We start from the raw sequence: 229,517 nt of genomic DNA, 5'->3' as shown, positions 1-229,517 counted from the left end.
CCGACGACCCCCACGTCCACGTGCTGCACCGCAAGGGCAAGGAAGGGCTCGGCGCCGCCTACCTCGCCGGGTTCCGCTGGGGCATGGACCGCGGGTACGGCGTCCTCGTCGAGATGGACGCCGACGGCTCCCACCGTCCGGAGGAGCTGCCCCGGCTGCTGACCGCCCTCAAGTGCGCGGACCTGGTGCTCGGCTCCCGTTGGATCCCGGGTGGCCGGATCGTCAACTGGCCGAAGTCGCGCGAGTACCTCTCCCGCGGCGCGAGCGTGTACTCGCGGCTGCTGCTCGGCGTGCCGATTCGCGACGTCACCGGCGGCTTCCGGGCGTTCCGCGCGGAGACCCTCCGGGGGCTCGGGCTGGACGACGTGGCGTCCCAGGGGTACTGCTTCCAGATCGACCTCGCGCGGCGGGCGGTCGCGTCCGGCTTCCACGTGGTGGAGGTGCCGATCACGTTCGTGGAACGGGAGCACGGCGACTCCAAGATGAGCCGGGACATCGTGGTAGAGGCGCTGTGGCGCGTCACCGCCTGGGGCGTGGGCGACCGCGCCGGCCGCCTGACCGGTCGCAAGCCCCGCTGACCGCCGCCGTCCCCCGCCGTCGTGGTCGGGGGCCTTTACACCGTCCCGGCACGGCTCCCGGCACACTGGGACCATGACGACCGGTGCCCCGCCCCCCGCCACGCGCGGGCGCTCGCGCGCCCGCACCCTCGTACCCCTCGCTCTGGCCGCCTGGCTGGTGCTGGAGATCTGGCTGCTCACCCTCGTGGCGGACGCCGCCGGGGGTCTCACCGTCCTCGCGCTGCTGGTGGGCGCCGGCGTCCTCGGCGCCACCGTCGTCAAGCGGGCCGGCCGCCGGGCCTTCACGAGCCTGGCCGGGACGCTCCAGCGCGAGCGGTCGGGCGAGCCGCCCGAGGCGGCCGGGCCCGGCGGCGGCAACGGCATGCTCATGCTCGGCGGCCTGCTGCTCATGCTGCCCGGCCTCGTCTCCGACGTGCCCGGCCTGCTCCTGCTCGTGCCGGCGGTCCGCACGGCCGCGGCGCGGTACGCGGAGCGGACGCTCGACCGCCGCATGGGGTCCCTCCTGCTGCAGGCCCGCGTCCGCCGCCCGGACGGCCGGGTGGTCCCGGGCGAGGTGATCCGCGACGAACCCGCCGGGTCCGGCCCGGACGGCCGCGACGCCCGGCCGCCGCTGACCTCCTGAACGCGAGGCGCCGGCTCCTTTCGCGGGGGCCGGCGTCACGTCGATGGCCGCCGCCGTGCCGCCGTACCGCCGTACGCGGCCCCGGCCGCACCGCCGAAGTCCGCCGCCCGCGCGCGGGCGGCACGTCCGAAGCCGCCGGCGGGTGGGCGTACGGGAGCCGTCGGCGGGGCCGGACGGGAGCATGACGGGACGCCAAAGCCGCGGGGCGCGGTACGCCGATGCGTACCGCGCCCCGCGGCTGTGATGGGTGACCGGGTGCTAATCGGTCACGCGGACTTCCTGCTGTCGCGCGGGTGCACCGCGATGTTCATGGCGCCGGAGCGCAGGACCGCCAGCCGTTCGGCCAGCACTTCCTCCAGCTCCTCGCGGGTGCGCCGCTCCATCAGCATGTCCCAGTGCGTGCGCGCAGGCTTCGCCTTCTTCTCCTCGGGGCCGTCCCCGTCCACCAGGAGTGCCTGGTTTCCGCAGACCTTGCACTCCCACTCCGGCGGGATCTCCGCCTCGACCGAGAACGGCATCTCGAACCGATGCCCCTTCTCGCATGCGTACTCCACCGCCTGGCGCGGGGCCAGATCGATGCCGCGGTCGGTCTCGTAGCTGGTCACCACGAGGCGCGTGCCGCGAAGAGCTCGCTCACTCATGAATCGTGCCTCCCGGGCTTGTCGCCCACAGGACAGGTGTCGCTGTCGTCGTCATCCGGTCAACGGCCGGTCGGCGGTAAAGATTCCCGTTGCGGGTCATGCGTCGCCCGTCGTGCCGCCCCTTGTTGTACCCACCAATGCCCGGTTTGTCACATCTGGCAGAAGATGTCACCCAGCGTTCCCGGTATCCGAGCACGCAGTAACGGTCCGCCTGGCAGGCCAAAGGCGTACACTAGCGGCCTTTCACTTCGCCGTCTAAATCCGGACCGGTTTCCGCTCAGATCCGTTCCGGGACGGGGTTGCCCGCGGCGACCACCGCACGTCGTACCGGTACCCGCGCGAGCAGCACGAAACCCACCGAGAAGAACAGCACCAGGGAGACGATCGCGTCCCGGTAGCTTCCGGTCAGCTGGTAGGCGAGTCCGAACACCAGCGGCCCCAACCAGCTCAGCCCGCGGTCGCTCATCTCGTACGCCGAGAAGTACTCCGCCTCCTTGCCGCGCGGCACCAGGTGCGAGAACAGGGAGCGGGACAGCGCCTGGCTGCCGCCCAGCACCAGCCCGATCGCGGCCGCCAGCCCGTAGAACCAGACCGGCTCGCCGGCCGGCAGGAAGTACCCGGCCGCCAGGATCAGCGTCCACACCGCCAGCGAGCCGAGGATCGTCCGCTTCGCCCCGTACGAGCGGGCCAGCCGGCCCATCCCGAGCGCGCCGGCCACCGCCAGCACCTGCACCAGCAGCACGGCCGTGATCAGCGTCGTCTGCTCCAGGCCCAGTTCCTCGGAGCCGTAGACGGACGCCTGGGAGATCACCGTCTGCACCCCGTCGTTGTAGACGAGGTAGGCGAGGAGGAACGACAGCGTCAGCGGATGGCGCCGCATGTCCCGCAGGGTCGACACCAGCCGGCGCCATCCGGGCCCGACCGACCCCCCGCCGCCCGCCGGGGCGACCCTCCGGTCGCGCAGCCGCCGCAGCGGCACCAACGTGAACGCGCCCCACCACAGGCCCGCCGACGCCAGGCAGATCCGCACCGCGGCGGACTCGGTCAGGCCGAACGACGCGTGGCCGGAGTACAGCACCAGGTTCAGGACGAGGACGAGCGCGCCCGAGGTGTACCCGAACGCCCAGCCCCGCGACGACACCGCGTCGCGCTCCTCCGGCCCGGCGATCTGCGGCAGGTACGCGTTGTACAGGGCCATCGACACGGCGAGCGCCGCGTTCGCGACGACCAGCAGCAGCGCGCCCAGCAGGTAGCGGTCGCCCTCCAGGAAGAACATGCCGGTCGTGGCGCCGGCGCCCACGTACGCCGCGGTGGCCAGCAGCGGCTTCTTGCGTCCCGTACGGTCCGCCACCGCGCCGGCCAACGGCATCACCAGCACCGCGAGGACGATCGACGCCGAGACGGAGTACGCGAAGAGCGACCCGGCGCGGACCGGGACGCCGAGCGGGTGCACGAAGCCGTCCGGGTCCGCCGCGGCCTTCGCCACCGAGGTCAGGTACGGGCCGAGGAACACCGTCAGGACGCTCGTCGAGTAGACCGAGCAGGCGAAGTCGTAGAAGTACCAGCCGTGCTGCTCGCGGCGGCGGTCGGGGGGCGGCACGTCGCCGGCGCCGGCCTCCCGGTCGGTGGTCTCGGCGGTCACACGCGCCCCCTCGTTCGTCCCGGCCCCGGCTCCGGCCTCGGCCCACCCGGGGTCAGAGCCACGCTCCCCGGTCGGTGAGCACCGTGCGCAGCGTCTCCAGATGATCGGTCATGATGCCATCGACGCCCAGGTCCAGGAGAGCCGTCATGCGCCGCGGATCGTTGACCGTCCACACGTGCACCTGCAGCCCGCGTGCGTGGGCCTCCCGCACGAAGCGCCGGTCGACGACCCGTACCCCGCCCTGCGCCTCCGGCACCTGGGCGGCCACCGCCCCCGCGCGCACCGCCGCCGGGATCCCGTACGAGCGCAGCCGCAGCGCGACCACGCCGCGCACCCCGTACGACGTGGCCAGCCGCTCGCCCGCCGCCCTGCGCGCGCGGGCCACGCGGCCCTCGTCGAAGGAGCCCACGCACACCCGGTCCCACGCGCCGGTCCGGCGGATCAGCGAGACGAGCGGCGCGAGCGCCGACTCCGCCTTCAGGTCGACGTTCCAGCGGGCCTGCGGGAACTCCTCCAGTAGTTCCTCGAAGAGCGGCAGCGGCTCCCGGCCCGCGACCCGCGCCCGCCGCACCTCGCTCCACGGGAGCCGCGCGATCCGGCCGCGGGCGTCCGTCACCCGGTCGAGGGTCGCGTCGTGGAACGCGACGAGCCGGCCGTCGGCCGTCGTGTGCACGTCCGTCTCGAAGTAGCGGTAGCCGGCCTCGGCGGCCCGCCGGAACGCGCTCGCGGTGTTCTCCAGGCCGTCCGCCGCGCCGCCCCGGTGGGCGAACGGTATGGGGGAGGGGTGGTCCAGGTAGGGGTGGCCCGGTCGGGGGCGCGGCAGTCGAGTCACCGCGGCAGTATGACCCGGTCCGGTGGCCCGGCGGCGACCGCGGGGCGGTCCTCGGGAGTACCGGAGGTGGCGCCCGGCGCACCGGTGGGGGCGGCGGGGGCGGGCGGGTCGGCGAGGGGCTCGGCGGGGTCGTCGGGGCCGGCGGGGGAGGGGGCGGTGGGGACGGCGCGGGTGGCCGGGACGGTGAACAGGCGCAGGGAGAGCTGGGCGAGCGGTCCGATGGCGAGCGCGTACAGCAGCGTTCCGACGCCGACGGACCCGCCGAGGAGGAAGCCCGTGGCGACCACGCCGACCTCGATGAGGGTCCGGATCAGCCGCAGCGAGCGGCCGGTGACCCGGTGCAGCCCGGTCATGAGGCCGTCCCGGGGCCCGGGTCCGAAGCGGGCGGCGATGTAGAGGCCCGTCGCGGCGCCGTTGAGGACCACTCCGGCGACCATCAGCGCGACGCGCGCCCCCGTCCCGTGGACGTCCGGGAGGAGGGCGAGGGTGCCGTCCATCGCGGCGCCGATCAGCAGGACGTTCGCCACGGTGCCGAGACCCGGCCGCTGCCGCAGGGGGATCCAGAGCAGCAGCACGACCCCGCCCATGAGCGTCACGACGACGCCGATGGACAGGCCGGTGAGCCGGGCCAGGCCCTGGTGGAGCACGTTCCACGGTTCGAGGCCGAGGCCGCTGCGGACGAGGAGGGCCGAGCTGGCGCCGTAGAGGAGCAGGCCGGCGGTGAGCTGGACGAGCCGGCGCGGTAGCCGCCGCCCGTACCGCCCCCCGGCGGCTTCGTCCAGGGGTCCCCCGGCGGGTTCGTCGGTGCTCTCCGCCGGGTGGCCCGATGCGGACCCCTCCGTCGACTCCGGTGCGGACGTCGGACTGCACATGTGTACCCCCGGGCTCTGGTGTGGTGGACTGGCCTGTGACACTCTCTGGCCGGGGATCGGCCGCGAACCATGGCCAATCCGAGGAAGGTGGACTGAAGTCATGGCCCAGTGGACTTCGGCGGTGGGCCCCGCCCAGCTCGCCCGTCAGTTGACCGTGCAACAACCCCGGCCCGCGGGCCCCGGTACGCGCAAGCCGCCCGCCTACCGCGCCCTGGCGGACGGCATCCGCCTGCTGGTGCTGGAGGGCCGGGTGCCGGTCGCCGCCCGGCTGCCCGCGGAACGGGAGCTCGCGCTGGCGCTCTCCGTGAGCCGCACCACCGTCGCCGCCGCCTACGAGGCGCTGCGCGCGGAAGGGTTCCTGGAGTCACGGCGGGGGGCCGGCAGCTGGACCACCGTCCCGGCCGGCAACCCCCTGCCGGCCCGCGGCCTCGAACCGCTGCCGCCCGAGTCGCTGGGCTCGATGATCGACCTGGGGTGCGCGGCGCTGCCCGCCCCCGAGCCCTGGCTCAGCCGCGGCTTCCAGGGCGCCCTGGAGGAGCTCCCGCCCTACGCCCACACCCACGGCGACTACCCGGCGGGCCTCCCCGCGCTGCGCCGCACCCTGGCCGAGCGGTACACGCGGCGCGGCATCCCCACGATGCCCGAGCAGATCATGGTGACGACCGGCGCGATGGGCGCGATCGACGCGATCTGCCACCTCTTCGCCGGCCGCGGCGAGCGCATCGCCGTGGAGTCGCCGTCGTACGCCAACATCCTCCAGCTCATGCGGGAGGCCGGCGCGCGCCTGGTGCCCGTCGCCATGGCGGAGGGGCTGTCCGGCTGGGACCTGCCCCGCTGGCGCCAGGTGCTCCGCGACGCCGCGCCCCGGCTGGCGTACGTGGTCGCCGACTTCCACAACCCGACGGGCGCCCTCGCCGACGAGGACCAGCGCCGGGCGCTGGTCGACGCGGCGCGGTCGGCCGGGACGGTCCTCGTGGTCGACGAGACCATGGCGGAGCTGCACCTGGAGGACGACCTGGAGATGCCGCGGCCCGTCTGCGCCTTCGACCCGGCCGGCAGCACGGTGCTGACGGTCGGCTCGGCGAGCAAGGCGTTCTGGGCCGGCATGCGGATCGGCTGGGTCCGCGCGGCCCCCGACGTCATCCGCTCCCTCGTCGCGGCCCGCGCCTACGCGGACCTGGGCACCCCGGTCCTGGAGCAGCTGGGCGTCAACTGGCTGATGCGGACCGGCGGGTGGGAGGAGGCGGTCACCCTCCGGCGCGCCCAGGCCCGGGAGAACCGGGACGCGCTGGTCGCCGCGGTGCGCCGGGAGCTGCCGGGCTGGGAGTTCGAGGTGCCGCTCGGCGGGCTGACGCTGTGGGTGCGCACCGGGGGTCTGTCCGGGTCGCGCCTGGCGGAGGTGGGGGAGCGCGTCGGCGTGCGCGTGCCGTCGGGGCCGCGCTTCGGCGTGGACGGCGCCTTCGAGGGGTACGTCCGGCTCCCGTTCACCGTCGGAGGGCCGGTCGCCGACGAGGCCGCCGTCCGGCTGGCCGCCGCCGCGGCCGCGGTGCGTTCCGGCGCCAGCGGGGGAGCGGCGGCGGAGGAGCCGCGGACGTTCGTGGCCTGAGCGCGCCTCGGGGCGCGCCGGGGCGGGCGCGTGCCCGGCGCGCCCGGGGCCGGCCCGGCGCTCCGGTGGGCCGGGGGCTGGGGGGGACTCCGGGGGTGACGGTGCTCGGGGGTGCCGGGGGGTGCCGTGCTCCTCGTGCTCCCGGCCACGGGGGCGGCCGAGTGTTCCGGGCGTGCCGTGTGCCCCGGGCTCCCCGTGCTCCCCGGCCGGGTGCACAGCGTGCGGCGGGCGTACCGCGTGCGGTGGGCGCGCTGGGGTACGGACGCCGACGGGCGGGGATGCCGGGGCGTGGGCCGGAACGCGAGGGCCGCGACGGGGCCGCGCGCCGGCGCGTCGGCGTCAGGCGGGGAGCGCCGGCTCTCCCGCCGGGAGGGGTGAATCCCGCGGCGGCGCCGGCTCGGGGGGCTCCGTGGGGTGCACCGCGAGGAGGTCCAGCACCGCTCGGCGGTGGGGCTCGGGGGCCTCGTCGTCGTACGGGTCCGGTGTGGCCGGGACCTGGAGCCGCAGGACGGGGCCGGTGCCGAGGCGGACGTACCCGCGTCCCGGCGGCACCTGGGGCGGCGGCGTCGTGTGGGGCGGGGCGCCCAGGACGTCCGTGAGCTGTTCGGGCGTGGCCGCGCCGAGAGTGACGTGCGCGCGCGTGTGGGCCCGTACGGAAGCGCCGAGGACGTCGACGGTGTCGAACTGCTCGCCCACCACGACCGTGACGTACGCCGCCCGGCCGTGCCGCAGTGGCACCTGGAGGAGTTCCTGCGGGTCGGGGCGGCCCTCCGCCGCCGCCAGGTCGCCGAGGACACCGAGCCGGTCGAGCAGGATCCACAGGGGCCGCCGCAGTTCCGTGGGAGCGGGCCGCCCCGCCTGCCGGGCCTCGTGGGCGACGGCGAGGCGCCGCTCGGTCGCGCGGACCGCCCACTCCAGCGCGTTCAACGCGCCGACCGGCCCGCACTCCACGCCCAGCACGCCGTCCCGGCCGGACAGGCAGGCGTACTCGCCGCTCCCGCACCCCTCCAGCACCAGCACGTCCCCGCCGTGCAGCAGCGCCTGGAGCGCGATCGACCGCAGCAGGGTACTGACGCCGGCTCCGGGCTGCCCGACCACCAGCAGGTGCGGCTCCGTCGCGCGCGGCCCGGTGCGCCAGACCACGGCGGGGGCGTCGCGCGTCGCCTCGCCGTCCCGGACGGGGACCGTCCGCTGCACGGCGTCGGCGTCGGTGAAACCCAGTACCGTCTCGCCCGGCACCGTGACGAAGCGCTGCGCGGCCACCGACACCGGCAGGGCGGGCAGCACGCACATCACCAGCCGGTTGCCCTCCTCGTCCCAGTCGAAGAGGTACTCGCGGCCGCGACCGCACTTGGCGTGCAGGACGTGCTCGATCCGGGCGCGCGAGGCCGGGTCGCCGTCCGGGAAGTAGGCCGGGTACGCGATGCGCAGCCGGGTGGGCCGGCCGTCGGCGTCGAACGCGAAGTCGCTGAAGGCGCCGCTCCACTCCCCGCCGTGGGAGAAGAGCGGACTCGGGTCGTCGGGCACCGAGAAGTACGGCACCAGGGCCTCGTACAGCGCCCGCAGCCGCGCGGTCTCGGCCTCGTCGGGCCCCGTCCGCTCGACGGGGCGTTCCCTGCCCTTCCACGCCGCCGCCGCCATCAGCGAGATCAGCGCCAGGAGCGGTCCGTACGGCAGCAGGGCGACGACCAGGACGCCCGCGGCGGCCAGGAACAGCGTGGGACCGCGCCGTTCCTTGGGGGTGGCCGCCCATCGGGCACGTCCGGCCGCTGCCAGCCTCCGCAGGCCGCGCGAGACCGTGAACAGCGGATGGAGGACGTCCGTGGCGCTGTCGGCGGCCGTGCGCGCGATCTCTCGGCTGCGAGTGATCGAGGCGCTGCCGCTGCGCAGAATGCGGGGGAGTGGTCGCCTGGCCACGTCGTCTCCTGGGGTCGTGGAAGGGGAGGGCGAGGGTCCTGCGGCGTCAGAAGTTGATGCCGCCCAGCAGGCTGGCGAGGCTCTGCCCGCCCGCGGTGATGCTCGGCGCGATCGCGGTGCCCGCGAGGTAGAAGCCGAACAGCGAGCAGACCAGGGCGTGGGACGCCTTGAGGCCGTCCTTCTTGAAGAAGAGGAAGACGATGATGCCCAGCAGTACCACGCCGGAGATCGACAGGATCATGAGGTTTCTCCTGGTTGAAGGGACAGTCACCATGAGGTGTTCCAGGCTCACAGGAAGCATCTATGTGATAAAAGGTGCAATCGGGTGAAGTTCGGGTGTTTTCACTTGACTGGCGCACGTCGGGATGCGGTCGGGTGGGGCAGTACCCTGTCGGTTCACTCGTACGGCTGACCTCGTCGTACGCACGGCAACGGAGCACGGACAGCACGGAAAGGCGGCCCGCCGATGAGCGACACCCCCGACCCCGAGGTGGTCGAACTCGCGTCGAAGATCTTCGACCTGGCACGCCGGGGGGAGACCGCGGCGCTCGCCGCCTACGTCGACGCCGGCGCCCCCGCGAACCTCTCCAACGACAAGGGCGACTCGCTCGTGATGCTCGCCGCGTACCACGGCCACGCCGCGACGGTGGAGGCCCTCCTGGCGCGCGGCGCCGACCCCGACGCCGTCAACGACCGGGGGCAGACCCCTCTCGCCGGAGCGGTCTTCAAGGGTGAGGAATCCGTCATCCGGACCCTCCTCGCGGGCGGCGCGGATCCGGAAGCCGGGACTCCGTCCGCGCTGGACACGGCCCGGATGTTCGGCAGGACGGAGCTCCTGGAACAGAACCGGAAGGGGTGAACGGCCCGGGAACGGGCAGCGAACCCCGGACGGACACGGCGCCGTAAATGTGGTCGCGGCGGAGAAAACGCTGGGTCATCATGACGACGGGCCCGCACGGGGCCACCGATGAGAAGGCAGAGGCAGAGGAAGATGGTCGACACCAGGCAGAAGACGACGGGCGGCTCCTCATGTTGTTCCCGCGCGGCCTAGCCGATCACCGGCGACCAACCCACCCGGTTGCTTCGGGACACCCGACCGCGCCCGTTGCGTCGACAGCTTGATGTGAGGCGTTTTCCATGTTCGAACCAGTCATAGCGCCGAGCGGCACCCTGCTCGGTCTGCTGCAGAGGGGCCGCGGTGACGGCACGCTGCACGCGCTCGCCGCGCCCCGTGCCGAAGCCCTCGCCGCCCTCGACCACTGCGTGCTCCACGACCCCCGCCAGGACTGGCAGGTCGAGAACCGCTCCCTCTACTACGCCCGCCTCTACCTGGACCTGCACGGCGGTCTGGACGCGGTCGAGGCCCACCTGTTCGGTGTCGAGGACACCCTCGACACCGAGGAGTGCCGGACCGGCCTCGCGCTGTCGGTGCTGGGCCACCTCGCCTCGTACGGCCGCCGCGACGCCCTCCTGCTGCTGCGCCGCTACACGGCGACCGGCACCAACTGGGCCTGGGCCCTCGACGAGCTGGCCCTCCGCGACGAGGACACCGCGCTGCGCGGCCTCGCCGACGCCGTCCTCGCCCGCTTCCCGGCCACGCCGGACGGCGAGGCCGCGCTGGCGGCCACGGTCCGCGACGCCTACGAGCCCCGCCCGTGGCGGCTGTGGGGCGACGACCCCCGCGACACCGTGGGCGGCCGCGTGCGCGCCGCCCGGGAACAGGGCTCCTTCGCCCGGTGGCAGCGGCAGATGAGCCCCACCGGGCCGCGTCCCGGGTGGAGCGTCCAGGCCGTCTTCGACTGGGCGCAGGAGGGCCTGGAGCGCGGCAGCGTCCTGCACGGCCCGGCCGCCCGCTGCCTCAACGCGGTGGCGGGCCCCGACGACCGGCCCCTGATCCTGGACGCCGCCCGCAGCGGCTCCGACGGTGCCCGCTGCGCCTCCCTGCACTACCTCGCCGAGTCCCGTGACCCGGCCGTGCTCGACCTGATCGAGGCAGCGGCGGGTGACCCGTCCCGCACGGTCTCCGAAGCGGCCGTCGCCGCCTTCGAGCGCATGTGCGGCGAGGCCGCCGTCGACCGCGCCCGGGGCTGGGTGCACCGGCCCGACGCCCTCGGCGCCTCGGCCGCCGGCGTCCTCGCCGCCCGCGGCGGCGAACAGGACGCCCCGCTGGTCCTCGGCGCGCTCCGCCAGGCCGTCCGCACCGACGGCCCGGACGCGCCCTCCCTCTACCCCCTCGTCGACGGCGCCGGCCGCCTGGGCATCGGCTGCGCCGCGCCCGTCCTGCGCCACGTCTACCGCGAGACCGCCTCGTCCGAACTGCGCGGCCGCACCGCCCGCGCCCTCGCCGCCACCGACGCGACCTTCCCCACCGGCTTCGCCGTCGAGTGCCTGTGGGACTGCGAGGAGACCACCCGGGAGATCGCCGCCCGGCACGCCGAGACCGGGGACGTGCGCGTCGCCGAACGGCTGCGCCGGCTCGCCGCCGACCCCGTGGAAGAGGACGAGGTACAGACGGCCGTCCGCAGCCGCATAGGCCCCGACGCGCCCGCCGTCTGACCCACCCGGGGCCCCCGGCACACGGCCCACCCGGGGCCCCCGGCACACGGCCCGCCCGGGGCCCCGGCACACGGCCCGCCCGGCAGGCTGGCCCCCGGGCAGGCGGTCCTCCCGGTACGCAGGCGGTCCTCCGGGCGCGCAGCCCTCCGGACGTACGGTCCCCGGGCCGGTCCGCCCGGCAGGCGGCCCTCCGGAAGGTGGTCCACCCGGTACGCAGCGCGCCCGGCATGCGGTCTTCCCCGGCACGCAGCCCGCTCGGCGCGGCCACAAAGCCGGGGCAGCAGCTGCCTGGGGCTCCGGTGCGCCGCAGGGGCGTCGGCGGGTGGCTCCCGGAGGCCCGGCGGAGGCGTGGGGGAGCCCCGGGGCCCCGCCGGAGCCCTCACCCGGTCTCACCGCGCGCCGCCGCCCGCGCCCACGAACCGCACCGGCGTCCCCGGCCTCGCCTGCGCGGCCGCCGCCAGATCGGGCTCGTGGACGACGGCCACCACCGGGTAGCCGCCGGTCGTCGGATGGTCCGCCAGGAACACCACCGGCAGACCGTCCGGCGGCACCTGTACGGCGCCCAGCACCATGCCCTCGCTGGGCAGCTCCCCGGCCCTCGCGCGCTCCAGCGGAGGGCCCTGGACGCGCAGGCCGATGCGGTTGGACGCCGCCGACACGCGGTACGGGCGGGAGGTGAGGGTGCGCAGCGCCCCGTCGGCGAACCAGTCGGCCCGGGGCCCCCACCGCACGCGCAGGACCAGCTCGTCGGGTACGCCCGGCCAGGGAGCCGCCTCGAAGTGGGCGCGCCCGGACGGCGGAGCCCCCAGTGCCAGCACCGCCCCGTCCACGAGCGGCGCGGGCCCCAACCCCGACAACAGGTCCGTCGAACGGCTGCCCAGCACCGCTTCCGCGGCCACACCGCCGGCGAACGCCACGTACGACCGCAGGCCCCGCCCGGCGGTACCCACGTCCAGTACCGCGCCGGCCGGGACCCGCACCGCAGCGCCCCACGCCGCCGGGCGCCCGTCCACGGCGACCGGGCAGGGCGCGCCGCCCACCGCCACGGCCACCGCGCACCTCGGCCGCACCGCGCAGCCGGTGAGGGTCGTCTCCAGGACGGCCGCCCCGTCGTCGTTGCCCACCAGCCGGTTGGCCAGGGCCGCGGCGTACGGGTCGAGCGCGCCGGAGCGCGGCACCCCGAGGTGGGCGTAGCCGGCGCGCCCCCGGTCCTGCACCGTGGTGAGCGCCCCGGCGCGGACGACCGTGAAGGCCCGTTCCGTCACCCGGCCCCCTCCACGAACCGCACCCGCGTGCCCGGCGCCAGCAGCGCCGCCGGCTCCCGCGCCGGATCCCACAGCAGGGCGTCCGTCGTCCCGACGAGCTGCCACCCACCGGGCGACGAACGCGGGTACACACCCGTGTACGGACCGGCCAGCCCGACCGAACCGGCCGGCACGGCCGTCCGCGGTGTGGACCGGCGCGGCACGGCGTACCGCTCCGGCAGCCCCGTCAGATAGCCGAAGCCCGGCGCGAACCCGCAGAACGCCACCCGGTACTCGGCCCCCGCGTGGATCCGCGGCACCTCACGGGGCGCCACGCCCCACACCCCGGCCACCTCGGCGAGGTCCGGCCCGTCGTACCGGACCGGCAGCTCGACCACCGGCTGCGCGCGCCACCGCGGCGGCGGCACCTCCCACGCCGCCATCTCGGCGGCCAGCCGCCGGGGATCGGCCACGCCGTCCAGCAGCACGGTCCGCGCCGCCGGGACGACATCCCGCACGGCGGGCAGCGCCCCCGCCGCCCGTCGCCGCAGCAGCTCGGCGTGGAAGGCGCCGGTCTCCTCGCCGTCCCGGAACTCCAGCAGCAACGCCCGCTCGCCCACCTCGAGGGCCCTCATGCGAACGCCTCCACCCGGACGCCGGCGTCCTCCAGCGCCGCCCGCACCCGCCGGGCCAGCTCCACGGCCCCGGGGGTGTCGCCGTGCACGCACAGCGACCGGGCCCGGACGGGGACGGGCCGTCCGCCGTGCGAGGTCACCGTCCCGGACCGCGCGATGGCCACGGACCGCTCCACCACCTCCGCCGGGTCGTGCAGGACGGCGCCCTCCTCCGTCCGCGGCACGAGGGTGCCGTCCGCCGTGTACGCCCGGTCCGCGAACGCCTCCGCCACCACCGGCAGCCCCACTTCCCCGGCGCTCCGGTGCAGCGCCGAACCGGGCAGGCACAGCAGGGGCAGCCCCCCGCCGGCCAGCAGCACCCCCTCGACCACGGCACGGGCCTGCACGCCGTCCCGCACCACGCGGTTGTACAGGGCGCCGTGCGGCTTGACGTACGCCACCGCCGCCCCGGCCGCCCGAGCGAAGACCTCCAGTGCGCCGATCTGGTAGGCCACCTCGGCCGCCAGCTCGTCCGGCGGTACGTCCATGGCCCGCCGCCCGAAGCCGGCGAGGTCGCGGTAGGAGACCTGGGCGCCGATGCGCACCCCCCGCTCGGCGGCGAGGGCGCACACGCGGCGCATCGTCACCGCGTCGCCCGCGTGGAAGCCGCAGGCCACGTTCGCGCTGGTCACCACCGACAGGAGCTGTTCGTCGTCGGTCAGCCGCCAGCGGCCGAAGCCCTCACCGAGATCGGCGTTGAGGTCCATCGATGCCCAGGTCACGTCCGTCGACCCCTCCGGAATTCCGTTCGTACGGCAGGAGCGCGCACCGCCCCTCCTCCACCATCCGTCACGACAGCTCCCGTCCGCGCGTCTCGGGCAGCCCGAGCAGGGCCAGCACGGCGATGCCGTACCCCACCGCCCCGAACACCAGGGCCCCGCCGACGCCCCAACTCCCGGCGAGGAAGCCGACCAGCGTCGGGAAGAACGCCCCCACCGCGCGGCCCGTGTTGTACGTGAACCCCTGCCCCGTGCCGCGCACCGACGTCGGGTAGAGCTCGGCGAGGAACGAACCGAAACCGCTGAAGATCGCGGACATGCAGAACCCGAGCGGGAAGCCGAGGACGAGCACCAGCCCGTCCGCCCCGGCGGGGATGTTCGTGTACGCCACGATGCACACCGCCGACAGGACGGCGAACAGCGCGATGTTCCGCTTCCGGCCGAGCCGGTCCGTCAGGTACCCGCCGGTCAGGTAGCCGATGAAGGCGCCGGATATGAGGAACGCCAGGTAGCCGCCGGTGCCGACGACGGTGAGGCCGCGCTCCGTCTTGAGGTAGGTGGGCACCCATGTGGCCAGTGTGTAGTAACCGCCCTGCACACCGGTGGACAGCAGCACCGCGAACAGCGTGGTGCGCCCCAGCCGGGAGCGGAAGATCTCCGCGAACGAACCGCGCCGGGCACTGGCCCGCCGGATCCGCTCGGCCTCCGGGGCGTCCCGCACGTTCCGCCGGACGTAGACCACCAGGAGCGCGGGCAGCGCGCCCGTCCAGAACATCACGCGCCACGCGGTGTCGGGGTCCAGGAAGTGGAAGACCAGGGTGTACACGACGACGGCGAGCGCCCAGCCGGCCGCCCACGCGCTCTGCACGCCGCCCAGGGTGCGCCCCCGGTGCCGCGCGGACGCGTACTCGGCGACGAGGATCGCGCCGACCGCCCACTCGCCGCCGAAGCCGAGGCCCTGCAGGGCACGGAAGACCAGCAGCGTCCCGTAGTCCGTCGCGAAACCGCAGGCGACCGTGAAGACCGCGTACGTCATGACGGTGATCATCAGCGCGCGCACGCGGCCGATCCGGTCGGCCAGGATCCCGGCGAGGGCGCCACCGACGGCCGACACGACCAGCGTGACGGTGGTCAGCAGCCCGGTCTGGCCGCTGTCGAGGCCGAAGTAGGCGGCGATGGCCACCATGCTCAGCGGCAGCGTGAAGAAGTCGTAGGAGTCCAGGGCGTACCCGCCGAACGCGCCGGCGAAGGCACGGCGGCCGCGCGGCCCGAGCGCGCGCAGCCACGCGAACGGCCGCTCGCCGCCCCGCGGCGGCTCCCCTTCCGGCGGCTGCAGCTGCGGCTGCGGTCCTGCGGACGCGGCGTCCTGGCTCGTCGGAGTCTTCCGGGTCGTACTCATCTGCACCTCGCAGAGGGTGAGGAGCGTGCCTGGGCTGTGCCGTGGATGGTGCCGAGCGGGCCGTGCGGTGTCCGACAACGTAGAGGATCGTTGAACGATCCGACAAGGGCTGTGGACAACCGTCCCGGCACCTCCGACCGCCCGTCCTCGACCCGGATCTACGATGGCGACGGCAGGCGGGCTGGGGCTCCACGGGAGGGACGACGGTGCCGGTGGGAACGACGAGCGGCGGACTGGCCGAGGACCGCGCGCTGCTGGGGCGCACGAGCACCGCCGAGCGGGTGGCGGACATCCTGCGCACGCGCATCGCGGAGGGGTACTTCCCGCCCGGGACCCGGCTGTCCGAGGACGGCATCGGCGGCGCGCTCGGCGTCTCCCGCAACACCCTGCGCGAGGCGTTCCGCCTGCTCACCCACGAGCGTCTGCTCGTGCACGAGCTGAACCGCGGCGTGTTCGTCCGCGTCCTCGCCGTCGACGACGTCGTCGACATCTACCGCATCCGCCAACTCGTCGAGTGCGCCGTCGTACACGACCTCGGCGACCCGCCGTTCGCCCTCGACGGGCTGGCCGACGCCGTCGCGGAAGGGGAACGGCACGCCCGCGTCGGCGACTGGAAGGGCGTGTCCACCGCCAACATCCACTTCCACCGCGAGCTGGTCGCCCTCGCCGGGAGCGAGCGCACCGACGAGCTGATGCGCGGCGTCCTCGCCGAACTCCGCCTCGCCTTCCACGTGGTCGACGACCCGCACGCCCTCCACGAGCCCTACCTGACGCGCAACCGGGAGATCCTCGACGCGCTGCGGGCGGGGGAGCGCACCACGGCCGAGCGGCTCCTCGGCGCGTACCTCGACGACTCGCGCGCCCAGCTCGTCGACGTGTACGCCCGGCGCGTGGCGCACGCCGCCCGCCCCGCACCCGAGCACGCCGCCCCGCCCCAGGACTGAGCACGCCGCCCGTCCCGGCCCTCCGCCCCTGCACCCCCGCCCGTCCCGGCCCTCCGCTCCTGCACCCCCGCCCGTCCCGGCCCTCCGCTCCTGCGCCACGCACGCCCCGGGCCCCGCCTCGGAAGCCGGCCCGAAGTCCCGCCCCGCGCACCCGCCGACCCGCGCCGTTTCGACCGCTGTCACCACGAGGACCTACTCTGTGCAGCGTGACTTCGCCTGCCCCGACGGAACCGACGGAACTCGTTCCGCCCCAGCTCAGCGCGGGGCCGCGGCCCGCGCAGGGCCCGGCCGCCGACGAAGGGCTGGCGCGGCGCCTGCGCGCGCTCGCCTGCACCGCGCCCCTGCACGACCTGGACGCCCGCAAGGCGAACCTGGCGGGCGAGTACTCGGTCTACGCCATGGCGGAGGTCGCCCTCGCGGCGATCGACCTCGTCACGCTCAACATGGACTTCGACACGGGCGCCGACCACGAGCAGATCGTCGCCCGTCTGCTGCCCCGCGTCGCCGCCCAGGCCCCGCACCGCCCGGCCGCCGAACACGAGCGCGTCGCCCGCTGGGTCCTGGAGAACCTCATCAACGTCGGCAGTGTCGATCGCGGCTTCCGCGCCGTCTACGGCACCTTCGGCGTCGACGGCGTCTACGTCCGCCGGGACTACGACTTCAAGCTCATCGAGGAGGTGCCCGGGTACGGCGGCAACGTCTACCTCCGCACCACCGACGAAGCCGTCAACGTCCTGGTCGGCGCCCTCGACACCGACGTCACCAGCGCCCAGATCGCCGCCGAGGTCAAGCTGGAGGTGCTGATCAGCCGGGGCCGGCTCGCCGACGCCCAGCTCGCCGCCGAGCAGGCCCGGTACCGCACCGTGCAGTACGCCGAGACCCTCCGCAAGACCCTGGAGGCCACCCGGCGCAACGTCCGCGCGGTCGACTGGCTCAAGACGGTCCCCGACATGATCGACGAGGCGCTGGACCACGTCGCGGACCGCTACCGCCACGAGAACGCGATCCTCACCAACATCCGCAAGGCCCGCGACGAGGCGGAGGAGCCCGAGCACAAGCGGCGCGCCGCCGAGCTCGTCGACATCGTCAAGGACTGCATCCGCCGCCACACGCAGCTCCAGTCGCGTCTTCTGGAGGCGGGGCCCCTCTTCCGCGCCGAGCAGGACCGCCAGGCCTTCGCCCAGCCCGCCGCCCGGACCGGTCTCGACCTGTACGGACAGCTCCTCGCCCCCCTGCTGCCGCTCCCGCTGGAGCAGGCCGGCCGCGTCACCGACGCCTACTTCGCCCGCGGCACGGGCCTGCGCACCCCCGGCTCCGTACGCCTCGGCGACCTCGTCGACCTCCTCCTCACCCCGCCCGCGGAGCGCGAGCACCTCGGCGCGGAGATGCCCGAGCCGGATCTGATCGCCACCCCCGACGACAGCCGCTTCAGCGAGGAACAGCTCGAGACGGCCATGGCGCTGCTCGACCTGGAGCACGACGCGCCCCGCCGGCTCTCCGGGCTCCTCGCCGAGGCCCGCCGGAAGGACCCCGACCTGCCCTACCTGGTCGCCCTCCTCGCGGTGCACGCGGCGAGCCCCCCGGTCGGCACCGCCTACCGCCAGGGCGAGGAGCGCCTCCTGTTCGCCGTCGACGACGGCACGCAGCTCGACGACCCCGAGTTCGGCGGCGCGGACCTCATCGTCGGCACCGCCCTGCTCGACGCGGCCGGCATGGCCGCCGACCGCACGTAGCCCGCATGACCGCGACCACCAGCAGCACCGAGGAGCACCAGCCGTGAGCGACCACCACGCCGAGCACACCGACGCGTGGAGCGAGTCGGACGCCGGGCAGGCCGCCGTGCCCGCCCCGCCGGCGGCGTCGGGCGGCGTCACGCCGGCCGACGCCGCCGACGCCGCGCGGCTCGTCTCCTTCGGCCTCCAGCCCAGGCTGCTCCCGGCCCGCGACGCCGAGTACGCCGAACTGCTCCGCCGCTACCGCGAGGACCCGCCCTTCGCCCGGCTCGCCGACGCCGTCGCCACCGGCCTCGGCCTCGTCGTCCTGGAGGTCTCCCCACGCGCGGGCATGGCCGTCACCGCCGGTGAGGACTCCGTCTTCGCCGTCCGCATGGGCGACTACGCCCGCCGGGCCTCCGCCGACTCCGCCGACCGCTTCCTGCACGGCCTCGCCCACCTGGCCATCGCCGCCATGGCCTTCCCCCGGCCCGAGGACCTCGCCGACGACGGCTACATCGGCCGCATCACCGTCAACGGCGTCGACGCCTTCGTCCGCCAGGCGTGCCGCCGCCTGGAGGAGCGTGCCGAGCGGGAGGGCGAGAACACCGACCCCGCCTCCGCCGCCCCCGGCCTGGAGGCCGCCTGGCGCACCTACACGCGCCGCAGCGCCACCGGCGCCACCAAGGACGCCCGGCGCCTCGCCGGCTCCACCACCGGCATCATCGGCAAGGCCGTCGCCTTCCTCACCGACTCCGGCTTCCTCCAGCGCACCGGGGACGACGCGGGGGGCGCCTACCGCACGACGGCCCGCTTCCAGCTGCAGGTCCGCGACATGGCCGGCAGCGCCGCCATGGCCGAACTGCTGGACCTGGGCGTCGTCCCCGTCACCGACGGGACCGCCTCCCTCCTGCCCCCGCCCGACGGCGACGACCTGGAACTGGCCGCGGACGCGGGCCTCCCGTTCCACGGCTGACCGCCCCCGACCCGCGCCCCGGCCCCGCCGACGGCGCCCCCGCCACCGGCATTCCGCCATCGGCGTCCCGACGCCCCACCCCTCCGAACCACCGACGAGAGTCCGCCGCCATGTACGAGCTGTCCCGGGTCCGCCTCTACTCCATCGGACCCGCCGGTGCCCGCTACGCCGACACCGTCCTGGACCTGCGCGGAGTGGGCGAGCCCGTGCCCCGGCCCGCCCCCACCCAGGCGGAGTTCTTCGAGGACGAACCGGTCGGGCCGCCCCGCCGGCCCGCCCCCGCCGGCGTGCTCTTCCTGGAAAACGGCGGCGGCAAGTCCGTCCTCCTCAAGCTGATCTTCTCGGTGATGCTCCCCGGCCACCGCAACACCCTCGGCGGCGCCAGCTCCGGCGTCCTGCGCAAGTTCCTCCTCGCCGACGACTGCGGACACGTCGCCCTGGAGTGGCAGCACACCCTCACCGGTGAACTCGTCGTCGTCGGCAAGGTCAGCGAGTGGCGCGGCCGCCAGGTCTCCAACGACCCGCGCAAGTTCGCCGAGGCGTGGTACTCCTTCCGTCCCGGCCCCGGCCTCAGCCTCGACAACCTCCCCGTCGCCGAGTCCACCGCCGTCCGCGCGCACGGCGAGGGCGCCTCCGGCGCGCAGGGCCGCCGCCGCACCATGAAGGGCTTCCGCGACGCCCTCACGGAGGCCGGCAAGGCGTACCCGCACCTGGAGGTGTACTGGGAGGAGATCCACGACCGCTGGAACGAACACCTCGGCGACCTCGGCCTCGACCCGGAACTCTTCCGCTACCAGCGCGAGATGAACGCCGACGAGGGTGAGGCGGCCGGCCTCTTCGCGGTGAAGAAGGACTCCGACTTCACCGACCTCCTGCTGCGCGCCGTCACCGACACCCGCGACACCGACGGCCTCGCCGACCTCGTCAGCGGCTTCGGCGGCAAGCTCGGCCGCCGCGCCGAACTCACCGCGGAACGCGACTTCACCGCCGGCTCCGTCGACCTCCTCGGCCGCATCGTCGACGCCGCCGACACCCGCGCCCGCGCCCGCGACGTCCACGCCGCCGCCGAGCGCCGCACCCGCGCCCTGGCGCGCCGCCTGACCGCCCGCGCCGGCGAGGAACGGGTGCGCACCGCCGAGCTCGCCGAGCAGGTGACCGCCGCCGCGCACACCGTCACCGACGCCGAGCAGGCCCGCGCCCGCAGCTCCCTCGTCGCCGCCGAACTCGCCTACCGCCACGCGTCCCTGGCGCTCGCCGCCGCCGAGAAGGGCGCCGCCGCCCAGCGCCGCGAACTCACCGACGCCCGCACCCTGCACGCCGCCTGGCAGGCCACCGAGGCCGTCCTGCGCCACCGCGCCGCGGCCGACCGCTCCGCGCGCGTGGCGGTCGCCATCCAGGAGGCGGAGCGGGACGCCGCACCGGCCCTCGCCGCCCGCGCCAAGGCCGCCTCCGACCTCGTCCGCGCCCTCCAGGCCGCCGCGACGGAGGGCGAGCGCCACGCCGACGAGCAGGAGGAGCGTTCCGCCGCCCTCCAGGAGGCCGGCGAGACCGCCCACCGCGACGCCACCTCCGCCGCCACCGAGGCGCAGCGCGCCCGCAGCGAGGCCGGCCACCTGCGCCAGCGGCTCGCCGAGGTGGAGCAGGAGACCGCCGAGGCCGTACGGGCGGGCTGGCTCGACGACACGGCCCCCGACGCCGACCCCGCACGCGCCGCCCTCGCCGCCGCCGACGCCGAGAAGACCGCCGTCGCCGCCTGGGACACCGCCCGCGAGGCCGCCCGCCTCGCCGCGGACCGCGCGCGGGAGGCCGCCGCCGACGAGTCCCGCGCCGAGCTGGCCGCCGCCCGCGCCGCCGACGCCGCCCAAGCCGCCGACCACGCCCACGAGGCCGAGCGGCGCGCCGCCGAGTCCATCGCCGCCGAGGAGCGCCTCGCCGAGCTGCTCAGCCTGCCCGCCGCCCGCAGGACCGCCCGCGTACCCCGCCAGAACACCGGCGGCAGCACCGGTGAGCACAACGGCGGGACCGCCGGCGCGGCCACCGGCGGGGACGCCGGCGTCGCCACCGGGCAGCGGCCCGGCGCGAGCGCCGCCGCGCCCCGCGCCGGCCAGGGCCCCCTGACCGCCGAGGAGCTCGACCGGTACGCCGACGAATTGCGCGAGCTCCTCGACCACAACATCGCCTCGGGCGAGCGCAAGCTCTTCGACCTGCGCACCGCCGCGGCCGACGACGCGCGGATCCTCGGAGCCCTCGGCGACGGCGGCCTCCTGCCGCCCGGCCCCGACGTCCTGGCCACCGTCGAGTTCCTCGGCGAGCAGGGCGTCCCCGCCCTCCCCGGCTGGCGCTACCTGGCCCAGTCCGTCGACCCGGCCGACCACGCCGCCGTCCTCGCCGCCCGCCCCGAACTGGTCGACGGCGTCGTCGTCACCGACCCCCAGTCGTACGCCCGCGCCCGCGAGGCCCTCGCCGGCGCCGCCCTCCTGCCCCGCTCCGCCGTCGCCGTCGGCACCGCCGCCGCGCTGCTCGCGCCCGTACCCCGGCAGCCGTCGGACGACGACGGCGAGGTGTTCCTCATCCCGCCGAACCCGGCCATGCACGACGAGCACGCCGCCGACGAGGAGCGCCAGGCCCTGCGCGCCCGTGCCGCCGCCCGCGACGAGGAGATCCGCGGTCTCGCGGCCCGCCTCGCCGGTGACCGCTCGCTCGCCGCCCGCGTCGGCTCGTGGCGCGCCGACTGCCCGCCCGGCATGCTCGCCGAGCTGGCCGGGGCCGCCGAAGCCGCCCGCGAAGCGGCCGAGACCGCGCAGGCGGTCCTCGCCGAGGCCCGTGCCGCCCGCGCGGAGGCCGACGAGACCGCCGCCGAGACCGCCCGCGTCCGCGACGAACGGCAGGACGCCGCCCAGCGTGCCCGCCGCGTCGCCGACGCCCTCGCCGGTCTCGCCTTCCGGCTCCGTGAACGGGCCGGCTGGCAGTCCCGCCTGCGTGAACTCGCCGACGAGGCCGCCGAGGCCGAGGCCAGGGCCCAGACGTGCCTGGAGCGCGCCCGCGCCGCCGACGAGGACCGCCGCGCCGCCCAGCGCGCCGCCGACGACGCCCACCGCACCGCCCGCGCCCTGCGCGCCGAACGCGCCGAGATCGCCGGCGCCCCGGAGAACGTCCCCGAGGAGAAGCCCGACGGCACCGACCTCCTCGACGGCGGCGTGCCGCGCCCCTCCCTGCCGGCGCTCCGCGAGGCGTACCGCGCCGCGTCGCAGCTGTACGAGAAGGTGGGCGTCGGCGCCGACCTGCGCGCCGAGCAGGCCCGCGCGGAGAGCGACGAGAGCGCCGCCCTCGCCGAGCTCGACCGGCTCACCAACAAGGTCCGCACCCGCGCCGCGCAGCTGCTGGACAGCCCGGACGGCGCCGACGGCCCCTCCCGGCAGGCCGCCGCCGCCCGCGCCGAGTCGCTGGTGCAGCTGCTGGAGACCCGCGCCTCCGAGGCCAGCGAGAAGCTGGGCCGGCTGCGCGGCGAGGCCGAACGGCTCGCCCCCACCGACGGCGAAGCGCACACCGAGCTGCCCGACGAGCTGGTCCCCGCCGACGCCGAGCAGGCCCAGACGCTGCTGCGCACGGCCACCGGCGAACTCGCCGCGCGCACCGACGCCCTGGAGGCGGCCCGCGCCACGCACGCCCACCTCCTGCGGGCGCACCGCGCCGCCGAGGACGCCGCGGGCGGCTTCGACGAGCTGGCCGCCCTCCTGCGCGACCAGCTGCGCGAGCACGCGGACGACGACCCGCGGGAGCCCCAGCCCCACGCGGGCTCCCTGGAGGAAGCCCGCCAGGCCGCCGCCGAGGCCCGCCGTTCCCTGCGCGGCTGCGCCGCCGACCTGTCCGCTGCCGACTCAGCCGTGCGCGAGGCCTGTGACGTCCTCGTACGGCACGCCAACTCCACCCGCTACGAGCAGGTGCGCACCCCCGCCCGGCAGCAGATCAGGGAGCTGCCGGCGGCCGCGCTGCCCGAGCACGCCGCCCGCTGGGCCGAGGCGTTCGCGCCGCGCCTGCGCGTCCTCACCGACGAGCTGGCCCAGCTGGAGCGCAACCGCGAGTCGATCGTCGACCGGCTGCGCGGCCTGGTCGAGTCCGCGCTCACCACGCTCCGCTCCGCCCAGCGCCTCTCCCGACTGCCCGAGGGCCTCGGCGAGTGGTCCGGGCAGGAGTTCCTCCGCATCCGCTTCGAGGAGCCCGACCAGGCGACCCTCGTCGAGCGGCTCGGGGAGGTCATCGACGAGGCCACCCGCGCCGCCGTCAAGAAGAACTCCGACCTCCGGCGCGACGGCATGTCGCTGCTCCTGCGCGGCGTCCACGCGGCCCTGCAGCCCCGGGGCGTCGCCGTGGAGATCCTCAAGCCCGACGCGGTGCTCCGCGCCGAGCGCGTCCCGGTCGGTCAGATGGGTGACGTCTTCTCCGGCGGCCAGCTCCTGACCGCCGCCATCGCCCTGTACTGCACGATGGCGGCGCTGCGCAGCAACGACCGGGGCCGGGACAAGCACCGGCACGCCGGCACGCTCTTCCTCGACAACCCCATCGGCCGCGCCAACGCCACCTACCTGCTGGAGCTCCAGCGGGCCGTGTCGGACGCGCTCGGCGTGCAGCTCCTGTACACGACGGGCCTCTTCGACACGACGGCGCTCGCGGAGTTCCCGCTGGTGATCAGGTTGCGCAACGATGCCGACCTGCGGGCGGGGTTGAAGTACATCAGCGTCGAGGAGCACCTGCGGCCGGGGCTGCCGCAACCCGCCCAGGAGGGGGAGCCGGCCGTCCACGGCGAGATCACCGCGACCCGCATGTTCCGCCGGAGCCAGCCGACGGAGCGACCGTCCGCCGAGCGGCCGACGTCCGAGCGGCCGAGGTCCGAGCGGCCCCTGGCGGAGGGGCAGCCCCCGGCGGAGCGTCAGCCGACGGCGGGCTGACGCCCGGCCGTCGGCCCGCCGGCGCACGGACCCGCACCCGCCACCCCGCGCCCCGACACCGCCGGGGCGCACCCGCTCCACCTGGCACCCCCGACACCGCCAGGCCCCCCCGCGGGCTGCCGGCCGAGCCCGCGGGCGGCCCGCCGAGACGCACGCCGGGGGCCGGGGGCACACCCGCGCCCCCGGCCCCCGGCCCCCGGCCGCGCCCCAGCCGCGGCGCGGCGCCGCGTCAGGCCCGGGACAGCTCGCCCGGTGCCGGCTGCGGGGCGTGCCCGCCCGGCGGGGCCTGCGCGCCACGTGCCGCGGTCCGAGCGGGCGCCGTCCGTATGCGCGCGGCCTCCCGCGCGGCCCGCTTCGCCAACCGCCGCTCGCGCCGCAGCTGCCGCGCCGTGCTGCTCGGTTCCGAGACCACCCCGTACCGCTGCTTCCAGACCTGACGCGTCACCCAGACGTCCAGGACCGCCCAGGTCGCCCCCACCGTGCTGCCGATACTGGTCAGCACCAGCGGGAACGCCAGCCAGGATCCCGTGACCGTCAGCAGGTACGCGGCCATCGCCTGGATCAGCGCCACCGACGTGACGATCCCGGCCCGTACCGCCACTATCCGTACCGGATCCGGCAGCCTGCGCCGCCCGACCGGCTCCTCCACCCAAAGCTCATGACGCCCCGTGCTCATCCACCGTCACTCCCCACCACAGATACCCGTACCAGGGTGGCTGCCCCTTGTGGACCGTTCTACGCCGATCGGACCGCCGCCCCCCGTACAGGAAGACGGCCGGTGGCCCGGGAAGATTCCCGGAGGGAGCAATTCCAGCCATCCGGAATCCCGGCCGGAGCGGCTCCGCTCGGACGCCCCACCGGCACGGTACTGACGCCTCGCCAGGTGTCATGCGCCACAGCCGGATTCACCGGTGACCCGAGTGTTCTCCCGGCATGGCGGGGATACCGGGACAAGTCATGATCAACAACGCGTGAGGCGGCCGAAAAACGTCCGGACGCGTCTTCGGGTCCCCTGCGCGGCAGTAGTAGGCTCGCGCCGTTTGCTGCTCCGTTGATGTGTACACCCCGTGCCGCGCCGGGCGGCCGGGCGGGCTGGGGGAGGCCATGGGCTTTCGCGGGAAGTCGATCCGCAGGAAGATCGTGGCGCTGCTGCTCGTCCCCCTCCTGTCCCTCACCGGCCTGTGGGGCTTCGCGACCTTCATCACCGGCCGTGAGGCGGGCCACCTCCTCGACGTCGGCCACATCATGCAGAAGGTGGGCTACCCGCTGGAGGACACCGTCCGCGTGATCCAGCGCGAACGCCGTCAGAGCCTCGTCTACCTCGCCGACCCGCGCGCCGCCGACGCCCTCACCGCCCTGCGCCGCGACCGCGCCGAGACCGACCGCACCGTCGCCGTCATCCGCGCCAACGCCCGCGACCCCCGCGTCACCGGCGCCATGCAGGACGACGCCGCGCAGCGCCTCGACTCGCTCCTCGCCGCCTTCGACAGCCTGGCGACCCTGCGCCGCTCCGTCGACACCCGCGCCGTCGGTCGCCTCCAGGCGCTGGAGTTCTACAACCGCCTCGTCGACCCCTGCTACACCTTCCTCGTCCACCTCAACGCCCTCGACAACGTCGAGATGGAGAAGCAGGGCCGTGCTCTCGTCGGCCTCACCCGCGCCCGCGAGATGCTCGCCCGCGAGGACGCCCTCGTCGTCTCCTCGCTCATCAGCAACCGCCTCACCGCGGAGGAGATCCGCCTGATCTCCGACCTGGTCGCCCGCCGCCGGCAGTTCTACGAGCTCAGCCTCGAAGTCCTGCCGCAGAGCGAGCGCGACGTCTACCGGCACTTCTGGCACGGCCCCCGGAGCCAGCCGCTGCGGGAGGTCGAGGAGTCGGTCGTGTCCGGCGGCCCCACCGACGACCCGCGCGCCACGGACACCGCCCGGTGGACCGAGGCCGCCGGCGCCGTCCTCGACGGCCTGGCGACCGAGAACCGGGAGGCGGGCGACCGCTACCAGGACCGCGTCGGCCCCGCCGCGCAGGGCGTCCTGCTCAAGGCCGGCGGCGCGGGCGTCCTCGGCTTCCTCGCCGTCCTGTGCTCCGTCATCGTCTCCGTACGCGTCGGCCGCGGGCTGGTCCGCGACCTGACCCGGCTGCGCAAGGAGGCCCAGGAGGTCTCCGGCGCCCGCCTGCCCAGCGTGATGCGCCGTCTGGCCGCCGGCGAGCAGGTCGACGTTGAGACGGAGGTTCCCCGGCTCGAGTACGACAAGGACGAGATCGGTCAGGTCGGCAAGGCCCTCAACACCCTTCAGCGCGCCGCCGTCGAAGCCGCCGTCAAGCAGGCCGACATGCGCCGCGGCGTCTCCGAGGTCTTCGTCAACCTCGCCCGCCGCAACCAGGTCCTCCTGCACCGCCAGCTGACCCTCCTCGACACGATGGAGCGGCGCACCGAGGACACCGAGGAGCTCGCCGACCTCTTCCGCCTCGACCACCTCACCACGCGCATGCGCCGCCACGCCGAGGGCCTGGTGATCCTCTCCGGCGCGGCCCCCTCCCGCCAGTGGCGCCGGCCCGTCCAGCTCATGGACGTCGTCCGGGCCGCGGTCGCGGAGGTCGAGGACTACGAGCGGATCGAGGTCCGGCGCCTGCCCCGCATCGGCGTCGGCGGTCCCGCCGTCGCGGACCTCACCCACCTCATCGCCGAACTCCTCGAGAACGCCACCGTCTTCTCCCCGCCCCACACCGCCGTCCAGGTGCTCGGCGAGCGCGTCGCCAACGGCTTCACCCTGGAGATCCACGACCGGGGCCTCGGCATGTCGCCCGAGGACCTCCTCGACGCGAACCTCCGCCTCGCGGAGACCCCCGAGTTCGAGCTCTCCGACACCGACCGACTCGGTCTGTTCGTCGTCAGCCGCCTCGCCCGGCGGCAGAACGTCCGCGTCTCCCTGCAGCACTCCCCGTACGGAGGCACCACCGCCGTCGTCTTCCTTCCGGCCGCGCTCCTCACCGACGCCCCCGAGACGCAGGGCGCCGGCTTCCGGCTGGACCGCAAGACCCCCGACCGCCGCGGTACGGGCGGCACGGCACGGCGCACCGCCCTGCCGCACACGACCTCGGCCCTGGACGGGCCGGTCGAGCTGGAGGGCCCCTTCGACCTCCTCGGGGACCTCTCCGACGAACTGCGGGCCGGCCTGCAGGAAGGTCTCGACCGCCGCCACCGCGACGGCGACCGCGACGGGCGTACGGGCGCCCCGGACGACGCCCTCTTCGCTCCCCGCCCGCCCCTGCGCCCCGCCGGCGCGCCCTCGGGCGAGCAGCACCAGCAGGTGGCCGACGCGTCCGACGACCGCCCCACCGGACCCATCCCGCTGCCCCGCCGCAGGCCGGCCCTGGTGGCCCGGCACGGCCGGCGCGTCGACGACCCGGCCGCCCGCGCCCACCCCGCCCCCGCGGCGGACGAGACGCCCGGCGAAGCCCGCGCCGACCGACACCCGTCGGGCCACGCCCGCGACGCCCATGACGCCCGCGACGGCGCCGGCCGGGACCGCGACGGCACCACCCGGGCCCGCCACGGCGCCGGCACCCCCGACGACAGCCCCGGGGACCGCGACGGCAGCACCCCGTCCGCACCCGCACCCGCACCGCCCGCGCCGGGCGGGGCCGCCCCGACGATCGGCGGCCTGCCCCGCCGGGTCCGCCAGGCGAGCCTCGTCCCGCAGCTGCGGGACCAGGCCGAGCGGTCCGCCGCCCCGGCCGCACCCGCCCCCGCGCCCGGCCTCACCGACCCCGAGGACGCGGAGCGGGAGGCCGAAGACGTACGCCGAAGGATGGCCGCGATGCAGCGAGGCTGGCAGCGCGCCCGCAGTGAGACAGCACCAGGAACGACACCGGAGGGGGACGGTCGATGACCGCACCGAACGCCGCAACACCCAACTCAACCGGCGAGCTGAACTGGCTCCTCGACGAACTGGTCGAGCGGGTCGGCTCCATTCGCAAGGCCCTGGTGCTCTCCAGCGACGGCCTGCCGACGGGCGGCTCGCGGGACCTCAGCCGCGAGGACAGCGAGCACCTGGCCGCCGTCGCCTCCGGCTTCCACAGCCTCGCCAAGGGAGTCGGCCGTCACTTCGAGGCCGGCAAGGTCCGTCAGACCGTCGTCGAACTGGAGGACGCGTTCCTCTTCGTCACCGCCGCCGGTGACGGCAGCTGCCTCGCCGTCCTCGCGGACGCCGACTCCGACGTGGGCCTCGTCGCGTACGAGATGACGCTCATGGTCAAGCGCGTGGGCGCCCACCTCGCCACCGCCCCCCGGTCCGGCCTGCCCACCGGAGGGTGAGGCGGGATGCGATGAGCGACGCAGCGGCGCGACAGGCGCGGCGCCACCGCAACGGCGGCGACGCCCACCACTGGTTCGACGACGACGCCGGTCCGGTGGTGCGCCCGTACGCGATGACCCGCGGCCGGACCGCGACCGCCGGCCGCCACCGGCTCGACCTGATCGCGGTCGTCGTCCCGGAGCCCGCGGCCGACGACCCCGGCCGCGACCAGACGCTCTCCCCGGAACACGTGGAGATCGTCGAACGCTGCAGCGAGTTCCCGCAGTCGATCGCCGAACTCGCCGCCGGGATGGACCTGCCCGTCGGGGTGGTCCGGGTCCTGGTCGGCGACCTCGTCGAGGACGAGCTGGTCCACGTAACCCGTCCCGTTCCGCCGGCCGAGCTGCCGGACGTGAGCATTCTGCGTGAGGTGATCAATGGCCTTCGGGCGCTCTAGCCGCAAGGGTCCGCCGCCGGTCGAACCGGTGACGTTGAAGATCCTGGTCGCCGGCGGGTTCGGCGTCGGCAAGACCACGCTGGTCGGGGCGGTGAGCGAGATCCGGCCCCTGCGCACCGAGGAGGAGCTCACCGAGGCGAGCCGGCCGGTCGACGACCTGGACGGGGTCGAGTCCAAGTCGACGACCACGGTCGCGATGGACTTCGGGCGGATCACCCTGCGCGAGGACCTGGTGCTGTACCTGTTCGGTACGCCCGGCCAGGACCGGTTCTGGTTCCTCTGGGACGAGCTCGCGCAGGGCGCGCTCGGCGCGGTGGTCCTGGTCGACACCCGCCGCCTGGAGGACTCCTTCGCGGCCATCGACTACTTCGAGCGGCGGCGCATCCCCTTCGCCATCGCCGTCAACTGCTTCGAGGGCGCGGACCTCCATCCGGTCGAGGCGGTACGCGCGGCGCTGGACCTGGACCCGGCCGTACCGCTGCTGATGTGCGACGCCCGGCGGCGCGAGTCTGTCAAGGAGGTCCTCGTCGCGGTGGTCAGGCACGCGATGACCTTCACCGAGCCGACCCCGGAACCGGTCGCCACCTGACCCGGCCGTCCGCGTCCCCTCGGGGCGCGGACGGCCCACCCGGGCGGCCGGTCAGCGAGCGCCACGCCACGGGGAAGTCGAAGTACGTGTCGGGGAAGTCCTCCGGCCGGTACGTGAAGTGCCACCACTCCTGCGGCAGGTTCACGAACCCCTCCGCCGCGAGCGCCTCGCGCAGCGCGTCCCGGTTGCGCCGCGGCGCCCCCTGGACCCGCGGGTCGTCGGTGTGCGACAGCGTGTCGAAGCAGTCGTACCCCGTCCCCATGTCGACCGAGGCGTCCGGGAACCGCTCCGCGCGCGGCGCCGCGCAGTCCACGAGCGTCTCGCCCGGCACGTACGGGCGGGTCGGCGCCGCCGGCAGCCGCACCAGCGTCACGTCGACGGTCGACCCCCGGCTGTGCCCCGATCGCTCCGCCACGTACCCGTCCGCGAAGAGCCGCGACTTGTCCACGCGCGGGTGGAACTCCGCCCGCATCCGCTCGTCGTCCGGGTCCCGCGCCCACCGCGCGAAGTGGTCGACGGCCCGCTGCGGGCGGTAGCAGTCGTACACCTTCAGCGAGTACCCCCGCCGCAGCAGCCGGGTCTGCGCCCGGTGCAGGGCCCGCGCCGCCGACCGGGTCAGCAGGCACAGCGGCTGGCGGTACCCGTCCACCGGCTCGCCGACGAAGTTGTGCGCGGTCGTGTAGCGCAGGTCGTGCAGGACGGTCGGATCGACCGCCGCCAGCGCCACGAACCCCCGTGGCGCGACGGGTTCCGCCCCGGATCCCGCCCGTGCCGACGCCGACGCCGGACCCGTCACCGGCCCCGCCTCCGCCCGCGCCGGGGGCGGGGCGGCGGGAGCGGCGGCCAGGGCGAGCGCCCCGGCGACGGCGGCGGCCACGGACCGTACGGGAACACCACGTCCTGTCATGAACACCGTCTACCACCCCGCCGCTGATCGGTACAGTGCGCCCCGTGCAGAACACCCATTGCGCCCACTGCGGTGCCGCCTACGCCGACCCGGCCCAGCCCTGGCCCCGCACCTGCCCCTCCTGCACCGCAGTCACCTACCGCAACCCCCTCCCCGTGGCCGTCGCCCTCCTCCCGGCGTCCGGCCCCGAGGGCGCCGGGCTCGTGGTCATCACCCGCACCATCGAACCCGCGCGCGGCGGCACCGCCCTGCCCGGCGGCTACATCGACCACACCGAGGACTGGCGCGAGGCGGTCGTACGGGAGCTCCGCGAGGAGACCGGCATCGAGGCCGCCGCCGACGACGTGCGCCTGGCCGACGCGATGAGCGCGCCCGGCGGCCACCTGCTGCTCTTCGGTCTCCTCCCCGAGCGCCGCGAGGCCGACCTGCCGCCTTCCGCCCCCACGGACGAGACGGCCGGCCATCACGTCCTGCGCGCCCCGGCGCCCCTGGCCTTCCCGCTGCACACCGAGGCGGTCCGCCGCTACTTCGCGGGGGAGTACGACCACCCCCGCCCCCGCCCCTGACCCCGGCGGGGCCCGCACACACCCGCCCCTGACCGCCCGCCCCTGACCCCGGCGGGGCCCGCACACACCCGCCCCTGACCGCCCGCCCCTGACCCCGGCGGGCACCGCCGACGGCACCCCCCGCCCTCGACCCGGCGGGCGGCCCCGGCAGAACGCGCCCCGTCCCCAGCGGCACCCCGCACGCCTCACCCCCTCCCACGCCTTACCCCCGTCCCTCACCCCCGCCCGTCACACCCAACCCGCGCACCCGTACCCCCGCGGGCCCCACCGCCACCGCCCCCGCGTCGGTCACCAGCTCCACCCGCACCTCGCCGTCCACCCACCGCGTGACGTACCGCTCCACGTCCGCCCGCTCCCACCCGTCGCCCGGGTCCCGCACGACCAGCCCGCCACCCGAGCGGCCCGGCGCCGGCGCCCACACCTCGAGCTCCGTGGTCCCCTCCTCGCCCCGCACCGGCACCACGGCCCCCGCCCGCACCAGCACCGGCACCCGCGACAGCGGCGCCTCCACCAGCACCTGCCCCGGCCCCTCGTACGACTGCCCGGTCACCATGTCGTACCAGCGGCCGCGCGGCAGCCGGACCGCCCGCCGGTCCGTCCCGCGCGTCAGCACCGGCGCCACCAGCAGCGCGTCCCCCAGCAGGAAGGCGTCCTCGCACTCCCGCAGCACCCGGTCCTCCGGGGCGCCCCACCACAGGGGCCGCGCGTACGGCGCGCCCGTCAGCCGGGCCAGCCGCGCCAGCGACACGAAGTACGGCCGCAGCCGCTCCCGCTCCTCCAGCGCCGCCCGCGCGTACTCCAGCACCTTCGGCCCGAACTCCCACGGCTCGCGCCGCCCCGCGTCGATCGCCGCGTGCGTACGGAACAGCGGCAGCCAGGCGCCCAGCTGGAACCACCGCAGGTACAGCTCCGGCGAGGGGAACCCGTCGAAGCCGCCCACGTCCGGCCCCGAGTACGGCACCCCGCACAACCCCAGCCCCAGCGCCAGCGACAGCGACGCCCGCAGCCCCGGCCACCCCGTGGCCACGTCCCCCGACCAGGTACCGCCGTACCGCTGCATCCCCACCCACCCCGACCGGGAGAACAGGAACGGCCGCTCCCGGGGCCGCAGCCGCGCCAGCCCCTCGTACCCCGCCCGGGCCATCGCCAGCGCGTACACGTTGTGCGCCTCCCGGTGGTCCCCGCCCCGGCCCTCCAGCGCGTGCCGCGCCGACCGGGGCAGCGTCATGTCCCCGAACGGCGTGAACGACACCGGCTCGTTCATGTCGTGCCACACCCCGGCGAACCCCTGCGCCAACCGCTCCTCGTACAGCCGGCCCCACCAGCCGCGCACCGCCGGATCCGTGAAGTCCGGGTACACGCACTCACCCGGCCACACCACGCCCCGCACCACCTCGCCCCGCGCGTCCCGCACGAACGCCCCCCGGGCGCCCACCCGCGCGCCGTCCTCGTACACCGCGCCGCCCGGCTCCGCCTTCACCGCCGGGTCCACGATCGACACCAGCCGCACCCCCTGCTCCCGCAACTCCGCCGCCAGCCCCGGCAGGTCCGGGAACCGCTCGCGGTCCACGGTGAACACCCGGTGCCCGTCGTAGTGGTCGATGTCCAGGTGCAGCGCCGCCAGCGGCAGGTCGTGCTCCCGGTACCCGGCCACCACCCGCCGCACCTCCTCGGCGCTGCCGAACCCCCACCGCGCGTGCTGCGGCCCCAGCGCCCACGACGGCGGCACCGCCGGCGCCCCCGTCAACTGCGTCCACCCGCGCAGCACCCGCGCCGGCGTCCCCACCACCACCCAGCAGCGCAGGGGACCGCCGCTCATCCGCACCTCGACCAGCCCCGGCCGGTCGTGGCCCGACCCGGCCCCCTCGCCGCCCTCCCGCAGCGTGACCCGCCCGTCCCACGGGTTGTCGTGGAACGCCAGGTGCGTCCCCGCGTCCGCCACCACCCAGTGGACCGGCATCGTGACGTACAGCGGATCGTCCTGCGGACCGAAGCTGCCGCGCGGGTCGCTGTTCCACAGCCGGTACACCCCGTCCCGCAGCCGCGGCCCACCCGCGCGGCCCCCCAGCCCGAAGAACCGCGCGTCGGCCGGCACCTCCGACCGCTGCACCCACCGCGCCTCGCCCCCGCCCACCGGCTCCCACCAGCGCGGCGGAAGGTCCCGGCGCAACACCACACCGCCCGGTGTGCGCACCTCGACCGCCCCGTTGCGCGACACGGCCACCGTCACCCGCTCGGCCACCACCCGCCAGCCGCCGTCCGTGTCCGGCTCCAGCACCACCCGCGCGTCCGGCTCCGGCACCTCGCCCGCCAACGCGTACGACGGCAGGGGCTCCGCCCCGTCCCACCCCCAGAAGACCGTCCCCCCGGCCGACACGCACACCCGCAGCACCGAGCGCGCGAACCGCACGATCCCTCCGCCCGGCAGCGGCTCCACCCCCGTCACCCGCCCCGGCACCCTGGCCCGCTCCGGCCCCCGGGGAGGCAGCCCCACGGCGTCCGCCCTCCGCTGGCGCCACGCCGAACGCATGGCTCGCGGCCCCCGCACCCTGCCGAACACCCACATCGAACGCACCAGCTCACGACGGTCCATGCCGAGCACCCTGCCACTCCCCAGGGGGCGCACGGGAGGCGTTCAACAGCCGTTCACCCGTGGTCACACCACATGTTCAACGCCCCGACCATGGGTGGAGGACCCTGGTGTGATCCCCGCTCCCATGGCACAGTCCCTGTCAGCCGCGTCCGCGCACACCCATGCCCATGCGTGCGACACACGCAGACCCGCGTACAGCCAGGGAGCACACCCCCATGACATCGACGTCAGCGACAGCGCACTCCGACCAACCCGAGCCGCTCTGGCAGCCGGACCAGGACCGCATCGCCTCCGCCGCGGTCACCCGCTTCCAGGCATGGGCCGCAGAGCGCCACGGCGCCCCCGCGAACGGCGGGTACCCGGCGCTCCACCGCTGGTCCATCGACCACCTCGACACCTTCTGGCAAGCCGTCACCGAGTGGTTCGACGTCCACTTCACGACTCCGTACACGCGCGTCCTGGGCGACCGCGCCATGCCCGGCGCCCAGTGGTTCCCCGGCGCCACCCTCAACTACGCCGAACACGCCCTGCGCGCCGCGGACCGGCGCCCCGACGCCCCCGCGCTCCTCCACGTCGACGAGACCCACGAGCCGACCCCCGTCACCTGGGCGGAACTGCGCCGCCAGGTCGCCGCCCTCGCCGCCGAACTGCGCGCCCTCGGCGTGCGCCCCGGCGACCGCGTCAGCGGCTACCTGCCCAACGTCCCGCAGGCTGTCACCGCCCTCCTCGCCACCGCCGCCGTCGGCGCCGTGTGGACCTCCTGCGCCCCCGACTTCGGCGCCCGCAGCGTCCTCGACCGCTTCCAGCAGGTCGAACCGGTCGTCCTCTTCACCGTCGACGGCTACCGCTACGGCGGCAAGGAGCACGACCGCCGCGACACCGTCGCCGAACTGCGCCGCGAGCTCCCCACCCTCCGCGCCGTCGTCCACATCCCGCTCCTCGGCACCCCCGCCCCCGACGGCGCCCTCGAATGGTCCGCGCTCACCTCGGGCGACGCCACCCCGCTCTACGAGCAGGTCCCCTTCGAGCACCCCCTGTGGATCCTCTACTCCTCCGGCACCACCGGCCTTCCCAAGGCCATCGTCCAGTCCCAGGGCGGCATCCTGCTCGAGCACTTCAAGCAGCTCGGGTTCCACTGCGACCTCGGCCCCGACGACGTGTTCTTCTGGTACACCTCCACCGGCTGGATGATGTGGAACTTTCTCGTCTCCGGCCTCCTCACCGGCACCACCGTCGTCCTCTACGACGGCAGCCCGGGACACCCGTCGACCGACGCCCAGTGGCGCGTCGCCGAACGCACCCGCGCCACCCTCTATGGCACCTCCGCCGCCTACGTCATGGCCTGCCGCAAGGCCGGCGTGCACCCCGCCCGCGACCACGACCTGTCCCGGATCCGGTGCGTCGCCACCACGGGCTCCCCCCTGCCGCCCGACGGCTTCCGCTGGCTCCACGACGAGTTCGCCACCGCCGGCGCCGACCTGTACGTCGCCTCCGTCAGCGGAGGCACCGACGTGTGCAGCTGCTTCGCCGGCGCCGTCCCCACCCTCCCGGTCCACATCGGAGAGCTCCAGGCGCCCTGCCTGGGCACCGACCTCCAGGCGTGGGACCCCCACGGCAAGCCCCTGACCGGCGAGGTCGGCGAACTCGTCGTCACCAACCCCATGCCGTCCATGCCGATCCACTTCTGGAACGACCCCGACGGCAGCCGCTACCACGACAGCTACTTCGACACCTACCCCGGCGTCTGGCGCCACGGCGACTGGATCACCCTCACCGACCACGGCTCCGTCGTCATCCACGGCCGCTCCGACTCCACCCTCAACCGCCAGGGCGTCCGCATGGGCAGCGCCGACATCTACGAAGCCGTCGAGCGCCTCCCCGAGATCAAGGAGTCCCTCGTCATCGGCCTGGAGGAACCGGACGGCGGCTACTGGATGCCGCTCTTCGTCCACCTCGCCGAAGGAGCCGTCCTCGACGACGCCCTCGTCGACCGCGTCAAGCGGACCATCCGCACCGAACTCTCCCCCCGCCACGTCCCCGACGAGATCATCCAGGTCCCCGGCGTCCCCCACACCCTCACCGGGAAGCGGATCGAGGTCCCCGTCAAGCGCCTCCTCCAGGGCACCCCGCTCGACAAGGCCTGCAATCCCGGCTCCATCGACGACGTCAGCCTCCTCCACTTCTACGAGGACCTCGCACGCCGCCGCGCCCAGCAGCGCACCGCCGACTGACACCCGGCACCGCTGTCAGACCCCTTGGTTACTCTGAGTGAGCACTGATCGACAGCTGATCACCAGGGGGACCCATGGCGCACACCAGGACCACCACATCCCTGCGACGGACGCTGCGCCGCGAAGTACCGGGCACCGTCGGCCTCCTCGCCGACGCCCGGGACTTCGCGGCCATGCGCCGCTACCGCACCTTCCCCTTCGACGACCACGCCACCTACCTCCAGGAGACGGAGCGCCTCCTGAGGACCCTCGCCGCCGAAGGCACGCACACCACCGTCACCCTCTTCGACCCCGAGGACTACGCCGCCTACTGTGCCGAGACCGGCCTCGACCCCGACAGCCGGGCCAGCCGCACCCGGTACACCGCGGAGATCGCCGCCGCCCGCACCCGCGTCCCGTACACCGGGCAGCCCATCGAGGAACTCGTGCCCCTCCTCGTCGGCACGGCCGTCCGCCACGCCACCCGCGAGTACGCCACCCTGCTCCTCGCCGACGCCGGCCACTGCGCCGACTGCGGACAGGACATCGGCCACGCCGCCTTCGACCAGGCCACCCGAGCCGTCCTGCGCATCCTCGAAGGGGCCGGACCCGGCACGCACCACCTCGTCTGCAGCGTCCCCGCCGCCGACGACCACCTCCTGGCCGTCCTCCACACCGACCGCACCGGAGCCGACCGCCCCCGCCTGGACTCCTCGGAGGGATCCGAGTTCGTCACCGTCCTCGCCGCCGGCCTGGCCCGCTCCGCCCCCGGCGGCATCGTCCTGCGCACCAGCAGCCCCGGCGCCCCGGACCGCCTCCACGGCTGGCGCCTGGACCACGGCCGCCTCGTCCCCCTCACGGAGGCCGAGGTCTTCAACGCCTACTGCACCGACGCGGACACCGGAGAACCCCTCCCACCGGAATCGGGCGTCGAGTACCGGGCGGGCTTCGACCTCGCCCCTGACGACGGCCGCCCCACCCACCACTGACACGCCGAGGGGTCCCCCCGCCGAAACGGGAGGACCCCTCGAACGCCGGCTCACCGTGCCACCGGCTCACCGCTCACCCGGTCACTCGCCGGAGAGCACCGCCTGAGCGGCGACCCGTGCCTCCTCCGCCGAGTCGGCCGCCCGGGCCGCGGCCGCGGCCCGCTCGCACTGCGCCACCGTGTACTTCGCCAGCGTCGCCCGCACGTAGGGGATCGACGCCGCACCCATCGACAGGGAGGTGACGCCCAGACCCGTCAGCACGCACGCCAGCAGCGGATCGGAGGCCGCCTCGCCGCATACGCCGCAGCTCTTGCCCTCCGCCCGGGCCGCGTCGGCCGCCATCGCGATCAGGTCGAGCAGCGCCGGCTGCCACGGGTCCTGCAACCGCGACACGGCACCGACCTGCCGGTCGGCCGCGAACGTGTACTGCGCGAGGTCGTTCGTGCCCAGCGACAGGAACTCCACCTCCCGCAGGATCGAACGCGCGCGCAGCGCCGCCGACGGGATCTCCACCATCGCGCCGAACTTCGCCCGCAGCCCCGCCTCACGGCACGCGTCGGCGAACGCCTTCGCGTCCGCCCGGTCCGCCACCATCGGCGCCATGACCTCGAGGTGCACCGGCAGCCCCTCGGCCGCCTTCGCCAGCGCGGTCAGCTGCGTCCGCAGCACCTCCGGATGGTCGAGCAGCGTCCGCAGGCCCCGCACGCCCAGCGCCGGGTTCGGCTCGTCGGCCGGCGTGAGGAACGCCAGCGGCTTGTCCGCGCCCGCGTCCAGCACCCGCACGACGACCCGGCCCTCCGGGAACGCCTCCAGCACCTTCCGGTACGCCTCGACCTGCTTCTCCTCCGACGGGGCGCGCTCGCTGTCGTCGAGGAAGAGGAACTCGGTGCGGAACAGGCCGACGCCCTCGGCCCCGGCCTCCACGGCGGCCGGCACGTCCGCCGGTCCACCGACGTTGGCCAGCAGCGGCACCCGGTGCCCGTCCGAAGTGGCACCCGGACCGGTCGACGCGGCCAGCGCGGCCTTGCGCTCCCGCGCGGCCCGCTCCATGGCGTCGCGCTTGTCCTCGCTCGGATCGACGAACACCTCACCGGTGCTGCCGTCGACCGCGACCACGGTGCCCTCGGCCAGCTCGCACGCACCCGGCAGAGCCACCACGGCCGGCACGCCGAGCGCCCGCGCGAGGATCGCGCTGTGGCTGGTCGGCCCACCCTCCTCGGTCACGAAGCCGAGCACCAGCGCCGGGTCGAGCAGCGCCGTGTCCGCCGGCGCCAGGTCCCGCGCGATCAGTACGTAAGGCTCGTCACTGTCCGGCACGCCCGGCATGGGCACGCCCAGCAGCCGCGCCACGATCCGGTTCCGCACGTCGTCCAGGTCGGCGACCCGCCCGGCGAGGTACTCACCGGCGCCGGCCAACAGCGCCCGGTACGCCGCGAAGGCGTCGTAGACGGCCCGCTCGGCCGTGGACCCGACGGCGATGCGCCGCTCCACGTCGGCCATCAACTCGGGGTCCTGCGCCATCATGGCCTGGGCCTCGAGGACGTGCTGGGCCTCACCGCCGGCGAGGTTGCCCCGCGCTATCAGGTCGGCGGCCACGGCCTCCACGGCCTGGCGGGCACGTCCCTGCTCGCGCTCGGCGTCCTCGGGGGGGATCTGCTTGGCCGGCGGTTCCAGTACCGCGGTCCCCATGTGCCGGACCTCGCCGATCGCCACCCCGTGGCTGACCCCGACGCCGCGCAGCGTTGTCTCCATGTTCACCCGTCTCCGATCGAGCGGCGGCCGTGGCCGCCGCGTAGGAACATCCCGTTCAGCGCCGCCCGCGGGGGCGGCGGTGACGTCACCGCCAGTCGAAGAGCGTCTCGCCGGCCTTCACGTCGCCTTCCTCGCGCAGCTCGCCGAGCGCGTCGGCGGTGGCCTCCAAGGCGACCACCGGGCAGATCGCCGACTTGCCGGCCGCCTCCACCGCGGCGGGGTTCCAGCGCACGACGTCCTGGCCCCGCGTGACGGTGTCGCCCTTGTTGACGAGCAGCTCGAAGCCCTCGCCGTTGAGCTGGACGGTGTCGATGCCCAGGTGCGTCAGGACGCCGTGCCCCTCGGCGTCCACGATGACGAAGGCGTGCGGGTGCAGGGAGACCACGACGCCGTCGACGGGCGCGACGGCCGTGGAGGGCTCGCGCACGGGGTCGATGGCGGTGCCCGGCCCGACCATGGCCCCGGAGAACACCGGGTCGGGTACGGCGGCGAGTCCGATGGCGCGTCCGGCGAGGGGCGACGTCACGGTGGTCATGGAGGGCCTCCCAGAGGGCGGAGATGGGGAGCCGCCGTCACGGCCTGTCCTGGACGGCGTGCTGTTCAGAGCGTATGTCATGGAAAGTCCGGGTTCCGCATGAGAGGCCCTGGTTGCAGGACCTCGGGACCACCGGCGGCGATTTGCCTCAACTCGTAGGCAGGAGTAGTGTCGTTCCCCTGCCTGGCACCGATGCGAGCACGCGTCGACGGCTGGCAGCGGCGCCTGTCAGGGCGAGATCCTAACTGGTCTACACCACTACTGGTCTACACCTCTGCGTGTGGTCGGTCGGGGAGTGGTCAGGGAGGCGGAAAAACCCTGATAGTGTCGGAGCCGCCGGAAAGGGAAACGCGAAAGCGGAGAACGGCCCGGCAGCCCGCTCCAGCGGGTGGCGGAAACGAGAAATCGGATCTGCTAGACTGGAAACACGAAAGACCGAAGGGAAGCGCCCGGAGGAAAGCCCGAGAGGGTGAGTACAAAGGAAGCGTCCGTTCCTTGAGAACTCAACAGCGTGCCAAAAATCAACGCCAGATTAGTTGATACCCCGTCTCCATCACGGAGATGAGGTTCCTTTGTAGAAAACACAGCGAGGATGCTGTGAACCGCGGGGGACTATTCCTCCCCCCGGTTCCGCTCAACGCGAGTGTCGACCCGATCACGGGTAAGCATTCACGGAGAGTTTGATCCTGGCTCAGGACGAACGCTGGCGGCGTGCTTAACACATGCAAGTCGAACGATGAACCCACTTCGGTGGGGGATTAGTGGCGAACGGGTGAGTAACACGTGGGCAATCTGCCCTTCACTCTGGGACAAGCCCTGGAAACGGGGTCTAATACCGGATACGACCACTTCAGGCATCTGATGGTGGTGGAAAGCTCCGGCGGTGAAGGATGAGCCCGCGGCCTATCAGCTTGTTGGTGGGGTAATGGCCCACCAAGGCGACGACGGGTAGCCGGCCTGAGAGGGCGACCGGCCACACTGGGACTGAGACACGGCCCAGACTCCTACGGGAGGCAGCAGTGGGGAATATTGCACAATGGGCGAAAGCCTGATGCAGCGACGCCGCGTGAGGGATGACGGCCTTCGGGTTGTAAACCTCTTTCAGCAGGGAAGAAGCGAAAGTGACGGTACCTGCAGAAGAAGCGCCGGCTAACTACGTGCCAGCAGCCGCGGTAATACGTAGGGCGCAAGCGTTGTCCGGAATTATTGGGCGTAAAGAGCTCGTAGGCGGCTTGTCACGTCGGATGTGAAAGCCCGGGGCTTAACCCCGGGTCTGCATTCGATACGGGCAGGCTAGAGTGTGGTAGGGGAGATCGGAATTCCTGGTGTAGCGGTGAAATGCGCAGATATCAGGAGGAACACCGGTGGCGAAGGCGGATCTCTGGGCCATTACTGACGCTGAGGAGCGAAAGCGTGGGGAGCGAACAGGATTAGATACCCTGGTAGTCCACGCCGTAAACGTTGGGAACTAGGTGTTGGCGACATTCCACGTCGTCGGTGCCGCAGCTAACGCATTAAGTTCCCCGCCTGGGGAGTACGGCCGCAAGGCTAAAACTCAAAGGAATTGACGGGGGCCCGCACAAGCAGCGGAGCATGTGGCTTAATTCGACGCAACGCGAAGAACCTTACCAAGGCTTGACATATACCGGAAACACCTAGAGATAGGTGCCCCCTTGTGGTCGGTATACAGGTGGTGCATGGCTGTCGTCAGCTCGTGTCGTGAGATGTTGGGTTAAGTCCCGCAACGAGCGCAACCCTTGTTCTGTGTTGCCAGCATGCCCTTCGGGGTGATGGGGACTCACAGGAGACTGCCGGGGTCAACTCGGAGGAAGGTGGGGACGACGTCAAGTCATCATGCCCCTTATGTCTTGGGCTGCACACGTGCTACAATGGCCGGTACAAAGAGCTGCGAAGCCGTGAGGCGGAGCGAATCTCAAAAAGCCGGTCTCAGTTCGGATTGGGGTCTGCAACTCGACCCCATGAAGTCGGAGTTGCTAGTAATCGCAGATCAGCATTGCTGCGGTGAATACGTTCCCGGGCCTTGTACACACCGCCCGTCACGTCACGAAAGTCGGTAACACCCGAAGCCGGTGGCCCAACCCCTTGTGGGAGGGAGCTGTCGAAGGTGGGACTGGCGATTGGGACGAAGTCGTAACAAGGTAGCCGTACCGGAAGGTGCGGCTGGATCACCTCCTTTCTAAGGAGCACTTCTCACCAGTTTCGGCTGGTCAGAGGCCAGTACATCGGCGTACGTCCGATGCTGGTTGCTCAAGGGTGGAACGTTGATTATTCGGCACACTCGGTTCTCTTCCTGTCAGTACTGCTTCGGCGTGGAACACAGAGGAGGGGTCGAGGGTGTCGGGCACGCTGTTGGGTGTCTGAGGGTGCGAGCGTTGCTCGCCCTTCTGCGATGCCGGCCCCAGTGCACTCCGGATGTTGTCCGGGGGTGATGGGTGGCTGGTCGTTGCTTGAGAACTGCACAGTGGACGCGAGCATCTGTGGCCAAGTTTTTAAGGGCGCACGGTGGATGCCTTGGCACCAGGAACCGATGAAGGACGTGGGAGGCCACGATAGTCCCCGGGGAGCCGTCAACCAGGCTTTGATCCGGGGGTTTCCGAATGGGGAAACCCGGCAGTCGTCATGGGCTGTCACCCGCTGCTGAACACATAGGCAGTGTGGAGGGAACGAGGGGAAGTGAAACATCTCAGTACCCTCAGGAAGAGAAAACAACCGTGATTCCGGGAGTAGTGGCGAGCGAAACCGGATGAGGCCAAACCGTATGCGTGTGATACCCGGCAGGGGTTGCGCATGCGGGGTTGTGGGATCTCTCTTTCACAGTCTGCCGGCTGTGAGACGAGTCAGAAACCGTATGGATAGGCGAAGGACATGCGAAAGGTCCGGCGTAGAGGGTAAGACCCCCGTAGCTGAAATTCATGCGGCTCGTTTGAGAGACACCCAAGTAGCACGGGGCCCGAGAAATCCCGTGTGAATCTGGCGGGACCACCCGTTAAGCCTAAATATTCCCTGGTGACCGATAGCGGATAGTACCGTGAGGGAATGGTGAAAAGTACCGCGGGAGCGGAGTGAAATAGTACCTGAAACCGTGTGCCTACAAGCCGTGGGAGCGTCGCGCAAGGACTTGTCCTTGCGTCGTGACTGCGTGCCTTTTGAAGAATGAGCCTGCGAGTTTGCGGTGTGTTGCGAGGTTAACCCGTGTGGGGAAGCCGTAGCGAAAGCGAGTCCGAACAGGGCGATTCAGTAGCGCGCTCAAGACCCGAAGCGGAGTGATCTAGCCATGGGCAGGTTGAAGCGGAGGTAAGACTTCGTGGAGGACCGAACCCACCAGGGTTGAAAACCTGGGGGATGACCTGTGGTTAGGGGTGAAAGGCCAATCAAACTCCGTGATAGCTGGTTCTCCCCGAAATGCATTTAGGTGCAGCGTCGTGTGTTTCTTGCCGGAGGTAGAGCACTGGATAGGCGATGGGCCCTACCGGGTTACTGACCTTAGCCAAACTCCGAATGCCGGTAAGTGAGAGCGCGGCAGTGAGACTGTGGGGGATAAGCTCCATGGTCGAGAGGGAAACAGCCCAGAGCATCGACTAAGGCCCCTAAGCGTACGCTAAGTGGGAAAGGATGTGGAGTCGCAGAGACAACCAGGAGGTTGGCTTAGAAGCAGCCACCCTTGAAAGAGTGCGTAATAGCTCACTGGTCAAGTGATTCCGCGCCGACAATGTAGCGGGGCTCAAGCGTACCGCCGAAGTCGTGTCATTGCAGTACATACCCCCAACGGGGACTGTGATGGGTAGGGGAGCGTCGTGTGCCGGGTGAAGCAGCCGCGGAAGCGAGTTGTGGACGGTTCACGAGTGAGAATGCAGGCATGAGTAGCGATACACACGTGAGAAACGTGTGCGCCGATTGACTAAGGGTTCCTGGGTCAAGCTGATCTGCCCAGGGTAAGTCGGGACCTAAGGCGAGGCCGACAGGCGTAGTCGATGGACAACCGGTTGATATTCCGGTACCCGCTTTGAAACGCCCAATATCGAACCAGGCGATGCTAAGTCCGTGAAGCCGCCCTGGAGCCTTCGGGCAAGGGGAGTGGTGGAGCCGACGGACCAGACCTGTAGTAGGTAAGCGATGGGGTGACGCAGGAAGGTAGTCCAGCCCGGGCGGTGGTTGTCCCGGGGTAAGGGTGTAGGCCGTGTGATAGGCAAATCCGTCACACATTGAGGCTGAGACCTGATGCCGAGCCGATTGTGGTGAAGTGGATGATCCTATGCTGTCGAGAAAAGCCTCTAGCGAGTTTCATGGCGGCCCGTACCCTAAACCGACTCAGGTGGTCAGGTAGAGAATACCGAGGCGTTCGGGTGAACTATGGTTAAGGAACTCGGCAAAATGCCCCCGTAACTTCGGGAGAAGGGGGGCCATCACTGGTGAGAGCACGTGCTGCTCGAGCTGGGGGTGGCCGCAGAGACCAGCGAGAAGCGACTGTTTACTAAAAACACAGGTCCGTGCGAAGCCGTAAGGCGATGTATACGGACTGACGCCTGCCCGGTGCTGGAACGTTAAGGGGACCGGTTAGCTCCATTTCGGTGGGGCGAAGCTGAGAACTTAAGCGCCAGTAAACGGCGGTGGTAACTATAACCATCCTAAGGTAGCGAAATTCCTTGTCGGGTAAGTTCCGACCTGCACGAATGGCGTAACGACTTCTCGACTGTCTCAACCATAGGCCCGGTGAAATTGCACTACGAGTAAAGATGCTCGTTTCGCGCAGCAGGACGGAAAGACCCCGGGACCTTTACTACAGTTTGATATTGGTGTTCGGTTCGGCTTGTGTAGGATAGGTGGGAGACTGTGAAGCTTGGACGCCAGTTCAGGTGGAGTCGCCGTTGAAATACCACTCTGGTCGTGCTGGATGTCTAACCTGGGTCCGTGATCCGGATCAGGGACAGTGTCTGATGGGTAGTTTAACTGGGGCGGTTGCCTCCTAAAGGGTAACGGAGGCGCCCAAAGGTTCCCTCAGCCTGGTTGGCAATCAGGTGTTGAGTGTAAGTGCACAAGGGAGCTTGACTGTGAGACCGACGGGTCGAGCAGGGACGAAAGTCGGGACTAGTGATCCGGCGGTGGCTTGTGGAAGCGCCGTCGCTCAACGGATAAAAGGTACCCCGGGGATAACAGGCTGATCTTCCCCAAGAGTCCATATCGACGGGATGGTTTGGCACCTCGATGTCGGCTCGTCGCATCCTGGGGCTGGAGTCGGTCCCAAGGGTTGGGCTGTTCGCCCATTAAAGCGGTACGCGAGCTGGGTTTAGAACGTCGTGAGACAGTTCGGTCCCTATCCGCTGTGCGCGTAGGAATATTGAGAAGGGCTGTCCCTAGTACGAGAGGACCGGGACGGACGAACCTCTGGTGTGCCAGTTGTCCTGCCAAGGGCATGGCTGGTTGGCTACGTTCGGGAGGGATAACCGCTGAAAGCATCTAAGCGGGAAGCCTGCTTCGAGATGAGTATTCCCACCTCCTTGAGAGGGTAAGGCTCCCAGTAGACGACTGGGTTGATAGGCCGGATATGGAAGCCCAGTAATGGGTGGAGTTGACCGGTACTAATAGGCCGAGGGCTTGTCCTCAGTTGCTCGCGTCCACTGTGTTAGTTCTGAAGTAACGAACTCCCAATCTGCCGGTTGGTTGTAGGTCGATATCTTCATAGTGTTTCGGTGGTCATAGCGTTAGGGAAACGCCCGGTTACATTCCGAACCCGGAAGCTAAGCCTTTCAGCGCCGATGGTACTGCAGGGGGGACCCTGTGGGAGAGTAGGACACCGCCGAACAATTTGTTGGGGAAGCCCCGCACCGTATGGTGCGGGGCTTTCCGTATTTCCGGGCTCCTTTTTTCCGCGCAACAGCCGGCCGAACCGTTCGCCGCCAGCCACCCCGTGCACCGGGTGGCCGGTGCTGACGGTAAGGTCAGGGGGCAGCATCGGCACGTTCCCACAGGAGGCCCCCGGGTGGAGGTACAGGAGACTCGCGTTCAGACGGACCGGGTCCTCACCATCCCCAACATCCTGAGCATGGCCCGGCTCATCGGTGTACCGCTCTTCCTGTGGCTCATCCTCCGTCCCGAGTTCGACGGGACGAACAGCGACGGCTGGGCCCTCCTCGTCCTGGCTTTCAGTGGCATCAGCGACTACCTCGACGGCAAGCTCGCCAGGCGCTGGAACCAGATCAGCCGTCTCGGACGCATCCTCGACCCGGCAGCCGACCGCCTCTACATCCTCTCCACCCTCATCGGACTCACCTGGCGGGACATCCTCCCCCTCTGGCTCACCGCGGCGCTCCTCGCCCGCGAGGCGATGCTGCTGGTGATGGTGGGAATCCTCCGGCGCCACGGATATCCGCCGCCGCAGGTGAACTTCCTGGGCAAGGCCGCCACCTTCAACCTGATGTATGCCTTCCCGCTGCTCCTGCTCAGCGACGGTGAGACGTGGCTTGCGTCACTCGCTGAAGTTTTCGGGTGGGCCTTCGCCGGATGGGGTACATGTCTGTACTGGTGGGCAGGGATCCTCTATGTGGTCCAGGTCCGCCGACTCGTCAAAGCGGATACCGCGACCGATTGACCCGTCTTCCACACCGAAGCGAAAAGCGATACCGGTGTGATGTCAGAGGACCACGCAAAGACGGGTGAAATCGGCTAGACCCTCGTCTCTGCAAGGAGGACGCTTCCGACATGAAGGCCGTCGTGATGGCCGGAGGCGAAGGAACCAGACTTCGCCCGATGACCTCGAGCATGCCCAAGCCGCTCCTGCCGGTCGCCAACCGGCCGATCATGGAGCACGTGCTGCGCCTGCTCAAAAGGCATGGACTCACCGAGACCGTCGTCACCGTGCAGTTCCTCGCCTCGCTGGTGAAGAACTACTTCGGTGACGGCGAAGAGCTCGGGATGGAGCTCAGCTACGCCAACGAGGAGAAGCCACTCGGCACAGCCGGCAGCGTCAAGAACGCCGAAGAGGCCCTCAAGGACGACGCGTTCGTGGTGATCTCCGGGGACGCCCTGACCGACTTCGACCTGACCGACCTGATCGCCTTCCACAAGGAGAAGGGGGCCATGGTCACGGTCTGTCTGACGAGGGTCCCGAACCCCCTGGAATTCGGCATCACCATCGTCGACGAGGAAGGCCGCGTCGAACGGTTCCTGGAGAAGCCCACCTGGGGCCAGGTCTTCTCCGACACCGTCAACACGGGCATCTACGTCATGGAGCCCGAGGTCTTCGACTACGTCCAGCCCGACGTACCCGTCGACTGGTCCGGCGACGTCTTCCCGCAGCTGATGAAGGAAGGCAAGCCGATCTACGGCTACGTCGCCGAGGGCTACTGGGAGGACGTCGGCACCCACGAGAGCTACGTCAAGGCCCAGGCCGACGTCCTCGAAGGCAAGGTCGACGTCGAACTCGACGGCTTCGAGATCTCCCCGGGCGTCTGGGTCGCCGAGGGCGCCGAGGTCCACCCGGACGCGGTCCTCCGCGGCCCCATCTACATCGGCGACTACGCCAAGGTCGAAGCCGGCGTCGAGATCCGCGAGCACACGGTCATCGGCTCCAACGTGGTCGTGAAGAGCGGCGCCTTCCTCCACAAGGCGGTTGTTCACGACAACGTCTACATCGGGCCGCACAGCAACCTCCGAGGCTGCGTGATCGGCAAGAACACCGACGTCATGCGGGCCGCCCGCATCGAGGACGGCGCCGTCATCGGCGACGAGTGCCTCGTCGGCGAGGAATCGATCGTGCAGGGCAACGTCCGGGTCTACCCGTTCAAGACGATCGAGGCCGGCGCCTTCGTCAACACCTCCGTCATCTGGGAGTCCCGCGGCCAGGCGCACCTCTTCGGCGCCCGCGGCGTCTCCGGTGTCCTCAACGTCGAGATCACCCCCGAACTCGCCGTCCGGCTCGCCGGCGCCTACGCCACGACCCTCAAGAAGGGCGCCACCGTCACCACCGCGCGAGACCACTCCCGCGGCGCCCGCGCCCTCAAGCGGGCGGTGATCTCGGCCCTGCAGGCCAGCGCCATCGACGTGCGCGACCTGGAGAACGTGCCGCTCCCCGTGGCCCGCCAGCAGACCGCCCGTGGCAGCGCCGGCGGCATCATGATCCGGACCACGCCCGGAGTGCCTGACTCCGTCGACATCATGTTCTTCGACGAGCGCGGCGCCGACCTCTCCCAGGCCAAGCAGCGCAAGCTCGACCGCGTCTACGCCCGCCAGGAGTACCGCCGAGCCTTCCCCGGCGAGATCGGCGACCTCAACTTCCCGTCGAGCGTCTTCGACCAGTACACCGGCTCCCTCCTGCGGAGCGTCGACACCACCGGTGTCGCCGAGGCGGGGCTGAAGGTCGTCGTCGACGCCTCCAACGGCAGCGCCGGACTCGTCCTGCCCAGCCTCCTCGGGCGGCTCGGTGTCGACTCGCTGACCATCAACCCCGGTCTCGACGAGTCGCGGCCCACCGAGTCCGCGGAGACGCGCCGGGCCGGGCTCGTACGGCTCGGCGAGATCGTGGCGTCCGCCCGCGCCGCCTTCGGTGTGCGGTTCGACACCGTCGGCGAGCGGCTGTCGCTCGTCGACGAGCGCGGCCGGATCATCGAGGACGACCGGGCCCTCCTCGTCATGCTCGACCTCGTCGCTGCCGAACGGCGCAGCGGACGCGTGGCGCTGCCCGTCACCACGACGCGGATCGCCGAGCAGGTCGCCGCGTACCACGGGACGCAGGTCGACTGGACGACCACCTCACCCGACGACCTGACCCGGGTGGGCCGCGAGGAATCCACCATCTTCGGTGGAGACGGCCTGGGCGGGTTCATCGTTCCCGAGTTCAGCAGCGTCTTCGACGGGACGGCCGCCTTCGTACGGCTCCTCGGGCTCGTCGCCCGCACCCAGCTCACCCTCAGCCAGATCGACGCGCGGATCCCGCGGGCCCACGTGCTCCGCCGGGACCTCGCGACGCCGTGGGCGGTCAAGGGTCTGGTCATGCGGCGGGTCGTCGAGGCCGCCGGCGACCGGCACGTCGACACCACCGACGGCGTCCGCGTCGTCGAGGCGGACGGCCGCTGGGTTCTGGTCCTGCCCGACCCGGCCGAGGCCGTCACCCACCTGTGGGCCGAGGGCCCGGACGACGCGTCGGCCCAGGCGCTCCTCGACGAATGGGCCGCCGTGGTGGACAGCGCCGGCCGCTGAACCGCGCCGCGCCCCGCATGACCCCGTGCCGGGTGCCGTCCCCGACGGCACCCGGCACACCGGTGGGGCCATTCGGCGGTAACCGCTGCGACATGCGACGATGTGCGGCATGTCGCAGCAGCCCCCCGTTCGGAGCACCGGCTCCCCGCCTCCGCGTCCCGACGCGTCGATGTCGCTGCTGACCAACGTGATGGACCACGCGCTCGACGACGGCTACGCGGAGGCGTCCGCACGCCGTGCCGCCGACGGCGGCGGACTCCCGCGGACACTGCGGGCCAAACTGGGTCTCGCCGCCGGCCTCGTCCTCGCCGCCGCCGTCGTCACGCTCGGCGCCGCGCAGACGCAGATCTCCGCGCCCGTCGTCGCGAAGGAGCGCGAGGAGCTCATCGACCGCATCCAGGCCGAGACGACCGCCGTCGACGGACTGGAAACGGACATCGAACGGCTGCGCCGCGAGGTCGGCGAGCGGCAGCGGGCCGCGCTCCAGCAGCACGGCGGCGACCAGGGCGGCCTGGTCGCGTTGCTCTCCGGCGCGACCGAGGTGACCGGTCCGGGGGTCAGGCTCGTCGTCGACGACGCCAAGGCGACCGACCGGGGCGGCGACGGGCCGCGTGAGGGCAGTGGCTTCTCCGACACCGGGCGCGTCCGCGACCGGGACATGCAGCGCATCGTGAACGGCCTGTGGCAGTCCGGGGCGGAAGCCGTCGCCATCAACGGGCAGCGGCTGACCGCCCTGTCCGCGATCAGGGCCGCGGGTGACGCCATACTGGTCGACAACAGACCGCTGGTACCGCCGTACACGGTGCTCGCGGTGGGGGACGGGAAACGGCTCGCCACCCGGTTCCAGGACAGCGCGGACGGCCGCTACCTGCACGCGCTGGAGGAGAACTTCGGCATCCGCAGCAGCGTCTCCGCCCAGGACCGGGTCACCCTGCCGGCGGCGCCGAGCCTGATCGTACGTACAGCACAGCCGAGGACCTCCGGAACCGGGACGGGTGACGGGCGGGGCGCGGCAGACACAGGGAAGGGCACATCGTGATCGCCGTACTGGGCCTCGTCGTGGGAGTCGTGGTCGGACTGTTGGTCCGGCCCGAGGTGCCGGCGGTGGTCGAGCCCTACCTGCCGATCGCCGTGGTCGCGGCGCTCGACGCGGTCTTCGGCGGTCTGCGGGCCATGCTGGACGGGATCTTCGTCGACAAGGTCTTCGTCGTCTCCTTCCTGTCGAACGTCGTCGTCGCCGCGCTGATCGTGTTCCTCGGCGACAAGCTGGGCGTCGGCGCCCAGCTCTCCACCGGTGTCGTGGTCGTCCTCGGCATCCGGATCTTCTCCAACGCCGCCGCCATCCGTCGGCACGTGTTCCGGGCGTGAGGCCGATGAGCAACGAAGAGCACGCACCACAGCCCCCACAGGCACAGGGTCCCCAGGCACAGCAGGCCCCCGGACCGCCCCCCGAGGGGGTGACCGGGCGGCAGCGGCTCGTCGCCGGACTGTGGCCGCCGCGCCTGACCCGCGCCCAACTCGTCGTCGCGCTGCTGCTGTTCGGCCTCGGGCTGGGGCTGGCCATCCAGGTGCGCTCCACGAGCGACGACGGGGCGCTGCGGGGTGCCCGCCAGGAGGACCTCGTGCGGATCCTGGACGAGCTCGACGACCGCAGCCAGCGGCTGGAGGACGAGAAGACCCGGCTGGAGGCGCAGCGGCGCGAACTGGAGAACAGCTCCGACCAGGCGGAAGAGGCCCGCAGGCAGACTCAGGAGAGGGAACGTCAGCTGGGTGTCCTGGCCGGTACGGTGGCCGCCGAGGGACCGGGCATCACCTTCGTCGTCGAGGACCCGATGACGGCCGTCCAGCCGGACAAGCTGCTCGACACCATCCAGGAGCTGCGCGCGGCCGGCGCGGAGGCCATCCAGGTCAACGACGTCAGGGTCGTCGCCGACACGTACTTCTCCGGGGAGGCCGGGGCGGTGCAGGTGGACGGGCAGAAGATCCGCGCGCCGTACCGGTTCGAGGTCATCGGCAGGCCGCAGGACCTGGAGCCCGCGCTGAACATCCCCGGCGGCATCGTGCAGACGCTGGAGAAGGAGCAGGCCACGGCCACGGTGACCCGGTCGGAGAAGATCGTTGTCGACGCCTTGCGACCGGCGGAGCGGCCTGACTACGCTCGGTCGTCACCGCAGTGAGCCGGGGACGCATGGGGGCCGCGCGGCGGGGGAAAGCCCGAGGGACGGGGCCGTACAGGGGAGGCGAAGTAGTGGGGGCAGCTCCCGTGACCGCAGGGCTGGGGAGGCGTCGGAGGCCGGAACCGGTGCCGGAGCGGGCCACGTGCCCGGCAAGATCCGGAATCGGCCAGCCTGGCCGGGACGTTGCGGGGGGTCGACGCACCACGAAAGTGGTGCGTGATGGAAACTGTCCGGAGGATACGGACGTTGTGAAGGTGTCCGGGTCGGCAGGTGTGTTCATTCAGCGTTCGTCCTGCCCCACGGGCGGGTCTGTTTCGTTCAAGGGGAATCGCCCGTGAAGTTGTTTGCGAAGTTGTTCGGCAAGAGCGCACGCGAGGACGGCGGCAGCGCCAAGCACCGTGCGCCGCGGCACGGCCAGTCCGGGGAGGAGCAGGGCGGGGAGCGTCCGCTGTTCCGGGACGAGGTCGCTGGTCCGGGTGGTGACATTACGGGCGGACAGGGCGCGTCTTCTGTTGACCCCGCAGGTCCCGGCCGCATAGGTTCCGATCCGTACGCGACCAGCGTCCACGCGGGACAGCCGCGGCAGGAGGATGGGTCCATGCCGGTGTGTACGCGGTGCGGACACCGCAATGCCGAGACGAGCCGGTTCTGCTCCAACTGCGGGGCCCCGCTGCGTGGCGGCGCCCCGGCGGAGCGCGCGTCCGAGACGACGTCCACGATCTCGATCTCGGGCCTCGAGGCGTACGACAGCGAGACCACCGGCCAGACGGCGCTGCCGTCCCTGTCGCCCGAGGCGCAGGCCGCCGTGGACGCGCTGCCGCTCGGTTCGGCGCTGCTCGTCGTGCGGCGCGGTCCCAACTCCGGCAGCCGCTTCCTCCTCGACGGCGACCTGACGACCGCCGGCCGCCACCCGCAGAGCGACATCTTCCTGGACGACGTGACCGTGTCGCGTCGCCACGTGGAGTTCCGCAGGGCGGCCGACGGTAGCTTCACCGTCGCGGACGTCGGCAGCCTCAACGGCACCTATGTCAACCGTGAGCCGATCGACGCGGTCCAGCTCACCAACGGTGACGAGGTGCAGATCGGCAAGTACCGGCTGGTCTTCTACGGGAGCCAGCGGGGCGTCTGACCCCTCCAGACCCGTCTGGGGGATCCCCAGGGAAGGTCCATGCTGCGAACACCGACGGGCGGTGCCGGTCACGGCACCGCCGACGCGGGCGACCGGCTGGTGAGCATCGGCACGGTGCTCAACCGGCTGCGCGAGGAGTTCCCCGAGGTCACCATCTCCAAGATCCGGTTCCTGGAGGCGGAGGGGCTCGTCGAGCCGCAGCGGACCGCCTCCGGGTACCGGAAGTTCAGCCCGCACGACGTGGAGCGGCTGGCGCTGATCCTGCGGATGCAGCGCGACCACTACCTGCCGCTCAAGGTCATCCGGGAGCACCTGGACGCCCTGGGGCGGGGCGACCAGGTCGTCCTGCCCGCCCAGGCCGCGCCGGGCGAGCCTCCCGAGGCGGCGGGCCCGTGGGAGCCGGGGGAGGGCGTGGCGCCGGTCGCCCGGGTCGGCCGTGCCGAGCTGCTCGCCGCCGTGGGGGCTCAGGAGGCCGAGCTCGCCGAGTGGGAGGCGTACGGCCTGGTCGCGCCGGGCGCGGACGGTGGTTACGACGCGGAGGCGGTGACCGTCGCGAAGCTCGTCGCCGAGCTCGGCCGGTACGGGCTGGAGCCGCGCCACCTGCGGGCCGTGAAGGCCGCCGCCGAACGGGAGGCGGGGCTGGTGGAGCAGGTCGTCGCGCCGCAGCGCCGACACCGCAACCCACAGACCCGCGCCCATGCCGAGGCGACGGTGAAGGAGCTGGCCGCCCTGTCCGTCCGGCTGCACGCGGCCCTGGTCAGGGCGGCCCTCGGCGTCCGGTTCCCCTGACCTTGGCGGAGCCCGACTATCCAAACCGGGGCGGCACGTCCTAGGGTTGCTGTGTGAACGAGCTCGATGTTGTCGGTGTCCGGGTGGAAATGCCCTCCAACCAGCCGATCGTGCTCCTGCGGGAAGTGGGAGGCGACCGCTACCTCCCGATCTGGATCGGCCCGGGGGAAGCGACCGCGATCGCCTTCGCCCAGCAGGGGATGACCCCCGCCAGGCCGCTCACCCACGACCTCTTCAAGGACGTGCTCGAGGCCGTGGGCCAGGAGCTCACGGAGGTCCGCATCACGGACCTGCGGGAAGGCGTCTTCTACGCGGAGCTGGTCTTCGCCAGCGGTGTGGAGGTGAGCGCGCGGCCCTCCGACGCCATAGCGCTGGCCCTGCGCACGGGTACGCCGATCTTCGGCAGTGACGGGGTCCTCGACGACGCCGGCATCGCGATCCCGGACGAGCAGGAGGACGAGGTGGAGAAGTTCCGCGAGTTCCTCGACCAGATCTCTCCGGAGGACTTCGGCACCAGCAACCAGTGACCCGCCCGGTGCCCGTCCGCGGCGGCCGCCCGCCGGTGGGGGCGGATGCCGCCTTCGGTGGCGGAGGGGGCGCGCGGGGGTCGCTTGCGACGGCTCACGGGGGCGCAGTCAGCGCTTCCGGCGCATTCGAGTAGCGTTTCCCGGAAACCGGTCACGCCAAACCACTCTCAGGGTGATTATCACTCGGCGTGGCGAGTGTGGCGATCGTTGACGCACCCCTGGGGACTGCCTACCGTCGATGTGGCAGGTCAAGGACGGAGGGTCGGCGTGATGAGCAGCGGCGACGGTGCGGCAGGGGGTCTCCCCGGGCGGAGTCCGGGCGGGAGCGGGCCGTATCCGCTTCACGGCAGTGCGACCGACGCGACGACCGACGTCATCGGTTACCGGGGACCCACCGCCTGTGCGGCGGCGGGCATCACCTATCGGCAGCTCGACTACTGGGCCCGTACGGGACTGGTCGAGCCGAGCGTGCGGCCGGCGTACGGATCGGGCACGCAGCGCCTCTACAGCTTCCGGGACGTCGTCGTCCTGAAGATCGTCAAGAGGTTCCTGGACACCGGTGTCGCCCTGCAGAACATCAGGGCGGCGGTCCAGCACCTGCAAGGTCGCGGTCTGGACGACCTGGAGCGGATGACGCTCATGAGCGACGGCGCGACGGTCTACGAGTGCTCGTCGCCGGACGAGGTCGTCGACCTCCTCCAGGGGGGCCAGGGGATCTTCGGGATCGCGGTCGGCGTGGTCTGGCGGGACGTGGAGGCGGCGCTGTCGCAGCTGCACGGCGAGCGCGTCGACACGGGGGAGACCCTCGTGCGGCACAACCCCGCCGACGAGCTGGCCCGGCGCAGGCGCGACAAGGCGGTATGACCCCGCGTGTGGTCGTACGTGTGTGCGGGCGATTGTCAGTGGTGTAGGGCAGCATCGGTGGTGTGAGAGCCGCGCCGACCATCCTGCACCTGGACATGGACGCGTTCTTCGCCGCCGTCGAGCAGGCGGCGAAGCCGAGTCTGCGCGGCAAGCCCGTCATCGTGGGCGGTCTGGGCCCCCGGGGCGTCGTCGCCACCGCGTCCTACGAGGCGCGGCCGTTCGGAGTGCGGTCGGCCATGCCCATGGCGCAGGCCCGACGGCTCGCGCCCAACGCCGCGTACCTCGTGCCGCGCTTCGCCGTGTACCGGACGGTGAGCGGGCAGGTCATGGAGCTGCTCGGCAGGCTCTCGCCGCTGGTCGAGCCGCTGAGCCTCGACGAGGCGTTCGTGGACCTGGAGGCCGGGGGAGCGGCGTACGACGCCGCCACGGCGCGGGCGGTCGGGGAGCGGCTGCGCGCCGACATCCACGCCGTGACGGGCGTGACGGGTTCCGTGGGGCTCGCGGGTTCCAAGATGCTCGCGAAGATCGCCTCGGAGGAGGCCAAGCCCGACGGCCTCGTGCTCATCGAGCCCGGCACGGAGCGCGAGCTGCTGGCGCCGATGGGCGTGCGCACGCTGCCCGGTGTCGGTCCGGCCACCGGCGAGCACCTGCGGCGGGCCGGCATGACGACGGTGGCCGATCTGGCCGAGGCCGGTGAGGACGAACTCGTCCGGCTCCTCGGCCGGGCGCACGGAGCGTCCCTGTACGCGATGGCCCTGGGGCACGACGACCGGCCCGTGGTGGCGGAGCGCGACGCCAAGTCCGTCTCCGTGGAGGACACCTTCGACGTCGACCTCCACGACCGGGTGCGCGTGCGCTGGGAGGTCGAGCGGCTCGCCGAGCGGTGCGTGCGCCGGCTGCGGGACGCGGGGCGCTCGGGCCGGACGGTGGTGCTGAAGGTGCGGCGCTACGACTTCTCGACGCTGACCCGCTCCGAGACGCTGCGCGGGCCGACCGACGACCCCGTCGTGGTCCGCGAGGCCGCCGCCCGACTGCTCGACGCCGTGGACACCACCGGCGGGGTCCGGTTGCTCGGGGTCGGCGTGAGCGGTCTGGCCGACTACACGCAGGAGGACCTGTTCGCCCAGGCGGCCGTCGGGGAGGCCCCGGCCGTCGGTGGGTCCGCCGCCGGTACGGAGGGCGCCACGGGCGCGGGCCGTACGGCAGCCGACGCCCCGGGGCCGCCGGCGGGCGGCCCCGTCGTGCCCGGAGGTGCGGTGGCGCCGGCAGGCGCGGTGGCACTCGGCGGTACGACGCCGTCCGGAGGTCGGGGGCCGGAGGGAGGCGCGGACGCGGGCGGCGGGGTGCCGCACACGGGCGGTGGGGTCCGGGAGGAGGAAGGCGGGCCGGCGCCCGCGCCCGGGGCGTCCGACACGGGAGCCGGGGGCTCGGGGCCGGGCGAGGGGGGTCCGGCGCCGGCCGCCGAGCGGCGGTGGGCCGCCGGTGCCGACGTCCGGCACGCCGTCCACGGGCCCGGCTGGGTGCAGGGAAGCGGGCTCGGGCGGGTCACCGTGCGGTTCGAGCACCCCGGATCGGCCCCGGGCCGGGTGCGCACCTTCCGCACGGACGACCCCGAGCTCGAGCCCTCCGACCCGCTGCCGCTGGTACCGGGCGGTCAGCCCCCCGCGCCCGCGGAGCCGCCCACCTCCCGCTCCGGCGGCGGCGCGGCGGGCGGCGGCCCGGGGGAGGGCGCGGGCGGCAGGGCGATGCCGTAGTGGCGGTACAGCTGCACCTCCTGCTCCGGGGAGAGGTGCCGCCCCACACCGAAGTCCGGCGCGTCCTTGACGAGGGCCCGTTCGTAGGGGACGTGCAGGCCGTCGCCGACGAGGTCGCTGGGTTCCAGGGGGACGAAGGCGTCGCGGCCGAAGAGGCCGGTGCGCACGGCGGCCCACTCCGGGACGCCCGTCGCGTCGTCGAGGTACACCTCGTCCACCGTTCCGATCTTGCGGCCGTCGCGGTCGAACGCCTTGCGCCCGATCAGGCTGCGCGGGTCGATGTCGCTCTGCACGGTTCCTCCAGCCGGTCACAACGGGGCCGTGAACACTACGAAAGGGCACAACCGTGACCTCGGCCACTCGAGGGATCGCCCCGGAACGTCGCTGGTAGGCTGGCATTGGCCGCTGACCCCGCGCGGGAGAGTCCTCCGGAGAAACCTTCCGGAGGCGCCGAAGGAGCAAATCCTCCCCGGAATCTCTCAGGCCCCTGTACCGCGCGGACGAGGTCACTCTGGAAAGCAGGGCGGGCGTCGGACGGCACCCGCTCTCACCGACGGTGAAAGCCGTGCCGCCTCCCGTCGGGGTGCGCGCACGGCGAAACTCTCAGGTTGAGATGACAGAGGGGGAGGCCGTCCGGGCACCCGCGCCAAGGTGCCCCTCGCAGGTCGCTACGACCAGGAGGCCCCCGTACATGACCGCCAACCGCACCCCGCTCTCCCAGCTCGAGCGAGGCATCCCCTTCGAGCAGCGCCACATCGGCCCTGACGACGAGGCCCGCGCCAAGATGCTCGCCCAGGTCGGCTACGGCTCGCTCGACGAGCTCACGGCGGCCGCGGTGCCGGACGTGATCAAGAGCGCCGAGGCCCTGGGCCTGCCCGACGCCCGCACCGAGGCGGAGGTCCTCGCCGAACTGCGTTCCCTCGCGGACCGCAACCAGGTGCTGGCCCCGATGATCGGCCTCGGGTACTACGGCACCTTCACCCCGCCGGTCATCCTCCGCAACGTCATGGAGAACCCCGCCTGGTACACGGCGTACACCCCGTACCAGCCGGAGATCTCGCAGGGCCGTCTGGAGGCGCTGCTGAACTTCCAGACCGTGGTCGCCGACCTGACGGGTCTGCCCACCTCCGGCGCGTCCCTCCTCGACGAGGGCACCGCCGCCGCCGAGGCCATGTCCCTGGCCCGGCGCGTCGGCAAGGTCAAGAACGGCGTCTTCCTGGTCGACGCCGACGCCCTGCCGCAGACCATCGCCGTCATCGAGACCCGCGCCGAGCCCACCGGTGTCGAGGTCGTCGTCGCGGACCTGAGCGAGGGCATCCCCGCCGAGGTCGCCGAGCGGGGCGTCTTCGGCGTCCTGCTCCAGTACCCGGGCGCCTCCGGTGCCGTCCGCGACCTCAAGCCGCTCATCGACGCCGCGCACGAGCTCGGCGCCGTCGTCACCGTCGCCGCCGACCTGCTCGCGCTGACGCTCCTCACCCCGCCCGGGGAGCTGGGCGCCGACATCGCCGTCGGCACGACCCAGCGCTTCGGCGTGCCGATGGGCTTCGGCGGCCCGCACGCCGGCTACATGGCCGTGCGCGACACCTTCGCCCGCAGCCTGCCAGGCCGCCTCGTGGGCGTCTCCGTCGACGTCGACGGCAACCGTGCCTACCGCCTCGCCCTGCAGACCCGCGAGCAGCACATCCGCCGCGAGAAGGCCACGAGCAACATCTGCACCGCGCAGGTGCTCCTCGCCGTCATGGCCGGCATGTACGCCGTCTACCACGGCCCCGACGGGCTGAAGGGCATCGCCCTGCGCACCCACCGCTACGCGGCGATCCTCGCGGCCGGGCTGCGCGCCGGCGGTGTCGAGGTCGTCCACGACACCTTCTTCGACACGGTCACCGCGCGTGTGCCCGGCGCCGCCGCCCAGGTCGTCGCCGCCGCCCGCGAGGGCGGCGTCAACATCCACCCGGTCGACGCCGACCACGTCTCCGTCTCCTGCGACGAGACCACCGGCCGCGCCCAGCTCGCGGCCGTCTGGGACGCCTTCGGCGTGCGCGGCGACATCGACGCCCTCGACGCCGAGACCGCCGACGCGCTGCCCGCGGCGCTGCTGCGCACCGACGCGTACCTGACGCACCCGGTGTTCCACGCGTACCGCTCCGAGACGTCGATGCTCCGCTACCTGCGCCGGCTCGCCGACCGCGACTACGCGCTGGACCGCGGCATGATCCCGCTCGGCTCCTGCACGATGAAGCTGAACGCCACCACGGAGATGGAGCCGGTCACCTGGCCGGAGTTCGGCCAGCTGCACCCCTTCGCCCCCGCCGAGCAGGCGCAGGGATACCTCACGCTCATCCGCGAGCTGGAGGAGCGCCTCGCCGAGGTCACCGGCTACGACAAGGTGTCGCTCCAGCCGAACGCCGGTTCGCAGGGCGAGCTGGCCGGTCTCCTCGCCGTGCGCGCCTACCACCGCGCCAACGGCGACGCGCAGCGCACGGTCTGCCTCATCCCGTCCTCGGCGCACGGCACCAACGCCGCGTCCGCCGTCATGGCCGGCATGAAGGTCGTCGTCGTCAGGACCGCCGACGACGGTGAGATCGACGTCGAGGACCTGCGGGCCAAGATCGAGCAGTACCGCGACGAGCTGGCCGTCCTGATGATCACCTACCCGTCGACGCACGGCGTGTTCGAGGAGCACGTCGCCGACATCTGCGCCCAGGTCCACGAGGCCGGCGGCCAGGTGTACGTCGACGGCGCCAACCTCAACGCGCTCGTCGGCCTGGCCCGGCCGGGCAAGTTCGGCGGCGACGTGTCGCACCTGAACCTGCACAAGACGTTCTGCATCCCGCACGGCGGCGGCGGCCCGGGTGTCGGACCGGTCGCGGTGCGCTCGCACCTCGCCCCGTACCTGCCGAACCACCCGCTCCAGCCCGCCGCGGGCCCGGAGACCGGGGTCGGCCCCGTCTCGGCGGCCCCGTGGGGCTCGGCCGGCATCCTGCCGATCTCCTGGGCGTACGTACGGCTCATGGGCGGCGAGGGACTCAAGCGGGCCACGCAGGTCGCCGTCCTCGCGGCGAACTACGTCGCCAAGCGCCTGGAGCCGCACTACCCGGTCCTGTACACCGGCCCGGCCGGGCTCGTCGCGCACGAGTGCATCATCGACCTGCGCCCGCTGGCGAAGGCGACCGGGGTGAGCGTGGACGACATCGCGAAGCGGCTGATCGACTACGGCTTCCACGCGCCGACCATGTCCTTCCCGGTCGCCGGGACGCTGATGATCGAGCCGACGGAGAGCGAGGACCTCACCGAGCTCGACCGCTTCTGCGACACGATGATCGCGATCCGCGGCGAGATCGAGAAGGTCGCCTCGGGGGCCTGGCCGGCCGACGACAACCCGCTCCGCAACGCTCCGCACACCGCGGCCGCGCTCGGTGGCGACTGGGACCACGCGTACAGCCGCGAGGAGGCCGTCTTCCCGGCCGGCGTCACGGCGGCGGACAAGTACTGGCCGCCGGTGCGCAGGATCGACGGCGCCTTCGGCGACCGCAACCTCGTCTGCTCCTGCCCGCCGCTCGACGAGTACGACGGCTGAGCGGACGCACGCCGGACGCCGGCCGGCGTCACGGGCGGCGGCTGACGCCGCGCACGCCGGCCCGCGTCACGGGCGGCGGCTGACCGCGCGCGCGTCGGGGCCGGTACGGAGGTGAACCACCTCCGTACCGGCCCCTCGTCGTGTCCTCGGCGCCGTCTACGCCGCCGTCGCCACGCGCGCCGCGGTGAGCGGCCGGTGCGGCGCGATGATCTTCCCGTCCGGCAGCAGCTCCCCGGTGTCCTCGAAGAGGAGGACGCCGTTGCACAGCAGGCTCCAGCCCTGCTCCGGGTGGTGCGCCACGACGCGCGCGGCCTCCCGGTCGGCTGAGTCGGCGTTCGGGCAGGATGGCTGGTGCTGGCACATGGCTGGGATCTTTCGCTGCGGTGTGGAGTCTGTCCTGCGGCTCGATGCGGTGCTCATGGCCGCCCCCCGTCTTCCGATCGGTCGGTTCCAGTGTTGCCCCGCGGGGCTGATTCCGCAGGGATTTCACGGCAGCTCTTCCTACTGGTGAAGGACGTATCACCCGCGCGGATGGTTCAACGCGACCACCCCGTCCGTTCGGGTGGTTCGCAGTGGCCGGGGCGGACTAGTCCGTACGGGCCACGGGGCGTACGCGAGTGCCCCACGTCCCGCGGGGGACGTGGGGCACCGGAGGGGGCGGGTGGTGCGGGCGCCGGGGGGCGGGTCAGGCGGTCGAGCCGAGCAGCGGCGACGGGGCGAGCCGCACGGTAAGCCGGGGCAGCAGGTCCGCCACGCGGTGCGGGCGGTGCGCGGCGATCCCGGGCGGTGCGGGCGCCAGCGGGATGAGGACGTCGGCCGGGTCGGGGGAGCCCTCGGCCGGGTCGGCGGCCGTGTCCCCGTGCAGCCAGAGCGTCAACATGTACAGCTCGGGCACCGACAGCAGCCGCGGCTGCCACGGCGACCCGGAGTCCTCGGCCTGGCGCAGGGCCCGTTCGGTCGAGGCGATGTAGGGGCCCTCGAAGAAGTGCGAGAACGCCCATCCCCCGGCGGTGCACAGGACGTCCGCGGCGGCGAGGGAGAGGTCACCGCCGCGGATCATGAACCGCCATCCGGCGAGCCGGGTACGGGGCGTCCCCGCGGGTCCGACCGTCGGCGCGGCGACGTCCAGCATGTGGACGGGGAGCGGGAGTTCGGCGGCGAGCGGGCCCTGTACGGAGCGCAGGGCGGGGGTGCTGGACTCGCGGAGGGCGGGGGAGCCCAGGGCCGCGAGGACACTGTGCAGGGCAGGCACGGGCGCCTGGGAGACGTGGAGCGGCATGGTGGGTCGCCTCTCAATCAAGAGACAGAGGGGTGGAGCCTGCGTGGGTGCGGGTGCGGACGGCGCTGTCAGCGACGGGGCCGTGGAGGGCCCACGGCACCATGCCGGGGCGCCGGGTCTCAGCCTCGTCCGCGGAGTTTATACGACAAATGTTCACGCCGTGTTTCCGCTACCTGTCGCCGAGAAGTCCGTCAAGGCCGCATCGCGTCTCGGATACGTTGCCTTTTCCGGGGATTATCCGGTGCCCCGCAGCCGATACCTGCAATGTTGCCCACGGCTCGGAAGGCCGAATCTCGCCGCCCCATTCCACCACACCGGGCAGGGAGATCTGCTAGCCACGCCATGCCTCCGGAATGTGCCGGACGACCGACCCGGCCAGCTTAGTGGCGAAGGCCTCTCCGCGGGGGCGTTACGGATCCGCCCGGGTGGGCATCATCGTCCGTGACACGAGCGGCGACGCCGCGTGCCGCCCACTCGAGGAGGGACGCTTCGATGGGGGAGAAGGTCGTGGCCGTCGGGTTCGACCTGGCCGATCGGCAGAGGTACCGCAGGAAGCTCGGGAGCTGCCTGGAGGCCCTGGAGCGGCTCCTCGCGGAGAAACGGTTCGACCGGCCCAGGAATCTCATGGGGCTGGAGATAGAACTGAATCTCACGGGAGCCGACGGCCTGCCCCGCATGATGAACGGACGGGTCCTGGAACGCATCGCCAGCGGTGATTTCCAAACCGAACTCGGATTGTTCAACCTGGAAGTGAACATCGCCCCCCACCGGCTCTCCGGGCACGTTTTCTCCCAGCTGGCCGAGGAACTCCGCACCGGCCTCGGATACGCCCACCGCAAGGCCGAGGAGCTGGGCGCCGGGATCCTGATGATCGGCATCCTGCCGACGCTCACCCGCGGCGACGTCGACCTCGTCAACATCAGCGACGTCGACCGCTACATGCTGCTGAACGACCAGATGGTGGCCGCGCGCGGCGAGGACTTCGCCCTGGAGATCGACGGTGTCGAGCGGCTCAGCTGCACCGCCGGCTCCATCACGCCGGAGGCCGCGTGCACCTCCGTCCAACTGCACCTCCAGGTCACCCCGGAACGCTTCGCCGACGTGTGGAACGCGGCGCAGGCGGTCGCCGCCGTGCAGATCGCCATCGGCGCGAACTCCCCCTTCCTCTTCGGCCGCGAGCTGTGGCGGGAGACCCGCCCGCCCCTCTTCCAGCAGGCCACCGACACGCGCCCGCCCGAGCTGCAGGCGCAGGGCGTCCGGCCGCGGACCTGGTTCGGGGAGCGCTGGGTGGACTCGGCGTACGAGCTGTTCGAGGAGAACCTGCGGTACTTCCCCGCGCTGCTGCCGCTCTGCGACGACGAGGACCCGCTGCGGGTGCTCGACGACGGGGGCGTCCCCTCCCTCCGGGAGCTCGTCCTGCACAACGGCACCGTCTACCGCTGGAACCGCCCCGTGTACGGCGTCGTGGACGGCGTCCCGCACCTGCGGGTGGAGAACCGGGTGCTGCCCGCGGGGCCGACGGTCGACGACGTGGTCGCCAACGCGGCCTTCTACTACGGACTGGTCCGCGCCCTCGCCGAGGACCCCCGGCCGGTGTGGCGGCGGATGGGCTTCGCCGACGCCTCCGCCAACTTCGACTCCGCGTGCCGCCACGGCATCGACGCCGAGCTGCGCTGGCCCCGCCCCGGCCGCGGCGGCGGCGTGACCGTCGTGCCCGCGGTGAAGCTCGTACGGGACGAACTGCTGCCGCTCGCCGCTGCGGGCCTCGACGCGTGGGGCATCGAGGCGGGCGACCGCGACCGGTGCCTCGGGCTCATCGAGGAACGCTGCCGCCGCCGTGTCAACGGCGCCTCCTGGCAGGTCGGGACGTTCCACCGGGCGCAGGAGGCGGGCCTCGACCGGGAGGCGGCGCTCGCGGCCACCGCCCGCCGGTACCGGGAACTCGCGATGACCGGCGAACCGGTCCACACCTGGCCCGCCGGCTTCCCGGAGCGGTACCCGCGGCGGACCCCCTGAGGCGTGCCCCTCGGGGCGCCCGCGCGCCGCGGCCTCGCGGGCGCCGGTTCCCCGGACGGGGCGCCGGTTCCCCGGACGGGGCGCCGGTTCCCCGGACGGGGAACCGGGGCGCGCCGTGGCCCGGACGTCCGGGCGGTCCGGGGCCGTGCCGGGTACGCGTCGGGGCTGGGCCGTGCCCGTGGCGTCGCGGCGTACCGGCTGTGCCGGGTCCGTGGCATCAGGGGGTTCCGGGACCGGGGCCTGTCGGTGGTGCCGGGGCCGGGTCGTCTTCGTGGTGCCGGGGCGGTGCCGGGTGTGGCGGGACCCGTCCGCGCGCCTCCCGCGGCCGTCGGGCAAGCTGGACGGCGCGAGACCACGACGGGAGGCGCGCGTGCGGACAGATGCGGAACGGACGAGCGGGGCGGCCGGCGACCCGCCGACCGGGATCGGGCCCGGGGCCCTGCGCTCCGAGACGCTGATCGTGCTCGCGCTCTCCCTCGGCGCCAGCGCGGTCTCCTCGTTGATCAGCTTCGTCGGATCGCTGACCAGGCCGGGCGGGCTGAAGGAGCAGGCGGCCACCCTCAACGGCTCGTACGCGCCGGGGCGGCCCTGGCTGGACCTCGCCTGGCAGCTGTTCTCCGTGGCCACCGCGCTCGTGCCGGTGGTCCTCGTCGCCCACCTGCTGCTGCGGGAGGGCGCCGGGCTGCGGGCGATCGGCTTCGACCGCCGCAGGCCAGGGCCCGACCTGCGGCGTGGCGCGCTCGTCGCCGCCGGCATCGGCAGCGCCGGCCTCGCCTTCTACCTGGTGGCGCGCGGGATCGGCATCAACCTCACCGTGGTCCCCGAAGCGCTGCCGGCGGAGTGGTGGAAGTACCCCGTGCTGGTCCTCTCGGCGATCCAGAACTCCTTGGTGGAGGAGGTCATCGTCGTCGGCTACCTGCTGCGCAGGCTCGGTCAGCTGGGGTGGTCCCCGATGGCGGCGCTGGTGGCCAGCTCGGTGCTGCGCGGTTCTTACCACCTGTACCAGGGCATCGGAGGGTTCATCGGGAACCTGGTCATGGGAGTGGTCTTCGTGCTGCTGTACCGCCGGTGGGGGCGGGTCGGCCCGCTGGTCGTGGCGCACGCGCTGCTCGACATCGTGGCCTTCGTCGGGTACGGGCTGCTGGCGGGCGAGGTGGACTGGTTGCCCACGGCGCCGTGAGAGCGGGCGGGCCCCGGAACCGGGCGCGTGGCGGGGACCGCGGACCCGGTCGGGGCCCGGTCAGGGGCTGAGGCCGGCCGGCGTGATCAGGGGCTGAGGCCGGCCGGGGGCGCGGGTCGGGCCCCGGGGCCGGCGGGCGGCCGGGGGGCCCGCTTCACTCAGGCGTGCAGCTCGCCGTCGATGACCGTCACGGCCCGTCCCGTCAGCAGGGTGCGGTCGCCGCGCAGTGCCGTGCGGACGACGCCGGTGCGCGCGCCGCCCTGGAGGCCGGTCAGCTCGTCACGGCCGAGGCGGGCCGACCAGAACGGGGCGAGCGCCGTGTGGGCGCTGCCCGTGACGGGGTCCTCGTCGATGCCGACGCGGGGGAAGAAGCAGCGCGACACGAAGTCGTGGCCGGCCGCCAGGTCCGCGGCGCGTGCCGTGGCGATGACGCCGCGCTCGGACAGGTCCGCCAGTGCCGGGAGGTCCGGCGCCAGGCCGCGTACGGCCTCCTCGTCGCGCACCTCCACCAGCAGGTCGCCGATGTGGGCGGCCGTGTCGTGCACGGAGACGAGCTCGGTGCCCAGCGCCTCGGCGAGTCCGGCCGGCGCGGCGACCGGGGTGAGCGTCGACGTGGGGAAGTCCATCGTGAGGGAGCCGTCCTCGGCGGCGGTGGTGGTCAGCACGCCGCAGCGGGCGGCGAAGCGTACGGTCCCGGTGGCGCGGCCGGTCGTGTGCAGCACGTGGGCGGTGGCCAGGGTGGCGTGGCCGCACATGTCGACCTCCGTCACCGGGGTGAACCAGCGCAGCGCCCAGTCCGCCTGGCCGCCGGGCGGCAACGGGTGGGCGAACGCGGTCTCGGAGTGGTTGACCTCCGCGGCGACCCGGCGCAGCCAGGAGTCGTCGGGGAACGCGTCGAGGAGCAGGACGCCGGCGGGGTTGCCGGAGAACGGGCGGTCGGCGAAGGCGTCGACGATTCGGATGCGCATGGGCATGACCGTAGGACGCGTCCCGGGCCGCGGGCCAAGGCCAATCGGCGGCGTCTGGACCGGAGTCCGTCGTGCCGCCCGGTACGGAGCGGGGCCGTCGGCCGCGGCAGCCGGACTTGGCGCCCATGACCGCATCGGATGCCAGGACCGTCCTCCACCTCTCCCTCCCGTCCGCCCGCGACGCCCTGCTGTGGAAGCTCGACGGGCTCTCGGAGTACGACGTCCGCCGTCCGCTCACGCCGACCCGGCACCACTCTCCTGGGCCTGGTCAAGCACGGGGCCGGGGCGGAACCGGGGTACTTGGGCGGCACCTTCGGGCGGCCCTCGGGCGAACCCCTGCCCTGGCTCGACGAGGGCGCCGACGCCAACGCCGACACGGGGGCCACCGCCGACGAGCCGCGTGCACAGGTCGTCGCCCTCCACCGCCGGACGGGGGCGCACGCCGACGCCACGATCGACCCGCTGCCGCTGGACACCGTCGGCGCGGTGCCGTGGTGGCCGGCCGATCGGAACGCGGTGACGCTGCCCCACGCCGTGGTGCGGGTGATCGCCGACACGCACCGGCACGCCGGCCACGCGGACGTCCTGCGGGAGCTGACGGACGGCGCGGGGATGCGGCGGGACCACACCGCCGTGGCGCCGGGGGACGCGGCGTGGTGGGAGGAGTACCGGAAGCGGCTGGAGCACGCCGCCCGGGAGGCGGAGTGGAAGGCCGAACGGGACGGGTGACGGCGGGCGATCGGGCGCCGGGGAGTCCCGGAGGTCCAAGGAAGACGAGGGTTGTCGGACGATGCTTTCCGATATATCGTTGAAGCATCGCGACTGATCAACGATGGAAGGAGCGCATGATGCGTTCACACGATCACGATCATGACCACGGACGCGGGCACGGCCACTGCGGGCCCGGTCACCGCGGCCAGGGCGAGTTCGACGGCCGCAGGGCCGCCTTCGGTCCCTTCGGTCCCGGCTTCGGAGGCGGCCCCGGCTTCGGCGGTGGCCCCTTCGGTGGGCGCGGGCGCGGCGGCGGTCGGGGCAGGGCGCGCCGCGGTGACGTCCGCGCCTCGATCCTGGCGCTGCTCAAGGACCGCCCGATGCACGGGTACGAGATGATCCAGGAGATCGCCGAGCGCAGTGGCGGCGCCTGGAAGCCGAGCCCGGGGTCCGTCTATCCGACCCTCCAGCTGCTGGAGGACGAGGGCCTCATCGAGAGCCGCAGCGAGGGCGGCAAGAAACTCTTCGCGCTCACCGACAGCGGCCGCCAGGAAGCCGAGGCCGCCCCGGAGGCCCCCTGGGAGGAGGCCGGCAAGGGCATCGACTGGGAGGCGATGAACGAGATCCGGCAGGCCGGCTTCGGGCTGCTGGAGGCGTTCGGGCAGGTGTGGAAGACGGGCTCCGCCGAACAGCGGAAGAAGGCCCTGACCGTCATCAACGACGCCCGCAAGCGGCTCTACCTCATCCTGGCCGACGAGGACTGATGCGCGCGCCCCCGGCACGGCCCGGGGGGCGCGTACGCGTACGGCAGCAGGCGCCCCTCCTCCTCCAGGACGAGGGTGGGCGGGTGGCCCCCTCCTGTCGTGGGACGCGCGGATGGTCCCCGGCGGGGACGACCGCGGGCCCCGCGCCTGGTGGGGTGGGAGGGTGCAGCGCTCCACCCCGCCGGCGCCCCGGCGGCCCGCCCGCCGTCGAGCGGAGCCCGAGCCCCCGCTCGCGGCGGCCGGACTCGCCGCCGCCGTCGCCGGTGCCCGGCGCAGGGCCGCGCGGGACGGTGACCGGGAGATCGACACGGCCCACCTCCTGCACTCCCTCGTCGAGTCCGACCCGGACGTGCGCGCCGCCGTCGGGGGAGTGCCCCGCGTGGCGCGCCTCCTGGGGTACCTGGCCCAGCGCGGCATCGGATACGGGCTGCGCTGGCGCCGTTCGGTGGAGGACTCGGCCCCGCCACCCGTCGCTCCCGTCGTGGCCTGCTCGCCCGACTCGTCCCGCTCGCCCGCCGTGCCCACCGCCCCGCCGGGGCCGGGTGCGGCTGGTGGGGCTGGTGGTGCGTTGCCCGGGTGGTCACCCGCCGCCACCGCCGCGCTGGCCGCCGCCTCCGCCCGGGCGGAGGCGCGCGGCGCTTCGGCGCGGCGCCCCTGGACCTCCTCGCCGCGCTGGCCGCTGACCCGCGCTGCCGGGCGGTCGAGGTGCTGACCAGGGCGGGCGTCGACGCGACCGCGCTGTGTGCCCGCCTCGACGCCTCGTCCGCGGAGCCGTCTCAACAGGTGTCACGACCTTTACGCTCCTGACGCCGCCTGCCATCATGTGCCGATGCACGCGTCTCAGGTGAGAAGCGCCGGCCTGGGACTGGCCCTGGTCTCGGCGTTCGCATTCGGTGGATCAGGTGTCGCGGCCAAGCCGCTCATCGAGGCGGGCCTCGACCCGCTGCACGTGGTGTGGCTGCGGGTGACGGGCGCCGCGCTCGTCATGCTGCCCGTGGCCTGGCGCCACCGCGACCTGCCGCGCCGCAAGCCCGCCCTGCTGGCCGGGTTCGGCCTCCTCGCGGTGGCGGGCGTCCAGGCGTTCTACTTCGCCGCGCTCTCCCGCATCCCCGTCGGGGTCGCGCTGCTCATCGAGTACCTCGCCCCGGCGCTCGTCCTCGGCTGGGTCCGGTTCGTGCAGCGCCGCCCCGTCACCCGGGCCGCCGCCCTGGGCGTCGTCCTCGCCGTCGCGGGCCTGGCGTGCGTCGTCGAGGTGTGGGCCGGCCTCCGCTTCGACGTGCTCGGACTCGCCCTGGCCCTCGGCGCCGCCTGCTGCCAGGTCGGCTACTTCGTCCTGTCCGACCAGGGCGGGGACGAGGACCGGCCCGTCGACCCCATGGGTGTCATCGCCTACGGGCTCCTGGTCGGCGCGGCCGTCCTCACGGTCGTGGCCCGGCCCTGGTCCATGGACTGGCGGGTCGTCGCCGGCGGCGCCGACCTCGGCGGCGCGTCCGTGCCCGCGGGCCTGCTGCTCGGCTGGATCGTCCTCGTCGCGACCGTGCTGGCGTACGTCACCGGGGTCGTCTCCGTCCGCCGGCTCTCCCCGCAGGTCGCCGGGGTCGTGGCCTGCCTGGAGGCCGTCATCGCGACGGTCCTCGCCTGGGTGCTCCTCGGCGAGCACCTCACCGCGCCGCAGGTGGCCGGTGGCGCGCTCGTCCTGGTCGGGGCGTTCATCGCCCAGTCGTCCACGCCGAAGGCGCCCTCCGGGCCCGTCGCCGGCTCCGACCCCCTCCCCGACGCCCGGGCCCTGTCCGCCGACTCGCCCCGGGGGTAGGGCCCCGGCCGGCGGTCCTACGCGCGGTCGCGGCGGCGGAGCTGGTGGGCCCGCGCCGCCGCGTCGCCCGGGCCGCCGCGCTCGGCGAGCCCGGCGGCGATGCGGTCCTGCACCGCCTCCGCCTTGTGCCCGGCGTACTTGAACTTGGCCCGCACGTCGGTCACCTCCAGCCGCAGTCCGCGCAGGCCCGCCAGCAGCCGCCCGAAGGGCGCCTCCCCCGCCGCGACCGGGGCGGAGCCGCCCGCCGGCTGGAAGTGGTCGACCTGGCGGCCGAGCAGCTCCGCCTTCTCGGCCGGGTCGTCCACCACCCGTGCCGTGCAGACGAGCTGGACGGCCGCGTACAGCGACGTGGGCGTGCCGTGCTCGGGCGGGGCGCCCTCCGGGGCCGCCCAGGGGCCGGGGACGAACACATAGTCGTCGACGACGCTGAGCACGACGGTCGGCCGGGCCTCCAGCGCGGCCCACAGCGGGTTCGGCCGGGCCAGGTGCGTGACGACCTCGCCGAACGGGCCGGGTTCGGCGTCGTAGCGGAAGTGCAGCGGCTGGACCCACGGCGGCGCACCGGACGGGCCGTTCACCGCGAGCTGGCCGAAGTCGTGGTGGGCGAGCCAGTCCCGCCACTCGGCGTCGTCGCGCGCCGCGTCCCAGGGGTGTATCAGCACGGTGTCCCCCTCACAGAGCGGCGAGGTAGTCGGGGAAGGGCACCGCCGGGTCCAGGTCGGCGTCCGGGAGCGCCGTCCCGTACCGGGTGACCAGGGGGATCACGCCCGCCCAGTGGGGGAGCGCCAGGTCCTCCGGCTCCTCGTTCACCCCGCCCGTGCGGACCTTCGCGGACACCTCCCGGAGATCCAGGCTCAGCACGGCCGTCGCCGCGAGCTCCCGGGCGTCGGCGGGGCGGCAGTCGTACGAGCGGCCCGGCACCACGTGGTCCACGAGCGCGTCGAGCGCGGCCCGCCGCTCCTCCGGGTCCGTCACCTGGTGGGCGACGCCGTGCACCACCACCGACCGGTAGTTCACGGAGTGGTGGAACGCCGAACGGGCCAGTACCAGCCCGTCGACGTGCGTCACCGTCAGGCACACGGGCAGCCCGGGGTCCGTCCCGCCGGCGGCCGTCCCGTCGGGCGTCGCCGTACCGGAGGCCGCCGTCCCGTCGACAGCCGTACCGTCGGCCGCCGTACCGGAAGCGCGGCCCGCCATGCGCAGGGGGCGCGAGCCCGTGGAGCCGTGGACGTACAGCCGCTCGCCGACCCGGCCGTAGAGCGTCGGCAGGACGACGGGCCGGCCGTCGCGGACGAAACCGAGGTGGCAGACGTACCCCTCGTCGAGCACCGCGTGGACCAGGGCGCGGTCGTACGAGGCCTTCGGGCGGCCGCGGGTCGGGACGGTGTGGTCGGTCGGCTCGTACGAACCCCCCGCTTCCGGCGCCCGGGGTGACGTCGAGGCGGTCTCCGGCATTGCGTTCTCCATTGCACTAGTGCATACTGTGGTTTGTGCTAGGAGAGTATCGGATCAGCGGGCGTCGTGCAGCGGAGATCGCGGCCAGCGTGGAGCGCGGGGTCGGCGCGGGTGAGCTCGCGCCGGGCCGACTGCTGCCGCCCATGCGGGAGTTGGCGGCGCAGCTGGGGGTCAACCCGAACACGGTGGCCGCCGCCTACCGGACCCTGCGGGAGCGGGGCGTCATCGAGACCGCCGGCCGCCGCGGAAGCCGGATCCGCCCCCGGCCCGTCACCACCGCGCGGGACGCCGTCCGGATCGACGCGCCCGAGGGTGTCCGCGACGTCGGCCAGGGCAACCCCGACCCGTCCTTGCTGCCCTCGCTCGCCCCCGCGTTGGCCGCCGCCGCGCGCCGGGACGACGAGCACCACGGGCTGTACGGGGAACCGCCCGTCGACCACCGCTTCGCCCGGCTCGCCCGGGCCGCGCTGGACGCCGACGGCGTCCCGGACGGACCCGTCGGCGTCACCTCCGGCTCCCTCGACGCCATCGAACGCGCCCTCGCCGTGCACCTGCGCCCCGGGGACGCCGTCGCCGTCGAGGACCCGGGCTGGGGCAGCATGCTCGACCTCGTGCCGGCGCTGGGGCTGCGGGCCGTGCCCGTCGGCGTCGACGACGACGGGCCGCTGCCGGACGAGGTGGAGCGGGCCCTGCGCGACGACGGCGTCCGGGCCGTCGTCGTCACCGCCCGCGCGCAGAACCCGACCGGGGCGGCGGTCGGCGCCGAGCGCGCCGAGCGACTGCGGGAGGTGCTGTCCCGTCACCCGGACGTGCTGCTCGTCGAGGACGACCACGGCCACGGCTTCGTGGAACAGCCGCTCCACGCGCTGTCCGGGGCCACCGGGCGGTGGCTCTACGTGCGCTCGGTCGCCAAGGCGTACGGCCCCGACCTCCGGGTCGCGACCTTCACCGGCGACCACGCCACCGTCGACCGCGTCCTGGGCCGGCAGCGCCTCGGCCCCGGCTGGGTGAGCCGGCTGCTCCAGCGTGCCGTCGTCCACCTGTGGGAGTCCGGTGCCGTGGACGCGCCGGCCGTCGCGCGGGCGTACGGGGAGCGGCGCGAAGCGCTGATCGCCGCCCTCGCCGCGCGGGGCGTCCGGGCGCACGGCCGGAGCGGGATGAACGTCTGGGTGCCGGTGGCAGACGAGACCGGTACGGCGGCCCGGCTGCTGCACGCGGGGTGGGCGGTGGCGCCCGGCGCCCGGTTCCGCGTGGCCTCGCCCCCGGGCATCCGTCTCACCGTCTCCGGTCTGAGGGGCGACGACATCACGGCGCTCGCCACGGCCGTGGCGGAGGCGGCCGGGCCGATGGCGGTGGGCGTCCACCGCTGAGCCGCGGACGCGGCGCCGGCCCGGCCGCGTGCCTCGCGCCGGCGCAGCGGCCCCGGCGGCCGGCCTGCCGGGCGGGGCGGGCCGCCGCCGGCGGGTGGCGCGGGCCTCACTGTCGGGCGGCGGCCTCGCCGTCGTTCCGTCGCCGGCCGGGGAGTCGGCGGGACGCGGTGTCGGGGCGGGTCTGGGTGAGGGCGGCGCCCGCCAGCACGATCAGCGCCCCGACCGGGGTGTTCCAGGTGAGCGGCTCGTCCAGCAGCGTCACGCCGGCGGCCGTGGCGATGACCGGCGTGAAGTATGTGACCATCTGCCCCGTCGTCGGGCCGACCTCGGAGACGATCCCGTACTGCAGCAGCATCGCGAAGCCGGTACCCAGGGCGCCGAGGGCGACCACGGCCAGCAGTGGGAGCACCGGGAAGGACGACGGCCAGCTCGTGAACAGCGGGGTGACCACCGCCAGCTGGACCGTCGCCAGCAGCAACTGCGCACCCGTGAGGGGCAGATGCGAAGCGCCGCTGCCCGCCAGCGTGCGGCGCACGTAGATCCAGCCGATCGGGTAGCTCAGCGAGGCCAGCAGCGCCATGACCGTGCCGCCGGCGTCGATGCCGGAGAAGCCCTGCCAGGCCCCGAGTACCGTCAGGACGCCGAGGAAACCGAGCCCCAGACCGGCCACCCGGCGGCGCGTGGGCCGGTCCTCCGACAGGGCGACCAGCGACAGGACCATGCCCCACAGCGGCGACGTGGCGTTGCAGATGCCCGCGAGGGTCGAGGGGATCGTCAGCTCGGCGAAGGCGAAGAGCGAGAACGGCACGGCGTTGAGGAAGAACGCCGCCACCGTCAGATGCGCCCAGGTGCGGGCCCCGCGCGGCAACCCCGTCCGCCGCAACGCCATCGCGGCGGCGAGCACGGCCGTACCGAACAGGAGGCGCCCGAAGGTCACCTGGAACGGGGCGTACGCCGACGTGCCGACCCTGATGAGCAGGAAGCTGAACCCCCAGACCACGGAGAGCACCGCCAGCCGGACGCGCCAGTCGACGCGGCGCGCCCGCCGGGGGGCGGGACCGGCGGCCGGACCGCCGGTGGCGGAGGCGGCGGCGAGGGCGGCGGGGGTGGGCCGGTCGGCGGAGGACGGGGTCCGCTGCGGGGGCGTGGTGCTCATGAGGCCACCATGGCCCGGCGAACCACTTAGAACAAGTGAGAATTTATTGATGAGTCTGGTTAGTATTGCTTACATGTTGAACCTGGAGCGCCTGCGGACCCTGGACGCCCTCGCCCGGCACGGCTCGGTCAGCGCCGCCGCCGACGGACTGCACGTCACCACGTCCGCCGTCTCGCAGCAGCTGGCCAAGCTGGAGCGCGAAGTCGGCCAGCAACTCGTCGCCAAGAACGGGCGCGGGGTGCGCCTGACCGACGCCGGGCAACTCCTCGCCGGACACGCGGCGCGCATCCTGTCGCAGGTCGAGCTGGCGCAGTCGGACATCGAGGCCCAGCGGGGCCGCGCCGTGGGGGAGGTGCGGCTCGCCGGCTTCCCCACGGCGGCGCGCGGCCTCTTCCCGCACGCCATCACCGCCCTGCGCGCCGGCCACCCGGAGCTGCGGGTGCGCAGCAGCGAGCGGGAACCCGAGCACGGCATCCGCCAGGTGCTGCGCGGGGACGTGGACATCGCCGTCGTGCTCGACTGGAGCAACAAGCGCCTGCCCGTCCCGGGCGGCCTCGTCCACACGGCGCTCCTCGACGACACGGCCGACGTCGCCGTACCCGCCGACCACCCGCTCGCCGGGCGCGCCGAGGTCGACCTGACGGACCTGGCCGACGACGACTGGGTCTCCTGGCCCGAGGGCGAGTTCTGCTACGAGTGGCTGGTGTTCACCCTGCGCTCCCAGGGCATCGAGCCGCGGATCGCCCACCTCGCGGGCGAGCACCACACGCAGCTGGCGCTGATCCAGGCGGGCCTCGGCGTGTGCGTCACCCCCCGGCTCGGGCGCGGCCCGGTACCGGAGGGGGTCGTACTGATCCCCGTGCGGCAGCGGATGCGGCGGCACATCTACGCCGTGTGGCGCGGCGACGCCGACCGGCGGCCCTCGATCAGGGCGGCCGTCGAGGCGCTGCGGGACGCGGCGGCCGCCGTGGCGGAGTGACCGGCCGGGCCCGCGGCACGGCTTCCCGAGGCGAACGGACGGCTTGGGGCCAGGGCTGGGGCGACGGGACGCCCCGGGCGACGGGCGGGACGGGCGGGACGCCGGGACGGGCCGGGCGAGGGGCCGGGACGGGCCGGACGCCGGGACGGGCCGGGCGAGGGGCCGGGACGGGCCGGACGCCGGGACGGGCCGGGCGAGGGGCCGGGACGGGCGTGGAGCCGGAGCGGACGCCGGGACGGGCCGGGCCGGGCGGCGGAGGATCAGGCCGGGCGACGGGTCGGGCCGGGCCGGGCGACGGGTCGGGGCGGACTCCCGACAGCCGTCCCCGCCGACCGCGTCGACGACGCCGCCCGCCTCCCGCCCCGCCCGGCCGGCCGCCGGAGGCGGGTGCCGGGCGCGGGGACCGGGGTGCCGGGCGCGGGGGGTGCCGTCAGGCGAGCTTGATCGAGTCGCCCTCGACCGTGATCTTCGCGGCCGCCAGCGGTTCCGTCGCCGGGCCCGCCTTCACGCTCCCGTCGGCCGCGTCGAACCGGCTGCCGTGGCACGGGCAGTTGATCACCCCGTCCGTGACGTCCCCCACCGCGCACCCCCGGTGCGTGCACATCGCCGAGAAGGCCCGGAACTCGCCCGCCTTCGGCTGCGTGACGACCACGCCCCGGTCACCGAAGACCCGGCCGCCACCCTCCGGGATGTCCGACGTCCTCGCCAGGACCTGCCCCGCCCCGCCCCCGGCGTCCCGCGCCGGGCCACTGCCCGCGGGGGGCGCGGCCGGCGGCGCCGTCGACCCGCCGTCCGACCCGGCGCACGCCGTCAACGCCGCGGCGAGGCCCGCGCCCCCCGCCGCCGCGACCACGGTCCGCCGCGCCACCGTCCCACCCGCACCCCGTGCCGCCGCCGCTCCGTCCGTCCCGGTCATGCGCCGTTCCTTCCACCTCGACACACCTGGGATCCCCCAGGTCATGCGGATGTACGGAGCCCGGCGCCGCCCCGTTCACCTCCCCAGCGACGACCTCAGGAAGTCCAGCTCCAACCGCAGCTGGTTGCTCACCACCTCCTCCCGCGTCACCGCGTGCGTCACGCCCGGCAGGGGCAGCACGGTGTGCGGCCGTCCGGCGGAGAGCAGCGCGGCGGAGAGCCGCAGCGTGTGGGCGGCGACCACGTTGTCGTCGGCCAGGCCGTGCACCAGCATCAGGGGCCGGGTCAGCCGGTGCGCCTCCGTCAGCAGGGACGACCGGACGTAGTTCTCCGGCTCGACGTCGGGATGGCCGAGGAACCGCTCCTCCCAGTGCGTGTCGTACAGCCGCCGGTCCGTCGGCGCGGCGCCCGCCACCGCGGCGTGGAACACGTCGGGACGGCGCAGGACGGCCCCGATCGCCAGGTAACCGCCGTACGACCACCCCCGTACCGCCACCCGCCGCAGGTCCAGCCCCGGGTAGCGCTCAGCCGCCGCGTGCAGCGCGTCGACCTGGTCCTCCAGCGCCGGGCCCAACCGGTCACCGCGCACCGCGACCTCCCAGGCGCGGCCCCGCCCCGGCGTGCCGCGCCCGTCCGCCACCAGCACGGCGAAGCCCTGCTCGGCGAACCATTGGGCGACGGCGCTCCACCATCCGTGCCCGCACACCGCCAGCTGCATCCCGGGACCGCCGTACGGGCTGAGCAGGACCGGCAGCCGCTCCCCGGACGCGGCGTCGTACCAGGACGGCAGGTGCAGGTGGGCGCGGAGTGCGCGGGCCCCCAGCGACAGGCGGGCGGCCCGGGGGCGGACCGGTGGCCCCTCGGCGAGGACGGCGATCCGGCCCGCCGGCGCACCGTCGCGCAGTACCGTCACCGATCGGCCGTCCGGGGTCAGGCTGTCGAGCACCACGGTGCCGCCGCCGACCGCGGCCGTGTGCACGCCCGGCCGGTCGCTCACCCGACGGAAACCGGCACCGGGACGGAAACCGGCACCGGGACAGGAGCCGGCCTCGGCACGGGAGGCGGTACCAGCACGGGAGGCGGCGCCGGCCCCGGCCCCGGCCCCCGTACGCCCGCCCGCCCCGTCGCCGCCCGCCCCGCCCGCCGCCGGATCGCCCGCCCCGTCGCCGCCCGGACCGCCGTCCGCCGGGTCGTCCGCCCCCTCGTACACCCACACGTGCGTCTCCGTCGGCTCCTCGCTCGCCGTGAAGTACACCCGCTCACCGACCGCCCCCAGCACCTCGCGGACCTGGAGGCCGGGCGGCGACGGGGCGTCGCCGACGCGTATGCCGCGCACGTCGTCCCGGACGTCGGCCACGACGGGGGTGCCGGACACGGTACGCAGCGGCGCGCCCGGGGTGAGGGCCACCCACGCGTCGTCCCGCAGCACGTGCAGCGGCCGTACGTCTCCCGTCTCCGGGTCGGCGCCGAACCACCGCGCGGTGCGCTGGTCACGCGTCTGGAGCTGGGCGTACGGACCGTGGGCGTCCCAGCCGGCGGCGGTCACGTACTCGAACCGCCGGTCCGTCCAGGCGCCCGCGGGGTGCCCGCCCGCGTCGGCCCCGGCGGGCGTCCGCAGCGCCGCGCGGCCGCCGTCGAGACGCAGGACGTGCAGCGTCACCACCGGGTTCGCGGTGCCGGCCGCCGGATAGCGCAGCACGCGCGGCGCCGTCGCCGGGTCCGCCGGGTCGGCGAGGTACCAGCGGGCCACCGGCGCGTGGTCGACGCGCGCCACCAGGAGGGCGTCTCCCGCCGGGGACCACCAGAAGCCGCGCGTCCGCCCGATCGACTCGGCCGACACGTGGTCGGCCAGGCCGTACACGACATCGGCGGACTCCGGCTCGGCGAGCGCCCGGTCCCCGCCGCCGTCCACCGCCACCACGCGCACCGCGCCGCCCGTCACGTACGCCACCAACGACCCGTCGGGGGAGGGGCGCGGGTCCACGACGGGGCCCGCCGTCGGGATCCGCCAGGGAGCACCGCCCCGGGTCCGGACCGCCCACAGCGCCCCGCCGACCGCGAAGACCGCCAGGCGGACCCCGCGGTCCGCGGCGTACCCGACGACGCCCGACGACAGGACGCGGGCCCGCTCGCGGCGGACCCGCTCCTCCTCCGGAAGGGCGTCCTCGCCCGGCCCGCCCAGCCCCGCCGGGTCGGCCAGGAGCCGTTCCCCACCGTCCTCGTACAGCCACAGGCGGCCGACCGGATCGGTGCCCGAACCGGTGCGGACGAACAGCACCCGCTCGCCGTCGGGCGAGACCGTGAAGTGGCCGGGCACCCCCAGGGAGAAACGGCGGGTACGGGCGAACGCACGGGGGAAGTCGGGTAAGGCCGGGAGAGGGGCCGCAGCAGTGGTCTCGGTCATGGTCGCAGCATGCCAGGGGGTGCCGACGGCCGCGGCGGCGAGCGGCGCCGCCTGTGGAAAACCCGATCGATGACGCCCGGGCGGCCACGTAGCCTGGGGGGATGCTTTCCGAAGTCACAGCGATCCGCTACGTCACGCCCTTGCGCGAGGGCGGATCGCTCCCCGGGATCGTCGAGGCCGACGATCTCGGCACGTACGTCATGAAGTTCACCGGCGCCGGGCAGGGGCGCAAGACGCTGGTCGCCGAGGTGATCTGCGGCCGGCTCGGCCAGCGCCTCGGCCTGCGCGTCCCCGACCTGGTCACCATCCAGCTGGACCCGGTGATCGGCCTGGGCGAGCCCGACCAGGAGGTGCAGGAGCTGCTCAAGGCGAGCGGCGGCCTCAACCTCGGGATGGACTACCTCCCCGGCTCCCTCGGCTTCGACCCGCTCGCCTACGAGATGGACCCGGTCGAGGCGGGCCGCGTCGTCTGGTTCGACGCGCTCATCAACAACGTCGACCGGTCCTGGCGGAATCCCAACATGCTCGTCTGGCACGGCGAACCGTGGCTCATCGACCACGGCGCCACCATGATCTGGCACCACAACTGGCCCGGGGCCCAGGCGTCCGCCGCCAAGCCGTACGACGCCTCCGACCACGTCCTCGCGCCCTACGGCCCCGACGTCGCCGCCGCTGCCGCCGAGCTGGCGCCCCGCGTCACCGAGGGGCTGTTGACGGAGGTGGCCGCCGACGTGCCCGACGAGTGGCTGGTCGACGAGCCCGGCTTCGACGGGCCCGACGCCGTCCGCCGCGCCTACGTGGAGGCGCTCCTGCCGCGTGCCGCGACCATCCACGAGCGCGTCACCCTCGGTCGGCGCACCGAGCGCAAAGCCCAGCCGCCCGGCTGGCTCACCGAGCACGCCACCCCGTGGCCCCACACCACCGGCGGCGGGGCCGTCCGGAGCGAGCACCAGAAGGACGGCGGCGAGTGACCCGGAGGGACGTCTTCGAGTACGCGCTGCTGCGCGTCGTGCCGCGCGTCGAGCGCGGCGAGTGCTTCAACGCGGGTGTGGTGGTCTACTGCCGTGCCCGGTCCTTCGTCGCGGCGCGGACGCACCTGGACGAGGCCAGGCTCGCGGCGCTCGATCCCCGGGCCGACGTCGCCGGTGTACGGGCCGCCCTGCGCGCGGTGGAGGGCGTGTGCCGGGGAGGGGACCACGCCGGGCAGGCCGCGCGCGACGACGCGGGTCGCCGCTTCCGCTGGCTGGTCGCCCCGCGCTCCACGGTCGTCCAGCCGGGACCCGTGCACACCGGCCTGACCGCCGACCCGGAGGCCGAGGTCGAGCGGCTGCTCGACCTGCTCGTCCGCTGACGCGCGACCGCCGTCAGCGGGGGCGTCCGGCGACGGCCTGCGGAAACACCCCGGGCCCGTGAGGCGGACGCCCCGACGCGCCGTGGTGGGCGTCCGGGACGGCCGCCGGATGCGCCGCGAGCCTCCGGTTGCCCCAGGCCCCGGGCCGCCCGGAGGACCGTCGCCGGATGCCCCGGGAGACCTTTTGCTGCCCCCGGGGCCGGCCCTGCGCCCCGAGTCGCCGCCGGGGCGCCCCTGAACCGGCGCCCAGCCGCACACGGGGCCGTCGCCGGACTCCCGGCCGCCCTGGACGTCCCAGCCGCCCGGGGACGTCCCGAGGCCCCCACCGGGCACCCCGAGGCCCCCGTCGGGCTGCCCCCCCGAGCCCCGCCCGACGCCCCGGGGGGCCGCCGCGGACACCCCAGGGACCGGCTCCGACCGCCCCCCACCGGGCGGCCCGCTCCGGCGGCGCGTCCTCCGCACCCGCCCGTGGGCCGTTGACACCGGGTGCCAGGGCTTCTAGCGTCTCGTCCAGCTGAAGGTACTAAGCGGTCGCTCACCGCTTCCGCGGACTGCGGGAGGGCGACGACCCCAGGGACTCAAGGGCGAGGAGAACCAGCATGTCCACCACCCAGCAGCGCGTGGCCGTCGTGACCGGAGGGGCGCGCGGCATCGGCGCGGCCACCGCCGTACGGCTCGCGGCCCAGGGGCGCGCCGTCGCCGTCCTCGACCTCGACGAGGCCGCCTGCAAGGACACCGTCGACGCCGTCACCGCCGCCGGCGGCCGGGCGCTCGCCGTCGGTTGCGACGTCTCCGACGCCGCCCAGGTGGAGGCGGCCGTCGCCCGCGTCGCCGACGAGCTCGGTGCGCCGACGGTCCTCGTCAACAACGCAGGCGTCCTCCGCGACAACCTGCTGTTCAAGATGTCCGAGTCCGACTGGGACACGGTGGTGAACGTCCACCTCAAGGGCGCGTTCCTGATGGCCAAGGCGTGCCAGAAGCACATGGTCGACGCGGGCTTCGGCCGGATCGTCAGCCTCTCCTCGTCCTCCGCGCTCGGCAACCGCGGCCAGGCCAACTACGCCGCCGTCAAGGCCGGTCTCCAGGGCTTCACCAAGACCCTGGCCAAGGAGCTCGGCAAGTTCGGCATCACGGCCAACGCCGTCGCCCCCGGCTTCATCGTGACCGAGATGACCGCGCAGACCGCCACCCGCGTGGGCATGGGCTTCGAGGAGTTCCAGGCCGCCGCCGCGACCCAGATCCCCGTCCAGCGCGTGGGCCGCCCCGAGGACGTCGCGAACGCCATCGCGTTCTTCACCGGTGACGACGCCGGCTTCGTCTCCGGCCAGGTGCTGTACGTGGCCGGCGGCCCCCTCAACTGACGCGAAGGACGGACGACGACATGAACGCCAGGGAACTGCCCGAGCCGTCCGGCCGGGTCGCGCTCGTCACCGGCGCCAGCCGGGGCATCGGCTACGGCATCGCGGAGGCCCTCGTCGCCCGCGGCGACCGGGTCTGCATCACGGGCCGCGGCGAGGACGCCCTCAAGGAGGCCGTCGAGCGCCTGGGGCCCGACCGGGCCGTGTACGTCGCGGGCAAGGCCCACGACGAGGCACACCAGGCGCACGCGGTGGAGCGGACCATGGAGGCCTTCGGCCGGGTGGACCACCTGGTCAACAACGCCGGGACCAACCCCGTCTTCGGTCCCATGGCCGACCTCGACCTCGCCGTCGCGCGCAAGGTCTACGAGACCAACGTCATCTCGGCGCTCGGCTTCGCCCAGCAGACCTGGAAGGCGTGGCAGCGGGAGAACGGCGGGTCGATCGTGAACATCGCGTCGGTCGCCGGTGTCGGCGCCTCGCCGTTCGTCGGCGCGTACGGCATGAGCAAAGCGGCCATGATCAATCTGACGCTCCAGCTCGCCCATGAATTCGCCCCTATTGTCCGGGTCAACGCCATCGCCCCGGCCGTTGTGAAAACGAAATTCGCGCAGGCGCTCTACGAGGGCCGCGAGGAGGAGGTCACGGCGGCCTATCCGCTCGGCCGGCTGGGCACCCCCGCGGATATCGGCGGGGCCGCCGCATTCCTGACATCCGGCCAATCCGAGTGGATCACCGGACAGACCCTCATGATCGATGGGGGAATTTTCCTCAATGCCGGAGTCGGCTGAGGCGAATTGCGCCCGATTGGCCGTCTAACGCCTCAAGTGCCCCGCCGGTCCTCCCCGATTGACCTGGCGGGGCGCTGCGGTATGGTCGGCCGACCGTGGCTGAACGAGGAGCGTGTGCACGTGTTCAACCGGACCAGTCTGCAGGTGGCTGCAGCCCTTGCGTCCATATCCCTGCTCGCGGGATGCAGTCTCTTCGGGGACGATGAGGCCGAGGCGGAAAACAAGATCGTCGTGGGCACGACGAGTTCTCCGACCACCCTCGACCCCGCTGCCGCCTGGGACAGCTCGTGGGAGTTGTACCGGAACGTCTTCCAGACCCTGCTGAGCTTTCCGACCGGAAGCACGACGCCCCAGCCGGACGCCGCGGACTGCAAGTTCTCCGACACCGTCAGCAAGGTCTACCAGTGCGACCTGCGCGACGGGCTGACGTTCTCGTCCGGCGCGAAACTCGACGCCGCCGCCGTCAAGCACTCCATCGAGCGGATCCGCACGATCAACGCCGACGGCGGCCCGAGCGGCCTGTTGGGCTCGCTCGAACGGATCGAGACCAGCGGCGACAAGACGGTGATCTTCCGGCTGAAGGAGTCGGACGCCACCTTCCCGTTCGTCCTCGCGACCCCGGCCATGTCGATCGTCGAGCCGGCCTCGTACCCGGCGGGCGAGCTCCGCACCGACGGCAAGGTCGTCGGCTCGGGCCCCTACACGCTGGAGAACTACACCGAGGGCCGGGAGGCGGCACTGGTCAAGAACCCCAGCTACAAGGGGTACGCCGACCGCAAGAACGACGCCGTCACGATCCGCTACTTCGGTGACTCCGAGGCGATGGTCGCCGCGCTGAAGAAGAAGGAGATCGACGCCACCTACCGCGGCCTGACCGCCGAGGAGGTCGTCGACCTGAGCGAGAAGAAGCCCGAGAACGAGGGCCTCCAGGTCGTCGAGTCGACCGGCGCCACCATCCACTACCTGGTCTTCGACCCCCAGGACCCGCAGGCCGGCAAGCCCGCCGTCCGCAAGGCCGTCGCCCAGCTCATCGACCGCGGCGCGCTCGTCGCCAAGGCCTACCGGGGCACCGCCGAGCCGCTGTACTCGATGGTCCCCAAGGGCATCGCCGGGCACACCACCCTCTTCTTCGACCAGTACGGCGACCCGAGCGTCGACAAGGCGCGGAAGATCCTGCGCAAGGCCGGCATCGACGAGCCGGTGAAGCTGACCTTCGGGTACGCCACGGACCGCTACGGCTCCTCGACGGCCGCCGAGTTCGCCGAGATCAAGCGCCAGCTGGAGGCGTCCGGCCTCTTCGAGGTGACCCTCGTCGGCAAGCCGTGGAAGGAGTTCCAGGAGGCGTACCAGAAGGGCGACTACCCGGTCTTCGGCCGCGGCTGGTTCCCCGACTTCCCGGACCCGGACAACTTCATCGCGCCGTTCGTCGGCAAGGAGAACGTCCACAATGCGCCCTACGAGCAGCCGGAGATCACCGACCAGCTGCTGCCCGAGTCGCGCCGCAAGAGCGACCGCGCCGCGGTCACCACCCAGTTCGAGCGCGCGCAGCAGATCCTCGTCGAGGACGTCCGGCTCCTGCCGCTCTGGCAGGGCAAGCTGTACGTCGCGGCCAGCGAGGAGATCGGCGGCGGCGAGCGCGCCCTCGACCCGCAGACGGTCATGCAGATGTGGGAGTTGCACCGCAAGACCAGCTGGTGAGGGCCGCCCGAGGAGGTGGGGGATCGGTTGTCAGTGGCCGCAGGTAGGTTCTGTGGTGGCCAAGCGATCCCACACCGGAGGTTGTTGACGTGACCGACACCGCCATGCTGCCCGAGTCCTGGCGCGGCGTCCTCGGAGACGAGCTGCAGAAGCCGTACTTCGCGCAGCTCACCGAGTTCGTCGAGGAGGAGCGGGCCAAGGGGCCGGTCTACCCGCCGCGCGAGGAGGTGTTCGCCGCGCTCGACGCCACCCCGTACGACAAGGTCAAGGTCCTCATCCTCGGGCAGGACCCGTACCACGGGGAGGGCCAGGGGCACGGCCTGTGCTTCTCGGTGCGGCCGGGCGTCAGGACCCCCCCGTCCCTGCGGAACATCTACAAGGAGATGCAGGAGGAGCTCGGCCACCCGGTCCCGGACAACGGCTACCTCATGCCGTGGGCCGAGCAGGGCGTCCTCCTGCTGAACGCGGTGCTCACCGTCCGCGCCGGCGAGGCCAACTCCCACAAGGGCAAGGGCTGGGAGCAGTTCACCGACGCCGTCATCAAGGCCGTCGCCTCCCGCCCCGACCCGGCCGTCTTCGTCCTGTGGGGCAACTACGCCCAGAAGAAGCTGCCGCTCATCGACGAGACGCGGCACGCCGTGGTGAAGGGCGCCCACCCCTCGCCGCTCTCCGCGAAGAAGTTCTTCGGCTCCCGCCCCTTCACGCAGATCAACAAGGCCATCGCCGAGCAGGGGCACGACCCCGTCGACTGGCGCATCCCGAACCTCGGCTGACCGCGCGGGGCGGGCCGCCCCGTCGCCCCCTCCGACCGCGGGGCCCGCGTATTCCGGCCCCACGCGTTCCCGGGCCCACCGCTACCCCGGCCCGCCGCTCACTCCGGCCTACCGCCTGCCCCGGCCCCCTCGCGTTCCCCGGTCCGGGGACCCGGCGCGAGACGGGCGGGGGCCCCGCACGGGGCGGGCGGGCCGGCGCTGCCGCCGGTCGTGGCGGGCGGCACCCCTCGGCGGCGGCAGAGCGGAGGCGGGCCGTGCCCGGAGGTCCGTCGCCGGGCGACCGCGCCGCCCCCGCTGCCCCCTCCGTCGGGCCCTCCCCGGCACCGCCACGTGACGTACCGACGGCTGCGCGTGACGGCCGTCGGGCCGGGCGCCGGTTAGCGTCGTGGTACGACGACGAGGGAGGCCGGCCACATGGCGGACCAGCGGCAGGGCGCGTCCGACGACGCGGTCATGACCAGCATCGGCCAGGCGACGATGCTGCTGCACGGGGGAGACCGCGAGGAGGCCCGCAACCGCTTCCAGGACCTGTGGGCGCGGATCGGCGCGGACGGCGACCCGCTGCACCGCTGCACCCTGGCCCACTACATGGCGGACGCGCAGGACGACCCGGACGCCGAACTCGCCTGGGATCTGCGGGCGCTGACCGCGGCCGAGCGGATCGACGGGGCGCCCGCGCCGCACGGCACGGCCGCCGCCCTGCGGTGCCTCTACCCATCGCTGCACGTCAACCTCGCCGCCGACTACCTGAGGCTGCGGCGGCCGGAGGACGCCCGCGTCCACCTCGACCGGGCCCGCGCCGCCTCCCACGTCCTCGCCGACGACCGGTACGGAGAGGGCGTGCGGGCCGCCATGGACCGGCTCGACCGCCGCCTGCGCGAGTGCTGACCGGCCGGCGCCCCGTCAGCGCCGGGCGGTCTCCCGGCACCTGCGGGCCTCCTGCCCGCCGGGCCGCCACGCACCGTACCGCTCCGCCAGGCCACACGCGTCCGGCACCCTGACCGCGGTGCGCACGGGCAGGGGCACCGGGAGGACCGCGCGCACGGGTACGCCGGCACGCTTCCGGTGCCCCGGCCCCGCGCGCTCCGTCCCGGCCCCGCCGCGCGGCGCGCCGGGGCGGGCCGCCCCCTCCGTCCGCCGCTGCGCGGTCCACGGCCGGGGCGGGCCGGACGGGGCCGGACGGGCGGCCGGCCGGGGTACCGGGCCGGTGCTCTCCAGGGCCTCGCGGGCCGGGGCCTCGACGACGAGTGGTTCCGGGTCCCGTGTCGGATGCCCGGCGGCGGGCACGTGCGCCGGGCCGGGCGGCGGCGCCACCGACACGCAGCCGGACACGGCCGTCACCGCCACCGCCACGCCGAGCAGGACCCGGGCCCGGAGCGTCGACGCGCCGCCGGGCCCGCCGCCTCCGCCCGCGCCCACCCCGACCGCCGTCGCTCCCGCACCCGCCTCGACTCCCGGCCCGGCCCCCGACGTCCCCGTACGCCTTCCTCGTCCTCGCACCGGGCCACTGTGGGGGCCGCCGCTCGGGGGCGCACCCCGCTACCGGCGGTTATGGCCCACACGAGTGAACGCCGCCCGGACGGTCGACGCCGGACCGCCTCCGCACCGACGGGTCTCCTGCCACGGGTGCCCCGACGGGTCGCCCCCCCCGGGCGCGGCGCCGGTCACCGGTCTGCCCGCCCCGACGTCGAGCCGGCCGCCCGCCTGCGCCCCACAGATCCGCCCGCCCCGGTGCCGAGCCGGCCGTCCGTCTGCGCCCCACAGGTCCGCCCGCCCCGGTGCCGAGCCGGCCGTCCGTCTGCGCCCCACAGGTCCGCCCGCCCCGGTGCCGAGCCGGCCGTCCGTCCGTGACGCACAGGTCCGCCCGCCCGGTGCCGAGCCGGTCACTCGCCGGCAGCGCCGTCGATCCGCTCGCGGATCAGGTCGGCGTGCCCGTTGTGACGGGCGTACTCCTCGATCATGTGGGTGTAGATCCAGCGCAGGTTGTGCGCGGTACCGGTGCGGTGCCGCTTCGCGCCCACGGCGTCGAGGGACGGTGTCGCGGCCGCCAGCTCCCTGGCGCGGGCGATCTCGCCCTGCCAGGTGGCGTACGCCTCCTCCCAGGTGTCGTCCTCGGCCGGGTGCCAGTCGCCGTCCGGGTCGGCCTCGGTGCAGTAGATGTGCGGCACGTCCTCGCCTGCCAGCACCCGGCGGAACCAGCCGCGCTCCACCTCCGCCAGGTGGCGGACGAGGCCGAGCAGCGACAGGTCGGAGGGCGGTACGGAGGTCTCCCGCAGCTGTTTGCCGTCCAGTCCCGCGCACTTCGCGGCGAGCGTGGCGCGATGGAACTCGAGCCAGCCCTCCAGCATCTCCCGCTCGCCGGCCAAGCCGTCGGGCCTTTCCCGTTCATCGGTTGTCATGTCCCGCATCCTGCCCCGGATCCGGCCCGTCCAACGGCCGTCCCCCGACGGGGTGGTGGCGCCCGGCCGGCGACCGCCCTCGACGGGCCGTCACGGCCGCCGGAGGATCGTCCCGCACGCGCACGTATGCTGCCCGGGTCGGACGCCACCACGTGAGAGGAGACCCCCGTGAGGGTCGGCTGCATCGGACTCGGCGACATCGCGCGAAAGGCCTACCTCCCGGTGCTCACCACGGTGCCCGGTGCCGAACTGCACCTCCAGACCCGCACCCCGGCCACCCTGGAGCGGGTGGGGGACACGCACCACGTACCCGCGGACCGCCGTCACACGGACCTCGACGGGCTGCTCGCCGCCGGGCTGGACGCGGCGTTCGTCCACGCCCCGACCGCCGCGCACCCGGAGATCGTCACGCGGCTGCTGGAGGCGGGCGTCCCCACGTACGTCGACAAGCCCCTCGCCTACGAACTCGACGCGTCGCGCCGCCTCGTGGACCTCGCCGACCGGCGCGGCGTCTCCCTCGCCGTCGGCTTCAACCGGCGCCACGCCCCCGCCTACACCCAGTGTGCCGACCACCCGCGCGACCTGGTCGTCATGCAGAAGAACCGCGTCGGCCTCCCCGAGGACCCGCGCACGTTCGTCCTCGACGACTTCATCCACGTCGTCGACACCCTGCGGTTCCTGCTCCCGGGGCCGGTCGAGCACACCGACGTGCGCGCCCGCGTCCGCGACGGCCTCCTGCACCACGTCGTGCTCCAGCTCTCCGGCGAGGGCTTCACCGCCATCGGCCTGATGAACCGGATGAGCGGTTCCACCGAGGAGGTCCTGGAGGTCTCGGGGCAGGACACCAAGCGGCAGGTCCTCAACCTGGCCGAGGTCGTCGACCACAAGGGGCAGCCGTCCGTGCGGCGGCGCGGCGACTGGGTGCCGGTCGCCCGGCAGCGCGGCATCGAGCAGGTCGTGCTGACCTTCCTGGACGCCGTCCGGGCCGGAAGGACGCTCGACGCCCACGACGCCCTGCTCACCCACGAGCTGTGCGAGCGGGTGGTCCGGGCGGTCGTGGAGCAGACCGCCGCCTGACGGCCCCCAGGGCGGCGCCCGCCAGGACGGCCCCCGCCGCCCACAGCGGCCAGTCCCCGAACCGTACGTACGGTGTCGTCCCGGTGGCCAGCGGCACGTCGTGGACGGCGGCGGCGCTGCGGTCCGTACCGAGCGGGGCGCCGATCCGCGCGCCGTCCGGGCCGTACACCGCGCTCACACCGGTCAGCGTGGCGTGCACCACCGGCCGGCCCGTCTCCGCCGCGCGCAGCGCGGCCAGCGACGCGTGCTGCTCCGGCGCCCAGCTCTCCTGGAACGTCGACGTCGCCGACTGGGCCACGAGCACCTCGGCGCCCGCCCGCGCCAGGTGCCGGCTCATGTCGGGGAACGCCGACTCGAAGCAGACCAGCGGGCCCACCGCCAGGCCCGGCCCGGAACCCGCCGCGACCGTCATCACGACCTGCTCCGCACCCCGCCGCCGGTCCTCGTCCGCGGCCCGGCCGACCGACGTCGCCCATCCCAGCACCGACCGCAGGGGCACGTACTCGCCGAACGGCACCAGCCGCATCTTGTCGTACCGGTCGCCGGTGGGGCCGTCCGGTCCCACCAGGACGCTGCTCTTGTAGATGCCCGGCAGGTCGGAGCGGCGGGCGTCGACGTTCACCAGGAGCTCGGCGTCCACGTGCCGCGACAGCGCCGCGAGACGGGCGGCGAGGTCCGCCCGAGCCGACAGGTCGGCGCCCACGCTGCTCTCGCCCCACACCACCAGGTCCACGTCCCGCCCGGCCAGGGTCCGGGTCAGCGCCTCCTCCCGCGCGAACCGCCGCTCGGGTCCGCCCGGCCCGTCGACCACACCCGGCTGGACCACCCCGATCCGCGCACGCCCCACCGGCGCGGGTGCCTCCAGCCAGGCCCACACCGAGCCCACGGTGACCGCGCACACCACCAGCGCCGCCACGGCCGGGCCCCGTACGGAGGGCACCGCCACGAGCAGGGCCACCGCGGTGTTGACCGCCACCACCAGCAGCGTCACGAGCCACACCCCGCCGAGCGCGGCCACCCGCAGCGCCGGCGCGACCTCCCACTGGCTGGCGCCCAGCAGCCCCCACGGCCCGCCGAGGCCCTCCCACGACCGCACCATCTCGACCATGAGCCAGCCGGACGGCACCACCGCACACGCGGCGACCGACCGGCCTGGAGAGTGCTCCGCCCGGCGCAGCGCCCACCACGCGAGCAGGCCCCACGGCGCCCACAGCAGCGCCAGCAGCGCGGCGAGCGCCAGGATGAAGACGTGCAGGCTCGGTACGAGCCAGTGGTGCACGGCCAGCACGAACCCCGCGCCGCCGAGCCACCCGTCGAGGGCCGCGCGCCGCCCGCTCGGGGCCGTCCGGAGGAGCAGGAGCCACGGCACCAGTGCCCCGTACGCCCACCACCACAGCGAGGGCGCCGGGAAGGCGAGCGCGGGCAGCGCGCCCGCGGCCAGCGCGGCCACCCCGCGCCCCCACCTCCGCCGTCGTGACGGCGGCGTGCGCACGGCCACTGCGCCGTCTCCGGTCGGCAACCGCATCTCGCGCCTCCTCGCCCGGAGTGGGGAACCAGGACTCCAGTGTGGCGGAGGAGATCAGTCCGGGACCAGAGCGCCGGGCAGGGCGCGCCCCCGACAGGAGAGCCCCGAGCCCGGAGCGCCCGGGCCGGAGCACCCGACGGGGGAGGAGCAGGGAGTGGGCGGCCCCGTCAGGCCGCCTCCCACTGGTGGGCGCGGCCGCCCCGCCACTCCACCATCCGCGGGTCGTCAAGGTCGACGTCGGGTTCGTCCAGCCCCGCGCGCCGTAGGAACTCCAGCAGGTCGGCGTCGTTGTGCGCCAGACCGAGGATCCGGCCGCGCACGGTGACGCGTCGCCCGCCGCTCGGGGTCGGACGGTGCACGACGATCGGGGCCTGTGGGGGCACAGCCCCAGGATGCGCCGGACCCGGCTTGATCGCAGCCGGCCGGGAGCGGACCGGGACCGGCGGGGCGCGCACCGGTCGGGGGCGCGAGGGCGCGGGGCCGGCGGACCGGCGCGGCGCGCACCGGTCGGAGGTACGGGCCGCGGGGCGGCGGGCACCGGTGGGGGTGGTGCACCGGCCGGGGAGGCGCGGCGGTCAGGCAGGCGGGCGCCGGCGCGGTTCACACCCCGTGTGAACCGCGTACGCGCACTTCCGCGCCGTGCGCCCTCCCGCGGCCGGCCCGGCACACGGCACCCTCATGGGTAAGGATTCCGGGCCGGAGAACCCCCGGGACCCGGGCCGCCGGTCACCCCCCCTACCGGCGGCCCCCCTCCTCTTCACGGCCCGCGGTACCGCAGTGCGGCGGTACCGCGGGCCGGTGGTGTCCGCGGTCAGGCGACAGCGTCGACGTCACCCTGTTGGGCGGCGGTCCACTTCAGGACCAGTGCCTGGTAGATCCGCTGCTCGTCCTCCGACAGGGGTCCGTCCGCGCGCGCCCAGAGTTCCCGGATGGCGCGGTTCAGGGCATCGGCGTCGGGCAGGGCGGGGTCGGGCACGGGCTTGGACATGCCGCCAGACTAATGGGCCATTCGGACGATCCGCTGTGACCCGCCACGCACCGTGACGATTCCCACGCCGCGGTCAGTGCGACGGCTGACCCGCGTCGGGGGTCAGCACACCCAGCCAGATCAGCGCGAACAGCGCCAGACCCAGCACTATCCGGTAGACCACGAACGGCATGAAGCTCCGCGTGGTGATGAACTTCATGAACCACGCGATGACGGCGTAGCCCACGCCGAAGGCCACCACGGTCGCGAAGACGGTCGGTCCCCAGGCGACGTGACCCTCGCCGACGGCCTTCAGCTCGAACAGACCGGACGCCAGGACGGCGGGGATGGCGAGGAGGAAGGAGTACCGGGCGGCCGCCTCGCGGGTGTAGTTCATCAGCAGGCCGCCGCTGATGGTCGCGCCCGACCGGGAGACCCCGGGGATCAGTGCCATCGCCTGGCACACTCCGAAGATCAGGCCGTCCTTCACGCCCAGGTCCCGCAGCGTCTTGGGGCCGGGCGAGGCCCGGTGCCTGCCGCCCTCCTGCGCCCGCGCCGCCAGCCGGTCGGCCACGCCGAGCACGATGCCCATGACGATCAGGGTGGTGGCGATCAGCCGCAGGTCGCGGAAGGGGCCCTCGATGTGCTCCTTGAGGGTCACGCCGAGCACGCCGATGGGGATCGAGCCGACGATCACCAGCCAGCCCATGCGCGCGTCGTGGTCCGAGCGCATCGTCCGGTCCGTCAGCGAGCGGAACCAGGCGGACAGGATGCGGCCGATGTCCTCGCGGAAGTAGATCAGCACCGCCGCCTCCGTGCCGATCTGCGTGATCGCCGTGAAGGCCGCGCCGGGGTCGTGCCAGCCGGCGAAGGCGGCGGTGAGGCGCAGGTGGGCGCTGGAGGAGATCGGGAGGAACTCCGTCAGCCCCTGGACGAGTCCGAGGATGAGCGATTCGAACCAATTCATGGGGCCAGGGCCGTCCCGAAATGTACGTGTGTGGTCGTTGGGGTCGGTGCAGCGTATCGCCTGAGGAGGAACGGACGGTGATCATCCGGTGTCGCGGAGCGGCGTCAGGAGGCGGGTGCCGCGCGCAACCGGTGCCGCTTGCGCCAGGCGACCAGCGCACCGGCCAGCGCGCTCACGACGATGAACCCGGCGGAGGCGAGGAACGCGGGGGACGTCGGCGACGCCGCCTGGGCCCCGGCGACCACATAGGCCGCAGTGTTCGGTACGCATCCCAGACCCGTGCCCGCGAGGAAGGGGAGGTAACCCATGCGGGAGATCGCCGCGCAGTAGTTGGCGGCGGCGAAGGGGACGCCGGGGAAGAGCCGGATCGCCAGCGTCGAGCGGAAGCCGTGCCGACTGAGCTGCCCGTCCGCCGCCGCCAGCCAGCGGCCGCGCAGGTACGGGCGCAGCGCGTCCCGGCCCAGCGCCCGGCCGAGCGCGAACGCGATGCCGGCCCCCAGGACGGTCCCGCCGACGGCCGCCGCCAGCCCGGCCTGCGTACCGAACAGGGCCCCCGCCGCCAGGTTCAACACGGGCCTCGGCACGAAGGCGGCGGTGCACAGGCCGTACGCGACCCCGAAGAGGACCGCCGCGCCGGCGACGCCCAGCTGCGGCGGCCAGCCGCCGTCCGCCAGCAGCCGGTGCGGCTCGTACGCGACGACGGCCGCCGCTCCGCCCGCGAGCAGGCAGACCAGGAGGGCCAGGCGCGCACCGGGCGACACCAGGAGGCGGGCACGGCGCGGGGCGGGACCGGCCGGGGGCCGGACGGCGGTCTGGAGCATCCGGGGAGCGTAACCGACGGCCCCCCGTGATCGCCGTGACCGAGAACCGCACCCGCGGCGGGAACCGGGGGCACCCCACCCGAAAACCCGTCGACGCGGGCGGTCCGGCCGGGGCAGGATCGTCGCCATGTTCCGGTACGCCTTCCTCGCAGCGCCGTCCGCAGTCGCGGACGCGCCGAAGGCTGCCGCCATCGTCCTGGACGGCGCCCGAAGCTGACCCTCCCCGGATCGTCCGGCGGACCCCGCAGGGGGAGGGTCGGTCAGGCCGAGGGGTCCCACCACGCTTCGAGTTCCGGAGAGGAACCACCCCGTCATGTCCAAGACGGCGTACGTGCGCACCAAGCCGCACCTCAACATCGGCACCATGGGCCACGTCGACCACGGGAAGACCACCCTCACGGCCGCCATCACCAAGGTCCTCAGCGAGCGCGGGGCCGGCGCCTTCGTCCCGTTCGACCGGATCGACCGCGCGCCGGAGGAGGCCCGACGCGGCATCACCATCAACCTGGCGCACGTCGAGTACGAGACCGACACCCGCCACTACGCGCACGTCGACATGCCCGGCCACGCCGACTACGTCAAGAACATGGTGACCGGCGCGGCCCAACTCGACGGTGCCGTCCTCGTGGTCTCCGCGGTCGACGGCGTCATGCCGCAGACCGCCGAGCACGTCCTGCTCGCTCGCCAGGTCGGCGTCGACCACATCGTCGTCGCCCTCAACAAGGCCGACGCCGGCGACGACGAGCTCACCGACCTCGTCGAGCTGGAGGTGCGCGAACTGCTCACCGCCCACGGGTACGGCGGCGACTCCGTCCCCGTCGTCCGGGTCTCCGGGCTCGGCGCCCTGCAGGGCGACCCGCGGTGGACGGCCTCGATCGAGGCGCTCCTCGACGCCGTCGACACGTACGTGCCGACGCCCGAGCGGTACGTGGACGCGCCGTTCCTCATGCCGATCGAGAACGTCCTCACCATCACCGGGCGGGGCACGGTCGTCACCGGCGCCGTCGAGCGCGGCACCGTGCGCGTCGGCGACCGGGTCGAGGTGCTCGGCGCGGACACCGAGACCGTCGTCACCGGCGTGGAGACCTTCGGCAAGCCGATGGACCGGGCGGAGGCGGGCGACAACGTCGCGCTGCTCCTGCGCGGCGTGCCGCGTGACGCCGTCCGCCGCGGGCACGTCGTGGCCCGGCCCGGCAGCGTCGTGCCGCGGCGGCGGTTCACCGCGCGGGTGTACGTCCTGTCGGCCCGCGAGGGCGGCCGCACCACCCCCGTCACGACCGGGTACCGGCCGCAGTTCTACATCCGCACCGCCGACGTGGTCGGCGACGTCGACCTGGGCGGTACGGGCGTCGCCCGCCCCGGCGAGACGGTCACCATGACCGTCGAGCTCGGGCGGGACGTCCCGCTGGAGCCGGGGCTCGGCTTCGCCGTCCGCGAGGGCGGCCGCACGGTCGGCGCGGGCACCGTGAGCGAACTGCTGTAGCGGTGCGCGCGGCTGGGAGAATGGGACGGTGACCGAGCCCCTCCCCGTCCTGCGCGCCGTCGACGGCGGCACCGCCAAGCTGATGCCGGACATCGACCGGGAGCGGGCGTGGCTGCTGACCGTCGACGGCGCGCCCCAGTCGTACGTCGACCTCGACGACCCCACGCATCTGGAGTTCGAGTACGCTCGCCGGCTCGCCCACGTCGTGGACGCCGCGGCCCACGAGGGCGCCCCCCTCGACGTCGTGCACCTGGGGGGAGGCGCCCTCACCCTGCCCCGGTACGTCGCGGTGACGCGGCCCGGCTCGCGGCAGGACGTCGTCGAGGCGGACCGGGGGCTGCTGGCGCTGGTGGAGGAGCACCTGCCCGTCCCGGAGGGCGCCGGCATCACCGTGCACGGAGCGGACGCGCGGGAGTGGCTCGCGGCGGCGCCCGCGGACTCGGCGGACATCGTCGTCGGCGACGTGTTCGGTGGCTCGCGCGTCCCCGCGCACCTGACCTCCGTCGAGTACGCGCGGGAGGTCGAGCGGGTGCTGCGGCCGGGCGGCTGCTACGTCGCGAACCTCGCCGACGGGGCGCCGTTCGCCTTCCTGCGCTCCCAGCTCGCCACGTTCGCGGCCCTCTTCGGCGAGCTCGCGCTCGTCGCCGAGCCGGCCGTGCTGCGCGGGCGGCGGTTCGGCAACGCGGTCCTGGTGGCCTCGCACGCGCCGCTCGACACGGCCCGGCTGACCCGCCGGGCGGCCGCCGACGCCTTCCCGGCGCGGGTGGAGCACGGCGAGGCGCTGGCCCGGCTGGTGGGGGACGCGCGGGTGGTGGGCGACGCGGACGCGGTGGCGTCGCCGGAGCCGCCGGGCGGAGCCTTCGGCATCGGCTGACCGAACACGGTCAGGCGCCCGGCGCCCGCCCGGTGGCGGTGTCGGCCCCGGTGGTCGAGGGCCGAGCCGGCTCCGGCCGCCTTTGCGTACCCGAACCGCCGGCGGTGTCCGCCACGGTGGCCGGTCCGGTGCCCGTGGCGGCTCCCGCGGTCGGTGTCCCGGTGGCGGGGGCGTCCGCCATGGCGACCGCTCCGGCGGCCTTGTCCGCCGCCGCGCCCGGCAGGCCCGGCGAAGGGACCCCCGGGCGGCCCGCGGCTTCCGGGTCGCGGCGCGTCAGGTTGCGCACGTCCGGGACGAGCAGCACCAGCGCCGTCACGACCACGATCAGCACCGCGCACCCCCACAGGGCCCGCGACCGGCCGAACGTGTCAGCGACCGGCCCGGCCAGGGCGGTCGACACCGGCAGCATCGCGGTCGAGCCGAACCAGTCGTAGGCGGAGACCCGCGACAGCTTGTCCTCCGGGATCTCCTGGTGCAGCGCGGTCATCCAGGCCACGCCGAAGGCCTCGACGGTCACCCCGGACACGAACATCACCGCCGCGAGGCCGGCGACCGGCAGCGGCACGGCGAGCGCCGCCGAGGGCAGCGCGAGCGGGAACACGCACAACGTGCCGACGAGCAGCATCCGGCGCGGCTTCCAACGCATCATCAGCACCGCGCCGGCGAGCGTGCCCACGCCGAACGCGGCGAGCGCCAGGCCCCAGGGCCGCGCGCCGCCCAGCGAGTCCCGGGCGACGAGCGGCCCGTACACGGACTCCGCCGCGCCGATGACGGCGACCACGATCGCGAACTGGGCGACGATCGCCCACAGCCAGGGGCGGCCGGCGACCTCCTTCCAGCCCTCGCGCAGATCGGCGAGCAGCCCGCCGCCGGCTGCCCGCTCGGGTATGTGCGACACGTCCAGGAAGGCGCGCAGCGCACCGGCGGCGGCGAACGCCGCGGCGTCGACGGCGAGGACCCAGCCGGGGCCGATCGCGGCGATCATGGCGCCGCCGAGCGCCGCTCCGCCGATCGCGGCGCCGTTCATGGACATGCGGAAGAGGGCGAAGGCCCGGCTCACCTGCTCCCCGCTGACGCTGGACATCAGCATGCCCTCGGCGGCGGGGTTGAAGAACGCCTGGCCGGTGCCGCCCAGGGCGGACAGCACCATCATGTGCCACAGGTCCGCCCGGCCGGTGAGCACGAGGACGGCGAAGAGCCCCTGCGAGACGCAGTTGAGGCTGTTCGCGGCGACCATCACGCGGTGGCGCGGCAGCCGGTCGGCGACCGCCCCGCCCACCAACAGGAAGAGGACGAGCGGCAGGGTGCGCGCGGCGGCGACCAGACCGACGTCGCCGGTGTCGCCGCCGGACTCCAGCACCGCGAACGCCGCCGCGATCAGGGCGCCGTGGCTGCCCAGGGACGTGATGACCGCGGCGCCGGTGAGCAGGACGTAGTTGCGTCCCGCCCACTCCGGGCGGCGTCGTCGCGGGCGGAGGGCGGCGGCGGGGGTTCTCACATCCCGGACTATCCCCGGTGGAACCCCGCGCCGCCAAACGGATTACCCGTCAGATCCGCGGAGGGAGGGAGCGGGCCCGGGCTCAGGAGCCCTCGGCCAGCCGGACCGTGCTGAGGATCTTCTGGATCGTGGCCTCCGGCACCTCGTCCGGAATGCCGGTGTTCCCGTACAGGACCCAGGAGACGAAGTCGCCCTTGGCGTTCTTGAAGGAGAACGCGATGGCCTTGCCGTCCGTGTCGCACTTGTTCTCGTGCTTGGTGCCGAGGGCCTTCGCCGTGGCGACGTGGCCGCTCACGCCGGACTTCGAGGTGTAGGGCACCGCCTTGGTGATCTTCACGGTGCCCTTGGGCTCGGTCTGCGCGTATCCCGCCCAGACCCAGCTGCCCGCCTCGTTGTACGCCGCCTCGGCGGTGTTCTTCGCGCCCTGGCCGCCCTTCGTGCCCGCGGAGGCGAGGCTCCACTTGTCCGGGGAGCCGTCCTTGTCGTCGTCGAAGGTGCACCACTCGCTCTTGTAGCGGCCCGGCGCCGACATGGTGACGACGGGGGAGCCGTCGCCCGCCTTCTCGTCCTCGAAGCCGGTGGCGACGCCCGAGCCGAGCACCTCCCAGTCGGCGGGTATGTCGAAGAGCGTGCCGCGCTTGGGGTTGTGGACGACCTTCCACCCCGGGACGGTCGGCTGGAGGGCCAACGAGCCGTCACGCGGGTTGCCGGAGGGCGACTGCGCCGGCTGCTGCACCGGGGCCGAGGGGGCCGAGGCGCTCTGGGACGGCGACGAACCGGCCGTGGCGGCGGGCTCCTTCTCCTCGCCGCCGAGGACCAGGTACCCCGTCACGCCGGCGGCGGCCAGGACCACGAGGGCGGCACCGATCGCGACGAGCGTCGTCTTCTTCTTGTCGTCGTTCGACGGCACCGGCGGGCCCGGAGGCTGCCCGGGCACCGCGTACTGCGGCACGGTGGGCTGCTGGTACGGGTTGTGCTGCGGGTACCCCTGCTGCTGGTACCCCGGCTGCTGGTACGGGTTCGGCTGTGGGTATCCCGGCTGCTGATAGGGATGGGGTGTGTTCGGGTCCTGCGGGTTCTGCTCGCCCCCGGGCGGCTGCTGTCCTGGCCACATGGGCTGTAACCATAGAGGGGAGGGGTGCGGGGTGCCATGCCCGGCCCCGTGCGGAAGGCTTCCCCGTCAAGCTACTGCCTGGTAACTTCGGGGCATGTCCGAGACGCTGCCGAACATCGGCGAGATGCTGCTGGCCACGGTTCCCATGGCCAAGACCCTGAACCTGGAGGTCGTCGAGGCGACCGCCGATCGCGCCGTGCTGCGCCTCCCCGACCAGCGGGACTTCCACAACCACGTCGGGGGCCCGCACGCCGGCGCCATGTTCACGCTCGGCGAGTCGGCCAGCGGCGCCATCGTCATCGGCGCCTTCGGGGACCAGATGGGGCGGGCCGTCCCGCTCGCCGTCAACGCGGAGATCGGCTACAAGAAGCTCGCCATGGGCGTGGTCACCGCCACCGCCACGCTGGGCCGCACCCGCGACGAGGTCATCGCCGAACTCGACGCGGGGCAGCGCCCCGAGTTCCCCGTACACATCGCGATCACGCGTGAGGACGGCGCGGTCACGGGCGAGATGACCATCACCTGGACGCTGCGTCCGCAGTCCTGAGCGACACCGCCCGCACCGCAGGCGCGGCCCGTGCCGCCCGCCGGCCCGCGACGGATCGCACCGCCCCGCCCCCGCACCCGCCCCCGGGTACGGGGGCGGCGCCATAGCCGGCCGCCGCGCCTCGCCGACCCGGCCGCCGCGCCTCGCGCACCCGGCCGCCGCGCCCGTCCGTCGAGGCGGGCAACCGGGCGGTCCCTCCCGGCGTCTCCCCCCGTGACCAGCGGCCCGCCCACGCGTCCGGGAGCCGCCCCCGTGACCCGGTAGGCTGCCTGCCCCCAGGGGTCACCTGTCGATACGGAGGAACCGGCGTTGCACGTCCAGGAGTGGCTCGAGACCGTCCCCGCGGTCAGCATCTACATCCTGGTGGGTGTGGTGATCGGGCTGGAGAGCCTCGGGATCCCGCTGCCGGGCGAGATCGTCCTCGTCAGTTCGGCGCTGCTCGCGTCCCAGCACGGGGAGATCGACCCGTACGTCCTGGGCGCCTGCGCCACGGCCGGCGCGATCATCGGGGACTCGATCGGGTACGCCATCGGCCGCAAGGGCGGCAGGCCGCTGCTGGCGTGGCTGGGCGGCAAGTTCCCCCGGCACTTCAGCGAGACCAACATCGCGATGGCCGAGCGGTCCTTCGAGAAGTGGGGCATGTGGGCCGTCTTCTTCGGCCGGTTCGTGGCGCTGCTGCGGATCTTCGCCGGGCCGCTGGCCGGCGTGCTGCGCATGCCGTACTGGAAGTTCCTCGTCGCGAACGTCTTCGGCGGCATCCTGTGGGCCGGCGGCACGACCGCGGTCGTCTACTCCGTGGGCGTCGTCGCCGAGGCGTGGCTGAAGCGCTTCTCGTGGCTCGGCCTCGTCCTCGCGGTCGCCGTGGGCCTCACCTCGATGCTCGTCCTGCGCAGCCGCGCGAAGAAGGCCGCCGCCAGGTCCGAGGCCGAGCGCGACGCCGCGGCCGCCGGGCGGCCGCACCAGGACCCCGTCCCCGCCGCGGTCGCGGCCACGGCCGCGGCCGACTGACGGGGACGGCGCCGGCGCCGCCGCGGGGGTACCGGTCAGGCCCCCGCGGCGTGCGCCTCGCGGTGCGCCCGCGCCAGCTCCAGGTACATCGCGGCGTTCACCCGGATGCCCTCCCGCTCCTCGTCGGTCAGCTGCCGCCGCACCTTCGCGGGGACGCCCGCGACGAGCGAGCCGGGCGGGACCCGCATGCCCTGCGGGACCAGCGCCTGCGCCGCGATGAGCGAACCGGCCCCGATGTGCGCGCCGTTCAGCACGGTCGCGCCCATGCCGACCAGGACGTCGTCCTCGACGGTGCACCCGTGCAGGACGGCGTTGTGGCCGACGGAGACCCGTTCGCCGACCGTCACCGGAAAGCCCGGGTCGACGTGGACGGTGCAGTTGTCCTGGATGTTGCTGTCCGCGCCCAGGACGATCGGACCCATGTCCGCGCGGAGCACGGCGTGGTACCAGACGCTCGACCCCGGTCCCATCGTCACCTCGCCCACCACCACGGAGGTCGGCGCGGCGAAGGCCGTGCCGTCCACCTCCGGCTCCCTGCCGCCCACGGCGGTGATCAGCGGTCCTCGCGTCATCTCGGCTCCTCGTGCGCTCGCGTGCGCTCTCGTGCGTCGGACGGGCGGCGGTGTCGCGCCCCGTCCTCCCGTCGTGCCCGAGGGAACCGTAGGCGACGGCCGGGCCGGGCCGGACGGTGGGGCGAACATCACAGCGCCGCGCTGTGACCGGCGCCGATCGGGCGCACTACCGTGGCCGGGTGCCCAGCAGCAGAAACACGTTCTCGTTCGCGTCGCTCGCCGCCTGGCGCCGCCGGGCGCTGTCGGCCGCGGTGCACCGGGGCTGGCGCTGGGTGCAGCAGACCGGCGCGGTGACGGCCGAACGGCCGGGTCCCCTGCGCTTCCGGCGCATCGGCGCCGGCACGAAGCTGGCCTTCCCCCAGGGCGCGGTCTTCGGCGAGGCGTGGATCGAGCTGGGCGAGTGCTGCATCATCGGCGAGCAGGTGACCCTCAGCGCCGGCATGCTGCCCGGCCTCGACCTCGGCCCCGACCCCGTGGTGACCCTCGGCGACGGCGTGGTCCTCGGGCGGGGCAGCCACGTGGTGGCGGACGCGCCCGTGACGATCGGCCGCGACACCTTCTGCGGACCGTACGTCTACATCACCTCGACCAACCACAGCTACGACGACCCGCACGAGCCGATCGGCCGGCAGTGGCCGCGCTCCGCCCCCGTGGAGATCGGCCCCGGCTGCTGGCTCGGCACGGGGGCGGTGGTCCTGCCGGGCGCGCGCCTCGGCCGGAACGTCGTCGTCGCCGCCGGGGCCGTCGTGCGGGGCGAGGTGCCGGACCACGCCGTGGTCGCCGGGGCGCCGGCCCGCGTCGTACGCCGCTGGGACGCCGACACCGGGTGGCAGCCCCCGCTGCGCACGCCGCCGCCGGTACCGATTCCGGACCACGTCACAGCGGCGCAGCTCGCGGCACTGGCCCACTGGGAAGGCCGCTGACGCGCCCGCCGGCGCGGCGCCCGCCCGCCACGCGCCGGCCGCCAGCCCGCTGACGCGACGCCTGCCCGCCGTCACCCCGCTGGCGCACCCGTCGCCACCCCGCTGACGCACTGCCGGTGCGGCGCCCCTCCCGCCAGGGGCCCGTCGCCACCCCGGCGGACCGCCTGACTGGCCGCCCTCCTGCGAGGGCGCCCAGTATGGAGGGTGAGGTGGATGGCGAAGTGTCCAGCGAGGGTGGCGGCGCGGCTGGGGCTCCGGGACTGCGGGCGGACCCCGCGGGCGGCGCCCCCGGTGCCGCCTGGCCGCCCGGTGGCGCGCCCCCGGCCGCCGGGCGGGCGCTGATGTTCGCCGGGGCGAGACTGGCGGCGGTGTACGCGCCGAGCCGGGGCGGCAGGGAGCTGCGGCTCGTCGGACCGGTGGGGGAGTCGGGCGTGCCGCCGGAGTGGCCCGCCGGCTACGCCGTGTCCGGGCGGTCGGCCGTGGCCGACGCGTACCGCGGCGGCCGCGCCCTGTGGCTCGGCCCGGACGAGCCGGCGGAGCGCCGCGCGGCCGTCCCGGGGACGGTCGCCGCCGACGCCTCGCTGGGCGTGCTCCCGATCGGCGCGGACGACCGACGCCTCGGCTGCCTGGTCGTGGTCGACGGTACCGGCGAGGGCTTCGACACCGACCGGCGCGCCTTCCTGGAGCTGTACGCCGAACAGGTCGCCGCCCGGATCGAGGCGGGCGCCGCCCCCGGCGCGGCGGTCGGCCCCGGTATGACGGCCACCCCCGGCGCGGCGGCGCCCGGCGCCGCGCCGGGGGGGATCGGCGCCGCGGGCCGGCCGGGCGCGGTCCCGGTGGCGGAAGGAGGGCGGGTCCACGGCGGCCTGCTGCCCGACCACGCCCTCACCACCGGACCGCTCGGCTCGTTCACCCTCGCCCTCCACACCGGCCGCATCACCGCGGACCCGTCGATGCTGGAGCTGGTCGACATCGACCCCGGGGAGTTCGACGGCCGCGTCGAGACGCTCCTCGCCCACGCCGTCCCCGACGACCTGCCCACCCTCATGTCCCTCGTCGAGCCCGGCAAGGGCGCCCCGGCCAGCCGCGAGCTGGAGTTCCGGGTCCGCCGGCCCACCGGCGAACTGCGCTGGCTGCGGCTGCGCTGCCGGGTGCTGGAGGACCCGGCGGGACGGCCCGAGCGGGTCCTCGGCGTCGTCGTCGACGCGTCCTCGCTGCGCCCGGAGACCGACGAGGTCGCACTCGTCCAGCGGCTGTCGGCCGCCCTCGCCGCCACGATGACCGCCCGCGACGTCGCCCTCGCCGTCGTCGAGGCGCTGCGCGACCCGCTCGTCGGAGCCGACCGCGTCGCCGTCGCCGGACTGGAGGCCGACCGGCTCGTCGTCACCGTCCTCGACCCGCCCGATCCCGCCGCCTGGCCGGACATCTGGCGCTCCGAGTGGCGCTCCGAATGGCCCGACACCCCGCTGCGCGCGCTGCCCACCCTCGCCACCGCGCTCCGCGAGGTCCGGGTCGGCCTCTGCCCGGCGGGCGCGGAGCTCGAACCGGCGCTGGAGGGCGTCGGACCCGGCGGGCTGGCCCTCCTGCCGCTGCCGGCCGAGGGCCGTGTCATCGGTGCGTGCCTCGCCGGCTGGGACACGCCGCACGAGTTCGGCGCCGAGGAGCGGTCCCTGCTCACCGCGACCGCCGGACTGGTCGGCCAGGCCCTCCGGCGCGCCCACGCCTTCGACGCCCAGCACGAACTCGCCACGACCCTCCAGCGCAGCCTGCTGCCCCGCCGGCTCCCCGCCCTCGCCGGCGGCGTCGCCGTGGCCCGCTACCTGCCCGCCATGGTCGGCCTGGAGGTGGGCGGCGACTGGTACGACGTCATCCCCCTGTCCGACAGCCGCGTCGGGCTCGTCATCGGGGACGTCCAGGGCCACAGCGCCGGGGCGGCCACCATCATGGGCCAGATCCGCACGGCCATCCGGGCGTACGCGGTGGAGGGCCATCCGCCGGACGTCGTCGTCTCCCACGCCAACCGGCTCCTCGTCGGCATGGAGACCGACCTCTTCGCCACCTGCTGCTACGTCGAGCTCGACATGGAGGAGGGCGACGCCTGGATCGTCCGCGCCGGGCACCTCGCCCCGCTGCTGCGCCACCCGGACGGCGCCACGGAGGAGATCGACACCGAGGGCGGCCTCCCGCTCGGCATCCTCGCCGACGCCGACTACCCGATCACCGCCGCCGGGCTCGTCCCCGGCACGGTCCTCGCCCTCCTCACGGACGGGCTCGTCGAGTCCGCCGCCCTCCACCTGGAGGACGGCATGCGCCGGATGCGCGGGCTGCTGGCGGCGGCCGACCCGTCCGACGCCGGGCGCATGGCCGACGGGCTCCTCGGCGACGGCTCCCGCCGCGACGACGACGTGGCGCTGCTCCTCCTGCGCTACGACGGGACGAGCGTCCGGCCCATCCGGGCCGGGTGGACCGTGTGGCGGCTGCCGGACGCCGTCATGCACGCCCGCCGCTTCACCGCCCGCACCCTGCGAGGCTGGGGGGTGGCCGAGGAGGCCGACGCCGCCCTGCTCGTCGTCTCCGAACTGGTCACCAACGCACTGATCCACACCCAGGGCCCCGTCCGGCTCGACCTCACGCTCGCGGGCGACCGGATGCGGATCGCCGTGACCGACGCCTCGCCGCGGGCCCCCGCCAAACCGGTCGTCGCCGACTGGGAGTCCACCGGGGGACGGGGGCTGCTGCTGGTCGAGGCCATGTCGGCGACCTGGGGCTCGGTGCCGGTCAGCGGCGGCAAGCAGGTGTGGAGCGAGTTCGTCGTCGACCCCGCGCCCGGGCCCGTGGACGCGGGCGCAGGTGCCGCCCCGCCGGGCGGTCCGTGAGGAGGAGGTGGTCCCCGTGCTTCCCGTGGTCCCCCTGTGGCGGCGGCGGCGTCGCCGGCGCGGCCGCCGCCGGCCCGCCGTCGCCGCGGCGCTGTCGCTCGCGGTGGCCCTCGCCGCCTGCGGTACGGCCGACCAGGCGTACCTGGACGGCGGGCCGCGCCCCGAGACGGAGTTCACGCCCAGGATCGGCCTCCTGTTGCCCGACACGCACACCGCGCGGTGGGAGACGTTCGACCGGCCGCTGTTCGAGGCGAAGGTCCTCCAGCTGTGCCCCGGGTGCGCCGTGGAGTACGCCAACGCCCAGGGCGGCGTGGCGACCCAGAAAGCCCAGGTCGAATCGATGATCACCAAGGGGGTCGACGTCCTCGTCCTCGACCCCGTCGACGCCCGCGCCCTCAGCTCCTCGGTACGCAAGGCGGACCGGGCGGGCGTCCCCGTCGTCAGCTACGACCGGCTCGCGGAAGGCCCCGTCTCCGGCTACGTCTCCTTCGACGGCCGCCAGATCGGCAGGATCCAGGGGAAAGCCCTCCTCACCGCCATGGGTCCCGCCGCGGACGGCGGACAGATCGTCATGGTGAACGGCGACCCCGCCGACCCGAACGCGGCCGCGCTGGAGCGCGGCGCACTGGACGTCCTGCGCGGCAAGGTGCGGATCGGCAAGTCGTACGACACGGACCGGTGGCGCCCGGAGATCGCCCACACCGACATGACCGGCGCCGTCGCCGCGCTCGGCGCGGGGAACATCGACGGCGTGTACGCCGCCAACGACGGACTCGCCGGCGGGGCCATCGCCTCGATGAAGGCCAACTTCATCAGGCCGCTCCCGCCGGTGACCGGGCAGGACGCCGACCTCTCCGCCATCCGGCGGATCCTGGTGGGAGAGCAGTACATGACGGTGTACAAGCCGTTCGGGCCGCAGGCCGAGGCCGCCGCCGCGATGGCCGTCGCGCTCGGCCGCGGCGACCCGCTGGACGCCGTCGCCCCGCACGTGGCAGGCGACGGCACCGGGCGGCGCGTACCGGCCGTGCTGCTCACCCCGGTACCCGTCACGGCCGCCACGATCGGGGACACGGTCGTCCGGGACGGCATGTACACCGTCGCCCGGATCTGCACCCCGGAGTACGCCTCGGCGTGCGCGAAGGCCGGACTCACCGTGTAATCGGGCGGAGAGGAGGTGGTTCGCCGTGTCGGTCCCGCCCCTGCTGTCGCTGCGCGGGATCTGCAAGCGCTTCGGCGCCGTCCAGGCCCTCGACGACGTGGAGCTGGAGGTCAGGGCCGGTGAGGTCGTCGCCCTCATGGGCGACAACGGCGCCGGCAAGTCCACCCTCGTCAAGGTCATCGCCGGGGTCGGCCCCGCCGACGCTGGCACCGTCGAGTGGGAGGGCCGCCCCGTCCGGATGAAACGCCCCGACGACGCCCACGCCCTCGGCATCGCGACCGTCTACCAGGACCTCGCGCTGTGCGACAACCTCGACGTGGTCGCCAACCTGTTCCTCGGCCGCGAGCCGTGCCGGGTCGGTCTCCTCGACGAGGTCGGGATGGAGCGGCGCACCCGGGACCTGCTGGGGTCGCTCGCCATCCACGAACCGGACCTGAGGGCGCCCGTGGCCGCCCTCTCCGGCGGCGAACGGCAGACCGTCGCGATCTCCCGCGCGCTCGTCGGCGAACCGCGGCTGCTCCTCCTCGACGAGCCGACCGCGGCCCTCGGCGTCCAGCAGACCAGCCGCTTCCTCGACCTCGTCGAGTCGCTGCGCGACCGGGGCACGGGCGTGCTGCTGATCAGCCAGAACCTGGGTGACATCAAGGCCGTCGCCGACCGCGTCGCCGTACTGCACCTCGGCCGGAACAACGGGTTCTTCGACGTGGGCACCACCGCGCAGGAGCAGATCATCTCGGCCGTCACCGGTGTCACCACCCTCCACGGCGCGGGCCGCCGTCCGCCCCACGCGCGCCGGGGGGAGCGGTGAACGCGCTCCGGCGGGTCCTCAGGAGCGGCGGCGGCGCCCTCGCCCGGCGGCTGAGCGGCGGCGAGCTCGGGGCGCTTCCGGTCGTCGCCGGCGTCGTCGTGATCTGGACGGTCTTCCAGATCCTCAACTCCAACTTCCTGTCCCCGCGGAACCTGTCCAACCTCAGCGTCGACATCGTCGGCACCGGGATGATCGCCGTCGGGGTGGTCTTCGTCCTGCTGATCGGCGAGATCGACCTGTCCGTCGGCTCCGTCAGCGGACTGGCCGCCGCCGTGTTCGCCGTGCTCAACGTGGAGCGCGGCGTGCCGGAGTGGCTCGCCGTCCTGGTCGCCGTGGCCGGCGGGGCCCTGGCCGGCTCGGTCCACGGTTCGTTCGTCGCCCGGGCGGGCGCGCCGGCGTTCGTGGTCACCCTCGCGGGGCTGCTCGGCTGGAACGGCCTGATGCTGTACGTCCTCGGCACCAGGGGCACGGTCAACCTCGACGAGGGAGGACTCGTCGCCGAGCTGACCGGCTTCTACTTCCACGACGTGGCCGCGGCCTACTCGCTGGCGGCGTTCGGCACCCTCGTCTGCTTCCTCGTCCACTACGGGGACCGCCGCCGGCGCCGGGCCGCGGGCCTGCCGCACCGGCGGCTCACGGAGGTCGCCGTACGGACCGGCGCGGTCGCGCTCGTGGCGTTCGCCGCCGCGCACGTCCTCAACCGCTTCCAGGGGCTGCCGCTGGCGCTGCTCGCCTTCCTGGCCGTCGTCGGGGGCCTCGACCTCGTCCTGCGCCGCACCCGGTACGGGCGGAGCGTCTACGCGCTCGGCGGCGGGATCGAGCCGGCCCGCCGTGCCGGCATCGACGTGGTGCGCGTGCGGGTGTCGGTCTTCGTGCTGTCGGGGACGATGGCCGCGGTCGGCGGGCTGTTCCTCGCGTCGCGCATCACCTCGGTCAGCCAGACGTCAGGGTCGGGGCTGCTGCTGATGAACGCCATCGCCGCGGCCGTCATCGGCGGCACGAGCCTCTTCGGGGGGCGCGGCACGACCTGGTCCGCCCTGCTCGGCATGCTCGTCATCCAGTCGATCGCCTCCGGGATGTCCCTGCTGGGCATCCAGGCGGCCGTCCAGTTCATGGTGACCGGCTGCGTGCTGCTGGCGGCGGTGGTCCTGGACAGCGTGACGCGGCGCACCCGCCGGGAGCACGGCAGGGCCTGACGGGGGCGCGGCAGGGGTGGGCCCGCGGGTTCGCGTGCCGGGTTGGGCCCGTGCCGGGGTGTGCGCGGCTCGGTGGGACCGTGCGGGGTCGGGCCCCGCCCCCGGTCGGGACCGCGCCGGGTCGGGCCGGCCCCGGACTGGGTCCGCGCCGGGGTGTGCCCCGGCCGGAGGCCGGGGATGCGGCGGCGGAGGTCAGACCAGGCCGAGCGCGGGGATCTCGATCGCGGGGCAGCGGTCCATCACCATGTCCAGGCCGGCGGCGCGCGTGCGTTCCCACGCCTCCTCGTCCACGACGCCGAGCTGGAACCAGACCGCCCGGGCCCCCTTCGCCACCGCCTCGTCCGCGATGGCCCCGGCCAGGGCGCTGTGGACGAAGACGTCCACGACGTCCACCGGGAAGGGGATGTCGGCCAGGGTCGCGTACCCCTTCTCGCCGTGCACGGCCTCGGCCTTGGGATGCACCGGCACGATCCGCTTGCCGAAGCGCTGGAGCACGGCGGCCACGCCGTACGCCGCGCGGGACCGGTTGCCGGACAGGCCGACGACGGCCCAGGTGTCGCCGGTCTCGGTGAGGATCCTGCGGATGGTCTCCGTGTCGCCGTACACGTGCGTTCTCCCACCTGTCCTGGCCCCCTGCCGGGGCCGCTTCGTAGCGGGCAACCGCGCCGCGCCGCCCGCCATTCCCCGACGGCGTCCGCCGTGCCGGACCTCCGGTGGCGCCGGCGGCGACGGGAGGGCCGGGAGGAGGAAAGTCTTCCCTCAACGCTCGGATAGTGTAACTATCTGATTGTAGGTAGTGTCGCTATCCGTTCGCTGCTGGCCGAGGAGTCCCGCCATGCCCACGATCCCCTGGACCGCCCCCACCACCCCGCCGTCGAACGCCCCGGCCTACGTCATGGCCTCGCGCTTCGAGGTGCGCTCCCTGACGGACGTGCCGCGCTTCCTCCTCCGGTCGTTCGCCGCCTGGCGCCAGCTCGCCACCGCCCCCGGCGCCTACGGGGCCTCGCTCGTCGCCCGGCCGCTGCGGCGGACCTTCTACACGCTCTCCGCCTGGCAGGACCGCGACGCCCTGTACGCCTACGCCCGCGCCGAACCTCACGGGACGATCATGAAGGAGCTGCGCTCCACGACCCGGGACTCCGCCTTCACCTACTGGGAGACGACCACCGACGCCCTGCCGGTCCAGTGGGACGAGGCGTGGCGGCGCCTGGCGGAGGACGCCACCCCCAGCGGCCGGTGAACCACCCCGTAGGGTGGCGGGATGCAGGAGCAGTACCGCACGGTGGCCCGCGAGGGCGTGCACGAGACCGAGATCAACCGGTCGCGCTTCCTCTGCGCGCTCGCCCCCGCCGCGACCGAGCGCGAGGCGCAGGAGTTCGTCGCCCGCGTCCGCCGGGAGCACCCCACCGCCACCCACAACTGCTTCGCGTACGTCATCGGCGCCGACGCCGCCGTCCAGCGGGCCAGTGACGACGGCGAGCCCGGCGGCACCGCCGGCGCGCCGATGCTCCAGATGCTCCTGCGGCGCGACGTCCGGTACGCCGTCGCCGTCGTCACCCGGTACTACGGCGGTGTGAAGCTCGGCGCCGGCGGGCTGATCCGCGCCTACGGCGGGGTCGTCGGTGAGGCGCTCGACGAGCTCGGCACCGTCACGCGCCGCCGCTACCGGCTCGCCACGGTCACCGTCGACCACCAGCGCGCCGGCAAGCTCCAGAACGACCTGCGGGCCGCCGGCCGGGCCGTCCGCGACGTCCGGTACGCCGACGCCGTCCGCATCGAGGTCGGCCTGCCGGACGCGGACGTCGACGCCTTCCGTGGCTGGCTGGCCGACGCGACGGCCGGCACCGCCGTCCTGGAGCTCGGCGGCGAGGCGTACGGCGCGGACTGACCCCGACCGGCCCCCCGCTCCCACGCCTGCACCGCTCCCGGACCCGTACCGCCCACGCCGCCCCAAGCCTGCACCGCTCCCCGACCCGTACCGCCCACGCCGCCCCACGCCTCCACCGCTCCCCGACCCGTACCGCCCACGCCGCACCACGCCTCCACCGCTCGGCCACTCAGGGCCCCGGCCGGGTCCCGCCGCCGCGGTCGTTCCCCGGGGCCCTGCCACGGCGTCCCCGGCCGGAGGCGGTGGCCGGGGCGGCGCCGAGGTCCGGAGGCCGACGGCCGGAGCCACCCCCGGCGGATGGCAGACTTGCCTACCGGCCCGGGTGGCGGACGAGTGGGACGGATGGGGGCGGAGCGGCACCGTGAGACTTCTGCACACCTCGGACTGGCACCTCGGCCGGTCCTTCCACCGCGTCAGCCTCCTCGACGCCCAGGCCGCCTTCCTCGACCACCTGCTCGCCACGGTCCGCGAGCACGCCGTGGACGCGGTCCTCGTGGCAGGCGACGTCTACGACCGCGCCGTACCGCCGCTCGCCGCCGTCGAACTCTTCGACACCGCCCTGCACCGGCTCGCGGACGCCGGCGTCCCCACCGTGATGATCTCCGGCAACCACGACTCGGCCCGCCGCCTCGGCGTCGCCTCCGGTCTCATCCGACGCGCCGGCATCCACCTGCGCACCGACCCCGCCGGCATCGGTACGCCCGTCCTGCTGCCCGACCCGCCCCACGGCGACGTCGCCTGCTACGGGCTGCCCTACCTCGAACCGGCCCTGGCCCGCGACCCGCTCGGCGCGGCCGCCACGACTCACCGCGCCGTCCTCGCCGCCGCCATGGACCGCGTCCGCGCCGACCTCGCCGGCCGCCCCGCCGGCACCCGCTCCGTCGTCCTCGCCCACGCCTTCGTCGCCGGCGGCGAGGCCAGCGACAGCGAACGCGACATCACCGTCGGCGGCGTCGCCGCCGTCCCGGCGGAGGTCTTCGACGGCGTCGACTACGTCGCCCTGGGCCACCTGCACGGCGCGCAGGCCCTCACCGACCGCGTCCGCTACTCCGGCTCGCCCCTCGCGTACTCCTTCTCCGAGTGGCGGCACCGCAAGACCACCTGGCTCGTCGACCTCGCCCCCGACGGCGGCGTCACCGCCGAGCGGATCGACTGCCCCGTACCGCGCCCCCTCGCCCGCCTCCGCGGACGGCTCGACGACCTCCTCGCCGACCCGGCGCTCGCCCGGCACGAGGACGCGTGGGTCGAGGCCACCCTCACCGACCCCGCCCGCCCCGCCGACCCCATGGCGCGGCTCGCCGAACGCTTCCCCCACACGCTCAGCCTCGTCTTCGACCCCGAGCGCACCGAGGGCGACGGCGGACCGCCCTCGTACGCCCTGCGGCTGCGCGGGCGCACCGACCAGCAGATCGCGGAGGACTTCGTGGCCCACGTCCGCGGCGGCGCCGCACCCGACGCGCACGAGCGCGCGGCGCTGCACGGCGCCTTCGCCGACGTCCGCGCCGACGCGTCCGTGCGCGAACGCGAGGTGGACGGATGAGGCTCCACCGGCTCCGCGTCACCGGCTTCGGCCCCTTCGGCACCGCGCAGGAAGTCGACTTCGACGCCCTCTCCGCCGCCGGCCTGTTCCTCCTCCACGGCCCGACCGGCGCGGGGAAGACCTCCGTCCTCGACGCCGTCTGCTTCGCCCTGTACGGCTCCGTGCCCGGCGCCCGGCAGGCCCCCGGCGCCACGCTGCGCAGCGACCACGCCGCGCCCGGCACCGCCACCGAGGTGCTCCTCGACCTCACCGTCGCCGGCCGCCGGCTGGAGATCACCCGCCGGCCCGCCCAGCCCCGCCCCAAGAAGCGCGGTACCGGCTTCACCACCGAGAAGGCGCAGTCCTGGCTGCGCGAGTACGACCCCGCGACCGGCACCTGGACCGGCCTCAGCCGCTCGCACCAGGAGATCGGTGAGGAGGTCGCCCAGCTCATCGGCATGAGCCGCGACCAGTTCTGCCAGGTCGTCCTGCTGCCCCAGGGCGACTTCTCCCGCTTCCTGCGCGCCGACGCCGAAGCCCGCGGCAAGCTCCTCGGCCGCCTCTTCGACACCCGCCGCTTCGCCGCCGTCGAGGAGCGCCTCGCCGATCTGCGCCGCGCCGCCGAACAGCGGGTGCGCGACGGCGACCAGCGGCTGCTCGCCCTGGCCCACCGGATGGCGCAGGCCGCGGGGGACGCCGCGGGCGACTGGCCCGCGCCGGCCGGCGCGCCCGGGGAGCCCGGACTCGCCGAGGCCGTCCTCGGCTGGGCCGCGGTCGCCCGCTCGGGCGCCCGGGAGGCGCTCGACGCCGCCGACCTCGCGCTCACCGCCGCCGAGTCCCGGCAGGCCGCCACCCGTCTGGCCCTCGACGCCTGCCGGGACCGCGCCGCCCGCCGCGCCCGGTACGAGGACGCCCGCCGCCGCGCCGCCGAGCTCGACGCGCGCCGGCCCGAGCGGGACGCCTGGCGGGCCCGGCTCGACGAGGCGCGCCGGGCCGAGCGCGTCGCCGGACCGCTCGCCCTGCGCGACGCCGCCCGGCGCGACCACGACGAGGCCGACGCCGCGCACGCGCGGGCCCTGGTCGCCCTCCCCGCCGACCTGGCCGGGGCGGACGCCGACCGGCTGACCGCCCTCGAACAGGCACACCGCCAGGAGCTCGGCGGCCTCGACGCCGCCCGCCGCGCCGAGGAGCGGGTCACGCTCCTCACCCGCGAACGCGCCGACCTCGACCGGCAGGCGCGGGCCGACGACGAGACCCTCCACGACGCCGCCGCCTGGCTGGCCGACTGGGACGCGACCCGCCGCGCCCTTGCCGACCGCGTCGACGCCGCCCGCGAGGCCGCCACCCGCGCCGAGCACCTCGCCGGGCGGCTCGCACCGGCCCGCCGTCGACTGGCCGCCGCCCGCCGCCGCGACGCCCTCGCCCGGGAGGCGGCAGCCGTCCAAGCCGGCCTCACCGCCGCCAGGGACCGGGCCAACACGGCCCACGAGACCTGGCTCGACCTGCGCGAACGCCGCCTGCGGGGCATCGCCGCGGAACTCGCCGCGCACCTCGCGGACGGCGCTCCCTGCGCCGTCTGCGGCTCCGCCGACCACCCGCGCCCCGCCCGGCCCACCGCCGACCACGTCGACCGCGCGGCCGAGGCGGCGGCTTACGAGGCGCACACCCGCGCCGCCGAATCCCGCGCCGCCGCCGAACGCGAACTGGCCGCCCTCGGTGAGGCCCTGGCCGCCGCGGCGGCCGAGGCGGCGGACCCGGACGGCGCCGAACAGGGCCCCGGGGACCCGGCCGCCCGCGCCACCGTGCCCCGCCCCGCCGCGTCCCCCGAGGCGACCGCGGCACCCGCAGCACTCCGGCCACCCGAAGCGGCCGCAGCCGCACCACCCTCGGCGCCCGGCGCGTCCGGGACCGGGTCCGACTCCGCGTCCTCGTCGGCGCCCGCCGCGTCCGGGACCGGGTCCGGGGTCGCTTCGGGCTCCGCGGCCGCTTCGGGGTCCGGGTCCGGGGGCGGGTCCGCCGTCGCCGTCCTCGCCGTCGCCGGGCCGACCGCCGCCGAACTGGCCGAGCTCGTCGCCGACCTGGAGCGGCGGCACGCCGAGGCGTACGAGCTGGCCGCCGCCGCCCACCCCGCCCGGGAAGCCCTCGAACGGGCCGAGCGGGAGCACGCGCGGCGCCTCGACGAGCACCGGCAGGCGGAGGTGCGGGCCGCCGCCAGGGCGTCACGCCGTGAAGCGCTCGACCAGGAGCAGGCCGCCCTGGAGGCGGAGCTCGCCCGGATCCTCGGCGACGGGCGCGACACCGTCGCGCGGCGGCAGGCCGCGCTGGAGCGCCGCATCGCCGCCCTCGCCGCGGCCGCCGGCGCCGTACGCGCCGCCGAATCCGCCGCCAGGCGGTTCGAGGAGGCGGACGAGCGGCTCGCCGACGCCGCCCACCGGGCCGGCTTCGCCACCCCGCGCGCCGCCGCGGACGCCCTCCTCGACGACGCCCGGCAGCGCGACCTCCAGCGCCGCGTCGACGCCTGGCAGGCCGAGGCCGCCGCAGTGGCCGACCGGCTCGCCGAGGACGGCGCACGCGCCGCAGCCGAGGGCCCGCCCCCCGACGTGCCCGCCGCCCTCGCCGCCCACGACGCCGCCGAGCGCGCCGTCCGGACCGCCGCCACCACCCTGGCGGCACACCGCGAACGGTGCGCCGAGCTGGACCGGCTGTCCGCCCGTGTGGTGGAGGAGCTGCGCCGACTGGGTCCGCTGCGCACCGAGTACGACCGGGTGGCCCGGCTCGCCGCGCTGACCGCCGGCACGTCAGCCGAGAACGAGCGGCGGATGCGTCTGGAGTCGTACGTCCTCGCCGCCCGGCTCGAACAGGTCGCGGCCGCCGCGACCGAACGGCTCCAGCGCATGTCGTCGGGCCGCTACACGCTCGTCCACTCCGACGCGCGCTCCGGTGGCCGGCGCGCCGGCCTGGGACTGCACGTCGTCGACGCCTGGACGGGCAGCGAACGCGACACGGCGACGCTCTCCGGCGGGGAGACGTTCTTCGCTTCGCTGGCCCTCGCGCTCGGCCTCGCCGACGTCGTCACCGACGAGGCGGGCGGCGTCCGCCTCGACACCCTCTTCATCGACGAGGGGTTCGGCAGCCTCGACGAACAGACCCTCGACGAGGTGCTGGACGTGCTCGATTCGCTGCGCGAACGGGACCGCAGCGTCGGCATCGTCAGCCACGTCCCCGACCTGCGCCGCCGCGTCCCCGCACAACTGGAGGTCGTCAAGGGCCGCGACGGCTCCCGGGTCAGGCTGCGGGCCGGGACGGGCCTCAGCGGCTGACGGGACGGCGCCGCAGCGGTGACGAGTACACGACGCTCGTCGTCACCGAGCCGAGGGCGCCGACCTTGCCGGCCACCTGCTCCAGGTGCGCCATCGAGCGGGCCGCGACCTTCAGCACGAAGCAGTCGTCCCCCGTGACGTGATGCGCCTCCAGGACCTCCGGCGTCGTCGCCAGCAGGTCGTGGAACGGCTTGTAGTTCCCGTGCGGGTAGCGCAACCGGACGAAGGCCAGGATGGGGAGACCCAGCCGCTCGTGGTCCACGACCGCCGTGTAGCCGGCGATGATCCCGGCCTCCTCCATCCGGCGGACCCGCTCGGTCACGGCGCTCGCCGACATCGACACGGCCCGCGCCAGCTCCGCGAAGCTCGCCCGTCCCTGCTCCTGGAGGGCCTGGAGTATGCGCCAGTCCGTGGCGTCCGGTGAATGTTCCGTCATGGACGAGGAATAGCAGGGGATTCCCCGGCGGTTCAAGGGCTCGGCCGGGGATCGCCCCTTCACCGTAATGATCGTCGACCGTAGATTCCTTGCCATGACCCCCTCCACGGACCCCACGGCCACCTCCACGGGCCCCATGACCCCCTTCACGGACCCCACGGCCACCTCCACGGACCTCAAGGACCCCGCGTCCCCCGCCGCCCCGTCCGCCACCGCGTCCCCGGCCGTCAGTCCGGTGCTGCGCGTGCCGCCCGCCGCCCCCGCCGCGGCGGCCGCCCACTTCGCCGCGAGCCTGGCCTTCCACACGGACGTCTCCGACGTCGCCGCCGCCCTCGCCGCCGACGGTGACCCCGGGTTCGTCGTGCTCGACTCGCGCTCCACCGAGGCGTGGGAGCAGGGGCACGTCCCCGGCGCCGTCCACCTCCCGACGGCCCTCGTCGCCGAGCACGCCGAACGGCTCCTCGACCGGGCCGTCCCGGTGGTCACCTACTGCTGGGGCCCCGGCTGCAACGGCGCCACCCGCGCCGCCCTCGCCCTCGCCGAACGCGGCTTCCGGGTCAAGGAGATGCTCGGCGGCTTCGAGTACTGGGTCCGCGAGGGGTTCCCGTACGAGACCCGGGAGGGCCGGCGCCACCGGGAGGCCGACCCCCTCACCGCACCGGCCGGCGCGGACGCCTGCGGCTGCTGACCCCGCCCGCGCCCGGGCCGTGGGCGGCGGACCGGGCGGGGCGGTGGACCGGGCGGGGCGCGTCCGGCACGCGGCCGGTCGTGACCGGTCCGTGGGCGGGCCCCCCGCCCGCCCCCGTCGGCGTGGCGTCAGAGTCGGGACAGCTCGTCCACCAGGTCGTCCAGGCCGAGGGGGCCCTGGGAGAGCGCCGCCATGTGCCACTTCTTCGCGTCGAACGCCGCGCCGTGGGCCCGGCGCGCGTTCTCCCGGCCCAGCAGCCAGGCCCGCTCGCCCAGCTTGTAGCCGATGGCCTGCGCCGGCATCGACAGGTACCGGACCATCTCGCTCTCGACGAACTCCGGCGACCGGCTGCTGTGCCGCTGGAAGAACTCCTGCGCGAGCTCCGGCGTCCACCGCTCACCGGGCCGGTACGGCGAGTGCGCGGGGATGTCCAGCCCGAGGTGCATGCCGATGTCGACGATCACCCGGCACGCCCGCATCATCTGCGCGTCGAGGTAGCCGAGCCGCCGCTCCGGGTCGGGGAGGAAGCCCAGCTCGTCCATGAGCCGCTCCGCGTACAGCGCCCAGCCCTCCGCGTTGGCGCTGACCATGCCGACCGTCGCCTGGTAGCGGGAGAGCCGGTCCGCCACGTGCGCCCACTGCGCCAGCTGGAGGTGGTGCCCCGGCACGCCCTCGTGGTACCAGGTGGAGACCAGGTCGTATACGGGGAAGCGCGTCTCGCCGTTGACGGGGAGCCAGGTCCGGCCGGGTCGGGAGAAGTCCTCCGACGGGCCCGTGTAGTACGGCGCCGCCGCGCTGCCCGGGGGCGCGATGCGCGACTCGACGCGCCGGACCCGCTCGGCGAGTTCGAAGTGCGTGCCGTCGAGGGCGTCGATCGCCTCGTCCATGAGCCGCTGGAGCCAGACCCGGGTCTCCTCCACGCCCTCGATGTGCGTCCCGTGCTCGTCGAGGTGGGCCAGCGCCTCCCACGGGCCGGCGCCCGGCAGGATCTTGGCGGCCTCCTTCTCCATCTCGCCGAGGAGGCGGTGGTACTCGTCCCAGCCGTAGGCGTACGCCTCGTCCAGGTCGAAGTCGGTGCCGTTGTGGTACCGGGACCATCGGGCGTACCGCTCGCGGCCCACCGTGTCCGGCGCGTCCGCCACGGCGGGGGCGTACACGTCGCGCATCCAGTCCCGCAGCCCGGCGACCGCCGCGGTGGCGCCGCGCGCCGCCACGTCCAGTTCCCGGCGCAGCGCGGACGGCCCGGCCGCGGCGAACTCCTCGAACCAGCCGCGGGCACCCTCGGCGCTGCCGGCCCACTTGCCCAGCTGGTCCACGAACGTGGCCGTGGCGCGCGGCCCGCCCGGCAACCCGCGGTCCAGCCCCAGCGCGAGGGACTCCCGGTACCCGTCGAGCGCGGCCGGTACGGCGCGCAGCCGCTCCGCGACGGCCGCCCAGTCCTCGTCCGTCTCCGTCGGCATCACCGTGAACGCCATCCGCACGCTGTGCGCGGGGGAGCGGAGGTTGCTGACGGTGCGCAGGCCCTCCTGTGCCTCGTGGACGGCCAGTTCGGCGGTGAGGCGCTCCCGCAGGAGCCGCCCGCAGCGGCGTTCGGCGTCTCCTGCGGCCTCCGGCAGGAGCTCCGCCGCGTCGAGCCGGGTGAGCGTCTCGCGGGCCAGGACGGCCAGTTCCTCCTGGCCGGCGGGGGAGAAGTCGGGGAGGAGCGCGGAGCACTCCCGCACGCCCAGGTACGTGCCGGTGACCGGGTCGAGGGCGACGAGGGCGTCCACGAAGGCGTCCGCGACCTGTCGCGGAAGAGCGCTGCTGGGGGTATCTGGCATGCCCCCATCCTGGTACGCGGCCGCCGCCCGCGTCACCTCGTTCGATCACAGTCGGCTGACAAACGAGCGACCGTCGCGCACCCCGGTCGCGCGGTGCGGCACGCCGGACCCCCGGGGGGTCGAGGCGCGTCGGCGCGTCCGCCGCGGCGCGGCACCGGGACCGGGCGCGCCGGGGGTCGGCGCGACCTGTGCCGGAGCCGGGCCGGACCCTGCCCGCCGCCCGAAGGCCAAGCCGGCGGGGCGGGTGCGGCCCCGGCCGTCCAGGGACGCGGCGGGCGGGTCGCCGGCCGGGTGGGGCGGAGGTACGGCCCGGTTCGCGGGGTGGCCGACTTTGGCCGGATCACGTCTCTCCGGCAGGACGGGAATCAGGGCCGGGGCCGGTGCGGGGCGCTCTGACCGGCGGGACCCTGCTCGGCGGCCCCCTCGGCGTACGGGCCGCGCCGGTCGTGGTCCCCGGCCGACTTGTGACGTTCGGCGTGCGGGGCGCGCAGCCGGGCGGTGATCACCAGGGTGCCTTCCTCGATCTGGTAGTCGAGCGGCAGGTTCAGCGCGCGCATCGCGGCGACCATGCCCGTGTTGGACGACTGGGTGACCGCGTACACGCTGTCGCACCCGGCGTCCACGGCGAGGCCCACCAGGCGGCGCAGGAGCTCGGAGCCGATGCCACGGCGCTGCCAGTCGTCCTCGACGAGCAGGGCGACCTCGGTCTCGTCGCCGTCCCACAGCAGATGGCCCAGGGCGACGAGTCGGCCGGACGCGGACCGGACGGCGAGCGTCTGCCCGAAGCGCGGGCTGAGGAGGTGGCCGAGGTAGCGGTCGGCGTCGGCGACGGGGCCGTGGTACCGCAGCCCGAGGGTGCGCTCGGAGCAGCGGTCGTGCATGGCGCGCGCGGCCTCCAGGTCATCCTGGTCGGCGCGGCGGACGGTGATCTCGCCGCCCTCGGGCAGCGTCAGGACGTCCTGGCTGCGCGGCACCCGCGGCCCGAGCCGCGCGTCCAGCTCGACGAGGGCGCGGGCGCGGGCGAACTCGCTCGGCGTGAACGGCAGGTAGGGGCGCTCGACGGTGAGCACGCCGCCGTACGGGTCGCGCAGCAGCATGATCGTGTCGCCCTGTTCCAACGCGCCCTCCACCGGTGCGGTGCGCTCGCTGGGGCGGCCGGTCGGGGAGACGGCCGGGTGGGAGCGGATGGCGCAACGGCCCAGCAACTGCCGCAGTGCGAGGGGGAGTTCGGCGGCGTCCAGGGCGGTGCGGGTGGCGAGGTTGAGGACCCGGGTGGGGGAGTCGACCAGGTCGTGGGCGTCGGCCCGCTCGACCCAGGTGTGCGCGCCGCCCGCCGCGGCGACCCGCCGGGTCAGTTCGGCCGGCTGCAGGGGCTCGGGGGCGCGCAGCAGGAACTCGTCGACCGTGCCGTCGGCCAGGGGGTGGGTCTGCAGGGTGAGGATGTCGACCCGCAGCTCCGCGAGGGCGGCGCACAGGACGGCCAGGCTGCCGGGCTCGTCGCGCACGGTGGTCCGCATCCGCCACAGGACGGTCTCCTCCGTCCCGCGGACGGTCCCTGTTCCGGTGGCCGTGGCCGTGACTGTGGCTGCGTCTGCGGTGGACGGGGCGGTCGTGGTGGGTGGTGTGGGAGGGGCATGGCTGTGCCGTCGTGCCCACCACGTGTGGAAGGCGGCCGTGGCCACCAGGGCCACCGCCGAGACGATCAGCAGGTACGGCCCGTCCGGACCGTGCGCGATGGTGTTCGCGATCGCGTCCGCGACCGCCACGGCGGTGAAGAGGGCGGCCAGCTCGACGAGGTCCCGCCGCCAGTGGTGCTGACGGCGGGTACGCTGCGCGGGGGCGGGGGCGGGGGCGACGGTCGTCGCGGGGGTCGTGTCGGTCATGGCAGCACTCTCGCGCACTGGTGTTGCGCGATCACGAACGCTTTGTGACTGCCTGGTTAAGCATGGATCTGCATGTTTAATGGTTGATTTTTGCAGTTTGCGGCTATGTCGATCGACGCGCCGGTCGCCGCTCCGGTATCTCCAGTGCCCCCGCGAGCCGTCTCGCCTGGACGACGAGTCGCGAGGACCCCCGCCGCGCCGCCGTCCCGGCCAGCCCCTCCGGCGGCCCGCCGGGAAGGTGCCGGGCGTCACCGCACCGCTCGGCGCAGTCCGCGGCCACCGCCAGCACCTCGCCCAGACCGCGCGGCGGTTCACCACCGGTGAGGAGCGGCGCCAGCGCGGCCGCCAGTACCGTCCACACCGTCGCGTACGCGCCCGTCGCCGCGGCGGTGCGCACGGCGTCGGCCAGCCGGTTCACCTTCACCGTGCCGAGGCGGACCAGCTCCGCGAGGTCCCGGCCGAGGCGGCCGGCGTCCAGTTCCCCGCGCGTCGCCAGCACCAGCAGCGCGTCGACGGCGGCGAGCCGGTCCTCCGAGTGCCGCGCGCCGAGTCCGCACGCCAGCGCGAGGTGCAGCGAGGGTCCCGCCTCCCCGCCCGCCTCGGCGAGGGCCGGCAGGAACCGCGCGCCGTCCCGCCCCTCGTCGTCGACGGCGCGCGTGACCTGCGGCAGCAGCCACGCCGCGAGCGTCTCCCGGTCCTCGGGCAGCACCGTCAACAGGTGCCCGCTCACCGTCCCCCAGCAGTGGCAGCCGTCGTCCGTACCCGCGAACGGCCGCGCCAGGGCCCGCAGCCCCGGCGGGAACCACTGCCGCATCCCGGGCGGTTCCGGCGTCGTCACGGCCGCGCCGACCACGGGCGGGCGGTTCACGTCCCGCGCCCGGGCGGGCCGCGCGACCTCGACGACGACCCGGGTGCCCGGCCCGTACCCCGACCGGCCCTCCAGCAGGGCGGCGGCGAGGCGCTCTCCCGCCGGCGTGCCCAGCGCGGCCGCCGCCTCAGCGGCCGCGGCCGTCCCCGGGCCCCTCCGCTCGACGCGCAGCAGGGCCTGCGCGAGGTCGCACTCCGCGGGCCGCACGTCCAGCCGCCGGTACTCCGCCAGCCGCGCGACCAGCTCGGCGGCGTCCACCGACCCCGTGTGCCAGGTGGGCGTGGCCAGCAGGAAGGGCAGCGGCTCGGTCCGCACCCGCAGTGCCACCTCCCGTGTCCGCGCGAGCCGGACGTGCGCGAGCCGGTCGTGAACGCACGCCTCCGGTGCCGCCTCCCGCCGCAGCGCGCGACGCAGGTCCCCGGGGTCGACCCGGCCCAGCAGCGCGGCCAGGACCAGGTGCAGCCCGTCCAGCCGCTGCGGACCGAGCCGTGTCTCGTCGCGCCACCACACACCCGGCAGGAGCGCCGTCACCGCCTCGCGCAGCGAGTCCGGGTCCGCGTGGGCGTGGCGTACGAGCCCGTCGAGCACCCGCTCGTCGTCGATCGGGTCCGGCTCACCGGGGCGGAGCGCCACGGCCAGGTGCCCGACCAGCTCCGGCAGCGTCCCCGCGGCCGGAGCCACGCGCTGCCGCTCCGGGGCGGGCGGCAGCAACTCCTCGTACGGGCCGTCCGTACCGGCCGGCGCGGGCAGCCCGCCGAACACCTGGGCCGCCAGGTCCCGGTGCACGGGGCTCAGCAGCTCGACGGCGGTACCGGCCAGGGCGCCGCGCACGTCCGCGTCCACCGCGCCGAGGTGCCGGCCCACCAGCTTCACCGCCCGCTCCTGCACGTCGGTGTCCTCGTGCCCGAACAGCTCGGCCACCACCGGCAGCAGCTCCCCGGCCGCGCCGGGGTCGTCCCGCAGGATCCGGTCGAGCAGCGACAGTTGGGCGCGCACGAGCTTCTTCTCCGTGCGGAACAGCACCGAGGCGGCCGCCTCGGCGGCCTGCCGCACCGGCAGGTGACCGGACGCGGCCAGCCGGGACAGCACCTCCAGGGCGTACCCCGCCACCGTCGACGGGGCGTCCGCCGCCAATGCCGCCCAGTCGGCCGTGTGCGCCCGCTCCTCGTCCGCCGTGAGCTCCAGGGCCGACAACAGCCCGAGGAAGAACCGCACGTCGCCTTGCCGGCCGCCGCGCAGGAGCCGCGACACGCACCCGTCCACGAGGACCGGCCGGGTGACGGTGCCGGCGGCGGGGAGCGCCACGAGCGCCTCCGTCCAGTCCTTGCGCCACACCAGGCCCTCGGCCGCCTCCGCGGTCTCGAACAGGCGGGGCACCAGGTCCGGCGCCTGCGGGTCGGACGCCAGGTCCGGCCGCGCCCCGCGCCGCGACAGCGAGTCCACCCAGCCGTACACGTAGCCGTCCGTCTTCGGCACCGCGCACCCCGCGCGCCGTACCAGCTCGCGGATGAGGGGGTAGTCGTCCCGCGCCGTGGCCGAGCGGCCCGCGAGCCGGTGCGCCACGTCACCCAGCCACGCCGGGTCCCGGTCGGCCACCGCCTCCAGCACCTGCTCGTAGGGGACCGGTACCCAGCGCCGGAGGTCGCGGGCGGCGATCCACGCGCCCGCCGCGGCCGCGTCGCCGTGGCAGGCGGCACCCGCCACGAGGAGGGCCCGCTGGACGGCGCACCCCTCGTCCCAGCGGTCCCAGCCCCAGTCGCGCACCTCCGCGCGCAGCGCCTTCAACCCGCTCTGCGCGGCGGCCCGGTCCGCCGGGGCGAGCTCCCTCACCAGCCCGGGCACGTCCCGGAACCGGCCCTGTCGCACCACGTCCAGCAGCTCCGTCACCGCGCACCCCCGCCGACCGTCGTCCCGCGGCGCGCCGTCCGCACCCCGGGCGCGAGATCGCGGGGGCCGTGCCCGGCCGGGTGCTCCGCCCACCACCGGCACGTGCGGCCGGGGGCGCCGTCCGCCTCCCGCACCCGGTGGCGGCGGTCACCCGCGGCGGCGTCGGCCACGGCGAGCGGAGTCCGCGCCGGTGTCCGAGGAGGCGGCAGCCGACCGGAGGAGAACCGGGGGCGCGTCTCGGGGCCGGCGGTCCCGTGCGGGATGGGCCCGCCCGACGTCTCCGGGCGGAGCGATCGCCCCGGGCGTGAGGAATCCAGGACGGGCGGGTGTGCGTGGGCGAGTGCCCGAACGGGTCGCGTCATGCCTCCGACCGTAGGCCCCGCCACTGACAGCGCCGCCCGGGCGCCAACCGCCCTACGCCCGGCGGCCCGTGGCACCGGCCGGGACCCGCGGCGGAGGACCTCCGACCGCACACGGGCCCCGCCCCCTCCCCGTACGACCGGAGCGGGATCGGCGACCGGAGACCGGCGACCGGGGACGGGCGACCGGCGACCGGGGACGGGGGACCGGCGACCGGGGACGGGCGACTGGGGGCCGAGGCCGAAGGGCCGATCGACCGGCCGCGTGCCCGCGGCCTACGCTCCCACCACGCCCCCCACCCCGCCGGCGCAGACCGGCACACCAGGAGGAACCCGTGTCCGTCCACGCCCGCACCCACGTCCGTGTCGCCCGCCCGTCGCGTGACCTGGGGGCCGCCGAGCGGTTCTGGACCGACGGGCTCGGCCTGCGGGTCGTGTACCGCAAGCCCGCAGACGGCGAGCCCGGTGCCCACGACCTGCTGATGCTGGGCCTGCCCGGGGCCTCCTGGCACCTCGAACTGGTCGGCGCCCCCGACCGCCACGCCGAGGCGCGCCCCACCGACGAGGACCTCCTCGTCCTGTACCTGGAGGAGCCCGTCCCCGACGACCTCGTCGCCCGTCTGGAGGCGCACGGGGGCCGCCGCGTCACCTCCCCCAACCCGTACTGGAACGAGTGGGGCGTGACCGTCGAGGACCCGGACGGCTACCGGCTCGTCCTGTGCGAGCGCGCCTGGACCAATGCCCCCGACGCTCCGTAGGTCCGGTCCGGAGAGCGGCGTCGGCCACCCGCCGGGCCACGCGGGCCTTTCCGTACCGACCTAAGGGGCGCCCGGCCCCCTCCCGCGCACGGCTTCCGCCAGGGTGCGGACGCCGCGCGCGATGTCCGCCGGGGCCAGGTGCGCGTACCCCAGCACCAACGCCACACCGCCCCGGCCCGTGCCTCCGCCCGCGCCACGGGCGGGGCCTCCGCCCGCGCCACGGGCGGGGCGTCCGCAGGCATCGTCCCGGTCCGTGCCGTAGTCGGTGAGCGCGCGCAGCCCGACGCCCGCCGCGGCCGCCCGCTCCAGGAGGACGGGCGCCGGCCCGTACCGCGCCGGTACGCGCGCGATGACGTGCAGTCCCGCGGCGATGCCGCTGACCTCCGTGCCCGGCAGGTCCGCCGCCAGCGCGCGCACCAGGGCGTCCCGTCGCTCGCGGTACGCGCTGCGGCACCGTCGCAGGTGCCGGTCGTAGCCGCCGCGCGTGACGAAGTCCGCCAACACCGCCTGGTCGAGCACCGGATAGCCGAGGTCCGCCATCCGCTTCCGCTCGACCACGGCCTCCGCCAGGGACTCCGGCAGCAGCAGCCATCCCAGCCGCAGCCCCGGGGCGAGCGACTTGCTCACCGAACCGGTGTGGACGACCCGCTCCGGGTCGAGCCCCTGCAGCGCGCCGACGGGCTCCCGGTCGTAGCGGAAGTCGCCGTCGTAGTCGTCCTCGACCACCCACCCGTCCACGCCGCGCGCCCAGTCGAGCAGCGCGGCTCGCCGCCCCGCCGAGTACCCGATCCCCAGCGGGAACTGGTGCGCCGGTGTCGTCACGACCGCCCGGACGCCCGAGGCGGCCAGCGCCGCCGGCTCCGGCCCCTCGGAGTCCAGCGGCACCCCGACGGCGCGCAGCCCGACCGCCGCGAAGAGCGTGCCGTGGTGGGGGCTGCCCGGATCCTCCACCCCCACCGACCGCTCACCGCGCTCCCGCAGGACGGCCCCCACCAACGTCAGCGCCTGCGCCACACCCGCGCACACCACCAGCCGCTCCGGGTCCGCCACCACGCCCCGCCGCCGGGTCAGGAGCGCGGCCAGGGCGGTCCGCAGCTCCGGCAGGCCGCGCGGGTCCGGATAGCCGAACTGCCGGTGCGCCAGCCCGCCCAGCGCCGTCTTTTACGCCGCGGCCCACGCCGCGCGCGGGAACAGCGACAGGTCCGGGACCCCCGGCCGGAAGTCCACGCGCACGCCGGGGGAGTGCGGTGCCAGGTCCCGCACGCCGCCCGGCGCGGCCGCGCGCACCGCGTCACCGACCCACGTCCCCGCCCCCCGGGCGCTGCGCAGGTACCCCTCGGCGGTCAGCTGCTCGTACGCCTCCGTCACCAGCCCGCGCGACACCCCCAGTTCGGCCGCCAGCTCCCGGGTCGACGGCAGGCGCGTCCCGGCCGCGAGCCGCCCGGAGCGCACCGCGCCGCGCAGGGACTCCTGGAGGGCGCGGCCCCGTCCGCGGGCCGGCGCGGCCGCCGCCGGGGCCAGCAACTCCCATGTTCCGCCTCCCTCTTCGCGTACCGACATGACCGGGACCCTACAAGGCGCCGCGCCGGCGGGCGTTGTCAGTGCCGCGCACTAGGTTGCCGAGCAGAAAGTGGTCCCCGAAGAAAGGAGGAAAGTGGTCCTCAAGCAGGACAACCACGTTCCCTAGCGTCGACGTCATGACCGCCACCTCACGGAGCGGCGCCCTCCTCGCGGCCTTCGCCTGCGTCCTCGTCGGCGCCTCCTTCACCGCCAACAGCGTCCTCGGCTCCTACCCGTACGCGGGCGGCCAGGCCCTCCGGTACGGGCTCGCCTGCCTGCTCCTCCTGCCCCTGTCGGGTCGTGGCGGACCGGCGCCCCTGCGCGCCCTGTCCGCCGCCTCGTGGGTCCGCCTCGCCGCCCTGGCCGCCATCGGCATGGTCGGTTTCAACCTCGCGGTGCTCGCCGCCGAGCGCACCGCGGAGCCGGCCGTGCCGGGCGTCCTCGTCGGCTGCGCGCCCGTCGTGGTCGCCGTCCTGGTACCGCTCCTGGAGGCCGCAGGCCCGCGCGGCCCGTGCTGTACGGGTCGGTGCTGGTCGCCGTCGGTGCCCTCACCGTGCAGGGGTGGGGGCGCACCGACGTGGCCGGCGTGCTCTTCTCGGTGTGCGCCCTCGCCGGCGAGGTGGGCTTCGCGGTGCTGGCCGTCCCGGTCCTGAAGCCGCTGGGCCCGAGGCTGCTGGCGGCGACGGTGTGCGGGGTCGCCGCCGTGGAGTCCGCCCTGCTCGCCACGGTCACCGGCGGGGCGGACGCCCTGCGGCTCCCCGCCCCGGCGGAGGCGGTGGCGCTGCTGTGGCAGGCCGTCGTCGTCACGGTCGTCGGGTTCGTCTGCTGGTACATGGGCGTGCAGCGGATCGGCGCCGAGCGGGCGACGCTCTTCTCCGGTCTGATCCCGGTGTCCGCCGCGCTCACCGCGCCGCTCGTGGCCGCCGGCTCGTACGGACCGGTCCAGGCGGTGGGCAGCGCCCTCGTGGGCGCCGGGGTGGCGTTCGGCTCCGGAGTGTTCACGGGCGTCGTCCCGCGCGGTCTGTCAGGGGTGCGCCGGGCCCTCCACGGCCGTGGTGTCGGGAGCCGCGGCGCCGCGACCAGGGTGGGCCCGGCGGCCGGCCCGGCCGCCGCTGCCGTCCAGGACGACGCGCGCGACGAGCGCCGGGTCGTCGTGCATGGGCACGTGCCCGCACCCCGGCAGCCGCACCAGGCGGGCCCCGGGCAGCACGCCCCGCGCGCGGACGCCCTGCCGCGGCAGTAGCAGGCGGTCCCGCGTGCCCCAGGCGATCGTCACGGGCACGCCGGGCACGTCCTCCCGGTACGGTACGCCCCGCCCGGCCGCCAGCGTCTCCTCGAAGCCGGCGGCCGTGCGCAGTGCCGGCGTCTCGGCGACCACCGCCTCCGGCGAGCGGCGGGCGGGCCGGGCGTAGACGGCGCCGGTCAGCGCCACCCGCCCGGCGGCCGACCGCGACAGCCGCCCGATGAGCGGCACCGGCAGCGCGCGGGCGACCAGCCGCATCACCCGCAGGGTCGCGAACGCGTACCTCCGCTCGCCCTCCGACCAGAATCCGGCCGGCGACAGCGCCGTGACCGACCGGGCGAGCCCGGCCCGGCCCATCCCCAGCGCCAACAGGCCCCCCAGGGAGTTGCCCGCCACGTGCGGACGGTCGACCCCCAGCGCCGCGCAGAGGGCCCCGAGGGCCGGCACGACCGTCGCCGGCCCGTACGCGAGTCCGTCGGGCAGCGCCCCCGACGCCCCGAACCCGGGCAGATCCGCGGCGATCACGTCCCGCTCGCGAGCCAGGACGTCCAGCACCGGCTCCCACGCCTGCCAGTGGTGCCCTATCCCTATCCCGTGCAGCAGCAGGAGGGGTTCCCCTGCACCCCTGCGCTCGTACCGCACGGACAGCGCACGCGGCCCCCGCGGCGTGTCCACCGTGAACGAGACCTCCGCGGCCACGTCACCCTCCCTGTGTCCGCCGGGCGGGCCCCGCGGACGCTCGCCCGCCGGGCACGGCCCGATGCCCGCCCCGCTTCGTGCGGACAGCTTGTCAGCCGCGATTACCGGGCGGTAGCCCCCTGTTCGGCCGCAGCTCGGCCACGCCCCGCCGCCGCGTTCCCCGCTTCGGCCACGATTGGTCTTGACCAAGCGGGTGCCCCGTCCTATGGTCACAGGGATAGTGCAGGGTCCTTTAATAAACAAGGCCGAGGAAAAGTCGTCCGGTACACGGCGATCGCGGAGGATCAGGGTGGGGACCACGCAGCTGGAAACGGTGCCGGAGCCCAAGTACTGGCACCTGAAGACCGTGCTCGGCGAGGCGCTCGACTCCGAGTTCCAGGTCGGGGAGATCCTGCCCAACGAGCGCGAGCTCGCCGCGCGCTTCGGCGTCGCGCGCGCCACGCTCCGCCAGGCGCTCGAACAGCTGGAGCTGGAGGGCCGCCTGCAGCGCCGCCGCGGCGTCGGCACGACCGTCGCCCCGCCGCGCGTCGGCGTCGACGTCTCCACCGCCCGGCACCGCTGGCCCGCCGCGGGCGACGACAGCTGGCAGGCCGTCGACTGCGCCGCCGCTGAGCCGCCCGTCGCCGTCCTGCGCCTCTTGGACGCCGAGTCCGACGCCGGTACCGGTGGGGCCGCGCACGCCGACGGTCCCGTGTACGTGGTCCGCAGGCTGCGGGCGACGCAGGGCCAGGCCGTCGCGGCGGAGCAGCTGTACGTGCCCGCCTCCTCGGTGCCCGGCCTGGTGGTGCCCGGGACGCAGAGCGGCACCGCCCTGGCGCGCCGCGTGCTGCGGGAGTTGGAGCGGCTGCCGCTGGAGGGCCAGGACCGCGCCGTCGAGCTGGGCTCGGCCCGCGCGGACGACGCCAAGGAGCTCGACCGCCTCCCCGGCGCGCCGGTCCTCGTCGTCACCACGCGGTACCTCTCCGGAGGCCGCACGGCCGCGGTCTCCGTCGCCACCTACCGCGCCGACACCTGCCGCCTGACCTTCGGCGACGCGGGCGACCTCCGGATCGCCTCCTGAACCACGCCTGAGGGGCCCTTCCGGGCCACGCTCGAGGGGGCCCTTCCCCGCCCACGCACGGGGGCCCTTCGAGCCACGTCCGAAGGACCCCACGCCCGACCCGTGGGCGACGCCGTACGACTCCGGCCCGGCCCGGACGCCCGCGCGTCCCGGGCCGGGCCGTTCCGCGGTCACCGCGTGCGGACACCCACCGCCAGGCCGCCGGTGCGGTCAGCGCCGGGCGGTGACCGTGCCCTCCACGGCGAACAACTGCTCCTCCACGTGGTCCAGGGCCAGTCGCAGCGCTCCCGTCGCCACGGCCGCCTCGCCCAGCAGCGACAGCGCCACGCGCGGCGGCCGCAGGCAGAACCGCGCCAACTCCTCCCGCAGCGGCGGCAGGATCCCGTCCAGGCCGGCGGCCCAGCCGCCCACCACGACCAGCTCCGGGTCGAGCGCCAGCACCAGCGCGCCCACGTCGTGCACCAGCCGTTGCGTGAACCGGTCCACCGCCGCCAGCGCCCCGGCGTCGCCCCGCCGCGCCCGTGCGAACACCTCGGCCACCGCGTGCTCGTCCAGCGGGTGCAGCGGCTCGTCCGTCGTCGACAGCAGCGTCTCGGGGGTCGCGCCGCGCCCGAGCAGGTGCAGCGCGCCGATCTCCCCGGCCGCCCCGCCGAACCCCCGGTGCAGCCGCCCGCCGATCAGCGCCCCGGCGCCCGGGCTGAGCCCCGCCAGGACGAACACGACGTCGTCGGAGTCGATCGCGGCGCCCTTCCAGTGCTCGGCGACCGCCGCGGCGTTGGCGTCGTTCTCCACCAGCACCGGGCAGCGGAAGGACCGGCTCAGCCGTTCGCCCAGCGCCAGCCCCGTCCACCCCGGCAGCGCCGTCCCCAGCCGTACCCTGCCGTCCGCCTCGACGATCCCGGGCGTGCCCACGCCGACCGCCCGCAGGGTGCCGCGCGCGACACCGGTGCGGCGCAGCACGTCCGCGACGGCCGCGCGGACCCGCTCCAGCCGCTCGTCGGCCGACGCGGTCTCGGACACCTCCCGCGTGCCCGCCCCGATGATCCGGCCGTCAAGTCCGGACAGCAGCGCGGCCACCCGGTGGGGGCCGATCTCGATGCCCAGCAGGTGCCCCGCCTCGGCACGGAAGCGGAACCGGCGGGCCGGTCGGCCCTGGCGCCGTACCTCGCCCTCCTCGGGGCCCGCCTCGATGACGAGACCCGCCTCGATCAGCCCCTCGGTCACCCCCTCCACCGTCGGACGCGAGAGGCCCGTGAGACGGGTGAGGTCGGTCAGCGTGCGGGCGTCACCGCCGCGCAGCGCATGGAGTACCACCGCGGAGTTGATCCGCCGCAGCAGCGACGGGTCCCCGCCGGTAAGTCGCCCCACCGTCTGTCCTCCCAGCTCGTGCCGCGTGTCTGCCGGATCGTACTCAATGCCGGGTGGAGCGGCGAGCGCGGGCCGTCCGCACCGGGCGGCCCCCGCCCGGCCGCCGCCCGCGGTCCGTGCCGGTGGCCGCACCGCCGGTACCTCCCCGACGGCCCACATCGTGGCCCGCGGCGGCCGCCCCCCCCGCGCCGCCCCACGGCACCCGACGCGCCGCCCCCGCGGAGCCCATCCGTGCCCAGGGTGCCGGGTGGCCGGGGGCGGGGGGAGCCGCGACCGTCCCGGCACGGAGCCACGCGCGACCACACGGACCACGCGACCACACGGACCATGCGGGAGCGCGCGGTACCGCGAGCGGGCCGGGGGGCGGGTCGCTGTGCGGGCGTCCTGACGCGCCGCCAATTGTCAGTGGGGGCCGGTTTACTGGAGTCATGACCACGGCCCGACACCTGGCGACCATCGACCTGTTGCGCAGCCGCCCCTTCCCCGGGCAGCGCGGGCGGTCGGACGCGGGCGGCAGCGGCCCCGGCTACCACGTCGCCGAGCTCGCCACGAGCGAGGACTTCTGGGAGGACCCCGGCCGCGCCGAGGAGGTGGCGGAGCAGTACGAGGCGGAGCGCGACGCCCTCGCGGCGTGTCTGAGCGAGCGGTGGGGGGAGCCGCAGGTGTTCGCCCTCTGGTCGGTGTTCCTGCGGGGTGCGCGGGGCGAGGAGCTCCCCGAGCCGTGGGGCGGGCTCGCCGCCCACGTCCCCGACGTCCACCTGTGGCGGGCGGACGGCCGTTGGATAGCACTCGGCGTCTCGCAGTGGGACCGGGAGCTGCCCTACCAGCTGCTCGCCGTCGTCACCGAGACCGATCCGCCGTAGCGGCGACGCGCAGCCGGGCGAACTCCTCCGCCATCGTCGCCGCCGTCCAATGCGCGTTGAGACCGCTGGGGTTGGGCAGCGCCCAGATCCGGGTGTCACCGATCGTCCGCTCCTGCGGTCCGATCACCGCCTTCGGCTCCCCGAAGGCGGTGCGGTAGGCGGTGATGCCGACGACCGCCAGCCAGCGCGGACTCAGCTCCTCCACCTTGGCGGTCAGGGTCCGGCCGCCCTCGCGGAACTCCTCCGCCGTCAACTCGTCCGCGCGGGCCGTCGCCCGCGCCACGACGTTGGTGATGCCCAGCCCGTACGCCAGGAGTTCGCGCTCCTCGGCCGGCACCAGCCGGCGCGGCGTGAACCCCGACAGGTGGAGCACGGGCCAGAAGCGGTTGCCGGGGCGGGCGAAGTGGTGGCCCGTCGCCGCCGACATCAGCCCCGGGTTGATGCCGCAGAAGAGCACGGACAGACCGCCCGCCACCACGTCGGGGACGACGCGGTCACGGGCGGCCTGGAGTTCCTCAGGTGTCATACGGGTCGTGTGCCCCGTGTCAGAGGATCGCACCGGGGACGTAACCGGCGGCCTCCGGGTGCCGCTTGGCGATCTCCTCGATCCGGGCGACCACCGCGCCGACCTGGTCGGCGGCGGCGCCCGTGAACGACAGCTTGTCCGCCATCGCCGCGTCCAGCTGCGCGCGGTCCAGCGGGATGCGGTCGTCGGCGGCGAGCTTGTCGAGCAGTTCGTTGCGCTCGGCGCCCTGCTCGCGCATGGCCAGCGCCGACGCGACGGCGTTCTCCTTGATGGCCTCGTGCGCCACCTCGCGGCCCACGCCGGCGCGCACCGACGCCATCAGCACCTTGGTGGTGGCGAGGAACGGCAGGTACCGGTCCAGCTCGCGGGCGACGACCGCGGGGAAGGCGCCGAACTCGTCGAGCACGGTCAGGAACGTCTCCAGCAGCCCGTCGAGCGCGAAGAACGCGTCGGGCAGCGCGACCCGGCGCACCACCGAGCAGGAGACGTCACCCTCGTTCCACTGGTCGCCCGCCAGCTCGCCGGTCATCGACGCGTAACCGCGCAGGATGACCATGAGGCCGTTGACGCGCTCGCAGGAGCGGGTGTTCATCTTGTGCGGCATGGCGGAGGAACCGACCTGGCCGGGCTTGAAGCCCTCGGTGACCAGCTCGTGCCCGGCCATCAGCCGGATCGTCTTCGCCAGCGACGACGGGGCGGCCGCCAGCTGCACCAGCGCGGTGACGACCTCGTAGTCCAGCGAACGCGGGTAGACCTGGCCGACCGAGGTGAAGGCGTGGGCGAAGCCCAGGTGCCCGGCGATCCGCTGCTCCAGCTCCGCCAGCTTCGACGCGTCGCCGCCGAGCAGGTCGAGCATGTCCTGCGCGGTGCCGACCGGCCCCTTGATGCCGCGCAGCGGGTAGCGGCCCAGCAGCTCCTCCAGCCGCGCGTACGCGGTGAGCAGCTCGTCCGCCGCGGTCGCGAAGCGCTTGCCGAGGGTCGTGGCCTGCGCGGCGACGTTGTGCGAGCGGCCCGCCATGACCAGCTCGCCGTGCTCGCCGGCCAGCTTGCCGAGCCGGGCGAGGACCGCCACCGTGCGGTCGCGCACGAGCTCCAGGGAGAGCCGGACCTGGAGCTGCTCGACGTTCTCCGTCAGGTCGCGGGACGTCATGCCCTTGTGGACCTGCTCGTGGCCCGCGAGGTCGTTGAACTCCTCGATGCGGGCCTTCACGTCGTGCCGCGTCACCTTCTCCCGCTCGGCGATCGACGCGAGGTCGACCTGGTCGAGGACGCGCTCGTAGTCGGCGAGGGCGGCGTCCGGCACCTCGATCCCGAGGTCCTTCTGGGCACGCAGCACGGCGAGCCACAGCCGGCGCTCCAGCTTCACCTTCTGCTCGGGGGACCAGAGGACGGCGAGCTCGGCGGAGGCGTAGCGGCCGGCGAGGACATTGGGGATGCGAGGCTTTGCAGTCACGTGGACGGATTCTACTGGCGGTTCGTGCAGGTCGGCGCGGCGGCCCGGCTCGTGCCTTGCTACGAGACGCACGCCACCCTCGCGCGCGCACCCCCTGCCCGCACCCCGTGGCCGTACATCCCGCCCCGCCTCTCCGGCACGCACCCGTCCGCCGCGGTCACCTGGCCCGCCGCCGCGACCGCCGCCGCTGCCGCCGGGCGGCCCTACGCCGTCGGTTCCTCGAACGGCAGCAGGTCCGGGCGCTTCGCGGGCCGGCCGTCACCGGAGGAGCGGCCCGTCAGCCGCCGGCCGATCCACGGGCCGAGGTGCTGCCGCGCGAAACGCAGGTCCGCACGCCGGCGGTCCGCCCACGGGCCCGGCAGGTCCGGCGGCAGTGGTGCCCGCCAGTCCTCCGCGGCGTCGAGGCCGAGCGCCTGCCACACCGCCTCGGCGACCCGGCGGTGGCCCTCCGCCGTCAGGTGCAACCGGTCCACGTCCCACATCCGCGGGTCGCCCATCACGTACGCGCCGTACAGGTCCACCACCAGCGCGTCGTGCCGCGCGGCCAGGTCGTCGACGTGCCGGAACAGCTCCTCCATGCGCGGGCGGAACCGCTCCATCACCGGGCCGCGGCGGCCCGGGCTGCGCATCAGGACCAGCTGCTTGCACGCCGGCGCGAGCCGCTCGACCGCCTCCTCCAGCAGCCCCCGCACGCGCCCCATGTCGCACTTCGGGCGCAGGGTGTCGTTCAGCCCGCCGACGAGGGTGATCACGTCGGCGCCCGACGCGGCCGCCGGCCCCACCTGCTCGGCGACGATCTGGCCGATCAGCTTCCCGCGGACCGCCAGGTTCGCGTAGCGGAACCCGGGCGTGCGGGCGGCGAGCCGGGCCGCGAGGAGGTCCGCCCACCCCCGGTAGGAGCCGTCGGGCAGCAGGTCCGACATGCCCTCGGTGAAGCTGTCGCCCACCGCGACGAAACTCGTGTACGTAGCATTCATCTCCATGGCGGAGCGATCGTACCGTCCGGACGGTGTGGCGTCTCAGGCGGTCGGTCCGCCCACCAGCTCGCGCAGCACGTCCTCCATGGTGACCAGCCCCGCGAGCCGGCCGTCGTCGTCGAGGACGGCGGCCAGGTGCGTACGGCTGCGGCGCATCGCCGTCAGCACGTCGTCGAGCGGGGTCGCGGCCCGGACCCGGGCGATCGGCCGCATCGCCGCCACCGGGAAGGGCAGGTCACGGGAGGCGACGTCCAGCGCGTCCTTGACGTGCAGGTAGCCCAGGATGCGGCGGGTGGCGTCCACCACCGGGAAGCGGGAGAAGCCGGTCCGCGCGGCCAGCCCCTCCACCTCCTCCGGCGTGGCGCCCAGCTGCACGTAGACGACCCGCTCCAACGGCATGACCACGTCCCGCACCGGGCGCCTGCCCAGTTCCAGCGCGTCGTGCAGCCGCTCGGCGGCACGGTCGTCCAGCAGGCCCGCGTCTCCCGCGTCGGTCACCATGCGGGCCAGCTCGTCGTCCGAGAACGTCGCCCCGACCTCGTCCTTCGGCTCCACCCGCATCAGCCGCAGCAGCGCGTTGGCGGACGCGTTCACCGTGAAGATCACCGGGCGCAGCGCGCGCGCCACCGCCACCAGGGGCGGGCCGAGGAGCAGCGCCGTGCGCACCGGTTCGGCGAGGGCGACGTTCTTCGGCACCATCTCGCCCAGCAGCATGTGGAGGTACGTGGCGACCGACAGGGCGATCACGAAGGAGATCGGGTGCACGAGGCCGTGCGGCACGCCCACCGCCTCGAACAACGGCTCCAGCAGGTGCGCGATGGCCGGTTCGGCGACGATGCCGAGGACCAGCGTGGAGAGCGTGATGCCGAGCTGCGCCGCCGCCAGCAGCGCCGACACGTGCTCCAGCCCCCACAGGACGCTGCGCGCCCGACGGTCACCGGCCTCCGCCTGCGGCTCGATCTGGCTGCGGCGCACGGAGATGAGGGCGAACTCGGCCCCCACGAAGAAGGCGTTCAGGACCAGGGTGAGCAGTCCCACCAGCAACTGGACGACGATCACCGTCCCGCCCTCCCCCCGGTGCGGCCGGTGGACCGCGCGCCACCTCGGCGGCCGCCGTCCCCGCCCTCCCCGTCGTCCCGGCCGCCTCCACCGTCCCGGCGGGTCTCGTCGTCCCCGGCGTCCCCGGCGTCCCCGGCGGCCTCTGCGGCCGGGGCGTGCAGCAGTACGCGCGCCGCCCGGCGCCCCGAGGCGTCGACCACGTCCAGCAGCCACCCGGCGACCTCGACGGTGTCGCCGACCTCCGGGATGCGGCCGAGCTCCGTGGCGACCAGTCCGGCGAGCGTCTCGTAGGGGCCTTCCGGCGCGTTCAGTCCCAGGGAGCGCAGCTGGTCGGTGCGGACGGCGCCGTCGGCGGACCACAGCGCGCGCCCGTCGGCGTCGTCCCCCGCCCGCAGCAGGTCGGGCGTCTCGTGCGGATCGTGCTCGTCGCGCACCTCGCCGACGACCTCCTCCACGATGTCCTCCATCGTCACCACGCCCGCCGTGCCGCCGTACTCGTCGATGACCACGGCCATCGTGGCCCTGCCGTACATGCGATCGAGCAGCCGGTCCACGGTGAGGCTCTCCGGCACCAGCACCGGCTCCCGCAGCAGCTCCACCACCGGCGTCCGGTGGCGCCGGCCGGCGGGCACGGCCAGGACGTCCTTGATGTGGGCCGTGCCGATGACGGTGTCCAGGACGCCCCGGTACACGGGGAAACGGGACAGACCGGTCGCCCGGGTCGCGTTGGCGACGTCCTCGGCCGTCGCCCGCGCCTCCAGGGCGATGACCTGCACGCGGGGCGTCATGACGTTCTCGGCGGTGAGTTCCGCGAGGTTCAGCGTACGGACGAACAGCTCGGCGGTGTCCGGCTCCAGCGCGCCCTCGCGCGCCGAGTGACGGGCCAGGGCGACCAGCTCCTGAGGGCTGCGGGCCGACGCCAGCTCCTCCGCCGGCTCCATGCCCAGCCGGCGCACGATGCGGTTCGCGGTGTTGTTCAGGTGACTGATCAGCGGCTTGAAGGCGGCGCTGAAGATCCGCTGCGGGGTGCCCACCACCTTGGCGACCCCGAGCGGGAAGGAGATGGCCCAGTTCTTCGGCACGAGCTCGCCGACGACCATCAGGACGACCGTCGACAGGGCCGTGCCGATGACCAGTGCCAGCGACGAGGCGACCGACGGGGACACGCCCAGGTCGCGGAGCGGGCCGCTGATCAGGCGGGCCACGGACGGCTCGGCGAGCATGCCGACGACCAGGTTGGTCACCGTGATGCCCAGCTGGGCGCCGGACAGCTGGAAGGTCAGCGACCGTACGGCCCGCAGTGCCCCGGCGGCGCCGCGCTCACCGCGCTCCACCGCCTCCTCCAACGCGCCCCGCTCCACCGTCGTGAGCGAGAACTCCGCCGCGACGAACGCCCCGCACGCGAGCGCGAGCAGCAGCGCCAGGAGCAGCAGCAGCACTTCCGTCATCGGTTCACCTCCGTCCCATGATCGCCCAGAGGGCGGATCTCCGCGATGCCGGCTACGACCACTGGGAGCGTCGCCCGTGCGCGCACGTTCACACACCTTCCGCGTGTCGGGGCGGGGCGGGGCGTGCGCGCGGCGTGGGCGGTCGCGCGCGGTGGCCCCGGCGCCGGTCAGGGGGCGAGCGGCTTGACCCACCGGCTCCACTCCGGCTGCGGCGCGTATCCGGCCGCCCGCCAGGCGTGGTGGGCCGTGTCGTTGCGGTCCAGCACCATGGCGTCGGAGCGGCGGCCGCCCAGCCGGGCGAAGCGCTCCTCGGCGGCGGCGAGCAGCGCCGTCCCGACGCCCCGCCGCCGGAGCGCCGGGCGGACGGCGAGCCGGTACAGGTGGCACCGCCAGCCGTCGAACCCGGCGATGACGGTGCCCGCGAGCACGCTGTCGGCGTCCTCGGCGAGCAGCAGTGCCTCCGGGTCGCGGGCGACGAGCCGCTCGACGCCCTCCCGGTCGTCGCTGATGCTCGTGCCCTCGGCGGCCGTCTTCCAGAAGGCCAGCACGGCGTCCAGGTCGGCGGGGGTCGCGGGGCGCACCCGCAGACCACCGATGCCGCCCCTGCCGCCCGCGCTGCCCGTGCCGCCTGCGTCGCCTGCGTCGGCCCAGGCGGCGTCCGTGCCGGTCCGGTCGGGTGTGGGAGGGGGCGGGGGAGTGTCGTTCGTCCGGAGATCGCTCACGCGGGACATCCCACCACCGCCCATCCCGCCGGGGCGACGGGATTTCCGCCTCCGAGGCGCGGAAGCGGCCCGGTCTCGTCGGGGCGCCCGCCTTCCCCTTGCCGGTGCTAGCGTCATTGCGCTAGCGTGATGGGGTGGCGAAGACTCAGCTGAACGTACGGGTGGACGAGGCGACGGCCGAGGCCGCCCGCCGCAGGGCGCAGCAGCGGGGGGTCAGTGTGAACCGGTACATCGAGGAGCTCGTCCAGCGCGACGTGGGCGAGACGGGCCGCACCTTCGTGGACGCGGCGGCCGACTTCATGAAGCAGTACGAGTCGGTGTTCGCCGAGGAGTTCCGCGGCGACCCGGCGCTCGGGCCCGCACCCCGGCCGGAGGGGGGTCGGTGAGGGCGTCCGCGCACGCATGAACCTCTCCATCGACCTCGCCTGGCTGCTGATGGTCGCCGAGCAGAAGGCCCCCAACGACCCCCAGGTCGTCGACTGGGGCGCCCTCGTGGCCGCCGTCGGCCGGCACGACGCGGAGATCTTCGGCATACCCGTGTACGACGACCCGCATGTCCGGGCCGCCGCCCTCCTCCAACTACTGCTGCACGTCCCGGCGTTGGAGCACTCCAACGCACTGTTCGCGTCGGCGGTCGCGTACGGCTACCTCGTCGCGTCGGGGCTGCGCGTGACGACCTCGCCGGAACGGGTCAGGGACCTGGCGCGGCTCGTCAAGGGCAGGGGCGCGGACATCCGCGACATCGCGGCCGAACTGGAACGCTGGACCCTCTGACCGGCCGGCCGCTGAGTACGCGCGGCCCGACGGCTGAGTACGCCACCGGATGTCCCCGGCCCCGCCCGGCCGGTCGAATGGGCCCATGACCCGCGCACCCGCCCGCCGCCCCGCACCGGGACAGCTCGTCGCGCTCGGCACGGCCCTTGCCGGAGCGCTCCTGCCGCTCGCACTCGGCGTCCTGTTCGCCAAGGCGATGGCCGCCGACCCGATGACCCCGGTCAACGCCCTCATCACCAACGGCGGCCGCGCCCACGTCACCCCGGCGCAGCTGCGCGGCCACGGGCGTGGCCGGCTCAGGCGCCGCCGCCCGACGCGTACGGCCGGCGCGCGACACCCAGCACGCACGGTGACGACGGCAGCGGAACACCCCGGTCCGGCAGGCGGAGCCGCCGGAACGCGACGATCTCGAATCCTGCCGCGGCGATCGCGTCCAGCGGGTCCCGCGCCGTGTGACAGCCACCGAACAGACGCGGCCACACCGTGAGGTCGAGGCCGCGCTGCACCACCGGAGCCACCCGGCCCCGCGCCCGCCCGTGTTCGAGGAAGCGCAGCTCACCCCCGGGCTTGAGGACCCGCCACACCTCGGCCAGCGACCGCCGCACGTCCCGCACGCTGCACAGCACCAGCGACGCCACCGCCGCGTCGAACGCCTCGCTCCGCACCGGCAGCGCCTCCGCCGCCCCGGGCACCACGTCCACCGGCACGCCGGCGCGCAGCCCCGCCTCGACGGCGAGCCGCCGCAGCACCCGCTCCGGCTCGACCGCGACGACCTCGGAGACGGCGGCGGGGTAGTGCGGGAAGTTCAGCCCGTTGCCGGCGCCGATCTCGACGACCCGGCCGGACAACCCGTCCAGCAACTCCCGGCGCAGCGGCCCCACGCCGGCCCCGGTCTCGGCCCGCACGCTGAGGCGGGCGTAGAAGCGGGCGAACCACGGGTGGTGCACGGCGTCCCGACCTGCCTCGGCCCTGCTCTCGGTCATCACGGTTCCTCCTCCGGCAGCGTGTCCGCCCGCGCCCGGGACCACCCGTTCGACGCCCGGGGGGAGTCCGGGACGCCCGGCGGGAGGGGCGCGCACAGCGATCGTTACCCGACCCGACCCGACCCGACCCGACCCGACCCGGCCCGACCCGATCGGCCCCGACCTGCCCCGACCCGACCCGATCGGCCCCGACCCGACCGGACCTGTCCCGATCGACCCGACCGGACCCGGCCCCGGCACCGCCCGGGCTCCCCGCACGCGCGAGGAGCCCGTCAGTCGCCCACGAAACAGAACTCGTTGCCCTCGGGATCGCGCAGGACCTGGAAGCACCCCTGCTCGTCCCGGACGAGCCCGCCGACCCGCTCGGCGCCTCGCGCCACCGCGGCGTCGGCGGCCCCGGCCACGTCCCTCGCGTCCAGGTCGAGGTGGAGCCGGTTCTTCACCGCCTTGCCCTCCGGCACCCGCTGGAACGCCACCCGCACGAACCCCGGCGGATCGACGTACGACCAGTCCGCCGCCCGGTCCACCGGTTCCCCGCCGAGCAGCCCGGCCCAGAACCTCACCTGCGCGGCCGGGTCCGCGCAGTCGAAGACGATCTCGTTCACAGTCACGCGCATACCGGCCAGCGTAGGCGCCCCACGCCCTCCGCGGGGCGCCTACGACCGTCCGTCAGGCGTGCGCCGCCCGGGCGAACGCCGCCGCGTCCCAGTCGCCGCCCAGCGCCGGGGCCAGCCACGTCGGCGCGGCCGCGCGGAAGGCCGCGGGTGCCAGCGCCCCGGCGCCCTGGGGGACCACGCCCAGCAGCGGGGCGCCCGCCGAGGCCGGCAGGTCGGCCAGGTTGCACCGCTCGGCCAGACCGGGCACCTGGGGCCAACTGCCCACCACCACCCCCGCCTGGGTGATGCCCCGCGCCCGCAGCGCCTCCCCGGTCAGCGCCGCGAGGTTCAGCGTGCCGAGCCCGGCGGCGGCCACGACCAGCACGGGCGCGCCCAGCAGCCGCGCCGCGTCCGCCAGCGTGGCGCCCTCCCCGTCGTACCGCACCAGCAGGCCGCCCGCGCCCTCGACGAGCACCAGGTCGTGCCCGGCGGCGAGCTCCTCGGCGGCGGCGGCCACCGCGGCGGGGCGCACCGCCGCCATGCCGGCGCGCCGGGCCGCGGTCTCCGGTGCCAGCGGCTCGGGGAACCGGGCCAGTTCCCGGCCCGTCACCCCGTCCCCGGCCAGCCGTACGACCTCGTCAGCGTCGCCCGGCTCACCCGGCGCGACACCCGTCTGGGCGGGCTTCAGCACGGCCACCGAACGGCCGGCCGCCCGCGCCACCGCGGCGACGGCGGCCGTCACGACCGTCTTGCCGATCTCCGTACCGGTACCGCTCACCACCAGGACCGACATGTCACCCCTCCCTCGCGGCGGCGACCACCGCGCCGCAGATCCGTGCCACGTCCGCGTCGCCCGTGACGTACGGCGGCATCACGTACACCAGGTCGCGGAAGGGGCGCAGCCACACACCCTCCCGCACGGCCGCGGCGGTGGCCGCGGCCACGTCCACCGGGTGGTCCAGCTGGACCACGCCGATCGCCCCGAGCACCCGCACGTCCCGGACGCCCGGCACCTCCCGCGCGGGGGCGAGGCCCTCGACGAGCCCCGCCTCGATCCGTTTGACCTCCTGCGCCCAGTCCTGGCCCAGCAGCAGGTCGATCGAGGCGCACGCCACCGCCGAGGCCAGCGGGTTGCCCATGAACGTCGGGCCGTGCGCGAGCACCGGCACGTCGCCGCGCGAGATCCCGTCCGCCACTCGCGGGGTACACAGGGTGGCCGCCATGGAGAGGTACCCGCCGGTCAGCGCCTTGCCCAGGCACATCACGTCCGGCGTGACCCCCGCGTGCTCGGCCGCGAACAGCCGGCCCGTGCGGCCGAAGCCCGTCGCGATCTCGTCGAACACCAGCAGCACGTCGTGCGCGTCGCACGCCTCGCGCAGGTCCCGCAGGTAGTCGGGGGAGTGGAAGCGCATCCCGCCCGCGCCCTGCACCACCGGCTCGACGATCACCGCGGCCAGTTCGTCCGCGTGCCGGGCGATCAGGGCGCGCAGCTCCCTCGCGTACCCCTCCTCGTACGCGACCGGGGGCGGCGGGGCGAAGACCTGCCGCTGCAGGACCCCGGACCACAGGTCGTGCATCCCGCCCTCGGGGTCGCAGACCGACATCGGCTGCCAGGTGTCCCCGTGGTAGCCGCCCCGCCAGGTCAGCAGCCGCCGCTTGGCCGGGCGGCCGGTCGACCGCCAGTACTGGAGGCACATCTTCACGGCGACCTCGACGGAGACCGAGCCCGAGTCGCTGAGGAAGACGTGCCGCAGCGGCTCGGGGGTGATCTCCACCAGGCGGGCGGCAAGGCGGACGGCCGGCTCGTGTGTGAGCCCGCCGAACATCACGTGGCTCATCCGGTCGAGCTGGCCGCGCACCGCCTCGTTGAGCACCGGGTGGTTGTAGCCGTGCACCGCCGACCACCAGGACGACATGCCGTCGACCAGCTCCGACCGTCCCTGCGCCGGTTCGGCGAGCCGCAGCCGCACCCCGGACGCCGACTCCACCACGAGCGGGTCGGCGCGGCCGGGCATGGGGCCGTACGGGTGCCAGACGTGCTCCCGGTCCAGGGCGAGCAGCTCGCCCGGGGTGTGGCGGGGCTCAGGCATTGGGCGCGAGGTCGGTGCCGGCGCCGCGGCGGCGCACCGCCACCAGGTCGGGGCGCGCCGCCGTCACGGCGCCCTCCCCGCCGTCCCCGACGGTCGGGGCGGTACCGCCGGTCGGCCCGTCCCCGGTGGCCGGGGCGGTCGCCGTGGTCGCGGGACCCGCGGCCGTGGACCCGCACACGCCGCCGCCGGCGTCGTCCGAGCCGCAGCCGCCGCCCGTACCGCAGCCCCGCGCCGCCGCGTCCGCGCGGTGCTCCGGCAGCGTCGTCGTCTCCGCGCCCTCCACCTCGAAGCCCGCGTCGGCGATCATCTCCAGGTCCGAGGCGCCGGCCTGGCCCTCGCTGGTCAGGTAGTCGCCGAGGAAGATGGAGTTGGCCAGGTGCAGGGCGAGCGGCTGGAGTGTGCGCAGGTGCACCTCCCGCCCCCCGGCGAGCCGGACCTCGACGTCCGGGCAGACGAAGCGGACCATCGCCAGGATGCGCAGCGCCCGCTGCGGGGTGAGGTTCCACTCCTTGGCCAGCGGCGTCCCCTCGAAGGGGATGAGGAAGTTCACCGGCACCGAGTCCGGATCCAGCGCGCGCAGCGCGAAGACCACGTCGACCAGGTCCTCGTCGCTCTCGCCCATGCCGGCGATCAGGCCCGAGCAGGCCGACAGGCCCGCGGCGTGGGCCTTCTGCACCGTGTCGACCCGGTCCGCGTAGGTGTGGGTCGTCGTGATCTCGCCGTACGTGCCCTCGGAGGTGTTGAGGTTGTGGTTGTAGGCGTCGGCGCCCGCCGACCGCAGCCGCTCCGCCTGACCGTCGGAGAGGAGGCCGAGGCACGCGCAGACCTCGACGTCCTCGTTCTCCTCCTTGATGGCCTCGATCGTCTTCGACACCCGGTCCACGTCCCGGTCCGTCGGCCCCCGACCGCTGGCGACGAGGCAGACCCGCTTGGCGCCGCCCGCGATGCCCGCGGCGGCGGCCTTCGACGCCTCCTCCGGCTTCAGCCAGGTGTACTTGAGGATGTCCGCCTTCGACCCGAGCCGCTGCGAGCAGTACGAGCAGTCCTCGGGGCACAGCCCGGACTTCAGGTTGACCAGGTAGTTGAGCTTCACCCGCCGCCCGAACCAGTGGCGCCGCACCTTCCCGGCCGCGGCCACCACGTCCAGCAGCTCGTCGTCGGAGGTCGCCAGCACGGCGAGCGCCTCTCCACGGGTCGGCAGCTCCCGCCGCAGCCCCTTGTCCACCAGCGTGTTCAACAGGTCCATGGCGCTGATCCTGGCCTACGGCACACCCCGCGGCCAAGGAGGAAGCCGACAACGGAGCCGGTCTGGGGTGTGTGGATGACCACACTCTGACCACGACCGTTCTTCGTTAGGGTCTGTGCGCTGCCTACAAAGGGGACCCACTCATGCCGATGGACGTGCCCGGTGACGCCGCCGAGCCCCAGGCCCCGTTCGACTGGACCGGCGCCGAGGCGCGCCGCCGGGCCGACGCCGGCCTCGTCCGCACGCTGCGCCCCCGTCCCGCCGAGGCGGAGGCCCTGGACCTCGCGGGCAACGACTACCTCGGGCTGACCCGCCATCCGGACGTCACCGGGGCCGCCGCCGGGGCCGCCCGCCGCTGGGGCGCCGGCGCGACCGGCTCCCGCCTCGTCACCGGTTCGACCGAGCTGCACGCCACCCTGGAACGGGAGCTCGCCGCCTTCTGCGGCTTCGAGGCGGCGCTGGTCTTCTCGTCCGGGTACGCCGCCAACCTCGCCGCGCTCACCGCGCTCACCGCGCGCGGGTCACTCGTCGTCTCCGACGCCGGCAACCACGCGTCGATCGTCGACGGCTGCCGGCTCTCCCGTGCCGACACCGAGGTCGTGCCGCACGCCGACCCCGACGCCGTGCGCAAGACCCTGGCCGCCCACCCCGGGCGGCGGGCGCTCGTGGTCAGTGACTCCGTGTTCTCCGTCGACGGCGACGCGGCCCCGCTCGCCGCGCTCGCCGCCGCCTGCAGGTCACACGGCGCGGCCCTCGTCGTGGACGACGCCCACGGCCTCGGCGTCCTCGGCGAGGGCGGACGCGGCGCCCCGCACGCCGCGGGCCTGGCGGGCGCGCCCGACGTGGTCGCCACGGCCACCCTCTCCAAGTCCCTGGGCAGCCAGGGCGGCGCCGTCCTCGGCCCGGCCCGGGTCGTCGACCACCTGGTGAACGCCGCCCGGACCTTCATCTTCGACACCGGGCTCGCCCCGGCGGCGGCCGGCGCCGCCCTGGCGAGCCTGCGCCTGCTGCGCGGCCGGCCCGAGCTGGCCGACCGGGTCCGCGCGGTGGCGGCGGCGCTCCACGGGCGGCTCACCGCCGCGGGCCTGTCGGCGGTACGGCCGGACGCCGCGGTGGTGTCGGTACGGGCACCCTCGGCGGCTGAGGCCGTGCGCTGGGCCGCGGACTGCCGTGCCGAGGGGCTGGCGGTCGGCTGCTTCCGGCCCCCGTCCGTACCGGACGGGGTGTCCCGGCTGCGGCTCACGGCCCGGGCGGACCTGACGGAGGAGCAGATCGCGTGGGCGGTGGCCACGGTGGTGCGTACCGCCCCGCCCACCGCGGCGCACCTCGGCTGACCGGCTGTCAACCGGGCGTGGACCCGCCGGTCTGCCCGGCGAATCCGCTCTCCCGTCGCAGGGTTCACCGCATCGAGCGACAGATATCTCCCTATCCCGGTGGATCCCTCCCCCCGCGGCGACAGGAGTGGCAGTCTGGCGCGAAGCGCAATCCGAGGCCGGTCTGACCTGAAATCCACGACATGTCGGAGTCGGGCCCCGGTGGGGAAAGGGACAGCGTCGCCATGGCAGACCACCAAGAAGCGTCCGTCACTCTGCCGAGCGATCCCGCCTCGGTCTCCGAGGCGCGGAGGTACGTGTCCGACGTGCTCACCGAGTGGGGGCTCCCCGACGACGCCGACGCCGCGGACACCGTCCGGCTGATCGTCTCCGAACTGGCCACCAACGCCGTGCAGCACACGTTCGGCCAGTCGCCCACCTTCACCGTCGACCTCAGGCTCGACCGTGACGAGCGGCTGCGCATCGGCGTGACGGACAGCCACCCGCGCTGGCCGCAGCGGCTCCCCGCGGCCGTCCAGCAGGACAACGGCCGCGGCATGGTCATCATCCGCTGGCTGACCGCCGAGTGCGGGGGCCGTATGTCGGTGACGCCGACCGACGAGGGCGGCAAGACGGTGTGGATCGCCCTGCCCTGGACGGCGCCGGTCCAGGGCTGACCCGAGCGCACCCGGCTCCCGACGGAGGGCCCAGGCCGGGGAGGACCTCCGCCGCGTGAGGCTCGGAGCCGGCGCAAGGGGCCCGCGACGGGAAGGCCCCGGCAGGCGGGTGCCGGCCCTGCCGTCCGCGGCCCCCGGCGCCGCGGCCCGCGGTACGGGGACGCCGGCCCGGCCGCCGCCGGGCCCCCGCACCGCGGATCACGTGGCACCCGCGCCGTGGCGTGCCGTCAGCGCACGCGTCCGTAGGAGACCGATCCCGTCCAGATCCGGTCGAGCTTCACCCACGAACCGGACTTGGGGGAGTGCCAGATCTTGTTCTTCCCGGCGTAGATGCCGACGTGGTACACGCCGCCGCGGCCGTGGAAGAAGACCAGGTCGCCCTTGCGCCGCTCCGAACGTCCGACGCGGCGCGTCTTGTTGTACTGGGCCTGCGCGGTGCGGGGCAGCTTCTTCCCGGCGCGCTTGTACGAGTAGAGCGTCAGCCCCGAGCAGTCGAAGCGGTGCGGGCCGATCGCGCCCCACTGGTACGGGGCGCCCCGCTTGGACGCGGCGACGTTCAGCGCCTTGCCGGCGGCGGCCGGAGCGGCGTGCGCGTCCGGCACCGCGCCGGGCGCGAGCATCGTGCCGCCGACCGCGGCCAGGGTGAGGGCCGACAGCGCCCGGGTGATCCGGACGGGCATCGAGTGGGTGGGGGAGGAAGCCGGGGAGGACAGCCCGACCGGAGCGGGTGCGGTGTCGGAGGGCTGGACCGGGACCTGATTCTGCGCGGACAATGCAGTACCCTTCGTCAACCCGCCTGTGAAGGATTGCCTGTCGGGTTCGGACAGGACGAAGATGCCCGGCCGCTGACGCGGCTTCACCCCAAGGGGGGACCGGTATCCGCACCGCGTGCGGTGGCCTCCCCGTACTGCTCGGGTCCTCCACTCCTGCCGATCCACTGGTGTCGACCAGGCGTCCGGACGGCGGCAGGACTCGGCGTCCGTCCGGACCGCCCCGCCGGGGTGGCGGGGGCTTGTCGTCGAGACGGATCTTTCCCGCCGGACCCCGGATTCCCGAGGTCCGACGAGCCTGTGTGAGCCTCGTCACGACTGATCCGAACGGGTGGACACGGCCCGTTCCGCGCCCGCCGGCGGCGCGTTGCCGACCCCCGCACCTGCGGTGGAGGGCCCGCGGGCCGAGCGCCACGTACACGCGGTCCGCAACTCGTCCGGGACGAAGTTCCCCCCTTTGCCTCAGCCGAACGGCCGAGGGGTCTTCCTCCGTGTGGGTCCGAAACCGGTCAGCCGCAACGATCGTGAGGCAGCGTCACGCGTTCGGTGCGCCGCTCACCGTCCAGCGCACGCAGCGCACGCGCCAGGGTCCGGGCGTGCACCTCGGCCTCGCCCCTGCCGTGCATCAGGGTCAGCGCCGCGCGCAGCGCTTCCGCCTCTGCGACCAGTGCCTGGGCGGCCCGCAGCGCGCCGTAGGTGTGCGTGGCCCGGGCGGGGTTGAGCCGTCCCAGCCGGTCGACGACATCGAGGTAGGCGTCCACGTAGGCGCCTTCGGCGCGGGTGAGCGCGGGCAGGGGCGGGGGCTCCGGAGGGCGCACGGTCAGCTCCGGCGGCCGGGGACGACGTCGTCCACCAGTCCGTGCGCCCGTGCGCCGGTCGCGTCGAGCACCAGGTCCCGGTCGAGGTCCGCCTCGACGAGGTCGCGGTCGCGGCCGGTGTGCCGGACCAGCAGCCCGGTGAAGAACTCGCGCTGCCGCAGCACCTCGTGGGCGTGGACCTCCAGGTCCGAGGGGCGGCCCCGCAGCGGCTCGTCGAGCGCCGGCTGCCGCAGGACGACCCGGGCACCCGGGAGCGCCGCGCGCTTGCCCGGCGCACCGGCGGCGAGCAGCAGCGCGGCCGTGGACGCGGCCTGACCGACGCAGGTGGTGGCCACGTCGCAGGCGATGACCTGCATGGCGTCGTAGACCGCGGTCATCGCGTCGAACGGGCCGCCGGGGGAGTTGATGTAGAGCGAGACGTCCTGGTCCGGGGCGGCGTACTCCAGATGGACGAGCTGGGCGATCACGTCGTTGGCCGTGGTGGCGTCGAGCGGCGTGCCGATCAGGACGATCCGCCCCTCGAGGAGCTTCGCGTACGGGTCGAGCGTGCGGGTCCCCCAGGCGGTCCGCTCGGTGAACTCGGGGAGCACGTGGCGCGAGGTCGGGTCCATGGGCGTCTCCATCGCTGGAAAATGTACAGGACGTACAGAAGGTTAGAATGGGAGCATGACCTACGAGATTCCGGTGACGCAAGCGCGGGCGGAGCTCGCCGACCTGATCAACCGCGTCGTCTACGGCGGTGAGCGGGTCGTCGTGACCCGCCACGGCAAGCCCCTCGTCGCGCTCGTCTCCGCCGCTGACCTCGAACGACTGGAGGCGGACCGGGACTCCGCGCCGGAGTCGGTCGCCGGCTCGGTGGTGGAGCTCGGGAACGCGCCGTCCGCTCCCCGCGAACACCGTCGCTTCGGCATCGCCGCGGAGCACCGGCCCCACGGCGGCTGACGGGCTCACTGCCGCGCACACACGAAGGCCGCGCGCCCCCGCCCGGTGGGCAGGGGGCGCGCGGCCGTCCACGCGTGGGGTCAGCCGACGGGTGCCGGCTCCGGCGTGGTCGCGCCGGGCGCCGGGCGCCCGTCCGGCCCGGCCGGGGCGCGGCGCGCGCCCAGGAGGACCAGCGCCAGCCCGAGCAGCGCCCACACGACCAGGGTGATCAGCGGCGCCGCGGCCGCCGCCCCGTCGAAGAACGCCACGGAGCGCAGCAGGGACGCCCCCGCCCCCGGCGGCAGCAGCTGACCCAGGGTCCCCACCGGCTCGGGCAGCATCTCCGGCGCGCTCGTCACCCCGGAGAAGGGGTTGCCCAGCAGCACCATCAGGACGGCGCCGACCCCGATCCCGGGCGGGCCGATCAGCGCCGCGAACCCGGCCACCGCGGCGCCCGTGGCGAGGACGGTCAGTCCGAGCACGCCGGCCTCGGCGAGCCAGGGTCCGTCGACCGTGCCGAGCCAGCTGTCGGTGATCGCGGCCGCCACCAGGCCCACCAGGGCCGAGGCCCCGACGAGGGCGGTCGCCGCCCGCCGGCCGCGCAGGCCCAGCAGTGTCACCACGGCGCCGGCGGCGAGACCGGCCAGGGCGAGCGGGAGGATGCTCGCGATCATGCCGCTGCCGCGCGGGTCGCCGCTCGGGGAGGGCACCACGTCGGTGACCTTCACCCGGCCGTCCGGGCTCTGCGCCGCGGCCGCCTGCTGGATCAGCTGCGCCGCGGCGGGGCCCGCGGCCGAGGCCACGAGGACCTCCGGGCCGGCGGGGCCGGCGACCACCGCGCCGTACACGGAGCGGTCCTCGATCGCCGCGCGGGCGGCGTCGGCGTCGGCGTAGCGGTGCAGCTCGAATCCGCCGCCCCCCTGCCGGATGCCCTTCTCCAGTTGGGTGACGGCGGTCTCCGGGCCGGCCACGCCGACGGGGAGGTCGCGGGGGGCGACGCGGGCGGCGGGCCAGACGAACGCCCAGACGGCGAGCGCGGCGAACACCGGGACGAGCACCATCGCCGCGATCATGCGGCGCTGGGGCGTGGCGGACATGGGGTGCCTCCGGGGCGAGTGCCAGGGAAAAAGAAGGATCGTTCGTTTTACTGTCCTCAATCTCCCGCCGAGGGGGCCTTCTTGTCAAGAATGAACGTTCGTTTTATCCTTTTGATCATGGCTCGTGTATCCCAGGAACACCTCGACGCCCGGCGCCGCCAGATCCTCAACGGCGCCGCGCGCTGCTTCGCGCGCAACGGCTTCCACGCCACGTCGATGCAGGACGTGCTCCGTGAGGCCGACCTGTCCGCCGGAGCCGTCTACCGGTACTTCCGCGGCAAGGAGCAGCTCATCGAGGCCATCGTCACCGAGGTGCTCGACGCGATCCGCGACACCTTCGAGTCGGCCGCGGCCCAGACCCCGCCACCTCCGCCCGACGTCCTCGTCGGCCGGGTCATGACGGAGGTCCTCACCGAGCGCTCCGGTCTGCCGTACGAAGGAGAGGAGAGCCTGCCCCGCCTCATGATCCAGGTGTGGACCGAGACCCTGCGCAACGACCGGCTCTCCGCCACCATGCGGCAGGGGTACTCCCGCGTCCACGAGGCGTGGGTCGGCGTGGTCGAGGCCTACCAGGCGTCCGGGCTCATGCGCGACGACGTGCCCGCCGAGCACGTGGCCCGCACGCTGATCGCCGCGGCCCAGGGGTTCGCCGCCCAGCAGGCCCTCTTCGGCGCGGCCCCCGTGTCGGTGCTCCAGGACGGGCTGCGGGGGCTGATGTCCATGGGCCGGCAAAAGGCTGGTTAACGCGTCGGAAAGACTTCTGCGAGAGATGGAAATAAATCCCTGTCACAGTCGTCCCCGCAGGTCAACAAGGTGTTGAAGCCGGATAGTGTCCCGCTGCGCCCGGGACGCCGCCGGGCGGGAACTGTGAGGTGGAGCCGTGCGACTGACCCCCCATGAACAGGAGCGCCTGCTCCTCCACGTGGCCGCCGACGTGGCCGCGAAGCGCCGGGCCCGAGGCGTACGCCTCAACCACCCCGAGGCCGTCGCGCTGATCACCACGCACGTCCTGGAGGGCGCCCGGGACGGCCGTACCGTCTCCGAACTCATGGCGTCCGGCCGGAAGGTCCTCAGCCGCGACGACGTCATGGACGGCATCGCCGAGATGATCCGCGACGTGCAGGTCGAGGCGACCTTCCCGGACGGCACCAAGCTCGTCACCGTCCACGACCCCATCGTCTGAAGGGGCCGCCGTGACACCCGGAGAGATCCTGTACGCGGACGAGCCCGTCGCCGTCAACGAGGGCCGCCCCGTCACCCGCCTCACCGTGCTGAACGCCGCCGACCGCCCGGTCCAGGTGGGTTCCCACTACCACTTCGCCGAGGCCAATCCCGGACTGCGCTTCGACCGCGCCGCCGCGCACGGCCTGCGGCTCCACGTCCCCGCCGGCACGGCCGTCCGCTTCGAACCCGGCGTCCCCGTCGACGTCGACCTCGTCCCCCTCGCCGGCGCGCGGATCGTCCCCGGGCTGCGCGGCGCGACCGGAGGTGCCCTCGATGGCTGACCCCCGTCCCCTCCTGCTCGACCGCGCCGTCCACGCCGACCTCTACGGCCCCACGACCGGCGACCGCGTCCGCCTCGCCGACACCGACCTCCTCGTCGAGATCGAGGAGGACCGCTGCGGCGGCCCCGGCCGCGCCGGGGACGAGGCCGTCTTCGGCGGCGGCAAGGTCATCCGCGAGTCCATGGGACAGTCCCGCCTCACCCGCGCCGAGGGCGCGCCCGACACCGTCATCACCGGCGCCGTCGTCCTCGACCACTGGGGCGTCGTCAAGGCCGACGTCGGTATCCGCGACGGCCGCGTCACCGGCATCGGCAAGGCCGGCAACCCCGACATCATGGACGGCGTCCACCCCGACCTGGTCATCGGCCCCGAGACGGAGATCATCGCCGGCAACGGCAGGATCCTCACCGCCGGGGCCGTCGACGCCCACGTCCACTTCATCTCACCCACCCTCGTGCACCAGGCCCTCGCCTCCGGGATCACCACCCTCGTCGGCGGAGGCACCGGACCCGCCGAGGGCAGCAAGGCCACCACCGTCACCCCCGGCCCCTGGCACCTCGCCCGCATGCTGGAGGCCCTGGACGGCTTCCCCGTCAACATCGGCCTCCTCGGCAAGGGCAACACCCTCTCCCGTGAGGCGCTCCACTCCCAACTGCGCGCCGGAGCCCTCGGATTCAAGATCCACGAGGACTGGGGCGCCACCCCCGCCGCCATCGACGCATGCCTGGGCGTGTGCGAGGAGACCGGCGCCCAACTGGCCATCCACACCGACACCCTCAACGAGGCCGGCTTCGTCGGCGACACCCTCGCCGCCATCGCCGGGCGCACGATCCACGCGTACCACACCGAGGGTGCGGGCGGCGGCCACGCCCCGGACATCATCACCGTCGTCTCCGAGCCGTACGTCCTGCCCAGCTCCACCAACCCGACCCGCCCGCACACCGTCAACACCGTCGAGGAGCACCTCGACATGCTGATGGTCTGCCACCACCTCAACCCGGCCGTCCCCGAGGACCTCGCCTTCGCCGAGTCCCGGATCCGGCCCACCACCATCGCCGCCGAGGACGTCCTGCACGACCTCGGCGCCCTCTCGATCATCTCGTCCGACTCCCAGGCCATGGGCCGCATCGGCGAGGTCGTCACCCGGACCTGGCAGACCGCGCACGTCATGAAGCGCCGCCGCGGCGCCCTCCCCGGCGACGGCCGGGCCGACAACCACCGCGCCCGCCGCTACGTCGCGAAGTACACGATCAACCCGGCCGTCGCGCAGGGCATCGACCACGAGACCGGCTCCGTCGAGACGGGCAAGCTCGCCGACCTCGTCCTGTGGGAACCGGCCTTCTTCGGCGTCAAGCCGCTGCTCGTCCTCAAGGGCGGCCAGATCGCCTACGCCCAGATGGGCGACGCCAACGCCTCCATCCCCACCCCCCAGCCCGTCCTGCCCCGCCCCATGTTCGGCGCCCACGGCCGCGCGCCCGCCGCGAACTCCGTCAACTTCGTCGCACCCGCCGCCCTGGAGGACGGACTGCCCGACCGGCTCGGCCTCGGCAAGCGGTTCGCCGCCATCACCAGCACCCGCGGCGTCACCAAGGCGGACATGCGTGAGAACGCCACCACGCCCCGCGTCGAGGTCGACCCCGACACCTTCACCGTCACCATCGACGGCGACCCCGTCGAACCCGCCCCCGCCACGGAACTCCCCATGGCCCAGCGCTACTTCCTCTTCTGAAGCGGGCGTACGCCATGAGCCGATCCGCACTCCTCGTCCTCGCCGACGGGCGGTTCCCCGCGGGCGGGCACGCCCACTCCGGCGGCGCCGAGGCCGCCGTCAAGGCCGGCCGCCTGCGCGACGCCGCCGACCTGGAGCACTTCTGCCGGGGCCGTCTGCACACCACGGGCCTCACCACGGCCGGCCTCGCCGCCGCGGCGGCCCTCGGGCACGACGCCGCCGCGCTGGACGCGGCCGCCGACGCCCGCACCCCCTCACCGGCCCTCCGGGCCGCGGCGCGGCGCCTCGGACGGCAACTCCTGCGCGCCGCCCGCGCCGCCTGGCCCGACCCCGGACTCGACGCGCTGGCCCGCGACTTCCCCCGCGGCGCCCACCAGCCCGTCGTCCTCGGCACCGCCGCCCGCGCCGCCGGACTCGGACCCGAGGACGCCGCGCACTGCGCCGCGTACGAGACGGTCAGCGGACCGGCCACCGCCGCCGTGCGGCTGCTCGGCCTCGACCCGTTCCGCGCCACCGCCGTCCTGGCCCGGCTCGCCGGGGACATGGACCGCGTGGCCGCCCGCGCCGCCGCGGCCGCGCGGGAAGGCGTCGACGCGCTCCCCGCGGCCTCCGCGCCGCTGCTCGACATCACGGCGGAGCAGCACGCGGCCTGGCCCGTACGCCTCTTCGCCTCCTGACACCCGCACACCCCCTTCGCACACACCCATCGGAGCCGCACCGTGCACCTGACCCACGCCCACGACGACACCGGCCCCGGCGGCCTCAGCGCCGACGTGACCCGTCCGGACGGCACGCGCCGGGCCCTGCGCATCGGTCTGGGGGGTCCGGTCGGGTCGGGCAAGACCGCGACGGTCGCGGCGCTGTGCCGTGCCCTGCGGGAGCAGTTGTCCCTGGCGGTGGTGACGAACGACATCTACACGCGGGAGGACGCGGAGTTCCTGTTGCGGGAGGCGGTGTTGCCGCCGGAGCGGATCGCCGCGGTGGAGACCGGTGCCTGTCCGCACACGGCGATCCGTGACGACATCTCCGCCAATCTCGAAGCGGTGGAGGACCTGGAGGACGCGGTCGGGCCGCTGGACCTGATCCTGGTGGAGTCCGGTGGGGACAACCTCACGGCGACCTTCTCCAAGGGGCTCGTCGACGCGCAGGTGTTCGTCATCGACGTGGCGGGTGGTGACGACATCCCCCGCAAGGGCGGGCCCGGCGTCACCACCGCCGACCTCCTCGTCGTCAACAAGACCGACCTGGCCCCCTACGTCGGCTCCGATCTCGACCGGATGGCCCGCGACGCCCGTGAACAGCGCGGCGACCTGCCCGTCGCCTTCACCTCGCTGACCGCCGAGGACGGCGTGGCCCCGGTCGTCGACTGGGTCCGCGAGCGGCTCGCCGCGTGGACGTCGGTCCCCGCCGCGTGAGCGTCCGCGCCACCGCCCGGATCGTCGCCCGGGCGGGCGGGGCGCTCCCCGTCCTGGAGAGCGACGGCCCGCTCGCCGTACGCCGCACCCGAGCCCGGGAACCCGGCACCGCGCGGGTCACCGTCGTCGGCGCCATGAGCGCGCCCCTCGGCGGCGACCGGCTCGCCCTGGAGGCCCGCGCGGGCGACGGCGCCCACCTCACCGTCGACGCGGCGGCGGCGACGGTGTCGCTGCCCGGCCCCACCGGCGCGACCGCCCACTACGACGTGCGCCTCGCCGCCGGTGAGCGGGCCCGGCTGGTGTGGCTCCCCGAGCAGCTGATCGCCGCGAACGGCTCGTCGCTCCGGATGCGCACGACGGTCGAGCTCGCCGCGACGGCCCGGCTCGTCCTGCGCGAGGAGCAGGTGCTCGGCCGTACCGACGAGGAACCGGGCACCCTCCTCACCCGCCTCACCGTGCGCCGGGCCGGGCGACCCCTCCTCGACCAGGAGCTCGCCTGCGGCCCCGGCGCCCCCGGCGGCTGGGACGGCCCCGCCGTCCTGGCCGGGCACCGGGCGGTGGGGCAACTGCTCGTCGTCGACGGGGCGTTCGAGGCGGAACCGGTGGTACCCCGGCAGCTGGGCGCGACGGCCGTCCTCACCCCGCTGGCCGGCCCGGCCGCACTGGTCACCGCCCTGGCCGCCGACGCCCGCGCCCTGCGCCGAATCCTGGACGGGGCCCTCGCCGGGCTCACGCGCGACGACGGGTGAGCGCGTCAGCCGTCCTGTCCGCGCACGGCCTCCGGCCCGGTCGCCGCCGCACCCGGCCCGGTCGCCGCCGCACCCGGCCCGGTCGCCGCCGCACCCGGCCCGGTCGCCGCGGCGCCCGGCCCGGCGGTGGCGGCGCCCGGCCCGGCGGTGGCGGCGCCCGGCCCGGGCGTCGTCGCCCCTGACCCACCCGTCGCGGCCCGCGGCTCGCCCGCCGCCGCGCTCGGACCGGCCGCCGCCGCGCCCGGACCGCCCGCCGCCGCTCCCGGCCCGGTGCGCCGGCGAGCGGCGCGGAGCCCGGTCGGCCGCTCCCGCGCCGCCGCGGCCTTCACGTCCGCCGCGTAGTCGTCCACGTACTCCTGACCCGACAGCTCCAGGATCCGGTACATGATCTCGTCCGTCACCGCGCGGACGACGGTCCTGTCGTTCTCCATGCCCGCGTACCGGGAGAAGTCCAGCGGCTCGCCGAAGCGGACCGTCACCCGCCGGATCCTCGGGACGACCTTGCCGGGCGGCTGGATCTCGAACGTGCCGACCATCGCGCAGGGCACCACCGGGACGCCCGCCCTCAGGGCCATCACCGCGACCCCCACCTTGCCCTTGTACAGCCGGCCGTCGTGCGAGCGGGTCCCCTCCGGGTAGATGCCCAGTAGCTCACCCCGGTCCAGCACCCCGAGCCCCTCCCGGATCGCGGCCTGCCCGGCCTCCTTGCCCGAGCGGTCGACCGGGATCTGCCCGGCGCTGCGGAAGAACGCGGCGGTCAGCCGCCCCTTCAGACCCGGCCCCGTGAAGTACTCCTGCTTCGCCAGGAAGGTGATACGGCGCTTCAGCACCGCCGGCATCAGGAAGTGGTCGGAGAACGACAGGTGGTTGCCCGCCACGATGGCCGCACCCGTCTCCGGCACATGTTCCAACCCCTCGGTCCTCGGCCGGAACAGCAGCCGCAGCAGCGGCCCGAGGAGCACGTACTTGAGCACGTAATAGAACACGGTCCTGCTCCCTACTGCGGCCACGACCGCGGCGGAAAGGTTTCCTCCCCTGCATCTTCCCGGCCCGCCCGGTTCCTCTCATCCGTACGCGTACTCAATAGCCGACCGCACCACCCCGTTCGGCGCAGCGCCGCCCCGGACGCGTGCCGGGGGCCGTGGCGGACGTCCGCCACGGCCCCCGGGTCCTTCGGGTACGTGCCTCCCCGCGCCGCCCGGGCGCGGGGCACGTCACCGGTAGGTGACGTCCGACGCGCCGTACCGGCAGAAGCTGCCGTCCGGGCCCTTGCCCAGCTGCTTCGGCTCCTTGCCGCTGCTGTTGCCCTGGTAGTGGGCGCACGGCTGGAGCTTGCGGCCCTTGTCACCGTGGATGCGGACGTTGCGCAGCGTCGCCGTGTCGCCGTAGTTGGAGTTGATGCCCACCAGCTGCTTGCCGGGGGCGGTCGCGTCCACGCCGTCGAGCACGATCGTCCGCTTGTACTGCTTGGAGCAGTTGCCGCAGCTGCGGACCAGCTTGCCGAAGTCCGAGACCTGGAAGCCGCTGATCCGCAGGGTGCCCGCGCCGTTGAACTGGAAGACCTTGTCGGACGCCTTCCGCGCGCCGCCGCCCTCGACCCGGTAGACCGCGGAGGCGGACTTGCCCTTGAAGGACGCGGCGTCCTCGCCGACGTCCTCCCACCAGACGTTCTGCAGCGTGCAGCTGCCCAGGCAGTGGACGCCGTCACCGGCGGGGGCGCCGATCACGACGTTCTTGAGGACCGCGCCGTCCTTCAGCGTGAACAGCGGCGCCTGGTTCTCGTCCTGCCCGCCGTCGCCCAGCGCGCCGCTGCCGTGGAAGCGCTGCAGCTTGCCGTCGTACGTGCCGCCGAAGGTGATCGTCTTCGCGACGGGCACGTTCTCCTTCGGCGCGGGCCAGGCGGAAGCGGCGCCCGCGGGGCTCAGCAGACCCGTCCCGGCGAGCGCGGCGCCGGTGAGGCCGAGCGCGGCGGCCCCGCCGACGAGTGCGCGGCGGCGGGTGAGCGTGCGGCGGTGCCGGGCGCGCGGCTGTGTGGTCGAACTCATGTGATTCCTCTGCTGGGGGGTACGTGCACCCGGTGGTCGCCGCCGCCACCGGATGGGTTGCCGCCCTCGAGGAAAAAAATCGGCCCGTCGCTCAACCGTCGCGGGTCGCGACCATCCCGAGCGTCACCAGCCCCAGCACGATCCAGGCGAACCACAGCCAGCCGCTGCTGCCCAGCCCGACCGTGTACGCCGTGATCAGCACCAGGGCGCCCACCGTGAGCGTTCCCATGGTCTTGGTTCCGGACATGGCGCCCTCCTCCTGGCCCGCGGGCCTGCTGCCATGGTCGCCCCGCAGGGCCCCCCGGCGCCACCGGCCGGCACCGGCCGGCCCCCCTCGGTGCTACCGGCCGCGCACCTGGAGGGAGGCGAGATAGGCGTTGTACGCGGCGAGCTCCTTGTCACCGTCCCGGTCGGCGGCCCGGTCGGCGCGCTTCGCCACCCGCTGCTCGGAGCGGTACCACTGGTACAGCAGCGCGACCAGCACGACCACGGACGGGATCTCGCTGAACGCCCACGCGATGCCGCCGGCGGCGTTCTGGTCGGCCAGGGCGTCGATGCCGAGCGAGGCCGGCGGGTTCGCGTACGTGCCGACCATCGGCTCCGAGCCCATCATCAGCGCGATCCCGAAGAAGGCGTGGAAGGGCATGCCCGCGAACAGCTCCAGCATCCGCATGACGTAGCCGGGCCGGTGCGGGCCCGGGTCCACGCCCATGATCGGCCAGAAGAAGACGACGCCCACCGCGAGGAAGTGCACCATCATCACGATGTGCCCGGTCGTGGACCCCATGAGGAAGTCGAAGACCGGGGTGAAGTACAGCGCGTACAGGCTCGCGATGAAGAGCGGGATCGTGAAGGCGGGGTGCGTGATCACCCGCATGTACCGGCTGTGCAGCAGCCACAGCAGCAGCTCGCGCGGTCCCTTGCCGCGGCCGCGGCCCGCGACCGGCAGCGCCCGCAGCGCGAGGGTGACCGGGGCGCCGAGGAGCAGCAGGATCGGCGACAGCATGCTGATCACCATGTGCTGCACCATGTGGACGCTGAACATGACCATGCCGTAGTCGTTGAGCCCGGTGCACATCACCAGCGCCACCGAGAGCACACCGAGCGTGAAGAAGACGACGCGGCCGACCGGCCAGGCGTCACCGCGCCGCCGCAGCCGCAGCACGCCCCAGCCGTACAGGGCCAACGCCAGCAGGCAGCCGACCAGGAAGAACGTGTCCGGCGAGTACGCCAGCCCCCGCTCCAGCGTGAACGGCGGCAGGTCCGACGTCATGCCGTGCCCGTGATCCATCCGGCGGCTCCTGGTTCGTGCTGGCTTGTCCGCTTGCGGCACCAGACTAGAACCGCCCCCGGTCGCGTCGGCGACCGGGGGCGGCTTCGCGGCGGGGTCGGATCAAAGGACGGTCTCCGCCTCCGCGTACCGCTCGCCGGGGACGGTCTTGAGGGTCTCGACGGCCTCCGCGAGCGGCACCATGACGATGTCCGTGCCGCGCAGCGCGGTCAGCATGCCGAACTCGCGGCGGTGCGCCGCCTCCACCGCGTGCCAGCCGAAGCGCGTCGCGAGGACGCGGTCGTACGCGGTGGGCGTGCCGCCGCGCTGGACGTGGCCGAGGATCACCGGGCGGGCCTCCTTGCCGAGGCGCCGCTCCAGCTCGATCGACAGCTGCCGCGCGATGCCCGCGAACCGCTCGTGCCCGTAGACGTCCTTGCCGCCCTCGTCGAAGTCCATGGAGCCGGCCCGCGGCTTGGCGCCCTCGGCGGCGACGACGATCGCGAACCGCTTGCCGGCCGCGAAACGGGCGCCGACGCGGGCGGTCAGCTCGTCGATGTCGAACGGCCGCTCCGGTACGACGATGGCGTGCGCGCCGGCCGCCATGCCGGAGTGCAGCGCGATCCACCCCGTGTGCCGGCCCATGACCTCGACGATGAGCACGCGCTGGTGCGACTCCGCCGTCGTCTTCAGCCGGTCCAGTGCCTCCGTGGCCACGCCGACGGCCGTGTCGAAACCGAAGGTGACGTCCGTCGAGGCGATGTCGTTGTCGATCGTCTTGGGGACGCCGACTATGGGCAGCCCCGCCTCGGAGAGCAGGTTCGCGGCCTTCAGGGTGCCCTCGCCGCCGATCGGGATGATCGCGTCGAGGCCGAGGTCGGCGACGTGCCCCTTCGCCCGCTCCACCCCGTCCACGAGGTGCGCCGGCTGGACCCGGGAGGAACCGAGGATCGTGCCGCCCTGGGCGAGGATGCCGCCCACCGCGTCGAGGTCGAGCTTGCGGTAGTCGGCTTCGAGCAGGCCCTTCCACCCGTCGTGGAATCCGATGACCTCGTCACCGTGGTCGACGACGGCGCGGTGCACGACGGAACGGATGACTGCGTTCAGACCGGGGCAGTCGCCGCCGGAGGTGAGCACACCAATGCGCATAGCCCGAAATACCTTTGCAACGTGGGCCGACTCCCGGACCACGTCGTCCGGCCTGGATCACCGCCACCCTACCGGCGAGGGGCGGGGCGGCCGAACCGGACGTCCGACCCGTGGACGGACTTCGGAGGAACAGACGAAGACGGTGCGCGCAGGGGCGGCCGCCGCCCGCTCACGGGTCGTGCGGCCGCCCCGGGGCGTCCTTCGGTCGGCGTCCCGGCCGGCGGGTCAGGCCGGCTGGCTGGCGGCCGCGATGCGTTCGGCGCGCAGCGCCTCGTACCACCGGTCGTCGGTCGGCGGCAGCGCGTTCACGTCGAGGGCCAGCTTCAGCAGCAGGTCCGCGATCTGCGGGTTGCGGGCCATGACGGGGCCGTGCATGTACGTACCGAAGACGGTGTCGTTGTACGCGCCCTCCGTGCCGTCGCCGGTGCCGTTGCCCTTGCCGAAGACGGTGCGCGCGAAGGGGCGCGCCGTCGGGCCGAGGTGCGTGACGCCCTGGTGGTTCTCGAAGCCGGTCAGCTGCGGCAGGCCCAGGCGCGGGTCGATGTCGGCGAGCACGTCGCCGACGCAGCGCTCGCCCTCGCCGCGCGTGGAGACCACGTCGATCAGGCCGAGGCCCGGCTCCCGCTCGCCGAGGTCGTTGATGAACTCGTGGCCGAGGATCTGGTACCCGGCGCAGACCGAGAAGATGATCGCGCCGTTCTCGGCGGCGCGGCTCAGACCGCCGTCGCGCCGCAGCCGCTCGGCGGCCAGCCGCTGGGGCCGGTCCTCGCCGCCGCCGATCAGGTAGATGTCGCCGGAGGTCGGCACCGGCTGGTCGCTGCGGACGTCCACGCGCTGCACGTCCAGGCCGCGCTGCCGGGCGCGGCGCTCGACGACGAGGGCGTTGCCCTGGTCGCCGTAGGTGCTGAGCAGGTCGGGGTAGACCCACACCAGACGCAGGCTGCTGTCGCTCATGCTCTCTCGTCCTCTCGGAGGTCGGGGTCAGTTGCCGACGCGGCGGCGTACGTCCTGGAACGCGGTGTAGTTGGCGATCAGCTCGATGCGCCCGGGCGGGGCCAGCTGCACCGCCTCGTCGAGCGTCTCGCACACCCGGAAGTCCAGGCCCGCGACCTCCAGCCGGACGGCGAGGTCCAGCCTGCGGTCGCCGATCACGAAGATCGGGTGGCCGGCGAGCCGCGTGTAGTCGACGTCCCACAGCCACGACGTGTCCGTACCGTCCGCGCCGCGCGCGTTGACCGAGAGCACCACCGGCGTCGGCGGCCGGTCGATGAGGGAGAACGTCTCCAGCCAGCCGGCGGGGTTCTTCGCCAGGAGCAGCCGCACGTCACGGCCCTCGAAGGACACGACGTCGTACCGGCCGGCGACGGCCTGCACCTGGTACATGCGCTCCAGCGCGACCTGGGGCGGCACGCCGAACACGGCGGCCACCGCGGCGGAGCTGGCGGCGTTGGCCTTGTTGGCGCGGCCCGGCAGCTGCAGGTGGATCGGCCAGGCCGAGCCGTGCGGGTCGAGGACGTGGTCGCCGCTGAGCGCCCACGTCGGGGCCGGGCGGCGGAAGCCGCACTCACCGCAGAACCAGTCGTCGCCGGGGCGCTGCATCACACCGCCGCAGGCCGGGCACGACCAGGCGTCGTCCTTCCACTCCTGGCCGGCCGCCACCCACACCACGTTCGGGGAGGAGGAGGCGGCCCAGACGACGAGCGGGTCGTCCGCGTTGGCGACGACCACGGCCTTCGTGCCGGCCAGGCCCTCGCGCCACTTCTCCGCGAGCATGCGGGTCTCCGCGGCGCGGTCCAGCTGGTCGCGCGAGAGGTTCAGCAGCGCGATCACCTTAGGCGTGGTGTCACGGGCGACTCCGGCGAGGTACTTCTCGTCCACCTCGATGACGCCGTACTTCGCGTCCGATCCACCTGCCAGGGCGGAGGTGATGCCCGCGGGCATGTTCGCGCCGAGGGCGTTGGAGACGACCGGGCCGCTGGCGCGCAGCGCCTCGGCGATGAGTCGCGTGGTGGTGGTCTTGCCGTTGGTCGCCGACACCAGGATGACGTCCAGGTGCTGCGCGAGCCGGCCCAGAAGGTCGGGGTCGAGCTTGAGCGCCACCCGGCCGCCGATCACCGATCCGCTGCCGCGTCCCGCCGCGCGAGACACCGCCGCCGCGGCCTTGCCCGCCGTCACGGCCAGCTTGGCGCGCGGCGACAGCGGCTCCGAGTTGCCTGCCATCGTCCTTGTTCCTCCTAGCGTGGGTCCGCCTCAGCCTATCGAGATCCGGTCGTGGTCCCGAACCCCGCCACCTGCCGGGGAGCTGGTGGCGGACCGGAACGTACCCTGACGCCATGCGAAACCGGCCGATCCCCGGCAGTTCCGGCGCCGTGCGGGCGATGAGCCTGCTCGGCTCGCCCGTGCTGCACGCCCCCTGTGAGACCGTCACCGACTTCGGGCCCTCCCTCGCCCGTCTGGTGGAGGACCTGTTCGCCACGATGTACGCGGCGAACGGTGTCGGTCTGGCGGCGAACCAGGTGGGGGTCGCCCAGCGGGTCTTCGTCTACGACTGCCCGGACGACGAGGACGTCCGTCACCTCGGCCACGTCGTCAACCCCCGCCTGGTGGAGGCGGACGGGGTGACGGTGCGCGGCCCCGAGGGCTGTCTGTCGCTGCCCGGACTGGAGGCCGGGACCGAGCGGTTCGACCGGGCCGTCGTCGAGGGCGTCGACGTGCGCGGCGAGCCGGTGCGGGTCGAGGGCACGGGGTTCTTCGCCCGCTGCCTCCAGCACGAGTGCGACCACCTGGACGGGCTGGTCTACCCCGACCGCCTCGGCGGCTGGCGCCGCGCCCGGGTGCTGCGGGCGGCCCGCCGGGCCCCCTGGGGCGGCGCCGGCTGACCCTCCCGGCGTGGGGCGGCGCCGGCTCTGACCCTCCCGGCGTGCGGCGGCGACTGTCCCTCCCGGCCCGGGGTGGCGCCCGGCTGACCCCGTCGGCCCGGGGCGGTGCCCGGCGACCCCCGCCGGCCTGCTCAGAAGCGCGGGACGCCGATGCGGTCCTCTGCCTCGGCGAGCCGGCCCCACAACAGGTCGGCCAGGGCCGACACCAGCGCGGCGCGGCCGCAGGGGCGTTCGCCCAGCCACCAGTCGCCGGCCGCGTACATCATGCCGACGATGCCGTGGCCCCACACCCGGGCCACGGCCTCGCCGCCCTCGCCCAGGTCTATGCGCTCGGCGATGACGTCGGCGAGCTCCTCGCCCATCCGGCGCAGCACCGGCGCCGAGTGGCGGCCGACGTCGAAGCCCTGCTCCTGCTGCTGGGCGGCGTCCTCGGAGGGGTGCATCAGGAACCGGTACACCTGTGGCCGGGCCTCGATCGCGGCGAGGTACGTGTCGAGGGTCGCCTCGACGCGCTGCCGGCGCCCGGCGGGGGCGTCCAGCGCGGCGCGCAGCGCGGCGAGCAGGGCGTCGGTGTGGCGCTTGGCGAGGGCGCGGTACAGCCCGCCCTTGTCACCGAAGTGGCGGTACAGGATCGGTTTGGTGATGCCGGCCTCGGCGGCGATGGCGTTCATGGACGCCTGCGGTCCGTCGCGCAGGACCACCCGGTCGGCCGCCTCCAGCAGTTCGCGCCGCCGCTGTTCGGCCGACCGCTGCTGCTCGGTCCGGTGTGTGGTCTCCATAGCGTCTCTCCCCGCCCGTCGCTGTTCCTGAGGCCAGCGCAACGTAACACCGACCCGGTGCGCGCTGCCGGTTGACAGCCTCTACTTACCGGTAACAGACTGCGGTTACCGCTAGTAACAATGTACGCCGCAGGAGGACGCATGGCCGGGTTCACGCTCGAGCTCAACGACGACCAGAAGCAGGTCCGTGACTGGCTGCACGGATTCGCCGAGGACGTGATCCGCCCGGCCGCCGCCGAGTGGGACGAGCGCGAGGAGACCCCCTGGCCGATCATCCAGGAGGCCGCCAAGGTCGGCATCTACTCCCTCGACTTCTACGCGCAGCAGTACTTCGACCCGACCGGCCTCGGCATCCCGGTGGCGATGGAGGAGCTGTTCTGGGGCGACGCCGGCATCGCCCTGTCCATCGTCGGCACCGGCCTCGCCGCCGTCGGCGTCCTCGCCAACGGCACCGAGGAGCAGATCGGCACCTGGATCCCCCAGATGTACGGCACTCCCGACGACGTCAAGGTCGCCGCGTTCTGCTCCTCCGAGCCCGACGCCGGCTCCGACGTCGCCGCCATGCGCACCCGCGCCGTGTACGACGAGGCCAAGGACGAGTGGGTCCTCAACGGCACCAAGACCTGGGCCACCAACGGCGGCATCGCCGGCGTCCACGTCGTCGTGGCCGTCGTCGACCCGGAGCTCGGCTCCAGGGGCCACGCCTCCTTCATCGTCCCGCCCGGCACCCCCGGTCTCGCGCAGGGGCAGAAGTTCAAGAAGCACGGCATCCGCGCCTCCCACACGGCCGAGGTCGTCCTGGACGACGTCCGCGTCCCCGGCTCCTGCCTCCTCGGCGGCAAGGAGAAGCTGGACGAGCGCCTCGCCCGCGCCCGTGAGAAGGCCCGCGAGGGCGCGGTGGGCTCCCCGGCCGGAGGAGGGGGGAGCGTGAAGAACGCCGCCATGGCCACCTTCGAGGCGTCCCGCCCGGCCGTCGGCGCGATGGCCGTGGGCACCGCCCGCGCCGCGTACGAGGTCGCCCTCGACTACGCCACCACCCGCCACCAGTTCGGCCGGCCCGTCATCGACAACCAGGGCGTCGCCTTCCAGCTCGCCGACATGCGCACCCGTATCGACGCCGCCCGCCTCCTCGTGTGGCGCGCCTCCTGGATGGCTACCAACGGCAAGCCCTTCACGGCCGCCGAGGGCTCCATGTCGAAGCTGTACGCGAGCGAGGTGGCCAAGGAGGTCACGGCCCAGGCGGTACAGATCCTCGGCGGCAACGGCTACACCCGCGAGTACCCGGTCGAGCGCATGCACCGGGACGCCGCGATCTACACGATCTTCGAGGGCACGAGCGAGATCCAGCGCCTGGTCATCGCCCGCACCCTCTCCGGTGTGCCGATCCGCTGACGCGTCACTTCACCGAACCGGCCATCACCCCCCGCACGAAGTGGCGCTGGAACACCAGGAACACGACCACCGGGACGACCAGGGAGAGGAACGCGCCCGGCGCCAGGACGTCGATGTTGCTCCCGAACTGCCGTACCTGCGACTGGAGTTCCACGGTCAGCGGCTGGGACGACGAGTCGGCGAACAGCAGCGCCACGAGCATGTCGTTCCACACCCACAGGAACTGGAAGACGGCGAGGCTGGCGATGGCCGGGCGGCCCACCGGCAGTACCAGGTGCGTGAAGATCCGCCACTCGCCCCCGCCGTCCATCCGGGCCGCCTCCAGCATCTCGCGCGGCATCTCCGCGAAGTAGTTGCGGAGCAGGAAGACGGCGAAGGGCAGCCCGTAGGCGACGTGGAAGAGGACGACGCCCGGGATGGTGCCGAACAGGCCCAGCTGGCCGAAGAGCTTGGCCACCGGGAGCAGGCCCACCTGGACCGGCACCACCAGCAGGGCCACCACCAGCAGGAACAACCAGTCCCGGCCCGGGAACTCCAGCCAGGCGAAGGCGTACCCGGCCAGCGCCGCGATGACGACGACCAGGACGGTCGTCGGTACGGAGATCAGCACGGTGTTCCAGAACGCCTGCGTCATGCCCGCGTTCTGAAGCAGCGACGCGTAGTTGGCGAACGAGAGCGACCCCGGGTCGGCCAGCGCCGTCCACCAGCCGCTCGACGCGCTGTCCTGCGCCGAGCGGAGCGACGACAGCAGCAGACCGGCCACCGGAGTGATCCAGACCAGCCCCACCACCAGCAGGAACGCCTGGACGAGGCCGTTGCCTAGCCACCGCCGCAGCCGGCGGGGCCGGTGGCGCGGGGGGCGGGGTGCCGGCGGGGCGGGCGCCGCCGCCGGCGGCGTCACGGGGGCGGTCGCGGTCGCGGTCATGACTGGCTCCTGCGGAAGCGGCGGACGTTGAAGACCATCGCGGGGACCACCAGCAGCAGGAGCAGGACGCCCAGCGCGCTGCCGAGCCCCTGGTCGTTGCCGCCGCCGAACGACACCAGCCACATCTGGGTGGCCAGGACCGTCGCGTCCTGCTGCACCGGGCCCGGCGCGATGATGTAGATCAGGTCGAAGACCTTCATCACGTTGATGACCAGCGTGACGAAGACGACCGTCAGCACCGGCGCCAGCAGGGGCACCGTGATCCGGCGGAACACCTGCCACTCGCTCGCCCCGTCCATCCGCGCCGCCTCCAGGGCGTCGCGCGGCAGCGCCGTCAGGCCCGCGCCGATGAGGACCATGGCGAAGCCGGTCCAGATCCACAGGTAGGCGCCGATGATCGCCGGGGTGACCAGGGCCGGGCCCAGCCACGACACGCCGGAGAACGGCGCGGCGAAGTTCTCCGCCGGCAGCCGGACCGTGTACGTGCCGCCCGCGTCCAGGCCGTCGAAGCGGAACGCCCCGTCCGCCCCCGTGGTGGCGGTGGCGACCGCGTCGCCGTCGCGCACCGCCTCCACGGTCAGGCCGGGCAGGCCGCGCTCGGCCGCGTCGACCCGCCCCGGACGCCCCCCGCCGCCCGGGGTGAAGTCGAGATAGACGACGCCGCGCAGCTCGCCGGGGCCCGGCCGGGCCCCGGCCGCCCCGGTGGCGGGGCGCGCCCCGTCGGGGACGTCCGCCGGTCTGACGCCGACCAGCCCGAGCGGGAGCGCCCTGCCGCCGGGCGCGAGTGGCCCGGCCGTCTCGTACGCCCCGTCCGCGGTCCGGCGCAGGCCCTCGGCGTCCCGGGCGCGCGCACCGGGGTACGAGGACCCGTCGGCGAACACGTCGTGCACGCCGACCACCGCCGCGTTGAGCACGCCCTTGTCGGGGTCCTCCTCGTACGCGAGCCGGAAGATGATGCCCGCGGCGAGGAACGACACCGCCATGGGGAGGAAGAGCAGCAGCTTGAACGCGGACGCCCAGCGGATCCTCTCGACGAGCACCGCGAGGACCAGTCCGAGGCCGGTCAGCAGGGTGGGCGCGACGACCACCCAGATCGTGCTGTTGCGGACGGCCTGGAGCGTGGCCGGGTCGCGGAACATCGCCGTGTAGTTGTCGGCGCCGACGAAGCGGGTCCCGGACGCGTCGAAGAAGCTGCGGCCGACGGAGAAGAGGACGGGGTACACCACCAGCGCGCCGAGCAGCAGCAGCGCGGGCAGGACGAAGGCGACGGCGACGGTGCGCCGGCGCCGTCCGGCGCGGGTCCGCGGGTCCGCGGGTCCGCGCCGGACGGGTGTGGTGACGTCGGTCATGGGGCCGGCCGCCTCAGCCCTGGTTCGCGGTGCGGTACGCCTTGGCCGCGGCCGCCTCCAGCCGCGCGGCGGTGGCCGCGGGGTCGGACGGGTCGCGCAGGAAGTCCTGGAGGATCTTCCACTCACCGGCGCCCTTCGTCCCGCCGAACGCCGCCGGCGCCTGGTCCGACATGTCGAACCGGACGGAGTCCCCGGCCTCCACGAGGGACTTGGCGGTCGCCCGCAGCGTGGTGTCGCCGTACGCGCCGAGGTCGAGGCCCTTGTTCGGGGAGATGAAGCCGCCCTCGGCCGCCCAGACCGCGGCCGCCTGAGGCGTCGCGAGGAACTCCAGGAACGCCATCGCGGCCTCCTGGTTCCTGCCGTCCTTCAGGACGACGGCCGCGTCACCGCCGCTGACGACCGGCGCGGCTCCGGTACCGACCGGCGGGAACGGGAAGAACGTGGCGTCCTCGCCGATCTTCCGGCCGAACTCGGTCGCGGCGATCCCGGCCACGAAGTCGCCCTCGTAGACCATCCCGGCCCCCGGCTTCGGGCCGAAGACCTTCTCGACCGAGCCGGGGAAGTCGGTGGCGAGGGCGCCCTTGCGGCCGCCGGCCAGCAACCGGTCGTCGGAGAAGAGCGCGGAGAGCGTCGTGAGCGCCCGGACCACGCTGGGGTCGGTCCACGGGATCTCGTGCCGGGCGAGCCGGTCGTACTTCTCCGGCCCCGCCTGCGACAGGTAGACGTTCTCGAACCAGTCGGTCAGCGTCCAGCCGTCCTCGCCGGCCACCGAGAAGGCCGGCAGGCCCGAGTCGGCGACCGTGCGGCCGGCGGCGAGCATCTCCTCGTACGTCCGGGGCGGCTTGACCCCCGCCTGGTCGAGGGCCTCCGGGCTGTACCAGACGGTCGACTTGTTGGACGCCTTGAAGTACAGGCCGTACAGGGTGCCGTCGACGGAGCCGTACTCCTTCCACACCGGGGCGTACCCGGCGTCGACCGACTTCCCGACCTTCTCGGAGAGCGGCCTGAGCCACTTGCGGGCGGCGAACTGCTGCAGGACCCCGACCTGCGGGACCATCACCACGTCCGGGGCGTTGCCGCCCTCGATCTTGCTGCCGACGACGGTGGAGACGTTGTCGCCGGTCGACACGAACCGGGTCTGGGCTCCGGTCTTCTCGGTGAAGGCGTCCAGCACCTTCTGGAAGTTCCTCTGCTCGGCGCCCGACCAGACGCCGGCGACGGTCAGGGTCTTCCCGGCGAGGTCCTTGCCGCCGCCGCCCGCCGCGGTCACCGGGTCGCCGCCGCAGGCGGTAGTGCCCAGGGCGAGGGCGAGGGTGAGGGCCGAGCAGCAGGCGGTGGTGAAGCGTCGTCTCATCATGTCCGTACCTTTCGAAGGGGTTCGGGGTCGGGAGGGCGGTGGGACGTCAGGGGGTGGGGGAGGGGGCGCCGTCGGAGATCCACCAGGCGGCGGTGGAGCCGGGCAGCGTGCCGGGCGGGCACGGCCCGCTCGACAGGAGCGGGAGCCCGGCGGCGGGGGAGGGCACCGGCGCGGTGCCGAAGTTCACGGCGCACACCAGACCCTCGCCGCGTTCGAAGGCGAGGACGCCCGGCGGCGCCTCGAGCCAGCGCAGCGGCCCCTCGCCCAGCTGGGGCAGGCCGCGCCGCAGTTGGAGGCCCTCGCGGTACAGGTGCCAGAACGAGCGGGTGTCGGCGAGCGCGCGGTCCGTGGCGTGCTCGGCGAACCAGCCGGGCTGGGGCAGCCACGGACGCGCCTCGGCCCCGGCGCTGAACCCGAACGGCGAGGCGTGCCCCGACCACGGCAGCGGCACGCGGCAGCCGTCGCGTATCCGGGCGCGGCTGCCGGTCCTGCGGAAGATCGGGTCGGTGAGCACCTCGTCCGGCAGGTCCACGACCTCCGGCAGGCCCAGCTCCTCGCCCTGGTAGATGTACGCGGCGCCGGGCAGGGCCAGCATCAGCAGGGCGGCGGCGCGGGCGCGGGCGGCGCCGAGCCCGCTGCCCTCGGTGCCGGACTCCCCGTACCGGGTGACGGTGCGGACCTGGTCGTGGTTGTTCAGCACCCAGGTGACGCTGGAGCCCGTGCCGGCGATGTCGCGCAGCGCCTCGTCGATGACGCCGCGGAAGGCGGCGGCGTCCCAGGGCGCGCCCAGCAGGTCGAAGAAGAACGCCTGGTGCAGCTCGTCGGGGCGAACGTACAGGGCGTGCTCGCGGGCCGTCGGCACCGAGACCTCGCCGACGAGCAGCCGCTCGCGGCCGTCGCGGGCGGTGTACCCCTCGCACACCGCCCGCCACCGGCGCCACACGTCGTGCACCTCGGGGCGGTTCCAGGCGAGCGGGTTGACGGAGTCGCGGGTGCGGGCGTCGGCCTCGGGGTCGGGGGAGTCCGGCAGGTCCGGGTGCTTGAACAGGCCGGCCGCCACGTCGATGCGGAAACCGTCCACGCCGCGGTCCAGCCAGAACCGCAGCACCTCCTCGAAGTACGCGCCGACCTCGGGTTCGCGCCAGTTCAGGTCGGGCTGCTCGGGGGTGAACATGTGCAGGTACCACTGGCCGGGCGTGCCGTCCGGTTCGGTCACCCGGCTCCACGCGGGCCCGCCGAACATCGCGTGCCAGTTGTTCGGCGGCTCGCAGCCGCCGGGCCCGCGGCCGTCGGCGAAGTGGAAGCGGGCGCGGGCCGCGGAGCCGGGCGGGGAGGCGAGCGCCTCGCGGAACCAGGGGTGCTCGCTGGAGCAGTGGTTCGGGACGACGTCCAACAGCACCTTGATCCCCAGCCGGTGGGCGTCGGCCACCAGCCGCCCGAACTCGGCGAGGTCGCCGTAGACCGGGTCGACGTCGCGGTAGTCGGCGACGTCGTAGCCGTGATCGTGCTGCGGCGAGGGGTAGAAGGGGCTCAGCCAGACACCGTCCACGCCGAGCTTCTTCAGGTACGGCAGACCGGTGCGGACGCCGGCGAGGTCGCCGATGCCGTCGCCGGTGCTGTCGAGGAAGCTGCGGACGTACACCTGGTAGATCACCGCGTCGCGCCACCAGGGGTGCGTGAGGCGGTGCGAGAGGCCGTCGCCGGCCGGGGCTGTGAGCATCACCCGTTGACCTGTTCTGCGTGAAGGGTGCGCGCCGCTCAGAGGAGCAGGCGTTATGCATGCATGTTAGGTAGCACGGTTCACCTCGTGTCAACGACGAAGTTATAAACACCGGCCGGTTGCCGGTATTTGCGGTGGTTTGACCCTGGCCGGACATGAAGAAAGGCGCTGAAGGGCAGCGCCGGTTGCCTAACGGGTAACTAGAGTGGGGAGGGTGCGGGTGGTGGGGGGTGAGTGGTCAGCCGCGGCGGGCGACCGCGTCCAGCTCCGCCGCGAGGCGCCGCACCGCGGCCCCGGGCGTCATGCGCTGCGCCAGCGCGTCGTGCAGCACGGCCTGCACGGCCAGGCTCACCTGCTGGTAGCGGGGGCTCTCGGGCCGCGGCCGGGCCGCCAGCACGCTCTCCCGCAGCGCCGGCAGGTACGGGAACCGCTCCACCAGCGCCGCGTCCCGGTACAGCGCGGCCCGCACGGGCGGCAGGGCGCCCTCCGTCAGGACCCTGCGCTGTACGGCGTCGCTCGTCAGGTACGCGATCAGGTCCGCGGCCGTCTCCGCGTGCCGCGCCCGCTGCGACACGGCGAGGTTCGACCCGCCCAGCACGCTCGTCCCCGGCCCGTCCCGACCCGGCAGCGGCACCGCGCCGAAGCGGCCCGCGACCTTCGACCCGGGACCCGAGGCGCCCGCCCAGGCGTACGGCCAGTTCCGCAGGAACAGCAGCCCGCCGTCCTGGAAGGCCCGCCGGGACTCCTCCTCCGTGTACGTGAGCGCCTCGCGGGGGATCCAGCCCTCCCGCACGCCCCCGGCCAGGAACGCCACGCCCGCGCGCGCCGCCGGCGAGTCCACGGCCACCCGCCCGCCCTCGCCGTCGAGGACGGCGCCGCCCGCCGAGTACACCGCCTCCGTGGCGTTGACCGTGAGGCCCTCGTACGGCAGGAACTGGCCCGCGTACCCCTCCAGGCCGTGGCGCGGCGCGAGCGTCCGCGCCTGCCGCGCCAACTCCGCCCAGGTGCGCGGCGGCCGCTCGCCCTCCGCCCGGAGCACGTCCGCGCGGTAGAACAACATCCCGGCGTTGGTCACGTACGGCACGGCGTACAGCCGCCCCTCGTACGTCGCGGTGTCCACCACCGGCGGCAGGAACCCCTCCAGGGCGAACCGCCGGCGCTCCAGCGGGGCGATCCAGCCGGCCGCCGCGAACTCCGACGTCCACGCCACGTCGATGTTGAGCACGTCGAAGCGGCCGCCGTCACCCGACCGCAGATCGGTGATCATCTGCGCGCGCGTCTCGTCCGCCGAGTCGGGCAGCTCCACGAGCGTCACCCGCTCCGCGGGCCGCCGCCGGTTCCAGTCCTCCAGCAGCGGGCCGAGGTAGCCGGTGAGGTCGCCCGCCGTGGCCAGCGTCACCGGGCCGCGTCCGCCCTCCCGCCGCCCCTCGCCGGGCACGCCGGACGCCACCGCCGCCACCAGCAGCAGGGCGGCGACCAGGAGACCCCTACCCGCGGCACGCGTCCACCGCATAGGTTCCTCCCTGTGGCACCGGCACCGGACGTCCTCGTCAGGTCAGGGGCATGTATACCTGTTAGGCATTGCGCGATACTAGGGCGCACAGCACATCGAGCCCGTATCGCGACCGAAGGAGAGCCCCCGCGTGCGCATGCAGCTGCTCGCTCTCCTCGCCGGCGGGCCGGCGCACGGGTACGAGCTCAAGCAGGACCTTGAGCAGCTGTTGGGCGCCGCGTACCCTCAGCCCAACGTCGGCCAGGTCTACGTCACCCTCGGCCGGCTGGAGAAGACCGGGCTCATCGAGGGCGAGGAGGTCGCCCAGTCGAGCCGGCCCAACAAGAAGATCTACCGCCTCACCGCCGCGGGCCGCGAGGCCCTGCACGCCTGGTTCGAGGAGACCGCGGACGAACCCCGGGTGCGGGACGAGTTCTTCATGAAGCTCGCCCTCGCCCCCCGCACCGGCCTCGCCGACCAGATCACCCTCATCAACCGACAGCGACGCGAGTACCTCAGGACCATGCGCACCCTCTCCAAGCTGGCCGCCACCGAGAACCGGGACAACCGCACGGCCCACCTGCTCATCGAGGGCGCCATGCTCCACCTCCAGGCCGACCTCGACTGGCTGGAGCGCTGCCAGGAGGAGCTGGAAGGGACGGAGGGACCGCGATGAGCGACACCCCCGCCCCCACGCCCGCGCCCACCGCGCCCCCGCCCCTCCTGGAGGCGCGCGGACTGGTCAGGACCCACCACGGCGAGGGCGGCCCCGTCCACGCCGTCCGGGGCGTCGACCTGACCGTGCGGCGCGGCGAGTTCGTCGCCGTCACCGGCCCCTCCGGCGCCGGCAAGTCCACCCTGCTGCACCTGCTCGGCGGGCTCCAGCGCCCCGACGCCGGCACCATCCGCCTCGACGGCGAGTCCACCGACGGTTACACCGAGGCCCGCTGGGCCGTGGACCGCCGCCGCAGCATCGGCTTCGTCTTCCAGTTCTTCAACCTGGTCTCCAACCTCACCGTCGCCGACAACGTCGAGCTCCCCGCCCTGCTCGCCGGGGCCTCCGCGCGCCACGCCCGTGCCGAACGGGAACGGCTCCTCGACGAGCTCGGCCTCGCCGCCAAGGCCCGCAGCATGCCCGGCGAGCTCTCCGGCGGCGAGCAGCAGCGCGTCGCCCTCGCCCGCGCCCTGGTCAACCAGCCGCGCCTGCTCCTCGCCGACGAGCCGGCCGGCAGCCTCGACAGCAAGGGGACGCGCGAGGTGATGCGGCTCCTCGCCCGCTTCCACCAGCGCGGCCAGACCATCGTCCTCGTCACCCACGACGCCCGGCTCGCCAGTGTGGCCGACCGCGTGATCAGCTTCTTCGACGGCCGTGTCACCGACGACGTCACCTTCGCCGACGAGGGCGCCACCGGTCCCGCCCGCGTCGTCGAGCCGAGGGACTGACCGCCGTGCGGGCCATGCTGCGCTGGGCACACGCCGACCTGCGGACCCACCGCGGCGAAGCGCTCTTCCTCGTCTCGGCCACCGCCGGGATCGTCGCCTCGCTGCTCGTCGCGGCGGCCCTCTTCGGCTACGCCACCAACCCCTGGCAGCGGGTCTTCGCCCAGTCGCACGGCGCCCACGTCTGGCTCCACACCGGCCGTACCACCGACCCCGCCCGCCTCGCCGACCCGGCGCGTACCGCCGATCCCGCCCGCCTCGCCGCGCTCGACGGTGTCGCCGCCGTCGCCGGCCCCTACGACACCGTCGCCACCACCGTCGCCTCCCGCGGTGCCCGCGCCGCCGTCGAACTGCGCGCCGCCCCCGCCCGGCCCCCCGCCACCGGCCGCCCCCTCGTCACCGCCGGCCGCTGGCTCGACCCGGCGGCCCCCGACGGCGTCGTCCTGGAGAGCGGTCTCGCCGCCGCCCTAGTCGCCGGGCCAGGCGACACCCTCACCCTGCCCGGCGGCACCGCCCGCGCCCTGACCGTCGTCGGCGTCGCCGACACCGCGGAACCCCGCTACCGCCCCGGCGAGCGCGCCGGCACGGTCTGGGCGACCGCCGACACCGTACGCGCCACCCCCGGCCGGCCCGGCCGCGTCACCGGACTGCGCCTCACCGACGGCGACGACGCCGAGTACGCCGTCCAGCGCGCCGTCACCGCTCTCGGCGCCGGCGCCGTCACCGACGTCACCCACTGGCAGCAGGCCCGCGCCGAGGCGCAGGGCGACACCCGGCTCCTCGGCCGGGTCCTCGGACTCTTCGGGCTCGGCGCGCTCGCCGCCGCAGCGCTCGCCGTGTTCGGCGCGATCAGCACCCGCGTACGCGGCCACCTCCGCGACATATCCGTCCTCAAGGCCATCGGCTTCACTCCCGGCCAGGTCGTCCGCGTCTTCGTCGCCCAGCACCTCGCCTACGCCGTCCTCGGCGCGGCCCTCGCCACCACGGCCGTCCAGGCGCTCGGCAGCCGGCTCCCCGGACGGCCCGGCGACGCCGTCGGCGTCTGGCAGGGCCTGCCCGGACACACCGCCGCGCTGCTCGGCGTCCCCGTCGTCGTCGTCGCCCTCATCGGCGCCGCCACCGGCCTCGCCGCCTGGCGCGCCGGACGCGTGCCCCCCGTACCCGCCGGATCCGCGGCCGCCGCCGCGGCCGGACGCGGCCTGTCCCGGCCCGCGCGCCGCGCGCTCGCCCTGCCCGGCGTGCCGGCCCCGCTCGTCCTCGGCTGGCACCGCGCCTTCGGCCGCGGCCGCCAGGCCCCGGCGACCGTCGCCCGGCTCGCCCTGCCCCTGCTGCTGATCACCGTCGTCCTCGGCGCGTGGACCACCATCGAACGCTTCGACACCCGGCCCGAGCAGCTCGGCCTGCCCGCCGCGCTCACCGCCCGCCCCGCCGACGGCCTGGGCGACCGCGAGGCACGCGCCCTCCTGCAGCGCAGCCCCGACGTGCTCGCCGCCCACCGCGGACTGGAGGTCGCCGCGCTCGTCCCCGGCCAGACCGGCACGATCGCCCTGCGCGGCCTCGGCACCCGGCAGGACCCCTACCCGTACACCGTCGCCGAGGGCCGACCGGCCGCCGGACCGGACGAGGCGGTGGCCGGGCAGGGCCTCCTCGACCTGCTCGGCGTCGGGGTCGGCGACTGGGTGCGGCTCACCGTCGGCGGCCGGCCGCAGGTGCTGCACATCGTCGGCCGCAGCATCGAACCCGGCAACGGCGGCCGTACCGTCTCCACGTCCCTCGACACCCTCCGCGAGAACGACCCGGCCCTCGAACCCACCGTCTACCACCTGCGGCTACGCCCCGACGCCGACCCCGCCGCGGTCCGCTCCGAGCTCCTCCGGGACGCGCGGGGCCGCCTGGACATCCACGAGGTCTCCGGCCCGGCCGACCGGCTGGCCGCCCTGCGCGGCGTGGCGGCCGGACTCATCGCCGTCCTCGCCCTCATCGGCCTCACCGAGGTGTCCACCGCCATCGGCGGCGCCGTGCGCGACGGCGAGCGCGACCTGCTCGCCCTGAAGGCCGTCGGCCTGTCGCCCCGGCAGGTCACCGCGGTGACGCTCACCGCCGTCGGCCTCACCACCCTCACCGCGGCCGCCGCCGGCACGGCCCTGGGCGTACCGCTCGCCCACTGGCTCATCGACCAGGAGGGCCGCACCAGCGGCGTCGGCGCGGGCATCGCCCACGGCCCGACACCGCTGCACCTCCTGGCGCTCATCGTGACCGCCGTCGCCGGCGCGGTCGCCCTCGCCGTCCTCCCCGCCGCCCGGGCCACCCGCCGCCGCCTGGTGGACACCCTCAGCGCGGTCGCGTGACCCGCCACGGTGCTGTACCGAATCAGGGAATCCCGGACGAGAAGGGGCGACATGCGCCCTTCCTCAGGGAACTCACGGCGCCGTAGGAGCCGGTCGGGCGCCGTCGCGGCCGCCCTCGCCGCGGCCGTGGGCCTCGCCGGGCCGGTGCCGACCGCGACCGCCGGCGAGCCGGATCAGGGCAGGCCGCGCGGACCGGTCGTGCTGCGCGTCATCGACGGTGACACCGTCGAGGTGCGGGGCGACGGCAGGGTCATCCCCGACGGCACCATCGCGCGTGTCCGCCTGCTGGAGGTCGACGCCCCCGAACGGGGTGACTGCCCCAGCCGCGAGGCCACCGCCCGGACCGCCGAATTCCAGCCCGTCGGCAGCAGGCCGCGCACGGAGCGCGTCGTCGAGCTCAAAGACCGCTTCGACCGGTACCTGCTGTACGTCCGGAACGACAGGGGCGTCGTCGTCAACGAGTCCCTCGTCCGCGGCGGCCACGCCACCAGCGTGCTGTTCGAGCCGAACGACAAGCACGGGAAGACGATGACCGAGGCCCGGGCCGCGGCCCGCCAGGCCGGCGCGGGCCTGTGGTCCGCGTGCCCGGCCCCCTGACGACTGTCAGGCCCCCGGCAGCCGCGCCTCGATCGCCGCCACCAGCTCGGCCGCCTCCGGCTCCGTGCGCGGACGGAAGCGGGTGACCTCGCCCTGCGGGGAGATCAGGAACTTCTCGAAGTTCCACTGGACGTCCCCGGCCTCGCCGTCCACGTCCGCGGTCTTCGTCAGCTCCGCGTACAGCGGGTGCCGGCCCGGGCCGTTGACGTCCGTCTTCTCCAGCATCGGGAACGTCACGCCGTACGTCGCCGAGCAGAACGCGCCGATCTCCTCCGCCGTGCCCGGCTCCTGGCCGCCGAACTGGTTGCACGGCACGCCCAGCACCGTGAAGCCCCGGGCGCCGTACGTCTTCTGGAGCCGCTCCAGGCCCTCGTACTGCGGGGTCAGGCCGCACTTCGAGGCGACGTTGACCACCAGGACCACCTTGCCCTTGTACTCGGCCAGGGTCGTCGCCTCACCGGACAGGCTGTGCAGCGGGATGTCGTACAGGGTCATGCGGGACTCCTCCTCGAAGGGGCACTGCCAACAGGGTCGATCAAAACATGCCCCGCCTGGTAGACAGGCGGGTGTGGACCAGGAACAGCCTCCGCTGGAGACCGAGCTCGTCGCCCCCGGCCCAATGCCGGTGCGGTGCCGGCTGTGCGGGCGGCCGCTGACCGGCGCCGCCTCCCGGCGCACCGGCCTCGGGCCCGCCTGCGATGCCAAGCTGCATCCGGCCGGGCCCGACATCAGGACGCGGCGCCACGAGGTCGACCAGGAGGCGCTGCCGGGCCTGTGACGCTCAGTGGCGGCGGAACAGGCCCTCCTGGACCACCGACACCAGCAGCCGGCCCCCGCGGTCGTAGATGCGGCCGCGTGCCAGGCCCCGCCCACCCGTCGCGATCGGCGACTCCTGGTCGTACAGGAACCACTCGTCGGTGCGGAACGGGCGGTGGAACCACATCGCGTGGTCCAGCGACGCCATGTCGAAGCCCCGCGGGCCCCACAGCGGCTCGATCGGGATGCGGACAGCGTCCAGCAGGGTCATGTCGGAGGCGTACGTCAGGGCGCACGTGTGGATCAGCGGGTCGTCGCCGAGCGGGCCCACCGCGCGCATCCACACCGCGCTGCGCGGGTCGGCCTCCGCGACCTCCTCCCGCGTCCAGCGCAGCCGGTCGACGTAGCGGATGTCGAACGGCTGGCGGCGCGCCATCCGTTCCAGCGACTCCGGCAGCGCGCCCAGGTGTTCGCGGATCTCGTCCGTGACCGAGGGCAGTTCCTCCGGCGGCGGGAAGTCCAGCCGCGGCGGCAGCTGGTGTTCGAAGCCCGCCTCCTCCGGCTGGTGGAAGGAGGCCGTCAGATTGAAGATCGTCTTGCCCTGCTGGATCGCGGTGACCCGGCGGGTCGTGAACGACCTGCCGTCCCGGACCCGTTCGACCTGGTACACGATCGGCACGCCGGGGATGCCCGGCCGCAGGAAGTACGCGTGCAGCGAGTGGACCGGCCGGCCGCCGTCCGTCGTCCGGCCGGCGGCGACCAGGGCCTGCCCGGCGACCTGTCCGCCGAAGACCCGTTGCAGGGACTCCTGCGGGCTGGCACCGCGGAAGATGTCGACCTCGATCTGCTCCAGGTCGAGCAGGTCGACGAGTCTCTCGGCGGGGTTCGTCATCCGTGGGTCCTCTCAGAGCTGGCCGACGTCGGTGACGCGGAGGACCGCGCGGCCCTCCTCGTCCGAGGCCGCCAGGTCCACCTCCGCGCTGATGCCCCAGTCATGGTCGCCGTTCGGGTCGGCGAAGGTCTGCCGGACGCGCCACAGGCCGTGTTCCGCGTCCTCCTCGATGGACAGCAGCTTCGGGCCGCGCGCGTCCGGGCCGGTGCCGAGGTCGTCGTACTCGTCCCAGTACGCGTCCATCGCCTCCGCCCACCGCTCCTCGTCCCAGCCGGACTCGCCGTCCATCGCGCCCAGTTCGGCGAGCTGGTCCAGCGCCGCCAGCTCCACGCGGCGGAACAGGGCGTTGCGCACGAGGACCCGGAAGGCGCGGGCGTTGGCCGTGACGGGCTTGACCTGGTCGGCCTTCTCCTGCGCCTCCTCGGCCGTCTCCACCTCGGGGTTGGCCAGCTGCTCCCACTCGTCCAGCAGCGAGGAGTCGACCTGCCGCACCATCTCGCCCAGCCAGGCGATCAGGTCCTCCAGGTCCTCCGTCTTCAGGTCGTCCGGGATGGTGTGGTCCAGCGCCTTGTACGCGGACGCCAGGTACCGCAGCACGATGCCCTCGGTCCGCGCCAGCTCGTAGTGGGACGTGAACTCCGTGAAGGTCAGCGCCCGCTCGTACATGTCACGGATGACGGACTTCGGCGAGACGGGGTGGTCGCCGACCCACGGGTGCGACGTCTTGTAGGTGTTGTACCCGTGCCACAACAGCTCTTCCAGCGGCTTGGGGTACGAGACGTCCTGGAGCCGCTCCATCCGCTCCTCGTACTCGACCCCGTCCGCCTTCATCGCGCCGACCGCCTCGCCGCGCGCCTTGTTCTGCTGGGCGGCGAGGATCTGACGCGGGTCGTCCAGCGTGGACTCGACGACCGACACCATGTCGAGGGCGTACGAGGGGGACTCCGGGTCCAGCAGGTCGAACGCGGCGAGCGCGAACGTCGACAGCGGCTGGTTGAGCGCGAAGTCCTGCTGGAGGTCGACGGTGAGCCGGATCCTGCGCCCCTCGGCGTCCGGCTCGGCCAGCTGCTCCACGACGCCGCCGTCCAGCAGCGAGCGGTAGATCGCGATGGCGCGGCGGATGTGGCGCAGCTGGTTCCTGCGCGGCTCGTGGTTGTCCTCCAGCAGCCGGCGCATGGCGGTGAAGGCGTCGCCGGGGCGGGCGATCACCGACAGCAGCATGGTGTGCGTGACGCGGAAGCGGGAGGTCAGCGGCTCCGGCTCGGAGGCGATCAGCTTCTCGAAGGTGTTCTCGGTCCAGCCGACGAACCCCTCCGGGGCCTTCTTGCGGACCACCTTGCGGCGCTTCTTCGGGTCGTCGCCCGCCTTGGCGAGCGCCTTCTCGTTCTCGATGACGTGCTCGGGCGCCTGCGCCACCACGAACCCGGCCGTGTCGAAGCCCGCCCGGCCGGCACGGCCCGCGATCTGGTGGAACTCGCGGGCCCGCAGCGTGCGCACCCGGGTGCCGTCGTACTTGGTCAGCGCCGTGAACAGCACCGTGCGGATGGGGACGTTGACGCCGACGCCGAGGGTGTCCGTCCCGCAGATGACCTTCAGCAGGCCGGCCTGGGCGAGCTTCTCCACCAGCCGCCGGTACTTGGGCAGCATGCCCGCGTGGTGCACGCCGATGCCGTGCCGCACGTACCGCGAGAGGTTCCTGCCGAACGTCGTGGTGAAGCGGAAGCCGCCGATCAGCTCGGCGATCCGGTCCTTCTCCTCGCGCGAGCACATGTTGATGCTCATCAGCGACTGCGCCCGCTCCACGGCCTGCGCCTGCGTGAAGTGGACGATGTAGACGGGCGCCTGCTTGGTCTCCAGCAGCTCCGTCAGCGTCTCCGTGATGGGCGTGAGCCGGTATTCGTACGAGAGGGGGACCGGCCGCGTCGCCGAGCGGACCACCGCCGTCGGGCGGCCCGTGCGGCGGGTGAGGTCCTTCTCGAACATCGACACGTCGCCGAGCGTCGCCGACATCAGCACGAACTGCGCCTGCGGCAGCTCCAGCAGCGGGATCTGCCAGGCCCAGCCGCGGTCGGGCTCCGCGTAGAAGTGGAACTCGTCCATGACGACCTGGCCGATGTCGGCGTTCTTGCCGTCGCGCAGCGCGATCGAGGCGAGCACCTCCGCCGTGCAGCAGATCACCGGGGCGTCGGCGTTCACGGACGCGTCGCCGGTGAGCATGCCGACGTTCTCGGTGCCGAAGAGCTTGCACAGGTCGAAGAACTTCTCCGACACGAGCGCCTTGATCGGCGCCGTGTAGAACGTCACCTGGTCGTTGGCGAGCGCCGTGAAGTGGGCCCCCGCCGCCACCAGGCTCTTGCCGGAGCCGGTGGGCGTGGACAGGATCACGTTGGCGCCCGAGACGACCTCGATCAGCGCCTCCTCCTGGGCCGGGTAGAGGGAGATGCCACGGCCCTCCGCCCAGGACGAGAAGGCCTCGAAGAGGGCGTCGGGATCGGCGGTCTGCGGCAGCTGATCGATAAGGGTCACGACCCCATCTTGCCTGGCTTCCCCCGTGAAGCGGGAACCGGCCACCGGCACCAAGATCACGAGCGGTAGCCTGTGCCGTCAACTCGGCACCACCACACGACCACGGGGGCGGCACGCACATGATGGGACCGGCGCACTCACTCTCCGGGGCGGCGGCCTGGCTCGGCGTGGGCGCCGCCACCGCGGCGGCCGGCCACGCCATGCCGTGGCCGGTCCTCGTCGTCGGAGCGCTGATCTGTGCCGGTGCGGCCCTCGCCCCCGACCTCGACCACAAGTCGGCGACGATCTCGCGCGCCTTCGGACCGCTGTCCAAGTGGGTGTGCGAGGTCGTCGACAAGCTGTCCTACGCCGCCTACAAGGCCACCCGCACCCGCGCCGACCCGCGCCGGAGCGGCGGCCACCGCACCCTCACCCACACCTGGGTGTGGGCGGTCGCGATCGGCGCCGGCGCCTCGGCGCTCGCCGTCCAGTGCGGCCGCTGGGGGGTCCTCGCGCTCCTCTTCGTCCACGTCGTCCTGGCCGTCGAGGGCCTGCTGTGGCGGGCCGCCCGGGTCTCCAGCGACATCCTCGTGTGGCTGCTGGGCGCGGCCGGCGCCTGGATCCTCGCGGGCATCCTGGACCAGCCCGGCAACGGCGCGAACTGGCTGTTCGAGGCGCCGGGCCAGGAGTACCTGTGGCTGGGGCTGCCCGTCGTGCTCGGCGCGCTGGTCCACGACGTCGGTGACGCGCTCACCGTCTCCGGCTGCCCGATCCTGTGGCCGATACCGATAGGCGGCAAGCGCTGGTACCCGATCGGGCCCCCCAAGGTGCTGCGCTTCCGGGCGGGCAGCTGGGTCGAGGTGCGGGTGCTCATGCCGGTGTTCATGGTGCTCGGCGGCGTGGGCGGCGCCTTCGCGCTGGGCCTGGTCTGACCCCGCCGGGCGCGTGCGCCCCGGCGGGGGACCGGGCGGGGGCGGTGTCCGGCGGGGGAGCGGGGCGGTGTCCTGCCGGGGAGCCGGGCGGGGGCGGGGCGCCGGTGCTACCCGTGCCAGGACCTCCACAGCGCCGCGTACGCCCCGTCCGCGGCCACCAGCGCGTCGTGGCCGCCCAGCTCGGTGATCCGGCCGCCCTCCACCACCGCGATCAGGTCCGCGTCGTGCGCGGTGTGCAGCCGGTGCGCGATGGCGACGACCGTACGCCCCTCCAGCACCCGGGCCAGGGAGCGCTCCAGGTGCCGCGCGGCCCGCGGGTCGAGCAGCGACGTCGCCTCGTCCAGCACCAGCGTGTGCGGGTCCGCCAGCACCAGCCGGGCCAACGCCACCTGCTGGGCCTGCGCCGGGGTGAGCCCCTGCCCGCCCGAGCCGACCTCCGCGTCGAGACCGCCCTCCAGCGCCCGCGCCCAGCCGTCGGCGCCGACCGCGGCCAGCGCCGACCACAGCTCGCCGTCGTCCGCCCCGGCCCGCGCCAGCAGCAGGTTGTCCCGCAACGACCCGACGAAGACGTGGTGCTCCTGGTTGACCAGCGCCACGTGCTCCCGGACCCGCTCGGCGGGCATCCGCGCCAGCTCCGCCGCCCCCAGCGTGACCCGGCCGGAGCCCGGCGCGTAGATGCCGGCGAGCAGCCGGCCCAGAGTCGACTTGCCGGCGCCCGACGGGCCGACCAGCGCGAGCCGCGTCCCGGGCGGTACCCCGAGCGACACGCGGTGCAGCACGTCGACGCCCTCCCGGTAGCCGAAGCGCACCTCGTCCGCCCGCACCTCGCGCCCCTCGGGCCGCACCGACGCGTCCCCCGCGTCCGGCTCGATCTCACGCACGCCGACCAGCCGGGCCAGCGACACCTGCGCCACCTGGAGCTCGTCGTACCAGCGCAGGATGATCCCGACCGGCTCCACCAGCATCTGCGCGAGGAGCGCCCCGGTGGTCAGCCGGCCGACGTCCAGCCAGCCCTGGAGCACGAACGCCCCGCCGATCAGCAGCACGGAGGCGAGCACCGTGGTGTGGGTGAGGCTGATGACCGGGAGGAACACCGAGCGCAGGGCGAGGGTGTACCGCTCCCACGCCGTCCACTGCCCGATCCGACGGTCGGAGAGCGCCACGCGGCGCGCCCCGAGCCGGTGCGCCTCCACCGTGCGGCCCGCGTCGACCGTCTCGGTGAGCGCGGCGGCCACCGCCGCGTACCCGGCGGCCTCCGAGCGGTACGCGGCGGGCGCCCGCCGGAAGTACCAGCGGCAGCCCACGACGAGCAGCGGCGCCGCCACCAGGACGCACAGCGCCAGCGGGGGCGCGGTCACCGCGAGCCCGCCGAGCAGCAGGCCCGCCCAGACCACCCCGATCGCCAGCTGCGGCACCGCCTGCCGCATGGCCTCGGCCAGCCGGTCGACGTCGGTGGTGACGCGCGACAGCAGGTCCCCCGTCCCCGCCCGCTCCAGCACGCCGGGCGGCAGCCGGACCGACCGGACGAGGAAGTCCTCGCGCAGGTCCGCCAGCGTCTCCTCGCCGAGCATCGCCCCGCGCAGCCTCACCAGCCGCACGAACAGCGTCTGCACGGCGAGCGCGACGGCGAACAGGAACAGGGTCCGCCCGAGGTGCAGTCGGTCCGCCCCGGCCGCGAGCCGGTCCACCAGCGAGCCGAGCAGGTACGGGCCGGTCATCGAGGCGACGACCGCCACGGCGTTGACCGCGACGAGCAGCGTGAACGCCCGCCGGTGGCGGCGCAGCAGCTCCCGCACGTACCGGCGCACGGTGGCGGGGCTGCCGACGGGCAGCGTGGTGGCGGACCGCGGCGCCGCGGGGTCGTACTGCGGTGGTACCAGGCCGGGGCCGGTCATGCGGACTCCTCCCGTCCGGGGAGTGGTGCGGTTCGGGCACGGGCGGCGGACTCGGCGGACGCGGGCTCCGCGGCGGCGGGCACGGGCACGGCCTCGGCGCCCGGTACGGGCACGGGGACAGCGCCCGGCGGGGTGCCGGCGTCGGCCGGTGCGCCGGTGCGCGTGCCGGTGGCGGTGCCGGTGGCGGTGCCGGTGCCGGTGGCGTCGGGCTCGGTGCCGGGCTGGGTGCCGGGCCCGGTGTCGGGGTCGGTGTCGCGCTGGGCGTCGGGGTCGGGGTCGGGCTCGGTGTCGCGGGAGACGACCGCCCGGTAGCGCGGCTCGGTGCGCAGCAGCTCCCGGTGGGGGCCCGCCGCGAGCGCCCGCCCCCGGTGGACCAGGACCACCCGGTCGGCCACGTCCAGCAGCAGCGGCGACGAGGTGAACACGACCGTCGTGCGCCCCTCGCGCAGCCGCCGGATCCCGGCCGCGACCGCCGCCTCGGTGTGCGAGTCCACCGCCGACGTCGGCTCGTCCAGCACCAGCACCGGTGGGTCGGTCACCAACGACCGGGCCAGGGCGAGCCGTTGGCGCTGCCCGCCCGACAGGGACCGGCCGCGCTCGGTGATCGGGGTCTCCATCGGGTCGCCGTCCGGCTCGGCGGACGCCTGCGCCAGGGCGTCCAGCACGTCCCCGCACCGGGCGGCCTCCAGCGCCCGGGCGGCGGTCACCGCACCGGACGAGGGCACGTCCAGCAGCTCCCGCAGCGTCCCCGACAGCAGCACCGGGTCCTTGTCCTGTACGAGCACCGCGGTGCGGGCCACCGACAGGGGCAGCCCGTCCAGCGCGACGCCGCCCACGAGAACCGGTACGTGCTCCGCGCCGCCGTCGGCCGGATGGCCGCCCAGCCTCTCCGCGAGCCGCCCGGCGGCGTCCGGGTCGCCGCACACGACGGCGGTGAACCGCCCGGCGGGGGCCCGCAGACCCGTCAGCGGGTCGTGCAACTCCCCCTCCGGCGGCCGGGACCCGCCCTCACCCGACGGCAGGGACCCGCCCGCGTGCCGTGGCAGGGGCCCGTCCCCGCCCGGCGGCACGGTCATGCCCCCGCCTCGGACCACGGCCGCGCCTGCGTCGGCGTCCGGCGGGACGGCCCCGCTCGGCGGGACGGTCCCGCCGCCGGTCCCCGGCCCCGTGCGCGACAGCGCCAGCACCCGCGCGGCGCGGCGCGCCGAGGGCCGCGAGAACGAGTAGGCCATGGCGATCTCCTCGAACTGGCGCAGAGGGTGCTGGATCAGCAGCACCGCCCCGTACACGGCGACCAGGTCGCCGACCGCGATCCGCCCGTCCAGCGCGAGCCGCGCCCCGTGACCCACCACGCCGATCAACAGCAGTCCCGGCAGGACCACCTGTACGGCGGCGATCAGCGCCCACGAGCGGGCACTGCGCACGGCGGCGCCGCGCACCTCCTGCGAGGCGGTGCGATAGCGGCCGAGGAACAGTTCCTCGCCCCCGATGCCGCGCAGCACCCGCAGTCCGGCGACCGTGTCGGTCGCCAGCTCCGTCGCCCGCCCCGCCTTCTCGCGCTGCTCGTCGGCGCGGCGGGTCGCCCGGGGCAGCAGCGGCAGGGGCGCCAGCGCCAGTACCGGTACGGCCAGCGCGACGACGGTGCCGAGGGCGGGCTCGTACAGCACCAGGCCGGTGCAGACGGCGACCAGCGTGGCGGCCGCCGCGGCGAACCGGGACAGGGCCTCCACGAACCAGCCGATCTTCTCGACGTCAGCGGTCGAGACGGCCACCACCTCACCGGCCGCGACCCTGCGGGTCAGCACGGAGCCCAACTCGGCGGCCTTGCGGGCGAGCAACTGCTGCACGCGGGTCGCCGCGGTGATCCAGTTGGTCACCGCGGTCCGGTGCAGCATCACGTCCCCGACGGCGATGGTCACGCCGAGCAGGGCGATCAGCCCGCCCGCGAGCGCGAGCCGGCCACCCGACCCGTCCACGACCGCCTGGACGGCGAGGCCGACGCCCACCGGCAGCCCGATGATGCCCAGGTTCATCACCAGCCCCCAGCCGAGCGAGGCGAGCTGCCCGCCCAGCTGGCGCCTGCCCAGCCACACCAGGAAGCGGGCACCGGAACGGACGTCGGGTTCGCCGGGGTCGGCGTACGGGAGGTGGCGGATCTGCATGGCGTCCCAGACATTCTCGGCAGGTGCGGGCGGGGGCGAGGGGTCGGCCGGGCGGGTGGGGCGGGGACGGAAACGGCGGTCGACGGCGGAGGCGGCGGGCAGGGCGGAAAACACCGCCGACGGCCGGGGCGCGGCGGAGACGTGCCAGGTTCACCCCGCCGACGGGCCCGGGGCAAAGGGTTTTCCGCCGCCGCGCACGGAACGCGCCAACGCCGCGCCCCGTCCCTGGCGCCCGACACCGTCCGGCGCTTCACTTCCGCCCCATGAGACGACGCGCAGTCATGAGCACGCTCAGCGCCCTGGCGCTCGCCGCCGGCGCGCTCCTCACCGGCCCGCCGGCCGCCTCCGCCGGCCGACACCCGCACCCACCAGCCGAGTTCGGCACCGACTGGCACGACCCGCTCACCGCCGCGCCCCCGGTGCACCGGCCGCGCGGGGTGCCCTCCTGCGAGGTCACCGTCGCCCGGGCGCAGTTCCGCGACTTCACCCCCTACCGTGGCGCCTACACGCCACCCGAGGGGTGCGGCGACCGGTGGAGCGCGGTCGTCCTCCGGCTCGACGGCCGGGTGCGGGGACGCCAGTACGACCGGCTCGGCCACCTCGCCGTCGGGGGCGTCGAGGTCCTGCGCACGTCCACGCCCCAGCCGTCCCCCGACGGCATCGCCTGGTCGGTGGAGAAGGACGTCACCCGCTACAGCGACACCCTGAGCCGGCCCCAGCCGGTCGAGATGCTCATCGGCAACGTCGTCGACGACACCCACACCGGCGTCATCGACGTCACCGTGACCCTCACCTTCTACGCCGCCCCCGGCGGTACCGCCACCCCCGGCGGCCGTACCGTCCCCGACCCGGCGGCCACCCCGGAGCTCGTCCTCCCGCTCGGCGACGGCGGCTCCGTCACCACCCCGCGCAACACCGAACGGATCCTCGCCGAGGTGTACGCCACCGGCTCGGGCGGCGGCTGTGAGGAGTACTGGTACCTGACCGTCCCCACCGGTGCGCCCTACGGCTGCACCGCCGACGGCGGCCCCCACCGCGAGGTCCGCGTCAGCGTCGACGGCCGGCTCGCCGGCATCGCCGCGCCCTTCCCGACGGTCTGGACGGGCGGTTGGTCCAACCCGTTCCTCTGGTACGTCGTCCCCGGCCCCCGGGCCTTCGACGTCCAGCCGGTGGTCCTCGACCTGACGCCGTTCGCCGGGCTCCTCAACGACGGCCGCCCGCACCGCGTCGAGGTGACCGTCGCGGGGGTGCCGGCCGGACGGCCCGGCTGGAGCACCCCGACCAACCTGCTGCTGTGGCGGGACGAGGGCCGCGCGGTCGTCACCGGTGCCCTCACCCGCCACGAGGACGGCGGCGCCACCGGAACCTCCCGCCACACCCCCGGCGCCGAGCACCGCGTCGACACGGCGGCGGCCCACCGGCTCACCGTGGCCGGATACGTCGACACCTCGCGCGGCAGGACCGCCACGACCGTCGCCCGCGCGCTCACCCACACCTCCGTCCACCGCTGGGGCGCCGACGAGAACCCCGACGCCCTCGACGCCACCTGGACCGACCACGAGACCGTCACCGCGGGCGGCGCGACCACGCGCACCCGCAGGACGTACACCATGGACGGCACGACGACCGTCGGCGCCGGCGACCGGCTGCGGACGGAGCTGACCCTCGGCGACCACGCCCACACCGTCACGACCCGCGGCGGCCGGCCGCCCTCCTGGTCACGGCTGGACGACACGTACACCGGTGACGCGACCTACACGACGGGCGTCCCACGCGACCAGCGCCACGCGGTCGGCACGTCCGCCGAGCGCTACCGGCTCCGCGGCTCAGCCGGCTGCCACGACCGCCTCCTGCGTACCGCGCAGGGGGTGGTGACGGAGGACCGCACACGCTGCTGAACCCGCCGCCGCGACCGCCCCGCCCGCCCCGCCGCGCCCCTCCGCACGCCCCCACCGCACCAGCGGGGCGGGGGCGCGGGCGGGAGCGGCGCGGGCTACGCCTCGGCCGGGCGCTCCGAGTCCACCCCGGGCCGCGGACGGCGCCACTCGCCGCGGGTGAAGTCCGGGAAAGCCATGGGCGCGCCCTGGGCCCGGATCGAGGCGTGGCTCAGCGGCACCGGCGCCGTCCAGGTGGCGGCGTCGTAGACGTCGAAGTCGGGTACGAGACCCAGCCGCATGACTTGCGTCAGCCGGTACACCATGAGGTAGTCCATGCCGCCGTGCCCGCCCGGCGGGTCGGCGTGCTCCCGCCACAGCCAGTGGTCGAACTCCTCGGCGTAGACCGAGAAGTCGCCCCACTGGTGGTCCTTGTGGTCCGGCTCGACGTAGACGCGGGCCGGGTAGTCCTCGAAGACCCCGCGGGTGCCGCCCAGGCTGTTGACCCGGCTGTACGGGTGCGGCGTGGACACGTCGTGCTCGAGCCGGATCACCCGGCCCTTCGCGGTCCGCAGCATGCTGACGGTGCGGTCGCTCCCGACGTAGGACTCCTTCCGGCTGGGGTGGTCCGGCGGCATGTGGGCCGCCCGGTACTCGGCCAGCCCCAGGGCGGGCGTGCCGAAGCTGCTGATGCCGACCACGCGGTCGCCCCGGTTGACGTCCAGGTAGTTGGCGACGGGCCCGAAGCCGTGGTTCGGGTACAGGTCACCGCGCAGCCGGGTGTGCCACAGCCGCCGCCACGGCCCTTCGTAGTACGTCGGGGAGAACAGCAGCTCGCGCAGGTCGTGGTGGTACGCGCCGGCGGCGTGCAGCAGCTCGCCGAACTTCCCCGCGTGCGCCATGCGCAGCACGCGCGTCTCGTTCCTGCCGTAGCAGCAGTTCTCCAGCTGCATGCAGTGGCGCCGCGTCCGCTCCGACAGGTCGACCAGGGCCCACAGCTCGTCCAGGGTCATCGCCACGGGGCACTCGACGCCGACGTGCTTGCCGTTCAGCAGGGCGGTCCGCGCCATCTCGAAGTGGAGCTCCCACGGGGTGGCGACGTACACGAGGTCGACGTCGCCGCGCTCGCACAGCCGCGCGTAGGCGCCGTCCCCGTGCGTGTACACCGCCGGTGCCGGCTGCCCGGCGGCCACCACCTTGGCGGCCGCCCGGGCCGCCTTCTCCCGGACCGGGTCGCAGACGGCGGTGACCCGCGTGCCGGGGACGGCGAGGAACAGGTCGATCATGCTGTCGCCGCGGTTCCCCAGCCCGACGATCCCGACCCGTACGGTGCTGCGCCGCTCGAACGGCACGCCCGCCATCGTGGCGCCCTGGCGGGGTGGCGGCGCGGGCTCCGCCGGGCCCGCCGCCGTCCCGCCGGCGGGGCGCGGGGCGGCCGCCGCGGCCGGTGCGCCGCCGAGGGCGGCGAGGCCGAGTCCGGCGCCCGCCGCGCCCGCCGTGGTCCGCAGCACGCCGCGGCGTGAGGGCGCGGCGGGGACCCGGGGGCCACCGGGCACCGCGTCGTCGCCGGGAACCGAGTCGCTCATGGAACCTCCAGTACATGACGTGCACGGCTGGTTCACGTGTCCCGGGAAGGACCCTGGCCGCCCGGCCGGGGGCGCGCAAGGGAGAGGATCGGCCTTCCGTGGCGCGCGCGTGCGCCGGGGACCGTGAGCGGCCGGATCCGGGCGCCCGTACCGGGTGGGCGCGGCGGGTGCGGCCGGAGGCGGGCGGCCGGGGACGTCGGCGCCGGCCCCGGCGGGTAACGCTGCCGTGTGCCCGTGTGCCCGTGTGCCCGTGTGCCCGTGTGCCCGTGTGCCCGTGTGCCCGTGTGCCGGGGCGGTGCCGGGTGCCGGGGGCGGTGCCGGGCGGGGGTGAGTCCGGGGCGAGGGCCCGGGGGGATCGCCGAGGACCTGCCCGTACCGCGCGGGCGGGGCGGGCGGCCGTCCCGCCCCGGCGGCGCGCGGTGCTCAGCAGCGCTGGTCGGACACCCCGTCGACCAGGGCGGACAGCAGCCCGCCGAGCACCTCGCGCTGGTCGGTGGTCAGGGGGGCCAGGACGTCCTCCGCGGCGGCCCGGCGCGCGCTCCTCAGCCGCCGCAGCGTGGCGCGGCCCTCCGAGGTGAGCTCGATCCTGATCACCCGGCGGTTGGCCGGGTCGGGAACGCGGCGCACCCGTCCGCTCGCCTCCAACCCGTCGACCAGGCTGGTCACCGCCCGGGGCACGACCTCGAGGCGCTCGGCGAGGTCGGCCATGCGCGGCGGCGACTCGTAGTGCGCGACCGTCCGCAGGAGGCGCGACTGGGCGGGGGTGATGCGGATGTCCACGGCCTCCAACTGCCGCTTCTGGCTGCGGTGGAGCCGGCGGGTCAGCCGCAGCAGCTGCTCGGCGAGGAGGCCGTCGGCGTCGGGTGCGTTCATAATCGGCAGGGTAGCAGGAGTATGTTCACTGTTACCTGTACTCACAATGAGCTATGCTCTCCGGCGCAGGCGCGTTCCGTGGCCGCGGGACACGACGACCTCTCGAAGGAGCCATGCGTATCCACGCCGAGTCCACCTGGACGCCACCACCCCACGACCCGGACCAGCCCCCGGCGCAGATCCGGCGCATCCTCCGGCTCTTCCGGCCGTACCGCGGTCGCCTGGGTTTCGTGGGCCTGCTCGTCGGCGCCTCCTCCCTGGTGGGGGTCGCCTCGCCGTTCCTGCTGCGCGAGATCCTCGACACCGCCATCCCCCAGGGCCGCACGGGGCTGCTGACCCTCCTCGCGCTCGGCATGATCCTCACCGCGGTGGTGACCAGCGTCTTCGGCGTCCTGCAGACACTGATCTCCACCACGGTCGGGCAGCGCGTCATGCACGACCTGCGCACCGCCGTCTACGCCCAGCTCCAGCGCATGCCGCTCGCCTTCTTCACCCGGACGCGGACGGGCGAGGTGCAGTCCCGCATCGCGAACGACATCGGCGGCATGCAGGCCACGGTCACGTCGACCGCGACGTCCCTCGTCTCCAACGTCACCGCCGTCCTCGCGACGATCGTCGCGATGCTCGCGCTGGACTGGCGGCTGACGGTCGTCTCGCTGCTGCTGCTGCCGGTCTTCGTGTGGATCAGCCGCCGGGTGGGTCGCGAGCGCAAGGCGATCACGACCCAGCGGCAGAAGCAGATGGCCGCGATGGCGGCGACGGTGACCGAATCGCTCTCCGTCAGCGGCATCCTGCTGGGCCGCACCATGGGCCGGGCGGACTCCCTGACCCGCTCCTTCGCCGACGAGTCCGAGCGCCTGGTCGACCTGGAGGTCCGCGCCTCCATGGCCGGCCGGTGGCGGATGGCGACCATCACCATCGTCATGGCCGCCATGCCCGCCCTGCTGTACTGGGCGGCCGGCCTGGCCCTGCGGGCCGGCGGGCCGACGATCTCCATCGGTACGCTCGTCGCCTTCGTCACGCTCCAGCAGGGACTGTTGCGCCCCGCCGTCAGCCTGCTCTCCACCGGCGTGCAGATCCAGACCTCGCTCGCGCTCTTCCAGCGGATCTTCGAGTACCTGGACCTGCCGGTCGACATCACCGAGACCGAGCGGCCCGTGCGCCTGGAGCGGATCCGCGGCGAGATCCGTTTCGAGGACGTCGCCTTCCACTACGACCGGGGCGACGAGAAGAGCGGCCCCACGCTCGACGGCATCGACATCACCGTTCCCGCGGGCAGCAGCCTCGCCGTGGTCGGCGCCACCGGCTCCGGCAAGTCCACCCTCAGCTACCTGGTGCCCCGGCTCTACGACGTCACCGACGGCCGCGTCACGCTCGACGGGGTCGACGTGCGCGAGCTCGACTTCGACACCCTCGCCCGCGGCGTGGGCGTCGTCTCCCAGGAGACGTACCTCTTCCACGCGTCCGTCGCCGACAACCTCCGCTTCGCCCGGCCGGACGCCACGGACGCCGAGATCGAGGCCGCGGCCAGGGCCGCGCAGATCCACGACCACATCGCCTCGCTGCCCGACGGCTACGACACCCTCGTCGGCGAGCGCGGCTACCGCTTCTCCGGCGGCGAGAAGCAGCGCCTCGCCATCGCCCGGACCATCCTGCGCGACCCGCCCGTCCTCATCCTCGACGAGGCGACGAGCGCCCTGGACACGCGCACCGAACAGGCCGTGCAGCAGGCGATCGACGCCCTCTCCGCCGGGCGGACCACCATCACCATCGCCCACCGGCTCTCCACGGTGCGGGCCGCCGACCAAATCGTCGTCCTCGACGCCGGCCGCATCGTCGAGCGCGGCAGCCACGCCGAGCTCCTCGCCAAGGGCGGCCGGTACGCCGCCCTCGTCCACGGCGACGCCCGCATGGACACGAACGGCGCGCACACGGCGGCGCCGCCGCCCCCCTGGGACGGGGGAGCGGCGGCGCCGGACGGAGCGAGCGTCAGACCAGCCAGCCCACGAAGTGGAGGACACCGGCGAGCAGGTTGGTGATGAGGTTCATGGGGTGGGACTCCTTGTGCGTCGTGCATGTGTGTGGGACTCGCGCCCTCGCGGTCTGCAGCCCGTCGCTTGCGCACCGTAAGCATCCTGCGCCGCATCCGTGCGGAGCAACGGCTTCCGCTGCCGACCACACGTTCCAGCGAACATCCGATCCCGCGTTCGCTTGTTCGGGCCTGCGGGGCGTGATGTCGGATATCCGCGCTTTATGATGATCTGCGGGTTAGCGTGCCCGCATGAGGTTCCCGATCCCGAGGAAGTCCCGCCGCAGACACCGACGGCCGCGCCTGACGCGTCGTGGCCGACTGGCACTGATCACCGGTGTGCTCGCCCTCGTCGCGGCGGGCACCCTGGTGCCCCTGCTCCTCATGCGCGAGCCCGCCCCGCCGCCGCGCGAAGAGACCCGGCACCTGCTCATCCCGGAGGGCTGGCGCTCCACGCAGGTCTACGAGGCGGTCGACAAGGCCCTCGGCGTGCCGCCCGGCACCACCCGGGCCACCGCCGCGGCACCGGGACTCGGTCTGCCCGCCGCCGCCCGGGGGAACCCCGAGGGGTTCCTCTTCCCGGCCACGTACCCGGTCGTGGACGCCACGACGCCGCGCGGCCTCCTGCGCTACATGGTCACCACGGCGGGGGAGCGGTTCGGGACGTCCCGCGTCACGCAGGGAGCGCAACGGAGCAGCCTCAGCCTCTACGAGACGGTGACCATCGCCAGCATCGTGCAGGCCGAGGCCGACACCGTGGAGGACATGGGCAAGGTGGCCCGGGTGATCCACAACCGTCTCGCCCGCGGCATGCCCCTGCAGATGGACTCGACGCTCAACTACGCCCTCGGCCGCTCCACCCTGGACACCTCGCACGCCGACACCCGCATCGACAGCCCCTACAACACCTACGTCGGCACGGGCCTGCCCCCCACGCCGATCGGCAACCCCGGCGAGCAGGCCGTGCACGCCGCGATCGACCCGCCACCCGGCGACTGGCTGTACTTCGTGACCGTCCGGCCCGGGGACACCCGCTTCACCGACGACTACGCCGAACAGCAGCGGAACGTCGAGGAGTTCAACGCCCACCGCCGCAGCGCCACCCCCTGACGCTCACGCGCCCGCCCGCGCCCGCCCCGCACCGACGAGCGCTCCACCCACCGCGGCCCCACCGTCGCCGGCGCCCACAACGGCCCCGTCGGCGGCACCCATGTCAGCCGCGTCACGCGCCGTCCCGGTGGCCCCGCCACCCGCGTCCCCGGCAGTCCCGTCGGCACCGTCGGCCAGGTCGGCCACGGACCCGCCGGTACCCGACGCCCTGCCGAGCCCTGGCGCGAGCGTCCCGCCGAGCCCCGACACGACCGCCCCGCCGGCCGGCCGCTCCAGCAGCCGCCGGACGTCGCGGACGGCGGCGCGCCCGGCGCGGTTGGCCCCGATGGTGGACGCCGAAGGTCCGTACCCCACGAGGTGGACCCGCGGGTCGCGCACGGCCCGGGTGCCGTCCAGCCGTATGCCGCCGCCCGGCTCGCGCAGCCGCAGCGGCGCGAGGTGGTCGACGGCCGCCCGGAAGCCGGTCGCCCACAGGATCACGTCCGCGTCCACCGCCCGCCCCGCCACGGGCCGCCCACCGCCGCCCGCGGCCGCGGCCGGCGCGGGGTCCCACGCCACGCCCGTCGGGGTGATCCGGTCGAACATCGGCAGCCGGTCCAGGACGCCCCGCTCCCGCGCCGCACGGACCGCGTCGTTCAGCGGCAGCCCGGTCACGCTCACCACGCTGCGCGGCGGCAGCCCCTGCCGCACCCGCTCCTCCACCAGGGCGACGGCCGCCCGCCCCTCCGCCTCGCCGAAGGACCCCTCGCGGAAGACCGGCTCGCGGCGGGTCACCCACGTCGTCTCCGCCGCCACGTCCGCGATCTCCATGAGGTGCTGGGTGCCGGAGGCACCGCCGCCCACCACGACGACCCGCCGCCCGGCGAACGGCTCGGGACCCGGGTAGTCCGCCGTGTGCAGCTGCCGCCCGCGGAACGTCTCCTGCCCGGGGTAGCGCGGCCAGAACGGGCGGTCCCACGTACCGGTGGCGTTGATCAGGGCCCGCGCCGCGTACACGCCCTCGGACGTCTCGACGCGCAGCCGGCCGTCCCCGCCGTCCCGCACCGCCGCCACGTGCACGGGCCGGTGCACGCGCAGGGCGAACGCCTCCTCGTACCGGGCGAAGTACTCCCCGATCACCTCCGCGGACGGGCGCCCCGCGTCGGCCCCGGTCAGTTCCATGCCGGGCAGCGCGTACATGCCGTGCACCTTGCCGTACGTGAGCGACGGCCACCGGAACTGCCAGGCGCCGCCCGGCCGCGGCGCGTGGTCGAGGACGACCACGTCACGGTCCGGCTCGTACCCGGCGCGCCGCAGGTGGTAGGCGGCGGACAACCCCGCCTGCCCGGCCCCCACGACGACCACGTCCACGTCCCGCACGTCCCGCACCTCGAAACCGTTCACCCTTCCACCAACCAGCCGGAGCGGAGGGATCTTCCCCGGCCGCACAGCGGGCACCATGGAGGCATGAGCGACGCATTCACCACCCGAACGCTGCGGATCGCCACCGGACACCGCGAGGTCGTCCACGACCTGACGGAGGACTGCGCGTCCTTCCTGAACGAGGTCGCGGCGGGCCGGGACGGCCTGCTGAACGTCTTCACGCCCCACGCCACGACCGGCGTGGCCGTCCTGGAGACCGGCTCCGGCAGCGACGACGACCTGCTGGCCACCCTGCACACCCTGCTGCCCGCGGACGACCGCTGGCAGCACCGCCACGGCAGCCCCGGCCACGGCCGCGACCACGTCCTGCCCGCCCTCGTCCCGCCCCACGCGACCCTCCCGGTGATCGACGGCCGCATGGCGCTGGGCACCTGGCAGTCGGTCTGCCTGGTGGACACCAACAAGGACAACCCGGAGCGGCAGGTACGGCTGTCGTTCCTCGGGTAGCGGCGGGTACTGCGGGACTGCAGGCGGGATGTCCGGCCGGACCAAGCGGTTCAGCGTCGCTCCTCTTTCGCGGTGATCGCGACGCCGTGAACCAGCCAGGTCCCTTGGGTCCCTGCCGGAGCGGGCGGCGCCTGGGAAGAGTGAGGAGGGCACGCGCACGCGCGCGGGACCCCGCCCCCCGGTGGCGCCCGTGGCCCGGTCGCGGGGCGGCGGAGTCCCGGCCGCAGGAGTGGACGTCAGTAGCCGTAGATCATCCTGTAGGCGGCCTCCGGGAGGAACTGACCGGCCGAGGAGCCGGTGCCGACGCCGCAGTTGCCGTCGGACTCGCCCGGTGCCTTGATCCACAGCAGCATCTCGGCGCCGCCTCCCATCTGGGTGGGGGTGCCGATGCGGCGGCCCGCGGCGTTGCACCACTCGCCGTTGGAGCCGTTGCCGTTGCGGCTGGTGTCGACGACGAACGGTTTGGTGTAGCCGTAGCGGGCGGCGAGTGCGCTGTTGACGGCGTTGCCGTAGGCGGTGTTCTGGGCGGTGGTGTAGTAGTTCGAGACGTTGAGGGAGAAACCGCGGGCCTGGCGGAGGCCCGCCTCGTGGAGGCGCTGGGCCATCGTCGCCGCGCTCACCCAGCCGGGGTTGCCCGCGTCGAGGTAGACCCAGGTGTTGGGCGCCTGACGGTTGAACTCGGCGAGGGCGCCGCTGATCATGCCCTGACGTTCGCGGACCTGGGTCGGGTTCAGGCAGCCGTAGTCCGCGAGAGAGTCGGGTTCGAGGACGACGACGGCCGGGCGGTCGGCGATCCCGCCGGCGAACTGCGCGATCCAGGTCGCGTAGGCGGAGGGCGACGATGCCCCGCCTCCGGAGTGCCCGCCGCACGAGTCTCGGAGGTGGATGTTGTAGGCGACCAGGACGGGCAGCTTGTCCGCGTGGTCCGCCGCCCCGACGTACGCACCCGTGGCGGTGCCGATGGTGCCGCTCCAGGCGCCGAACCAGCGGGCCGTGGGCGTGTTGGCCAGGGACGTGTTGATGGCGGGCGCCCGGCCGTCACCGGCGTTGGCGGCGACCCACTGCTTCGCGCTGGAGTTCGGGTCCACGTAGAAGCCGCTGGTCATGGTGGTGGGGTCCGCCGCCTGGGCGGGCGGCGCGACGGCGAGCGCCAGTGGCAGCGCGGCAAGGGCGGTGACGAGGGCGCGGACTGTGCGGCGCATGGCGGTACCTCGGTTTCCTGACGGCGGATGCGTCGCGCGGTCTCGTCCCGAGCTGGCGACGCAGTGAGGACGTGCGGTGGTGCACCAGGTCAGGTGCGGGTCCAGCGCTGGTTGGCACCGTTCCAGCAGGAGTAGAGCTGGATCAGGGTGCCGTTGGTGGTGCCGTTGGCGGCGGCGTCGAGGCAGAGGCCGGACTGGACGCCGACGATGGAACCGTCGGAGCCGAGGCGCCACTTCTGGTTGTCGCCGCCCCAGCAGCGGTAGATCTGCACCTTGGCTCCGTTACCGGTGCCGGCGGCGTCCAGGCACTTGTCACCGTAGACCCTGAGCTCGCCCGTGGCGGTGTGGGTCCACTGCTGGTTGGCGCCGTTGCCGCAGTCCCACAGCTGGAGCTGGATGCCGTCGGTCGTACTGCCTCCGGGCACGTCCAGGCACCGGCCCGAGGCGACTCCCCTGATCTGTCCGGAGCCGGGGGAGGGCGTCGGGGTGGGGGTGGGGGAGACGGCGTTGAGGGCGTTGAGGACGGACGTGTAAGCGGGCTTCTTGCTGCCGTCGCCGTTGAACAGCAGGGGCGAGTGCTGCGGTCGCCAGGAGTCGGTGTCGCGTACCCCCCAGACGGTGATGCCGAGGCAGCGCGGGACGGCCAGGCAGTCGTTGGTCACGTTGGCGTAGGTGGTGGCCGAGGCGCCCTGGATGTCGAGTTCCGTGATGGCCACGTCGACGCCGAGGGCGGCGAAGTTCTGCAGGGTGGTGCGGAAGTTGCTGTTGTACGGGCTGTCGCTGTTGAAGTGCGCCTGGAAGCCGACGCAGTCGATGGGCACGCCGCGCTGCTTGAAGTCCCGGACCATGGCGTACATGGCCTGCGTCTTGGCCCAGGTCCAGTTCTCGACGTTGTAGTCGTTGTAGCAGAGCTTGGCGGCCGGGTCCGCGGCGCGCGCGGCGCGGAAGGCGACCTCGATCCAGTCGTTGCCGGTGCGCTGCAGGTTGGAGTCGCGCCGGGCTCCCGAGGGGCCGTCGGCGAACGCCTCGTTCACGACGTCCCACTGGGCGATCTTGCCCTTGTAGTGGGCCATCACGCCGTTGATGTGGTTGATCATCGCCTGACGCAGGGCGCTGCCGCTGAGGCTCTGCATCCAGGCGGGCTGCTGGGAGTGCCAGGCCAGGGTGTGGCCACGCACCTGCTTGCCGTTCTGCACCGCCCAGTTGTGGACGCGGTCGGCGGCGGTGAAGTCGAACCTCCCCTGCTGCGGTTGGGTAGCGTCGATCTTCATCTCGTTCTCGGCGGTCACCGAGGTGAACTCACGGGCCGCGATCGTCGTGTACGTCGAGTCGTTGAGCCTTCCCGAGGCGATGGCGGTGCCGAAGTAGCGGCCGCTCTGGGCCGCCGCGCGGCCGAGCGTGCTCTCGGCCGCCTCGGAGGCCGGCGGCGCCACCAGGACCGTGGCCGAACCGAGGACGCCGACGATCAGTGCCGCGCACATACCGCCGATCTTTCTGCGGAGAGTGGACGGCCGAATGACGTGTGAGCGCATGGCTGAGCCTCCAGGACGGAAATCACACGGAAGGATTCGAGCGCGGCACAAGGGCTTTTCTTCTGCGATGTCCGCGCCCACTGGAAAGGGGGGTGTGCCGCAAGGGGTGGCAATTCGAGACCGGCACCGTGGTGCGGCGGGCGAGAAGGGACGCCACCTCGGAAATCAGTGTGAGAATGCGGCAGGAACATGTCAATGGTTTCGAAGGTGTTTCGAAGTCCTGCCTCTTCGAGGTGGCACGGAAGGCAATTCCACGGGCGCCCTCCCCATCGAAAGGTTTCGATGGGGAAGGCGCTCGATCTGCAGCTGCCGTCGAGCCGTCCGCGTCCTTCCGGGCGGGCAGACGCACGGAAATCCGGGAGGGGCGGAAACTCTTCGCCGGCGTGCAACGGTTCGGCGTTTTCCTCCTGTGCGACGGCCGGCGTTCTTCCGTGTACGGTCGACTACCGCTGCCGCCGGTTCGCCGGCGGCATCACGTGGCGGGCGCCGCCCGCCGGCGCCTCTGCTGTCCCGCCGGTTCCCGCCGGTTCCCGCCGGTGCGGATACGTGATGTCGAACCATGTGAAACGGGCTCGATTGGTGGAGGGACGGCCGTCGGACGTGGCGTAGACGCCGAGCTGGACGCTGGTGAACAGCGGAGTGAGGAAGGTGGCTTCGACGGCGGCCAGGTCCTGCCAGGCGCCGTCGGGTGCCGCGTGGCGGAAGGTGTGGCTGAAGCCGCGGACGCGGACTCCCAGACGAAGGGGGCCCGGGCGGACGGGAACGCCGGCCAGGACGTCAGACCCGTGACGGAGGACGAGTCCTTCCGTGGTGCGAAGGAGGAGGAGGTGGGCGTCGTCGTCGAGGACCACGGCGAGGCCGGCCTGTTCGCCTGCTGCGGCGGGGGTGAAGTGCAGTTCGGTGGACACGTCGCAGTCGTGTTGTTCCTGGGGGCGGGCCAGGAGGGACGGGACGGTGCGTTCGCCGAGGCGTTCGGGGCGGAGCTGGAGGCGGAGCCCGTCACCGGTGGTCCAGAACGGCGCGCGTGGGGTGCCCAGGGTGCTCCAGTCGGCGGAGAGGGCGGCGAAGTCGTCGTGGAGACGGCGGCGAGGGCTCGTGTGGCCGACCGGGGAGAAGACCGGCCAGCCGTCGCTCCAGGTGACCCTGCTGAGGAAGGTCTCGCGGCCGATGGCGGAGCCCGGGCGGACGCCCAAGAGGACGGCCCGCCAGTCGCCGTACGGGGTCTGGACGAGGTCGGCGTGCCCGGTGCAGGTGACCGGGCCCGTGGCGGGAGGCAGCACCGGGTTGCCGGGTGCGCCCTCGTACGGGCCGGTCACGTGGTCGGCGCGGGCGGCCACCACACTGTGGTCCACACCGGTGCCGCCCTCCGCGGTGAGCAGGAGACAGGTGCCGTCGATCCTGTAGAGGTGCGGGGCCTCCGACCAGCGGGCGCCCGGCCGGCTTCCCGACCACAGGACGTACTCGGGTCCCGTGAGCCGACGCTCGCGGGGAAGGTACTCGCGCATCCAGATCTCGGTGCGGCCGGCGGCCTCGTCCAGGACGCGGGCGGCGGTGAACCAGGCACGGCCGTCACCGCCCTCCGGCCCGTCGTCGAAGAACAGCGACGGGTCGAACCCCTCGCCCTCCAGCCGCTGCGGTTTCGACCACGGTCCCGCCGGGTCGATCGCCGTGACGACGAAATGGCCGGGGCCGTCCATCAGCGTGCAGACGAGATGGAAGACCCCGTCATGGTGCCTGATCGTGGGGGCGAACAGGCCGCGCGAGGGCTCACACCCGTCGAGATCGAGCTGGGACGGCCGGTCGAGCGCGGAGCCGAGACGCCGCCAGTTCACGAGATCGCGGCTGTGGAACAAGGGAAGGCCGGGGAACCATTCGAAGCTGGACGTCACCAGGTAGTAGTCCGCTCCCACCCGGCACACGGACGGGTCGGGCCGGAAACCGGGCAGCACAGGATCACCGAACAGCGCGGTCACGGAACCGGGACCGTCTCGACCGGCACGGACAGCACGCGGTCGGCCGCCGGATGACGCACGGGACCGTGCAGGGTGAAGGAGCCCCGGAGCGGAAGGTCCCCGCTGGACCGCCCGACGGCCACGCCGATCTCCCCGGGCTCCACTCTTCTGCGCAGGTCGACCCCGGTGAAGGAGGTCCGGTCGGCGTGGACGGCGAAGGTGACCCGGGCGGCCGCGCCCGGCCGCAGCTCGACCCTGCAGAACCCGGCGAGCCACCGCTGCGGCCGGACGACGGACGCCTCGGGGTCCGAGAGGTACAGCTGGACCACCTCGGTCCCCGCCACCTCACCGACGTTGCGCACGGTGACCGCGACGCGGACGGATCCGTCCGTCGCGGCGACGGGATCCACCGCCAGGTCCGAGAGGTCGAAGCTGGTCCAGCTCAGCCCGTGTCCGAAGGGGAACAGCGGAGTCGGGTCCACCGAGCTCCAGTCGGTGTGCCCGCCGAGCCTGGAGTGCAGGTAGGTGCCAGGCTGGCCGCCGACCCGGCGGGGGACGGAGACGGGCAGCCGCCCGGACGGTTCCGCGGCCCCGCTGATGATCCGGGCCAGCGCCGTCCCGCCCTCCTCGCCGGGGAAGAAGGCCTGCACCACGGCGGACGCGCGCTCGGCCAGCGCGCCGAGCGCGTACGGCCGTCCGGAGACGAGGACCAGGACGGTCGGCACCCCGGAGTCCAGTACGGCGGAGGCGAGTGCCGCCTGGTCGCCGGGCAGGTCGAGGGTCTCGGCGTCGCAGCCCTCTCCGGAGCTGCCCCGGCCGAACATGCCGGCCCGGTCCCCGAGTACCAGCACGTGCACGTCCGGATCGTCCGCGGTGACCGTGAACCCGGCGGCGCTGAGCGCCTCGCCGAGCGTCGGGATCTCAAGCCCGAGGTCGCCGGGGAGCGCGACGTGGTTGGGGAAGGAGTAGCAGCCGAGGAAGGACTGCGGGTCGTCGGCGTACGGCCCGCTGACCGCGACCCGGCACGGCCGCAGCGGCAGGATGCCGTCGTTGGCGAGCAGCACGGTGGACCGCTCGGCCAGGAGCCTGGCCAGTGCCCGGTTCTCCGGCGGGTCGAGGTCGACCGGCTCGGGCTTGACGGGCTCCCAGTCGGGGTCGAGCAGACCGAGTTCGGCCTTCTGCAGCAGGACCCGTTCCGCGGCGCGGTCGATGAGTGCTTCGGGCACGCTTCCCGCTCGCACCCGTTCGGTCAGCGGCTCGCCGTAGCAGCGGGCCGTCGGCAGCTCGACGTCGATCCCGGCGGTCAGCGCCAGCGCGCCGGCCGCGCCGCGCGATCCGGTGACGCCGTGCCGGGTCTCCAGGAAGGAGACGGCGTAGTAGTCGGCGACGACCACCCCGCCGAAGCCGAGCTCACCCCTCAGCAGATCGGTCAGCAGCCGTGCGTCGGCGGCCACCGGGACGCCGTCCACGTCGGTGTAGCTGTTCATCACCGACCGGGCGCCCCCCTCTCGGAGCGCCCGTACGAAGGGCTCGACCAGCACGTCGGCGAACTCGCGCGGCCCGGCTGCGACCGGGGCCATGTTCCGGCCGCCGCGTGAGGCCGAGTACCCGGCGAAGTGCTTGAGCGTCGCCACGACCCCGGCGCCTTCCAAGCCCTGCACATAGGCGGTGCCGATCGCTCCGACGAGGTACGGATCCTCGCCGATGCACTCCTCGGTCCTCCCCCACCGGTAGTCGCGGACCACGTCGAGGACCGGAGCCAGCCCCTGGTGGACGCCTACCCGCCGCATCCCCTCACCGATGGCGGCGGCCATCCGTCGCACGAGCCCGGGATCGAAGGACGCACCCCAGGCCAGCGGCCCGGGGAAGACCGTCGCCCCGAACGTCATGAACCCGGTCAGGCACTCCTCGTGAGCGACCGCCGGGATCCCGAACCGGCCGGCCCCGGTCACCTGCCGCTGGAGCGAGGCGAGCCGCTCCATACCGGCTTCCGCGGTGATCGGGGCGGTACCGTACACCCGGGTCAGCTGGCCGAGCCCGTGGGCGACGATGTCGTCGAGACCGGGCGCGGACTCGCCGGAGTCGTCCTCCATCGGCGCGACAGGCGCTCCCGGATCGGAGGGCAGCGCCCAGTAGCCGGTGAGTTGCCCCGCCTTCTCCTCCAGCGTCATCCGTCTCAGCAGATCGGCGACTCGTACGGACGCGGGCAGGCGGGGGTCACGCCAGGGCTCGGTCAAGGGGGGTCTCCTAGCGACGAGGCGGGGCGGTGGAGAGCCGGACCTTCAGCTCGGTCGAGAGTTCCATCCGGGGGCTGACCAGGGGCTGCCGTTCCAGGAGCTGGAAGAGTGTGCGGGCGGCGAGCCGGCCCATCTCCTCCAGCGGCTGACGCACCGTCGTCAGCGGGGGAGACAGCCACTCGCACATCGGCAGGTCGTCGAAGCCGACCACGCTGAGGTCCTGCGGGATGCTCAAGCCGCGCTGCCGGGCGGCCTCGTACACGCCCATCGCCTGCTGGTCGCTGCCGGCGAAGACGGCGGTCGGCGGCTCGGGCAGGTCGAGCAGCTCCCGGGCGCACCGGAACCCGCCCTCGTGCTGGAAGTCGCCGAACCGGATCAGGTCGCGGTCCACCTCGATCCCGGCCCGCTCCAGCGCGGCCCGGTACCCGTCGATGCGGGCCTGGCTGCAGAGCATCTCCCTGCGCCCGCCGATCGCGGCGATCCGGCGGTGCCCCCTCTCCAGCAGGTGCTCCGTGGCGGCGAGACCGCCCGCCCAGTTGGTCGCGCCGATGCTCGGCACGCCGTTGCCCGGCAGGTCGATCGGGTCGATGACGACCAGCGCCACCCCGGCCCGTTCGACCTGGGCGCGCTGGGCCTGGGTGACCGAGGCGGTGACGAGGATGACGCCGTCGCTGTGGTGCAGGACCGGAAGCGCGGCCCAGCTCGACGGGGTGGCCTCGCCCGGCGGGACGAGCGACACGACGGTGCCGACGCTCCGCTGGGCGCACTCGGCCTCGACACCGCGCAGTATCTCCACCGCCCAGGCGCTGTCCAGACCGCCGATGATCAGGTCGACCAGGCCCGATCTGCGGGCCCTGCCCTGCCGGCCGGGCTGGGAGTAGTTGTGGGATCGCAGCAGGGTCTCGATCCGCTCGCGTGTCGCGGACGCGACATCGGAGCGACCGTTGATCACCTTGGACACGGTGGCCTGGGAGACCCCCGCCTCCGCGGCGATGACGGCCAGGGTCGGACGCTGCTCGCTCACCTTGTCTCCTCTGCGTGGACGCCCGGGCGGCGACAGATACCGCAAACTTTTCGAAGAGTCTCCGGTCGGTGTGGTCGACCTGTCAAGCAGAAGTGCAGCTGTTTTCCAGGGAGTTCGGTGACAGGTCTTGACCGTGAAGCCCCGCGTTCCTAGTTTGTGGCAGCACGGAATTCGAGAGTGTTTCGAAATATTTTCGACGATCGGCCTTACCCCACCTCGGAGGTCCCATGGCCAGCTCTCCCCCGAGTCGACGACGCTTCCTGGCGCTCTCGGGCCTCACCGCACTGTCCGTCCCGCTGACCGCGGCCTGCGGCGGTGGAGGCTCCGGCGACCAGCCGGCGGCCGACGGCAAGGTGACCTTCGCGTGGTGGAACATCGCCACGACGGAACCGGGCAGGTCCCTCTTCCCGCAGATCTCCTCGGCGTTCACGGCCGCCCACCCGAACGTCAGGATCGAGACGACCTCGTTGGAGAACGAGGCGTTCAAGTCCAAGCTGACCGCCACCACCTCCTCGGGCAGGCTCCCCGACGTCTTCCAGACCTGGGGCGGCGGCGTGCTGCGGCAGCAGGTCGACGCGGGGCTGGTCGAGGACCTCACCGACGTCCTCGACTGGTCGTCCCAGCTCACCCCGGTCTCCCTGCAGGCGTACCAGTTCGAGGGTCGGACCTACGGGGTGCCCTACGACATCGGCATGGTCGGCTTCTGGTACAACAAGAAGCTCTTCGCCAAGGCCGGGATCACCGCCCCGCCGGTCACCTGGGCCGAGCTCCTCGAAGACGTCAGGAAGCTCAAGGCGGCGGGCATCACCCCGATCGCCCTCGCGGGCAAGGAGAAGTGGCCGGGCCACTACTACTGGGCCTACCTCGCGATGCGCGTCGCCGGTCTCCCCGCGCTGCGGCAGGCGGCGACCACCAAGGACTTCACCGGCGGCGGCTTCGTCCAGGCGGGCGTCCACCTCAAGGAGCTGGTCGACCTCCAGCCGTTCCAGACGGCCTTCCTGGGGGCCGGCTACGCCACCCCCGGCGGGCAGGCCGCGACCATGGGCAACGGCAAGGCCGCCATGGAGCTGATGGGGCAGTGGGGACCGTCGGTGCAGAAGGACGCGGGCGCCGACCTCGGAGCGGACCTGGGCTTCTTCCCCTTCCCGACGGTCGACGGCGGTGTCGGCCGGGCCACCGAGGTGTTCGGCGGTGGCGGTGGCTTCGCGCTGCGCAAGGGCGCCCCGAAGGAAGCGCTGGACTTCCTGCGGTTCTTCGTCCTGGACAACGAGTCCAAGCTGCTGGCCTCCAACGGCTACCTGCCGGTGGTCAAGGGCGCGGAGAGCCGGCTCACCGACGCCAACAAGAAGGTGGTGGCCGACAGCCTGGTCAAGGCGACGGGCTTCCAGCTCTTCCTCGACCAGGCCTATCCGCCGGCGGTCGGCCAGGAAGTCAACGACAGCGTCGCCGACCTCATCGCGGGCGAGAAGACGCCCGAACAGGTCACCACCTCGATCACCGAGGCTGCGAAGAGTGCCTAGCTCCGTGTCCACCCTGACCAAGGAGCGGACGCAGGACGTCGTGCCGGTGCACCCGCCGACTCCGGCCCGGTCGCTCCTGCGCGGGTGGGGAGAATGGGCTTCGGTCGCCTGGTTCCTCGTCCCGGCTCTGGTCCTCTTCCTCGTCTTCGTCCTCGCCCCGATCGTCGTCGCCGTCTTCACCGGCTTCTTCAAATGGGGCGGGATCGGCCCCCTGGACGACTTCGTCGGCTTCGCCAACTACACCAAGCTGTTCGACGACCGGGTCTTCCTCGGCGATCTGGGGCGCGGGCTGTACCTGATCGTCCTGTCGATCACGGTCCAGCTGCCGTTCGCCCTGTTCACCGCGGTCCTGCTCAACCAGAGGCTCCGCGGCCGGGCCGTCTACCGGATGCTGTTCTTCGCGCCGTACATCCTGTCCGAGGTGGTCACGGCGGTCCTCTTCACGATGATCTTCCTGCCCGGCGCCGGCATGGCCGACCATCTCGTCGGCCTCCTGGGCCTGGAGGGGCTGCAGGGCAAGTGGCTCGCCGACCCCTCGACGGTCATGCCGACCCTCTTCGTGGTCATGATCTGGAAGTACTTCGGCTTCCACATGATGCTCTTCCTCGCCGGGCTGCAGGGCATCCCGGCCGAGATCCTCGAGGCCGCCTCCATCGACGGCGCCGGCGCCTGGCAGCGTTTCCGGCACGTGACGCTGCCGCTGCTCGGCCCGACGATCCGGATCAGCGTCTTCCTTTCGATCATCGGGTCCATCCAGCTCTTCGACCTCGTCTGGGTCATGACCGCGGGTGGACCCAACCACTCCTCCGAGACGATGGCGATCGCGATGTTCCAGTTCGGGTTCAAGCGGTATCAGGTCGGCTACGCCAGCGCGATCAGCGTGGTCCTGTTCATGATCAGCCTGGTCTTCTCCCTCTTCTACCAGCGCTACGTGCTCCGCCGTGACCTGAACGGGGCCGTCACCGCAGGAGGCGGCCGATGAACGCCCGCGGGACGGCACGCGGCCTTTCGCTGCACGCCGTGGTCTGGCTGATCGCCGCGTTCGTCGTCGTACCGCTGGTCTACGCGGTGATCTCCGGGTTCAAGAGCACCGGCGAGCTCACGACGAACCCGTTCGGGCTGCCGGAGCAGTGGAAGGCCGGCAACTACACCGGAATTCTCGGCGACGTGACGTTCTGGCGGCAGATGGCCAACAGTGCGGGCATCGCGATCGCGACGACGTTCTGCACGGTGGCGGCCGCCGCGATGGCGGCGTTCGTGCTGGCCCGCTACGCCTTCCGGGGCAGGGAGCTGTTCTACACGCTGTTCACGATCGGGCTGATGTTCCCGTTCGCGGTGGCCGTCCTGCCGCTCTTCCTCATGCTGCGCACCTTCGGTCTGCTCGACAACCCGCTCGGGGTGATCCTCCCGCAGGCGGCCTTCGGGCTCCCCATGACGATCGTCATTCTGCGCGGCTTCTTCCGGACCGTCCCGGCGGAGATCGAGGAGGCCGCCACCATGGACGGCTGCGGCACGTTCCGCTTCTTCTGGAAGATCCTGCTGCCGATGGCGCGTCCGGCGCTCGGCACGGTCTCCGTACTGTCGGTCGTCGCGAGCTGGAACAACTTCTTCCTGCCGCTGCTGGTGTTCAACGACCCGAAATGGCAGACGATCCCGGTCGGCGTCCAGCAGTTCCAGGGCCAGTACTCGACCGACTACGCGCTCGTTCTCGCCTACATCGTGCTCGCCATGGTCCCCGCCCTGGCCTTCTACGCCGTCGCCGAACGCCAGCTGATCGGCGGCCTCACCGCGGGCGCCACCAAGGGCTGACCCGACCCGCGTGACCTCCCCACCCCCGAGGAGATTCCGTGAAACGCCTGACCGCGCTGGCCGCGCTGACCGCCGTCATGATGTCGGCGCTCACACCACAGGCCGCGCCCGAACCCGCGCGACCCCCGGCCGACCGTCCGCGCGCCGGCATCGACTTCCGGGCCGAACTCCAGCCCATCGACGGATTCGGCTTCTCCATGGCCTTCCAGCGGGCCGACCTGCTGCACGGCGCGCGCGGCCTCAGCCCTGCCAAGCGGCGCGAGGTGCTCGACCTGCTGCTCGGCAAGGAGAAGGGCGCCGGCCTGTCGATCCTGCGCCTGGGCATCGGGTCGTCGACCGACCGGGTCTACGACCACATGCCGACGATCCTGCCGACCGATCCCGGCGGGCCGGACGCCACGCCGACGTACGTCTGGGACGGCTGGGACGCCGGCCAGGTCTGGCTCGCCAAGGAGGCCAAGGCGTACGGCGTCGAACGGTTCTTCGCCGACGCCTGGAGCGCACCGGCGTTCATGAAGACCAACGGCAGCGAGAACGACGGCGGCGAGCTCCTGCCCGCGTGGCGTCAGGCCTACGCGAACTACCTCGTCCAGTACGCGAAGTTCTATCAGCGGGAAGGCATCAGGATCACCGACCTGGGGTTCACCAACGAACCGGACTGGACGGCGACGTACGCCTCGATGCGCTTCACCCCGCGGCAGGCCGTCGACTTCCTCAAGGTGCTCGGGCCGACCGTCCGCGCGTCCGGACTGAAGACGGAGCTGGTCTGCTGCGACGCCGCGGGCTGGGACCGCCAGGTCGCGTACACCGAGGCCATCGAGGCGGACCCCGCGGCCGACAGGGCCGTGCGGACCATCACCGGCCACCGCTACAGCGGTCCCACCTCCGTCCCGCAGCCGACCGACAAGCGCGTGTGGATGTCGGAGTGGTCGCCGGACGGCGCCACGTGGAACGAGAACTGGGACGACGGCAGCGGCCACGACGGGTTCACCGTCGCGGCCGACATCCACAACACCCTGACCGTCGGCAACGCCAACGCCTACGTCTACTGGGTCGGCGCGTCCCTCGGCGCCACCCGAGGTCTGATCCGGCTCGCCGACCCCGGTGACGACTACCGGGTGTCCAAGCGGTACTGGGCACTGGCCGCCTTCAGCCGCTTCATCCGCCCCGGTGCCGTCCGCGTTCCGGTCACGAACGCCGACCCGGCACTCCGGATCACGGCCTTCCGCAACACCGACGGCAGCCGCGTCATCGAGATCCTCAACACCGCGACCACCGAGACCTCCGCCGCCTTCACCCTTCGCGGTGGGCGCGACCGGCACCCGGACGCCTACGTCACCGACGAGACCCGCTCCATCACCCCGGCCGCCGTCGTCTCCACGCGCGGTACGACCCTCACGGCCACGCTCGCCCCGCGCGCGCTGACCACGATCGTCCTCGACTGAACCGCCCGGCACCCGAGGAGTCATCCATGTCCCTGTCCCGGCACCTCATCGCCCTGTCCACCACCCTCTGCCTCGCGGCCGGCCTCGCCGCCGCCCCCGCCACCGCCGAGCCCCGTCCGAGGACACTGGGCGAACTGGCCAAGAAGCACCACAAGTACTTCGGCTCCGCCACCGACAACCCCGAGTTCACCGACGCCGCCTATCTGAGGCTCCTCGGCAGCGAGTTCGGGCAGACCACCCCCGGCAACGCCATGAAGTGGTACGCCACCGAACCCGAGCCAGGCGTCTTCGACTTCACCGCCGGCGACGAGGTCGTGGCCTTCGCCAAGGCCCACCACCAGAAGGTCCGCGGCCACACCCTCGTCTGGCACAGCCAGCTCCCCGCCTGGCTCACCGAACGCAGCTGGACCGCCGAAGAGCTGCGCGCCGTCCTCAAGAACCACATCCAGACGGTGGTCCGGCACTACAAGGGCCAGGTGATCCACTGGGACGTCGTCAACGAGGCGTTCAACGAGGACGGAACCTACCGCGAGTCGCTCTTCTACAAGACGCTCGGCCCCGGCTACATCGCCGACGCCCTGCGCTGGGCCCACGAGGCCGACCGGCACGCCAAGCTGTACCTCAACGACTACAACGTCGACGGAATCGGCCCCAAGAGCGACGCCTACCACACCCTGATCAAGCAGCTGAAGGCCGACGGCGTCCCGGTGGAGGGCTTCGGCATCCAGGGCCATCTGGCGCTCCAGTACGGCTTCCCCGCCGACGTCCGGCAGAACATGCAGCGCTTCGCCGACCTCGGGGTCGAGGTCGCGGTCACCGAACTCGACATCCGGATGAACCTCCCGGCGACCCCGGAGAAGCTCGCCACCCAGGCCACCTGGTACGCCGACTACGTCAAGGCATGCCTGGCGGTCAGGAAATGCGTCGGCGTCACCATCTGGGACTACACGGACAGGTACTCGTGGATCCCCTCCGTCTTCCCCGGCGAGGGCGCCGCGCTGCCCTACGACGAGAACCTGATGCCCAAGCCCGCCTACCACGCGATCAGGAAGGTGCTGGGCGGATGATCAGAACGGCGATCGTGGGAACGGGCGGGATCGCGGGCATCTGCCATGCTCCCGCCCTCCGGGCGCAGGCGCACCGGGCCGTGATCGTGGCAGCCGTCGACGTGGACGCCGCGCGCGCCGAGGCGTTCGCGGCCGAACACGGCGTCCCCGCCGTCTACACCGACCTGCACACGATGATCCGTGAGCAGCGGCCGGACCTCGTGCACCTGTGCACACCTCCGTACCTGCACGCCGACCAGGCCGTGGCCTGCCTGGAGGCGGGGGCGTGGGTGTGGTGCGAGAAGCCGGTGGCGCTGTCGCTGGCCGAGCTGGACCGGATCCACGCGGCCGAGGGGCCCGCCCTCGCGGGCGCGGTGTTCCAGCACAGGTACGGCTCGGGGGTCCGCCACCTGCGCGACCGGATCGCCGCCGGGACCCTGGGCCGTCCGCTGGTCGCGCAGTGCGTCACGGCGTGGTACCGCGACGACGCCTACTACGACGTGCCCTGGCGCGGGACCTGGCGGAGCGAGGGCGGGGGACCGACGCTGGGCCACGGCATCCACCAGATGGATCTGATGCTGGACGTGCTCGGCGAATGGGCCGAGGTACGCGCGATGGCCGGCCGCCTGGAGCGCGACGTCCAGACCGAGGACGTGTCCGCGGCCCTGGTCCGGTTCGAGAACGGAGCCATCGCGACGGTCGTCAACAGCGTCCTCTCCCCACGCGAGGAGAGCTACCTGCGGTTCGACCTCGCCGACGCCACGGTCGAACTGCGACACCTGTACGGCTACTCCAACGCGGACTGGACGCTCACCGCCAGGACGCCCCGCGCGACGTGGGAACCCCCGGACGACCTGCCCAGCTCGCACACCGCCCAGCTCGCGGACTTCCTGGACGGCTATGAGGCCGGGATCCGGCCCGATCTCGGCAGGCCCACCATGGAACTGGTCACCGCCCTGTACAAGGCCGCGATCACCGGCCTGCCGGTCCGGCGCGGAGAGATCGACGCGGCCGACCCGTTCTACGGCTCACTCAACGGGGGACGCCCGGAGGTGTTCCGATGACGTTCGAACTCCTCCAGAACGAGGGCTCGCTGACCGTCCGGGCTCGCGGGGTCGACCTCTTCCGCTATGTGCACCGGCCGGTCATGGACCCCTTCGAGGCGCCGAAACCCTACCTGCATCCGGTGCGCACGCTCGCCGGCGACGTGGTCACCGGATACCGGCCGCACGACCACCGCTGGCACAAGGGCGTCCAGTTCACGGCGTCATGGGTGTCAGGACAGAACTTCTGGGGCGGCGGCACCTACCTGCGCGGGAAGGGTTACGTCGACCTGCCGAACCTCGGCACGATGCGCAGCCTCGCCCTGTCCGCCGAAACGGACCACGGCCGCGCCCTGATCACCGAGGACCTGGCCTGGCACACCATGATGGGGGAGCACTGGATCGACGAGCGCCGCACACTGACCGCATGCGACGTCGAGGCCGACTCCTGGACCCTGGAGGTCACCACCGCGCTGACCAACGTCCACGACGTCACGCTGATGTTCGGCAGCCCGGGCACACAGGGCAGAGAGCTCGCGGGATACTCCGGCCTGTTCTGGCGCGGCCCGCGCGACTTCACCGGCGGCGAGGTGATCGGCCCCGCGATGGGAGCGAAGGGCGGCTGGCTGGCCTTCGTCGGCAGGCACGACGAGGTCGACCGGGCCTCCACGCTCCTGTTCCTGGACGATCCGGACGCTCCCGGCCGCTGGTTCGTCCGCAGTGAGCCCATCCCCGCCGTCAACCCGTCCCTGGCGTTCGACGAGGAACTGCCGCTGCCCCCGGGCGACACCCTGTCGCGCCGCTACCGGATCGTCGTGGCCGACGGCGCGTGGACCCCCGAGCGCCTGTCCCGCCACGTCGAGGAACAACCGTGGTGACCCCGCTCCCCGGCGGCGTCGGGATCTCCGAATTGACCGTGTACGACTGGGAGGCCGCCGACGGGTTGTGCGGCGGCACCCCCCACATGCACCTCGTCTGCTCCGAGGCGTACGTCGTCATCGGCGGCGAGGGCAGCGTCCAGACCCTCACCACCTCCGGCTTCTCCGACACGCCGCTGCGCCCGGGCGACGTCGTCTGGTTCACCCCGGGAACGATCCACCGTCTCGTCAACGCCGGCGGCCTGCGCCTCGTGGTGCTCATGCAGAACAGCGGGCTCCCCGAGGCGGGCGACGCCGTCTTCACCTTCCCCGCGCCCGTGCTGGCCGATCCCGACGCCTACCAGGCGGCGGCCGTCCTGACCGGCGACCACGCCGCGGCGGCGCGCCGCCGCCGCGACCTGGCACTCGAAGGCTTCCTGGCCCTGCGCGACGGCGGGCTGCGGGAGTTCCACAGCGCGGCCCAACGCCTGAAGCGCGAGCTGCTGGACGCCTGGTGGATCCGCTGGCGTGACGGCCCGCTGGCGGCGACCCTCGCGACCGGCTGCCAACTGGCAGCGCTGAAGGCCGCGGACCTCTCCCACCTCGATCACGGCGAAGTGCGGCGGCTGGAGCGCCCGGAGGACCCGCTCTTCGGCATGTGCGGCCTGCTCCGGCCCTATCCCGTCCCCGTCCCCGTCCTCCCGACCCGGCTGCCGCGCGGTTCGTCGAAGTCACCTCACCCCCCTGCCCCGAAGGAGCTCTCCTGATGAGATCTCGCCGCCCACCCCTGGTCCTGAGTCTCGTCCTCGCGGTCCTGTCGTCCTTGCTGCTCGGGGCCACTTTCCTCAGTGCCCCGCCCGCCGCCGCGGCCACCGTCGACACCAACGCCTGGTACGTGCTGGTCAACCGCAACAGCGGCAAGGCCCTGGACGTCCACAACCTGGCGACCGGCGACGGCGCCCGCATCACCCAGTGGACCAGGAACGACCAGAACCAGCAGCAGTGGCAGTTCGTCCCCTCCGGCGACGGCTACCACCGCGTCAAGTCCCGCCACTCCGGCAAGGTCCTGGACGTCCACAACCTCTCCACCGCCAACGGCGGCCCCGTCGTCCAGTGGACCGACCTGAACGGCACCAACCAGCAGTGGCGGCTCGCCGACAGCGCGGACGGCCACGTGCGGCTCATCGCCCGCCACAGCGGCAAGGCCCTCGAAGTACAGGGCGCCTCCACCGCCGACGGGGCGAACATCGTCCAGTACGACGACTGGGGCGGCGCCAACCAGCAGTGGCAGCTCGTCAAGGTCGCCGGTGGCACCCCCGGCGCCTGTGCCCTTCCCTCGACGTACCGCTGGTCCTCGACGGGTGCGCTGGCGCAGCCCAAGGCGGGATGGGCCTCGCTCAAGGACTTCACCGTCGCCCCGTACAACGGCAAGCACCTCGTCTACGCGACGACGCACGGCGCCGCGGGAACGGGAGCGGGCTGGGGCTCGATGAACTTCACCCCGTTCACCCACTGGTCGGAGATGGCCTCGGCCGGCCAGAACACGATGTCGCGTTCCGCCGTCGCGCCCACGCTGTTCTACTTCGCGCCGAAGAGCGTATGGGTGCTCGCCTACCAGTGGGGCAGGACCGCCTTCTCCTACCGGACGTCGACCGACCCCACCAACCCGAACGGCTGGTCGGCGGAGCAGGAGCTCTTCTCCGGAACCATCGCCGACTCGGGAACGGGCCCGATCGACCAGACGCTCATCGGTGACGGCACGAACATGTACCTGTTCTTCGCCGGCGACAACGGCAAGATCTACCGGGCGAGCATGCCGATCGGGAACTTCCCCGGCAGTTTCGGCACGACCTCGACGGTGGTCATGAGCGACACGACGAACAACCTCTTCGAAGCCCCGCAGGTCTACAAGCTCCAGGGCCAGGACCGCTACCTCATGATCGTCGAGGCGATCGGTGCGCAGGGCCGGTACTTCCGCTCGTTCACGGCCACCAGTTTGAACGGGTCCTGGACACCCCAGGCCGCGACCGAGAGCAACCCCTTCGCCGGCAAGGCCAACAGCGGCGCCACCTGGACCAACGACATCAGCCACGGTGAGCTGATCCGCACCGGCGCCGACCAGACCTTCACGGTCGATCCCTGCAACCTGCGGTTCCTCTACCAGGGACGCGCTCCCGACTCCGGGGGCGACTACGGGCAGTGGCCCTACCGGCCGGGTCTGCTGACACTGCAGCGCTGACGGCGTGGCACCGCTCCGGCTCCGGTGCGGAGCCGGAGCGGCGGGCTCGGCGGACGGCCGACCCCACCACGGCCCGCGACCTCTCCACCGGAGGGGTCGGGTGGGCACGCCGGACGCGGGAGTCGTCCGGATCTGCCCATCGACCTCACCCCCTGCCCGCGGCCCACGTCGGTGCCCCCTGGTGGGGCGCGTCCCGGCCCTGGGAGCATCTCGTGTGGTTTCCCCACCGCCGCCGAGCGGGCCCCGGCTCAACCGGGTGGCCGGCCTCCCGGCCGGGGAGTTCCCTCGCCGTCCACCTGACGCACTGGCAGATCCACCCGGTCTTGACGGCCTCTCGCAGCACCTGGCGTTCCTCGTCTCGCCCGTCTTCGGCACCGCCTACGCGTCGGCGGTGGCCCGGCTGACCCGGCGGCCGCGCCGGACGGGTCCCTTCCTCCGGCGCGGAACGACGCCGGGGCCGGGCCCGGCGTCACGCCGGCGACCCGGTGTCCCCCCGCCCCGTGACGTAGGCGTAGGCCGCGGCCGGGTCGAAGGCGTCCTGGCCGGCGGGGAAGAGCAGGCCCGCCCGCAGGAACGCCGGGTCGTCGGCCGTCGCCGGTACGTACGGCACGGCGACGCACCGCATGCCCGCGGCGTGCGCGGCGGCCGCGCCCGGCGGGGCGTCCTCCACGACGACGCAGTCGGCCGGGTCGGCGCCCAGTCGGCGGGCGGCCTCCAGGAAGACGTCGGGCTCAGGCTTGCCGCGCGGGACCTCCTCGGCCGAGACGAGCACGGGGAAGTACCCGGCGAGGCCCGTACCGGCCAGCACGGCGCCGATCGCCGTCCGGGAGGAGCCGGACGCGACCGCCATCGGCACCCCCTCGGCGTGCAGCCGCTCCACGAACCGCCGCATGCCGGGGAAGGCCCGGGTCCCCGCCCGCGCCAGGTCCAGGTAGTGGCCGTTCTTGGAGGCGAGGAGCTCTTCCAGCGGCGCGGCGATCGCGTACTGGGCCCGCAGCACCGCCAGGGTCTCGCGCGTCCCGATGCCGATGAAGTCCGTGTGGCGCTCCCAGTCGAAGTCCGTCACGCCGTGCCGCGCCAGCGTCCTGCGCCCGGCCTCGAAGTAGTTCGGTTCGCTGTCGACGAGCGTGCCGTCGAGGTCGAAGAGGACGGCGGTCACCGGGCCCGCCCGCCCGCCGCGCGGGTCGCATCGGAGGCCCGGCCCACCGCCTCCACCAGCGGCAGCAGCCGGAACGGCACGCGTTCGCGCAGCGCCACCTCGGTCCGCGTCCGCACCACGCCCGGCAGCTGGATCAGGCGTTGGATGACGTCCTCCAGATGGCCGTTGTCCCGGGCCACCACTCGGGTCAGCAGGTCCCCGCCGCCGGTGATGGAGAACGCCTCGACGATCTCCGGTACGGCGGCGAGCGCGTCGCCCACCTCCTCCAGGTGGCCCTGCGTCACCTCGACGTGGACGAAGGCGAGCACCGGGTGGCCGAGCGCGGCGGGGGAGAGGAAGGGCCCCGTGCCGGTGATCACGCCCTCCCGCTCCAGGCGGTCGAGCCGGGCCTGCAGGGTGCCGCGCGCGATGCCGAGGATCCGCGCGTACTCCCGCACGCTGGTGCGCGGCTGCTCGATCAGCAGCCGGAGGATCCGCGTGTCCAGTTCGTCGACCGGCATGGTCCCTCACCCTCCTCGCGGCCGGAGGCCCTGACCTCGACTGTACCAACGGCCCACCGGCACCCCCTCCGGCCGTGCCAGGGGGCGGGGGCGGGGGCGGGCGGCGACCGGTGCGGGACCGGCGGGCGAGAGCCGCGGTACGTACGTCCGGGCCACCCGACCGCCCGGACCGCCCGCCACCCGGAGCGCCCGGCCGCCCGGAGGGGGATCACCGCCCGCCGCCCGTCCTGCCCGCCGCCCGCCGCCCGGAGCGCCCGGCCGCCCGGAGGGGGATCACCGCCCGCCGCCCGTCCTGCCCGCCGCCCGCCCGACCGGAACCGCCTGCCGCCCGGAGCGGGATCACCTCCCGCCGCCCGGCCGCCCGGAACCGCCCGCCGCCCGGACCGCCCCGACCGCCGCCCTACCGCCCGGGACGCACCGTCGCGCGGCCCCTCCGACCACGCCCACCCGCCACCCCGCAGCGGCTGCAGGATCGTTTCTCCAGCCATGGCCGACGAGTTGGCCGAAACTCGCCACAACCCCGGTCGGGAGGGTCCCGCACACCCTGTGACCACGGTGTCGCTCCTCCGGCTGACGCGCGGGAGGTGACCGTGTGTCGCACCGGAGCACCGTCAGCGTGACGAGTACCGTTGACGGCCCATGAGCTGCGGCGTATCACTTTCGGCTAGTGCCGTAACTCTCTCCTTCCGGGAGGTGTTCCGTCTGTGGCGACGCGACGCGCGTTCCTCGCCGGCTCGACCGCAGTTATCTCCGCCACCCTCCTGCCCCCCTCTCCCGAAGCACACGCCGAGGCCGGGAGCCACTTCATGCGTGATCCCCAGCTGATCGGAGTTCCGCTCTCCGACGTCCTGCTGCTCGGCGGCACCGTCGCCCCCGGCCCGACCGGGAAGCAGGCCCTCTGGAGCGCCTCGACGGGCAAACCCGCCCGTCTCAACGCCCTCGACCCCACCACCGGTGACCTCCTCGTCAGTGCCCCGCTGACCGGCGGTGACGGCGCCTGGTCGGTGACCGAAGCGCCCAGTGGCGTGTACGCGGGCACCTACGGGAACGCCCACCTGTACCGCTGGTCGCCGGAGTCCGGCGAGGTCGCCGAGGACCTGGGCCTCCCGGCGCCGGGGCAGACGTTCATCTGGGCCCTCGCCACCGACGCCGCCGGCAAGGTCTGGGGCGGTACGTTCCCCGGCGGCAAGGTGTTCCGCTTCGACCCCGCCACCCGCGCCTTCACCGACTTCGGCCAGGCCGTCCCGGGCCAGACGTACGTCCGCAGCATCGCCTGCTCCGGCGGGAAGGTGTACAGCGGCTCGTACGCCGCGGCGCACATCGCCGAGCTCGACCCGGCGACCGGCGCCTTCACCCAGCTGCCCACGCCGCCCGGCCTCGACACGATCAGCGGCAAGCCCGTCTACGACCTCGACGCCTACGACGGCCGGCTCTACGCGCGCATCGGCTCCGACGCGCCGAACCCCCTGTACGTCTTCGACCTCGCGGCCCGCACCTGGTCGGCGCCCATCCCGGAGGTCCACGGCCTGAGCGTCTGCCCGCCGGGCGAGGACGGCGCCGTCTACTTCATCCAGCGCGGCGAGCTGCGCCGCTACGACCCGGCCACGGGCGCGAACACCGGCACCGGGCTGCACTTCACCGGCAAGGTGCAGAACGCGCGCTCGTTCGGCTGGGCCGAGCTCGGCCTGGCCGACTACCCCGGCCGGAGCGTCGTCGGCACCCTGTGGCGGGGCGACATGTTCCGCTACAACCCCACCACCGGCGCCCACGCCATCCTCGGGACGAAGGTCCGCAAGGAGCCGATCGACATCCAGGCCCTGGAGGCCGGCGGCCGCCGCACCCTCTACGCGGGCGGCTTCCTCAACGGAGGCTTCGCCGCCGTCGACACCCGGACCGGCGCGCCCTCCTTCCACCGCTTCGGCCAGATCGAGGCCATCCTGCGCGACGCGGAGGGGACGGTGTGGATCGGGCAGTACCCCGACGCACGGCTCTTCCGCTACCGCCCCGACAAGCCGTGGAACAGCCCCGAGTACTCGCCGGAGGGCCCGCCCGGGACGCCGCCGAACCCCGAGGTCGTCGTCACCCTGAAGCCGGAGCTCCAGTCGCGGGCCCGCTGCCTCGCCGACGTCGGCCAGAAGGTCGCGGTGGGCACCGTCCCCGACGGCAACCGCCTCGGCGGCGGACTCGCCCTGTACGACAAGGCCACCGGTGACTGGACGTTCACCCGCAACGTCGTGCGCGACATGTCCATCATCAGCCTCGCGGCCGAGTACGGCGTGGTCTACGGCGGCGCGTCCATCTTCGGCGGCCTGGGCACCACCCCGCCGACGCGGACCGCCGGGGCGGCCTTCGCCTGGCACGTCGAGCGGGGCGAGAAGCTCTGGGAGCGGGAGCTCGTACAGGGGATAGGAGCCGTGAGCGCGGTCGCCGTGGCCGGGGGCGCGGTGTGGGCGCTCACCGGCCACTCGCTCTTCGCCCTGCACCCCGGGACGGGGGAGGTCGTCCGCCGCCTGGAGCTCGGCACCCGCAACAACGACGGCTCGATAGTCATCAGCCGCCGCAAGCTGTACGTCTCCGTCGACGGCGCGCTGATCTTCCGGGTCGACCCGCTGTTCCCCAACCGCGACCCGCAGCTGCTGGTCAACTTCCCGCACCGCCGACTCGCCGCCCACGAAGGATTCCTGTACTTCAGCCGAGGACCCGAGCTGTACACGGTCGACGTGCGCCGATGAGCCCGCGAGCCCATTGACAGCCCGAATTGGCCCGGTTACTTTCGGCCCAGACCGAAAGTGACCGGGCTCGCGTGCCCACCCCAGGCCCAGCGGAGGCCCCACATGACCAGACGCCCCAAGCGCGCCACCACCCCGCTCGCCCTCGTCGCGGCGGTGTCACTGCTGGCCGGGTGCGGCAGCGGCGACGACGGTTCCGGAGCGAAGGACGTCACCGTCTGGATGTACCCCGTGATCGCGGACCCGAAGGCCAACTCCGCCTACTGGGCGCAGGTCGAGAAGGACTTCGAGGCGGCGACGCCCGGCACCACCGTCACCATCGAGGAACAGCCCTGGGAGAACCGCGACGAGAAGCTCGCCACCGCCTTCGGCAGCGGCAAGGGCCCCGACGTCGTGCTCCTCAACCCCGACCAGGTCCCCCAGTACGTCGCCAACGGCGCCCTCCGCCCGGTCGATCCGGCCGTCGCGTCCGTCAAGCAGGAGTTCCTCCCCAACGCCCTCACCGCCCTCTCCCACGACGGCAAGCTGTTCGCGGTGCCCATCTACCACACCGTCACCAGCACGCTCTACAACAAGCGGCTGCTGGAGCGCGCGGGCATCACCAAGCCCCCCGCCACCTGGGACGAGATCAAGGCCGCGGCCCCCAAGCTGAAGCGGGCCGGTATGGCGACGCTCGACTACTCGGCGAGCAACGAGGCGACGCTCAACCTCAACTTCTACCCGCTGCTGTGGCAGGCCGGCGGGAAGGTCTTCTCCAAGGACGGCCGGAAGGCGGCCTTCAACGGCCCCGAGGGCGTCGCCGCCCTCACCTTCCTCACGGACCTCTACGAGGAGGGGGCCGTGCCCAAGTCGGCGCTCACCAACACCAACATCTTCGCCGACCACCCGCTCGGCAAGCAGCAGGTGGCCATGGGCTTCACCAACACCCTCGCCGACGCCGAACTGGCCGCCACGACCTGGGGCCCCGGGAACGTCGTCGTCGGCAAGCCGCTGAGCAACGTGAAGCAGGTCGGCTTCGGCGTCCCCGGCGGCCTCGGCGTCAACGCCCGCTCCGACAACGTGGCGGGCGCCGAGAAGTTCCTCGCCTTCATGGCGCAGCCCGAGCAGATCCAGAGCCTCGGCAAGGCGAGCGGCTTCCTCTCCCCGCGCACGGACGTCACGGTCCCGAGCGACGCCCCGCACGCCAAGGAGTTCCAGGAGGCGCTGCCGTTCGCCTATCCCGGCGAGCCCAGCCCCGTCGCCCGCCAGCTGATGTCGCTGATCGCCCCGGAGATCCAGGCCGCCCTCACCGGTCGCAAGAGTCCGAAGGAGGCCCTGGACGCCGCAGCCGGCCAGGCCGACGACCTGCTGGCGCGGCAGCGTTGACGGCGAGCACGACCGGCGAGCTGGCCGCGCCGACACCGGAGCCCGTCGCCGTACCCGACCCGCCCCGCCCGGCAGGCCGGCCGCCGAGGCCGGTGCGCCGGCGCGAGGCGCGCGTCGGTCTGCTGTTCGTGGCGCCGATGCTGCTGCTGTTCCTCGTCTTCCGGTTCGGCCCCACCCTCGGCGCGGCCTTCCTCTCCCTGACCGACTACCGGCTCAGCGGCGACTGGCGGTTCATCGGCGTCGAGAACTACGCCCGCCTCCTGGAGGACGACCTCTTCTGGGCCAGCCTCGGCGTCACCGCCCTGTACACCCTGGTCTTCGTGCCGCTGACGGTGTGCCTCTCCCTCGGCACCGCCCTGCTCCTACACCGCGCCGTCTGGCTGCGCGGCTTCTTCCGCGGGGTGTTCTTCCTGCCGTACGTCACGAGCATCGTGCTGGCCGCCGTGATCTGGAAGTGGATCTACGACGTGGAGGACGGCCTGCTCAACGCCGCCCTCGGCGTCCTGTCCCTCGGCCCCTTCGACTTCCTCGGCGACGAGCGGCTGGTGCTGCCGGCCATCGCCGTCACGTCCGCGTGGAAGGGCTTCGGCTACTCGATGCTCATCCTCCTCGCCGGGCTCCAGTCCATCCCGCGCGAGGTCACCGAGGCCGCCGTCATCGACGGAGCCACCGGTTGGCAGCGGCTGCGCTGGGTGACGCTGCCGCTGCTGCGCCCCGTGCTCTTCTTCGTCCTCGTCATCGAGGCGATCGGGGCGTTCCAGGTGTTCGACGCGATGTACGTGATGACGGCCGGCGGACCGGTGCGCGCCAGCTACTCCCTCGTCTACCTGCTGTACGACACCGGCTTCAAGTTCTTCGACTTCGGCTACGCGAGCGCGCTGGGACTGGTCCTCTTCCTGGTGGTCCTGGTGTTCTCCCTGATCCAGCGCCGGCTGATCGGACGGGACGACTGATGGCGAGACTGCGACTGCCGGCCCTGCTGGTCCTGGTGGCGCTGGTGACGATGACGCCGTTCGTGGTGATGGTGCTGGTCGCCTTCGCCCCCGCGGGCGGCCGCACCCTGCCGGGCGCCTTCGACCTGACCCGCGCCACCTGGGAGAACTTCTCCGCGGTGCTCTCCGGCGCCGACATCACCCGCTGGGCCGTCAACTCCCTGGTGTACTCGCTGGTGTCGGTGGTCCTGATCCTGCTCTTCTCATCGATGGCCGGCTACGCCTTCGCCAAGAAGCGCTTCCCCGGCCGCGAGCTGCTCTTCTGGTCGTTCCTCGCGACGCTGATGGTGCCGTTCCAGGCCACGCTCATCCCGTACTTCGTCCTCGTCTCGCGGCTCGGCGGCGTCGACACGTACTGGGGCCTGATCGTGCCGACCCTCGCCAACTCGCAGGCGGTCTTCCTGATGCGCCAGTTCATCCGGCAGCTGCCCGACGAGCTGTTCGAGGCCGCGAAGATCGACGGCGCGTCCGAGTGGCGGATCTACACGACGGTCGTGATCCCGCTGATCACCCCGGTCCTGGCCACGCTCGGCGTCTTCGTCTTCCTGTGGCACTGGAACGACTTCCTGTGGCCGCTCGTCATCGGTCAGTCCTCGCACATGCGCACGCTCACCGTCGGCCTGGCGACGCTGGAGGGCGAGAACGTCGCGGTCAACCAGATCATGGCCGGGGCGACCATCACCGTCCTGCCGTGCCTGCTGGTCTTCGGGCTCCTCCAGCGCTACCTGACCGACTCGATCGCGACGACCGGCCTCAAGTCCTGACGGTCACGCCGGGCGCAGCCCGGGCAGGACGTCCGTGCCGTACGCCTCGATCGCCCGCAGCGCGTCGGCCTGCGGCATGCCCGGCGGCTGGACGCGCAGCACCACGCCGTCCGCGCCCATCGCGGCGTAGTGGCCCAGCCGGTCCGCGCACTCCTCCGGCGAACCGATCACCGACCGGGCCGCGATGTCGTCCCACTCCTGCGCGTACCGCGCCGCGTCCGCCGACGTGCGCTTCCAGTCGCCGTACGCGTCGTACAGCGAGCGCAGCGGGTCCTCCAGGGCCGCTCGCGCCAGCCGGGTCGTGGGGGCGCAGTAGCCCTCGCGGCAGACGATGACCTCCGCCCCCAGGCTCGCGGCGCCCCGCGGGTACGCGAGGTACTCGGCGATCTTCTCCGGCAGTTCGGCGTCCAGCTCGTTGAACGACGTCGTCCAGCCGTCGCACATCCGCGCCGTGCGCTCCAGGGACGCCGAGACCCGGCCGCCGTTCCAGATCCGCGGCCGCGGGCTCTGCACCGGCCGGGGCGCGAGGAACGCCCCGTCCAGGGAGGTGAAGCGGCCCTCGTGGCTCACCTCGTCCTCGGTCCACAGCCGCGTCAGCAGCTCCAGGCACTCCTCGAACCGCGGCACCCGCTCCCGCGGCGCCGTGCCGTACAGGGCGAACTCCTCCGGCCGGTACCCGAGCACGAAACCCGCCGTCAGGCGCCCGCCCGAGAGCACGTCGACGTGGGCGAGCGTCTCCGCCAGCCACACCGGGTGGTAGACGGGGGCGATCAGCCCGGCCGTGGCGAGGCCGATCCGCTCGGTGTGCGCCGCCAGGTAGGCCAGCGTCGTGACCGCCTCGTGGTAGCCGGGGCGGTGCAGGTGCCGCTCGCCGAGCACCACCCAGGAGAACCCGGCCTGCTCGGCCAGCCGCACCTGCTCCACGGCGTCGGCGAGCCGCGGCCGGTCGGTCTTGTCGGCGTACAGGTTGACGTAGAGACCGAGGCGCATGGCACCGGTTCCTTCCTTTACGGTCCGGGCCGTAAAGGCTAGCGTGAACGCGCACCGTGGCGACAGACCGTCAGACAAGGGGCCGCTCATGTCCGCGACCGAGGAACTCACCGCCCGGCTGCGGGGCACCGTCCTGCCCGCGGTCCTCACCCCGATGGACACCGCCGGGAGCGTCGACCTGCGCGCGCTGCGCCGTTACGCCGAACGGATCGCCGCCGAGCGGGTCGGCGGCGTCGCCGTCTGGGCGCACACCGGGCGAGGGCTGTACCTCGCCCCCACCGACCGGCGCCACGTCATGACGGTGTGGCGCGACGTCCTGGACGTGCCGGTCGTCGCGGGCGCGGGCGTGCCCCGGTCGGAGCGCGCGGCCACCCTGCCGACCGCCGAGGACGCCACGGTGGCCATGGCGGTGGAGGCGGCCGGCCTGGGCGCCGACGCCGTGATGGTGTACCCGATGGCCCGCTACGACGGGCTGCCCGACGGGGTGGATCGCGCCGTGGCGCTGCACGAGCGGGTCGCCGCGGAGAGCGGCCTGCCCGTGCTCGGCTTCTTCCTCCACGCCGGCGCCGGCGGCTACGCGTACCCGCCGGAACTGGTCCGGCGCCTGCTCGCGCTGCCCTCCACGACCGGCATCAAGATCGCCACGCTGGACCGGGCCGTGGACTGCCAGGACGCCGTCCGCGCGGCGCAGGGGAGCGGACGGCTGGTCGTGACCGGCGAGGACCGCATGTTCGGCCCGTCCCTGATGTGGGGCGCGGACACGGCCCTCGTCGGCATCGCCGCCGCGCGGGTGGGGCTCACCGCGGCCGTCCTCGACGCGTGGTCGGCCGGTGACGCGGGTGCGTTCCTGCGCGCGTCGGACCGGCTCGACCGGTTCGCCGAGGCGACGTTCCTCGCCCCCATCGAGGGGTACGTACGGCGGATGATGTGGGCGGCCGTGTGGGAGGGGATCATCCCGGAGGAGGCGGCGCACGACCCGTACGGGCCGCCGCTCCCGGACGCCGAGCGGCACGCCGTCGTCGCCTGCCTGGAAGCGCTCGCCACGGCGGACGAGGGTGCCGCGGTCTGATCGGGGGGTGTCCGGCGCGCCGGGTCCGGGCGCCGTGCGTGCCCGCGTGCGGCAGGGGCGCCGGGCGGGTGGCGCCGGGCACCGGCGGGTCGTGTGCCGTCCGTCCCGCCGGACGCCCCCGCGCCGGCGCTCACACGGGCGCGGCCCCGTGGTGCAGCGCGTGCACCCGGTGCAGGGCGCGGGCGATCCGGTCCACGTGTGCCTCCGTGTACCCCTCGGTCCACGGCAGCGCCAGCAGCGTCCGGTCGATCAGCTCCTCGGCGCGCGGACACAGCCCCCGCTCGCCACCGGGCACGGCCGGATTCGCGTACAACGGGCGCTCCAGGTAGCCGGGCAGGGCCGGCACGCCCTCGTCGCCCAGGGCCTCGGCCCAGCGGGCGTTGTCCTCGACCAGCAGCGGGACCATCCACCACGCGTGCCCCGCCGGCCGGCCGGCGAGGGCCACCCCCTCCAGCCCGTCGAGCGCCGCGACCAGCCGGCCGGCGCTCTCGCGGCGCGCCCGGACGACGTCGGCCACCTTGGCGAGCTGCGCCCGCCCCACGGCCGCGACCAGCTCCGGCATGCGGTAGTTGAGCCCCGTCTCCCGGTGGACGCGGCCCTCGGAGCGGTCCCAGCCCTTGTCCATGAACAGCCGCATCCGGCGGGCGAGCCCCGGGTCGTCCGCCGTCACCAGACCGCCGTCGCCGGTGGTGATGTGCTTGAACTGCTGCAGGCTGAAGCAGGCGACGTCGCCGACGGTGCCGAGCAGCCGCCCCGCGCCGTCCTCCGCCAGCCACGCCTGCGCGCAGTCCTCCACCAGTGGCAGGCCGTGCCGGTCGCAGACCTCCCGCAACCGCCGGACGTCCGCGGCGCCGCCGAAGAGGTGGACGGCGACGACCGCCTTGGTGCGCGGCGTGATCGCCGCCCGGACCGCGTCCGGGTCGAGGTTGCCGTCCCCCGCGAGCACGTCCGCGAAGACCGGACGGGCCCCCAGCGCGAGGACGGGGGCGACCGTGCCGAAGTCGGAGATGGGCGTCGTCACCACCTCGTCGCCCGGTCCCACCCCGCACGCCACCATCGCCAGGTGCAGGGCCGCCGTGCCGGAGGAGCACGCCACGGCGTGGGAACGCCCGTACAGCCGGGCCATCTCCGCCTCCAGCGACCTCGCCTCCTGACCGAACGCGCTGCACAGCACCCCGGAGTCCAGGACCCGCAGCACCGCCTCCCGCTCCTCGGCGCCGATGGTCCTGCCGCGCGGGTCGAGCACCGTGGGCAAGGGGATTTCCCGTTCGGGCATCGGGTCACTATCCTTCCGCCAGAGACGCCGTTGTGGTCTGGGCCGAAATTAGGACCCCCACGGACGGGCGTCAACAACCCCACGGAAAGCACCCCCGCACGACTGCGGAAGAGGAACGGAGACCGGCCGATGGCGCTCACGGTCGGCGTGATAGGGCCCGAGGACCTGGTGGACCGGGTCGTCGCGGTCGCCGCGGACAACGGGGCCGCCCGGTTGCGGGCCCTGCCGTACCGGCACGAGGACGAGACCTGCGACGTCGTGCGCGACGGGGCCGGCAGCGCGGACGCCCTCCTCTTCACCGGCGTGGTCCCGCACACGCTCGCCGCCCGCGCCGGGCTGGTCGACCGGCCCGCCATGTACGTGCCGTACAGCGGCGCCACCCTGCTGCGGGCGCTCGTCGAGCTGCTCCGGCTGGGGCACGACGTGTCGCGGATCTCCATCGACACGCTCGGCCGGGCCGACGTGACCGAGACGCTCATCGAGGCGAAGCTGCCCACGGAGCACGTCCGCGTCCTGCCGTACCGGCCCGGCCTCACCTCGGCGGACCTGGTCGACTTCCACCTCGCCGCGCACGACCGGCACGGCGCGACGGTCGCCCTCACCTGCCTCGGATCGGCCTTCCACCAGTTGGAGCACCGTGTCCACACGGTGCGGCTCGCACCGTCGCGGCACTCCATACGCGCCACCCTCCAGGCCCTCGTGCTCGCCACGGCCGGCGCGCACAGCGACGACGCGCAGGTGGCGCTGGGGATCGTGGACCTGCCGGCGGGCGACGACGACCTCGCCGCCGACCTCGCCGTCCTGGGCGCCAGCCTCGCCGGGCTGCCCGACGGCAGCCGCCTCGCGGTGACCACGCGCGGTGCGCTGGAGAAGGCCACGGACCAGTTCACCCGACTGCCGTTCCTCGACGGGCTGGCCGCCCGGCACGGCGCCGCCCACGTCGGGTTCGGCCTGGGCCGCACCGCCGCGGAGGCGGAGGCACTGGCCCGGCGGGCGGTGAACCGGGCCCGCTCGGTCGGCCCGGTCGCCGGGGTCGTCTGCATGAAGGACGACGTCGACATCGTCATCGTCCACGAGGCCGGGGACGACGCCCCGGCCGGGGCATCCGAGAGCACCGGGCTGCTGGCCCGGCGCGTCGGGCTCGACCCGCGGACGCTGGAGCGGCTGCGGGAACTCGTCGCCGCCGGGGCCGAGCCGGGCATCACCGCCCACCGCGTCGCCGAGCACCTCGCCGTCCAGCAGCGCACCGCACGGCGCATCCTCAAGCGGCTGGAGAGGGCGGGCGTGGCCGTCCCCGTCGGCAGCCTGCAGGAGGGCAGGACGGGCAGGCCGCCCACGGTCTACCGCGTCAGTATCTAGGGGGTGGCTTGCCGGTCAGGTCAGGTCGGGGCGGGTGGCGCCGGGTCGGGTGGCGTCGGTCGCGTGTGCCGGGGCGGTCGGCGTCGGGCTCGTGGCGTGCCGGGCCCGATCGGTCCGACTCGTTCCCCTCCGTCCCGACCGGTACGACACCCCCAGGCAGGTGCCCCGCCGACGGGACCGGGCCCCCGGTTCCCGGTCCCGCCGGCGGGACATCGCCCCAGGCCCACGCCGACCACGGGCGGGGCCGCTACCCGGAGGAGCCGCGTGAAGATCGACTCGATTCGCAGCCACGTCGTCCAGGCCCCCTACCGACGCCCGTTCGCCATCAGCAGCGGGACCAGCCCCGAACTCGTCAGCCTCGTCGTCGAGGTGCGCACCGACGACGGTGCCACCGGCTACGGCGAGGCCTCGCCCATGACCGCCTACACGGGCGAGACCCTGGAGGGGCTGCGCGCGGCCCTCACCGGCCACGTCGCCCCCGCCCTCGTCGGCCGCGACCCGCGCGACCTCGCCGGGGCCCACGCCGCCATGGACGCGGCGATCCGCGGCCAGTACCTCGCCAAGGCCGCCCTCGACCTGGCCCTGCACGACCTGGCGGGCCGCGTCTCCGGGTGGCCCGTACACCTGCTCCTCGGCGGGCTGGTGCGACGGGAGGTCCCCACCGCCTGGGTCGTCGGCCTCGGCGGCCCGGAGGAGATGGCGAAGGAGGCCGCCGACCACGCCGCGCGCGGCTTCACCCACCTCAAGGTCAAGGGCGGCGAGGACCCCGACCGGGACCTCGAGCTGGTGCGCACCGTACGGGCGGCCGTCCCCGACGACGTCGAGCTCTCCCTCGACGCCAACGAGGGCTACGACCCGTCCACCGCCGCCCGTACCGTGGCGCGGCTCGCGGAGGCGGGGCTCGACCTGGTCGAACAGCCGCTGCCCCGCTGGGACCTCACCGGCATGGCGGCCCTGCGCGGCCGGGGCATGCCGCGCGTGATGGCGGACGAGTCCGTGCAGTCCCCGCACGACGCGGTCGAGATCGTGCGCCGGGGCGCCGCCGACGTCCTCAACATCAAGATCCTGAAGGTGGGCGGGCTCCACCGCGCCCGCCAGGTCGCGGCCATCGCGGAGGCCGCCGGGCTCGCCGTGAAGATCGGCACCATGCCGGAGCTGGGCGTCGCCACCCTCGCCGCCGCGCACCTCGCCGCCGCGCTGCCGCACGCGACGGTCCCCGCCGACCTCGTCGGTCCGCTCCTGGTCGCGGCGGAGCCGCTCGCCCCGTCCGCCTTCGCCACCACGGCGGAGACCGGCCTGGTCACCGTGCCGACCACGCCGGGACTCGGCCATGGACTGACGGAACTGCCCGGGCGGGGGTGAGCCGACTGCCCGCTCCGTGGTGACGGGAGTACCGGGCCGGGGTGAGGTCCGTCGCCCGCCGGGCGCCGGACGTGGTGCCGCTTGCCGGCGGGGCGCGGCGTGCCGGCCGGGGGCGTCACGTGCCGGCCGGCACGCGGCCGGATCGGCGTGCGGGCCGGTCACCCGGTAACGCGTGCCGCCCGCACCGCCCTGGCCTCCCCCCTCGCCCTGCCTGGGCCCGCCGTGCCCGGGCCAAGCCCGCCCTGTCCGGCCCCGACCCGTCCAGGCCCCGCCCCGTGAAGGCCCCGTCCCGTCCAGGCCAGCCCCGTCCAGGCCAGCCCCGTCCGGGCCCCGCCCCGGCCGGGTCCGGAGTGGGCCCCGGCAGGGTGGGTCCGATGGCCGAAGGGGGCGGGGCCCTCCCCCGTCAGGGGAGGGCGGATGGGACGACCGTCGCGACCGACGCATGCCGGCCAGTGGCGGGATCTGGTCCGTTGGCCCGCTTCTGGCTGAAAGGCCGGCCCCCGATCGCGACCAATGGCCCAGTCGTCCGGTCGAGTGTTGAGCCAACGCCCCATCGGATGCTTTCCTTGTGCCATCCACGTATCAGCGGCGCCGCGCAGCGCCGGACGGCAACGACGCCGGCCCCGGACCGCGGCGCCTTCGTCGTGCCTTCGGACGCCCACCACCCCCGGGCGCCTCCGGGCCGGCGAGAGCAAGACAGGGGGGCGGTACCACCGTCGTGAAGAGGATCTTCGTGGCCCCGGACCCGGGGCACCTCAGGCTTAGGAACGCGACCCGTGCCGTCGTCGGCGTCGGTCTCGCCGTCACCGCCGCCGAACTGGCCGGACTGTCCCTGACCGCGTCCATCACCGGCGGCCTCGCCGCGCTGCTCGCGCTCTTCACCGTCATCGACGGCACCGTCCGCGCCCAGCGGGTCACGACCGTCCTGCTCCCGGCCGCCGGGTTCCCCGCGCTCGCCCTCGCCACCGCCCTGCACGACCTGTCCCCGTACCGGGACGTGGCCTTCCTCGCCGTCGTCTTCTGCGGCGCGTACGCCCGGCGCTGGGGCGCTCGCGGCCACGCGCTCGGGATCTTCGCGTTCATGCAGTACTTCGTGGTGCAGTTCCTGCACGCGGCCCCGGCGCAGCTGCCCGAGCTGTACCTCGCCGTCGGCATCGCGCTGGCCGTCGCCGCCGCCGTGCGGTTCGCGCTGTGGCCCATCGAACGGCGCACCCCGCCCGTCGCCGCGCCGGCGCCGCTGCCCGGCCGGGGCCTCGCCCGGCCGACCACCCGGCAGGCGGTGCAGGCGACCGTGGCGTGCGGCCTCGCCCTGGCGGTGGGCCAGGTCCTCTCGGAGGAGCGCTGGTACTGGGCCGTCGGCACCGCTTGGTGGATCTTCGTCAACACCGCGTCGCGCGGCGAGACCCTGGTCCGCGGCTTCCGCCGGGTCCTCGGCACCGTCCTCGGCATCGTGGCGGGCCTGGCCGTGGCGCTGCCGCTGGACGGCGCGCCCGCGCCGACGGCGGCGCTGGTCGCCGTGTGCGTCTTCGGCATCTTCTACACGGCGCCCGTGTCGTACAGCTGGATGATGCTCGCCGTCACGGTCATGGCGGGCCTCCTCTACGGGCTGCTCGGCGTGCTCACCCCGCACCTGCTCGTGCTGCGGCTCGCCGAGACGGCCGTCGGCGCGCTCTTCGCCGCCCTGGCCGTCACGCTGGTGCTGCCGGTCACCACCCACGACACCAACGAGGCCTGGATCCAGCGGGCCCTGCACGGCGTGCGTCGGTGCGCCGCCGAGGCGGCCGAGCGGCTGGCGGGTTCGGCGACCGCCGACCCGGCCCCGCACGCCGCCGAGCTGGAGGCGCTGCTGGCCCGCGTACGGATGTCGCTGGCGCCGCTGGTGCACCCCCTGAGCCCGTTCCGCGGGCGCCGGGCCCGGGCGCGGCAGGTCCTCGCGCTGCTCGACGACTGCGCCCGTGAGGTGCGCGGCCTGGTCTCCGTGGCCGCCGACCCGGACGCCGGGCACGACGCCCGGCTGGCCGCGGCCTGCTGGCGGGTCGAGGCGGCCGTTGAGGCCCTGCTCACCCGGGAACGCGCCAGGGACGCCGCCGACCGCCACGCCGATCCCGCCTCTGACCCCGCCGTCGACCGGCACGCCGCACCGGTCCGGGTGGCCGACGTGGTGGAGGTACCCGTACCGGCGACGGGCGACGGGCCGGGCGCCTCCCGCGCCGTACCGGCACTGGCGCACCTGCACGGCCTGGAGCGGCTGCTCGCCGAGCTCGACGCGCCGCTGCGCACCGCGCCCCGCTCGCCGTTGGTCGGGTCCTGACCCACTACCGGGCCGTTGGTCCAGACCGGAGCTGTTAGCGTCGCCCCGTAACCCAGTCACGGCCAGGGGAAGGGGCGGCGCGGTGGAGCGGCACGGTGATCGCGGTACGGGGACGGCGGGGGCGACAGGGGGCGACGGCGCGGCCGGCGGAGGTCCGCGCGGCGCACGGCGGGCGTTCGTCGGCTCCTTCACCTCCGCGGGCGGCCACGGCGTCACCGCGGCCCACCTCGACCCCTTCACCGGCGCCCTGACCCCGACGGGCTCCGCGGCGGAGGTCGCCGACCCGTCGTTCCTCGCCCTCGGCCCCGGCGGCACCGTGCTGTACGCGGTCTGCGAGATCGACGAGGGGGCCGTCGCGGCCTTCGACGTCGCCGGTCCGGCGCCCCGGCTCCTCGGCGCCCCCCGACCCGTGGGCGGCGCGGGGCCGACCCACCTGGCGTACGCCGCCGGCCACCTGGTGACCGCGCACTACGGCTCCGGGGGCGTCAGCGCGCTGCCCGTGGGCGCCGACGGCACACCGGGCCCGGTCGCCGGGCTCGTCCGCCACCGGGGCCACGGCCCCGACCCGGACCGGCAGGCGGCCCCGCACGCCCACCAGGTGGTGCCCGCGCCCGACGGCCGCCACCTGCTCACCGTGGACCTCGGCACCGACTCCGTGCGCGTCTGCGCCCTGGACCCGGCCACGGGCGGGCTCACCGTGCGCGGCGAGACGGCGCTGCGGCCCGGCAGCGGCCCGCGCCACCTGGCCTTCCACCCGTCCGGCGCGTACGTGTACGTCCTGTCGGAACTGGCGCCCACGCTCACCGTGTGCCGCTGGAACGGCTCCACCGGGGCCCTGACGCCGCTGGACGAGGTACGTCTGCGGCCACCCGGCGCGCCGGGCGTCGGCTACCCGTCCGCCCTCGCCGTCAGCCCCGACGGGCGCTTCGTGTGGGCCGCCGTACGGGGCGACGACACGCTCGCCGTCCTGGAGCTCGACGGCGACGGCGAGCGGGCCCGGCCGGTCGCCACGGTCTCCGGCGGCGGCCACTGGCCGCGCGACCTGGTGTACGACCCGCGGGGGCGGCGGCTGTACGTCGCGCACGAACGCTCCGGCGACGTCACCTGGTACGACGTCGACCCGCGCACCGGCGTGCCGTCCCGCGCGGGCGCCGTGCCCGCGCCGGCCGCCTCCTGCGTCGTCCTCGCCTGACCCTCCGTCCCGGGTCGCCTCACCCGGTCCCGCGCGGCCCCGTCCACGGCCTCCACAGGGCCCTGCCCGCACGGCCTTCGGGCGACCCCGCCCCACACCACCAGGGCGCCGGCCCCGCGCGGAGGCCCGCCTCACGGGCAAGGGCCCGCACCACGCGTTGGGGCTCGACCCGGTGCAGGGAGTCCCCGCCCGTGCGCGGAAGAATCGCCCCACGGACGGAGGCCCCGCTCAGGCGCGGAGGAATCGCCCCACGCGCGAAGACCCCGCTCGGGCGCGGAGGCCCGGCCCCCGTGCAGAGGCCCCGCTCCAGCGCGGAGGGCCCGCACCGCTTGTCGCGGTGCGGGCCCTCGCCGCACGGGTCCCTCCGTCGCCCCGGGCCGCTGCCCGGGGCGAGGTCAGCGGACGGAGGTGCCGGCCTGCTGCGGCGCGATGCCGAGCATCGTCATGTACTGCGACAGCACCAGCTTGCCGACGGCCGGGTACGCGCCCAGCGGCTCGGCGACCGGGCAGTCCGCCGCGCCGGCCGCCGCCTCCAGCAGCCCGGCCCCCAGCTCGGGGCCGACGAGGTACGGCGCCAGGGCGAGCTGCGCCGAGCCGGAGCCCCGCAGCTGCGCGGCGACCGCCGCCACCGAGCCCTCCTCGTCCAGCGCCGCCGCCATCACCGGCACCGCGAGCCGGGCCGCCAGCAGCATGCCGGTGATCCCGGCCGCCTGGACCGCCTCGGCACCGCCCGTCGTCGCCAGCACGATGCCGTCCGCGGCCGTTGCGACCGTGAAGAGCCGCGCCCGGTCCGCACGGGCCAGCCCCGCCTCGGAGAGCCGCACGTGCAGCGCCTCGGCCAGCAGCGGGTGCGGGCCGAGCACGTCCGTCAGCTCGGCGGGGGCGCCGCTGTCGACGACCGCCTGCCGTATGCGTACCGTCAGGGCCTCGTCCGGGCCGACCATCAGCGGCACGACGACCGCGGCGGGTCCGGCGGGCTCGTCGACCTCGCGGCCCGCGGCCCTGGCCAGCTCGTACCGCTCCACGCGGAGCGCCGCGGCCTCCTTCAGAACGCCCGTCAGCGAGAGGTACTCGGTGTCGTCCCCGTCCAGGAAACCGATCGCGGCCTGCAGGCCGGGCAGCTCGGAACGGGCGATGCTCACCAGCTCTTCCGCCAGCGCGCGCACGGCGGTGGAAGGCTCGCCGGGAACGGCGAGGACGAGTGCGGGCGCGCCCTCGGGGGCCGCCAGGGGTTCGGGGCGACGGTGCCGCCCGGACTGACGGGGGCGTGGCATTCGTACAGGCAGGCCAGCGGGCCCAGTGGGGGAGCTCATGGCGCCGCATGCTACTGGTTTTGTCCGCCCCGCTGTTCGGGGAGGGGGCGTTCCCGCTCCCTATGGGGAGATCTGTCCGAAAAGCCGGTCACTCGCCGTATGTGTCCAGCAGCCCCGGCTCGCGGGGGAGCGGCACCGCGCCCTCGGCGAGCCAGCCGGCGAGGGCGAGCGCGCCGGAGAGCGGGTCGCCCGCCGCCGGCACGGTGCGGGTGCCGGGCAGCTGCCGCGCCAGCTCCGCCCGCACGGGGACGAGCAGGGGGTCGCCCAGGTGGCACAGACCCCCCGTCAGGGCCACGGCGCCGCCGCCCTCCCGCGGGTGGACGGCGGCCGCCGCCTCCGCGACGTGTCGTGCGGCGAGCGCCATGACGCCCGCGGCGACCGGGTCCCCGGTCTCGGCCGCGCACCGCGCGACGTGCGGCGCGAACGACGCGAGCACGGCCGCCCGGTCCGGGCGCGGGTACAGCGCGCCCGGCAGCCCGGCAACGGGCCCGAAGACGGCCTCGGCGCGGGCCAGCAGGGCGGCCGAGCCGCCGCGCCGCCCGTCGTGGGCGCGCAGGGCCGCCTCCAGGCCGGCCCGGCCGATCCAGGCGCCGCTGCCGCAGTCGCCCAGGAGGTGGCCCCAGCCGTCGGCGCGGCGCCAGCGCACCAGGTCCGTGCCGAGCGCGACGAGCCCGGTGCCCGCCGCGACGACCGTTCCGGGCCCGTGCCCGAGCGCGCCCGCGTAGGCCGTGACCGCGTCGGAGGCCAGCGCCAGGCGCCCGACGCCGAGGGTCTCGCGCAGGGCGCCGGGCAGTTCGGCGCGGAGCCGGTCGCCGAGCCCCGCCATGCCCGCGGCGCCGACCGCGACCGCCACCGGCCGGGCCGCGGCCCGCCCGTCCTCGGCAGCGCCCGCCGCGCCCGTGTCCGCCGCGCCGGCCTCGGCGAGGAGCCGCCGTGCCGTGGGTACCAGACGCTCCAGCAGCTGCCCCGCGTCGATGCCGCCGGGCCCGGTGGGCAGCGGCTCGCCGATCTCGTGGACGGCGACCGTCCGCACCCGGCAGCCCGGCGCCCCGGACCCGCCGTCCTGCCTGCCCCCGCCTCCGTGCCCGCCCCCGCCTCCGTGCCCGCCCCCGGTGGCGCCGTTCGCCTCGCCGTCCCGGACGGAACCGAGGGCGATCCGCAGCCCCGATCCGCCCGAGTCGACGCCCAGTACCCACCGGCGGGGACGGGTCACGGCAGGCGCCAGTCGACCGCCTGGGCCCCCTGACGCAGCAGCAGTTCGTTCACCCGGCTGAAGGGGCGCGAGCCGAAGAAGCCGCGGTCCGCCGACATGGGGGAGGGGTGCGCCGACTCGATCGCCGGGAGGTCGCCGAGGAGCGGCCGGAGATTGCGCGCGTCACGGCCCCACAGCACCGACACGAGCGGCTTGCCGCGTGCGACGAGCGCCTTGATGGCCTGCTCGGTGACCTCCTCCCACCCCTTGCCGCGGTGGGCGGCGGGCTTGCGCGGAGCCGTCGTCAGCGCCCTGTTGAGCAGCAGGACGCCCTGCCGCGTCCACGGCGTCAGGTCGCCGTTGGAGGGCCGCTGCACCCCGAGGTCGTGGTGGAGCTCCCGGAAGATGTTCTCCAGACTGCCCGGCAGCGGCCGGACCTCCGGGGCCACCGAGAAGCTCAGGCCCACCGCGTGCCCCGGTGTGGGGTACGGGTCCTGGCCGACGATCAGGACTCTCACCTCGTCGAACGGCTGCTGGAAAGCGCGCAGGACGTGCGGTCCGGCCGGTAGGTAGGTGCGTCCCGCGGCGATCTCGGCGCGGAGGAAGTCCCCCATCGCCGCGACGCGTTCGGCCACCGGCGCGAGGGCTTCGGCCCAGCCCGGTTCGACGATCTCTCTCAACGGTCGTGCTGCCACGGCCGTCACTCTACTGGCGCAGCGCGACGCCTCCGTCACCCGACGACCGCCGCGCGCACGCACAGCACGTCGGGGAGGTGGGAGGCCAGCAGCCGCCAGCTGTCGCCGTCGTCGGCGCTCGCGTACACCTCGCCGTTGCGGTTGCCGAAGTAGACGCCCGCCGGGTCGGCCCCGTCCACGCACATCGCGTCCCGCAGCACCGTCCCGTGGTGGTCGCCCTGCGGCAGGCCCCGCGACAGGGCCTCCCAGCTGCCGCCGGCGTCCCGCGTGCGGTAGACGCGGCAGCGGCGGCCGGCCGGTACGCGGTCGACGTCCGCGGTGATCGGGAAGACGTACGCGGTGTCGGCGTGACGGGGGTGGGCCACCGCGGCGAACCCGAAGTCGGAAGGGAGCCCCTCACCGATGTCCGTCCACGAGACGCCCGAGTCGTCGCTGCGGTAGACGCCCCAGTGGTTCTGGAGGTACAGCCGGTCGGGGTCGCCCGCGTCCTGTGCGATCTTGTGCACGCACTGACCGAACGCGGGGTGCGGGTCCGGCAGGAACACCGCCGACACCCCGGTGTTCGACGGGGACCACGAGCCGCCGCCGTCCACCGTGCGGAACACCCCGGCGGCCGACACCGCGACCGTCACGGCGTCCGGGTCGCGCGGGTCGGTGACGACCGTGTGCACGGCCTCCCCGCCGCCACCGGGCTGCCACCGCGACCGCGTCGGGTGCTCCCACAGCGGCCGTACCAGCTCGAACGTCTCGCCCTCGTCCTCCGATCGGAACAGCGCGGCCGGCTCCGTCCCCGCGTACACCACGCCGGGCGCCGCGGGCCCGCCCGGGTGCAGCTGCCAGACCCGCTCCAGCGACGCCCCCGTGTCCTGCGGGAAGCGCACCGGGGGCCGCGCCGGCTCCGTCCAGGTGGCGCCGAGGTCGTCGGAGTGGAAGACGGACGGACCCCAGTGGGTGCTGTCCGCGCCCACCAGCAGCCGGGGAGTCGACCGTCGCAGGTCGATGCCGATCGCGTAGACGGCCTGGGCGGGGAAGACGGGCCCCTCGAACTCCCAGGCGCCGCCGCGGCGGCGGGCGGTGAACAGCCCCTTGCGGGTACCCACGGTCAGCAGTACGTCGGTCATGGCCGACACCTCCAGGACGCCGTTGTCGCGGATACCGGCCAGTCTGCACCCGCCCACCGACAACGGCCGCCGGAACGGCTGCGGCGCAGGTCAGCGCCGCCCGGTCCACGCTGTGCCGTGCGCCCGGGCGGGGCGCGCGGTGTGTCCGCGGGGCGGGCACCCCCCCCCGCGTCCGCCACCCGGTCAGCGGTGCGCGTCCGCCGCGGCGAGCAGCCCCGGCCAGTCCGCGATCTTCACGGAACCCCGGCCCAGGGCGCGGCCCAGCGCCGCCTCGGCCTCCTCGATGGACAGCCAGCCCGGCCACTCGACGGGCCGCAGCCCCCACGCCCGCAGCGCGCCCACCGGGTCGTCGGCCACCGCCCGCCGCGCCAGCAGCGGGGCGTCGGCCAGCAGTGACGCGGCCGTCTCCTTGGCGCACGGCCGGTTCGTCCCGATCACGCCGCTCGGCCCGCGCTTGATCCACCCGGCCACGTACTCGCCCGCCGACGGCACCCCGTCCCGCAGCACCCGCCCCGCCGCGTGCGGGACCGTGCCGCGCGCCGGATCGAACGGCAGTCCGTCCGGCGGCGCGCCCCGGTACCCGACGGCGCGGAGCACCAGCCGCGCCGCGACGTCCTCGTACGCCCCCGTGCCCCGCACGCCGCCCGCCCCGTCCGGCACCGTGCGCTCGAAGCGGACCGCGGCGACCCGGCCGGCCTCGCCGAGGATCTCCACCGGGCGCAGGAAGAACCGCAGCCGCACGGAGCGGACCGCGCCGGGCGGGCCCGCCGGCGCCGCCGCCCACGCGCGGACGACCTCGACGTTGCGCCGGTTCACCGCCGGCAGCCCCGACGGGTCGGCGTACGCCGGGTCGAGCGCCAGGTCCGCGGGCTCCACGTCGATCCGCGCCGAGGGCAGCGCCCCCAGCTCCCGCAGCTCCTTCGTGGTGAACCGGGCCTGCGACGGCCCGCGCCGCCCCACCACGTGCACCTCGCGCACGCCGCTCCCCGCCAGCGCCTCCAGCACGCCCCGCGGCACGTCGGTGGGGCGCAGCTCGTCCGGCCCTCGCGCGAGGATCCGCGCCACGTCGACGGCGACGTTGCCGACGCCGATCACCACCGCCGACGGCCCGTCCAACGGGAAGTCGAACGCCGCGGCGTCCGGATGGGCGCTGTACCAGGAGACGAAGTCGGTGGCCGAGCAGCTGCCCGCGAGGTCCTCGCCCGGGATGCCGAGCCGCCGGTCCCGCGCCGCGCCCACGCAGTAGACGACGGCGTGGTACAGCTCCAGCAGCCGGGGCGGGGCGACGCCTCCCGGCCCGACCGGGACGTTGCCGAGGAAACCGATCCGCTCGTGCTCCAGCACCGCGCGCAGGCTGCCCTGGAGGGACTTGATCTTCTCGTGGTCGGGGGCGACGCCATAGCGCACCAGCCCGTACGGGCAGGGCAACCGGTCCAGCACGTGCACGCGCACACCCGGCACCGACGTCTGGTCGACCAGCGACTGGGCGGTGTACACCCCACTGGGTCCCGAACCGATCACGGCGACACGCAGCACTCCCGGCTCCTTCCCGCCGGCCCCCACCGGAGACCTCCAGCATCGCACCGGGAGGCGTCGTCGGCCCGGGGGGGCGTCCATGGAGGTCTCCTGCCGTCCCGTACGGCTCCGAGCCCTACGGCCGGCCGCCGGCCGGTGGCCGGCCGAGTTCCCAGTCCAGGTCGTACCGCTGGAACAGCTCCGCGCGCAGCCGCGCGAGCGGCATCGGGGCACCCGGCAGCAGGACGGCGAAGACCGCGCCCATCAGCAGCGCCCGCAGCATCGGGTAGTCGGCGTCCACGTCATCGGAGCCGTACCGCCGCACGGTGTCCCGCAGCAGGGCCGCGAGGCGCTGCTGCTCCGGGCATCGCACGAACCCCTCCGCCTGGAGGATGCCCGCCATGTGCGTGCGCATCAGCAGCGGCTGCTCCACCGCGAGGCCGAGGACGGCGTCGATGGCCCGGGCGAGCCGCTCGCGGCCGTCCTCGGTGGCCGGCTCACGCTCCAGGGCCGCCGCGAGGGTGCGGTGCATCAGCCGGTGCACCGCCGACTGCAGCAGCTGGCGCTTGCCGGGGAAGTAGTACGACACCAGGCCGCGCGCCGAACCGGCCCGGTCGGCGATGTCCGCGAGCGTCGTCGCCTCGTACCCGCGCTCGGCCACGAGTTCGACCGTCGCCTGGAGGAGCCGCTCCCGGGAGCGCCGCCTGAGCTCTTCGTTGACCGATGCGCTCCGCGGGGACATGCTTAACTCCTGCGTTGACTGGCTCCCAGCCAATATACTCAGAGCGCCCTCGCC

General features: G+C 74.3%; 189 protein-coding genes, 3 rRNA genes, 7 pseudogenes and 1 riboswitch (1 of these 200 only partly in view). Of the genes and pseudogenes, 107 read left to right on the top strand and 92 right to left on the bottom strand.

Annotated elements, in window-relative coordinates:
* Both NRO40_RS03945 and fxsA read left to right on the top strand, forming a co-directional pair.
* Window positions 1-578, top strand: the 3' portion of a protein-coding gene (locus NRO40_RS03945) for a polyprenol monophosphomannose synthase (RefSeq protein ID WP_408056975.1). The gene continues 142 nt to the left of window position 1, outside the view; the window shows 578 of its 720 coding nt (coding positions 143-720); its start codon lies off the left edge, out of view; the stop codon is at window positions 576-578.
* 73 nt (window positions 579-651) lie between these two features.
* Window positions 652-1,200: an FxsA family membrane protein gene (gene fxsA, locus NRO40_RS03940; protein ID WP_058941041.1), complete on the top strand. Its 549-nt coding sequence runs from the start codon at window positions 652-654 to the stop codon at window positions 1,198-1,200.
* A 266-nt stretch (window positions 1,201-1,466) separates the two neighbouring features.
* Here the strand turns inward: fxsA and NRO40_RS03935 are convergent, their stop codons facing one another.
* The 4 genes from NRO40_RS03935 to yczE form a co-directional block, all read right to left on the bottom strand.
* A complete protein-coding gene (locus NRO40_RS03935) occupies window positions 1,467-1,841 on the bottom strand; it encodes an RNA polymerase-binding protein RbpA (protein ID WP_058941040.1) in 375 nt (124 codons plus the stop codon).
* 277 nt (window positions 1,842-2,118) lie between these two features.
* On the bottom strand, window positions 2,119-3,483 hold the full coding sequence (locus tag NRO40_RS03930; RefSeq protein WP_058941039.1) for an MFS transporter: 1,365 nt from the start codon (window positions 3,481-3,483) through the stop codon (window positions 2,119-2,121).
* A 52-nt stretch (window positions 3,484-3,535) separates the two neighbouring features.
* On the bottom strand, window positions 3,536-4,315 hold the full coding sequence (locus tag NRO40_RS03925) for a glycerophosphodiester phosphodiesterase family protein (RefSeq protein WP_058941038.1): 780 nt from the start codon (window positions 4,313-4,315) through the stop codon (window positions 3,536-3,538).
* A complete protein-coding gene (yczE, locus tag NRO40_RS03920) occupies window positions 4,312-5,187 on the bottom strand; it encodes a membrane protein YczE (RefSeq protein WP_408056974.1) in 876 nt (291 codons plus the stop codon). Before yczE ends, NRO40_RS03925 begins: the two co-directional genes overlap by 4 nt.
* A gap of 100 nt (window positions 5,188-5,287) precedes the next feature.
* Here yczE and NRO40_RS03915 point away from each other — a divergent pair, with 100 nt between their 5' ends.
* Window positions 5,288-6,793 carry an SCO1417 family PLP biosynthesis transcription factor gene (locus tag NRO40_RS03915; RefSeq protein WP_058941037.1) on the top strand — a complete coding sequence of 502 codons (1,506 nt, stop codon included), beginning with the start codon at window positions 5,288-5,290 and terminating at the stop codon, window positions 6,791-6,793.
* Window positions 6,794-7,132: 339 nt separating this feature from the next.
* On the opposite strand, the gene NRO40_RS03905 is transcribed toward NRO40_RS03915, so the two are convergent.
* Both NRO40_RS03905 and NRO40_RS03900 read right to left on the bottom strand, forming a co-directional pair.
* On the bottom strand, window positions 7,133-8,710 hold the full coding sequence (locus NRO40_RS03905) for an FtsK/SpoIIIE domain-containing protein (protein ID WP_058941036.1): 1,578 nt from the start codon (window positions 8,708-8,710) through the stop codon (window positions 7,133-7,135).
* Between the two features lie 46 nt (window positions 8,711-8,756).
* Complete coding sequence (locus NRO40_RS03900) at window positions 8,757-8,951, bottom strand: hypothetical protein (RefSeq protein WP_058941035.1); 195 nt, start codon at window positions 8,949-8,951, stop codon at window positions 8,757-8,759.
* Window positions 8,952-9,176: 225 nt separating this feature from the next.
* Here NRO40_RS03900 and NRO40_RS03895 point away from each other — a divergent pair, with 225 nt between their 5' ends.
* Window positions 9,177-9,569, top strand: coding sequence for an ankyrin repeat domain-containing protein (locus NRO40_RS03895; RefSeq protein WP_058941034.1), 393 nt, complete (start codon window positions 9,177-9,179; stop codon window positions 9,567-9,569).
* Between the two features lie 278 nt (window positions 9,570-9,847).
* Window positions 9,848-11,266, top strand: a complete 1,419-nt coding sequence (locus tag NRO40_RS03890) for a hypothetical protein (protein WP_058941033.1) — start codon at window positions 9,848-9,850, stop codon at window positions 11,264-11,266.
* Window positions 11,267-11,655: 389 nt separating this feature from the next.
* On the opposite strand, the gene NRO40_RS03885 is transcribed toward NRO40_RS03890, so the two are convergent.
* The 4 genes from NRO40_RS03885 to NRO40_RS03870 all read right to left on the bottom strand — a co-directional run bounded on the left by NRO40_RS03885 (window position 11,656) and on the right by NRO40_RS03870 (window position 15,302).
* On the bottom strand, window positions 11,656-12,531 hold the full coding sequence (locus NRO40_RS03885; protein ID WP_058941032.1) for a 5-oxoprolinase subunit C family protein: 876 nt from the start codon (window positions 12,529-12,531) through the stop codon (window positions 11,656-11,658).
* Window positions 12,528-13,145, bottom strand: a complete 618-nt coding sequence (gene pxpB, locus NRO40_RS03880; RefSeq protein ID WP_058941031.1) for a 5-oxoprolinase subunit PxpB — start codon at window positions 13,143-13,145, stop codon at window positions 12,528-12,530. Before pxpB ends, NRO40_RS03885 begins: the two co-directional genes overlap by 4 nt.
* Window positions 13,142-13,906 (bottom strand): LamB/YcsF family protein, encoded by a 765-nt coding sequence (locus NRO40_RS03875; protein WP_058941030.1) that lies wholly within the window; start codon window positions 13,904-13,906, stop codon window positions 13,142-13,144. Before NRO40_RS03875 ends, pxpB begins: the two co-directional genes overlap by 4 nt.
* A gap of 67 nt (window positions 13,907-13,973) precedes the next feature.
* Window positions 13,974-15,302 carry an MFS transporter gene (locus NRO40_RS03870; protein WP_058941029.1) on the bottom strand — a complete coding sequence of 443 codons (1,329 nt, stop codon included), beginning with the start codon at window positions 15,300-15,302 and terminating at the stop codon, window positions 13,974-13,976.
* Window positions 15,303-15,514: 212 nt separating this feature from the next.
* Here NRO40_RS03870 and NRO40_RS03865 point away from each other — a divergent pair, with 212 nt between their 5' ends.
* From NRO40_RS03865 to NRO40_RS03850, 4 genes are all read left to right on the top strand, one after another.
* The gene (locus tag NRO40_RS03865) at window positions 15,515-16,246 is read left to right on the top strand and encodes a GntR family transcriptional regulator (RefSeq protein ID WP_058941119.1); all 732 of its coding nucleotides are present in this window, start codon (window positions 15,515-15,517) and stop codon (window positions 16,244-16,246) included.
* 206 nt (window positions 16,247-16,452) lie between these two features.
* Entirely contained in the window at window positions 16,453-17,979 is a 1,527-nt protein-coding gene (locus NRO40_RS03860) for a hypothetical protein (RefSeq protein WP_058941028.1), read from the top strand.
* Window positions 17,980-18,022: 43 nt separating this feature from the next.
* Window positions 18,023-18,934, top strand: coding sequence for a hypothetical protein (locus tag NRO40_RS03855; RefSeq protein ID WP_058941027.1), 912 nt, complete (start codon window positions 18,023-18,025; stop codon window positions 18,932-18,934).
* Window positions 18,935-19,044: 110 nt separating this feature from the next.
* Window positions 19,045-23,880, top strand: coding sequence for a hypothetical protein (locus tag NRO40_RS03850; RefSeq protein WP_257375327.1), 4,836 nt, complete (start codon window positions 19,045-19,047; stop codon window positions 23,878-23,880).
* A gap of 229 nt (window positions 23,881-24,109) precedes the next feature.
* On the opposite strand, the gene NRO40_RS03845 is transcribed toward NRO40_RS03850, so the two are convergent.
* Entirely contained in the window at window positions 24,110-24,556 is a 447-nt protein-coding gene (locus NRO40_RS03845; RefSeq protein ID WP_058944975.1) for a hypothetical protein, read from the bottom strand.
* A 428-nt stretch (window positions 24,557-24,984) separates the two neighbouring features.
* On the opposite strand from NRO40_RS03845, the gene NRO40_RS03840 reads away from it, so the two are divergent.
* From NRO40_RS03840 to NRO40_RS03825, 4 genes are read left to right on the top strand one after another with little or no spacing between them, the layout of a single operon-like run.
* Complete coding sequence (locus NRO40_RS03840; protein WP_058944974.1) at window positions 24,985-27,771, top strand: sensor histidine kinase; 2,787 nt, start codon at window positions 24,985-24,987, stop codon at window positions 27,769-27,771.
* Window positions 27,768-28,196 (top strand): roadblock/LC7 domain-containing protein, encoded by a 429-nt coding sequence (locus NRO40_RS03835; protein WP_058944973.1) that lies wholly within the window; start codon window positions 27,768-27,770, stop codon window positions 28,194-28,196. Before NRO40_RS03840 ends, NRO40_RS03835 begins: the two co-directional genes overlap by 4 nt.
* 11 nt (window positions 28,197-28,207) lie before the next feature.
* On the top strand, window positions 28,208-28,633 hold the full coding sequence (locus NRO40_RS03830; protein ID WP_058944972.1) for a DUF742 domain-containing protein: 426 nt from the start codon (window positions 28,208-28,210) through the stop codon (window positions 28,631-28,633).
* The gene (locus tag NRO40_RS03825; RefSeq protein WP_058944971.1) at window positions 28,614-29,222 is read left to right on the top strand and encodes a GTP-binding protein; all 609 of its coding nucleotides are present in this window, start codon (window positions 28,614-28,616) and stop codon (window positions 29,220-29,222) included. Before NRO40_RS03830 ends, NRO40_RS03825 begins: the two co-directional genes overlap by 20 nt.
* On the opposite strand, the gene NRO40_RS03820 is transcribed toward NRO40_RS03825, so the two are convergent.
* A complete protein-coding gene (locus NRO40_RS03820) occupies window positions 29,188-30,129 on the bottom strand; it encodes a M15 family metallopeptidase (protein WP_079047486.1) in 942 nt (313 codons plus the stop codon). The two genes, NRO40_RS03825 and NRO40_RS03820, sit on opposite strands and share 35 nt — an antisense overlap.
* Before the next feature lie 44 nt (window positions 30,130-30,173).
* On the opposite strand from NRO40_RS03820, the gene NRO40_RS03815 reads away from it, so the two are divergent.
* Window positions 30,174-30,695 carry an NUDIX domain-containing protein gene (locus NRO40_RS03815; RefSeq protein WP_079047485.1) on the top strand — a complete coding sequence of 174 codons (522 nt, stop codon included), beginning with the start codon at window positions 30,174-30,176 and terminating at the stop codon, window positions 30,693-30,695.
* A 202-nt stretch (window positions 30,696-30,897) separates the two neighbouring features.
* On the opposite strand, the gene NRO40_RS03810 is transcribed toward NRO40_RS03815, so the two are convergent.
* A complete protein-coding gene (locus tag NRO40_RS03810; protein WP_058944976.1) occupies window positions 30,898-33,288 on the bottom strand; it encodes a glycoside hydrolase family 31 protein in 2,391 nt (796 codons plus the stop codon).
* Between the two features lie 215 nt (window positions 33,289-33,503).
* Between NRO40_RS03810 and NRO40_RS03805 the strand changes: the two genes are divergently transcribed.
* Window positions 33,504-35,519, top strand: coding sequence for an acetoacetate--CoA ligase (locus tag NRO40_RS03805; protein ID WP_058944969.1), 2,016 nt, complete (start codon window positions 33,504-33,506; stop codon window positions 35,517-35,519).
* Between the two features lie 74 nt (window positions 35,520-35,593).
* Complete coding sequence (locus NRO40_RS03800) at window positions 35,594-36,487, top strand: hypothetical protein (RefSeq protein WP_058944968.1); 894 nt, start codon at window positions 35,594-35,596, stop codon at window positions 36,485-36,487.
* A gap of 81 nt (window positions 36,488-36,568) precedes the next feature.
* On the opposite strand, the gene ptsP is transcribed toward NRO40_RS03800, so the two are convergent.
* Together ptsP and NRO40_RS03790 are read right to left on the bottom strand one after the other, a co-directional pair.
* Window positions 36,569-38,239, bottom strand: a complete 1,671-nt coding sequence (ptsP, locus tag NRO40_RS03795; RefSeq protein WP_257375326.1) for a phosphoenolpyruvate--protein phosphotransferase — start codon at window positions 38,237-38,239, stop codon at window positions 36,569-36,571.
* A gap of 85 nt (window positions 38,240-38,324) precedes the next feature.
* A complete protein-coding gene (locus NRO40_RS03790; RefSeq protein ID WP_058944967.1) occupies window positions 38,325-38,774 on the bottom strand; it encodes a PTS sugar transporter subunit IIA in 450 nt (149 codons plus the stop codon).
* A gap of 668 nt (window positions 38,775-39,442) precedes the next feature.
* Between NRO40_RS03790 and NRO40_RS03785 the strand changes: the two genes are divergently transcribed.
* From NRO40_RS03785 to NRO40_RS03725, 13 genes are all read left to right on the top strand, one after another.
* Window positions 39,443-40,971 (top strand): 16S ribosomal RNA (locus NRO40_RS03785).
* A gap of 303 nt (window positions 40,972-41,274) precedes the next feature.
* A 23S ribosomal RNA gene (locus tag NRO40_RS03780) occupies window positions 41,275-44,395 on the top strand.
* 83 nt (window positions 44,396-44,478) lie between these two features.
* Window positions 44,479-44,595, top strand: a 5S ribosomal RNA gene (rrf, locus tag NRO40_RS03775).
* Together the 16S, 23S and 5S rRNA genes form the textbook arrangement of a ribosomal RNA operon.
* Before the next feature lie 177 nt (window positions 44,596-44,772).
* The gene (locus NRO40_RS03770) at window positions 44,773-45,381 is read left to right on the top strand and encodes a CDP-alcohol phosphatidyltransferase family protein (protein WP_058941218.1); all 609 of its coding nucleotides are present in this window, start codon (window positions 44,773-44,775) and stop codon (window positions 45,379-45,381) included.
* Between the two features lie 110 nt (window positions 45,382-45,491).
* Window positions 45,492-47,987: a mannose-1-phosphate guanyltransferase gene (locus NRO40_RS03765; RefSeq protein ID WP_058941219.1), complete on the top strand. Its 2,496-nt coding sequence runs from the start codon at window positions 45,492-45,494 to the stop codon at window positions 47,985-47,987.
* Between the two features lie 109 nt (window positions 47,988-48,096).
* Entirely contained in the window at window positions 48,097-49,026 is a 930-nt protein-coding gene (locus NRO40_RS03760) for a DUF881 domain-containing protein (RefSeq protein ID WP_058941220.1), read from the top strand.
* On the top strand, window positions 49,023-49,355 hold the full coding sequence (locus NRO40_RS03755) for a small basic family protein (protein WP_003970459.1): 333 nt from the start codon (window positions 49,023-49,025) through the stop codon (window positions 49,353-49,355). Before NRO40_RS03760 ends, NRO40_RS03755 begins: the two co-directional genes overlap by 4 nt.
* A 5-nt stretch (window positions 49,356-49,360) precedes the next feature.
* Window positions 49,361-50,164 carry a DUF881 domain-containing protein gene (locus NRO40_RS03750; protein ID WP_058941221.1) on the top strand — a complete coding sequence of 268 codons (804 nt, stop codon included), beginning with the start codon at window positions 49,361-49,363 and terminating at the stop codon, window positions 50,162-50,164.
* Window positions 50,165-50,390: 226 nt separating this feature from the next.
* Complete coding sequence (locus NRO40_RS03745; RefSeq protein WP_408057072.1) at window positions 50,391-51,293, top strand: FHA domain-containing protein; 903 nt, start codon at window positions 50,391-50,393, stop codon at window positions 51,291-51,293.
* 39 nt (window positions 51,294-51,332) lie between these two features.
* A complete protein-coding gene (gene ftsR, locus NRO40_RS03740; protein ID WP_058941223.1) occupies window positions 51,333-52,082 on the top strand; it encodes a transcriptional regulator FtsR in 750 nt (249 codons plus the stop codon).
* Between the two features lie 53 nt (window positions 52,083-52,135).
* The gene (locus NRO40_RS03735; protein ID WP_058941224.1) at window positions 52,136-52,609 is read left to right on the top strand and encodes a bifunctional nuclease family protein; all 474 of its coding nucleotides are present in this window, start codon (window positions 52,136-52,138) and stop codon (window positions 52,607-52,609) included.
* A gap of 270 nt (window positions 52,610-52,879) precedes the next feature.
* Window positions 52,880-53,473, top strand: coding sequence for a MerR family transcriptional regulator (locus NRO40_RS03730; RefSeq protein ID WP_198549288.1), 594 nt, complete (start codon window positions 52,880-52,882; stop codon window positions 53,471-53,473).
* A 62-nt stretch (window positions 53,474-53,535) separates the two neighbouring features.
* Complete coding sequence (locus NRO40_RS03725; protein ID WP_058941226.1) at window positions 53,536-55,227, top strand: DNA polymerase IV; 1,692 nt, start codon at window positions 53,536-53,538, stop codon at window positions 55,225-55,227.
* Here the strand turns inward: NRO40_RS03725 and NRO40_RS03720 are convergent.
* Complete coding sequence (locus NRO40_RS03720; RefSeq protein WP_058941227.1) at window positions 55,128-55,520, bottom strand: PRC-barrel domain-containing protein; 393 nt, start codon at window positions 55,518-55,520, stop codon at window positions 55,128-55,130. The genes NRO40_RS03725 and NRO40_RS03720 overlap by 100 nt on opposite strands.
* A gap of 113 nt (window positions 55,521-55,633) precedes the next feature.
* Window positions 55,634-55,732: riboswitch (glycine riboswitch) on the top strand.
* Between the two features lie 186 nt (window positions 55,733-55,918).
* Here NRO40_RS03720 and gcvP point away from each other — a divergent pair.
* Entirely contained in the window at window positions 55,919-58,804 is a 2,886-nt protein-coding gene (gene gcvP, locus NRO40_RS03715) for an aminomethyl-transferring glycine dehydrogenase (protein ID WP_058941228.1), read from the top strand.
* 156 nt (window positions 58,805-58,960) lie between these two features.
* On the opposite strand, the gene NRO40_RS03710 is transcribed toward gcvP, so the two are convergent.
* Together NRO40_RS03710 and NRO40_RS03705 are read right to left on the bottom strand one after the other, a co-directional pair.
* The gene (locus NRO40_RS03710; protein ID WP_058941229.1) at window positions 58,961-59,167 is read right to left on the bottom strand and encodes a DUF5999 family protein; all 207 of its coding nucleotides are present in this window, start codon (window positions 59,165-59,167) and stop codon (window positions 58,961-58,963) included.
* Window positions 59,168-59,489: 322 nt separating this feature from the next.
* Window positions 59,490-60,083: a hypothetical protein gene (locus NRO40_RS03705; protein WP_058941230.1), complete on the bottom strand. Its 594-nt coding sequence runs from the start codon at window positions 60,081-60,083 to the stop codon at window positions 59,490-59,492.
* A 492-nt stretch (window positions 60,084-60,575) separates the two neighbouring features.
* On the opposite strand from NRO40_RS03705, the gene NRO40_RS03700 reads away from it, so the two are divergent.
* The gene (locus tag NRO40_RS03700) at window positions 60,576-62,099 is read left to right on the top strand and encodes a glutamate-cysteine ligase family protein (RefSeq protein ID WP_058941231.1); all 1,524 of its coding nucleotides are present in this window, start codon (window positions 60,576-60,578) and stop codon (window positions 62,097-62,099) included.
* 424 nt (window positions 62,100-62,523) lie between these two features.
* Window positions 62,524-63,279 carry a CPBP family intramembrane glutamic endopeptidase gene (locus tag NRO40_RS03695; protein WP_107115041.1) on the top strand — a complete coding sequence of 252 codons (756 nt, stop codon included), beginning with the start codon at window positions 62,524-62,526 and terminating at the stop codon, window positions 63,277-63,279.
* A gap of 158 nt (window positions 63,280-63,437) precedes the next feature.
* Here NRO40_RS03695 and NRO40_RS03690 read toward each other — a convergent pair whose 3' ends face one another.
* Entirely contained in the window at window positions 63,438-64,247 is an 810-nt protein-coding gene (locus tag NRO40_RS03690) for a PhzF family phenazine biosynthesis protein (RefSeq protein WP_058941294.1), read from the bottom strand.
* Window positions 64,248-64,372: 125 nt separating this feature from the next.
* Here NRO40_RS03690 and NRO40_RS03685 point away from each other — a divergent pair.
* The 4 genes and pseudogenes from NRO40_RS03685 (at window position 64,373) to NRO40_RS03670 (ending at window position 67,535) form a co-directional block, all read left to right on the top strand.
* Window positions 64,373-64,976 (top strand): annotated as a pseudogene (locus tag NRO40_RS03685) (DinB family protein).
* Window positions 64,977-65,095: 119 nt separating this feature from the next.
* Window positions 65,096-65,722 (top strand): PadR family transcriptional regulator, encoded by a 627-nt coding sequence (locus NRO40_RS03680; RefSeq protein WP_058941295.1) that lies wholly within the window; start codon window positions 65,096-65,098, stop codon window positions 65,720-65,722.
* A gap of 163 nt (window positions 65,723-65,885) precedes the next feature.
* Window positions 65,886-66,529, top strand: a pseudogene (locus NRO40_RS03675) (Clp protease N-terminal domain-containing protein).
* 22 nt (window positions 66,530-66,551) lie between these two features.
* Window positions 66,552-67,535 carry an EamA family transporter gene (locus NRO40_RS03670; protein WP_058941296.1) on the top strand — a complete coding sequence of 328 codons (984 nt, stop codon included), beginning with the start codon at window positions 66,552-66,554 and terminating at the stop codon, window positions 67,533-67,535.
* Between the two features lie 17 nt (window positions 67,536-67,552).
* Here NRO40_RS03670 and NRO40_RS03665 read toward each other — a convergent pair whose 3' ends face one another.
* Window positions 67,553-68,197, bottom strand: coding sequence for an FMN-binding negative transcriptional regulator (locus NRO40_RS03665; protein ID WP_058941233.1), 645 nt, complete (start codon window positions 68,195-68,197; stop codon window positions 67,553-67,555).
* A gap of 10 nt (window positions 68,198-68,207) precedes the next feature.
* Window positions 68,208-69,002, bottom strand: a complete 795-nt coding sequence (locus tag NRO40_RS03660) for a pyridoxamine 5'-phosphate oxidase family protein (protein ID WP_058941234.1) — start codon at window positions 69,000-69,002, stop codon at window positions 68,208-68,210.
* Between the two features lie 23 nt (window positions 69,003-69,025).
* On the opposite strand from NRO40_RS03660, the gene NRO40_RS03655 reads away from it, so the two are divergent.
* A complete protein-coding gene (locus NRO40_RS03655; RefSeq protein ID WP_079046904.1) occupies window positions 69,026-70,360 on the top strand; it encodes an aminotransferase class I/II-fold pyridoxal phosphate-dependent enzyme in 1,335 nt (444 codons plus the stop codon).
* A 106-nt stretch (window positions 70,361-70,466) separates the two neighbouring features.
* Here the strand turns inward: NRO40_RS03655 and NRO40_RS03650 are convergent, their stop codons facing one another.
* A complete protein-coding gene (locus tag NRO40_RS03650; RefSeq protein WP_058941236.1) occupies window positions 70,467-71,516 on the bottom strand; it encodes a DMT family transporter in 1,050 nt (349 codons plus the stop codon).
* A 73-nt stretch (window positions 71,517-71,589) separates the two neighbouring features.
* On the opposite strand from NRO40_RS03650, the gene NRO40_RS03645 reads away from it, so the two are divergent.
* Complete coding sequence (locus NRO40_RS03645) at window positions 71,590-72,495, top strand: LysR family transcriptional regulator (protein ID WP_058941237.1); 906 nt, start codon at window positions 71,590-71,592, stop codon at window positions 72,493-72,495.
* 430 nt (window positions 72,496-72,925) lie between these two features.
* Here NRO40_RS03645 and NRO40_RS03640 read toward each other — a convergent pair whose 3' ends face one another.
* Both NRO40_RS03640 and NRO40_RS03635 read right to left on the bottom strand, forming a co-directional pair.
* Window positions 72,926-73,411 (bottom strand): Rieske (2Fe-2S) protein, encoded by a 486-nt coding sequence (locus tag NRO40_RS03640; RefSeq protein WP_058941238.1) that lies wholly within the window; start codon window positions 73,409-73,411, stop codon window positions 72,926-72,928.
* Between the two features lie 75 nt (window positions 73,412-73,486).
* Window positions 73,487-75,814, bottom strand: coding sequence for a S9 family peptidase (locus NRO40_RS03635; protein WP_058941239.1), 2,328 nt, complete (start codon window positions 75,812-75,814; stop codon window positions 73,487-73,489).
* Window positions 75,815-75,915: 101 nt separating this feature from the next.
* Here NRO40_RS03635 and NRO40_RS03630 point away from each other — a divergent pair, with 101 nt between their 5' ends.
* The 7 genes from NRO40_RS03630 (at window position 75,916) to NRO40_RS03600 (ending at window position 82,673) form a co-directional block, all read left to right on the top strand.
* Complete coding sequence (locus tag NRO40_RS03630) at window positions 75,916-76,785, top strand: HipA family kinase (RefSeq protein ID WP_058941240.1); 870 nt, start codon at window positions 75,916-75,918, stop codon at window positions 76,783-76,785.
* The gene (locus NRO40_RS03625; RefSeq protein WP_058941241.1) at window positions 76,782-77,165 is read left to right on the top strand and encodes a DUF3037 domain-containing protein; all 384 of its coding nucleotides are present in this window, start codon (window positions 76,782-76,784) and stop codon (window positions 77,163-77,165) included. The genes NRO40_RS03630 and NRO40_RS03625 overlap by 4 nt, the downstream gene beginning before the upstream one ends.
* Before the next feature lie 599 nt (window positions 77,166-77,764).
* Entirely contained in the window at window positions 77,765-78,526 is a 762-nt protein-coding gene (gene fabG, locus NRO40_RS03620; RefSeq protein WP_058941242.1) for a 3-oxoacyl-ACP reductase FabG, read from the top strand.
* A gap of 20 nt (window positions 78,527-78,546) precedes the next feature.
* On the top strand, window positions 78,547-79,314 hold the full coding sequence (locus NRO40_RS03615; protein WP_058941243.1) for an SDR family oxidoreductase: 768 nt from the start codon (window positions 78,547-78,549) through the stop codon (window positions 79,312-79,314).
* Window positions 79,315-79,434: 120 nt separating this feature from the next.
* Window positions 79,435-81,012 carry an ABC transporter substrate-binding protein gene (locus tag NRO40_RS03610; protein ID WP_058941297.1) on the top strand — a complete coding sequence of 526 codons (1,578 nt, stop codon included), beginning with the start codon at window positions 79,435-79,437 and terminating at the stop codon, window positions 81,010-81,012.
* An 89-nt stretch (window positions 81,013-81,101) separates the two neighbouring features.
* Window positions 81,102-81,785, top strand: a complete 684-nt coding sequence (gene ung, locus NRO40_RS03605) for a uracil-DNA glycosylase (protein WP_058941244.1) — start codon at window positions 81,102-81,104, stop codon at window positions 81,783-81,785.
* 414 nt (window positions 81,786-82,199) lie between these two features.
* The gene (locus NRO40_RS03600) at window positions 82,200-82,673 is read left to right on the top strand and encodes a hypothetical protein (protein ID WP_257375325.1); all 474 of its coding nucleotides are present in this window, start codon (window positions 82,200-82,202) and stop codon (window positions 82,671-82,673) included.
* Window positions 82,674-83,668: 995 nt separating this feature from the next.
* On the opposite strand, the gene NRO40_RS03595 is transcribed toward NRO40_RS03600, so the two are convergent.
* Window positions 83,669-84,184, bottom strand: coding sequence for a DinB family protein (locus NRO40_RS03595; RefSeq protein ID WP_058941246.1), 516 nt, complete (start codon window positions 84,182-84,184; stop codon window positions 83,669-83,671).
* 168 nt (window positions 84,185-84,352) lie between these two features.
* On the opposite strand from NRO40_RS03595, the gene NRO40_RS03590 reads away from it, so the two are divergent.
* The gene (locus NRO40_RS03590) at window positions 84,353-85,261 is read left to right on the top strand and encodes a Gfo/Idh/MocA family protein (protein ID WP_058941247.1); all 909 of its coding nucleotides are present in this window, start codon (window positions 84,353-84,355) and stop codon (window positions 85,259-85,261) included.
* Here NRO40_RS03590 and lnt read toward each other — a convergent pair.
* The 5 genes from lnt to NRO40_RS03565 form a co-directional block, all read right to left on the bottom strand.
* On the bottom strand, window positions 85,203-86,786 hold the full coding sequence (lnt, locus tag NRO40_RS03585; protein ID WP_058941248.1) for an apolipoprotein N-acyltransferase: 1,584 nt from the start codon (window positions 86,784-86,786) through the stop codon (window positions 85,203-85,205). The two genes, NRO40_RS03590 and lnt, sit on opposite strands and share 59 nt — an antisense overlap.
* Before the next feature lie 167 nt (window positions 86,787-86,953).
* The gene (locus tag NRO40_RS03580) at window positions 86,954-87,169 is read right to left on the bottom strand and encodes a hypothetical protein (protein WP_058941249.1); all 216 of its coding nucleotides are present in this window, start codon (window positions 87,167-87,169) and stop codon (window positions 86,954-86,956) included.
* A gap of 428 nt (window positions 87,170-87,597) precedes the next feature.
* On the bottom strand, window positions 87,598-87,774 hold the full coding sequence (locus NRO40_RS03575) for a hypothetical protein (RefSeq protein WP_198549289.1): 177 nt from the start codon (window positions 87,772-87,774) through the stop codon (window positions 87,598-87,600).
* 73 nt (window positions 87,775-87,847) lie between these two features.
* Window positions 87,848-88,720, bottom strand: a complete 873-nt coding sequence (locus NRO40_RS03570; RefSeq protein ID WP_058941250.1) for an undecaprenyl-diphosphate phosphatase — start codon at window positions 88,718-88,720, stop codon at window positions 87,848-87,850.
* 104 nt (window positions 88,721-88,824) lie between these two features.
* Window positions 88,825-89,541 carry a TVP38/TMEM64 family protein gene (locus tag NRO40_RS03565; protein ID WP_058941251.1) on the bottom strand — a complete coding sequence of 239 codons (717 nt, stop codon included), beginning with the start codon at window positions 89,539-89,541 and terminating at the stop codon, window positions 88,825-88,827.
* 313 nt (window positions 89,542-89,854) lie between these two features.
* Between NRO40_RS03565 and tuf the strand changes: the two genes are divergently transcribed.
* Complete coding sequence (gene tuf / locus NRO40_RS03560; protein WP_058941252.1) at window positions 89,855-91,024, top strand: elongation factor Tu; 1,170 nt, start codon at window positions 89,855-89,857, stop codon at window positions 91,022-91,024.
* Window positions 91,025-91,052: 28 nt separating this feature from the next.
* Window positions 91,053-91,898, top strand: a complete 846-nt coding sequence (locus tag NRO40_RS03555) for a spermidine synthase (RefSeq protein WP_058941253.1) — start codon at window positions 91,053-91,055, stop codon at window positions 91,896-91,898.
* 190 nt (window positions 91,899-92,088) lie between these two features.
* Here the strand turns inward: NRO40_RS03555 and NRO40_RS03550 are convergent.
* A pseudogene (locus NRO40_RS03550) lies at window positions 92,089-93,396 on the bottom strand (MFS transporter); the annotation flags it as partial.
* Between the two features lie 82 nt (window positions 93,397-93,478).
* Entirely contained in the window at window positions 93,479-94,510 is a 1,032-nt protein-coding gene (locus NRO40_RS03545) for a hypothetical protein (RefSeq protein ID WP_058941254.1), read from the bottom strand.
* 94 nt (window positions 94,511-94,604) lie between these two features.
* On the opposite strand from NRO40_RS03545, the gene NRO40_RS03540 reads away from it, so the two are divergent.
* Window positions 94,605-95,057, top strand: coding sequence for a DUF4442 domain-containing protein (locus NRO40_RS03540; RefSeq protein WP_058941255.1), 453 nt, complete (start codon window positions 94,605-94,607; stop codon window positions 95,055-95,057).
* Between the two features lie 309 nt (window positions 95,058-95,366).
* Entirely contained in the window at window positions 95,367-96,065 is a 699-nt protein-coding gene (locus NRO40_RS03535) for a DedA family protein (RefSeq protein ID WP_058941256.1), read from the top strand.
* 35 nt (window positions 96,066-96,100) lie between these two features.
* Here the strand turns inward: NRO40_RS03535 and NRO40_RS03530 are convergent, their stop codons facing one another.
* On the bottom strand, window positions 96,101-96,637 hold the full coding sequence (locus NRO40_RS03530) for a gamma carbonic anhydrase family protein (protein ID WP_058941257.1): 537 nt from the start codon (window positions 96,635-96,637) through the stop codon (window positions 96,101-96,103).
* Between the two features lie 179 nt (window positions 96,638-96,816).
* On the opposite strand from NRO40_RS03530, the gene NRO40_RS03525 reads away from it, so the two are divergent.
* From NRO40_RS03525 to NRO40_RS03505, 5 genes are all read left to right on the top strand, one after another.
* The gene (locus NRO40_RS03525; RefSeq protein ID WP_058941298.1) at window positions 96,817-97,560 is read left to right on the top strand and encodes an acyltransferase; all 744 of its coding nucleotides are present in this window, start codon (window positions 96,817-96,819) and stop codon (window positions 97,558-97,560) included.
* Window positions 97,561-97,781: 221 nt separating this feature from the next.
* A complete protein-coding gene (locus NRO40_RS03520) occupies window positions 97,782-100,436 on the top strand; it encodes a SpoIIE family protein phosphatase (RefSeq protein ID WP_408056973.1) in 2,655 nt (884 codons plus the stop codon).
* 16 nt (window positions 100,437-100,452) lie between these two features.
* The gene (locus NRO40_RS03515; protein ID WP_408056972.1) at window positions 100,453-101,595 is read left to right on the top strand and encodes a sugar ABC transporter substrate-binding protein; all 1,143 of its coding nucleotides are present in this window, start codon (window positions 100,453-100,455) and stop codon (window positions 101,593-101,595) included.
* A 25-nt stretch (window positions 101,596-101,620) separates the two neighbouring features.
* Entirely contained in the window at window positions 101,621-102,403 is a 783-nt protein-coding gene (locus NRO40_RS03510) for an ATP-binding cassette domain-containing protein (RefSeq protein WP_058941258.1), read from the top strand.
* Window positions 102,400-103,599, top strand: a complete 1,200-nt coding sequence (locus NRO40_RS03505; RefSeq protein WP_058941259.1) for a sugar ABC transporter permease — start codon at window positions 102,400-102,402, stop codon at window positions 103,597-103,599. Before NRO40_RS03510 ends, NRO40_RS03505 begins: the two co-directional genes overlap by 4 nt.
* Before the next feature lie 192 nt (window positions 103,600-103,791).
* Here NRO40_RS03505 and NRO40_RS03500 read toward each other — a convergent pair whose 3' ends face one another.
* Window positions 103,792-104,205 carry a CoA-binding protein gene (locus NRO40_RS03500; RefSeq protein WP_058941260.1) on the bottom strand — a complete coding sequence of 138 codons (414 nt, stop codon included), beginning with the start codon at window positions 104,203-104,205 and terminating at the stop codon, window positions 103,792-103,794.
* A 229-nt stretch (window positions 104,206-104,434) separates the two neighbouring features.
* Here NRO40_RS03500 and NRO40_RS03495 point away from each other — a divergent pair, with 229 nt between their 5' ends.
* The 4 genes from NRO40_RS03495 (at window position 104,435) to NRO40_RS03480 (ending at window position 110,326) form a co-directional block, all read left to right on the top strand.
* On the top strand, window positions 104,435-104,839 hold the full coding sequence (locus NRO40_RS03495) for a hypothetical protein (protein ID WP_058941261.1): 405 nt from the start codon (window positions 104,435-104,437) through the stop codon (window positions 104,837-104,839).
* Window positions 104,840-104,860: 21 nt separating this feature from the next.
* Window positions 104,861-105,487: a YigZ family protein gene (locus NRO40_RS03490; protein ID WP_058941262.1), complete on the top strand. Its 627-nt coding sequence runs from the start codon at window positions 104,861-104,863 to the stop codon at window positions 105,485-105,487.
* A gap of 361 nt (window positions 105,488-105,848) precedes the next feature.
* Window positions 105,849-107,027: an exonuclease SbcCD subunit D gene (locus tag NRO40_RS03485; protein ID WP_058941301.1), complete on the top strand. Its 1,179-nt coding sequence runs from the start codon at window positions 105,849-105,851 to the stop codon at window positions 107,025-107,027.
* Window positions 107,024-110,326: an AAA family ATPase gene (locus NRO40_RS03480; protein WP_257375324.1), complete on the top strand. Its 3,303-nt coding sequence runs from the start codon at window positions 107,024-107,026 to the stop codon at window positions 110,324-110,326. The genes NRO40_RS03485 and NRO40_RS03480 overlap by 4 nt, the downstream gene beginning before the upstream one ends.
* Here the strand turns inward: NRO40_RS03480 and NRO40_RS03475 are convergent.
* The gene (locus NRO40_RS03475; RefSeq protein ID WP_058941263.1) at window positions 110,316-110,762 is read right to left on the bottom strand and encodes an Lrp/AsnC family transcriptional regulator; all 447 of its coding nucleotides are present in this window, start codon (window positions 110,760-110,762) and stop codon (window positions 110,316-110,318) included. The genes NRO40_RS03480 and NRO40_RS03475 overlap by 11 nt on opposite strands.
* A 136-nt stretch (window positions 110,763-110,898) precedes the next feature.
* Between NRO40_RS03475 and NRO40_RS03470 the strand changes: the two genes are divergently transcribed.
* A complete protein-coding gene (locus NRO40_RS03470; protein ID WP_079046913.1) occupies window positions 110,899-111,450 on the top strand; it encodes a rhodanese-like domain-containing protein in 552 nt (183 codons plus the stop codon).
* Between the two features lie 128 nt (window positions 111,451-111,578).
* Here NRO40_RS03470 and NRO40_RS03465 read toward each other — a convergent pair whose 3' ends face one another.
* From NRO40_RS03465 to NRO40_RS03455, 3 genes are all read right to left on the bottom strand, one after another.
* Window positions 111,579-113,270, bottom strand: coding sequence for a DUF885 domain-containing protein (locus NRO40_RS03465; RefSeq protein WP_058941264.1), 1,692 nt, complete (start codon window positions 113,268-113,270; stop codon window positions 111,579-111,581).
* Window positions 113,271-113,635: 365 nt separating this feature from the next.
* Window positions 113,636-115,153 carry a GNAT family N-acetyltransferase gene (locus NRO40_RS03460; RefSeq protein ID WP_079046908.1) on the bottom strand — a complete coding sequence of 506 codons (1,518 nt, stop codon included), beginning with the start codon at window positions 115,151-115,153 and terminating at the stop codon, window positions 113,636-113,638.
* Between the two features lie 103 nt (window positions 115,154-115,256).
* On the bottom strand, window positions 115,257-117,908 hold the full coding sequence (locus tag NRO40_RS03455; RefSeq protein ID WP_058941265.1) for a DUF7825 domain-containing protein: 2,652 nt from the start codon (window positions 117,906-117,908) through the stop codon (window positions 115,257-115,259).
* A gap of 694 nt (window positions 117,909-118,602) precedes the next feature.
* Between NRO40_RS03455 and NRO40_RS03450 the strand changes: the two genes are divergently transcribed.
* A complete protein-coding gene (locus tag NRO40_RS03450) occupies window positions 118,603-119,025 on the top strand; it encodes a VOC family protein (protein ID WP_058941266.1) in 423 nt (140 codons plus the stop codon).
* A gap of 60 nt (window positions 119,026-119,085) precedes the next feature.
* Here NRO40_RS03450 and pdxR read toward each other — a convergent pair.
* Window positions 119,086-120,585 (bottom strand): annotated as a pseudogene (gene pdxR, locus NRO40_RS03445) (MocR-like pyridoxine biosynthesis transcription factor PdxR).
* A 137-nt stretch (window positions 120,586-120,722) separates the two neighbouring features.
* Between pdxR and NRO40_RS03440 the strand changes: the two are divergent.
* Both NRO40_RS03440 and NRO40_RS03435 read left to right on the top strand, forming a co-directional pair.
* Window positions 120,723-121,238 carry an EamA family transporter gene (locus NRO40_RS03440; protein ID WP_232790997.1) on the top strand — a complete coding sequence of 172 codons (516 nt, stop codon included), beginning with the start codon at window positions 120,723-120,725 and terminating at the stop codon, window positions 121,236-121,238.
* Window positions 121,139-121,510: pseudogene (locus NRO40_RS03435) on the top strand (EamA family transporter); the annotation flags it as partial. The gene NRO40_RS03440 and the pseudogene NRO40_RS03435, both read left to right, overlap by 100 nt.
* A gap of 99 nt (window positions 121,511-121,609) precedes the next feature.
* Here the strand turns inward: NRO40_RS03435 and NRO40_RS03430 are convergent.
* Window positions 121,610-122,527, bottom strand: a complete 918-nt coding sequence (locus NRO40_RS03430) for an alpha/beta fold hydrolase (protein WP_079046909.1) — start codon at window positions 122,525-122,527, stop codon at window positions 121,610-121,612.
* A 289-nt stretch (window positions 122,528-122,816) separates the two neighbouring features.
* Here NRO40_RS03430 and NRO40_RS03425 point away from each other — a divergent pair, with 289 nt between their 5' ends.
* Window positions 122,817-123,587: a GntR family transcriptional regulator gene (locus NRO40_RS03425; protein WP_058941268.1), complete on the top strand. Its 771-nt coding sequence runs from the start codon at window positions 122,817-122,819 to the stop codon at window positions 123,585-123,587.
* 210 nt (window positions 123,588-123,797) lie between these two features.
* Here the strand turns inward: NRO40_RS03425 and NRO40_RS03420 are convergent, their stop codons facing one another.
* Window positions 123,798-124,955: an ROK family protein gene (locus tag NRO40_RS03420; RefSeq protein WP_058941269.1), complete on the bottom strand. Its 1,158-nt coding sequence runs from the start codon at window positions 124,953-124,955 to the stop codon at window positions 123,798-123,800.
* Between the two features lie 428 nt (window positions 124,956-125,383).
* Here NRO40_RS03420 and NRO40_RS03415 point away from each other — a divergent pair, with 428 nt between their 5' ends.
* Window positions 125,384-125,818, top strand: coding sequence for a hypothetical protein (locus NRO40_RS03415; RefSeq protein WP_058941270.1), 435 nt, complete (start codon window positions 125,384-125,386; stop codon window positions 125,816-125,818).
* Here the strand turns inward: NRO40_RS03415 and mug are convergent.
* The 6 genes from mug to NRO40_RS03385 form a co-directional block, all read right to left on the bottom strand.
* On the bottom strand, window positions 125,796-126,344 hold the full coding sequence (mug, locus tag NRO40_RS03410) for a G/U mismatch-specific DNA glycosylase (RefSeq protein ID WP_058941271.1): 549 nt from the start codon (window positions 126,342-126,344) through the stop codon (window positions 125,796-125,798). The two genes, NRO40_RS03415 and mug, sit on opposite strands and share 23 nt — an antisense overlap.
* 19 nt (window positions 126,345-126,363) lie before the next feature.
* Window positions 126,364-127,797, bottom strand: a complete 1,434-nt coding sequence (purB, locus tag NRO40_RS03405) for an adenylosuccinate lyase (protein WP_058941272.1) — start codon at window positions 127,795-127,797, stop codon at window positions 126,364-126,366.
* 203 nt (window positions 127,798-128,000) lie between these two features.
* A complete protein-coding gene (locus NRO40_RS03400; protein ID WP_058941273.1) occupies window positions 128,001-128,780 on the bottom strand; it encodes an SGNH/GDSL hydrolase family protein in 780 nt (259 codons plus the stop codon).
* A gap of 36 nt (window positions 128,781-128,816) precedes the next feature.
* On the bottom strand, window positions 128,817-129,833 hold the full coding sequence (locus NRO40_RS03395) for a hemolysin family protein (RefSeq protein ID WP_058941274.1): 1,017 nt from the start codon (window positions 129,831-129,833) through the stop codon (window positions 128,817-128,819).
* A complete protein-coding gene (locus NRO40_RS03390) occupies window positions 129,830-131,281 on the bottom strand; it encodes a hemolysin family protein (RefSeq protein ID WP_058941275.1) in 1,452 nt (483 codons plus the stop codon). Before NRO40_RS03390 ends, NRO40_RS03395 begins: the two co-directional genes overlap by 4 nt.
* 167 nt (window positions 131,282-131,448) lie before the next feature.
* Window positions 131,449-131,877 (bottom strand): GNAT family N-acetyltransferase, encoded by a 429-nt coding sequence (locus NRO40_RS03385; protein WP_058941303.1) that lies wholly within the window; start codon window positions 131,875-131,877, stop codon window positions 131,449-131,451.
* A 260-nt stretch (window positions 131,878-132,137) separates the two neighbouring features.
* Here NRO40_RS03385 and NRO40_RS03380 point away from each other — a divergent pair, with 260 nt between their 5' ends.
* A complete protein-coding gene (locus NRO40_RS03380) occupies window positions 132,138-132,389 on the top strand; it encodes a toxin-antitoxin system HicB family antitoxin (RefSeq protein ID WP_079046911.1) in 252 nt (83 codons plus the stop codon).
* Window positions 132,390-132,405: 16 nt separating this feature from the next.
* Window positions 132,406-132,777 (top strand): hypothetical protein, encoded by a 372-nt coding sequence (locus tag NRO40_RS03375; protein ID WP_058941277.1) that lies wholly within the window; start codon window positions 132,406-132,408, stop codon window positions 132,775-132,777.
* Window positions 132,778-133,073: 296 nt separating this feature from the next.
* Here NRO40_RS03375 and NRO40_RS03370 read toward each other — a convergent pair whose 3' ends face one another.
* The 5 genes from NRO40_RS03370 to bioB form a co-directional block, all read right to left on the bottom strand.
* Window positions 133,074-133,760, bottom strand: a complete 687-nt coding sequence (locus NRO40_RS03370) for a class I SAM-dependent methyltransferase (RefSeq protein WP_058941278.1) — start codon at window positions 133,758-133,760, stop codon at window positions 133,074-133,076.
* A 272-nt stretch (window positions 133,761-134,032) separates the two neighbouring features.
* Complete coding sequence (locus NRO40_RS03365; protein ID WP_058941279.1) at window positions 134,033-134,377, bottom strand: VOC family protein; 345 nt, start codon at window positions 134,375-134,377, stop codon at window positions 134,033-134,035.
* A gap of 52 nt (window positions 134,378-134,429) precedes the next feature.
* On the bottom strand, window positions 134,430-135,149 hold the full coding sequence (gene bioD, locus NRO40_RS03360) for a dethiobiotin synthase (RefSeq protein ID WP_058941280.1): 720 nt from the start codon (window positions 135,147-135,149) through the stop codon (window positions 134,430-134,432).
* A gap of 1 nt (window position 135,150) precedes the next feature.
* Window positions 135,151-136,446 carry an adenosylmethionine--8-amino-7-oxononanoate transaminase gene (locus tag NRO40_RS03355; RefSeq protein WP_058941281.1) on the bottom strand — a complete coding sequence of 432 codons (1,296 nt, stop codon included), beginning with the start codon at window positions 136,444-136,446 and terminating at the stop codon, window positions 135,151-135,153.
* Window positions 136,439-137,692: a biotin synthase BioB gene (gene bioB, locus NRO40_RS03350; RefSeq protein ID WP_058941282.1), complete on the bottom strand. Its 1,254-nt coding sequence runs from the start codon at window positions 137,690-137,692 to the stop codon at window positions 136,439-136,441. Before bioB ends, NRO40_RS03355 begins: the two co-directional genes overlap by 8 nt.
* Before the next feature lie 143 nt (window positions 137,693-137,835).
* Here bioB and NRO40_RS03345 point away from each other — a divergent pair, with 143 nt between their 5' ends.
* Both NRO40_RS03345 and NRO40_RS03340 read left to right on the top strand, forming a co-directional pair.
* Window positions 137,836-139,026, top strand: a complete 1,191-nt coding sequence (locus NRO40_RS03345) for an 8-amino-7-oxononanoate synthase (protein WP_079046912.1) — start codon at window positions 137,836-137,838, stop codon at window positions 139,024-139,026.
* 224 nt (window positions 139,027-139,250) lie between these two features.
* Complete coding sequence (locus NRO40_RS03340) at window positions 139,251-139,682, top strand: ATP-binding protein (RefSeq protein WP_058941283.1); 432 nt, start codon at window positions 139,251-139,253, stop codon at window positions 139,680-139,682.
* Between the two features lie 227 nt (window positions 139,683-139,909).
* On the opposite strand, the gene NRO40_RS03335 is transcribed toward NRO40_RS03340, so the two are convergent.
* The 3 genes from NRO40_RS03335 to NRO40_RS03325 all read right to left on the bottom strand — a co-directional run bounded on the left by NRO40_RS03335 (window position 139,910) and on the right by NRO40_RS03325 (window position 141,893).
* On the bottom strand, window positions 139,910-140,362 hold the full coding sequence (locus NRO40_RS03335; protein WP_058941305.1) for a C40 family peptidase: 453 nt from the start codon (window positions 140,360-140,362) through the stop codon (window positions 139,910-139,912).
* Window positions 140,363-140,961: 599 nt separating this feature from the next.
* Complete coding sequence (locus NRO40_RS03330) at window positions 140,962-141,270, bottom strand: hypothetical protein (protein ID WP_058941284.1); 309 nt, start codon at window positions 141,268-141,270, stop codon at window positions 140,962-140,964.
* Window positions 141,271-141,272: 2 nt separating this feature from the next.
* Window positions 141,273-141,893 (bottom strand): ATP-dependent Clp protease proteolytic subunit, encoded by a 621-nt coding sequence (locus NRO40_RS03325; protein ID WP_408056971.1) that lies wholly within the window; start codon window positions 141,891-141,893, stop codon window positions 141,273-141,275.
* 43 nt (window positions 141,894-141,936) lie between these two features.
* Here NRO40_RS03325 and NRO40_RS03320 point away from each other — a divergent pair, with 43 nt between their 5' ends.
* Window positions 141,937-142,212 (top strand): type II toxin-antitoxin system Phd/YefM family antitoxin, encoded by a 276-nt coding sequence (locus NRO40_RS03320; RefSeq protein WP_058941286.1) that lies wholly within the window; start codon window positions 141,937-141,939, stop codon window positions 142,210-142,212.
* A gap of 80 nt (window positions 142,213-142,292) precedes the next feature.
* On the opposite strand, the gene NRO40_RS03315 is transcribed toward NRO40_RS03320, so the two are convergent.
* Entirely contained in the window at window positions 142,293-143,288 is a 996-nt protein-coding gene (locus NRO40_RS03315; RefSeq protein WP_058941287.1) for a hypothetical protein, read from the bottom strand.
* A gap of 117 nt (window positions 143,289-143,405) precedes the next feature.
* On the opposite strand from NRO40_RS03315, the gene NRO40_RS03310 reads away from it, so the two are divergent.
* From NRO40_RS03310 to NRO40_RS03280, 7 genes are all read left to right on the top strand, one after another.
* Window positions 143,406-144,032: a TetR/AcrR family transcriptional regulator gene (locus tag NRO40_RS03310; protein ID WP_058941288.1), complete on the top strand. Its 627-nt coding sequence runs from the start codon at window positions 143,406-143,408 to the stop codon at window positions 144,030-144,032.
* A gap of 136 nt (window positions 144,033-144,168) precedes the next feature.
* The gene (locus NRO40_RS03305; RefSeq protein WP_058941289.1) at window positions 144,169-144,471 is read left to right on the top strand and encodes an urease subunit gamma; all 303 of its coding nucleotides are present in this window, start codon (window positions 144,169-144,171) and stop codon (window positions 144,469-144,471) included.
* A gap of 10 nt (window positions 144,472-144,481) precedes the next feature.
* On the top strand, window positions 144,482-144,793 hold the full coding sequence (locus NRO40_RS03300; protein WP_058941290.1) for an urease subunit beta: 312 nt from the start codon (window positions 144,482-144,484) through the stop codon (window positions 144,791-144,793).
* A complete protein-coding gene (locus NRO40_RS03295) occupies window positions 144,786-146,522 on the top strand; it encodes an urease subunit alpha (protein WP_058941291.1) in 1,737 nt (578 codons plus the stop codon). Before NRO40_RS03300 ends, NRO40_RS03295 begins: the two co-directional genes overlap by 8 nt.
* 14 nt (window positions 146,523-146,536) lie before the next feature.
* The gene (locus tag NRO40_RS03290; RefSeq protein WP_058941292.1) at window positions 146,537-147,199 is read left to right on the top strand and encodes an urease accessory protein UreF; all 663 of its coding nucleotides are present in this window, start codon (window positions 146,537-146,539) and stop codon (window positions 147,197-147,199) included.
* A 42-nt stretch (window positions 147,200-147,241) separates the two neighbouring features.
* Window positions 147,242-147,937 carry an urease accessory protein UreG gene (ureG, locus tag NRO40_RS03285; RefSeq protein ID WP_058941293.1) on the top strand — a complete coding sequence of 232 codons (696 nt, stop codon included), beginning with the start codon at window positions 147,242-147,244 and terminating at the stop codon, window positions 147,935-147,937.
* On the top strand, window positions 147,934-148,686 hold the full coding sequence (locus NRO40_RS03280; RefSeq protein WP_257375559.1) for an urease accessory protein UreD: 753 nt from the start codon (window positions 147,934-147,936) through the stop codon (window positions 148,684-148,686). Before ureG ends, NRO40_RS03280 begins: the two co-directional genes overlap by 4 nt.
* 272 nt (window positions 148,687-148,958) lie before the next feature.
* Here NRO40_RS03280 and NRO40_RS03275 read toward each other — a convergent pair.
* The 7 genes and pseudogenes from NRO40_RS03275 to NRO40_RS03245 all read right to left on the bottom strand — a co-directional run.
* Window positions 148,959-149,672 (bottom strand): annotated as a pseudogene (locus NRO40_RS03275) (lysophospholipid acyltransferase family protein); the annotation flags it as partial.
* Window positions 149,673-149,900: 228 nt separating this feature from the next.
* Window positions 149,901-150,731, bottom strand: a complete 831-nt coding sequence (locus NRO40_RS03270) for a pectate lyase (protein ID WP_058944121.1) — start codon at window positions 150,729-150,731, stop codon at window positions 149,901-149,903.
* 91 nt (window positions 150,732-150,822) lie between these two features.
* Window positions 150,823-150,978: a hypothetical protein gene (locus tag NRO40_RS03265; protein WP_198549427.1), complete on the bottom strand. Its 156-nt coding sequence runs from the start codon at window positions 150,976-150,978 to the stop codon at window positions 150,823-150,825.
* A 93-nt stretch (window positions 150,979-151,071) separates the two neighbouring features.
* A complete protein-coding gene (locus NRO40_RS03260) occupies window positions 151,072-152,022 on the bottom strand; it encodes a cytochrome c oxidase assembly protein (RefSeq protein ID WP_058944122.1) in 951 nt (316 codons plus the stop codon).
* A 102-nt stretch (window positions 152,023-152,124) separates the two neighbouring features.
* Entirely contained in the window at window positions 152,125-153,150 is a 1,026-nt protein-coding gene (locus tag NRO40_RS03255; protein ID WP_058944123.1) for a 6-phosphofructokinase, read from the bottom strand.
* Between the two features lie 225 nt (window positions 153,151-153,375).
* The gene (locus NRO40_RS03250) at window positions 153,376-154,104 is read right to left on the bottom strand and encodes a type 1 glutamine amidotransferase (RefSeq protein WP_058944124.1); all 729 of its coding nucleotides are present in this window, start codon (window positions 154,102-154,104) and stop codon (window positions 153,376-153,378) included.
* Window positions 154,105-154,131: 27 nt separating this feature from the next.
* Window positions 154,132-155,370 (bottom strand): Mur ligase family protein, encoded by a 1,239-nt coding sequence (locus NRO40_RS03245; protein WP_058944125.1) that lies wholly within the window; start codon window positions 155,368-155,370, stop codon window positions 154,132-154,134.
* A 113-nt stretch (window positions 155,371-155,483) separates the two neighbouring features.
* On the opposite strand from NRO40_RS03245, the gene def reads away from it, so the two are divergent.
* Window positions 155,484-156,029 carry a peptide deformylase gene (gene def / locus NRO40_RS03240; protein ID WP_058944126.1) on the top strand — a complete coding sequence of 182 codons (546 nt, stop codon included), beginning with the start codon at window positions 155,484-155,486 and terminating at the stop codon, window positions 156,027-156,029.
* 131 nt (window positions 156,030-156,160) lie between these two features.
* Here def and NRO40_RS03235 read toward each other — a convergent pair whose 3' ends face one another.
* The gene (locus NRO40_RS03235; RefSeq protein ID WP_058944127.1) at window positions 156,161-156,808 is read right to left on the bottom strand and encodes a TetR family transcriptional regulator; all 648 of its coding nucleotides are present in this window, start codon (window positions 156,806-156,808) and stop codon (window positions 156,161-156,163) included.
* 141 nt (window positions 156,809-156,949) lie between these two features.
* On the opposite strand from NRO40_RS03235, the gene NRO40_RS03230 reads away from it, so the two are divergent.
* Window positions 156,950-158,200, top strand: coding sequence for an acyl-CoA dehydrogenase family protein (locus NRO40_RS03230; protein ID WP_058944128.1), 1,251 nt, complete (start codon window positions 156,950-156,952; stop codon window positions 158,198-158,200).
* Between the two features lie 4 nt (window positions 158,201-158,204).
* Here NRO40_RS03230 and NRO40_RS03225 read toward each other — a convergent pair whose 3' ends face one another.
* From NRO40_RS03225 to NRO40_RS03205, 5 genes are all read right to left on the bottom strand, one after another.
* Complete coding sequence (locus NRO40_RS03225) at window positions 158,205-159,125, bottom strand: carbohydrate ABC transporter permease (RefSeq protein WP_232791198.1); 921 nt, start codon at window positions 159,123-159,125, stop codon at window positions 158,205-158,207.
* A complete protein-coding gene (locus tag NRO40_RS03220) occupies window positions 159,122-160,474 on the bottom strand; it encodes an ABC transporter permease (protein ID WP_058944129.1) in 1,353 nt (450 codons plus the stop codon). The genes NRO40_RS03225 and NRO40_RS03220 overlap by 4 nt, the downstream gene beginning before the upstream one ends.
* A 13-nt stretch (window positions 160,475-160,487) precedes the next feature.
* Window positions 160,488-161,831, bottom strand: coding sequence for an ABC transporter substrate-binding protein (locus tag NRO40_RS03215; RefSeq protein WP_058944130.1), 1,344 nt, complete (start codon window positions 161,829-161,831; stop codon window positions 160,488-160,490).
* Window positions 161,832-161,877: 46 nt separating this feature from the next.
* Window positions 161,878-163,551 carry a glycoside hydrolase family 13 protein gene (locus NRO40_RS03210; protein WP_058944131.1) on the bottom strand — a complete coding sequence of 558 codons (1,674 nt, stop codon included), beginning with the start codon at window positions 163,549-163,551 and terminating at the stop codon, window positions 161,878-161,880.
* A gap of 238 nt (window positions 163,552-163,789) precedes the next feature.
* Entirely contained in the window at window positions 163,790-165,064 is a 1,275-nt protein-coding gene (locus NRO40_RS03205; RefSeq protein WP_058944132.1) for an ABC transporter substrate-binding protein, read from the bottom strand.
* 130 nt (window positions 165,065-165,194) lie between these two features.
* Between NRO40_RS03205 and NRO40_RS03200 the strand changes: the two genes are divergently transcribed.
* Genes NRO40_RS03200 through NRO40_RS03185 form a run of 4 tightly spaced genes read left to right on the top strand, consistent with a single transcriptional unit; the run spans window position 165,195 to window position 169,428 of the window.
* Entirely contained in the window at window positions 165,195-165,719 is a 525-nt protein-coding gene (locus NRO40_RS03200; protein ID WP_058944133.1) for a PadR family transcriptional regulator, read from the top strand.
* Window positions 165,716-166,486 (top strand): ABC transporter ATP-binding protein, encoded by a 771-nt coding sequence (locus NRO40_RS03195; protein WP_058944134.1) that lies wholly within the window; start codon window positions 165,716-165,718, stop codon window positions 166,484-166,486. The genes NRO40_RS03200 and NRO40_RS03195 overlap by 4 nt, the downstream gene beginning before the upstream one ends.
* Before the next feature lie 5 nt (window positions 166,487-166,491).
* On the top strand, window positions 166,492-168,831 hold the full coding sequence (locus NRO40_RS03190) for an ABC transporter permease (RefSeq protein WP_058944135.1): 2,340 nt from the start codon (window positions 166,492-166,494) through the stop codon (window positions 168,829-168,831).
* A gap of 51 nt (window positions 168,832-168,882) precedes the next feature.
* The gene (locus tag NRO40_RS03185) at window positions 168,883-169,428 is read left to right on the top strand and encodes a thermonuclease family protein (protein ID WP_079047347.1); all 546 of its coding nucleotides are present in this window, start codon (window positions 168,883-168,885) and stop codon (window positions 169,426-169,428) included.
* A 6-nt stretch (window positions 169,429-169,434) separates the two neighbouring features.
* Here the strand turns inward: NRO40_RS03185 and NRO40_RS03180 are convergent, their stop codons facing one another.
* Window positions 169,435-169,923, bottom strand: coding sequence for a glutathione peroxidase (locus tag NRO40_RS03180; protein ID WP_058944137.1), 489 nt, complete (start codon window positions 169,921-169,923; stop codon window positions 169,435-169,437).
* Window positions 169,924-170,047: 124 nt separating this feature from the next.
* On the opposite strand from NRO40_RS03180, the gene NRO40_RS03175 reads away from it, so the two are divergent.
* Window positions 170,048-170,206: a DUF6011 domain-containing protein gene (locus tag NRO40_RS03175; protein ID WP_232791199.1), complete on the top strand. Its 159-nt coding sequence runs from the start codon at window positions 170,048-170,050 to the stop codon at window positions 170,204-170,206.
* 3 nt (window positions 170,207-170,209) lie between these two features.
* On the opposite strand, the gene NRO40_RS03170 is transcribed toward NRO40_RS03175, so the two are convergent.
* A complete protein-coding gene (locus NRO40_RS03170) occupies window positions 170,210-171,076 on the bottom strand; it encodes an acyl-CoA thioesterase (RefSeq protein ID WP_058944139.1) in 867 nt (288 codons plus the stop codon).
* A 12-nt stretch (window positions 171,077-171,088) separates the two neighbouring features.
* The gene (locus NRO40_RS03165; protein WP_079047348.1) at window positions 171,089-173,662 is read right to left on the bottom strand and encodes a DEAD/DEAH box helicase; all 2,574 of its coding nucleotides are present in this window, start codon (window positions 173,660-173,662) and stop codon (window positions 171,089-171,091) included.
* Window positions 173,663-173,721: 59 nt separating this feature from the next.
* Between NRO40_RS03165 and NRO40_RS03160 the strand changes: the two genes are divergently transcribed.
* Entirely contained in the window at window positions 173,722-174,513 is a 792-nt protein-coding gene (locus tag NRO40_RS03160; protein ID WP_058944141.1) for a metal-dependent hydrolase, read from the top strand.
* 107 nt (window positions 174,514-174,620) lie between these two features.
* Here the strand turns inward: NRO40_RS03160 and NRO40_RS03155 are convergent, their stop codons facing one another.
* Together NRO40_RS03155 and NRO40_RS03150 are read right to left on the bottom strand one after the other, a co-directional pair.
* Entirely contained in the window at window positions 174,621-176,408 is a 1,788-nt protein-coding gene (locus tag NRO40_RS03155) for an ABC transporter ATP-binding protein (protein ID WP_058944142.1), read from the bottom strand.
* A 275-nt stretch (window positions 176,409-176,683) separates the two neighbouring features.
* Window positions 176,684-178,570 (bottom strand): annotated as a pseudogene (locus NRO40_RS03150) (ABC transporter transmembrane domain-containing protein); the annotation flags it as partial.
* Between the two features lie 263 nt (window positions 178,571-178,833).
* On the opposite strand from NRO40_RS03150, the gene NRO40_RS03145 reads away from it, so the two are divergent.
* A complete protein-coding gene (locus NRO40_RS03145; RefSeq protein WP_058944144.1) occupies window positions 178,834-180,468 on the top strand; it encodes a peptide-N4-asparagine amidase in 1,635 nt (544 codons plus the stop codon).
* A 95-nt stretch (window positions 180,469-180,563) separates the two neighbouring features.
* On the opposite strand, the gene NRO40_RS03140 is transcribed toward NRO40_RS03145, so the two are convergent.
* Together NRO40_RS03140 and NRO40_RS03135 are read right to left on the bottom strand one after the other, a co-directional pair.
* Window positions 180,564-182,030 (bottom strand): Gfo/Idh/MocA family protein, encoded by a 1,467-nt coding sequence (locus tag NRO40_RS03140; protein ID WP_257375323.1) that lies wholly within the window; start codon window positions 182,028-182,030, stop codon window positions 180,564-180,566.
* 423 nt (window positions 182,031-182,453) lie between these two features.
* The gene (locus NRO40_RS03135; protein ID WP_058945091.1) at window positions 182,454-182,903 is read right to left on the bottom strand and encodes a MarR family winged helix-turn-helix transcriptional regulator; all 450 of its coding nucleotides are present in this window, start codon (window positions 182,901-182,903) and stop codon (window positions 182,454-182,456) included.
* 113 nt (window positions 182,904-183,016) lie between these two features.
* On the opposite strand from NRO40_RS03135, the gene NRO40_RS03130 reads away from it, so the two are divergent.
* Window positions 183,017-184,942 (top strand): ABC transporter ATP-binding protein, encoded by a 1,926-nt coding sequence (locus NRO40_RS03130; RefSeq protein ID WP_058945090.1) that lies wholly within the window; start codon window positions 183,017-183,019, stop codon window positions 184,940-184,942.
* Between the two features lie 242 nt (window positions 184,943-185,184).
* Window positions 185,185-186,042 (top strand): endolytic transglycosylase MltG, encoded by an 858-nt coding sequence (gene mltG, locus NRO40_RS03125; RefSeq protein ID WP_058945089.1) that lies wholly within the window; start codon window positions 185,185-185,187, stop codon window positions 186,040-186,042.
* A gap of 3 nt (window positions 186,043-186,045) precedes the next feature.
* On the opposite strand, the gene NRO40_RS03120 is transcribed toward mltG, so the two are convergent.
* The gene (locus NRO40_RS03120) at window positions 186,046-187,425 is read right to left on the bottom strand and encodes an FAD-dependent oxidoreductase (protein ID WP_232791268.1); all 1,380 of its coding nucleotides are present in this window, start codon (window positions 187,423-187,425) and stop codon (window positions 186,046-186,048) included.
* 63 nt (window positions 187,426-187,488) lie between these two features.
* Here NRO40_RS03120 and NRO40_RS03115 point away from each other — a divergent pair, with 63 nt between their 5' ends.
* The gene (locus NRO40_RS03115) at window positions 187,489-187,911 is read left to right on the top strand and encodes a secondary thiamine-phosphate synthase enzyme YjbQ (protein WP_058945088.1); all 423 of its coding nucleotides are present in this window, start codon (window positions 187,489-187,491) and stop codon (window positions 187,909-187,911) included.
* Window positions 187,912-188,147: 236 nt separating this feature from the next.
* Here the strand turns inward: NRO40_RS03115 and NRO40_RS03110 are convergent, their stop codons facing one another.
* From NRO40_RS03110 to NRO40_RS03090, 5 genes are all read right to left on the bottom strand, one after another.
* Window positions 188,148-189,113, bottom strand: a complete 966-nt coding sequence (locus NRO40_RS03110; protein WP_058945087.1) for a glycoside hydrolase family 6 protein — start codon at window positions 189,111-189,113, stop codon at window positions 188,148-188,150.
* 89 nt (window positions 189,114-189,202) lie between these two features.
* Window positions 189,203-190,645 carry an endo-1,4-beta-xylanase gene (locus tag NRO40_RS03105; RefSeq protein WP_058945086.1) on the bottom strand — a complete coding sequence of 481 codons (1,443 nt, stop codon included), beginning with the start codon at window positions 190,643-190,645 and terminating at the stop codon, window positions 189,203-189,205.
* A 443-nt stretch (window positions 190,646-191,088) separates the two neighbouring features.
* Window positions 191,089-192,618, bottom strand: a complete 1,530-nt coding sequence (locus tag NRO40_RS03100) for a glycoside hydrolase family 43 protein (protein WP_079047507.1) — start codon at window positions 192,616-192,618, stop codon at window positions 191,089-191,091.
* Window positions 192,615-194,834 (bottom strand): glycoside hydrolase family 3 N-terminal domain-containing protein, encoded by a 2,220-nt coding sequence (locus NRO40_RS03095; protein ID WP_058945085.1) that lies wholly within the window; start codon window positions 194,832-194,834, stop codon window positions 192,615-192,617. Before NRO40_RS03095 ends, NRO40_RS03100 begins: the two co-directional genes overlap by 4 nt.
* A gap of 10 nt (window positions 194,835-194,844) precedes the next feature.
* Window positions 194,845-195,858, bottom strand: a complete 1,014-nt coding sequence (locus NRO40_RS03090; protein ID WP_058945084.1) for a LacI family DNA-binding transcriptional regulator — start codon at window positions 195,856-195,858, stop codon at window positions 194,845-194,847.
* Between the two features lie 227 nt (window positions 195,859-196,085).
* On the opposite strand from NRO40_RS03090, the gene NRO40_RS03085 reads away from it, so the two are divergent.
* The 9 genes from NRO40_RS03085 (at window position 196,086) to NRO40_RS03045 (ending at window position 205,817) form a co-directional block, all read left to right on the top strand.
* A complete protein-coding gene (locus tag NRO40_RS03085) occupies window positions 196,086-197,378 on the top strand; it encodes an extracellular solute-binding protein (RefSeq protein ID WP_058945083.1) in 1,293 nt (430 codons plus the stop codon).
* Window positions 197,379-197,454: 76 nt separating this feature from the next.
* Entirely contained in the window at window positions 197,455-198,360 is a 906-nt protein-coding gene (locus tag NRO40_RS03080) for a carbohydrate ABC transporter permease (RefSeq protein ID WP_232791269.1), read from the top strand.
* The gene (locus NRO40_RS03075) at window positions 198,357-199,187 is read left to right on the top strand and encodes a carbohydrate ABC transporter permease (protein WP_257375322.1); all 831 of its coding nucleotides are present in this window, start codon (window positions 198,357-198,359) and stop codon (window positions 199,185-199,187) included. The genes NRO40_RS03080 and NRO40_RS03075 overlap by 4 nt, the downstream gene beginning before the upstream one ends.
* A 38-nt stretch (window positions 199,188-199,225) precedes the next feature.
* Window positions 199,226-200,632, top strand: a complete 1,407-nt coding sequence (locus NRO40_RS03070) for a glycoside hydrolase family 30 protein (RefSeq protein ID WP_232790934.1) — start codon at window positions 199,226-199,228, stop codon at window positions 200,630-200,632.
* A 26-nt stretch (window positions 200,633-200,658) separates the two neighbouring features.
* Window positions 200,659-201,699, top strand: coding sequence for an endo-1,4-beta-xylanase (locus tag NRO40_RS03065; protein ID WP_058940407.1), 1,041 nt, complete (start codon window positions 200,659-200,661; stop codon window positions 201,697-201,699).
* Complete coding sequence (locus NRO40_RS03060) at window positions 201,696-202,742, top strand: Gfo/Idh/MocA family protein (protein ID WP_058940406.1); 1,047 nt, start codon at window positions 201,696-201,698, stop codon at window positions 202,740-202,742. Before NRO40_RS03065 ends, NRO40_RS03060 begins: the two co-directional genes overlap by 4 nt.
* The gene (locus NRO40_RS03055) at window positions 202,739-203,599 is read left to right on the top strand and encodes a DUF6807 domain-containing protein (RefSeq protein ID WP_058940405.1); all 861 of its coding nucleotides are present in this window, start codon (window positions 202,739-202,741) and stop codon (window positions 203,597-203,599) included. The genes NRO40_RS03060 and NRO40_RS03055 overlap by 4 nt, the downstream gene beginning before the upstream one ends.
* Window positions 203,596-204,345: a cupin domain-containing protein gene (locus NRO40_RS03050; protein ID WP_058940424.1), complete on the top strand. Its 750-nt coding sequence runs from the start codon at window positions 203,596-203,598 to the stop codon at window positions 204,343-204,345. The genes NRO40_RS03055 and NRO40_RS03050 overlap by 4 nt, the downstream gene beginning before the upstream one ends.
* On the top strand, window positions 204,345-205,817 hold the full coding sequence (locus tag NRO40_RS03045; protein WP_058940404.1) for a non-reducing end alpha-L-arabinofuranosidase family hydrolase: 1,473 nt from the start codon (window positions 204,345-204,347) through the stop codon (window positions 205,815-205,817). The genes NRO40_RS03050 and NRO40_RS03045 overlap by 1 nt, the downstream gene beginning before the upstream one ends.
* A gap of 469 nt (window positions 205,818-206,286) precedes the next feature.
* Here NRO40_RS03045 and NRO40_RS03040 read toward each other — a convergent pair whose 3' ends face one another.
* Window positions 206,287-206,976, bottom strand: coding sequence for an HAD family hydrolase (locus NRO40_RS03040; protein WP_058940403.1), 690 nt, complete (start codon window positions 206,974-206,976; stop codon window positions 206,287-206,289).
* Window positions 206,973-207,476, bottom strand: coding sequence for an Lrp/AsnC family transcriptional regulator (locus NRO40_RS03035; protein ID WP_058940402.1), 504 nt, complete (start codon window positions 207,474-207,476; stop codon window positions 206,973-206,975). Before NRO40_RS03035 ends, NRO40_RS03040 begins: the two co-directional genes overlap by 4 nt.
* A gap of 704 nt (window positions 207,477-208,180) precedes the next feature.
* Between NRO40_RS03035 and NRO40_RS03030 the strand changes: the two genes are divergently transcribed.
* The 4 genes from NRO40_RS03030 to NRO40_RS03015 all read left to right on the top strand — a co-directional run bounded on the left by NRO40_RS03030 (window position 208,181) and on the right by NRO40_RS03015 (window position 213,326).
* Complete coding sequence (locus tag NRO40_RS03030; RefSeq protein WP_058940401.1) at window positions 208,181-210,208, top strand: ligand-binding sensor domain-containing protein; 2,028 nt, start codon at window positions 208,181-208,183, stop codon at window positions 210,206-210,208.
* 102 nt (window positions 210,209-210,310) lie between these two features.
* Window positions 210,311-211,570: an ABC transporter substrate-binding protein gene (locus NRO40_RS03025; RefSeq protein WP_058940400.1), complete on the top strand. Its 1,260-nt coding sequence runs from the start codon at window positions 210,311-210,313 to the stop codon at window positions 211,568-211,570.
* Window positions 211,567-212,523 carry a carbohydrate ABC transporter permease gene (locus NRO40_RS03020; protein WP_058940399.1) on the top strand — a complete coding sequence of 319 codons (957 nt, stop codon included), beginning with the start codon at window positions 211,567-211,569 and terminating at the stop codon, window positions 212,521-212,523. Before NRO40_RS03025 ends, NRO40_RS03020 begins: the two co-directional genes overlap by 4 nt.
* The gene (locus tag NRO40_RS03015) at window positions 212,523-213,326 is read left to right on the top strand and encodes a carbohydrate ABC transporter permease (RefSeq protein WP_058940398.1); all 804 of its coding nucleotides are present in this window, start codon (window positions 212,523-212,525) and stop codon (window positions 213,324-213,326) included. The genes NRO40_RS03020 and NRO40_RS03015 overlap by 1 nt, the downstream gene beginning before the upstream one ends.
* 3 nt (window positions 213,327-213,329) lie before the next feature.
* Here the strand turns inward: NRO40_RS03015 and NRO40_RS03010 are convergent, their stop codons facing one another.
* Window positions 213,330-214,316, bottom strand: a complete 987-nt coding sequence (locus NRO40_RS03010) for an LLM class flavin-dependent oxidoreductase (RefSeq protein WP_058940397.1) — start codon at window positions 214,314-214,316, stop codon at window positions 213,330-213,332.
* 88 nt (window positions 214,317-214,404) lie between these two features.
* On the opposite strand from NRO40_RS03010, the gene NRO40_RS03005 reads away from it, so the two are divergent.
* Complete coding sequence (locus NRO40_RS03005) at window positions 214,405-215,385, top strand: dihydrodipicolinate synthase family protein (protein WP_058940396.1); 981 nt, start codon at window positions 214,405-214,407, stop codon at window positions 215,383-215,385.
* Between the two features lie 130 nt (window positions 215,386-215,515).
* Here the strand turns inward: NRO40_RS03005 and NRO40_RS03000 are convergent, their stop codons facing one another.
* The gene (locus NRO40_RS03000) at window positions 215,516-216,661 is read right to left on the bottom strand and encodes a DegT/DnrJ/EryC1/StrS family aminotransferase (protein ID WP_198549248.1); all 1,146 of its coding nucleotides are present in this window, start codon (window positions 216,659-216,661) and stop codon (window positions 215,516-215,518) included.
* 129 nt (window positions 216,662-216,790) lie between these two features.
* On the opposite strand from NRO40_RS03000, the gene NRO40_RS02995 reads away from it, so the two are divergent.
* The 4 genes from NRO40_RS02995 to NRO40_RS02980 all read left to right on the top strand — a co-directional run bounded on the left by NRO40_RS02995 (window position 216,791) and on the right by NRO40_RS02980 (window position 222,885).
* Window positions 216,791-218,020: a response regulator gene (locus tag NRO40_RS02995; protein ID WP_058940395.1), complete on the top strand. Its 1,230-nt coding sequence runs from the start codon at window positions 216,791-216,793 to the stop codon at window positions 218,018-218,020.
* A 264-nt stretch (window positions 218,021-218,284) separates the two neighbouring features.
* On the top strand, window positions 218,285-219,382 hold the full coding sequence (locus NRO40_RS02990; RefSeq protein WP_058940394.1) for a mandelate racemase/muconate lactonizing enzyme family protein: 1,098 nt from the start codon (window positions 218,285-218,287) through the stop codon (window positions 219,380-219,382).
* Between the two features lie 718 nt (window positions 219,383-220,100).
* The gene (locus tag NRO40_RS02985; protein ID WP_058940393.1) at window positions 220,101-221,693 is read left to right on the top strand and encodes an FUSC family protein; all 1,593 of its coding nucleotides are present in this window, start codon (window positions 220,101-220,103) and stop codon (window positions 221,691-221,693) included.
* Window positions 221,694-221,775: 82 nt separating this feature from the next.
* Entirely contained in the window at window positions 221,776-222,885 is a 1,110-nt protein-coding gene (locus tag NRO40_RS02980; protein ID WP_058940392.1) for a lactonase family protein, read from the top strand.
* A 395-nt stretch (window positions 222,886-223,280) separates the two neighbouring features.
* Here NRO40_RS02980 and NRO40_RS02975 read toward each other — a convergent pair whose 3' ends face one another.
* The 6 genes from NRO40_RS02975 to NRO40_RS02950 form a co-directional block, all read right to left on the bottom strand.
* On the bottom strand, window positions 223,281-224,198 hold the full coding sequence (locus tag NRO40_RS02975; RefSeq protein WP_079046786.1) for a sirohydrochlorin chelatase: 918 nt from the start codon (window positions 224,196-224,198) through the stop codon (window positions 223,281-223,283).
* An 88-nt stretch (window positions 224,199-224,286) separates the two neighbouring features.
* The gene (locus tag NRO40_RS02970) at window positions 224,287-225,411 is read right to left on the bottom strand and encodes an N-acetylglucosamine kinase (protein ID WP_058940390.1); all 1,125 of its coding nucleotides are present in this window, start codon (window positions 225,409-225,411) and stop codon (window positions 224,287-224,289) included.
* A complete protein-coding gene (locus tag NRO40_RS02965; RefSeq protein ID WP_058940422.1) occupies window positions 225,408-226,085 on the bottom strand; it encodes a uracil-DNA glycosylase in 678 nt (225 codons plus the stop codon). The genes NRO40_RS02970 and NRO40_RS02965 overlap by 4 nt, the downstream gene beginning before the upstream one ends.
* A 35-nt stretch (window positions 226,086-226,120) precedes the next feature.
* Window positions 226,121-227,206 carry a WD40/YVTN/BNR-like repeat-containing protein gene (locus NRO40_RS02960; protein ID WP_058940389.1) on the bottom strand — a complete coding sequence of 362 codons (1,086 nt, stop codon included), beginning with the start codon at window positions 227,204-227,206 and terminating at the stop codon, window positions 226,121-226,123.
* Between the two features lie 183 nt (window positions 227,207-227,389).
* Window positions 227,390-228,742 (bottom strand): FAD-dependent oxidoreductase, encoded by a 1,353-nt coding sequence (locus tag NRO40_RS02955; protein WP_058940388.1) that lies wholly within the window; start codon window positions 228,740-228,742, stop codon window positions 227,390-227,392.
* 115 nt (window positions 228,743-228,857) lie between these two features.
* Window positions 228,858-229,463, bottom strand: a complete 606-nt coding sequence (locus tag NRO40_RS02950; protein WP_058940387.1) for a TetR/AcrR family transcriptional regulator — start codon at window positions 229,461-229,463, stop codon at window positions 228,858-228,860.
* Window positions 229,464-229,517: the final 54 nt, after the last annotated feature.

Origin of the sequence: Streptomyces changanensis (genome assembly GCF_024600715.1) — a bacterium.
GTDB lineage: Bacteria > Actinomycetota > Actinomycetes > Streptomycetales > Streptomycetaceae > Streptomyces > Streptomyces changanensis.
Note: the sequence above shows the minus strand (reverse complement) of the source record. Positions and strands in the feature narration are given on the sequence as shown.

What these genes read in the sequence shown, in the direction of transcription:
- fxsA (WP_058941041.1), top strand. Translation starts at nt 652, where the DNA reads ATGACGACCGGTGCCCCGCCCCCCGCCACGCGCGGGCGCTCGCGCGCC.
- NRO40_RS03935 (WP_058941040.1), bottom strand. Translation starts at nt 1,841, where the DNA reads ATGAGTGAGCGAGCTCTTCGCGGCACGCGCCTCGTGGTGACCAGCTAC.
- yczE (WP_408056974.1), bottom strand. Translation starts at nt 5,187, where the DNA reads ATGTGCAGTCCGACGTCCGCACCGGAGTCGACGGAGGGGTCCGCATCG.
- NRO40_RS03915 (WP_058941037.1), top strand. Translation starts at nt 5,288, where the DNA reads ATGGCCCAGTGGACTTCGGCGGTGGGCCCCGCCCAGCTCGCCCGTCAG.
- NRO40_RS03900 (WP_058941035.1), bottom strand. Translation starts at nt 8,951, where the DNA reads ATGATCCTGTCGATCTCCGGCGTGGTACTGCTGGGCATCATCGTCTTC.
- NRO40_RS03895 (WP_058941034.1), top strand. Translation starts at nt 9,177, where the DNA reads ATGAGCGACACCCCCGACCCCGAGGTGGTCGAACTCGCGTCGAAGATC.
- NRO40_RS03890 (WP_058941033.1), top strand. Translation starts at nt 9,848, where the DNA reads ATGTTCGAACCAGTCATAGCGCCGAGCGGCACCCTGCTCGGTCTGCTG.
- pxpB (WP_058941031.1), bottom strand. Translation starts at nt 13,145, where the DNA reads ATGAGGGCCCTCGAGGTGGGCGAGCGGGCGTTGCTGCTGGAGTTCCGG.
- NRO40_RS03870 (WP_058941029.1), bottom strand. Translation starts at nt 15,302, where the DNA reads ATGAGTACGACCCGGAAGACTCCGACGAGCCAGGACGCCGCGTCCGCA.
- NRO40_RS03850 (WP_257375327.1), top strand. Translation starts at nt 19,045, where the DNA reads ATGTACGAGCTGTCCCGGGTCCGCCTCTACTCCATCGGACCCGCCGGT.
- NRO40_RS03845 (WP_058944975.1), bottom strand. Translation starts at nt 24,556, where the DNA reads ATGAGCACGGGGCGTCATGAGCTTTGGGTGGAGGAGCCGGTCGGGCGG.
- NRO40_RS03840 (WP_058944974.1), top strand. Translation starts at nt 24,985, where the DNA reads ATGGGCTTTCGCGGGAAGTCGATCCGCAGGAAGATCGTGGCGCTGCTG.
- NRO40_RS03835 (WP_058944973.1), top strand. Translation starts at nt 27,768, where the DNA reads ATGACCGCACCGAACGCCGCAACACCCAACTCAACCGGCGAGCTGAAC.
- NRO40_RS03830 (WP_058944972.1), top strand. Translation starts at nt 28,208, where the DNA reads ATGAGCGACGCAGCGGCGCGACAGGCGCGGCGCCACCGCAACGGCGGC.
- NRO40_RS03825 (WP_058944971.1), top strand. Translation starts at nt 28,614, where the DNA reads ATGGCCTTCGGGCGCTCTAGCCGCAAGGGTCCGCCGCCGGTCGAACCG.
- NRO40_RS03820 (WP_079047486.1), bottom strand. Translation starts at nt 30,129, where the DNA reads ATGACAGGACGTGGTGTTCCCGTACGGTCCGTGGCCGCCGCCGTCGCC.
- NRO40_RS03810 (WP_058944976.1), bottom strand. Translation starts at nt 33,288, where the DNA reads ATGGACCGTCGTGAGCTGGTGCGTTCGATGTGGGTGTTCGGCAGGGTG.
- NRO40_RS03805 (WP_058944969.1), top strand. Translation starts at nt 33,504, where the DNA reads ATGACATCGACGTCAGCGACAGCGCACTCCGACCAACCCGAGCCGCTC.
- NRO40_RS03800 (WP_058944968.1), top strand. Translation starts at nt 35,594, where the DNA reads ATGGCGCACACCAGGACCACCACATCCCTGCGACGGACGCTGCGCCGC.
- ptsP (WP_257375326.1), bottom strand. Translation starts at nt 38,239, where the DNA reads ATGGAGACAACGCTGCGCGGCGTCGGGGTCAGCCACGGGGTGGCGATC.
- NRO40_RS03790 (WP_058944967.1), bottom strand. Translation starts at nt 38,774, where the DNA reads ATGACCACCGTGACGTCGCCCCTCGCCGGACGCGCCATCGGACTCGCC.
- NRO40_RS03765 (WP_058941219.1), top strand. Translation starts at nt 45,492, where the DNA reads ATGAAGGCCGTCGTGATGGCCGGAGGCGAAGGAACCAGACTTCGCCCG.
- NRO40_RS03760 (WP_058941220.1), top strand. Translation starts at nt 48,097, where the DNA reads ATGTCGCAGCAGCCCCCCGTTCGGAGCACCGGCTCCCCGCCTCCGCGT.
- NRO40_RS03750 (WP_058941221.1), top strand. Translation starts at nt 49,361, where the DNA reads ATGAGCAACGAAGAGCACGCACCACAGCCCCCACAGGCACAGGGTCCC.
- ftsR (WP_058941223.1), top strand. Translation starts at nt 51,333, where the DNA reads ATGCTGCGAACACCGACGGGCGGTGCCGGTCACGGCACCGCCGACGCG.
- NRO40_RS03730 (WP_198549288.1), top strand. Translation starts at nt 52,880, where the DNA reads ATGAGCAGCGGCGACGGTGCGGCAGGGGGTCTCCCCGGGCGGAGTCCG.
- gcvP (WP_058941228.1), top strand. Translation starts at nt 55,919, where the DNA reads ATGACCGCCAACCGCACCCCGCTCTCCCAGCTCGAGCGAGGCATCCCC.
- NRO40_RS03710 (WP_058941229.1), bottom strand. Translation starts at nt 59,167, where the DNA reads ATGTGCCAGCACCAGCCATCCTGCCCGAACGCCGACTCAGCCGACCGG.
- NRO40_RS03705 (WP_058941230.1), bottom strand. Translation starts at nt 60,083, where the DNA reads ATGCCGCTCCACGTCTCCCAGGCGCCCGTGCCTGCCCTGCACAGTGTC.
- NRO40_RS03700 (WP_058941231.1), top strand. Translation starts at nt 60,576, where the DNA reads ATGGGGGAGAAGGTCGTGGCCGTCGGGTTCGACCTGGCCGATCGGCAG.
- NRO40_RS03690 (WP_058941294.1), bottom strand. Translation starts at nt 64,247, where the DNA reads ATGCGCATCCGAATCGTCGACGCCTTCGCCGACCGCCCGTTCTCCGGC.
- NRO40_RS03680 (WP_058941295.1), top strand. Translation starts at nt 65,096, where the DNA reads ATGCGTTCACACGATCACGATCATGACCACGGACGCGGGCACGGCCAC.
- NRO40_RS03670 (WP_058941296.1), top strand. Translation starts at nt 66,552, where the DNA reads ATGCACGCGTCTCAGGTGAGAAGCGCCGGCCTGGGACTGGCCCTGGTC.
- NRO40_RS03660 (WP_058941234.1), bottom strand. Translation starts at nt 69,002, where the DNA reads ATGGAGAACGCAATGCCGGAGACCGCCTCGACGTCACCCCGGGCGCCG.
- NRO40_RS03650 (WP_058941236.1), bottom strand. Translation starts at nt 71,516, where the DNA reads ATGAGCACCACGCCCCCGCAGCGGACCCCGTCCTCCGCCGACCGGCCC.
- NRO40_RS03645 (WP_058941237.1), top strand. Translation starts at nt 71,590, where the DNA reads ATGTTGAACCTGGAGCGCCTGCGGACCCTGGACGCCCTCGCCCGGCAC.
- NRO40_RS03640 (WP_058941238.1), bottom strand. Translation starts at nt 73,411, where the DNA reads ATGACCGGGACGGACGGAGCGGCGGCGGCACGGGGTGCGGGTGGGACG.
- NRO40_RS03635 (WP_058941239.1), bottom strand. Translation starts at nt 75,814, where the DNA reads ATGACCGAGACCACTGCTGCGGCCCCTCTCCCGGCCTTACCCGACTTC.
- NRO40_RS03630 (WP_058941240.1), top strand. Translation starts at nt 75,916, where the DNA reads ATGCTTTCCGAAGTCACAGCGATCCGCTACGTCACGCCCTTGCGCGAG.
- fabG (WP_058941242.1), top strand. Translation starts at nt 77,765, where the DNA reads ATGTCCACCACCCAGCAGCGCGTGGCCGTCGTGACCGGAGGGGCGCGC.
- NRO40_RS03615 (WP_058941243.1), top strand. Translation starts at nt 78,547, where the DNA reads ATGAACGCCAGGGAACTGCCCGAGCCGTCCGGCCGGGTCGCGCTCGTC.
- NRO40_RS03600 (WP_257375325.1), top strand. Translation starts at nt 82,200, where the DNA reads ATGGCGGACCAGCGGCAGGGCGCGTCCGACGACGCGGTCATGACCAGC.
- NRO40_RS03595 (WP_058941246.1), bottom strand. Translation starts at nt 84,184, where the DNA reads ATGACAACCGATGAACGGGAAAGGCCCGACGGCTTGGCCGGCGAGCGG.
- lnt (WP_058941248.1), bottom strand. Translation starts at nt 86,786, where the DNA reads ATGCGGTTGCCGACCGGAGACGGCGCAGTGGCCGTGCGCACGCCGCCG.
- NRO40_RS03575 (WP_198549289.1), bottom strand. Translation starts at nt 87,774, where the DNA reads ATGTCCAAGCCCGTGCCCGACCCCGCCCTGCCCGACGCCGATGCCCTG.
- NRO40_RS03570 (WP_058941250.1), bottom strand. Translation starts at nt 88,720, where the DNA reads ATGAATTGGTTCGAATCGCTCATCCTCGGACTCGTCCAGGGGCTGACG.
- NRO40_RS03565 (WP_058941251.1), bottom strand. Translation starts at nt 89,541, where the DNA reads ATGCTCCAGACCGCCGTCCGGCCCCCGGCCGGTCCCGCCCCGCGCCGT.
- tuf (WP_058941252.1), top strand. Translation starts at nt 89,855, where the DNA reads ATGTCCAAGACGGCGTACGTGCGCACCAAGCCGCACCTCAACATCGGC.
- NRO40_RS03545 (WP_058941254.1), bottom strand. Translation starts at nt 94,510, where the DNA reads ATGTGGCCAGGACAGCAGCCGCCCGGGGGCGAGCAGAACCCGCAGGAC.
- NRO40_RS03540 (WP_058941255.1), top strand. Translation starts at nt 94,605, where the DNA reads ATGTCCGAGACGCTGCCGAACATCGGCGAGATGCTGCTGGCCACGGTT.
- NRO40_RS03530 (WP_058941257.1), bottom strand. Translation starts at nt 96,637, where the DNA reads ATGACGCGAGGACCGCTGATCACCGCCGTGGGCGGCAGGGAGCCGGAG.
- NRO40_RS03495 (WP_058941261.1), top strand. Translation starts at nt 104,435, where the DNA reads ATGCCCACGATCCCCTGGACCGCCCCCACCACCCCGCCGTCGAACGCC.
- NRO40_RS03490 (WP_058941262.1), top strand. Translation starts at nt 104,861, where the DNA reads ATGCAGGAGCAGTACCGCACGGTGGCCCGCGAGGGCGTGCACGAGACC.
- NRO40_RS03480 (WP_257375324.1), top strand. Translation starts at nt 107,024, where the DNA reads ATGAGGCTCCACCGGCTCCGCGTCACCGGCTTCGGCCCCTTCGGCACC.
- NRO40_RS03475 (WP_058941263.1), bottom strand. Translation starts at nt 110,762, where the DNA reads ATGACGGAACATTCACCGGACGCCACGGACTGGCGCATACTCCAGGCC.
- NRO40_RS03470 (WP_079046913.1), top strand. Translation starts at nt 110,899, where the DNA reads ATGACCCCCTTCACGGACCCCACGGCCACCTCCACGGACCTCAAGGAC.
- NRO40_RS03465 (WP_058941264.1), bottom strand. Translation starts at nt 113,270, where the DNA reads ATGCCAGATACCCCCAGCAGCGCTCTTCCGCGACAGGTCGCGGACGCC.
- NRO40_RS03460 (WP_079046908.1), bottom strand. Translation starts at nt 115,153, where the DNA reads ATGACCGACACGACCCCCGCGACGACCGTCGCCCCCGCCCCCGCCCCC.
- NRO40_RS03440 (WP_232790997.1), top strand. Translation starts at nt 120,723, where the DNA reads ATGACCGCCACCTCACGGAGCGGCGCCCTCCTCGCGGCCTTCGCCTGC.
- NRO40_RS03415 (WP_058941270.1), top strand. Translation starts at nt 125,384, where the DNA reads ATGACCACGGCCCGACACCTGGCGACCATCGACCTGTTGCGCAGCCGC.
- mug (WP_058941271.1), bottom strand. Translation starts at nt 126,344, where the DNA reads ATGACACCTGAGGAACTCCAGGCCGCCCGTGACCGCGTCGTCCCCGAC.
- NRO40_RS03400 (WP_058941273.1), bottom strand. Translation starts at nt 128,780, where the DNA reads ATGGAGATGAATGCTACGTACACGAGTTTCGTCGCGGTGGGCGACAGC.
- NRO40_RS03390 (WP_058941275.1), bottom strand. Translation starts at nt 131,281, where the DNA reads ATGACGGAAGTGCTGCTGCTGCTCCTGGCGCTGCTGCTCGCGCTCGCG.
- NRO40_RS03375 (WP_058941277.1), top strand. Translation starts at nt 132,406, where the DNA reads ATGAACCTCTCCATCGACCTCGCCTGGCTGCTGATGGTCGCCGAGCAG.
- NRO40_RS03370 (WP_058941278.1), bottom strand. Translation starts at nt 133,760, where the DNA reads ATGACCGAGAGCAGGGCCGAGGCAGGTCGGGACGCCGTGCACCACCCG.
- NRO40_RS03365 (WP_058941279.1), bottom strand. Translation starts at nt 134,377, where the DNA reads ATGCGCGTGACTGTGAACGAGATCGTCTTCGACTGCGCGGACCCGGCC.
- bioD (WP_058941280.1), bottom strand. Translation starts at nt 135,149, where the DNA reads ATGTCGGTCCTGGTGGTGAGCGGTACCGGTACGGAGATCGGCAAGACG.
- NRO40_RS03355 (WP_058941281.1), bottom strand. Translation starts at nt 136,446, where the DNA reads ATGCCTGAGCCCCGCCACACCCCGGGCGAGCTGCTCGCCCTGGACCGG.
- bioB (WP_058941282.1), bottom strand. Translation starts at nt 137,692, where the DNA reads ATGGACCTGTTGAACACGCTGGTGGACAAGGGGCTGCGGCGGGAGCTG.
- NRO40_RS03345 (WP_079046912.1), top strand. Translation starts at nt 137,836, where the DNA reads ATGCCGATGGACGTGCCCGGTGACGCCGCCGAGCCCCAGGCCCCGTTC.
- NRO40_RS03340 (WP_058941283.1), top strand. Translation starts at nt 139,251, where the DNA reads ATGGCAGACCACCAAGAAGCGTCCGTCACTCTGCCGAGCGATCCCGCC.
- NRO40_RS03335 (WP_058941305.1), bottom strand. Translation starts at nt 140,362, where the DNA reads ATGCCCGTCCGGATCACCCGGGCGCTGTCGGCCCTCACCCTGGCCGCG.
- NRO40_RS03325 (WP_408056971.1), bottom strand. Translation starts at nt 141,893, where the DNA reads ATGGAGACGCCCATGGACCCGACCTCGCGCCACGTGCTCCCCGAGTTC.
- NRO40_RS03320 (WP_058941286.1), top strand. Translation starts at nt 141,937, where the DNA reads ATGACCTACGAGATTCCGGTGACGCAAGCGCGGGCGGAGCTCGCCGAC.
- NRO40_RS03315 (WP_058941287.1), bottom strand. Translation starts at nt 143,288, where the DNA reads ATGTCCGCCACGCCCCAGCGCCGCATGATCGCGGCGATGGTGCTCGTC.
- NRO40_RS03310 (WP_058941288.1), top strand. Translation starts at nt 143,406, where the DNA reads ATGGCTCGTGTATCCCAGGAACACCTCGACGCCCGGCGCCGCCAGATC.
- NRO40_RS03295 (WP_058941291.1), top strand. Translation starts at nt 144,786, where the DNA reads ATGGCTGACCCCCGTCCCCTCCTGCTCGACCGCGCCGTCCACGCCGAC.
- NRO40_RS03290 (WP_058941292.1), top strand. Translation starts at nt 146,537, where the DNA reads ATGAGCCGATCCGCACTCCTCGTCCTCGCCGACGGGCGGTTCCCCGCG.
- NRO40_RS03270 (WP_058944121.1), bottom strand. Translation starts at nt 150,731, where the DNA reads ATGAGTTCGACCACACAGCCGCGCGCCCGGCACCGCCGCACGCTCACC.
- NRO40_RS03265 (WP_198549427.1), bottom strand. Translation starts at nt 150,978, where the DNA reads ATGTCCGGAACCAAGACCATGGGAACGCTCACGGTGGGCGCCCTGGTG.
- NRO40_RS03260 (WP_058944122.1), bottom strand. Translation starts at nt 152,022, where the DNA reads ATGGATCACGGGCACGGCATGACGTCGGACCTGCCGCCGTTCACGCTG.
- NRO40_RS03255 (WP_058944123.1), bottom strand. Translation starts at nt 153,150, where the DNA reads ATGCGCATTGGTGTGCTCACCTCCGGCGGCGACTGCCCCGGTCTGAAC.
- NRO40_RS03250 (WP_058944124.1), bottom strand. Translation starts at nt 154,104, where the DNA reads ATGAGCGACAGCAGCCTGCGTCTGGTGTGGGTCTACCCCGACCTGCTC.
- NRO40_RS03245 (WP_058944125.1), bottom strand. Translation starts at nt 155,370, where the DNA reads ATGGCAGGCAACTCGGAGCCGCTGTCGCCGCGCGCCAAGCTGGCCGTG.
- def (WP_058944126.1), top strand. Translation starts at nt 155,484, where the DNA reads ATGCGAAACCGGCCGATCCCCGGCAGTTCCGGCGCCGTGCGGGCGATG.
- NRO40_RS03235 (WP_058944127.1), bottom strand. Translation starts at nt 156,808, where the DNA reads ATGGAGACCACACACCGGACCGAGCAGCAGCGGTCGGCCGAACAGCGG.
- NRO40_RS03230 (WP_058944128.1), top strand. Translation starts at nt 156,950, where the DNA reads ATGGCCGGGTTCACGCTCGAGCTCAACGACGACCAGAAGCAGGTCCGT.
- NRO40_RS03225 (WP_232791198.1), bottom strand. Translation starts at nt 159,125, where the DNA reads ATGACCGCGACCGCGACCGCCCCCGTGACGCCGCCGGCGGCGGCGCCC.
- NRO40_RS03220 (WP_058944129.1), bottom strand. Translation starts at nt 160,474, where the DNA reads ATGACCGACGTCACCACACCCGTCCGGCGCGGACCCGCGGACCCGCGG.
- NRO40_RS03215 (WP_058944130.1), bottom strand. Translation starts at nt 161,831, where the DNA reads ATGATGAGACGACGCTTCACCACCGCCTGCTGCTCGGCCCTCACCCTC.
- NRO40_RS03210 (WP_058944131.1), bottom strand. Translation starts at nt 163,551, where the DNA reads ATGCTCACAGCCCCGGCCGGCGACGGCCTCTCGCACCGCCTCACGCAC.
- NRO40_RS03205 (WP_058944132.1), bottom strand. Translation starts at nt 165,064, where the DNA reads ATGCGGTGGACGCGTGCCGCGGGTAGGGGTCTCCTGGTCGCCGCCCTG.
- NRO40_RS03195 (WP_058944134.1), top strand. Translation starts at nt 165,716, where the DNA reads ATGAGCGACACCCCCGCCCCCACGCCCGCGCCCACCGCGCCCCCGCCC.
- NRO40_RS03185 (WP_079047347.1), top strand. Translation starts at nt 168,883, where the DNA reads ATGCGCCCTTCCTCAGGGAACTCACGGCGCCGTAGGAGCCGGTCGGGC.
- NRO40_RS03180 (WP_058944137.1), bottom strand. Translation starts at nt 169,923, where the DNA reads ATGACCCTGTACGACATCCCGCTGCACAGCCTGTCCGGTGAGGCGACG.
- NRO40_RS03175 (WP_232791199.1), top strand. Translation starts at nt 170,048, where the DNA reads ATGCCGGTGCGGTGCCGGCTGTGCGGGCGGCCGCTGACCGGCGCCGCC.
- NRO40_RS03170 (WP_058944139.1), bottom strand. Translation starts at nt 171,076, where the DNA reads ATGACGAACCCCGCCGAGAGACTCGTCGACCTGCTCGACCTGGAGCAG.
- NRO40_RS03160 (WP_058944141.1), top strand. Translation starts at nt 173,722, where the DNA reads ATGATGGGACCGGCGCACTCACTCTCCGGGGCGGCGGCCTGGCTCGGC.
- NRO40_RS03155 (WP_058944142.1), bottom strand. Translation starts at nt 176,408, where the DNA reads ATGACCGGCCCCGGCCTGGTACCACCGCAGTACGACCCCGCGGCGCCG.
- NRO40_RS03145 (WP_058944144.1), top strand. Translation starts at nt 178,834, where the DNA reads ATGAGACGACGCGCAGTCATGAGCACGCTCAGCGCCCTGGCGCTCGCC.
- NRO40_RS03140 (WP_257375323.1), bottom strand. Translation starts at nt 182,030, where the DNA reads ATGAGCGACTCGGTTCCCGGCGACGACGCGGTGCCCGGTGGCCCCCGG.
- NRO40_RS03135 (WP_058945091.1), bottom strand. Translation starts at nt 182,903, where the DNA reads ATGAACGCACCCGACGCCGACGGCCTCCTCGCCGAGCAGCTGCTGCGG.
- NRO40_RS03130 (WP_058945090.1), top strand. Translation starts at nt 183,017, where the DNA reads ATGCGTATCCACGCCGAGTCCACCTGGACGCCACCACCCCACGACCCG.
- mltG (WP_058945089.1), top strand. Translation starts at nt 185,185, where the DNA reads ATGAGGTTCCCGATCCCGAGGAAGTCCCGCCGCAGACACCGACGGCCG.
- NRO40_RS03115 (WP_058945088.1), top strand. Translation starts at nt 187,489, where the DNA reads ATGAGCGACGCATTCACCACCCGAACGCTGCGGATCGCCACCGGACAC.
- NRO40_RS03110 (WP_058945087.1), bottom strand. Translation starts at nt 189,113, where the DNA reads ATGCGCCGCACAGTCCGCGCCCTCGTCACCGCCCTTGCCGCGCTGCCA.
- NRO40_RS03105 (WP_058945086.1), bottom strand. Translation starts at nt 190,645, where the DNA reads ATGCGCTCACACGTCATTCGGCCGTCCACTCTCCGCAGAAAGATCGGC.
- NRO40_RS03085 (WP_058945083.1), top strand. Translation starts at nt 196,086, where the DNA reads ATGGCCAGCTCTCCCCCGAGTCGACGACGCTTCCTGGCGCTCTCGGGC.
- NRO40_RS03075 (WP_257375322.1), top strand. Translation starts at nt 198,357, where the DNA reads ATGAACGCCCGCGGGACGGCACGCGGCCTTTCGCTGCACGCCGTGGTC.
- NRO40_RS03065 (WP_058940407.1), top strand. Translation starts at nt 200,659, where the DNA reads ATGTCCCTGTCCCGGCACCTCATCGCCCTGTCCACCACCCTCTGCCTC.
- NRO40_RS03060 (WP_058940406.1), top strand. Translation starts at nt 201,696, where the DNA reads ATGATCAGAACGGCGATCGTGGGAACGGGCGGGATCGCGGGCATCTGC.
- NRO40_RS03055 (WP_058940405.1), top strand. Translation starts at nt 202,739, where the DNA reads ATGACGTTCGAACTCCTCCAGAACGAGGGCTCGCTGACCGTCCGGGCT.
- NRO40_RS03045 (WP_058940404.1), top strand. Translation starts at nt 204,345, where the DNA reads ATGAGATCTCGCCGCCCACCCCTGGTCCTGAGTCTCGTCCTCGCGGTC.
- NRO40_RS03035 (WP_058940402.1), bottom strand. Translation starts at nt 207,476, where the DNA reads ATGCCGGTCGACGAACTGGACACGCGGATCCTCCGGCTGCTGATCGAG.
- NRO40_RS03025 (WP_058940400.1), top strand. Translation starts at nt 210,311, where the DNA reads ATGACCAGACGCCCCAAGCGCGCCACCACCCCGCTCGCCCTCGTCGCG.
- NRO40_RS03015 (WP_058940398.1), top strand. Translation starts at nt 212,523, where the DNA reads ATGGCGAGACTGCGACTGCCGGCCCTGCTGGTCCTGGTGGCGCTGGTG.
- NRO40_RS03010 (WP_058940397.1), bottom strand. Translation starts at nt 214,316, where the DNA reads ATGCGCCTCGGTCTCTACGTCAACCTGTACGCCGACAAGACCGACCGG.
- NRO40_RS03005 (WP_058940396.1), top strand. Translation starts at nt 214,405, where the DNA reads ATGTCCGCGACCGAGGAACTCACCGCCCGGCTGCGGGGCACCGTCCTG.
- NRO40_RS03000 (WP_198549248.1), bottom strand. Translation starts at nt 216,661, where the DNA reads ATGCCCGAACGGGAAATCCCCTTGCCCACGGTGCTCGACCCGCGCGGC.
- NRO40_RS02995 (WP_058940395.1), top strand. Translation starts at nt 216,791, where the DNA reads ATGGCGCTCACGGTCGGCGTGATAGGGCCCGAGGACCTGGTGGACCGG.
- NRO40_RS02975 (WP_079046786.1), bottom strand. Translation starts at nt 224,198, where the DNA reads ATGAGCTCCCCCACTGGGCCCGCTGGCCTGCCTGTACGAATGCCACGC.
- NRO40_RS02960 (WP_058940389.1), bottom strand. Translation starts at nt 227,206, where the DNA reads ATGACCGACGTACTGCTGACCGTGGGTACCCGCAAGGGGCTGTTCACC.
- NRO40_RS02950 (WP_058940387.1), bottom strand. Translation starts at nt 229,463, where the DNA reads ATGTCCCCGCGGAGCGCATCGGTCAACGAAGAGCTCAGGCGGCGCTCC.